Source organism: Nocardioides pakistanensis (assembly GCF_054781215.1).
Map to the genome: position 1 here is coordinate 1 of NZ_BAAGUV010000034.1, position 223,780 is coordinate 223,780.

Genomic DNA, 223,780 nt, shown 5'->3' on the forward strand with positions numbered 1-223,780 from the left:
TCGTCACCCTCGTCCAAGCCGCCTGGCGCCAAGGCCCCAGCGGCTAACTGCGAGATCGGGTCAGAGCCCCGGCGCGCCCCAGACGGCCATCCAGCGCTGCAGCTGCTGCTCGATCGGAAGCTCTCCGGCGAGCAGGTCGCGGACCTGGATCTCCAGCAGGTTGTCGCGCCGCTGACCCTCGGCCGGGGCGAAGGGGTAGAACGTGCCCTGCTTGTAGAGGTAGACCAGGCCGAGCCGGCGTCCGGCGGGGTCGGTGAACCCGACCAGCGAGCAGAGCAGGCCGGGACCGAAGCCCTGGGCCTCCAGGGTGGTGTTGACCGCGTGCAGGTCGGTGACCAGCGCCGCCATGTCGTCCGGCTCCTGCCGGGTGACCAGCCAGGTGAAGCCGTACTCGTCGACCGAGCGCTCCACGTCGGGCCCCTCGTCGGCGTCGAGCAGGGCGACGATGTCGGCCTGGGTCTGCGCGAACGCGGCCCCCTCGGCCTCGCGGTAGCACACCGACCCGATGCCCGTGGGCCGGAAGCCCATCGCGGTCTGCAACGTGATCGCCGCACTCGGCAGCGCGAACAGCGCGTCGAGCTTGGCCTGCACCGGCTTGCTGCGCCCGAGGAGGGAGTCCCAGAAGCTCACCGGTCGAAGCCCGGGGCCGGGAAGCCGCCGTCGGCGGGGCGGCCCAGCTCGGCCGAGACCTTGGCCAACTGCTCCAGCCGCTGCTCCAGCGACGGGTGCGTCGAGGTGAGCGTCTGCATCGTGGCCCCGCTGATCGCCGGGGCGATGAAAAACGCGTTCATGCTCTGCGCCGAGCGCAGGTCGCGGCTCGGGATCGCGGCGATGTCGCCGGTGATCTTGGTGAGCGCCGAGGCGAGCGCGGTCGGCTTCTGGGTCAGGTAGGCACCGGCGCGGTCGGCCGACAGCTCGCGGTAGCGCGAGAGCAGCCGGGTGAGGAAGAAGCTCACCGCGTAGACGACCAGGCTGACCACCAGCGCGATCAGGAACCCGGCGGCGCCGGCCGGGTTGTTGTTGTCGCGGCGGCCGCCGAAGATCGCGCCGTACTGCGCGCCCCGGGTCGCCATGCCGGCGATGATGCCTGCCGACGAGGCGAGCGTCATCACGAGGACGTCGCGGTGCGCGACGTGGGAGAGCTCGTGCGCGAGGACGCCCTCGAGCTCCTCGGCGGTGAGCTTGTCGAGGATGCCGGTGGTGACACAGACCGCGGCCCGGTGCGGGGACCGCCCGGTGGCGAAGGCGTTCGGCAGGTCGGTGTAGGAGATCGCCACCCGCGGCTTGGGCATGTCGGCCATCGCGCAGAGCCGGTCGATCATGCCGTGCAGCTCGGGGGCCTCCTCGGGGGTGACCACCCGAGCCCGCATCGCCTTCAGGGCCAGGGTGTCGGAGTTGTACCACTGGAACCAGGCGACACCGAGGCCGATGATCCCGATGATGAAGGCGTACTCGGGCAGGGCGTACATCAGCCCCACGACGAGCGCGACGAACAGGCCCCCGAGCAGGAACATCACGAGGGTCATCCGGGCGGTGAGCCCGGTGTCCTTGATGAAGCGGGAGTGTGCCATCAGCCCGGGATGAGCCCGTCGTCCTCGAGCATGTGACGCACCTCGTCGATGGTCGCGTCCGCGGGCGGCAGGATCAGGTCGGAGTCGTGCAGGGTGTCGTCGGGCAGCCGCGAGCCCGCCGCGCGCACCTTGTCGAGCAGCGCGGCCAGCGTGCCGGTGAAGGTCTCCTCGTCACCGGCCTCGACGGCCTTCTCCACCTCGTCGTCGAGCTTGTTCAGCTCGGTGAGGTGCTCCTCGGCCAGATCCCACTGGCCCTCGCCGAGAATCCGCACGATCATGCCTGGCCCTCCTCCTTGCGCTGCTCCTCCTGGACCGGGGTCGCCGTCGCGGTGTCCCCGGACTCGATCGCGTTCGGCGGCTGCGAGGAGCCGGACTTGAGCGCCGCGAGCTCGGCCTCGACGTCGGACTCCTTGCTCATCGCCTCCAGCTCGCGGGCGATGTCGTCGCCCTGGCCGAGCGCGCTGGCGTCGTCGAGCGCGCCGGAGGCGATCAGCTCGTCGATCGCGCCGGCCCGGGCCTGCATCTGCGCGGTCTTGTCCTCGGCGCGCTGCACCGCGAGCCCGACGTCACCCATCTCCTCGGAGATCCCGGAGAAGGCCTCGTTGATCCGGGTCTGTGCCTCCGCGGCGGTGTAGGTCGCCTTGATGGTCTCCTTCTTGGTGCGGAACGCCTCGACCTTGGCCTGCAGCCGCTGGGAGGCGAGCGTGAGCTTCTCCTCCTCGCCCTGCAGCTGCGCCTGCTGGGCCTTGAGGTCGCTGATCTGGCCGGTCAGGCCGGACTTGCGGGTGAGCGCCTCGCGGGCGAGGTCCTCCCGACCCATCGACAGCGCCTTCTGCGCCTGGTCGTGGAGCTTCTGGGACTGCTGCTCGAGCTGGTTGACCTGGAGCTCGACGCGCTTGCGGCTGGTCGCGACGTCGGCGACACCGCGCCGCACCTTGGCCAGCATCTCGATCTGCCGCTGGTAGCTGTAGTCGAGCGTCTCGCGCGGGTCCTCGGCACGGTCGAGAGCCTTGTTGGCCTTGGATCGGAAGATCAGGCTGATGCGCTTCATGAGGCTCATGGTCGGCGAGGCCCCCTTCTGTGTACGTCGAGATCGGTGTTTCCACCCTACGGTGCAACGACCGGCGGAGGTAGCAGGTTCCCGCGGGTACCCTGGGCCCCGACTCGGGACACGACAGTCCCTTCGAGCACGGAGAGAACACCGCCTTGTTCCGTCGTACCAAGCCTGAACCGACCGCCCCTCCCACCCCGGCCAAGCCCGGCGGCAAGGGCCGCCCCACGCCCAGCCGCAAGGAGGCCGAGGCGGCCGCCCGCGCCCGCGCCAAGGCCGGCACGGACAAGAAGGCGGCGCGCCAGCTGCTGCGCGAGCGGCGCCTGGAGCAGAACGCGAAGATGCGTGAGGGGATGAAGACCGGCGACGAGCGGTTCCTCCCGGCCCGCGACCAGGGCAAGGTGCGCCGCTTCATCCGCGACCGCGTCGACGCCCGGCTGTCGATGGCGGAGTTCCTGCTGCCGCTGCTGGTGGTGATCATGATCCTCAGCTACTCGGGCGACGCGACGGCCAACCGCTACGGCCAGTCCCTGTGGCTGGTGACGATCCTGCTCGTGTCCGCCGACACGCTGGTGCTGGTGTTCCGGCTCAAGAAGGACCTGCGCACGCGGTTCCCCGAGGAGTCCCACAAGGGCGCGGTGTTCTACGCGCTGCTGCGCGCCATGCAGCTGCGCTTCCTGCGTCTGCCCAAGCCCCAGGTCAAGCTCGGCCAGAAGCTGCCCGACCGCTACTGAGCTGTACGGCGGTCGCCGGCTCGGCTCAGCCGCGCAGGTGCTCCTCGACGCGCTCGACCTTCGCGGTGAGCTGGCCGGTGTAGCCGGGTCGGATGTCGGCCTTGAGCACCAGGCCGACCCGGGGCGACTTCGCGGCGACGACGTCGACGGCCTGCTTGACCACCGCCATCACCTCGTCCCACTCCCCCTCGACGTTGGTGAACATCGCGTTGGTCTCGCACGGCAGCCCGGACTCCCGGACCACCCGCACGGCCTCGGCCACCGCCTCGCTGACCCCGCCGGTGTCGTCGCCGCCGGTCGGACTGATGCTGAACGCCACGATCATGGCCACAACCTAGCCCCGGCCGCGGTCGGCGCCGTTGGGCGGCGTGGATAGGTTGGGGCCCATGGAAACTCGCAACCTTGGCTCCAGCGGTCTCAAGATCTCCGAGATCGCCTACGGCAACTGGCTCACCCACGGCTCGCAGGTCGAGGAGGACGCTGCCCTGTCGTGCGTCCACCAGGCGCTCGAGGAGGGCATCTCCACCTTCGACACCGCCGACGTCTACGCCAACACCGCGGCGGAGACCGTCCTCGGCAAGGCGCTGCAGGGCGAGCGTCGCGAGGGCCTGGAGATCTTCACCAAGGTCTACTGGCCCACCGGCCCCGGCAAGCACAACGACCACGGCCTGTCGCGCAAGCACATCATGGAGTCGATCAACGGCTCCCTGCGGCGGCTCGGCACCGACTACGTCGACCTGTACCAGGCGCACCGCTACGACCACGAGACCCCGCTCGAGGAGACGATGGAGGCCTTCGCCGACGTCGTCCGTTCGGGCAAGGCGCTCTACATCGGCGTCTCGGAGTGGACCGCCGACCAGATCCGCCGCGGACACGAGCTCGCGCGTGAGCTGCGCATCCCGTTCGTGTCGAACCAGCCGCAGTACAACATGATCTGGCGCGTCATCGAGGCCGAGGTGGTCCCCACCTCGGAGGAGCTCGGGATCGGCCAGATCGTCTGGTCCCCGATCGGGCAGGGCGTCCTCACCGGCAAGTACCTCCCCGGCCAGGCACCGCCGCCGGGCTCGCGGGCGACCGACGAGAAGGGCGGCTCGAACTTCGTCAAGCGCTACCTGCAGGACGACGTGCTCGAGCGCGTGCAGCAGCTCAAGCCGATCGCGGAGGAGGCCGGGCTCTCGCTGGCCCAGCTCGCGGTGGCCTGGACGCTGCAGAACCCGAACGTGTCGGCCGCGATCATCGGCGCGACCCGGCCCGAGCAGGTCACCGAGAACGTCAAGGCCAGCGGCGTGAAGCTCGAGGCCGAGGCGATGAAGCGGATCGACGAGATCCTCGACCCGATCATCGAGCGTGACCCCGCCAAGACGGTCTCCCCGCCGACGCGCGACTTCGGCTGACCACCAGCCACCACGCAGGGCCGGTTCCGCACAGGAGCCGGCCCTGCGTGCGTCCGGGCACGGCCCCGAGGTCACGATCGTTCAGCTGACCGGTTGTGACCTCCGATGTGGCCGACACCGACGTCACAACCGTTCAGCTGAACGATTGCGGCGCCCCGAGCGCTCCCCGTGCCCCGGGCGCTCCCACTGCCCCGAGCGCTCCCCGTGCCCCGGGCGCTCCCACTGCCCCGAGCGCCCCGGGGCCCTCAGGGAAGCCGGCCGGTCTCACCAGCGGCCGCGGTGCCGGACCCAGATCGCGAGCAGCGGGTCGACGTAGCGCCACGGGCCCAGGCCGGCCGGGCCTTCGTCCCGCGTGACGTGCTGACCCTCCCGGGCGAGCTCGCGCAATGCGCTCTGCAAGGTCGCGCGGGAGGTCTCCAGGCGCCGGGACGTCGTCGTCCCGGTCGGCGAGTCACCCTCCGCGAGCGCGACGAGCACCGCCTTCTTCCCGGTCGAGAGCTGGTCCCACACCGCCTGGTGCGCCTCGTGGGTGGTCGCCAGCGCCCGTCGTACGACGGCGTCGGCCAACGCCACCCCCTCGACCTCCCCGCCTTCAGGAAGCGTGGAGGCGCCCAGCTGCCGGGCAGCGAGCTCGCGGTGCAGCAGGTGCGCGAGCAGCATGGTGCGCTGCGGGTGGCCGGCCGCGGTGGTCATCAGCGGCACGAGGGCCCCGGCAGGATCCTCGTCGAGCTGCTCGAAGCGCTCGGCGAGCTCGACGATCACCTCGTCGAGCGGGAGCGGGCCGAGGTCGATCGGCTCGGCCTGCCCGTACAACGGCCGCTCGCGGTCGCTGAACAGCTTGCGCATCATCGAGGGCTGGGAACCGGCGTAGACGTAGACCGCCGCGTCGCCGTGGTACTGCACGTGCGAGCGCAGCAGCCCGTCGATCGACGGCCCGGCCGCGAGGATGTCCTGGAACTCGTCGAAGACCACCAGGGTCGGGATCTCGTCGCGCTCGAACAGCGTCAGCGGCAGGTCGAGCAGCTCGGCGGCCGCCGCCTGGGTGGCCTCGGGTGCGGGGACCCGCTGTCGCGGCCCGAGGGTGATCCCGGGACCGGCCGGCGTCAGCGAGAGCCCGAGCCTGGCGCCGAGGGAGTCGAGGTGGGCACGCAGCCGGCCGTCGCCGATCCGGGCGTACGACGAGGCGATCCGCACGCACAGCTCCCCCAGCGAGGTGACGCCGTACATGTCGACGTGCACGGTGCGCCAGCCCGAACCGGCCAGGCCGGCGGCGTGCGCGAGCAGCAACGACGTCTTGCCGAAGCGGCGCGGGCCGGCCAGCCGGACATGGACCCGCTCGGCGGCAGCCTGGCTCAGCCGGCTGAGCTCCTCACGCCGGTCGATCAGGGCGTCCGGGGCGATCGGGGTCTCGAACGGGAACGGCCTCAGCGACATACCGACAGGCTAGACCGCTGGTATGGCTTTGTGAATACGATTGTGTAGGCGTCGGCACATACGGTCAGGAGGCGTGCAGGCTCATCGGACCGTAGACCTCACGGTCGCCTTCGAACAGCGTCACCGCGTCGACGCCGGCCTCGAGCAGGTCGCGCCACACCTCGCCGACCCAGGACTCGGCGTCGCTCTGCGAGGGGAAGTCCGGGGACTCCGTGCCCTCGGGCGTGGCCTCGGCACCGGAGCTGTCCTCGAGCCGCCACCGCCAGGCCGGGGCGTTGGACAGCGACTCGCTCGGGAAGTGGCTCGAGGGCTCCAGGGAGTTCGTCATGTGGCGAGCCTAACGCCGGGAAAACCGCCGGCAGGCTTTGACGCTGTCGGGTCGGCGTGGGAGCGTTCGTCGTGAACAACTGCCTCGCGGCGGGAAAGCCGGTCCGAAGCCGGCGCTGACCCGCAACCGTAGGCCGTCCGACGACCGGTCATCCGACCGGCCCGGCGACGGCGAGCCGGAACACCGCCGAGGGGCAGCGGCTCCCATCTATCCGTCGAGGTCTACGGGGCGGAGCCGGATCAGGACACCGGTCTCGGCCGGGGCCCGTGCGGTCCGGTGACGTCATGTGAACCGCCGCAACAGAAAGGGCCCTTCGTTGGCCACCCTGCTCCCCCGCCGCGTCGCCGGCATCCTCACCTTCCTCGTCACCGCCGTCGCCGCCGTCGCGTTCGCCGCACCGGCCCACGCCGAGGACGGCTACAAGTACTGGATGTACTTCCACCTCTCCGACGACCAGACCTGGGCCTTCTCCGACGTGGGCCCGGCCGACCACCAGCCGGCCGACGGTGACGTCGAGGGCTTCCGGTTCGGCGTCTCCACCGCCAGCAAGGGCATCGAGCCCCGCGCCGACCTGGCCGAGGTGAACTTCGAGACGATCTGCGCCGACGCCGAGGCAGGCAGCGGCGAGAAGCGGGTCGCCCTGGTCCTGGACTACGGCACCGACATCGGCGAGGGCGCGCCGCCGGAGCCGCAGGCCGAGTGCGCCGTCGTGGACGAGGCCGCCAGCACCCAGCAGATCCTCGACGAGGTCACCGACCTCCGGGTCGAGAACGGCATGACCTGCGCGCTCGGCGGCTACCCGGCCGCCGGCTGCGGCGAGCCGGTGGCGAACGCCGAGGTCCCCACCGACGAGGAGCCGGTCGCCTTCGCGCTCCCGGCCGCCGACACCGACGACGCCGGTACGGCGGACGCCGCGGCCGTCTCGGAGGACGGCGAGCCGTGGCTGCTCGCCGGCCTGGTCGCCGTGATCGCCGTGATGGCCGCCGCTGCCCTCCTGATGGCGCGGCGCCGGAAGAGCGCCTGAGTCGAGGCCGGCCGATGCGCGCACACCACCTGGTCACCTTCCCCCGGATGCTGCATCCGGGGGCCTGGTGGCTGTGGGCGCTCGGCCTGGCCGCGGCGGCCAGCCGGACCCGCAACCCGGTGCCGCTGCTGCTGATCCTGGCGGTGACCGGCTTCGTGGTCGCCGCCCGCAGGAGCGACGCCCCCTGGGCTCGGTCCTACGGCGCCTTCCTGAAGCTGGCCCTCCTGGTGATCGCGATCCGGGTGGTCTTCCAGGCGCTGCTCTCGACGGGCTCACAAGGGCCCACGCTGCTGTTCACACTCCCGGAGATCCCCATGCCCGGCGCCTCCGGGCTCAAGCTCGGCGGTGAGGTGACGCTCGAGGCGGTGCTGCGCGCGTTCTACGAAGGGCTCCAGCTGGCCACGATCCTGGTCTGCGTCGGGGCTGCCAACGCCCTGGGCAGCGCCCGCCGGCTGCTCCGCTCGGTCCCCGGGGCGCTGTACGAGGTCGGTGTGGCCGTGGTGATCGCCCTGACCTTCGCCCCCCAGCTGGTCACCGACGCCTCCCGGATCCGCGCCGCCCACCGGCTGCGGGGACAGGGCGGGGGCCTGCGTGCGATGCGCCGGCTGGCGATGCCGGTCCTCGAGGGTGCGCTGGACCGGTCGGTCGAGCTGGCCGCCGCGATGGACTCCCGCGGCTACGGCCGCACCACCCGGGTCAACCCCCGCGAGCGCCACGTCACCGGCCTGCTCGTGCTGGGCGGGCTGCTCGGTCTGAGCGTGGGGGTGTTCGGCCTGCTCTCGGGCACTGACGCCGGCTGGCTGGGCATGCCGACGCTGGTCGGCGGCACCGTCCTCGCCGCGGCCGGGCTCTACCTCGGTGGGCGGCGCACCGGGCGCACGAGGTACCGCCCCGACCCGTGGGCGCTGCCGGAGTGGCTTGTCGCCGGCTCCGGCCTGCTCGCCGCGGCGGCGATGTTCGTCGAGGTCGCCACGGACCCCTCCACGTTGGTCCTGGCCAGCGTCACCGCCGTGCCGCCCGTGCCCGTGCTCGCCGTGCTCGGCATCCTCGCCGCCGTGCTCCCTGCGATCCTGGCCCCGCCCCTCCCCGCGCCCGCACGCGAGGAGACGACCCGAGACGACGAGATGGAGGTGGCAGCGTGATCGAGTTCGCCGACGTCAGCGTCACCTTCGCCGACCAGCAGGCCCCGGTGTTGCGCGAGGTGAACCTGACCGTCCCCGAGGGTGAGCTCTGCCTGGTGATCGGCCGCACCGGTTCGGGCAAGACCACCCTGCTGCGCGCCGTCAACGGCCTGGTCCCGCACTTCTCCGGCGGCACGCTGTCGGGCCGGGTGACCGTGGACGGCCGGGACACCCGCGACCACCGTCCCCGTGACCTCGCCGAGGTGGTCGGCTTCGTGGGTCAGGACCCGTTGTCGGGCTTCGTCACCGACACCGTGGAGGACGAGCTGGCCTACGGCATGGAGTCCCTCGGGCTGCCCGCCGAGGTGATGCGCAAGCGCGTCGAGGAGACGCTGGACCTCCTCGGCCTCGCGGACCTGCGACACCGGCCGCTCACCGACCTGTCCGGCGGCCAGCAGCAGCGCGTCGCGATCGGCTCCGTGCTCACCACCCACCCGCGGGTGCTGGTGCTCGACGAGCCGACCTCGGCGCTCGACCCGCTGGCCGCGGAGGAGGTGCTCGCGACGCTGCAGCGCCTGGTGCACGACCTCGGGCTGACCGTCGTACTCGCCGAGCACCGGCTCGAACGCGTCGTGCAGTACGCCGACCGGGTGGTCCTCGTGCCCGGGGACGCGCGACCGGTCGTGGACGGTCCGCCGGAGGAGGTGCTCGCCGGGTCGGCGGTCGCCCCGCCGGTGGTCGAGCTCGGCCGGGTCGCCGGCTGGCGTCCGCTCCCCCTCAACGTGCGTGACGCGCGCCGTCGCGTCGCCCCGCTGCGGACCGAGCTCGCCGGGATAGAGCCACCCGACCACGCCGTCGCCGAGCCCGGCGCGGTGGTCGGACGCGTCGTCGACCTCGTCGCCGGCTACACCCGCCTGCCGGTGCTCAAGGGCGTCAACCTGGACCTGCGTCGCGGCGAGATCGTCGCCCTGATGGGCCGCAACGGCGCCGGCAAGTCGACCCTGCTCAAGACCCTCGTCGGCATGCGGCCGGCGAGCAGCGGGACCGTCGAGGTCGACGGCCAGGACCCGGCGACCCTGAAGCCGGCGCAGCTGCTGCGCCGCGTCGGCCTGGTCCCCCAGGTCCCCGGGGACCTGCTCTACGAGGCGACGGTGGCACGCGAGTGCGCGCAGGCCGACAAGGATGCGCGGGTCCCCGCAGGCACCACCGCCGCGCTGTTCGCCCGGCTCTCCCCGGGGGTTCCTTCCGACCAGCATCCGCGCGACCTCTCCGAGGGACAGCGCCTCACCCTCGCCCTGGCGATCGTGCTCGCCGCACAGCCGCCGCTGATCCTCCTCGACGAGCCGACCCGCGGTCTGGACTACACAGCCAAGCACCGGCTGGTGGAGATCCTGCGCGACCTCGCCGCGGACGGCCACGCCGTCATGCTCGCCACCCACGACGTCGAGCTCGTGGCGGAGGTCGCCAACCGGGTGGCGGTCCTCGCCGACGGGGAGGTGGTCGCCGACGGCTCGGTGCCCGACGTGGTGGTCTCCTCCCCCGCGTTCGCTCCCCAGGTCGCGAAGATCCTCCAGCCCTCGCCGTGGCTCACCCCGACCGACGTCGCCGTCGCCCTCGCCGGCGTGACCAGCCTCTCGCGGCCATGACGCCGACGAACCTGGTCCCCCTCCGACTGCGTTCGGCGCTGGCGCTCGGGTTGGCGTCGGCGGTCGGTCTGGTCGGGTTCTTCTGGCCGTTCTTCGTCGAGCCGGGCGCGGCCCTGGACAGCTCGCACTCCGGCGACGCTCCGTTCCTGTTCGTCGCGCTGCTCCCGCTGCTCGCCGCGATCGTGCTCGCCGAGCTCACCTCCGGCGGCATGGACGCGAAGGCGGTCGCGATGCTCGGGATGCTGGCCGCGGTCGGCGGGGCGCTGCGAGCGCTCGGGCCCGGCACGGCGGGACTCGAACCGAGCTTCGCGGTGATCATCATCGGCGGACGGGTCTTCGGCCGCGGCTTCGGCTTCGTCCTCGGCGCCACGGCGATCTTCACCGGTGCACTGATCACCGGGGGCGTGGGCCCCTGGCTGCCGTTCCAGATGATGGCCGCCGGCTGGGTGGGCTTCCTCGCCGGCTGCCTCCCCCGGGCCTCGGGCCGGCTCGAGGTGGTCGTCGTCGCGGTGTACGCCGCCGTCGCCGGGCTCGCCTTCGGCCTGGTGATGAACATCTGGTTCTGGCCGTTCGCCTCCTACGGCCCGGAGGTCAGCTACGTCGCCGGCGACCCGCTGGTGGCCAACCTCGGGCGCTACGGGCTGTTCTACCTGACCACGTCGCTGTTGTGGGACCTCGGCCGCAGCGTGATGTCGCTACTGGTGATCCTGCTGGCCGGGTCCGCCCTGCTCCGGGCGCTGCGCCGGGCCGGGCGGAGGGCGGCCTTCGGCGCCCCTGTGGTGTTCGAGCGCTGATGGACGTCCTCACGCTCGGCACCGGCTCGGCGGACGGCTGGCCGAACCCGTTCTGCGGCTGCGCCTCCTGCACCTCGGAGCGAGCGGCCGGCCGGGTGCGCGGGCAGACCTCGATGCTCGTCGACGGACGCCTGCTGCTCGACTGCGGCCCCGAGACCCCGCGGGCCGCGGAGCGGCTCGGCGCCGACCTGGGCAGGCTGCGCCACGTGCTGATCACCCACCAGCACCCGGACCACTGTTCCCCGGCGTTCCTGCTGTTCCGGTCCTGGGTGGGTGAGGACCCGCTCGACGTGGTCGGTCCGCCCGACGTCGTCGAGGCCTGCCGGATGTGGGTCGCCCCCGACTCTGTGGTGCGGTTCACCGCGGTCTCCCCCGGCGACCGGCTCCGCCTCGGCGAGTACGACGTCCGGGTGCTCGGCGCGCGCCACGGCGAGGCCGGCGCGGCGGTGCTCTACGACGTCACCACGGCCGACGCCCGGCTGCTCTACGCCACCGACACCGGGCCGCTGCCCGAGGAGACCGTCGCGGCCATGGACGGCGCCGCGTTCGACCTCGTGCTGTTGGAGGAGACCTTCGGCGACCACGGCGAGCACCACACCGACCATCTGCACCTGGCGACGTTCGCCGACCAGCTGCGCCGGCTCCGAGCGGTCGGCGCCGTCACCGAGCACACCGACGTGGTCGCCGTACACCTCTCGCACCACAACCCGCCCACCGCCGAGCTGGCCCGGCGGCTCGCGGACTGGGGCGCCCGGGTCGTCGACGACGGCACCGTGCTGAGGCCGGCCCCGGTGGTCGAGCCCGCGCCGGTGGTCCAGCCCGTCGAGACCCGCACCCTGGTCATCGGCGGCGCCCGCTCGGGCAAGTCGCGCGAGGCCGAGCGGCTGCTCGCGGCCGAGCCGGCGGTGACCTACGTGGCCACCTCCTACCCGTCCGGCACCGACGACGAGTGGGACCAGCGGATCGCGCGACACCGCGAGGACCGGCCCGCGCACTGGGCGACCGAGGAGACCCTCGACCTCGCGGCGCTGCTGGGCGCATCCGGCGAGCCGTTGCTCGTCGACTGCCTGACGTTGTGGCTGACCCGGGTCATGGACCGGCACGACGCCTGGGACGACAACGCCTGGCGGTCGAGCGCGGAGAAGGCGGTGACGGCCGAGATCGACGAGCTCGTCGCGGCGTGGCGCGGCACCCGCCGCCGGGTGGTCGGGGTGACCAACGAGGTCGGCCAGGGCGTCGTCCCCGACACCACGTCGGGCCGCCGGTTCCGGGACCTGATGGGGCGGCTGAACGCCCGGCTGGCCGCCGAGACCGAGGACGTCCGCTGGTGCGTCGCGGGCCGGGTGACCCGGCTGTGAGCGCGGTCCGCGACCCGATCCGGCTGGCGGTCGGCACGCTGACCGTGCTGCCGACGCGACCCCCGACCGTGGTGGACCGGCGCGTCGGTGGCCGGGCGATGGTTCTCGCACCCGCCGTCGGGGCCCTGCTGGCCCTGCCCGCCGGGCTGCTGCTGTGGCTGCTCGGCTGGGGCCCCCGAGGGACCGAGCCGCTCCTGCTGGAGATCCTGGGCGCTCGCGGCTACGACGTCGTGCCGGGACCGCTGCTGTCGGCAACCCTCACGATCGGCCTGCTCACCGTGCTCACCCGGGCGATGCACCTCGACGGGCTGGCCGACACCGTCGACGGCCTGGGGTCGGGTCGTCCGGGCGACGAGGCGCTCGAGGTCATGCGGCGCGGCGACGCCGGCCCGTTCGGCGTGGTGGCGCTGGTCCTCGTGCTGCTCGTGCAGGTGCTGGCGCTGGGTGACCTCGTCGGCGGTGGGCACGGCGCGGTCGCGCTGGCGGCCGCACTCGTGGTGAGCCGGCTCGCGCTGCCGTTGGCGTGCCGCCGCGGGGTCCCGGCCGCCCGGGCGGACGGGCTGGGCCATGCCGTTGCCGGCACCGTCGGACCGGCGGGGCTGTTGGTGTCCGGCCTTCTCGCAGCACTGCTCGTCGTGCCGGCCGCCGTCGTCGCGGTCGGGCCGCACGTCGTGTCCGGCGAGGTGGTGGTCGCGGCGACGGTCGCCGGCGTCCTCGCCCTGCTCGCCGGCGGGCTGCTCGTCCGCCGGGCGGTGCGGCGGCTCGGCGGGGTGACCGGTGACGTGCTCGGTGCGGCCGTCGAGGTCACGTTCACCGTGGCGCTCGTCGTGCTCTCGCTGGTCGACTGAGCGCGACCGCTTCGAGTCAGTCCTCGCGCACGCCCGGAGTGACGAACGGCGGCTTGGTGACGGTGAAGATCTCGCGTCGCCCGCGGACGTCGACCGACACCTCGGCGCCCTCGGTGACCTGGGAGGCGATCAGCGCCAGGCCGACGCCCAACTTCCGCGTGGGCGAGAAGGTGCCGGAGGTGACCTGGCCGACCGGGACGTCGGCGACGAGCAGCACGCGCATCCCCGGTCGCGGGATCGCCCGGCCGTTCGCAACGAGGCCGCGCAGGACCCGCTTGGGTCCTGTCTCCCGCTCGGCGACCAGGGCCGAGCGGCCCCAGAACGCCTCCTTCTTCCAGCCAACCGCCCAGCCGAGCCGGGCCTCGTTGGGGGTGACCTGACGGGTGATGTCCTGGCCGTGCAGCGGGTAGCCCATCTCGGTGCGCAGCGTGTCGCGGGCACCGAGCCCGCACGGGGTGATCCCGTGCGACTCCCCGGCGGCCATCAGCGCGTCCCACAGCGAACCGACCACCTCGTTGGGGACGACCAGCTCGTAGCCGCGCTCGCCGGTGTAGCCGGTGCGGCAGACCACGACCGGCGCACCGTCGTGCTCGGCCTCGGCGAAGGACATGTAGTCGTGGCCGACCGGGAAGCCGATCGCCTCGAGCACCTCGTCGGACTTCGGCCCCTGGACGGCGAGGATCGAGAGGGTCTCGTGCAGGTCGTCGATCTCCACGCCGTCCGGGACCTCGGCGTCGAGCATCCGCACGACCTCGGCGGTGTTGGCGGCGTTGGGCACCAGCAGCACCCGCTCGTCGCTGTGCAGGTAGGCGATCAGGTCGTCGACGATCCCGCCGCTGTCCGGGTCGCAGCACAGGGTGTACTGCGCCTTGCCCGGCTCGATCCGGCGCAGGTCGTTGGTCAGGCAGGAGTTCACGAAGTCGGCCGCTCCGGGTCCGTGCACGACGACCTTGCCGAGGTGGCTGACGTCGAACACGCCGACGGCCTCGCGCACCGCGGTGTGCTCCTTGACCACCCCGACGTACTCCAGCGGCATCTCCCAGCCGCCGAACTCCGCGAGCTTCGCGCCCAGCGCGACGTGTCTGTCGTGGAGGGCGGAGTGCCGGAGCGGGCTGGTGCCGGGGGTGTCGGTCGGGTCCATGCGGGGAACCTACCCCAGCAGCATGCCCCGGGACCGGGGGCTAGCATGCGGCCAGACATCGAGACGACGAGGGAGTCGACCAGACGTGACGACGTACAGCCTGCGCAAGGGCGCAGCCGACAAGACCAAGACCGACGTGGTGGTGGCCGGAGTGGTCAAGACCAAGAAGGGCCTGGCGATGGCGGCCGGCGGCGAGGGCGTCGCGTCGGCGTACGGCCGCAAGCTGCAGCCGATGCTCTCGACGCTCGGGTTCGCCGGCAAGCCCGGCGAGGTCGTCAAGATCCCGACCGCCGGCGCGCTGAAGTCGCCGGTGCTGATCCTGGTCGGTCTCGGCGAGGCCGACAAGCTCACCACCGAGGCGGTACGACGGGCGGCCGGTGCCGCAGCCCGCGCGGTGTCCAACGCGGCCACCGTCGCGCTCGCCCTGCCCGCGTCCGACGCCGCACACGTGCGCGCGGTCGTCGACGGCTACCAGCTCGGCGCCTACTCGTTCACCGCGTTCAAGACCGCCCCCGCTCCCGACGTCGCCGGCGAGGTGGTCGTGCTCAGCGACGCCGCGAAGGACAAGGACGCCGTCGCGGCCCTGGAGACCTCGCAGGTGGTCGCCGCGGCGACCGCTCTGGTCCGCGACTGGGTGAACACCCCGCCCGGCGACCTCACCCCGGAGAAGTTCGCCGACGCGGTGAGCGCCACCAAGAAGGCCCGCAAGGCCACCAAGGTCACGCTCAAGGTGATGGACGAGCAGGCGTTGGAGGCCGACGGCTGCGGCGGCATCGTCGGCGTCGGCCGCGGCTCGGCCAACCCGCCGCGGCTGGTGCGGCTGACCTACAGGCCGCGCGGCGCCAAGGCTCACCTGGCGCTGGTCGGCAAGGGCATCACCTACGACTCGGGCGGGCTGAGCATCAAGCCGGCCGCCTCGATGATGACCATGAAGTGCGACATGGCCGGGGCAGCCTCGGTCGTGGCCGCCACGTTCGCGATCGCCGAGCTCGGTCTGCCGGTCGCGGTCACCACCTACGCCCCGATGGCCGAGAACATGGTGTCCGGCTCCGCGACCCGCCCCGGTGACGTGGTGACCATCTACGGCGGCAAGACCGTCGAGGTGCTCAACACCGACGCCGAGGGCCGCCTGGTCCTCGCCGACGCGCTCGTGAAAGCCACCGAGGACAAGCCCGACGTGATCGTCGACGTCGCCACGCTGACCGGCGCCTGCGTCGTCGCGCTCGGCGACCGGGTCGGCGGCCTGCTCGGCAACGACGAGGCGCTCATCGCCGACGTGAAGGCGGCCGGCGACCGGGCCGGCGAGGCGTTCTGGCCGCTGCCGATCCCCGAGGAGATGGGCGAGAAGGTGCGCAGCAACACCAAGATCGCCGACCTGGCCCAGCACAACTCCGAGCGCTGGGGCGGCACGCTGTACGCCGCTGCGTTCCTGCGCGAGTTCGTCGGCGAGCACCGGTGGGCGCACCTCGACATCGCCGGCCCGGCGTTCAACGAGAAGGGCCCCTACGGCTACGTCCCCTCCGGTGGCACCGGCATGTCCGTGGCCACGTTGGTCGAGCTGGCCGGGTCGCTCGCCGAGGGCTAAGCGCCTTCGGCCTCCTTGCGGCGGCGGTTGTACTCACGCATCCGTGCCGGGTAGCCGACCACCGCGGCGTCGTACGACGGGATGCCGTGGCGGTTGGCGAACCGGTGCGCCCACTCCACCGACGGCACCCTCCTGCGGGTCCACTCGCCGTCGTGCGCGACCAGGATGATCGTGACGTCGGAGACGGCCGTGCGCGGCTCCACGAAACCCTCGACGCCGCGACGGGTGCGTGCGAACTCCTCGAGGTGCTGCTCGTCCGCGGCGTCCGAGGCGCGCACGGTGGTCGCCGCTCCCCTGCCGCCCGGGCGACGCACCCGGCCTCTGCGACCCCGCCGCCTGAAGCGGTCCATCAAACCCATTCCCCCAGTGTGGCTTACCGGTCCTGAACCCCCTCTCGGATCCGGTGCCGGGACGGCGGCGAGCCGCCGGCAGGACCCCGGGCCCACGACCGGTCGGGCACGGCGACACCCGATGTCGCCCCGGACGCGCTTGGTGCAAAGATGGGCGCAACAGGCGACCCCTCACATCTGAACAAGACCGGAGGAGCAGTGGCGGACGCGAACCCCAGCGGAGCCGGCGACAACTTCGACATCGTGATCCTCGGCGCCGGCAGCGGCGGCTACGCCTGCGCCCTGCGCGCAGCACAGCTCGGCCTGTCGGTCGCCCTCGTCGAGAAGGACAAGATCGGCGGGACCTGCCTCCACGTCGGCTGCATCCCCACCAAGGCGCTGCTGCACGCCGCCGAGGTCGCCGACACCGCCCGTGAGTCCGAGCAGTTCGGCGTCAACGCCACGCTCGAGGGCATCGACATGGCGGGGGTCAACAAGTACAAGGACGGCGTCGTCTCGCGCCTCTTCAAGGGGCTCACCGGCCTGGTCAAGGGCCGCGGCATCACCGTCGTCGAGGGTGAGGGCAAGCTCGTCGCGCGCGACACCGTCGAGGTCGACGGCCGTCGGCTCGTGGGTCGCAACGTCGTCCTGGCCAGCGGCTCGTACTCCCGGACCCTGCCCGGCCTCGAGATCGACGGCGAGCGCGTGCTCACCTCCGAGCACGCGCTCTCCCTCGACCGGGTGCCCACCTCGGCGGTCGTCCTCGGCGGCGGCGTGATCGGCTGCGAGTTCGCCTCCGTCTGGCGCTCCTTCGGCGCCGAGGTCACCATCGTCGAAGCCCTCCCCCGCCTGGTCGCCGCCGAGGACGAGGCAGTGTCCAAGGCACTCGAGCGGGCCTTCCGCAAGCGCAAGATCGGGTTCAAGGTCGGTACGCCGTTCAGGTCGGTCGAGCGCACCGACGACGGGGTGCGCGTGAGCGTCGAGGGCGGCGAGACGATCGAGGCGGAGATCCTCCTGGTCGCGGTCGGTCGCGGCCCCCGCACCGAGGGGCTCGGGTACACCGAGCAGGGCATCGCCATGGAGCGCGGCTTCGTCCTCGCCGACGACCGGTGCCGCACCAACGTCGACGGTGTCTACGCCGTCGGCGACATCGTCCCCGGCCTGCAGCTGGCCCACCGCGGCTTCGCCCAGGGCGTCTTCGTGGCCGAGGAGATCGCCGGTCTGGAGCCGGCGCCCATCGACGAGGCGGGCATCCCGCGGGTCACCTACAGCGACCCCGAGGTCGCCTCGGTCGGGCTCACCGAGTCCGCCGCCGCCGAGAAGTTCGGCGTCGACGGCATCGAGTCGCTGACCTACGACCTCGGCGGCAACGGCAAGAGCCAGATCCTCAAGACCCAGGGGTTCGTGAAGCTGGTCCGCCAAAAGGACGGTCCCGTGGTCGGCGTACACATGGTGGGCGCACGGGTCGGCGAGCTGATCGGTGAGGCGCAGCTTATTTACAACTGGGAGGGGTACGCCGAGGACGTGGCCCCCCTCGTGCATGCCCACCCGACACAGAACGAGGCGCTCGGAGAGGCGCACCTGGCCCTGGCCGGGAAGCCGCTTCATGCGCATTCGTGACGCAGCCTCGTAGGCTCAGCACCAACACCTCTTGACCCGCGCAGCACAGCAGTCGAAGCCAGCAAAAGGAGCGAAGGAACGCATGGCGACCTCAGTCACTCTCCCCGCCCTCGGTGAGTCCGTCACCGAAGGCACCGTCACCCGCTGGCTCAAGCAGCCAGGCGACCGCGTCGAGGTCGACGAGCCGCTGCTCGAGGTCTCCACCGACAAGGTCGACACCGAGATCCCCTCCCCGGTGGCCGGCATCCTGCTGGAGATCAAGGCGCAGGAGGACGAGACCGTCGAGGTCGGCGCCGAGCTCGCCACCATCGGCGACGAGGGCGAGTCCGGCTCCACCAGCGAGCAGGCCGACGAGGAGGCCGGCGCCTCCGACGAGGCGGCAAGCGCGGGTGCGGGCGAGGGTCCCGGCGGCGAGACCGGCGAGGCTGCCGCGCCGTCGGAGGAGGAGGTCGGTCGGCAGACCGAGCCCCAGGGCGACGTACCTCAGGCGCAGACCGAGCCGACCGGCCCCGCCCAGGAGACCGCTCCGAGCTCGGCCGACACCAAGCCGGAGTCCGAGGCGTCCCAGGCCGGCATGCAGGGCAGCGGCACCCCGGTGACCCTGCCCGCACTCGGCGAGTCGGTCACCGAGGGCACGGTCACCCGCTGGCTCAAGCAGGTAGGCGACGAGGTGGCCGTCGACGAGGCGCTGCTCGAGGTCTCCACCGACAAGGTCGACACCGAGATCCCCTCCCCGGTCGCGGGGACCCTGCTGGAGATCAAGGTCCAGGAGGACGAGACCGTCGAGGTCGGCGCCGAGCTCGCGATCGTCGGCTCCGGCCAGGCCGCGCCGGCAGAGGCGCCGAGCGAGGCTCCGGCTGCGGAGGCGCCGTCCGAGCAGCCCCCGGCCGAGGAGAAGCCGGCCGAGGAGAAGCCCTCCGAGGAGTCGCACCTCGCCGAGGAGCGGGACCAGGCCGCGGCCGCCGAGCAGGCACAGCTGCGCCAGGAGCCCGAGGGCGAGGCCCCCGCACCGCAGAAGGAGCAGGCTCCTGCCGCGCAGCAGCAGCCCCCTGCCCACAAGGAGGAGGCTCCCCGGCCGCAGGCCGCGCCGCAGGCTGCCGCAGCCGGTGGGGCGAAGGAGGGCGAGGCCGCCTACGTCACCCCGCTCGTGCGCAAGATGGCCGCCGACCAGGGCGTCGACCTGTCCCAGGTCAAGGGCACCGGCGTCGGTGGCCGAATCCGCAAGCAGGACGTGCTCGAGGCCGCGAAGGCGCAGAAGGCCGCCACCCAGAAGCCGGAGCCGGCTGCCGCGTCCGCACCGTCGGCCGAGCGGGCGCCTGCCGCCGCTCCGAGCCCGCTGCGTGGCAAGACCGAGCCGATGAGCCGGCTCCGGAAGGTGATCGCCGCCCGGATGGTCGAGTCGCTGCAGGTCTCGGCACAGCTGACGACGGTGGTCGAGGTCGACATGACCGCCATCGCCCGGCTGCGTGACTCGGTGAAGGGCGAGTTCGCCGAGCGCGAGGGCGTCAAGCTCTCGTTCATGCCGTTCCTGGCCAAGGCGACCGTGGACGCCCTCAAGGCGCACCCGTCGCTGAACGCCTCGATCGACACCGAGAAGGGCGAGGTCACCTACTACGACCACGAGAACCTCGGGGTCGCGGTGGACACCGAGAAGGGCCTGCTCGTGCCCGTGCTCAAGGAGGCCGGCGACCTCTCGGTCGCGGGTCTTGCCCGCAAGATCGCGGACCTCGCCGAGCGCACCCGAAGCAACAAGATCGGGCCGGACGACCTCTCCGGCGGCACGTTCACGATCACCAACACCGGCAGCCGTGGCGCGCTGTTCGACACCCCGATCATCAACCAGCCGCAGGTGGCGATCCTCGGGACGGGTGCGATCGTCAAGCGCCCCGTGGTGATCGACGACCCGAACCTCGGCGAGACGATCGCGGTGCGGCACATGATGTACCTCGCGCTGACCTACGACCACCGCCTGGTCGACGGCGCGGACGCCGCGCGCTTCCTCGTCGACGTCAAGGAGCGGCTCGAGGCCGGCCAGTTCGAGGTCTGACCCCGCCGATCCCCGCACACCGGCGCCCGCTGCCCCACGGCAGCGGGCGCCGCTGCGTCTCCGCCGCGGTTCGACCCGGAGGTTGCGGGGGCGTGCCACAGTTTGTCCATGCGGATCGTTCTGGCCGGCGCGTCCGGCTTCCTGGGTCAGGCCTGGCGCGAGCACCTCGCCCGGCAGGGTCATGAGGTCGTCCGTCTCGTCCGGGGCGAGAACCAGTCGGCCAGCGAGTCCTCGTGGGACCCGTACGGCGGCCACGTCGACCAGTCGGTGATCGACGACGCCGACGTGGTCGCGAACCTCGCCGGCGCCCCGATCGCACACTGGCCGTGGACGGCGTCGTACAGGCAGACGCTGCGCGACAGCCGGGTGCTCACCACCCGGACCCTCGCAGAGGCGGTGGCTGCCTCGCCGCGCAAACCGGCCCTCCTCGCGCAGAACGGGATCGCGGCGTACGGCGACCGCGGCGACGAGGTGCTGACCGAGGAGTCGTCGACGCCGGCGGACACGACGCTGGGCCGGATCAGCCGCGAGTGGCAGGAGGCGACCGCACCGGCGGTGGAGGCCGGTGCCCGGGTCTGCGTGATGCGCACGTCAGTGGTGCTGCACAAGAGCGGCGGTGCGCTCAAGCCGCTGAACCTGCTGTTCCGGGCCGGGCTCGGCGGACCTCTCGGCGACGGCCGGCAGTACTTCGCCACGATCTCCCTCAACGACTGGCTGCGAGCAGCGACGTTCCTCGCGACCAACGACGCCTGCCGCGGCGTCTACAACCTCACCGGTCCCGGCACGACCACCAACGCAGAGTTCACCGCGCAGCTCGGCCGGATGCTGAACCGGCCCACGCTCGTGCGGGCGCCGGCGTGGCCGATGCGCAAGGTCCTCGGTGAGCTCTCCCACGAGCTGCTCGGCTCGGTGCGCGTGGAGCCGGCGCACCTGCTCGCCGACGGGTTCGAGTTCGAGCAGCCGACGCTCAACGACCGTCTCGCGGCGGCGCTGACTCCCTGACCCCGGCAACCCGCCACCGGCTCGCCTCATCCTCCCGGACCAGCTCGACCATGCGCGTGGAGACACCGTCCCGGGGCAGCCGGATCGCAGCGCCGTCACGGCCCACGGCTTCGGCCCCGACGAGCCGGTCGGTGACCCGGAGCCTGAGCCGGTGCGGTGACTCGAGCAGCACGTCGATGCCGAGCAGCTGCACCTGCATCCCGGTCACCACGAGCCCCCGCCGGAGGTAGCGCCGGAGCATCCGCACGTCGGCGCGACCGGCCGCCGAGCCGTCGGCGTACAACCGACGCAGAGCGGACGCGTCCCCGGCGGCGTAGGCCCGGGCTCGCGCCCGGTCCCAGGAACGGAGCACGTCCGCGGCCCGGAACGACGCGGGTGCGGCGGCGCGCTCCACCGGCGCAGCGGTCCTGGCCCCGGATGCCGGCGGAACCGCCTCCGGCCGGCCGACACAGCCGCCGAGCGCGGCGCAGAGCGCCAGCACGGTCAAGTGGCGGATCGCGACAGGTGTGAGCGAGGGCACTCCCCCACTGTGGCCTAGCGGCGGTGCCTGCCGTCGCCGTCGTCCACAGGCTCCGAGCCGGAGAGGTCGCCGTCGGCACCGAGGTGCAGCATCCGCGCGGTCTCGGCGTCGACGTGGTCCGGCGTGTGCCACAGCCGGCTCGGCCACCAGACCGCCGGGCCGAGGTCGTAGGACAGCGCCGGCACCAGCAGCGAGCGGACCACGATGGTGTCGAGGAGCACCCCGAACGCAACGATGAACGCGATCTGGGCCAGGAACAGCAGCGGCAGCACACCGAGGGCGGCGAACGTCGCGGCCAGCACGACGCCGGCAGAGGTGATCACCCCGCCGGTGACCGACAGCCCCTTGAGGATCCCCGGGTGGGTGCCCTGGCGGATCGACTCCTCACGCACCCGGGTCATCAGGAAGATCGAGTAGTCGATGCCCAGGGCGACCAGGAACACGAACCCGATCAGCAGCGTCGACGGGTCGGAGGCCGGGAAGTCGAAGACGTGGTTGAACAGCAGCGCGCTGATCCCCATCGTCGCACCGAAGGACAGCACGTTGGCCACGATCAGCAGCGCCGGCGCGAGCAGGGCCCGCAGCAGCAGCGCGAGCACGACGAAGATCACCAGCAGGATCGCCGGGATCACGATCCGCCGGTCGCGGTCCACCGTGTCGCGGGTGTCGAGCAAGGTGGCGGTCTGGCCGCCGACCACGATGTCCTCGCTCACGTCGTCCAGCTCTGTCCGCAGGTCGCGCACGGTGTCGGTGGGCGCCACCGAGTCGGCGTTGGCCGCCAGCGTGACCAGCAGGATGCCCTCGCCGTCGACGATCTTCAGCTGCGGCTGCTCGCCCGCGTCCGGCGGCCCGGCGGGCAGGGGTACGACGCCCTCCCGCGCGACACCTGGATGCGCGGCCGCGACCTCGGCCGCCTCGGCGAGGTCCTCCTCCGGCACCACCAGGATCGCCGGACTGCTCTGGTCGGACCGGAAGTGCTCGTCGAGGACCTCCTGGGCCCGCACCGAGTCGACGCGGGTGAGGAACTGCTCGGTCTGCGGCACCGGGTCCTCGTTCAGGGTGGGCACGAACGCCGCGAACCCGGCGAGCACCACGAAGGTCACCGTCCACACCAGCCGGGCGCGCCTGCCGACGAGACGGGCGACCGCCCCCCAGATGCCGAGGTTGTAGGTGTGCTCGGAGCCGTACGTCGGTCGCACCGGCCAGTAGGCGCGCCGCCCCAACAGCACCAGCGCCGCGGGCAACAGGGTCAGTGCCGCGAACATCGCCCCGGCGATCCCGATCGCGCCGACCGGCCCCAGGCCCTGGAGGCTGGCCAGGTCCGACAGCAGCAGGCACAGCAGGCCGAGGATCACGGTCGCCCCGGAGGCGAGCACCGGCTCCACCGACGCCCGCCACGCGGCACGCATCGCGTCGTACTTCGACTCGTGGTCACGAAGCTCCTCGCGGAACCGGGCGACGATCAGCAGCGAGTAGTCGGTCGCGGCACCCACCGCGAGGATGAAGAGGATGCCCTGGCTCTGCCCGTTGAGGGTCAGCACGTCGGACTTGGCGAGCGCGTAGATGACCGCCGAGGCGACACCGAGCGCGAGGACCGCGGAGACCAGCACCACCAGTGGGAGCACCGGCGACCGGTAGACCACCAGCAGGATCACCAGCACCACGCTGAGCGCGACGAGCAGCAGGATCCCGTCGATCGCGCCGAACGCCTCGATGAAGTCGCCGAGGATCCCGCCGGGGCCGCCGACCACGGCGAGCAGGCCGTCCGGCGCACCCTCGAGCACCTCGCGGATGTTCACGATCGCGGCCTCGAGCGCCTCACCGTCCGACGTCGCCAGAGGTACGACGACCTGGGCAGCCGTGCCGTCGGCCGACGGGATCGGGCCCTGCACCGCAGCCGCGTCGACGTCCTCGACGGCCTTGACCTCCTCGACGAGGCCGGCCATCGCCTGCTGGTCGGCCGGGGTGAGCCCGCCGTCGCGGGAGAACACCACGATCGCCGGCACGCTCTCGGTGCCGATGAACTTGGTGTACTCCTTCGACGCGATCGTCGACTCGGCGGTCTCGGGCAGGAACGCTGCGTTGTCGTTCTCCTGCACCGTCGACAGCTGGCCGGCGAAGGAGCCCAGCGGCCCGCCGACGAGCAGCCACAGCAGCAGCACGACGGCGGGGAGCACCCATCGCCGGCGACGTCCGGCCGCGTGGGTGGAGGGGCGTCGGGAGGGACTCGCCATGGCGGGTGCCTTTCGGAGGAGTTCGACGGGTGCGTGCGAGGTGCCGAGACTCGCCGCACCCATGATCGTGCACTGCCCTGCCCGGGCGCCAAGACATCCGCCGCACCGCGCAGGGTTAGGCTCGTCACCGTGAGCGAGCTCGAGTTCAGGTCGCTGGGCGAGGTGGAGTACACCGCCGCCTGGGACCTCCAGCGCCGGGTGCACGAGAGCGTCGTGGCGGGCGGCACCGACACCGTGGTCCTGCTGGAGCACCCGCCGGTGTTCACCGCGGGCAAGCGCACCGAGCCCCATGAGCGCCCCGTCGCCGGGACGGCACCGGTGATCGACGTCGACCGCGGCGGGAAGATCACCTTCCACGGACCCGGCCAGCTCGTCGGCTACCCGATCGTGCGGCTGCCCGAGCACGTCAAGGTGGTCGACTACGTCCGCCGGCTCGAGGAGGCCCTGATCCAGGCCTGCACGGAGCTGGGCGTGACCACCGCGCGGGTCCCGGGCCGCAGCGGCGTGTGGCTGCGCGCCGACGGAGACCGGCCCGAGCGCAAGATCGCCGCGATCGGGATCCGGGTCGCCGGAGGAGTGACCATGCACGGGTTCGCGCTGAACTGCGACGTCGACCTGCGCTGGTACGACCAGTTCGTGCCGTGCGGCATCGACGACGCCGGGGTCACCTCGCTGAGCGCGGAGCTCGGCCGCGACGTCACCGTGGCCGAGGCGACTCCGCTCGTCGAGCGGCACCTGCGTGAGCTGCTGGCGTGGGCGCCGTACACCCCCACCCCGGACTACGAGCCCCGCCCGGACCCGGCGAAGCGGCACGACACGTTGCGCGTGCCGGTGGTCAATCCGCTGCGCTGACGCTCCGGTCCGTCATGCTGGGCACTTCCGAGACGGGGGTTCCCGCAATGAGCGAGGCGGTCATCGAGACCTTCGGGCTGCGCAAGGAGTTCCGCACCCGGCGCGGCCGGCACATCGTTGCCGTGCACGACCTGGACCTCACCGTGCCCGCCGGCGGGGTGCACGGGTTCCTCGGTCCGAACGGGTCGGGCAAGACCACGACGATCCGGATGCTCCTCGGCCTGGCGCGAGCGAGCCGAGGCGAGATGCGGCTGTTCGGCCGGCCCGTGCCCGAGCACCTTCCGGAGGTGATGGACCGGGTCGGCGCCGTGGTGGAGCAGCCGAAGTTCATCCCCACGTTCACCGGACGCAAGAACCTCTCCCTGCTCGCCCGGTCGATCGGCGTGCCCGCGTCCCGCGTCGACGCCGCGCTGGAGCAGGTCGGGATGACCGGCCGCGACAAGGAGCGGTTCAAGGGCTACTCGCTGGGCATGAAGCAGCGCCTCGCGATCGCGGCCACGCTGCTCAAGAGCCCGGACCTGCTGATCCTCGACGAGCCGACCAACGGCCTGGACCCCGCCGGGATCCGCGACATCCGCGACATGATCCGCGACCTCGGGGAGAGCGGGGTGACCGTGCTGCTCAGCTCGCACATCCTGGCCGAGGTGCAGCAGGTGTGCCACTCGGTCTCGATCATCGGCAACGGCCGGCTGCTCGCGCACGGCGACGTCGCCGAGCTCGTCCAGGCCGGGGCGTCCGCGGTCCGGGTCGGCGTCGCCGAGACCGGTACGGCGGCCACGGCGCTGAGCGCAGCCGGGCTGAGCGTCACGCGCGACGGGGCCGGGCTGCTCGTCGAGGGCGCCGGCGACCCGGCCACGATCACGCGGCTGCTCGCCGAGCAGGGCATGTACGTCCACGAGCTCAACCCGGTGCGTGCCGACCTGGAGTCGGTGTTCCTGCAGCTGACCAAGGGCGAGGCGCTGGGGGGCTCGGGCCACGGCGCGACGGCTCCCGGCACCGGGACCGACACGACGGAGGGCGCGGCATGAGACTGCTGATGGTGGAGCTCAGCCGGTTCCGCTCCCGGCGGGCGATCGTGCTGATCGTCCTGGCCGCGGCCTTGCTGGTCGGCCTGGTCGCGGGCACCACGGTCTGGGACACCCGCCCGGTCAGCGCCACCGAGCTGGCTCGGGCCGAGGCGCAGGCCGAGAAGGAGGCCGCCCAGCCGTGGGTGCAGGACGAGCTCGAGGCCTGCCGCGAGGACCCGCAGATGTACCTCGGCGGCAACACCGAGGTCACCTGCGAGGAGGCCATGCTGCCCCAGCCCGCCTGGTTCCTCGACCGCCAGCAGCTGGACCTGGAAGCGCAGAAGGACAACAACGGACTGGCGGTGCTGGTGATCACCGCAGGCCTGATGATCATCGTCGGCACCACCTTCGCCGGCGCGGACTGGGGCTCGGGGTCGATGAGCAACCAGCTGCTGTTCCGGCCGCGTCGGGGGCAGGTGTGGCTGGCCAAGGCAGCGGCGGTGTTCCTCGCGACACTGGTGGTCAGCGCCGTGGTCGTGGCCGGGTTCTGGGCCGCGCTGCTGCTCGCCGCCGATGCTCGCGACATCACCACCGCGGCCTCGGTGCGGGAGCAGATCGGCTGGTCCGCCGGCCGCGGGGTCCTCCTCGCGGCGTTGGGCGCCACCGGTGGCTACGCGCTGACGATGCTGTTCCGGCACACCGTCGGTGTGCTCGCGCTGCTGTTCGGCTACACCGTGGGTGGCGAGATGCTGATCGCGGCGCTGCCGTTCGAGGGCAGCGGCCGGTGGAGCCTCGGCAACAACGTGTTCGCCTGGATCCAGCACGGCTACGAGTACTACGACTACTCGCTGCCGTGCACCGAGCAGCAGTGCGACCAGCTCGCCGTGGTCACCTTCTCCCAGGGCGTGACCTACCTCGGCGTCCTGCTGCTGGTCGTGGCTGTCGCCTCGGTGCTGTCCTTCCGGCGCCGCGACATCCCCTGACCCGCTGTCGTCGCACGTCACGGTGCCCGTCGTACGCCGCCCACCGTGGCGATTGGGGTGCCTCCGGAGCCCGGCGTAGAGTGGCGGGCGTGACTGAAGCGCCCACCTCGCCCGACGGCCGCAAGCTCCTGCGTCTGGAGGTCCGCAACTCCCAGACCCCCATCGAGAAGAAGCCCGAGTGGATCAAGACCCGGGCCAAGATGGGACCGCAGTACAACGAGCTCCAGGCCCTGGTGAAGTCCGAGGGGCTCCACACGGTCTGCCAGGAAGCCGGCTGCCCCAACATCTACGAGTGCTGGGAGGACCGCGAGGCGACGTTCCTCATCGGCGGCGACCAGTGCACGCGGCGCTGCGACTTCTGCCAGATCGACACCGGCCGGCCCCAGCCGCTGGACCGCGACGAGCCGCGCCGGGTCGCCGAGAGCGTCCGGTCGATGGGCCTGCGCTACGCCACGATCACCGGGGTCGCCCGCGACGACCTGCCCGACGGCGGCGCGTGGCTCTACGCGGAGACGGTCAAACAGATCCACGAGCTGAACCCCGACACCGGCGTGGAGAACCTGATCCCGGACTTCAACGGCAAGCCGGACCTGCTCCAGGAGGTCTTCGAGTCCCGGCCCGAGGTGCTCGCCCACAACGTCGAGACCGTGCCGCGGATCTTCAAGCGGATCCGGCCCGCGTTCCGTTACGACCGGTCCCTCGACGTGCTCACCCAGGCCCGCGCGTTCGGGCTGGTCACCAAGTCGAACCTGATCCTCGGCATGGGCGAGACCCGCGAGGAGGTCTCCCAGGCGCTGCGCGACCTGCACGAGGCCGGCTGCGACCTGCTCACGATCACCCAGTACCTCCGCCCCTCGCCACGGCACCACCCCGTCGAGCGCTGGGTCAAGCCCGAGGAGTTCGTCGAGCTGCACGACGAGGCGATGGAGGTCGGCTTCGCCGGCGTCATGTCGGGACCCCTGGTCCGCTCCTCCTACCGCGCCGGACGTCTCTACCAGCAGGCGCTGGCGGCTCGCGAGAACGCCCCGCAGACGGTCTGAGACACTAGGGCGTCCCGCCCCACGAGAACGAACGAGGCAGCACAACCATGGCCAGGAAAGACAAGTCCGCGAAGGCGCCCAAGAACGGCTGGGTGAAGCAGATCGCGGCCAGCTACCGGATGACCAAGCAGGTCGACCCGAAGCTCGGCCTGATCCTGCTCGGCTGGTTCGTGCTGTCCGCCGGGCTGGCCTTCGCGCTGCTCTCCTTCGTCCCCGGCCACTGGATCCTCGACCTCGTCGCGGCGGTCATGGTCGGCATCCTCGTCGTGCTGATCGTCTTCGGCCGCCGGGCCCAGCACGCCGGCTACAAGCAGATCGAGGGCCAGCCCGGCGCCGCCGCGGCCGCGCTCGGCATGCTCCGGCGCGGCTGGACCACCGAGCCGGCCGTCGGGTTCAACCGCCACCAGGACGTCGTCCACCGGGTGGTCGGCCCGCCCGGCATCGTGCTGGTCGGCGAGGGCAACCCCAACCGGCTCAAGCAGCTGATGGCCGAGCAGCGCCGCAAGCACGAGCGGGTCGCCTCCGAGGTGCCGATCCACGAGGTCGTGGTCGGCGACTCCGAGGGCGCCGTGCCGCTGCCGAAGCTGGTCAAGCACGTCACCAAGCTGGGCAAGAAGGTCAAGCCCGCGCAGATCACCGACGTGCTCGCCCGGCTGCGCGCGCTCGACGCGACCCGGTCGAACATCCCGCTGCCCAAGGGCCCGATCCCGACCAACCTCAAGGGCGCCCGGCAGAACATGCGGGGCCGCTGACCCCTCGGGACGGCTCGTGACCCGTCCCTGATCGTCTCGGCGGAAGTCTTTACCTTCCGGGGCCCATCCCCCGTGTGCCCGGCTCCGAACGCCGGGCATGAGGGAGACCCAGCACACCAGCCCAGGGCCGTCGTACGACGACCGGCCGACCGTCGCGGTGATCGGCGGCGACATCTCCGGCCTCACCGCCGCCTACCTGCTGCAGCGCAGCCACCACGTCACGCTGTTCGAGGCCGACCCGCGGATCGGCGGCCACGCCCACACCCATGACGTGCCGGTCGCCGGCGGGACGGTCCCGGTGGACTCCGGGTTCATCGTGCTCAACGACCGCACCTACCCGCTGCTGCGGCGGCTCTTCGACGAGCTCGGTGTGCGCACCCGGCCGACCGAGATGAGCATGAACATCTCCTGCTCCGGCTGCGGTCTCAGCTACACCGGCGGCCGCCGCGCCGACGGGATCTTCTCCCAGCGCCGGCGAGCGGTGGACCCGTCGTTCTGGCGACTGCTGCTCCAGGTGCGCTCGTTCCAGAGGCAGGCGTTGCGTCACCTCGAGGAGCAGGCCGGCTCGGAGCAGACCTACGGGGAGTTCCTCGCCGAGCACGGCTTCGACCAGCACTTCGTCACCCACTGCGCCTTGCCGGTGGTCTCCTGCGTGTGGTCGATGGGGCACACCGAGGCGCTGGCCTACCCCGCGGCGTACCTGTTCGCCTTCCTGCGCCACCACGGCTTCCTCACCCTCGGCGACGCCCCCACCTGGCACACCGTGGTCGGCGGCTCTCGGTCCTACGTGCACGCGGTGACCGAGCGTCTGGACGTCGTCCGCCCCGGCTCCCGGGTCACCGCGGTCAGCCGCAAGCCCGACGCGGTCGAGATCGACGTACGCCCAGCCGGCGGTGGGCCGAGCGAGCACCACAGCTTCGACAAGGTCGTCATCGCGACCCACGCCGACCAGGCACGGGCGCTGCTCACCGATGCCGGGGACGAGGAGCAGGAGGTGCTCGGTGCCTTCGAGTACTCCACCAACGTCGCCTGGCTGCACCGTGACGAGAGCGCGCTGCCGGCCACCCGCCGGGCCCGGGCCAGCTGGAACTACCGGCTCGAGGACTGCGACACGCCCACCGACCGCACGCGGGTGTCCTACTGGATGAACCGGCTGCAGGGGCACCCGGAGGCCGAGCCGCTGGTGGTCACGCTCAACCCGGACCGGGGCCTCGCTCCCGAGCACGTGATCGCGACGATGACCTACGAGCACCCCACCTACACCGCGGCCTCGGTCGCCGCCCAGCAGCGGCTCGCGGGGCTGAACAGCGACCGGCTGGCCTTCGCCGGCGCCTACCACGGCTGGGGCTTCCACGAGGACGGCTGCCGCGCCGGTGCCGCCGCGGCCGAGGCGCTGGGAGCGAGCTGGTGACCGTGCCGGCCGCGGTCGGGGCGCTGGTGCACCACCGGCGGCTGCACCCGTTCCGCTACGAGTTCAGCCACCGTACGACGATGTGGCTGGTCGACCTCGCCGACCAGAACGCCGCCTTCCCCCGCTGGCTGCGGCCGCTGGCGTCCATCCGCTCACAGGACCACTTCGACCCCGCCGACCGACGCCCCCTGGCGCACAAGGCACGCACGGCGATCGCCGAGCACGGGCTTCCGTGGACGGCGCACCGGGTGCTGCTGCTGGCCAACGCCCGCAGCCTCGGTTACGTCTTCGACCCGCTGAGCACCTACTTCGTCCTCGACGAGCGAGGCGAGCTCGAGGGGGTCCTCGCCGAGGTGCACAACACCTACGGCGAGCGGCACTGCTACCCGCTGGCCGTCGACCGCGGTACCCCGGCGCGGGCCACCGCGCCCAAGGAGTTCTACGTCTCGCCGTTCTTCGCCGTCGAGGGACGCTACGACTTCCGGACCAAGCTGACCGACGACGAGGTCGCGGTCGCGATCACCCTGACCGCACCCGACGGCCGGCTGCTCTTCACGGCCGCCGTCCACGGAGACCTGCGCCGGGCCTCACGCAGGCATACCCTCAGGAGAGTGGCAGGCAACCCACTGCCCTCCCACCGCGTCTCCGCCCTGATCCGCTGGCACGGAGTCCGGCTCTGGCTGCGCCGGCTCCCCGTGGTCCCCCGCCCCCAGCACCCGGCTCCGAAAGGCGTGTCATGACCTCCTCCCCCGTCACCTCCCGCCTCGGCGCGGCCTCGGAGCCGGGCACCGACGCCTCCCGGCAGCTCCCGCCGGCGCCGTCGCTCGCGGTCCGCGGTCGCCTGGCCCGGTTCGCCGTCCGGCGGATCCTGGGCAAGATGCCGGTGACCGTCCGGCTGGCCACCGGCGAGGTGTACGGCGGAGCCGGCCCGGTGCTCGAGGTCGCCGACCCGGACGCGTTCTTCGCCCGGCTCGGGCAGAGCCCGCTGATCGGGTTCGGGGAGTCCTACATGGCCGGCGAGTGGCGCACCGCGCCGGGCACCGACCTCGCCGACGCGCTCACCCCGTTCGCCCGCCGGCTCACCGAGCTGGTGCACCCGACGTTCTACCGGCTGCGCCACGCGGTGCTCCCCCGGGGGCTGAACCCGGAGAACACCAAGGCCGGCGCCCGCCGCAACATCGAGCACCACTACGACCTGTCCAACGAGATGTTCGCGGCGTTCCTGGACCCGTCGCTGTCGTACTCCTCCGCGCTGTTCGCCAGGCTCGACCCCGCTCCGACGCAGGCGGACCTGGAGGACGCCCAGCTGCGCAAGGTCGACGCGGTGCTCGACGCGGCCGGGGTCACCGAGGGCAGCCGGGTCCTGGAGATCGGCACAGGCTGGGGCACCCTCGCGATCCGGGCAGCACAACGCGGCGCCCACGTCACGACGATCACGATCTCCACCGAGCAGGCCGCCCTGGCCCGGCAGCGGGTCGACGCCGCGGGTGTCGGCGACCGGGTGGAGATCGCGCTGCGCGACTACCGCGACCAGACGGGTGAGTTCGACGCGGTGGTCAGCGTGGAGATGATCGAGGCGGTCGGCGAGCGGTACTGGCCGACGTACTTCGCCGCGATCGACTCACTGCTGGCGCCTGGGGGCCGGGCGGTCGTCCAGGCGATCCTGCTCGAGCACCACCGCTACCTCGCGACCCGCGACAGCTACACGTGGATCCACAAGTACATCTTCCCCGGCGGGCTGCTGCCTTCGCGTGAGGCGATCGAGGGCGTCGTCGCGGACCACACGAGGCTGGCGGTCTCCGGCTTCTCGCCGATGGGTCGGCACTACGCACACACCCTGCGACTGTGGCGGGAGCGGTTCCTCGACCAGTGGCCGAGCGTCACGGCGCTCGGCTTCGACGAGACCTTCCGCAGGATGTGGGAGTTCTACCTCGCCTACTGCGAGGCGGGCTTCCGGGCCGGCTACCTCGACGTCGCGCAGATCACCCTGCGGCGGCCCGGAGACGGTCGCTGAACCAGTCCCGGGCCAGGGCGGCGGCCTGGGCGAGGGTGCCCGGCTCCTCGAACAGGTGGGTCGCCCCCGGTACGACGGCCAGCCGGTTCTCGCACGTCAGGTGCCGCTGCGCCTCCCGGTTGAGGTCGAGCACCATCAGGTCGTGCCCGCCCACGATCAGCAGGGTCGGCGCCTCGACTCGGGCAGCCGCGGGATCGCCAGGTCCGGCCTGCCTCCGCGTGACACCACCGCGGCGATGTGCTGCTCGGGGTCGGCGGCCGCCCACAGCGCCGCCGCCGCGCCTGTGCTCGCTCCGAAGTAGCCGACCGCGAGCCCGTCCACGGCCGGCTGGGTCCTCAGCCAGGCGGTGGCGCCGGCCAGCCGGGTGGCGAGCAGGTCGACGTCGAACACCATCCGCCGGTCGTGCTCCTCGGCGGAGGTGAGCAGGTCGAACAGCAAGGTCCCGATGCCGGCGTCCTGCAGCACGGTGGCGACGTACCGGTTGCGCGGGCTGTGCCGGCTGCTGCCGCTGCCGTGCGCGAAGAGCACGACGCCGATCGCTCCCGCGGGGACGGTCAGCCGTCCGTGGAGCGTGAGCCCGTCCAAGGTGATCTCCACGTCCTCGTCCACCGACTGCGTCTCCGTGGCTGCGTCGGCCGCGACCGCGTCCGCGAGCTCGTCGGTGCGTCGCTGCAGCAGCGTGGTCACCTCGTCGTCCGTGGTCTGCGAGAAGTCCACGTAGAACTGGCCCACCGCGTAGAACTCGTAGGGCTGGTCGGGGCAGACCACCTCGTCGGCCTCGCTGCGGAACCTGGTCTCGACGTCCGCCGGGCCCACCGGGACGGCGAGCACCACCCTCGCCGCGCCCAGGGCCCGGGCGACCCGGCACGCGGCACGGGCCGTCGCTCCGGTGGCCACACCGTCGTCGACGATCACCGCGACCTAGCCGTCGAGCGAGCGGCGCGGGCGTCCCGAGCGGAAGCGGCTAGCCCGCTCCTGCACGACGACCCGTTCCCGACGCTCGACCGAGGCCATCTCCTCCTCGCTGATGTGGGCGATCCGGACCACGTCGGGGTTGAGGACGAGGACGCCCTCCTCCCCCACGGCACCCATCGCCAGCTCCGGCTGGAAGGGCACGCCCAGCTTGCGCACCACGATCACGTCCAGCGGGGCCTCGATGGCCCTGGCCACCTCGTAGGCCACCGGCACCCCACCGCGTGGGAGACCGAGGACCACCGTCTCCGGTCCCCTCAGGTGCTCGAGAGCTCGGGCCAGCTTCCGGCCGGCATCGACCCGGTTCGCGTACATGCGGCACCTCCCCGCCGTACCTGTGCCTGCGTCCACGCTAGGAGCGCGGAACGCGCGAGGGCAGGGGCGGAGGTCCCGCGGGTCAGCGCTGGAGGACCACGGTGCCGACGGCCAGGTCGTGCAGGCCGCGACGGTCGGAGTTGAACACCAGCGGCGGGACGACCAGCAGGATCAGCACCGAGCGGACGAGCGCCCGGAGTACGTCGACCGGCCGCCCGTCGAGCCGGACCACGGACACCCGCACCAGCAGCTGTCCGAAGGAGCCGCCCATGAAGGCGGTGAACAGCGCGCGCTCCACCACGAACACCAGCCATGGGCTGAACCCGACCCAGCCCTGTTGGCCGACGGTGTCCCCGAACCACTCGTAGCCGAACAGCGCGACGGCGGCCAGCGAGCTGGCCACCCAGTCCACCGCGAGAGCGGCGAACCGGCGGCCCCACCCCGCAACCGAGCCGGGTCCGTGCTCGGGGAGGCCAAGCCGCTGGCCGGGGTAGGCAGGGGTCGGGCCGGCGGCGGACGACGGGGGCTGGCTCACCCGGCCAACGCTACCCGGCTGCCCGGCCGGCACCTGCCTGGACCGCCTGTGATCCTCCACCCAGCTTGTTACATGCTCGAAACAAACCGGATACGGTCGCTTAATCGCCCCTTCATAGGTTCCGGGGCAGTGGTGCAGCGTCGCATCGCTTGGAGCTGAGAGACATCATCTGGACCGCACCACGCGGCCGAGGAGGACGAATGTTCGCGAACGCCGACGAGCTGTTGAAGTACATCAAGGACGAAGGCGTCGAGATGATCGACGTACGCTTCTGCGACCTGCCCGGCGTGATGCAGCACTTCACCGTCCCGGTCTCGTCGTTCGACAAGTCGGTGTTCGAGGACGGCCTGAGCTTCGACGGCTCGTCGATCCGTGGTTTCCAGGCGATCCACGAGTCGGACATGTCGCTGTTCCCCGACCCGACCACGGCGTACCTCGACCCGTTCCGCACCCACAAGACGCTGATCGTCAACTTCTTCATCCACGACCCGCTGACCGGTGAGGCCTACAGCCGCGACCCGCGCAACATCGCGCGCAAGGCGATGGCGTACCTCAAGAGCACCGGCATCGGCGACACCGCGTTCTTCGCGCCCGAGGCCGAGTTCTACGTCTTCGACTCGGTCCGCTTCGAGACCAAGGCGAACGCCGGTTACTACCACATCGACTCCGAGGCCGGCGCCTGGAACACCGGGTCGGAGGACAACAACCGCGGCTACAAGGTGAAGTACAAGGGCGGCTACTTCCCGGTGCCCCCGGTCGACCACTTCTCCGAGCTGCGCGACGAGATCACCGTCGAGCTCGAGCGCGCCGGCCTGCAGGTCGAGCGCGCCCACCACGAGGTCGGCACGGCCGGCCAGGCCGAGATCAACTGGCGCTTCGACGAGCTGCTCGCCTCCGCCGACGCGGTGATGAAGTTCAAGTACCTGGTCAAGAACGTCGCCTGGCGCAACGGCAAGACCGCGACCTTCATGCCCAAGCCGATCTTCGGCGACAACGGCTCGGGCATGCACGTCCACTCCTCGATCTGGAACAACGGCGAGCCGCTGTTCTACGACGAGTCCGGCTACGCCGGCCTGTCGGACATGGCGCGCTACTACATCGGCGGCCTGCTCAAGCACGCCGCGTCGCTGCTGGCGTTCACCAACCCGACGGTGAACTCCTACCACCGCCTGGTGCCCGGCTTCGAGGCTCCGGTGAACCTGGTCTACAGCCAGCGCAACCGCTCGGCCTGCATCCGGATCCCGATCACCGGCGCGAACCCGAAGGCCAAGCGCGTCGAGTTCCGCTGCCCCGACCCCTCGTCGAACCCCTACCTGGCGTTCTCGGCGATGCTGCTCGCCGGCATCGACGGCATCAAGAACAAGATCGAGCCCCCGCAGCCGATCGACAAGGACCTCTACGAGCTCCCGCCGGACGAGCACGCCGACATCGAGACCGTGCCGGCCAGCCTCGGCTCGGTGCTCGACGCGCTGGAGGCCGACCACGACTACCTGCTCGAGGGTGGCGTTTTCACCCCCGACCTGATCGAGACGTGGATCCAGTACAAGCGCGACAACGAGATCGCCCCGATCGCCCTGCGTCCGCACCCGCACGAGTTCGAGATGTACTACGACATCTGATTCGCAGGTTTTGCTGACCTGCGCATAGGTGCCTGAAACGGCGCCTGACCTGCGAAAACGTCTTCCAACGTCTTCCAGCGTCAGGCGCCGTTTCTCATCCTTGTGCGTACCCAGTGCACCCCACAACGTAGGGACACCCGAGCGACACTCCCGATTTGTCAGCAGCTGTCGGACGCAACCGTCATTCTTCTGTCATGCCCCTCTCCGAGCTGAACCGCCCCGGCGTGTCCGGAGACCTTCTAGTTTGAGACTCCAGCGATTGCTGGGGTCTGGTGGTGAGCGTAGTGAGCTTGCTCGGCCTCGACTGGCGTGAGGTCGTCGCAGTACTCGAAGGGTCGGCGGTGGTTGAACCAGTCGACCCACTCGGCGGTCGCGATCTCGAGGTCGTCGAAGCCCTTCCACGGCCGCCTCGGCTTGATCAGTTCGGTCTTGTAGAGCCCTATCACCGACTCGGCCAGGGCGTTGTCGTAGGACGAGCCCACGGCTCCTGTCGAGGGCTTGATCCCGGCAGCGTCCAGGTGTTCGGAGTAGGCCACGGACAGGTACTGGACCCCGTGGTCGTGGTGCGCGATCAGACCGGCCAGGTCTTTGCCTTCACGCTGCCGGGTCCAGATCGCTTGCTCGACCGCGTCGACGACGAGCTGGCTGGTCATCGTTGTCGCCACTGACCAGCCCAGGATCCTGCGGGCGTAGGCGTCGATGACGAACGCGGTGTAGCACCAGCCCGACCACGTCGAGACATACGTGAAGTCCGCGACCCACAGGCAATCTGGTGCCAGCGGCGCGAAGTTGCGGTCGACCAGATCGAGCGGCTTGGGCGCCTTCGGGTCGCTGATCGTGGTCCGCTTGACCTTCCCGCGCACCGCACCGGCCAGGTTCATCTCGCCCATCAGCCGCTCCACGGTGCAGCGCGCGATCGGCGGCTCCTCGGCAGCGCGTTCACGGTTCAATGTCAGCCACACCTTCCGGGCACCGTAGACGCCGTAGTTCGCGGCATGGACCGCGGCGATCTTCGGCTTCAGCTCCCCGTCCCGCGCCTCGCGGGCGGTGGGCTTGCGGGAGCGGTGCTCGTAGTAGGTCGCGGGGGCGATCTTGCAGCCCAGCTCGGTGAGCTGGTCGCAGATCGACTCGACACCCCATCGCAGACCGTCGCCGTCGCGGACACCGACGTGTTCGTCGATGTAGGCCACGATCAGCGCTGTGGCCGGTCGAGTTCGGCCGCGAAGAAAACCGATGCGCTCTTGAGGATCGCGTTGGCCCGCTTCAGCTCAGCGTTCTCCCGCTTCAACCGCTTCAGCTCCGCCGACTCCTCCGAGGTCATCCCGGGCCGCTGGCCGGCATCAACCTCGGCCTGGCGACACCACTTCCGGATGGTCTCCGGCGTCCCCACGCCCAGCAGCTCGGCGACCTTCGTCATCGCCGCCCACTCCGACTCATGATCGGCCCTGATTTCGGTGACCATCCGGACCGCCCGCTCACGCAGCTCGGCCGGGTACCTCTTCGACGTACTCCCTGACATGACTCCAACCTTCCCAACGAATGGAGTCTCCGGACTTGCCGGGGCGGTTCAGTCCTGGGTGCTACCAGGCCCTCCCGGGGCTGACGAGTTCTTCGCGTACGAGTCGTCCCTCAACGAGATGGACACCCAGATCCCGTCCGCGCTGATGTGCATGTACGACCTCGAGCTGTTCGGCACCTCGATGCTTGTCGACGTTCTCAAGACGCACCCCAAGGTGCTCGTCGGCTCTATGGTCCTCGACAACCCGGAGTACCTCACCCCGGACCAGTACCTCGCGACGCGCCGCCGGGCGATCGCCGCCCAGTCCTCGCTGGGGCCGGCGGGCGACTCCGCCCGCGCGCAGTACCCGCTGGCTGCAATCCGGCAGGCCGGCGAATGGGACAGCTGGAACGCCCTCACGGAGGCCGAGGGCAGGGTCGCACGCCTGGTGGCCAGCGGGCTCACCAACAAGGGGATCGCCGAGCAGCTGAGCCTGTCCCATCACACCGTCGACGCGCACCTGAAGCACACGTTCACCAAGCTCGGCATCCACTCACGAGTCGAGCTCACCGTCGTCGCGCTGAGACGGGCACGCGGCCGGCGGGCTAGATAACCCGTTCACGGGAGGTAGTGCCCGAGCCGTTCCACTAACCGAGCCGTTCCACTAACATGACGAGGGTCCCAGCCAGGACCCGCATGGGCGGCTCCTCCCAAGGCCTGTTGCGGATCTCTGTAAATCGATTCGACGGGAGATTCTCATGGCCAGAGCGGTTGGCATCGACCTAGGCACGACAAACTCAGTCATTGCGGTGATGGAAGGCGGCCTGCCCACCGTCGTCCCGAATGCCGAGGGCAACCGAACGACGCCGTCCGTGGTGGCGTTCCTCGAGTCGGGCGAGCGCCTCGTCGGCCAGATGGCGAGGCGCCAGGCGATCCTCAACCCCAAGGGGACCATCTACTCGGCCAAGCGGTTCATCGGACGGAAGTACGACGAGGTCAGCAACGAGCTCAACGCGGTGTCGTTCGACGTCGTCGCCGGGCCTGACGGCGCGGTGCGGTTCGAGGTCAACGGCAAGCAGTACGCACCGGAGGAGATCGCCGCCCAAGTGCTGCGCAAGCTGGTCGACGACGCGGGGAAGTTCCTCGGCGAGAAGGTGACCGAAGCCGTCATCACCGTCCCGGCGCACTTCAACGACGCGCAGCGTCAGGCGACCAAGGACGCCGGGAAGATCGCGGGGCTCCAGGTCCTCCGCATCATCAACGAGCCGACCGCAGCAGCACTGGCCTACGGGATGGACAAGTTCGACAACGAGACCGTCCTGGTGTTCGACCTCGGTGGCGGCACCTTCGACGTCAGCGTCCTCTCCGTCGGCGACGGGGTGGTCGAGGTCCTCTCGACCGCAGGTGACACGCACCTCGGCGGCGACGACTTCGACCGGCGAATCGTCGACCACCTTGCCGACGAGTTCAAGAAGTCCAACGGCATCGACCTGCGGAATGACCCGCAGGCCCTCCAGCGACTGTTCGAGGCTGCGGAGAAAGCGAAGGTCGAGCTGTCCGCGGTGACCCAGACGTCAGTGAACCTGCCCTTCGTGACCGCCGACGCCTCGGGGCCGAAGCACCTCAACGTCACGCTCATGAGGTCCACGTTCGAGCAGTTGACCGCTGACCTCGTCGAGCGGTGCATGGACCCCGTGAAGCAGGCCATGGGGGACGCGAAGCTCACCGCCGACGACATCGACGAGGTCATCCTGGTCGGGGGTTCGACCCGTATCCCCGCGGTCCAGGCGCTGGTACGCAGGCTCACCGGCGGCAAGGACCCCAACATGACCGTGAACCCGGACGAGGTCGTCGCCGTCGGCGCGGCCGTCCAGGCGGCGATCATCAAGGGTGAGGTGAAGGACGTCCTGCTCCTGGACGTGACACCGCTGTCGCTGGGGCTGGAAACGCTGGGTGGCGTGATGACCAAGGTGATCGACCGGAACACCACCATCCCGGCACGTCGCACCGAGGTGTTCAGCACCGCAGAGGACAACCAGTCCGCAGTCGACGTGGTCGTGCTCCAGGGTGAACGCGAGCGCGCGAGTGACAACCGGGTGCTGGCCAGGTTCCGGCTGGAGAACATCCGGCCCGCCCCGCGCGGAGTGCCTCAGATCGAGGTGACCTTCGACATCGACGCGAACGGAATCCTTCACGTCTCGGCGCGCGACAAGGACACCGGAGCAGAACAGAAGGTCACGATCAGCGAGACGTCCAACCTCGACCAGTCCGAGATCGAGCGGATGATCGCCGAGGCCGAGGCTCACCGCAGCGAGGACGCAGCACTTCGGGAGCTGGTCGACGCCAGGAACGAGCTCGACTCGGTGGCCTACCAGGTGCAGAAGAGCCTGGAGACCTCTGGCGACTCCATCGCCGAGCACGACCGGGCTCGAGCAGAGATCCTGCTCGGCGACGCTCGGACCGCCCTCGAGGAGCAGGCACCGATCGACCGGCTGCGGTCCCTCACGGGTGAGCTCCACCAGCTGAACCAGGCCCTGGCCGCGTCCGCCCGCTCAACCGCGCCTCCCCCGGCATCCGGCGCCTCTGATGCAGCTGCCGGCGCCGACGACGATGACGTGATCGACGCGGACTTCACGACTGGGTGACGGGCCATGACCGAGGAACGAATGGAGCCTCAAGACGAGTCGATGCCATCCGAGAGTGCCGAGGCCGAGCAGGAGGAGTCACGCGTGGCAGCGCTCGAGCAGCGCGTTGCCGAACTGGAGGACCTGTGGCGCCGCGCGCTTGCCGAGCTGGACAACTACCGGAAGCGCACGACGAGGGAGCTGGCCCGCGCACGAAGGGATGAGCGGGCCAAGGCCGCGGCCGAGTGGCTTCCGGTGATCGACAACCTGGACCTGGCGCTGGAGCACGCGCGCGCCGACCCCGAGAACATCGTCGAGGGGGTCCGGGCCGTGCGGCAGCAGGCCCTGGCAATCCTCGCTGCGCTGGGCTACCCCCGACGCGACGACGAGGGAATCGCCTTCGACCCGACGTACCACGAGGCGGTCAGCACCGTCGAGGACGAGGAACTCCCGCCGGGCACGGTGGCCCGAGTGGTGCGGCCAGGATACGGATCCGAGGACGAGGTCCTGCGACCGGCAGCGGTCGTGGTGGCCACCAGGGGTCGATGATGGCGCGGGACTACTACGAAGCCTTGGGCGTGTCCCGGTCGGCGGACCAGTCCGAGATCCAGAGGGCGTACCGCAAGCTGGCGAGGCAGCACCACCCGGACGTGAACAAGGATCCCGGGGCCGAGGAGAGGTTCAAGGAGATCTCCGAGGCGTACGACGTTCTCTCCGACCCGGCGCTGCGCAGGAAGTACGACGCCTTCGGCGAGGACTTCCGGCGCGTCCCCGACGATGAGGACCCAGCGGCCTGGCGCAGGTCCCGTTCGTACGCCGGTGCACGCAGCGGTGGCGGCGGCCGCGGCGCCGGACCCGGACCCAGTGGGTTCGAGTCAGGAGGAGTGCACTTCACGTCCTCGGACTTCGGTGACGACATCGACATCGAGGACCTGCTCGGGGGCATGTTCGGCCGCGGCCGGGGCCGTGGCCGCTGGGGGCCGATCCCCGGGGCGGACCAGGAGCTCGAGATCGAGGTCTCCCTCGAGGATGCGTACCACGGCACCAAGCGCAGCCTCGCCATCACCGGGCCGAACGGGCAGCGAACCATCGACGTCGACATCCCGGCCGGAGTCGTGGACGGTCAGCGGATCCGGTTGCGAGGTCAGGGCGGACGTGGCTCTGACGGTGCAGCGCCTGGAGACCTCTACCTCATCGTCCGCATCGCACCGCACAAGCGCTACCGCTTGACGGGGCGCGACATCGAGGTCGACCTTCCACTCTCGGCCTGGGAGGCAGCTCTCGGAGCCGAGGTGACCATCGAGACACCCGGAGGCCCGGCCAAGGTCAAGGTTCCCGCCGGTACGTCGAGCGGCCGACGGCTCCGTCTCAAGGGCAGAGGCATGCCCAACCGTCGGGGCGCTCCGGGAGACCTCTACGCCCGCGTCGCGATCAAGGTCCCGAAGAAGCTCACCGATGAGGAGCGCAGGCTCTTCGAGGAGCTGCGCAAGGTTTCCACCTTCGACCCGAGGAGTGGGCGATGACCAACGCACTGGCCCGGCCGTTGCGGCTCGACCTCAACCTCTACTCCCGGCTCACCGGAGTCCACCCGGAGCTGATCCGGCGGCTGGTGCGGCTCGGTCTCGTGGAGGTCACGCGGGACGCCCGGGGCGACCTGTGGTTCGACCCCTCACAAGTGGCGGCCATGGCACGGATCCAGCGGCTTCGCTCGGGTCTCGGCCTCAACTACGCATCACTCGGGCTGGTGCTGGACCTGCTGGACCGCATCACCGAGCTCCAGAACACCTCAACCCGTGACCACACACGATTCGGAGGGCCGTCATGGACCTGAACAGACTGACCCAGAAGTCGCAGGAGGCCTTGCACGACGCCCAGACCAAAGCGCTGCGCTTCGGACACACCGAGGTCGACGGCGAGCACCTACTGCTGGCCCTGCTCGACCAGCCCGAGGGCCTCGTCCGCCCGCTGCTGGCCAGGTCGGGGGGCGATCCGGACCAGCTCGTGAACAAGCTGGAGGCCGAGCTCGAGAGACGCCCCAAAGTGACTGGGCCGGGGGCCGCTCCTGGGCAGGTCTACGTCACCCAGCGGCTCTCCCGCCTCCTCGAAGCCGCGGATCGCGAGGCGAAGCGCCTCAAGGACGAGTACGTGTCGGTGGAGCACCTGGTGATCGCCCTCCTGGACGAGGGTCGGACCTCGGCTGCCAGCCGTCTCATGCATGAGCAGGGGGTCAGCAAGGACACGTTCATGAAGGCGTTGACGGAGGTCCGCGGCAACCAACGGGTCACCTCCGCGATGCCCGAAGTCGCCTACGAGGCGCTCGAGAAGTACGGCCGTGACCTCGTCGCCGACGCCGCCGCGGGGAAGCTGGAGCCGGTCATCGGCCGTGACGGCGAGATCCGCCGGACCATCCAGATCCTCTCCCGGAAGACGAAGAACAACCCGGTGCTCGTCGGAGAGCCCGGAGTCGGCAAGACCGCGATCGTCGAGGGTCTCGCTCAGCGCATCAACCATGGCGACGTACCCGAGGGTCTGCGCGACAAGACCGTCTTCGCACTGGACATGGGGGCACTGATCGCCGGAGCGAAGTACCGGGGCGAGTTCGAGGAGCGGCTCAAGGCGGTGCTCAACGAGGTGAGGAGCGCCGAGGGACGAATCCTGCTCTTCATCGACGAGCTGCACACGGTGGTCGGCGCCGGCGCCTCCGAGGGCTCGATGGACGCGGGGAACATGCTCAAGCCGATGCTCGCCCGCGGCGAGCTGCACCTGATCGGCGCCACCACCCTCGATGAGTACCGCACGCACATCGAGAAGGACGCCGCGCTCGAGCGTCGTTTCCAGCCCGTCATCGTCGACGAGCCCTCCGAGGAGGACGCGCTGTCGATCCTGCGGGGACTCCGCGAGCGTCTGGAGATCTTCCACGGCGTGAAGATCCACGACGGCGCTCTCGTCGCCGCAGTGACCCTGAGCCACCGCTACATCTCGGACCGGTTCCTGCCCGACAAGGCGATCGACCTGGTCGACGAGGCGTGCGCGATGCTGCGCACCGAGATCGACTCCATGCCTGCGGAGCTGGACGAGCTCACCCGGCGGGTGACCCGGCTCGAGATCGAGGAGGCCGCCCTCGCACAGGAGGAGGACCCGGCCAGCAGGGCACGCCTGGAGGAGCTCCGCCGTGAGCTGAGCGACCTCCGGGCCCAGGCTGACGCGATGCACGCTCAATGGGAGGCGGAGCGCTCGGCCCTGCGCGAGGTCCAGACGCTTCGTCAGGAGCTCGAGCAGGTCCGTCAGGAGAGCGAGCAGGCGGAGCGGGAGTACGACCTGAATCGCGCAGCGTCACTCCGTCACGGGAAGCTCCCGGAGATCCAGCGCCGGCTCCAGGCCGCGGAGGAGCGGCTGGCCAGCAAGCAGGGCGGGCACCGCCTGCTGCGCGAAGTCGTGACCGCCGACGAGATCGCCTCGATCGTCTCCCGATGGACCGGCATCCCGGTGACCAGGTTGCAGGAGGGTGAGCGCCAGAAGCTGCTCCGCCTGGACGAGGTCCTTCACGAGCGGGTGGTTGGGCAGGATGAAGCAGTCCAGCTGGTCGCCGACGCGGTCGTCCGCTCGCGGTCCGGGGTCAAGGACCCCCGTCGTCCGATCGGTTCCTTCATCTTCCTCGGGCCCACCGGTGTCGGGAAGACCGAGCTCGCCAAGACCCTGGCGGCCGCGCTCTTCGACAGTGAGTCGAACATGATCCGCATCGACATGAGCGAGTACCAGGAGCGCCACACCGTGAGCCGGCTGGTGGGAGCACCTCCCGGGTACGTCGGTTATGAGGAGGGCGGCCAGCTCACCGAGGCGGTCCGCCGCAAGCCCTACAGCGTGGTGCTGCTCGACGAGATCGAGAAGGCACACGTGGATGTCTTCAACATCCTGCTGCAGGTTCTCGACGACGGCCGGCTCACCGACTCACACGGCCGGACGGTCGACTTCCGCAACACCGTCGTCATCATGACCTCGAACATCGGCTCGCAGTACCTCCTCGACGGCGTGACCTCGGACGGACAGATCAAGTCGGATGCACGGAGCATCGTGATGGGCGAGCTGCGCAGTCACTTCCGGCCGGAGTTCCTCAACCGCGTCGATGAGATCGTCCTGTTCAAGCCACTGGACTTGGCCGAGATCGAGCAGATCGTCGACCTGCTGCTCGACGACCTGCGCGCGCGCCTTGCGGAGCAGCGGATCGGTCTGACGGTCACCGAGGCGGCCCGCCGCTTCATCGCCGACCAGGGCTACGATCCGGCGTACGGTGCCAGGCCGTTGCGGCGCTTCATCGCTCGTGAGGTGGAGACCAAGGTCGGGCGTGCCCTCCTGCGTGGCGACCTGCCCGACGGCGGGACGGTCTCCCTCGACGTCGACCACGGTGAGCTCGTCGTCACCACGTCGAAGGACCAGAACGAAGAGTCAGCAGCCACATGAGCACCACCCCAGGCAGCGACGTGCGCAGCTCGATCGTCACCTGCTCGAACTGCCAGACCAAGAACCGGGTGCCCGTGGCCAGCACCGGCCACCCCCGCTGCGGGAAGTGCAAGTCCCCGCTTCCGTGGGTGGTCGACGCCGGGGACTCGGACTTCGACGAGATCGCCGACCAGGCGACGTTGCCGGTTCTCGTCGACGTCTGGGCGCCCTGGTGCGGTCCGTGCCGCATGGTGACTCCTGTGCTCGAGCAGCTCGCCAGCGAGATGGCCGGCCAGATCAAGCTCGTCAAAGTCAATGCGGACGAGGCACCCCGACTGAGCCAGCGGTTCGAGGCGCAGGCGATCCCGACACTCCTGGTCATGAAGAACGGCCAGGTCGTCGAGAAGCAGGTGGGTGCGGCTCCCGCCCCTGTCCTGCGGGAATGGGTGCATCAAGCGCTGGACAAGAACAAGTGAGGGACCGGAGATGAGCGTCCAGCCCGTCTCTGACTATGCACACGAGACCGATGTCTGAGTCCGACGTCCCCGTGCGGCCGGAGACAACGGGTGTCACAACGGATGTCAACGGGGCCTACCCCCGACTCACGGACGAGCAGATCATGCTGCTGTCCAGGTACGGCGAGAAGCGGCTCGTCGACAAGGGCGAGGCCCTCTTCCGCGAGGGTGACCCGGACTGTGACTTCTTCGTGATCCTGTCGGGCTCGGTCGCCGTGGTGCAGGAGACCGAAGGGGAGCCTCGGCTGATCGCGGTCCATGGGCCCAGGCGCTTTCTCGGCGGCGTCGCCCTGCTGACTGGTCAGCGGCCCTACCTCACCGCCATCGCTCAGGAGCCCACCGAGGTCCTCGTGATTCCTGTCGACAACCTGAAGGAGGCAGTCACCGAGGACCCCGGGCTCGGCGACCTGATACTGCGGGCCTTCCTCCTCCGCCGTTCCCTTCACAGGGGCATCGGCGCGGGGTTCAGGATCATCGGCTCGCGGTTCTCTCCGGACTGCCGTCGGCTGCGGGACTTCGCGAGCCGCAACAGGCTGGCCTACAAGTGGATAGACCTGGAGCAGGATCGCGAGGCCGAGACGATCCTGCAGCGTCTGAACATCTCCCCGGAGCAGACGCCGGTCGTGATCTGGAAGGGCCGCAACGTTCTGCACAACCCGAGCAACGCCGAGCTGGCCAGCCTGATCGGACTGCGCTCCCCCGCGTCAGGCGCGTGTGACCTGCTTGTCGTCGGCGCTGGCCCAGCGGGGCTGGCGGCAGCGGTGTACGGCGCCTCCGAGGGGCTGTCGACAGTGGTGCTCGACGCTGTCGCCACCGGAGGGCAGGCGGCGACGTCGCCGCAGATCGAGAACTACCTCGGTTTCCCCGCGGGCATCTCCGGAGCAGAGCTGGCCGACCGCGCGGTCATCCAGGCCAGGAAGTTCGGCGCCTCGTTCACCATCCCGGCCGAGGCCGTCGCACTCTTGGAGGTCGGCGGGTCGCACGTCGTGCGGATCTCTGGCGACACGGACGTGATGGCCCATGCCGTGGTCCTCGCGACCGGGGCTCGTTACCGGCGGCTCGACGTACCAGGAGTGGAACGCCTGGAGGGAAGCAGCGTGTACTACGCGGCCACCGAGACGGAGGCGAAGCTGTGTCGCGCAGATCCGGTGGTGGTTGTCGGCGGGGGCAACTCCGCCGGCCAGGCCAGCGTGTTCCTCGCCAAGCACGCGTCGGCCGTGAACCTGGTCATCCGTCACGCGGACCTCGGCCGTGACATGTCTCGTTACCTGGCGGACGTGATCGAGCGGACACCGAGCATCCGCGTCTGGCGGAACTCCGCGATCGTCGAGCTGCTGGGCGAGACCACGCTCGCGGAAGTCGTGATCGAGGACCTGGGCACCGGTGACCGTCGGAGAATCCCCGCGGCTGCGTTGTTCGCGCTCATCGGCTCCTTGCCCCACACCCAGTGGCTCGCCGGCCAGCTCCCCCTTGACGAGAGCGGGTTCGTGGTGACCGGGCGGCAGATCACCGCCGGGGTAGGACCGGACAACCCGTGCGGACCGTCGATGTTCGAGACGGCTCGCCCAGGTGTCTTCGCAGTCGGTGATGTGCGCAGCGGCTCGGTGAAGAGAGTGGCGTCGGCCGTTGGGGAGGGCGCAGTCGTGGTGCGGCTGGTGCACGAGTTCATGGCAAGCTCAGGAGGCTTCTCGTGAGTGATCGGCAGGTGGCCAGCGAGCCCGCCAGGCAGGAGAGCTTGGGCAAGTCCGGGCGGTCGTCAGGTGAAGCGCAGCCGAAGCCGTGGCGAACCGAGGGGCTTCCTCGATCCGCCCAGGACGATCAGAAGCCTGAGCGACCCCACTGGGCACGAGTCGTGGCCTGGTTCGTGGCGGCGTACGCCGTCGTGTTCGTCGTCAGCACGATTCAAGACATCGCCGGCGGCCCGGAGACCGTGCCCTACACCGAGTTCACGTCTCAGGTCGAAAAGAAGAATGTCGCCGAGGTCTTCGCCCGGGGAAACACCATCGAAGGGACCCTGAAGTCACCTGCGGCGCTCCCCGGCAAGAAGAGCAGCACCTATCAGCAGTTCACCACGGAGCGGCCCGTCTTCGCGCAGGACGACCTCCTGGCCCAGCTGGAGCGATCCGGTGCCGCGGTCCGCGCGACACCAGTAGACGACCAACGAGGGCTTCTCGCGAACGCACTCATCTCTTTCGGGCCGATCTTGCTGCTGGTCGGGTTCTACTACTGGCTGTACAAGCGCCAGATAGGCGGTGGGCTGGGCGCCCTGATGGGCGTCGGCGGCAAGATGCACAAGCCGGTCGATCCCGAATCAGTCCGTGTCACGTTCGACGACGTTGCCGGCATCGACGAGGTCGAGGCCGAGATCACCGAGATCGTGGACTACCTCAAGGAACCAGAGCGATACCGCCGCCTGGGCGCCCGTGCCCCGAGGGGTGTCCTCTTGGCGGGGCCTCCTGGCACGGGCAAGACCCTGCTCGCGCGTGCGACCGCGGGTGAGGCCGGCGTGCCCTTCTTCTCGGCCAGTGGCTCGGAGTTCATCGAGATGATCGTGGGGGTCGGTGCCAGCCGTGTGCGCGAACTGTTCGCCGAAGCGCGCAAGGTGGCACCCGCAATCATCTTCATCGACGAGATCGACACGATCGGCCGCGCCCGCGGAGGTGCCCGCGCCGTCGGTGGTCACGACGAACGCGAACAGACCCTCAACCAGATCCTCACCGAGATGGACGGGTTCAGCGGCACCGAAGGAGTCGTGGTGCTGGCGGCCACCAACCGTCCCGACGTGCTCGATCCGGCTCTGCTCCGCCCGGGGCGATTCGACCGCACCATCACTGTCCACGCGCCGGACCAGAGCGGTCGTGCCGCCATCCTGGCCGTGCATACCCGCCACGTCCCCCTCGCGGACGACGTGGACCTGGACGAGCTGGCCCGCATCACCCCAGGCATGGTCGGCGCCGAGCTGGCGAATGTGGTGAACGAGGCCGCTCTAGCCGCTGCCCGACGACGCCAGTCCCGCGTCACCCACCGCGACTTCACCGAGGCGCTGGAGAAGGTCCAGCTCGGCACGGCACGCCATCTGGTGATGCCGGAGGCGGAGCGACGCCGTACGGCGTATCACGAGGGCGGCCACGCGCTCCTCGGGATGATCCAGCCGGGGGCGGACCCGGTCCGGAAGGTGTCCATCATTCCGCGAGGGCGCGCCCTTGGTGTCACGTTGTCGACGCCCGAGCAAGACCGCTACGGATATGACGCCAACTACCTACGCGGTCGCATCATCGGCGCCCTCGGCGGCAGAGCAGCCGAAGCCCTCGTCTTCGGGGTCACAAGCACGGGAGCCGAGAACGACCTCGAGAACGCCACCGAGATCGCTCGGCAGATGGTCGGCAGATGGGGTATGTCCGACCACATCGGGCCGGTGTCCGTGCTGCGCCCGGAGGGCGACCCGCGTCTGGCCGGGGTCTCGGACAGTCTGCTCGACGCCGTGGACCAGGAGGTGCGCCGGATCATCGACGAGTGCGCTCGGCGGGCCGAGGAACTTCTCGAGGAGAACCGAAGTCGTCTCGACAACCTCGCGGGACAGCTGCTCATCCACGAAACCCTCGACGAAGCCGCTGCCTACGCCGCGGCCGGAATCGAGCGGGTTCCGCGGTCATGAAGTCCCGGACGCTGGCCGGGGTGACGGCTGTGGGCGTCTTGGCGATCGTCGTCGCTGTCGCGATCCTCGTCCGCGAAAACGGCAGCGGTACGGCGGAGCCCACGCCCGTCGTCGAGCTGCGCGACACCCCCGGTGACCTCCCCGACGTGCTGGCCGCGGCGGAGGCCAGCATCCGTGACTACTGGTCGACAGGACTCGGCGAGGTCTACGGCAGGCCCTTCCACGACCTCGTCGGCGGATTCCAACCGAAATACCCGAACAGCCGCCCGTGGACGTGTCACGGCCAGAACCTCACCTACGACGACATCAAGGGCAACGCCTTCTACTGCGGCGGCCGGGGTGACGACTACATCGCCTACGACGCGGCGTACCTCCTGCCCCAGCTCAACCAGACCTTCGGCGCCCTGGCGCCTGCGGTCGTTCTCGCGCACGAGATGGGCCACGCGATACAGGCACGAGTGGGGGTCAAGGCTCCCTCGGTGGTGATCGAGCTCCAAGCCGACTGCTTCGCCGGGGCCTGGGTGGCGAACGCGCAGGCGTCGGCCCAGGACCCGGTCGCGATCGACGAGCCGGCCCTGGACTCCTCGGTCCGGGCGATCCTGGCGCTTCGCGACCGCCCCGGCACACCCGCGACAGCCCCGCAGGCGCACGGGTTGGCGTTCGACCGCGTGAACGCCTTCCAGACCGGTTATGAGCAGGGACCGCGAGAGTGCGCCACGTTCCCGAGCGGCAACGTGGTGACGACAGAGCTTCCGTTCCGGACCCTCACCGAGCTGCAGACCGGCGGCAACATCGGCTTCGGGGAGGCGGTCCCGTTCTTCACCGGTCATCTGGACGCCTTCTGGTCGGTGGCACTGGGCAAGCTCGCCGCGGGCGCGACGTATCACCGTCCCGCCACGGCCCACACCGCCGCTTCCCCGCTGCCCGCCTGCTCGAGCGACCCCGGTTACGACCGCGAGGCCGTATCCGGTTACTGCCTGCCGACCAACACCGTCGTCTGGGCGACGCTCGAGCTCGAACAGCTGCACCAGCGCATCGGCGACATGGCCACGGGGGCGGTCCTCTCCGACGACTGGGCACGAGCCGCACAGTCTCAAGCAGGGCTGCCGACCTCCGGAGTGGTCGCGGAGCTTCAGCAAGTCTGCTTCACCGGCAGCTGGGTCCTGTCGATCGCATCCGCAACCTCACCGGTCCGCCTGTCGCCAGGGGACATCGACGAGGTGCTCCTCGCGGTGCTGACGCCGACATCGCCGAACCAGACCCGCGAGGTCAAGGGGACCTCGTTCGAGCGCACCGCCGCGCTTCGCAGGGGGCTGCTCGGCGGCCTCAGCGCGTGCTCGACGTAGACACGCCGGTGCCGCGGCCCATGACGGCCGCGGCACGGTGGTGGTTCGGGATCAGGCAGCGATTCGCGTTGCCGGTCGCTCCTCGGACCGCCCGTCCTCGCGGGTCGGCGCCTTGGCGAGCTCTCGCCGTCGCAGCGTGACCATGGTCAGGCCGGCGAGCAGGCCGAGCGCGGCGGCGTACACCCCGAACGGCCAGGACCAGCTCAGGCCGAGCAGGCTGTCGAGCGAGACCCGACCGGGACCGGTGAAGCCGAGCCCGAGCGCGGTGACCGCGTAGAGCAGCGGCAGCTCGTAGCCGCCGTTGGCGTTCCACAGGCCGTGGCTGCTGTGGACGGCGGCGGCGGCGAACATCGTCCCGATGACGATCGCGGCGCCGAGCGGGGTGAGCAGACCGAGAGCGACCAGCGCGCCGCCGGTCACCTCGGCCAGGCCGGCCAGCACGGCCATCCGCCGGCCCGGTCGGTACCCGACGGAGTCGAAGAAGCCTGCGGTGCCGCGCAGCCCGGCCCCGCCGAACCAACCCAGGAGCTTCTGGGCGCCATGCCCGACGAGCAGCAGCCCGAGCACGACACGGATGATCAGCAGTCCAAGAGTCATCGCGGTCCCCTCCTTCCGAGCTCAGGATCAGTCGCCCCGCTGGGCGGGGCGACTGGTCTCAGCCAGTGGTGATCTCGATGCGGCGCGGCTTGGCGTGCTCCGTCTTGCGCACCACGACCCGCAGGACACCCTCCTGAAGGTTGGCCTCGACGTTGTCCGCGTCCACCTCACCGGGAAGGACCACGCGGTAGTCGAACTGGCCCGTACGGCGGGTCCGGCGGCGCAGGATGCCCGTCCGCTCGCGCTCCTTGACCTCACCGTGGATCCTCAGCTCGTTGTCCTGAAGCTCCACGGTGACGTCGTCGCGCTTGACGCCAGGCAGGTCGGCCTCGACCAGGAACGCCTCGTCGGTCTCCTCGATGTCGACCGCGGGCACCCAGCTGGTGACCAGACCATGACCGACGCCGGACTCCAGCAGCTTCGAAACGCGCTGCTGCATGTCATCGAACTCGCGGAAGGGGTTCCACCCCTGACGGTCTGTGTTCCTCAGTAGCTGCAACGTCATCTTCCACACCTCCTCTGACGATCTCGAAGGCGCCGAAAGTTTTCGCCCATGAAGACGCGTGCGGCTGAGTCCATATTCCCGACTCGGCTCGTCGCAGCCGTGATCGTGGTCACATCCAAGCCAGCGACCGGAACCAGACAGGGATCCGGGCCCTGCCAGCTGGCAGCAACGCCATCCACATGCGGCGACCGACGGAGGCTCCGGGCTCGCCAGCACAGCTGACAGAAGCAGCTCAGCCGGCCCGGGTCGACAGCGCAGTCAGAACATCCCGTTGTCGTTGGCGGAGCTCTGGGAAAACACCTGCAGGACCGTCCCAGCGCTCCACGCTCTTCCCGTCCGGGTCGAGCCGAAAGATGTCCATGCCGGCACAGTCGTCGGAGCTCGGCCAGGTCTGATGGCAATGCAGGACGACATGTTCGCCTTCTGCGAAGGCTCGGACGAAGCCGACGTGCTTGCCGGGGTACTCCGTGGCCATGCGCTCGAAGTACTCGATGAAGGCTTCCTTGCCGTCGGCGACGTGAGGGTTGTGCTGCCGGTACTGGTCGCCTGCGTAGCGCTCGATGGCCTCGCGTGGACGGCACTGGTTGAGCATGGGGTCGTAGAACGCCTTCACGTTCTTCTTGTTCCGCTCAAGGTCCGAGGCCACGTGTCACCACTCCTCTGCGCGTTGGTGCCGGCGCAACCGCTCGGCAAGACCGGACGTTCCTCGGAACCACTGGCCGTTCACGGGTTGCCGGCACCGCTCAGCGTAAGCTGCCGCCGGTGGTGCTCGTAGTGCTGGGTGGCGTAGTGCAGGACGTCCTGGACCGTCATGAAGTCGCGGAAGTAGGGGTCCCAGCCGACCGGGAAGTGCATCCCGCGAGCCAGCTGCTTCTCGGTCGAGCGTTCGAGCGTGTGGATGAGGCTCGCGGTGACGCGGTCCATGACGGCCTCCATGCCGCTGTGGCCGAGCACTCGGGCTCCGCCGAGGGAGCCGAGATAGTTGACGACGTGGAACGGTCTCGTCGCGGAGTTCAGGGCCTGGGCGAACCGGCGCGAGGCGCCGGGCGGCAGCACCGAGAATCCTCGGACCAGCCAGAGCAGGGTGCGCACGATCATGTAGCCGAAGAGCATGTGGAACAGCAGCTGGTCGTTGGTCCACTCGGTGCCGTTGCTGCGCTTGCGGAGCTCCGCGGTGGTGGCCCCGTCGACCAGGCGATGGAAGTCGTTGCGCGCGGCGCGGATCTCGTCGGCGGTCTCGGCTGGTGTCACGGTGGCTCCCGGGTCTTGCCTCAGTGCCAAAGGTAGTCATGCATGTCGGCCCCGCTAGGTGCAGACGGTCGCTGCGCCGCTCGACCAGCACCACGTCACGCCGGACACCGGCCTCGGGTCCGTACGGCGTGGCGCAGGGCGCACCGTGGTCACTCGGTCACCGCGTGGCCAGCGCCGAGCGAAGGGACTCCAGCGCCGTCGGCACGATCGAGTACCACATGTTGCGGCCACGCTTCTCGGCCGTCACCAGTCCCGCCTTGGACAGCACCTTGAGGTGGTGGCTCACCGTGCCCTGCGAGCGGCCGACGGGCTCGGTCAGGTCGCAGACGCACACGGCGCCTTTGTCGGCGTTGGCGAGCAGCGAGACCAGGCGCAACCGCACCGGGTCTCCGAGCGCGGCGAACCGCTCCGAGAGGACCTCGGCGTCGGTCTCGGGCAGCGGCTCGAGTGCCAGCGGGGTGCAGCACTCGACAGCGGCCGGCTGGTCCAGCAGCGGCAGTTTCTTCACGCCCACCAAGGCCTCCCTCACAGATGGTGTGGAGACATTCTGCCAAAGCATTGACAAACGTCAATACTTTGGTAACCATCGAAATTGGTTTCCACTGTCGTCAGGAGCTCCTCATGTCGCGCATCCAGCTCGCCCTCAACGTCAACGACATCGACGAGGCCGTCGACTTCTACTCCACGCTGTTCGACACCGCCCCGGCCAAGCGTCGCCCGGGCTACGCGAACTTCGCCGTCGAGAACCCGCCGCTCAAGCTCGTGCTGTTCGAGAACGCCGAGGCGACCGGCACGCTCAACCACGTCGGGATCGAGCGGACCTCGATGGACGAGGTGCAGGCCGAGGCCGACCGGCTCGAGGCCGCGGGTCTGACCTTGGACGTCGAGGGTGGCGTCGTGTGCTGCTACGCCCGCCAGGACAAGCACTGGGTCACCGGACCCGACGGCCAGCGCTGGGAGAACTACGTCGTCCTCGCGGACGCCCACCCCGAGCTCGAGGGGAAGACCAGCGCCCAGCTCACCGAGCTCGAGCGCGCGGACGACGCCGCGGCCAGCGGCTGCTGCACGGGCTTCCAGAACGCCGAGGCCGCCGCCGACACCAGGGCCACCCAAGCCCAGCCGGCTACCGCCGGATCTCCCTGCTGCTGAATCGCGGCCGGCCACGACCCACAGGACGGACAGAACCCATGCATCCTTTGAACACCTCAGGTCTCCTCGCCGCAGAGCTGACCCGCGATCGGCTCGAGGTCGCCCGGCGGTCACGACTGGCCCGGCTGGCCAGCTGCTGCCACCCCAGCACCTGGCGTCGCCTCGCCGGCCGAGTGCGCGAGTCGGCACAGTCACTGCGTCGAGCAGGGACCAGCCCGGCAGCCGCGTGCTGCGGCTGAGGCCGGATCCCGACTCGCTCGGGCAGGCCGGCCCACCAGCGTGGTGTCCTCATGCCAGGAGTTCAGCGAGAACGGCGGGGCCGAGGTGGCCAAGTACGAGGGCGACACACTGCGAGCTTGTCCTCGCCGACCTGCTCCTGGATCAAGACCTCCCGTCGAAGACCTGTGCAGGCCCACACCGTGCAGGAACACCCCGGGAAGCGCCCTGGTGCTACTCCGTCGGTCCGTACCGGGCGTAGTAGCGGCTCATGATCCGCGCGTGGTCTCGCTGCGCGTCGGACCAGCCGACGAGTCGTCCGGGCCGGCGGTGCAACCACCGTCGTAGAGCCCACCGCACACCGCGGCCAGCACGCACGTGCCTGTCAACAGCATGATCATGGCCCAGCCCATGGAGACCGCCTCCACCTCGAGGATATGCCTCGACCGGCCGGAATGGGCGAGCTCTGCGTCAGCCGCGAAGTGGAGCCAGGAGAAGCGGGAGGACGTCGTCGGCGTTCGCGACCAGCCGGTGCTCGAAGCCCTCGCAGGCTTCGGACGACAGGTTCACGGCGACGGACGTCGCCTGGACGTCTATCGCGTAGCGAAGCAGCTTCGGCACGGTCCACGTCGTCATCGAGCTGCCCACGACCAGTAGTGCGTCGCATTCGCGTACGGCGTTCCGGGTGTTCCAGTGCGCGTCGATCGCGAGCTCCTCACCGAAGAGCACGACATCGGGCCGGGACGGTCCGCCGCAGGAGACGCACGTAGCGCGTGCGGCGGACGGTCGGACGTCCGGGACCAGGTTCCAACCGCACCCGCTGTCGAGGCAGCGGTTCGCGAAAACCGAACCGTGCAAGTGGTGCACGGGCCCGGGCACACCGTCCGTCTTCGAGGCTGCGCGCTCGTGCAGGTCGTCGACGTTCGTGGTCGTCAGCGTCACGGTGCGACCCTCCGCCGCAGATGACGCAATCCACTCCGCAAGAGCGACGTGCGCGGCGGTGGGCCGGACGCTCTCGACCTGCTCGCGCAACCGCGCCGTGTAGTCCCGCAGATCGGCTACGGAAGCCGGCATCGCCTCGGCCATCAGGAAGTCGGGGACGGCGAGGTTGCCCTCGGTGTCGGTGTAGAGGCCGCCGACGCCACGGTACGGCGGCAGCCCCGCGGCAACGCTGATCCCGGCGCCTGTCACGACGAGGACTCGTCGCGCACGCGCGAGCGCCCGCGTTGCGAGGTCGAGACCGGCAAGCCCTCGCTCCGTCCGCGGGCCGCGCCATCGGATGGTGTTGCCTCGCACGGCGTCTCCTGTCTCGCGTCTCCTCGTCGATAGGCACGTACATTGCCGCAGGCAGCAAGCGTGCGTGGCGAAAACCGGCGACAACCTGACGCCGAGGGAGTCGTCAGCCGCGCGCGGTCTCGGGCAACCGCGTGCCGGCGGCAATCCCGTCGGCGTGCTCGTGGCGAACCGCGACGGCGACGTCGTACCCCTCCGGAACCGGGACGACCGAGGCGATCACGTACGCGGGGAAGTAGCGGACTCCGGCCACCCGCGGGATCGCGGTGGGGCGCTCCTCGACCCCGGCCGGCAGTACGTCGGCGCCGAAGGTCTCGAGGCCGGGCACCGTGTCCGGGAACGAGAGCGCGGTCAGCCACGCATCGCGGACCAGGGCGCCGATCCGCTCGTCGGCCGGTTCGCGCGGGTCGGTGAGCGTGTGCCACTGCCACACGACCGTCTCCGCCGTGGCCTGCGCGTGCCGGAACGCGGCATCGGCCAGCCAGCTGGAGCCCCAGGAACCTGCACCGGGATGTGGCCGGTCGCAGGCGGGGTCGGTGGCGACGGCGTGCCGCCACTCCACGGCGCGCACCTGCGTCGTGAACACGCTCAGCAGGTGGCTGAGGTCGTGCAGCAGCCCGACCGTGTAGCGATGCCCCGTCATGTCGCCCCCAAAGACTCGGCCCGGATCACTCCAGAGAGGAGCGACGAGCCGACTTCATGATGCGACGCAGCGCGCGGGGCCGTGGCGGATTTTGCCGAACCCTTGCCGCCGCTCTAGATAGGTCAGTACCGGTCGGTGACGCGGAGCTTTCCGCTCGAGGTGGCCCTCAGGCTCGCGACGTACATCCAGCGCTGGTTGCAACCCTCCGGGCTGGTGCGGCAGGACGGGTTCTTCTGGTAACCGACGTGACCGGTGCGCCACGCGGAGTACGCCAGCCGGAGCCGGCCCTGGTCGTCCACGACCGGGGTCTGCGCACCAGGGCCGGCGACGACGGAGTCGCTGGCCAGCAGTGGCTTGTCGACCGGGCGCTTGCACGGGCCGAGCGGGCCGCTGCAGACGGCGTAGCCGATGGCGTACTTCGCGGTCGTGTACTTGTGCGCCGAGTAGAACAGGTAGATCCGGCCGTCGTACTTCAGCGGGGACGGCGCCTCGATGACGTTGCCCTCCCACCTGGCCGCGGTCTGCAGCAGCACCTTGGTCTTCGCGCCGGGCGCGAACCGGCTGCCGTCGGCGGTCATCTGCCGCGCGACGACCTGCGTCGGCTTCGAGCCGGGCACGCCGGCGTTCTTCCAGACCAGGTAGACCTTGCCGCGGTGCTTGAGCCAGGCCGGGTCGATCGAGCCCATCGGGTCCTTCGAGCAGTACAGCGGCTTGGAGGAGGTGTCCACGAACGGGCCGGCCGGGTGCGGCGCGGTCGCCAGGGACAGGCAGTGGCGGTTGCTGTTCCGGCTCGTCTGTACGGCGTACGCGTTGACGAAGCGACCCGCGAACTCGGCCACGGCGGGCGACCACACCCCCGGCTTGCCGTTCGGGGGAAGCTTGGCCGCCCACGAGGCGGGCTGCGGCATCGCGTCGTTGTAACCGACCCAGTGGTGGTAGCCGGCCTCGAGCGGCCACGCCTCGCGGGCCGTCCACGTCTGCAGGTCCGGCGAGGTCATGACCGGCAGGTTGTTGCCGTCGAGGTTGGTCGCGTAGGCGTACCAGAGCCCGCCGCTCCTCAGGATCGACGGGGCGCCGAACTCACCGGTGTAGAGCTGACCGGCCCAGAACCGGTCGCTGCCGGGCGCCGCGGAGGCCGGCGGGGCGGCCGACGGCGCGACCAGGGCGGCGGCCAGCGCGGCCAGGGTCAGCAGCGCGAGCAGGCAAGTGCGGATCGGGTGCGGGGCGACAGTACGCATGCGGCGACCATCGGCACGCGCGCCGCCGGTGTGAGGCAGTGCTCGGGCGGGCCGGGGTGTGCTCGGTCACCACGGCCCGCCCGCCCCGCCGGTGCGTGGCGTCAGGACGGAGGTCGGGTCACGGCTCCTCGACGATGCCGAGCAGCAGGCGCACGATCCTCGCCACGACGACACCGGCGGCGACACCGACCGCGCTGCCGATCGCCGCGGAGGTGAGGATGCCGAGGAACGCGGCACGCACCCGCCCCGGCTCGGCGGCGAACCAGGCGACCAGACGGCCGATCCATATGCACACGCGAACGGCCGCGGCCCAGAGGCCGGTGCCGACCGCGGCGAGCACCGAGGCCAGGGTCCTGCCCCACTGGCGGAAGGTGTAATGGGGCGGCGCCGGGAGCTGGTTCGGTAGCCGGTTGGGAAGAGTGGTGGTCGACATCGATCAACAATCCCCTGCGTCTCAGGCGATCTGGGCCGTCCGCAGCTCGCGCAGGTCGCGGGTGCCCTCGACGAGCAGGCCGAAGATCCGCTCGTAGCCGGCCGCCATCACCGACAGGTCGAACCGCTCCTCGGCGTGCTTGCGGCACGTGGCCGGGTCGAGCTCCGTCGCGCGCTCGAGCGCGCCGGCGAACGACGCCGCGTCATCGACGATGACACCGGTCTCGCCGTGCTCGAGCACCTCCGGGACGCTGCCCCGCCGTATGGCCGCGACGGGCGTGCCGCAGGCCAGAGCCTCGACCATGACCATGCCGAACGGTTCCTCCCACTGGATCGGGAAGGCCATGACCGCGGCGTGCGAGAACAGCTCGCGCTTGAGCGCGGCGTCGGCTTCACCGACGTACTCCGCGTCGACGCCGGCCTGCCTACCCAGGCGCGGGCGGACCGCCTCCTCGAAGTAGGCGCGCTCGGCGGGCTCGTTGAGCTTGCCGGCGAGGATGATGCGGCGGCCGATCCTGCGGGCCGCGTCGATGGCCAGGTGCGCGCCCTTGTCGGGGCTGAACCGGCCGATCCACAGCACGTAGTCGTCCTTCTCCTCGACGTAGGGGAACGACGACACGTCGATGCCGTTGTGCACGACGCCGACCCAGTTCAGCCGCGGGTTCAGTCGCTGCTGCGCCGCCGAGATGGCGACCACGTCGACGGCGTCGCCGAGGGTCTCGTAGTAGCGACCGTTGGCGCCGAGCACCGGACCGTGCATGGTGACGACCGTCGGCACGTCGCGCGAGCCGGCGAGCAGCGGCCCGGCCAGGCTGTGGTCGTGCACCAGATCGACGTCGAGGTCGGCCAGCGCCCGGGCGGCGACCGCGGCCGCCTGCACCTCGGGCATCGGGTCCCCGAGCAGCTCCGACGGCGGCTCGTCGTACACCTGGACGAAGTGCTGGGCCTTGGTCCTGTGCTGCCCGGAGCCCACCAGCGTGACTTCGTGCCCGCGCTCGACGAGCTGGTCCACGAGGCCGGCGACGACCGCCTCGGTGCCGCCGTAGCCTCGCGGTGGGAGCTCGAACCACGGCGGGGCCACCAAGGCGATCCGCAAGGGGGACGGTGACGGCGAGACGGTCAGTGGCATCCGAGGCACTCCTTCCGGTCTGGCGTCATCGACGCAGGTTTACTCCTCTTTGAGTTAGGGTAAAGTTGCAAATCGATTTATAGGTTCTGAGTAGGGGGAGGTCAAGCGAAACCGATGTCCGTCCTCGACCGTGAGACCGAGATCACCGAGAACACCCAGATCGCCAAGAACACCGAGAACACCGCGAACACCGAGAACACCGCGCGGAGCCCGCGCTCGGCGGAGGTGGCGGCCTCCAGTGCCGTCGTGGCCCGCGACCCGCACGTGACCCTGGTGGAGGGGTCGTCGTTCTGCGTCTCCGACCACGCCGGGACGATCGAACCCGGCGGCGTGCACGGCCTGTTCGTCCGCGACACGCGTGTGCTCTCACGCTGGAAGCTCTACGTCGACGGCTACCCCGTCGAGCCGCTGACCGTCGTCTCCGAGGAGCCGTTCAGCTGCCGCTTCCTCGGCCGGTGCGCACCGCGGCCCGGGCTGCCGGACGCCACGCTGATCACCGCGGTTCGCCGGTACGTCGGCCAGGGCATGCGCGAGGACATCACGCTGCACAACCACGGCGCCGAGGCCGCCGGGGTCGAGATCCACCTCGAGGCCGACGCGGACTTCGCGGACCTGTTCGAGGTCAAGGACCGTCGTGGGGGCGGGCGTCGGGTCGTCGGCCGGCGCGTCGTCGGGTCGGACATCGTCTACTGGCTCGAGCACACGCCCAACCAGCGCGGCGTGCGGGTCTCCGCGCCCGGCGCGCAGATCAACCCCGACGGCATCACGTTCCGCGCCGTCGTACCCCCGCACGGCTCGTGGTCGACCACGGTCGAGGTGCTGCCCAGCGTCGGGGGCCAGGAGATCGCGGCCGTCTTCCCGACCGACCGGCCGGTGGAGACGGCAGCACCGGCCGAGCGGATGCGCGACTGGACCGCGGCCGCGCCCGAGATCGACGTCGGCCACCCGGGGCTCGCCTCCGCGCTGCGGATCAGCCGGCGCGACCTGGGCGCGCTGCGCATCACCGACGCCGACCACCCCGACGACGACGTCGTCGCGGCAGGTGCCCCGTGGTTCATGGCGCTCTTCGGGCGTGACTCACTGCTCACCAGCGCGATGCTGCTCCCCTACATGCCCGAGCTTGCGCTCGGCACGCTGCGCACGCTGGCGAGGCTGCAGGGCACGCGCGAGGACGCGATGACCGAGGAGCAGCCCGGCAAGATCCTGCACGAGGTGCGCCTGGGTGCCGACCTCTCGCTGGCCCTCGGCGGCGACAGCGTCTACTACGGGTCGATCGACTCGACTCCCCTGTTCGTCATGCTGGTCGGCCAGGCGCTGCGGTGGGGCGTGCCGATCGAGAAGCTGCGCGAGCTGGTCCCGGCCGTCGACCGCGCGATCAACTGGATCGAGGTGTACGGCGATCGCGACGGGGACGGTTTCGTGGAGTACCAGCGCTCCACCGACCGAGGCCTGCTCAACCAGGGCTGGAAGGACAGCTTCGACTCGATCGCGTTCGCCGACGGGCGGCCCGCGCGCACCCCGATCGCGCTGGCCGAGGTGCAGGGCTACGTGTACGCGGCGTACCTCGCCCGAGCCGACCTCGCCGAGGCCCTCGGCGAGGACGGGACGCCGTGGCGCGACAAGGCGGCGGACCTCAAGCGCCGGTTCCACGAGGCGTTCTGGCTGCCGTCGCTCGGCTTCTACGCACTCGCCCTCGACGGCGACAAGCGGCCCGTCGACGTGCGCACCTCCAACATCGGCCACTGCCTCTGGACCGGGATCGTCGACGACTCCGTGGCCGAGCAGGTCGTCCAGCACCTGCTGTCGCCGGCCATGTTCACCGGGTTCGGGCTGCGCACGCTGTCGAGCGACGCGACCTCGTACAACCCGGTGAGCTACCACAACGGCTCGGTGTGGCCGCACGACACCGTGATCGGTGCGTCCGGCATCGCCCGCTACGGGTTCCGGGCCGAGGCCGAGCGCGTGCTCGCCGGACTGCTCGACGCGGCCGAGGCGTTCGGCGGCCGGCTGCCGGAGCTCTTCTGCGGGTTCGACCGCGCCGACGTACCGGTGCCGGTGCCCTACCCGACCTCGTGCTCGCCGCAGGCCTGGGCCGCCGCCGTGCCCTTCGAGGTGCTGCGCCTCGTCGTCGGGCTCGACGCGCACGTGCCGCAGGGGCTGCTGACGGCCACGCGCGCGATGCCGCTGGCGGGCCATGTGGACATCGACGGGCTGAGGCTGGGCGACCGCACCGTGACGCTCCACGCCGACGCCTCCGACGTCCGCGTGGAGGGTTGGCCGCAGGGATAGGGTCCGGCGGGCCGAAGACCGGCTCGACCGGGCGACGACGATCGTGACGAAGCAGGTGTTCGATGGTTGACCCCGACAAGGACGCGGCGGCAGGCCGACCCTCGCCGCTCGACGACGACGACGCGCCCTTCTACACGATCGGCCAGGTCGCCCAGATCCTCGGCCTGCAGCCCGCCGCCCTGCGCCGGCTCGACGAGCAGGCGATCGTGAGCCCGAGCCGCTCCGAGGGCGGGCAGCGACGCTACAGCCGGCACGAGGTCGAGCGGCTGCGCGAGGTGATGCAGCTGACCGAGGACGGCGTCACACTGCCCGGCGTGCGCGAGGTGCTCGCGCTGCGCCAGCGCGTCAGCGACCTGGAGGACGAGATCGAGGCGTTGCGCGCGGAGGAGCACGGACAGGGGCGCGGTAAGCGAAAGTAGAGCCATGAAGCGCCTCCCGCCTCCGCTGATCATGCTCGCCGCAGGTGCCGTGCAACGGGCGCTGCCCGCTCGTGACCGCTCGGCGCTGCGCAGCGCGGTCGCCGGTGGCCTCGTGGCCGCCTCCGGGGCGCTGGCCGGGTCGACGCTCCGGTCGTTCCGCCGCAAGGGCACGACGGTCGAACCGTTCCACCCCGGCCAGGCGAGCACGCTGGTGACCACCGGCTCCAACTCGGTGAGCCGCAACCCGATGTACGTCGGCCTGGCCGGCCTGCTCGTGGCCCACGCGGTGCACCGGGGCTCGTGGTCCGCGCTCCTCCCGGTCGCCGCGTTCGTCGCGGTCGTCGACGGCTACCAGGTGCGCTTCGAGGAGCGGGCGCTGCGGGAGAAGTTCGGGGCCGAGTACGACGCCTACTGCGAGCGCGTCCCCCGCTGGCTCGACGGGCGTTCGCTGCGTGCCCTTCGCGACCTCGCGGCGCGGTAGGACTCGTCGGTCACCCTCGCGTGTCGGCGGGCGCATCGGCGCCGGCCGCGACAGCCGACCACGCCGCGACCACGCCGCGACCGGGTCGGACACCGCGGGCCGCCAGCCCGTGACGTACGCGAAGCGGCTGCTGTCCAAGCGCTGCGACCGGGCGAAGACCGAGGCGGAAGGGCCGGCCAGCGGCCTCCCGGGCGTAGAGCACGCCGAGGCGCAGAGAGACGCCCGCTTCCAGATCTCCTCGGGACACCGCGTCGGCGACGAGGCGTTCACCCATGTACGCACTCGCGAGCACGGCGCTGGGCGCCAGTGGCGTCGACTCGTCGATCAGCTCGTCACCCCTGTCGACGTACGCGAAGGAGATCGACTCCATGACGGGCCGGCGGCCGTCGGTGCGGTGAAGCGCGAGCGCGAGGTTGGCGGTGGCCGCACGACGGAGCCGGTCGTTCGTCGCCCAGCTGCGACGGAACCGCGCGTCGGCGCCGACCGGGATGCGTGTGGCCAGGTGGATGACGGCCTCGCAGCCGGTGAGCGCGGTGTTGATCCCTCCCCTGATCCCTCCCCGGCTACAGCGCGGTCGCCACGGCACCCGTCTCGGCGGCGGTCTCGCCGGCCGCACGGGCGCAGCGCTCGGCGTCACGGGGCTGGCCCGCCTGGGCGAACATCCGTCCGGCCTCCTCGAGCAAGCGGTGTGCCGTCTGCCGGTCACCCTCGGCGGCGACGACGTGGGCGCGGGCCTCCGTGGTCGCGGCCTGCCAGGCGGTGCCCGGCCACACCGCGGTCGAGTGCTCGGCGTCGGCCAGGTGCCGGCGAGCGGCCTCGACGTCGCCGACGTCGGCGCAGGCGATGGTCGCCGGCACCGCGAAGGTGACCGCGCAGAACTGGCACCGGTCCCGGTCCTCGTCGGTGGCGAGCTGGGCCGCGTCGACGACCGCACGCGCGGCCGCCGGGTCGGGTGCCGCCGCGATCATCGTGCCGTAGATCCGGTCGATCAGGTGCTGAGCGAGGGAGGTCCACCGCGCCAGCGGGACGGCCCGGTCGAGGAGCCGCCGGGCAGTGTCGCGGTCGCCGCGGGCCAGGTGCACCTCGGCGAGGCGCTGCAACGACAGCGCCTGCCCGGCCCGGGCGTCGGCGTCCGCGTGCAGGTCCACCGCCCGCTCCAGCTCCTCCTCGGCCGCGTCCAGGTCGCCGGACAGCAGGGCGGCCTCGCCGGCCAGCGCGTGGGCGAAGGCCACGCCGCGCAGCGACCCGGCGCGTTCGGCGCTGCGGCGGATCTGCTCGGCCAGCTTGCGCACCTCGGAGTACGGCGTCGGCCCGTAGAGCAGGTACTCCGCGACGCAGAGGTTGGCGTCGAACACGCCCGTGACGACGCGCGGCCCCTCGGAAGTGGAGCGCAGCTCGGCCTCCAGCCTCGAGTACCACTCCCCGCGCTGGTGGGCGATGAGCCCTTGGAGCGCCACCAGGTCGAGCAGCTCCCAGCTGTCGTGGGCGAGCGCGAGGAGCGCCCGCGCCTGGGCGGTCACCTGCGCCGCCGTGTCGACGTCCCCGCTCCAGAACGCCAGGTTGGCGCGTGCCAGCAGCAACGCTCCGTCGCCGGGACCGCCCTCCGGCTCCAACCCCTCCAGCGCCGCGGTCAAACTCCTGCCCTCAAACAAGCAGATCTTCGGCCTCCCGAAGGGCCGCAAGACCCGGGAGGTCCCGCTCCCCGACGCGGTCCTCGAAGCGATCAACCTCCACATGACGAAGTCGCCGCCGGTGGACGTGACCTTGCCCTGGGAAACAAGCACCGGCCGGCCCGTCACCGTCTCTCTGCTCATCCACTCGCGTGAGAAGAAGGCCCTCGGACGTAACTACTTCAACGCCTTTCTCTGGAAGCCGGCGCTGATCGCCGTCGACGTCGAGCCGATCCGGGCGAATGGGTGCCACGCGCTCCGTCACTTCTTCGCCAGCACCGCCCTGCACGAAGGCGAGTCGATCAAGGCCCTCAGCGAGTACCTGGGCCACGCTGACCCGGGCTTCACGCTCCGCACTTACACCCACCTCATCGAGGACGGCGCCGAGCGAACCAAGCGCGCCGTCGATGCGGTGTTCGGACACTCCACGCCGGCAAGTGAACAGGTCGATCCCGCCTCGAGCGACCCTGACGAGCCGGTCGTCCCGAGCGACGAGGATGGGGACGATGACGAGGACTGATGCGCGTGTGCCCCAGGTTTCCCGTATGCCAAACTCGCGCCGCGAGCGCCGGAGCGAACCCAAGGGAGAGTGATCGGCGCGTGGCCCCGTTGTGTCCTCAGCCACCGAAGTTTGGGAGTTTGCGCAGGTCAGCAGGCAAGTGAGATCACTACTTACGACATCTGACCTCCGCCGGCCGAGCCCGCCGGTCGGGCTCGTCGAGACCCAGGCCCCCGTCCCGCTCAGGGACGGGGGCCATGTCTGTGCGACGGAGCGACCGTCGAACATGCAGCCAGCTCCGGATCAGCGCCGCTCCAGGCGTGCGACGCACCCCGGAGCGCCCCAGCTGCATGTTCGAAGGGCGAGGATCGCGCGGCGTTGGCCTCGAGCTTCACGCCGCTGGCCTTGACGTTCTCGGTGACCTGCTCGGGCCGGGTCGCGCCGATGATCGCGGCCGACACGTTCGGGTTCTGCAGCGTCCAGGCCACCGCGAGCTGGGCCAGCGAGAGCCCGGCCTCCTCCGCGATCGGCTTGAGCTGCTGCACGCGCTCGAGCACGTCGTCCTGCAGCGTGGAGGCGCCCAGCTGCCGGGCAGCGAGCTCGCAGTGCAGCAGGTGCGCGAGCAGCATATTGCGCTGCGGGTGACCGGCCGCGGTGCAGCAGGTGCGCGAGCAGCATGGTGCGCTGCGGGTGGCCGGCCGCGGGGGTCATCAGCGGCACGAGGGCCCCGGCAGGGTCCCCGGGCTCACTCCGCCGGCGGCCGCCCGACGCTGAGCGCCACGCTCACGACCTGTTCCACCTCGATCCCCTCGGCCGCGCGCACGACGTCCTTCAGCGGGAGCAGGTAGCGCCCGTCCTTGGGGAACAGGGCCGTGGTGAACTCGGTGTCGTTGATGCGCACCATGACCGGAACCTGGCCCCAGTACTCCACGCCCTTGGCGGCGAACTTGATGTCGGCACTCTCGTCCTCGGGAATGGCGACGAAGTAGAACGGCGCGGGCCCTCGCCACTCGATGACGGGACCCTCGAACTCGAAGTCCATGAACACCATCTGGTCAGTATCTCCACCTGTGGCACAGTTCGGGCGACACCAGACGCCCAGAGCCGACCTGCCCCATCGAACGAGGAGCGCCGATGAGCACCGCCCCCTCTCCCACCCGCACTCCCTCCGTCGCCGTCATCGGCACCGGGTTCGGCGGCCTGGCAGCGGTCATCGAGCTCAAGCGGCGCGGTTACGAGGACATCGTGGTCCTCGAGAAGGCGAGCGACGTCGGCGGCGTCTGGCGCGACAACACCTACCCAGGTGCAGCCTGCGACGTGCCCTCACCGTTCTACTCCTACTCGTTCGAGCCCAACCCGCGCTGGCCGCACCGTTTCTCCCGGCAGCCGGCGATCCTCGACTACGTCCGGCAGGTCGCCGACAAGTACGACGTGCGCCGGCACTGCCGCTTCGACACCGAGGTGCTCGGCGCCCACTTCGACGACGCCACCGGCAGGTGGACCGTCGAGGTCGACAACGGCGACCCGGTCGTCGTCGACGTCCTGGTGTCCGCCGTGGGGCAGCTCTCCCGCCCGGCGTACCCGGAGATCCCCGGACGCGAGCGGTTCGAGGGGCCGGCCTTCCACTCGGCGCGCTGGGACCACGACGTGGACCTCGCCGGCAAGCGCGTCGCGGTGATCGGCACCGGTGCGAGCGCGGTGCAGTTCGTGCCGGAGATCCAGCCGCAGGTGGCGCAGCTGACGGTCTTCCAGCGCTCGGCGCCCTACCTCCTCCCCCGCCCCGATCGGGAGTTCTCGCCGCTGCACCACCGCGTGTTCGAGAAGGTCCCGGTGACCGAGCTGGCCGAGCGCGCCACGTGGTACGGCCTGGTCGAGGGCCTGAGCGTCGCCTGGGTCTACGCCAAGCCGCTGGCCGCCGCGATCCGCGCGTGGTCCAAGCGGCACATGCGCAAGCAGACCGAAGGCAAGCCCGGGCTCTTCGAGAAGGTGTGGCCCGACTACCCCGTGGGCTGCAAGCGGATCCTGTTCTCCCACGACTACCTGCCGGCCCTGGTCCAGGACAACGTCGACCTGGTGACCGAGCCGATCAGCGAGATCACACCGCGAGGCGTCCGCACCGCCGACGGCGTCGAGCACGAGGCAGACGTGATCGTCTGGGGCACCGGCTTCAAGGCCACCGAGTTCCTCGCCCCGATGACGATCACCGGCTCGGGTGGCTGCCGGCTCGCCGACGAGTGGTCCGGCGGCGCGCACGCCTACTACGGCATGACCGTGCCGGGGTTCCCGAACCTGCTGGTGATGTACGGCCCCAACACCAACACCGGCGGCGGGTCGATCATCTACTTCCTCGAGGCCCAGGCGAAGTACCTCGGCGACTTCGTGGACCACCTGGCCCGGACCGGCGCCGCCCTCGCGGTGCGCCCCGAGGTCGAGGCCGCCTACGACGAGCGGATCCAGGCCCGGCTCTCCGGCAGCGTCTGGAGTGCCTGCAGCTCCTGGTACCGGCAGGCCGACGGCCGGATCACCACGAACTGGCCCACGCTGGGGATCGAGTACAAGGCCCAGGCCAGGTTCGACCCGGCCGACTACACCGTGGCCGGGTAGTCAGCAGCTCTCGGTCTCCTTGGCGCGGCACACGTCGTCGCCCGGACCCCCCTCGGCCTCGTCGTGGCCGAGCCCACCGAGCAGCCGGTCGTCGCCGTGGTCGCCCTCGAGCTCGTCGTTGCCCCGGTTGCCGTAGATCCTGTCGTTGCCGGCATCGCCCTCGAGGTCGTCGGCACCGAGGTTGCCGCAGATGACGTCGTTGCCGCCGCGTCCCTCGATCTCGTCGTTCCCGGCACGTCCGACGATCACGTCTCGACCAGCGGTGCCCTCGATCTCGTCCGGACCCGCCGTGCCGACGATGGTGGCGACGGAGCCGCCGCACCTCGGCGGCGCCGCGGCGACGCCTGCCGTGGTGAATGCGCCGAGCACAGCAGGCACGGTCACCGCGGCGGCCGTGGCCGTCAGGGCCAGTGTCGTCCTCAACCGCATGGTGTTCCTCCTTCACCTACGTAGGGCAGTTCGAACCCGCGCGGGAGCCAGGCGCGGTGCGACGAGTACGCCGAGCACGGCGGTCAACCAGTACCGGAACATCGCGTAGACCAGCACCCCAGCACTGCCTGCAACGGGTCGACCCCGAACGCCGTCAGGACGGCCACGGTGAGCGCCTCGCCGACCACCGGCATCCCGGCGACACCGAGCAGGGCCAGCACGACCCGGGTGCCCGACAGGGCGGTCGCGACCACCGCGAACCCCCAGGTGGGCCCGAAGGCGTGGGCGGCGGAGGCCAGCGCCACCACCGCGGCCATCTCGGCAGCGGTCGTCGCCGCGAGCACGGCCGTGGACCGTCCCGGGACCGCGCGTGCGGTGCGTGCCCCGTGCAGCAGCACCTCGCGCACCGAGCTCCTCATCCACATGCCACGAGCCCGGAGGTCGGGCCGTTCCGGGTCCTCGAAGGCCCAGCGGCGGAGCACGACGCCTCGCGCGAACAGCCCGCCCACCACCGCCGCGAGCGCGGTCCCCACGAGCGCCGGCACCGGAGCACCGAGCTCGAGGGTCAGCGCACCCCGCCACCAGTCGAAGCCGAGCCCCACTCCGGCGACCAGCACCCCGGCTGCCAGCTCGGCGACCAGCAGCAGGTCGACAGCCCGTCGCGGGTCGGCCCCACGCACCCCGCAGCTGCGGACATAGCGGTCCAGGTGGTCGTGCCGGGCCGTCGGTCCGCCGACGAGCTGCACCGCACTGGCCACCGCGGTCGCGAGCGCCGAGCGGCCCACGGCGATCCGTCGGCGGACCGCCTGCCGCAGTGCGAGCCCGAGCAGGAGGGGTACGGCGGCGTAGAAGGCGGCCGCGATCCCCACCCACCGCCACCGGGCGTCCGCCAGCGCAGTGCCGACCTCACCGAAGCCGACCAGCCCCAGCAGGAACGCGTAGCCCGCCAGCCCCACCGTGGCCGGGAGCCACAGCCGGCGCGGCCGGAGCAGGCCACTGGCCGCCTCCGGACCACCGCCGGCCACCGCCCGGACCGCGCCGAGCAGACCGGGGCGACGGCGTACCTCGCGCCGGGTGCGCGCCGACAGGGCGAACAGCTCCAGGCCGGGCAGCGCGCGTGCCATCGCGTCCTCGCCGAGGACGCGCAGCGCCGGGCCGACCGCCCGCTGAGGACCCACGAGCACCGACAGCGAGGCGACCAGCTCGGAGACGTCGCCGTCGACGTCCTCGGCCGACGCGCCCACGACGGCGTCGCCGAAGTCCAGCAGCCACGGGTCACCGGCCCGGTCCACCAGGACGTTGGCGCGGACCAGGTCCCGGTGCGCGATACCGGCGGCGTGCAGCCGGCAGACCTCTCGCCACACCGACTCGAGCAGGGCCTCGGAGACGTCGTCCGGATCGGCGGCGGCCAGGTCGTGGCCGTCGACCTCGCTGAGCACCACGACCGCGCCGGTGCGGTCTCCCCGGGCGAGCACCACCTCGGGCACCCGCACCCCCGCGTTGCGTGCCGCCATCGTCACGGCGGCCTCGTGGTCGGCGGCCTCCGGGAGCGGCACCATCGCCGAGATCTGCCGGCGTTCGGCCGAGGCGAGCAGGCGCATCGCCCGCAGCAGCAGGTCGTTGCGCCTCGGGTCGGGGTCCAGGACCTTGACGAACAGCCGCCCACCGGAGGTGGTGCGGACCCGGAAACGGGTGCGAGACCTCGGCGAACCCCTCGAGCGACTCGGCGTGCACGACGGGCACCCCCAACCGAGTCAGGATCGCGGCGACCTCCTCCGGCGTCCGACGCGCGCGGCTGGTCCCCACCAGCAGGTGTACGGCGGTGCCCACGAACCATCCGACCCGCGGCGCCACCGACCACGTCCAGGGGAAGGTGGACACCGCTGTAGATCCGGGCGAAGCCGACCAGCGCGGCCAGCGTCCACACCAGCCGGCGCCAGGGTCGTGACAGGTACGGTGCGGCGGCGGCTGCCATCGCCGTGGCCACTGCGGTGTGCCCGGAGACGAAGCCCGGCCCGCCGCTGGACCACTCCCGCGGCAGGTCGCCGAGGAACTCTGCCGGCCGCGGCCGCTCGATCAGCAGCTTCAGCAGCTGAGCGGTCAGCCAGGCGGCGATGCCGGCAGCCGCGATGCTGAGGCCGAGCCGGATCCGTCCCAGGACCAGGACCACCAGGACGCCGACGGCCAGCGGGGTCCACCGTCCGCCCAGCTGCTCGACGAGGTGCACCGGGGACAGCAGCCACGGGGGCAGGTCGTTGACCAGCCGGAAGACGTCGCGCTCGAACAGCGAGAGCCGGTCACGCTGGATCGCGAGCACGGTGAGGGTGAAGAGCACGGTGGCGATCGCGAGCCGGAGAAGGTCTCCGGCCCGCTCCGCCGCCTCCACCTCGCTCCAGCGCGTCGTCGCCGTCGACCGCGTCGTCCGCACCCTCCCAGCCAACGCCCTGTGCGTCGCGTGTGCCAGGGGCTTTGGCCCCACCTGGGGGCGAAACCCTGGGGTGCCCCGGCGCGCATCCTGGGGGACAAACCGCCCTAACGGCGCCCCATCGCGCAGCCGCGCTTCTTATGATCGGGCTCGGCCGGCCCGTCGAGGGGACGGCGGGGCTGGCCTCTCCGGGCAATCCCCGCCGCGGGCCGGCCCACACTCCTCAGCCCCAGAAGACGCGGTCCACCACGGCCCGCGCGCGACGGGTGACACGCAGGTAGTCGTTGACGAGCTCGTCCGACTCCCCGGGGCCGTAGCCGCACAGGTGCGCCACCGCGGCCTTCTCCCGGGTGTCGCGTGGCAGCGAGTCCGAGGCCCGGCCGCGCACGAGCATGATCGTGTTCCGCAGCCGGCTGGCCATCGACCAGGCCTGCTCGAGCGCGTCGGCGTCCTCGCGAGCGATCAGATCGGCCTCGACCGCGGCGTGCAACGCATCCACGGTGCGCGTCGTACGCAGCCCGAGGACTCGACCGGAGTGCTGCATCTGCAGCAGCTGCACGGTCCACTCCACGTCCGCCAGGCCCCCGCGGCCGAGCTTGAGGTGGGTCGCCGGGTCGGCCCCGCGGGGCAGCCGCTCCTCGTCGACGCGGGCCTTGATCCGGCGTACCTCCCGGATCTCCGCCGCGCCGATCCCGTCGGCCGGGAACCGCAGCGGGTCGATCAGCTCGGTGAACCGGGCGCACAGCTCCCGGTCGCCCACCGTCGCCTCGGCGCGCAGCAGCGCCTGTGCCTCCCAGACCGCCGACCACTTCGCGTAGTAGGCGGCGTAGGAATCGAGAGAACGCACCAACGCGCCCTGCCGACCCTCGGGACGCAGCGCGGTGTCGATGTCGAGCGCGGGGTCGTTGCCGGGCAGGGCGAGCAGCCGGGTCAGCTCGTTGACGACGTCACGCGCGGCGGTGGCTGCCTCTTCCGGCGCGGCACCGGGAAGCGGGTCGTGCACGAACATCACGTCGGCGTCGCTGCCGAAGCCGAGCTCGTGGCCACCGAAGCGACCCATGGCCACGATCGCCAGCCGGGTCGGGAGCCGGCCACCGCGCTCGGCTTCGACGGCCCGGGTGGCGACGGCGAGCGCGGCCTCGAGGGTCGCCGCGGTGAGGTCGGTCAGGGCAATGCCGATCTCGGCGACCTCGAGCGAGCCGACCAGCTGCGCCACGGCGATCCGGAACAGCTCGCGCCGGCGGACCGCGCGGACCACGGTGATCGCCTCCACCGGGTCCGGCTGCCGCTCGGCCCCGGCGAACATCTCCTTCTCCAGGGCCTCCCGGCCCAGCGGAACCAGCCCCCGGTCCTTGCTGAGCAGCGCCACCCCTTCCGGCTCGCGCTGCAGCAGGTCGGTGGCGTAGCGGCTCGAGGCGAGGATCAGCGCGAGCCGCATCGCGACCTCGCCCTCGTCGCGGAGCAGCCGGAGGTACCACGGTGTCGACCCGAGGGTCTCGGAGATCTTCCGGAAGCCGAGCAGGCCCGCGTCCGGGTCGGGGGCGTCGGCGAACCACTCGAGCATCGCCGGCAACAGGGTGCGCTGGATCGCCGCGGAGCGGGAGACCCCGCTGGTGAGCGCCTCCAGGTGCCGCAGCGCCTGCTCCGGGTCGAGGTAGCCCAGCGCGGCCAGCCGCTGCTTCGCCGCCTTCGGCGACAGCCGGGCCTCCTCGCCCGGCAGCTTGGCGACCGCCGCCAGCAGCGGCCGGTAGAAGAGCTTCTCGTGGAGCCGGCGCACCTCCTTGCCGTGCTGGCGCCACTGCCGGTCGAGCTCCTCGACCGGCTTCTTGCGGAACCCCATCGCCCGCGCGAGTGACCGCAAGGTCTCCTCGTCCTCGGGCAGGACGTGGGTCCGGCGCAGGTGGGACAGCTGCATCCGGTGCTCGAGGGTGCGCAGGAACCGGTAGGCGTCGTCGAGCGCGGCGCCGTCCTCGCGTCCGACGTAACCGCCTCGGGTCAGCTCGGCGAGGGCGCTGAGGGTGGTGGGCGGGCGTACGGCGGGGTCGGTGCGGCCGTGCACCATCTGCAGCAGCTGGACTGCGAACTCGACGTCGCGCAGACCGCCGGAGCCGAGCTTGATCTGCCGTTCGGCGTGGTGGGCCGGAATGTGCTCGACCACGCGCCGGCGCATCGCCTGCACGTCGGTGACGAACCCCTCGCGCTCGGCGGCGGTCCACACCATCGGCGTGATGCGCTCGTGGTACTCCCGACCGAGGGCGAGGTCACCGGCGACCGGACGGGCCTTGAGCAGCGCCTGGAACTCCCAGGTCTTCGCCCACCGCTCGTAGTAGCCCTGGTGGCTGCTCAGCGTGCGGACCAGCGGACCGGCCTTGCCCTCCGGACGAAGCGCGGCGTCGACCGGCCAGATCGTGCCCTCGGCGGTGTGCTCGGAGCAGATCTTGATCAGGTTCGAGGCCAGCTGGGTGGCCGCGCGGAGCGCCTGGGTCTCGTCGGCGCCGTCGGTGGGCTCAGCCACGAAGACCACGTCGACGTCGCTGACGTAGTTCAGCTCGTGTCCGCCGCACTTGCCCATCGCGACCACGGCGAGCCGACACGTCTCGGCCGCCTCCCCCACCCGGGTCCGGGCGATCGCCAGCGCAGCCTCGAGGGTGCCGGCGGCGAGGTCGGACAGCTCCGCGGCCACGTCGTCGACACCGACGCCGTGGGCGAGGTCGCGCGAGGCCAGCCGGAGCAGCAGCCGGCGATACTCCACCCGCAGGGCGTCGACGGCGGCCGCGTCCTCCAGCCCGCTCACCGGTGTCGCTGCCTGGGGGTCGGCGCCCACCGCCTGCAGGAGCGCCTCGCGGATCACGAACGCCGGGGCCCGCGTCGCGCCGAGGAGGGGGTCGGCCAGCTCCTGCCAGTGCTCGGGGTGGCGCAGCAGGTGGTCGCCGAGCGCGGAGCTCGCACCGAGCACCTGCAGCAGCCGCATGGCCAGGCCCTCGTCGTCGCACAGTGCCTCGACGAGCCGGCCGCCCTCGCCGGTCGCGTCCGCCAGGTCGGCGAGGTAGGCCACTGCCTGGTCGGGGTCGGCGGCGGCGCCGATCAGGTAGACCAGCTCGTCGGCGCCGTGGCCGATCTGCAGCAGCCGCTCGACCGTCGCGTCGGGATCGCGGAAGCCCAGCCTGGCGAGCGTTCCGGTCGTCGTCGTGATCCGGCGGCCCTTCACCACGAGGCGGCCACCACCCTGGTCATCGCGGCGAAGGTGTGAGCCAGCGGCCGCCAGGACTCGCGCAGCCCGTCGTGGGCGGCCGCGACCTGCGCCAGACGCTCGTCGACGTCGATCCCCTTCTCGGCCGCCGACGCCCGGTCGCTGTCCGCCCACGGGGCGACGATCTCCTCCCCCGCCTCGGGATGCCACTGCACGCCCCACACGGTCGGCGCGAACCGTGCCGCCTGCACCTCGGCCTCCGGCGTCGCGGCCAGCACGACCGCGCCCGGCGGCACGTCGCCGACCACGTCGTTGTTCCACTGCACCGCCGCGCGCGCACCCCTCACCGGGCCGAGCAGCGGGTCCTCCTTCGCCGCGGACCACCAGCCCACGTCGAGCACGCCGATCTGCGGGCCACGCGGGTTCTGGTGCACCGACCCGCCGAGCGCGAGCGCGGCGAGCTGGTGGCCGAGACAGATCCCGAGTGCCGGCACCCCGTCCCGCGCCGCGAGGGTCAGCAGCCGTCGAGTGGCCGGCAACCACGGGTGCTCCTCGTCCGCGTCGGCGTCCATCGGGCCGCCGAGCACCAGCAGGCTCCGGTGCCGGTCGAGCCCGTCGGGCAGCTCGTCGCCGGCGTACGGCCGTCGTACGTCGAGCACGCAACCGGCCTCCTCGAGCCACTCCCCCACCCAGCCGGGCGGGCACTGAGCCGCGTGCTCGACGACCAGGACCGGTTGCTGTGTCACGATCGCGAGGCTACCGCTGCCCGGTCAGATGACGGGCAGCATCAGGTCGCGCTCGAAAGCCGAGACCTGACCTCGGTAGGCCTCCCACTCCGCGCGCTTGTTGCGCAGGAAGAAGTCGTAGACGTGCTCGCCGAGCGTCTCGGCGAGCAGCTCGCTGTTCTCCATGACGTTGATCGCCTCGTAGAGGGTCTTCGGCAGCGGGTCGATGCCCAGCGACTTGCGCTCGCGGTCGTTGAGCGACCAGACGTCGTCCTCGGCCTCGGGCGGGAGCTCGTAGCCCTCCTCGATGCCCTTCAGGCCGGCGCCGAGGATCACCGCGAACGCCAGGTAGGGGTTGCACGCCGCGTCGAGGGTGCGCAGCTCGATGCGCGTCGACTGACCCTTGTGCGGCTTGTACATCGGCACCCGCACCATCGCGGAGCGGTTGTTGTGGCCCCAGCAGATGTAGGCCGGCGCCTCGCCGCCGCCGATCAGCCGCTTGTAGGAGTTGACCCACTGGTTGGTGATCGCGGTGATCTCCGCGGCGTGCGTGAGGATGCCGGCGATGAACCGGCGGCCGGTCTGCGACAGCTGGTACTCCGACCCGGCGGAGAAGAAGGCGTTCTTGTCGCCCTCGAACAGCGACACGTGCGTGTGCATCCCCGAGCCCGGGTGCGTGGTGAACGGCTTGGGCATGAACGTCGCCCAGATCCCCTGGGACAGCGCTACCTCCCGGACCACGGTCCGGAAGGTCATGATGTTGTCGGCCGTGGAGAGAGCGTCGGCGTATCGCAGGTCGATCTCCTGCTGCCCCGGGCCGCCCTCGTGGTGGCTGAACTCCACGGAGATGCCCATCGCCTCGAGCATCGTGATCGCCTCGCGGCGGAAGTCGGCGCCCGAGCTCTGCGCTGTGTGGTCGAAGTAGCCGCTGCGGTCCACCGGCACCGGCTCCACGCCGGGCTCGGGCTGGTCCTTGAAGAGGTAGAACTCGATCTCGGGGTGGGTGTAGAAGGTGAACCCGCTCTCGGCGGCCTTCGCCAGGGTGCGCTTGAGCACGAACCGCGGGTCGGCGTACGACGGCGAGCCGTCGGGCATCACGATGTCGCAGAACATCCGGGCCGTCGCGGGGCCCTCACCCCGCCAGGGCAGGATCTGGAAGGTGGTCGGGTCCGGCTTGGCGAGCATGTCGGCCTCGTAGACCCGGGCGAACCCCTCGATCGCGGAGCCGTCGAAGCCGATCCCCTCCGCGAACGCGCCCTCGAGCTCGGCCGGTGCGATCGCCACGGACTTCAGCGAGCCGAGCACGTCGGTGAACCACAGGCGCACGAAGCGCACGTCGCGCTCCTCGAGCGCCCGGAGAACGAAGTCTTCCTGCTTGCCCACGGGGCCTCCTGACTCATCGCGGCACGACGGGCCGCCCATTGCGCGCTCAGTGTGGCGAGGTCATGTTTCGGTGCTGTTAACGAGCGCTGTGGGGGACTGTCCGGACCCGTTACAACCTAACGGATCGGGTTACTGTGCACGTGTGCCCCAGCTGAGACTTGCCCTTGCCCAGGTGAACCCGACCGTCGGCGACCTGCCCGGCAACGCCGCGATCGTGCGCGAGTGGTCGCGCAAGGCCGACGAGGCAGGCGCCCACCTCGTCGCCTTCCCGGAGCTCGTGCTCAACGGCTACCCGGTCGAGGACCTCACCTTCCGCACCTCGTTCCTCGCCCGCACGAAGGAGACGCTGCAGGCACTCGCGGCCGACCTCGCCGCCGACGGTCTCGGCCACCTGGTCTGCGTGGTCGGGTTCATCGACACCGCCGAGAAGGCTGCCGACCGCCTCGGTGTGCCGAAGGGGTCCCCGCTCAACTCCGCCGCGGTGATCCACGACGGCCGGGTCGTCGCGACCTACAACAAGCACCACCTGCCCAACTACGGCGTGTTCGACGAGGCCCGCTACTTCGTGCCCGGGGACACCACGCAGGTGATCCGGGTGCACGGCGTCGACGTCGCGCTGAGCATCTGCGAGGACATCTGGCAGGACGGCCCGTCGGTCAACGCGCGCAAGGCGGGCGCAGGGTTGCTGCTGGTGCTCAACGGCTCGCCGTTCGAGGCGAAGAAGGACGATGCCCGTCTGGAGCTGGTGGCCTGTCGGGCCCGCGAGGCGGGCGCCCCGCTGGCGTACGTGAACATGGTCGGCGGCCAGGACGAGCTCGTGTACGACGGCGACTCGATCGTCGTGGACGCCGCCGGCGAGACCCTGGCCCGTGCGGCGCAGTTCGTCGAGGAGCTGCTCGTGGTCGACCTCGACCTTCCGCGGGCCACCGACGACCTGCCCGGCGAGGAGGAGAAGGAGGGTGGGCTGCGGGTCCGGCGTACCGTCATCAGCGAGGACCCGGTCCCCGCCTACGACCCGCAGCCGGGCACCCTCGCGGAGCGGATCCACGACCACGCCGAGGTCTACGAGGCGATCGTCGTCGGCCTGCGCGACTACGTTCGCAAGAACGGGTTCTCCAGCATCCTGCTGGGCATGTCCGGCGGCATCGACTCCACCCTGTGCGCTGCGATCGCCTGCGACGCGATCGGCGCCGAGAACGTCTACGGCGTCTCGAACCCCAGCGAGTACTCCAGCGAGCACTCCAGGACCGACGCCGCCGACCAGGCCGAGCGCACCGGGCTGAACTTCCGCACGGTCCCGATCGCCGGAATGGTCAACGCGTTCCAGGACGAGCTGAAGCTGACCGGGCTGGCGCTCGAGAACCTCCAGGCCCGGGTCCGTGCGGTCATCTGGATGGGCCTGTCCAACCAGGAGGGCCACCTGGTGCTCGCCTGCGGCAACAAGAGCGAGCTCGCCGTGGGGTACTCCACGATCTACGGCGACGCCGTCGGCGGCTTCGCCCCGATCAAGGACATCTGGAAGACCCAGGTGTGGGAGCTGGCCCGGTGGCGCAACGAGGAGGCCGAGCGGCGCGGCGAGACCCCGCCGATCCCGCCGAACACGATCAGCAAGGAGCCGAGCGCCGAGCTCGCCCCCGGTCAGCGCGACAGTGACTCGCTGCCGCCGTACGACCTCCTCGACGACATCCTCGACGACTACATCGAGAAGGACAGCGGCTCCGCCGAGCTGGTCGCGCACGGCTTCGATGCCGAGACCGTGGAGAAGGTGCTGCGGCTCGTGGACCGCGCGGAGTACAAGCGTCGTCAGTTCCCGCCCGGCCCGAAGATCTCGGTGCGCAACTTCGGCCGGGACCGGCGGCTGCCGATCACGAGCCGCTGGCGGGAAGTGGCGCAGCCCGGTTCGTGACCGCGTGACCGGCGCCACAGTGTCTCCCCCGGCGGCCGAGGACTAGCCTCGGAGGTGGTCCGGGGACTCCATCGGGGAGCCTCGAGAACACCACCGGAGGACGATCATGAGCGAGACCACCGCGCCGTACGGTTCGGGTCCGGCGCAGGGCACCGCACCGGTCAAGCGGGTACGCACCCACCACCTGCGCGAGATGAAGCAGCGCGGCGAGCGCTGGGCGATGCTCACCGCCTACGACCAGTACACCGCGCAGATCTTCGACGAGGCCGGCATCCCGGTGATGCTGGTCGGCGACTCCGCGTCCAACAACGTCTTCGGCAACGAGACCTCCCTGCCGGTGACCGTCGACGAGCTGATCCCGCTGGTGCGCGCGGTGACGCGCTCGGCCAGGCGTGCGCTGATCGTCGCGGACCTGCCGTTCGGCTCCTACCAGGCGTCGGCGGAGCAGGCCTTCCACACCGCGGTCCGGTTCATGAAGGAGGCGAACGCGCACGCGGTGAAGCTCGAGGGCGGCGAGGAGATGGTGCCGCAGGTCGAGCTGCTCACCCGGTCCGGGATCCCGGTCATGGCGCACATCGGCTTCACCCCGCAGTCGGAGCACAACCTCGGTGGGTACCGCGTGCAGGGCCGCGGCGACGCAGCCCAGCGGCTGGTCGCCGAGGCGAAGGCGCTCGAGGCCGCCGGAGCGTTCGCGATCGTCATGGAGATGGTCCCCGGTGACGTGGCCGCCGAGGTCACCGCGACGCTGTCGATCCCGACGGTCGGCATCGGCGCGGGCGTGCGTTGCGACGCGCAGGTGCTGGTCTGGCAGGACATGGCCGGGCTGCGCACCGGTCGGCTGCCGCGGTTCGTGAAGAAGTACGCCGACCTGCACGGCGTACTCCTCAAGGCCGCCCAGGACTACGCCGCCGACGTCGCAGCCGGCACCTTCCCCGCCGACGAGCACACGTTCTGAGGCGCGACGGTCAGCGGTTGAGCATCCCCGCGAACCACACCGCGGTGGCGACGAACGGCAGGGCCACCACCCGGTAGGGGCGGGTGGTGAACCAGGCGACCATGAGCGCGAACAGGACCAGCCACACCAGCGGCAGGACCACCAGCGTGACCACGTCGGGCAGCACGATCGCCGACCACGCGTAGAGGAACAGCGTGGTGGCCATGCCGGCCGCCCCGATGAACGGTCCGGACTGGGCCAGGTTCAGCTTCACGCGGGGACGGGACCGCGCGGCGCGGTCACTCCTCCTCCTCGTCGTCGTCCTTCCAGCGAGGGTCGTTGTCCCACTCCTCGTTGCGCTCCTCGACGTGCTCGAGCGCGCGTGCCGCCTCCGCCTCGGTCGGGTAGGGCCCGAGCCGGTCCGCGTTCTTGCAGCCCTCCCGGCCCTCGACGCGATGGTGCTTGAGGCAGTACCAGTACTCGGCTTCCATGCCAGGGCTCCTGTTCTGGGTCGACGGACGCGCACATGGTGTCCCGCGACTCAGAAACTACACTCGTCCTCGTGACTCCCATCGCCCCCGCGACGATCTCGCCCCGCCGACCGGTCCCGCCGCACATCCCGCGGCCGGAGTACGTCGACCGCGACGCCCCCGCGCCGTTCACCGGCTCGGAGGTCAAGGACGCCGAGACCATCGAGCGGATGCGCGTGGCTGGCCGGCTCGCGGCGCAGGCGCTGCAGCTCGTCGGCAAGCACGTCGCACCCGGCGTCACCACCGACGAGCTCGACCGGATCGGTCACGAGTTCCTGGTCGACAACGGTGCCTACCCGTCGACGCTGGGCTACCGCGGCTTCCCGAAGTCGCTGTGCACCAGCGTCAACGAGGTGATCTGCCACGGCATCCCCGACAGCCGGGTGATCGAGGACGGCGACATCGTCAACATCGACATCACCGCCTACATCGACGGGGTGCACGGCGACACCAACGCGACCTTCCTCGCCGGCGACGTCGACGAGGAGAGCCGGCTGCTCGTCGAGCGCACCGAGGAGTCGCTGCGCCGGGCGATCAAGGCAGTCAAGCCGGGCCGCCAGGTCAACGTGATCGGCCGCGTGATCGAGTCCTACGCCAAGCGGTTCGGCTACGGCGTGGTCCGCGACTTCACCGGGCACGGCATCGGCACGCACTTCCACTCCGGGCTGATCATCCCCCACTACGACGAGCCGGCCTACAACACCGTGATCGAGAAGGGGATGACCTTCACGATCGAGCCGATGCTGTGCCTGGGCACCTACCAGTGGGACATGTGGGACGACAACTGGACGGTCGTCACCAAGGACAAGCGTCCCAGCGCGCAGTTCGAGCACACCCTGCTCGTCACCGACGACGGCGCGGAGATCCTCACCCTCCCCTGAGGGGTCGGCTGCTACCGCAGGTCGTCGTACGACGAGCCGCCGGACTCGGCCATCCGACGCTCCACGCGCAGCACCCCGGCCTCGTGCTCGGGGTCGCCGGACATCGCGGCGGCGAGCCGCATGTGCGGGAGCGCGTCGGAGTAGCGCGACTGCCGCTCCAGCACGCGGCCGAGCGCGAACCGCGCCCACACGTCGGTCGGCGCCTGCTCCACCAACACGGCGAGCTCGCTCTCTGCCTTGCCGAGCTGGGCGGTCTGGAAGTACGCCCACGCGCGCAGCGTCCGCAGGCTCGTCGAGGAGGGCTCGGTCTCGATCGCCGGGTCGAGGATCTCGATGGCCTGCTTGGGAGAGCGGTCCTCGAGCAGCTCCCACGCACGGTGGTAGACGTCGGCGGGGTGGTTGACCCGGCCCGGCATCTCGAACGTCATCGTGGTGCTCCCTTCGCTCCCGCGCTCTGGACACAACGACCGGTCACGGCCGGACATTCCCGGCGCTTGAACGGATGAGCCGGCCTGTAGGCCGGGTTCTGTTCCCGGGCATCTCACGATGCCCGATCGGCGACCATCCATCTAGGGCTGCCGTTGCCGACAGCCTCGTGCGGTCTACCCGCGGACTCGGGCGGGCCGCCCTCGATCGTCCGCGCAGGTGGTGGCCTTCCGGCCGCCACCCTCTCTTGACCTTGCTCCAGGTGGGGTTTACCGAGCCGCACCGGTCACCCGGCACGCTGGTGGTCTCTTACACCACCCTTTCACCCTTACCGCCCGTGTCCGAGGACACGAGCGGCGGTCTGCTCTCTGTGGCACTGTCCCGCGGGTCACCCCGGGTGGGTGTTACCCACCACCTCGCCCTGTGGAGCCCGGACCTTCCTCGGGGGGCTTGCGCCCCACGCGGCCGCCCGGCCGGCTCATCCGGGTCAAGGATAGCCCTCAGGCGAGCTCGAAACGCACGCTCCGGCTCGCCGGGTCGGCCTGCGCCAGCCGGACGGTCACCTCGGTGCCGAGCGGCAGCTCCCGCGTCCCCGTGACCGGCGCCTCGATCGCCGGGTCCTGGACGACCACCTCGCCCTTGCGCGGGTCGTCGCCGTCCACCGAGACGACGACCCCGGCGAAGGTCCGGCCGACCGAGTGCCGCAGCACCTCGGCCTCGACGAGGTTCAGGATCGCGTTCTCGTACTGGTTGGCTCGCTGGCCCGAGGTCTGCATCGTGGCCGGCAGCTCGGCGAGCTTTGCCAGGACCCAGTCGGGCACGTCGGTGCCCGCGCACAGCGCGACACAGATCTCGGCGGCGTAGCGGTCCACGAGTCGTCGGAGCGGTGCGGTGACGTGGGCGTACTCCGAGGCGAGCGCCGAGTGCTCGGCCTGCTCCGGGACGGCGCCGTTGAACCCGACGTACCCCGAGCCGCGCAGCAGGCGAGTGCTGGCCACCACCATCGCGGCGTGCGCGGGCCGGGTCGGGTCCAGCGACCGGATGAAGTCGGGGTAGAGCTGCTCGGCCGGCCACTCGATGCCCAGGGCGCGCGCGGTGCGGTGCAGCCGCTGCACGTCGCGGGAGTCGGCCGGTGGCAGGGTGCGCAGCAGCCCGACCCGGGCGTAGATCATCAGGTCCGCAGCGGCCATGCCGGTGAGCAGCGAGATCTGGGCGTTCCACTCCTCCACCGGGTGCATGCTGCGGAAGGACAGCGACCACCGGTCGCCGTCGATGTCGATCTCTTGGGCCGGCAAGGGCAGCGAGACGCCGCCCCGCTCGGCCTCGCGGTGCCGGCGCAGCTCCCCCACCTCACGCAGCAGGCCGAACATCTCGTCGGCCCGCCCGGCGTCGACCTCCCGCTGCACCGACTCGTAGTCGAGCTTGGCTCGGCTGCGCACCATCGCCCGCTGCACCACGACGTCGGTGCCCTCGCCGGACTCGTCGACCTTGATCGTCCACAGCAGCGCGGGCCGCGCCTGGCCCGGGAGCAGCGAGGCGGCGTCCTCGGACAGCACGGTGGGGTGCAGCGGGATCTTCGAGTCGGCGCCGTACAACGTCTCACCGCGCCGGTTCGCCTCGACGTCGACCGGGTCCCCTGGCCGCACGAAGGCGGCGACGTCGGCGATCGCGTAGTGCACGACGTACCCGCTGCCCTCCCGCGCGATGTGCATCGCCTGGTCGAGGTCCTGCGCCGAGGCCGGGTCGATCGTGACCAGCGGCAGCTCGGTGCGGTCGAGGTCGGGCAGCCGCGGACTGCGCGCCGCCTCCTCGGCAGCGGCCAGCACCTCCGGCGGGAACTCCGGAGTCACGCCCAGCTCCGCGCGGATCGTCTCGACCCCCTTGCGCAGCTCGCTTCCGTCGGCGTGATGGACGCGGACGACGTGTCTCGTCACGGCGGGACTCCTCGCGGTCGGGGGCGACCCTGCTCAGCATAGGCTGGCGCGCGTGCTGATCCTGCTGCCGCCGTCCGAGGGCAAGACCGCTCCCCGCCGCGGGAGACCGCTCGACCTTGCCGCACTGAGCTTCCCCGCGCTCACCGAGGCCCGGTCGGAGGTGCTCGACGCGCTCGTCTCCCTGTGTACGACGGGCGGGGCCGACGCCGCGGGCGACGCAGGCAAGGCCGCCGAGGTGCTGGGCCTCGGCAAGACCCAGGCCGACGAGGTGGCCCGCAACGCCGAGCTGCGCACCGCGCCGACCGCGCGCGCCGACCAGGTCTACTCCGGGGTCCTCTACGAGGCCCTCGACCTCAGCCGGCTCGACGCGGCAGCCAAGAGGCGGGCGAGCGGGCGGCTGGCCGTCACGTCGGCGCTGTTCGGGCTGGTGCGTCCCGGCGACCGGATCCCGGCGTACCGGCTCTCGGGCACGGTGTCGCTGCCCGGGATCGGGCCCGTCGCGACGTACTGGAACAGCCGGCTCGGCGAGGCCGTCCAGGAAGCCGCCGGCCGCGGCCTCCTGGTCGACCTGCGCTCGTCGACGTACGCCTCGTTCTGGCGGCCCGACCCGGACATCGCCCGCCGCGTGGTCACCGCGCGGTTCCTGCACGAGGTCGACGGCACCCGCAAGGTGGTCTCGCACTTCAACAAGGCGACCAAGGGCCGGCTGGTCCGCAGCCTGCTCGAGGACGGCGGCAGCCCCGCCACCCCGGCCCGGTTCGCCGAGCAGCTGCGCGACCTCGGCTGGCACGTCGAGCTCGGCCCGGCCGGCCGGCAGGGCACCCAGCTCGACGTGCTGGTCAGCGAGCTCTGACCGGCACCGATGGGTCCTCCCCCACCTCGTCGGGGGGTCCGAGGACCGACGGAGGACCCTGACCCCGGCCGCGAGTGCTTCCTAGGGTGGGACCGGAGGGGTTCCCATGGGGGAGGTGCGGACCGCGTCCCTGCCCGCGACGACACGCGAGGCCCGGTTCACGGCGATGCTCGGCTACACCGCGGCCCTGGTGGGCTGGACGGTCCTGGTCGGCCTGCCCAGGCAGACGTTCACCGCGTTCGCGTGGATCTGGCTCGCGACCGTCGCATGGAACGCCGGGGCGCCGTGGCGCGTGCACCTGGCCTTTCCCCGGGACTGGGGTCTGCCGCTGCTGGTGCTGACGGTGTACCTCTACAGCCGGGGCCTGGCCGACGACCTCGGCCTCGCCGCGGTGCACCTGACCGAGCCCGTGGCGGCGGACCGGGCGCTGTTCGGCGGGGTGCTGCCGACCGAGTACCTCCAGGCCGCGCTGTGCGGGGTCCCGTGCGAGCGCAGCTCGCCGCCGGCCTGGTACGACGTCGTGCTGACCACCGTCTACTACTCGCACTTCTTCGTCGCGCTGACGACGGCAGCGGTGCTGTGGCTGCGCAACCGTGCCGCCTGGGTGCCCTACATGCGCCGCTACCTGACGCTTAACATCGTGGCGCTGGTGGTCTACCTCGCCTACCCGATGGCGCCACCGTGGCTGGCGGTCCGCGACGGCGCGGTCTCCCCCGGCGTCGCCCGGATCACCGGCCGCGGCTGGTACGACCTGCGTGACGTGGGCTGGCACGACCGGTTCTCCGCGGTGGGCAACCCGGTCGCGGCGATGCCGTCGCTGCACGCGGCGATCGCGCTGTTCGTCGCGCTCTACGCCATCTCCCGGTGGCGCAGCCGGTGGCGCTGGCTGCTCCTGCTCTACCCGACGGCCATGTCGTTCATGCTCGTGTACTACGCCGAGCACTACGTGGTCGACGTCCTCGCCGGTTTCGGCTGCGTCGGTCTCGTGCTCGCGGTGTGTGCGGCATGGGAGCGTCGGCGCCCGCGGGGATCACCGTGACCGCCGTACGCCGGGCACCGGGAGGTGCTAGGCGAACGACCAGCGCATCGTCATGACCGGGTCGTAGGTGCCCGGCGAGGGGTAGAGCCGCGAGGCCCGCTCACAGCCGGCGACGACGCTGCACCGGACCGCGGCGACGTACTTCCTCCCGACCGGCTGGAGCAGCAGCCGACGGTCGGACTCCCACTCGACGAAGCCGAGGAACATCGGTGCCCGGTAGGTGCGCAGGAGCGTGCCCTCGGCACGACGGACCTGCACCATCCGCGGCCCGATCCCGTCGGTGAGGATCGGCACGGTGACCATCCGGCTGCCGTCGGGCGAGAACAGCCAGGGCACGTCCCGGCACGAGCGCCACAGCACGACGTTCGGGCGGCTGAGCCGGACGGTCTTCTGGCACTCCTCCCACGCGACCGTGGGGTGAGGAACCCTGACCACCAGCCGGTCTGCGGCGATGTCGGCCGAGGCGGGGCGGGCGACGATCAGCCGCACCCGGTCCCGCGCCGGGTTCCACCAGTAGGTGCGGCTGTTCACACCGGTCACGACCATCCGGGTCACGCCGTAGTCGCTGACCTCGGCACCGTAGTCGGCGAACGTCCGGGTGCCCACCAGCTCGCCGGTGCGCGTGCGCACGACCCGGACCCGTGTCGCCGGCCGCACCGGGGTGGTCAGCGCCAGCCGGCTGCCGTCCGCGGACAGGGTCGGTGTGGTGTTCTGACCCAGCCGCTGCAGGATCTTCCTGCTGCCGTCGGCCCGGACCAGGTGCACGGTGTAGCTGTCGAAGTCCGCGTTGGCGGTCTCGACGACGTAGTCGTCGCCGACGGTGCCCAGCAGCCACGTGGCGGAGGCACCGGGCACCGAGACCGGGACCCGGACGTCGCCGTCGACGAGCACCTCCTCCTGCAGGTGCGGCAGCGGGGTGTCGGCTCCCCGCTCGAGCTGGGCCGGGTAGAGGGTGACCCCGTCGGGGTACCCGTCGTCCACGGCCGACGCGGCGACCGTGGCCGACGACAGCACCGCTGCGGGCGCGAGGACGAGAGCGGCGCTGAGGCCGGCGACAACAGACCTGAACATGGCTCCTCCCGGAGGTTCACCTCCAGTCTCGACCCGTCCCCGCCACGGGTGAACCGCCCAGTTGCATCGTCCGGCTCGGGACGTTGGGCACTGGGGTCGCCGACCTGGCCGGGCGTCACCGGCCGATGAAGGCGGTCTCCATCGGCCGGGCGTTGAACATCCGCAGGGACGCCGTACCGTCCTCGAACCACGAGATCACGGTGACCGACGCGGGAGCGAGCTCCATCTTGTAGACCGCGTCGAGCGGCGCACCGAGCGCCATCCGCACCAGCAGCTTGATCGGGGTCACGTGGGTCACCGCGAGCACCGCCTTGCCCGGATAGCTGCTCAGCAGCCGGTCGCGGGTGCGGCGCACCTTGGTGTCCATGTCCTTGAACGAGTCACCGGTGCCGCCGGGGGCGACGTCGAGCGAGCCGAGCCACGCGTCGAGGTCGTCGGGGTAGGCCTGCTGGACCTCGTGGAAGGTCAGTCCCTCCCAGGTGCCGAACGCGGCCTCGGCGAGCCCGTCCTCCACCTCGACCTCGTGGTTGAGACGCTCGGCGATGATCTGCGCGGTCTCCCGGGTACGCCGCAGCGGGGAGCTGAGCACGACGTCGATCTCGTCGCCGAGCGGGGCGAGCCAGTCCGCGACGGCACGCACCTGGGCCAGGCCGTCGGCGTTGAGCGAGGGGTCGTGGCCGCCGCGGCCGCTGAACCGCTTGTCGGTGGTGTGGTCGGTGGCGCCGTGCCGGACCAGCACCAGGGTCGTCGGGGAGCCGAGGTCCTTGCTCCAGCCGACCATCCGGGCGTCGGCGACGGGCTGCTCCTCCACGGGCACCTCCGCGGCGCGGGTGCGCCGGGTGGGTCGGCCGGTGGCCTCGTCGAGGGCACGGTTGAGCAGCGCGTCGGCGTCCTTGTTGCGCTCGCGCGGGATCCAGGTCCACACGGTGCCGAACGGCGCGAGCCGGTTGGCGGCCATCGCCAGCGGCTTCATGTCCGGGTGCTTGATCTTCCAGTTGCCCGACATCTGCTCGATGACGAGCTTGGAGTCCATCCGGACCTCGAGCTCGGCACCGGGCGCGTGCTCGTTGTAGAGCTCGAGCCCGGCGATCAGCCCGCGGTACTCCGCGACGTTGTTCGTGGCGACGCCGATGTGCTCGGCACGCTCGGCGATCACCGCGCCGGTCCGGGCGTCCTTCAGCACCGACCCGTAGGCCGCCTCACCGGGGTTGCCTCGCGAGCCGCCGTCGGCCTCGATGACGACGGAGGTCGGCCGCTCGACCATCAGATGCCGGACTCCGAGGTGCGCACCAGGATCCGGTTGCACTCCTCACAGCGGAGCACCTCGTCCGAGGGCGTCTTCGCGATGTCGGCGAGCTCGGAGGCGTTCAGCTGCAGGCTGCAGCCCCCGCAGCTGCGGGCCCGGAGCGCTGCTGCGCCCACCCCGCCCTTCTGCTCGCGCAGCCGGGTGTAGAGGTTCATCAGGTCCTCGGGCATGTCACCGGCGGTGACCTTGCGCTCGCCCGCGGTCGCGGCGAGCTGCTCCTCGATCTCGGCCCGGGCCTGGTCGAGTGCTGCCGTGGCGGTGGCGATCTGCTCGTCGAGCTCGGCGATCCGGGCGGTGAGCGAGTCGTGCCCGGACTGGGCCTTCTCGAGCTTCTCCATCACCTCCAGCTCGGCGTCCTCGAGCTCGGAGATCCGTCGCTCGAGCGAGACCAGCTCGCCCTGCATCCGCTCCAGGTCCTTCGGGTTGGTGATCAGCCCCTGGTCCATCCGGTCCTGGTCCCGCTTGCGCCTGGCCTTGACCTGCTCCACGTCGGCGTCGGCGCGCTTCTGCTCGCGGGTCAGGTCGTCGACGACGATCCGGGCGTCCCGGGCGGCGTTGTCGAGGTCGGTGCGCCGGGCGGTGAGCTCCTTGAGCTCGGCGATCTGCGGCAGCGTGGCGAGCCGGTGCCGGAGCTGGTCCTGCCGGGAGTCCAGCTCCTGGACGTCCAACAGCTTCAGCTGGGCGAAGGGGTCGGCTTTCACTCTGCTCCTCGGAGGGGTCGGTCGGCGGTGGGCCCCGTCGTCAGGGGCGGAAGGTCCACGGGTCGGTGCACGTGGTGCTCACCCGGACGTCAACGTTATCCCCTCGGCGGCCTGCCTCCTCCACCAGCGTGCGCTCGAGAACCGGCAGCCAGGTCCACTCGGCCGCCCAGTGCGCGACGTCGACCAGGGCCGGGCCGCCGTGCTCGAGGAACTCCGCGGCCCGGTGGTGCCGCAGGTCGGAGGTGACGTAGACGTCCGCCCCCGTGCCCAGCACCGTGTCGAGGAGGAAGTCCCCGGCGCCGCTGGTGACGGCGACGGTCTCCACACGACGGTCGGGGTCACCGCCGACCCGGACCCCGTGGCTGGTCCGGGGCAGTACGTCGGCCACGTGCGCGGCGAACTCGCGGAGCGTCGTCGGCGCCGCGAGCCTGCCGATCCGGCCACTGCCCCGCGCCGCCTTGCCGGAGCCGGGCACGTCGGCGAGCTCGATCACGTCGTAGGCCGGCTCCTCGTAGGGGTGCACCGCCGTCAACGCCTCCAGCACCTGGCGGCGGCGCCCTCGTGGCAGGACCGCCTCGACCCGCGCCTCGGCGACGACCTCCACCTCACCCACGCGGCCGATCGCAGGCGTGGCACCGTCGAGCGGCCGGAACCTGCCCTCCCCCTCGGCGGTGAACGTGCAGCTGTCGTAGTCACCGATGTGTCCGGCGCCGGCCTGGGTCAGCGCGGCCCGGACCTCCTCGGCGTTCTCGTGCGGCACGAAGGTGACGATCTTGTCCAGCGGGTCGCCGGGGTCGGGGACGATGACCTCCGGGGCCGCGATCCCGAGCGCGAGCGCCAGCGACTCGTTGACCCCTCCGGCCGGGGCGTCGGCGTTGGTGTGCGCCGCGAACAGCGCGCACCCACCCCGGATCAGCCGGTGCAGGACCCGTCCCTTCGGGGTGGTCGCGGCCACCGAGTGGACGCCCTTGAGCAGCAGCGGGTGGTGCACCACGAGCAGGTCCGCGCCCCACTCGAGCGCCTCCTCGACCACGGCCGGTGCCGGGTCGACCGCGAGCATGATGCGCTGCACGGGCTGCTCAGGGTCACCGCACACCAGGCCGACCGCGTCCCAGTCCGAGGCGAGCGCCGGCGGGAACCACCGGTCCATCAGGGCGGTCACGTCACGCAGCTGCAGGCTCATGGCGCGAGCCTAGACAGGCCGGTGCCGCTGGTGCACCTGCACCCGGGCGAGTCGCGGAGCGTCGTACCCGAGGGATCAGCCGGCCCGGAGGCCGACGCTGCGCAGCGGCTGGGCCGCCCGCGGTTCGGCGGGCCGCGCCACGGCCGGGACGACCGTGGGGTCGGAGTGCTGCACGGGTCGGGTGACCTCGACGATCCGGCGACGTGCGCGCAGGTTGAGCCGGAGCCGCTGGCAGCGGTTGCACGGGTTGAGCGCGTCGCAGCACCGGGCACCGCGCAGCTCTGCGGCGAGCTGCTCCGCCTCGACCTCGAGGTCGCGGAGATCGCGCATGAGATGCCTCCCGGATACGTGGAACGACGACCAGTGGTGCCCTTTTCCCGAGAGTGAGAGTCACGCTATCGAGACGAAAACGGACATAACAGGTCCCCACGCCCAAAGTGGCCGATCGATGGACCAGACCACCCGAACGGGCCGGTCCCGGACACCGCGACGTAGTCCATCAGGATGAGAACCTTCTCATCGCGGTCTCACGTCGATCCCACGCACGAGCGGCACACTGGTCGCGTGAGCATCTTCCTGAAGGTCGCGGTCGGACTGCTGCTGACCCTGCCCCTGGGCGCCTACGTCGCCGGCACCCTGGTCGCGTCGCAGGCGAGCATGCCCGAGGAGCGCGCACCCATCGTGGTGGAGTCGTCGCCCTCGAGCAGTACGACGGCCACGCGCCCCTCCCCCAGCGTCCCCACCCCGGACGACCGCCGTCCGGACGACCGGAACTCCAGCCATGGAGGGTCAGGCGACGACGACTCCGACGGCAGCGGGCACGACGACCCCGACGACGTGGAGGTCGTGCGCCCCAGCCCGCATGAGATAGAGGACGAACGCGAGGACCGTGCGGACGAGGCCGCGGACGCCCGCGAGGACGCCGCCGACGAAGCCGAGGACGCGGCGGAGGATGCGGCCGACGACGCCGAGGACGCGGAGAAGGACGCCGAAGAGGACGCCGAGAAGGACGCGCGGGACTCCGACGACCGGAGCGGTGACGACTGACCGGGCGCCGACGGCGTCCGCGGGCCTGACCGTCCGCACCCGGATCGCCCTGTCGGTCGCCGTGCTCGTGGGACTCGCCCTCGCCGGGGCGGGTCTCGTCGTGTACGCGCTGGAGTCCGCCCGCATCGAGCGCGCCGTCAGCGAGCAGGTGGAGCAGGAGCTGGCGGAGTTCACCAAGCTGCGCGACGACGGCCTCGACCCGGCTGCCCGGCCGGCCCGGGGGTTCACCGACATCCGCCGGCTCGTCGAGGTCTTCCTCGAGCGCAACGTGCCCGACGACGACGAGCTGCTGGTCGGCTACTGGGACGGTGCGCCGAAGCTGCGCTCGGAGGGCACCCACCCCGAGCTGCTGACCGCCCCGGAGTTCCTCGGCGTGGTGGAGGCCCGGCTCGTGCGCGGCGGCACCGACCGGATCGACACCCGGTGGGGCGAGGTGGTGGTCACCGTGCAGCCGGTCAGCGACCAGCAACGCACCGGGGCCTTCGTGATCGCCCACTTCCTCGCCGGAGAGCACGCCGAGCTCGACCGGGTCATGCGGACCTACGCCATCGTCGCCGCGCTCTCACTCGGCCTGGTCACCGCGGTGGCCGCCTGGCAGGCCGGCCGGCTGCTCCAGCCCCTGCGCACGCTGCGCGACACCGCCGAGGAGATCACCGAGACCGACCTGTCCCGTCGGATCCCGGAGTCCGGGCACGACGACATCTCCGCGCTCACCCACACGTTCAACGAGATGCTCGGCCGGCTCGAGGCGGCCTTCCGCGGACAGCGCCAGTTCCTCGACGACGCCGGGCACGAGCTCAAGACGCCGCTCACCGTGATCCGCGGCCACATGGAGCTGGTCGACAGCCAGAGCCCGGCGGAGGTGGAGGCCACCCGCGCACTGCTGCTGGAGGAGATCGACCGGATGTCGCGCCTGGTGGGCGATTTGATCATGCTGGCCAAGACCGACCGCCCGGACTTCCTGAAGTACGACGCGGTCAACGTCGCACCGCTCACCGCCACCGTCCTGGAGAAGTGCCGCGGGCTCGGCGAGCGTCGCTGGGTCCTGGACGAGACGGCCGACGCCCCCGCCTGGGTGGACGAGCAGCGGGTCACCCAGGCGATGCTGGAGCTGGCGCAGAACGCGGTGAAGCACACCGGCCCCGGTGACGAGATCGGGCTCGGGTCCGCTGCCGACGCGCACACGGTCCGGCTGTGGGTGCGAGACACCGGCCCGGGCGTGCCCGACGCCGACAAGGACCTCGTCTTCGACCGGTTCGGACGCTCGGCGGTGCCCGCGGGCGACGAGGGGTTCGGGCTGGGACTGTCGATCGTCCGGGCGATCGCGCACGCCCACGGCGGCACCGCTCACGTTGAGGACGCCCGGCCGCGGGGAGCACGATTCGTACTGACCCTGCCGACCCGACGGAAGGACGAGGTGTGGCTCGGATCCTGATCGCCGAGGACGAGGCGCGGATCGCCTCGTTCATCACCAAGGGCCTGGGCGCCGAGGGCTACACCACGTCCAGCGTGGCGGACGGCCCCAGCGCGCTGGACCTCGCGCTCGGCGGGGACTTCGACCTGATGATCCTCGACATCGGCCTGCCCGGCATGGACGGCTACGAGGTGCTCGACCAGCTGCGGGCCTCCGGCAGCAGGATGCCGGTGATCGTGCTCACCGCACGGGACTCGGTCACCGACACCGTCTCCGCGCTGGAGGGCGGCGCCGACGACTACATGGCCAAGCCGTTCCGGTTCGCCGAGCTGCTCGCCCGGGTCCGCCTCCGGTTGCGCCACGGCGGGGAGCGGTCCGCGGGCCGCGAGGTCGACCTGGAGGTGAACGGCGTACGCCTCGACCTGCGCACGCGCCGAGCCACGGTCGCCGGCCGCGACGTCGAGCTGTCGGCCCGGGAGTTCAAGCTGGCCGAGATCTTCATGCTCAACCCCGGGCAGGTGCTCTCCCGGGAGCAGATCCTCTCCCACGTGTGGGGCTACGACTTCGACCCGGGCTCGAACGTCGTCGACGTCTACGTCGGCTACCTGCGCAAGAAGCTCGGCAACGACGCGATCCGGACCGTCCGCGGCATGGGCTACCGGTTCGAGGCCTGAGCGTGCACCGTGGCGACGCGTGGCTCAGCGCGTCTTGAAGCCGGCCAGCCGGCCGCGCGGCGCTCGCTCGAGTGCGGGCTGCAGACCCTCGGCCACCTCGTGGGGCAGCGGCCGGTTGGCCGGGTCCGGCTCCAGGCAGGCGTAGACCACCTTCGTGACGTCGGTGGCCACCCGGTCCGGGAGCACGTACGGCGCGTCGACGACCTGCGGGAAACGTTCCTCGAGGGTGCTGGCTGCCTCGGCGGCCCGGTCGAACGGCTTGTAGCCGGCGATCGCCTCGAACAGCGCCACCCCGAGCCCCCACACGTCGCTGGCCGGACCGGGGCGTCCGGTCGACGGGGGCTCGCACTGCTCCGGCGCCATGTAGGGGTCGGTGCCGATCGGGTGGTCGAGTGCCGCAGCGGCCTCCACGGTGCGGGCGACGCTGAGGTCGATCAGCCGGGCCGGGGCGCCCATGATGATGTTGCTCGGCTTGATGTCGAGGTGCACGTAGCCGATCCGCCGGAGGTAGTGCAGCGCCGAGGCGACGTCGATCGCCAGCGGGAGGTACTGCTGTTCCTGCAGCGGACCGTACCTGCGGATCAGGGTGGACAGCCGGGGACCGTCGAGGTGCTCGAGCACCACGTGCGGCCGGTCCCCGGCCACCTCCGAGCGCAGACCGCGTACGACGACCGGGTGGTTGACGCGGGACAGGGCCTCGACCTCACGGCGCAGGCCGCGCAGGCTCTTGGGGTCGTCGACCTGGCCGGGACGGACCACCTTGACCACGACCGGTCCGAAGGTGATCTCGTCGAACGCCAGGTAGGCCTCGTAGGCCTCGCCGCCGCCGAGCAGCTTCATCGCCGTCAGGTCGCGGGTGATCGCGTCGCCCGGGGCGAAGCCCCACGAGTCGTGCCTGGTGCCCATGTCAGCCTCCCGATCGTCGTACCGGACTCAGCTACGACCGCGCGTGTCGTTGCGCGAGCGGTCGTTGGTGTGGTTCGCCGTCCAGTCCCGGGTGCGCGTGTCGCCGGGCCCGTCGAAGGTGAAGTCCTTGGTCAGGTCGCTGCGACTGAGGTCGCGGTCGCGGCTGACCCGGGTGAAGTTGCTGCGGGTGTTGTCGCTCGTCGACCGGCTGGCACCTGTGTTGGTGTCGATGCCGTCGGTGTTGGTGTCGTCCATGGTGTCGTCGTCATCGTCGTCGGAGACCAGGACCAGCTCGGTGACGTTGTCCTCGCGCTTGACCGCGACCTCGTCGTCGGGACCGGCCGCCACGCTGGCACCGGGCATCGCCATGAGCCCGACGCCGACGAGACCGGCCAGGCCGAGGGAACCGATGGGCAGGAGCTTCTTCATCGCCTTACCGCCTTTCGCGGCCCCCAACGGGGCCGAAGTGGTTGATCTGACAACCACGACGATGCTGCGGCGGGGTGAGACCGGCATGAGGCGCTGATGAGACTGCTCTCATCCGCCGTGCGCCGACCCGGGAAGGTGGACTGGTCAGCCGGGATTCTCACGGTTTGCCGGCCGTGCAGGACGGGAACCACTTCGGCGTCTCGGGTCACCACCAGAAGGGCCGGTTCCTTGTCCAGCTACGCACCCTGTCCCGACTGCGGCGAGTACTTCACCTACGCAGCGTCGGAGTCGCACGCGTGCGAGCCACAGCGGCGCGCCGACTACCAGATGCTCACCCTGCGCGCCGAGGTCTCGGCGTTCGAGAGCCTCTTCCGCAGCTACCTGACCAGGAAGGAGGGTCAATTCGAGGCCTGGTTGGCCGCCCAGCAGGTGCGTCGTACGGCCTGAGCCCCGGGTTTCCCTCAAGCCCAGGGGTGGGCACGCCGATCGTCTAGGTATCGGAACTCCGACGACTCGGCCAGGAAGACCAGCCCCATGCCCCACACCTCCCGCTCCAGGACCACCCAGATCGTCATCGTCCTCGCAACGATGATCGCCGTCACGCTCGCCGCCCTCGGGCCCGCCACGACCGCGCAGGCGCAGTCCACGACTGCCCGACGTGAGGCCGGCAACCCGCTGGTGGGTGGGCCGTGGGGCATCGACACGAGGCACGAGATCTACAAGGCCTATGACGCGGCGCGGGGCAAGAACAGGGAGCTGCTCGGCAAGATGGCGCTCCGCCCCCGGGTCTTCTGGTTCCACGACCAGGCACCGATCAACGACATCACCCGCCGGGTGCGCGCACACATCGAGGACTCGCAGGACGGCAACCCGAACGCGCTCGTGCACATGGCGGTCTTCCGGCTGTGGCCCGAGGGCGAGGCGATGCTGAACAAGCCGCTGACGCTGGCGGACCGCAGCAGGTACCGCCGCTGGATCGACAACGTGGCCAAGGGGATCGGCTCGGCCCGGGTGGTCCTGGTCCTCGAGCCCGACCTCGCGGTCGCGTTGCAGGGCTGGCGCCCGTCGGTGCGCATCAGCCTGACCAGGTACGCCGCACGGGCCTTCTCGAAGCTGCCGCGCACCACGATGTACATCGACGCCGGCTCGGCTGACTGGCTGTCCATCCCCCGCGCGGTGAGCATGCTGCGCGGTGCCGGGATCGGCTACGCCCGAGGCTTCTCGCTCGGCGCCACGCACTACGCGGCCACCGGGGACGAGATCGAGTACGGCACCCGGCTGGTCGCGGCTCTGGCGAAGGCCGGCTTCCCTCGTCGCCGGTTCGTGGTCGACACCTCCGACAACGGCCGCCCGTTCACCTGGCTGCAGTACTGGGCCGCGCACCCGCTGGGCGATTACGACAACGCCGAGGAGTGCCGGACCCTGAGCCAGCGGCGCTGCGTCACCCTCGGGATCCCGCCGACCACGGACGTCGACGCGCCCGGCACCGGACTGACCCTGCGGCAGCGGCGGCTGGCCCGCGCCAACGTCGACGCGTACCTGTGGTTCAGCCGGCCCTGGATGGTCTACGCCCGACCGGCGTACATGGACCTCGACCGCGCCCTCGCGGTGGCCCGGACCACGCCGTTCTGACCCACCGCGGCGACAGCCTCGGTCGGCGTCGCTCAGGCGCCGACCGCGGCGTGCATCTCCCACACCAGGATCTCGGCGTGCTCGGACGCCGTCACCGTGTGACCTCCGGTGGCGGTGAACCGTACGGCGTCGCCGGCGCCGAGCTCACCCGCGCCCTCGAGGGACACCGCTCCCCGCGGGACGAACAGGTGCAGGTACGGCGCCTCGGGCAGCTGCACGCTCTGGCCGGGCCGGAGGCGCGCGGCGTGGAGAGCGGCGTACCTGTTCCTGATCCGGATGGCGGACTCGCCGTCGTGCTTGGCCATCCCGGAGGCCACCGGCACCAGACCACCGGCGAGCACCCGGTCGTCGATCTCGAGCTGTTCGTAGCCCGGAGTGAGGTCCGGCTCGTCCGGCACGACCCACATCTGCACGAAGTGGACGGGATCGCGGTGCACGTCGCCGGCGAGACGCCACGAGTCGTTCTTCTCCGAGTGCAGGATTCCCCGCCCGGCGCTCATCCGCTGCGCGAGCCCCGGATAGATCACCCCGTTGTGGCCGGTGGAGTCCTGGTGGACCAGGGATCCCTCGAGCACCCAGGTGACGATCTCCATGTCGCGGTGCGGGTGGGTGTCGAAGCCGGTGCCGGCGTCGACGACGTCGTCGTTGTTGACCAGCAGCAGCCCGTGGTGGGTGTTGGCCGGGTCGTAGTGGTGGCCGAAGGAGAAGGAGTGCCTGGAGTCCAGCCACCCGGCCTCGGTCGCGAAGCGGTCCAGCGCGCGGCGGACGTCGACCGTCGGGACGAGACGCGGACTCATGCGGTGCTCCTGTCGGGTGGTGGAGGTGGTCAAGACGACGGGGCCGCCGGCGGTTCGCCCGCCGACGGCCCCGACCTCGATGCTGCTGTCAGGCGCTCTTGATCGCGGAGACCTCGAACTCCAGCACGATCTTGTCACCGACCAGGACGCCGCCGGTCTCGAGCGCGGCGTTCCAGGTGATGCCGTAGTCCTTGCGGTTGATCGTGACCTGGCCCTCGAAGCCGGCGCGCAGGTTGCCGAACGGGTCGGTGGCGGCACCCTCGAACTCGAACGGGATCGTCACGGAGTTGGTGACACCCTTGATCGTCAGGTCGCCGACCAGCTCGAAGCCGTTGTCGCCGGTGGGACGCACGGCGGTCGAGACGAAGTCGATCGTCGGGTACTCGTCCATCGCGAGGAAGTCGTTGCTGCGCAGGTGACCGTCACGGTCCTGGTTGCGCGTGTCGATGCTGGCGGCCTGGATGGTCACGTTGACCTTCGAGGACGTCAGGTCGTTGCCGTCGACGACAGCGGTGCCCTCGAACTCGTTGAACGAGCCGCGGACCTTGGTGACCATCGCGTGCCGGGCGACGAACCCGATGCGGGTGTGCGACGGGTCCAGGGTCCAGGTGCCGGTCAGGTCGTAGACGGTGGCGGGGACGTTGGGGGTGGTGGTCATGGAGGACTCCTTGAGAGTTGGCTTGTTAGTTGATCTGTCAACTACTTTCCCTCAACCTCGTTGCGATGTCAACTATTCCCGTCCCTGCACCAGCTCAATCGCAGCCCGCGACGCCGCGTTGGTGTCAGGTGGACGGGCAGATCGACGTACGCCGGCCCGGCGGCACGCTCGGCGGCAGCACGCCCGCAGGAACCTGCCTGTTGAGGTGACGCAGAAGACCCGGCGCGGCGGACGCGGCCCCGGTCTCTGGCGCCACGCGGGCTCGCGGGAAGGCGATCCGCAGGCCGTGGTGGGTGGTGAGTGGTGGGCGCAGCAGGGATCGAACCTGCGACCACCTCCTTGTAAGGGAGGTGCTCTACCGCTGAGCTATACGCCCCGAAGCGGGCCACAGCCTACGCGAGGTCCCGGGGCGCCGCGTAGGACGTCCCGGCGGGCGGGCCAGGGAGCCGGAAATGCGTACGACCGCTGGCGTCTCGGGTCACCAGCGGTCGTAGCAATGACTATTCAACAGTCCGCCGCCAGAGGTGTCACAGAATTCGCGCAAAATGTGGATGGCCGGCGCAGATTCTTTACTTTAGGCGCCCGACGACGACAGTGCGGCGATCTGCGCGACCGCCTCGTCGACCGGTCGGGCCTCCCCCATCGGGTTGTGCCGGATCCAGCGCAGCGCACCGCCTGGGTCGACCAGGAACGACGAGCGGGTCGGACAGCCCCGGTCGGGGTCGAGGACACCGTACGACGCCGCGACCTCGCCGTGCGGCCAGAAGTCCGAGAGCAACGGGAACTCCAGCCCGTCCCGGTCGGACTGCGCACGCAGCGCGAACATCGGGTCGCACGAGACCGCCAGCAGGTCGGCGCCGGCGTCGGCGATCCGCGCGGCGTTGTCGCGCAGCTCGGTGAGCTCCCCGGTGCACACCCCGCTGAACGCGAACGGGAAGAACACCAGCAGCACGGCCCGCTCCCCCAGGCTTGCGCTCAGGGTCACCCTGCGGCCGTGCTGGTCCCGCAGCGTGAAGTCCGGCGCCCGGTCGCCGAGGTCCAGAGCCATCAGCTGTTCGCGAGCTCGCGCTTGAGGATCTTGCCGGTGGCGTTGCGGGGCAGCTGGTCGATGAAGACGATGTCGCGCGGCACCTTGTAGCGGGCGAGGTTCGCCTTCACGTGGGCCTTCAGCTCCTCCTCGTCGGCGGCGCCGGGCTCGGAGAGTACGACGAACGCCCGCAGCCGCTTGCCGAACTCGTCGTCGTCCACCCCGATCGCCGCGACCTCGACGACCGCGTCGTGGCGGGCCAGGCAGTTCTCGACCTCCTGCGGGAAGACGTTCTCGCCGCCGGAGACGATCATCTCGTCGTCGCGGCCCTCGACGAACAGGTGGCCGTTGTCGTCGAACCGGCCGACGTCACCGGTGGCCATCAGCCCGTGGATCATGTCCTTCGACCCGCCGCCGGTGTAGCCCTCGAACAGCATCGAGTTGCCCACGAAGATCCGGCCCTCCTCGCCGGGCGGGCACTCGTTGCCGTGCGCGTCGTACACCTTGACCACGGTGGCGTGCGGCGGCTTCCCGGCGGTGCCGGGGGCGTCGCGCAGGTCCTGCGGGCCGGCGATCGTGGCCCAGGCGACCTCGGTCGAGCCGTAGATGTTGTAGAGGTGGTCGCCGAAGTGGTCCATCCAGTCGGTGCCCAGGTCACCGGGCAGCGCCGACCCGGACGCGGCGACCACCTTGACGTGCGAGAGGTCGTAGGAGCGCAGGGTCTCCTCGGGCAGCTGCAGGATCCGCTGCAGCATCACCGGGATCACCACCAGCGAGTCGCACTCGTGCTCGGTCACCGCCTGCAGACAGCCCTCCGGGTCGAACTTGCGGCGCAGCACCATCGTGCTGCCCATCAGCATCGCCAGCGCCAGGTGCGCCCACCCCCACGTGTGGAACAGCGGCGCCGCGATGTGCGTGCGCCAGCCCCGCTTCAGCGGCAGCCGGGACAGCAGAGCGACGCCCGCGTCGAAGGACGCCTCGCTGCGGGGTGCGCCCTTCGGCGTGCCGGTGGTCCCCGAGGTCAGGATGACCGAGCGGCCGCGGCGGCGTGGCGGGGTGAGGTCGGCGGTCGACTCGGCGGTGATCATCGCCTCGAGCGTGGGCAGGTCGGTCTGGGTGTCCTGCCACGCGTGCACCCGGGGTACGTCGATCGCGGCCCGGTCCACCAGGCCGTCGAACTCCTCGTCGTACACGATCGCCGCCGGCCGCTCCCGCTCGCAGACCTCGCCGAGCTGGGGCGCGGCGAACGCGGTGTTGAGGTAGAGCACGTCGGCGCCGAGCTTGTTGATCGCGATCGTGGTCTCCACGAAGCCGCGGTGGTTGCGGCACAGCACCGCGACGCTGTCACCCTCGGCGACACCGATCCTGCGCAGGCCGCGGGCGAGGGCGTTGCTGCGCTCGTGCAGCTCGCGCCAGGTCAGCTCGCCGAGCTCGTCGACGACTCCGACCTGGTCGGGCGCACGCAGCGCCAGCGTGGCGAACCCCCCGGCCGGTCCGCGGCCCCACTGACGCAGCGTCGTGACGATCCCGACGAGCACCCGTGGCGGGTAGGGGTGGATCACTCCCGCCGAGGTGAGCACGCGGAGCGTGGTGAGCTCCTTGGAGAGCAGTGTCGCTGCCTTGGCCAGCATCCAGGGTCCTCCTCGGTCGAGTCGGACTACTGTAACCGCCGTTTACACAAAGCGGCACCGGCGTCTCAGCGAGCCGTCCGCGGTCCGCCGCCGGTCAGTGCGAGGTCTTCGGACCGACCAGGCGGGTCGCCGCCCATTCCTTGCTGACCCCGGCCGTGGAGGTGGTCGCGAGCCCGGCGACCTGCGCCGCCTCGGCGATGTCGGCGGGGTCCACCGTGCCCGGACGGCCCACCTTGGGAGTGAGCAGCCAGATCACGCCCCCACCGACGAGGTCGGTGAGCGAGTCCACCAGTGCGTCCACCAGGTCACCGTCGTCGTCGCGCCACCAGAGGAGGACCGAGTCGACGACGTTGCCGTACTCCCCGTCCACCAGGTCCGCGTCGATGGTGTCCTCGATCTGGACCCTGAGGTCGTCGTCGACGTCCTCGTCCCAGCCGAGCTCCTGGATGACCATGCCGGGCTTGAACCCGAGTCGGTCACCTACGGTCTGGGTGGCGGTGCCCTCCTGGCCACCCGCGGTCGCGCTCACCTAGCTCCTCCAAACGACGTGTGACAGAGCACCCGTGTGCTCCGCTGATGTCGGGTAGTCCACCGGAAGTCACACGCCCGCGCAACCCCAACGGCCCCGTGTGCCACGGCGATGCCACCCTTGTCGTATGCAACAGGCGGACCCGACGGCGCTCTCGGCCCCCTCCGACGAACCGGTCACCCTCGCGCCGGCACACGTCACCTCGGTCAACGTCAGCGCGGTGCACGACTTCTCCAAGGCACCCGCACTCGAGGTTCGGCTGCTCCCGGGCCTGGGGGTCGAAGGAGACGCCCACTGCGGCGAGACGGTGCGCCACCGCCACGACCGGCGCAAGGATCCCAACCGGCCCAACCTGCGCCAGGTGCACCTGATCGCGCTCGAGCTGGTCGAGGAGATGGCCCGGCACGGCCACGCCCTGCGCCCCGGCGACCTCGGCGAGAACATCACCACCTCGGGTGTGGACCTGCTGTCCCTCCCGACCGGCACCCTCCTGAGGCTCGGCGACGGCGCCGCGCTCAGGCTGACCGGGCTGCGTACGCCGTGCCGGCTGATCGACGCCTTCCAGGCCGGCTTGATGAAGCGGATGTGGGGCCCCGCGGAGGGCGGTCGACGAGCCCCTCGGGCAGGCGTCATGTCCGTGGTCACCGCCGGGGGCGTCGTGCGCCCGGGCGACCCCGTGACCGTCGTACTCCCGCAGGCGCCGCACACCCCGCTCGGGCCGGTCTGACCGGCGGGCCGGCCGGGTACCCGCTGGGGTACCGGTCAGTAAATTTGGTACGGGCCGCGGACGTGACACGATGCATGGTGAGGGTCCGCGACCCGGTCCCTCTCCCGCACAACGACGTGTACCTGAGAGCAGAGGAATCGTGGCGAACACCAACGACGGCCCCGGGACACCTTCCGTGATCCACGAGGGTCTCCCCACGCAGCTTCCCGACATCGACCCCGACGAGACGCAGGAGTGGATCGACTCCCTCGACGCGCTCCTCGACGAGCGGGGCCGGACCCGCGCGCGGTACGTCATGCTCAAGCTCCTCGAACGCGCGCGCGAGCGCCAGGTGGGCGTCCCTGCCCTGCGCAGCACCGACTACATCAACACGATCCCGCCGGAGCGCGAGCCCTGGTTCCCCGGCGACGAGCACATCGAGCGCCGGATCCGCGCGTTCATCCGCTGGAACGCCGCGGTCATGGTCTCCGGCGCCAACCGGAAGGGCCTCGAGGTCGGCGGCCACATCGCCACCTACCAGTCGGCCGCCTCGCTCTACGAGGTCGGCTTCAACCACTTCTTCCGCGGCAAGGACCACCCCGGCGGCGGCGACCAGATCTTCTTCCAGGGCCACGGCTCCCCCGGCATCTACGCCCGGGCGTTCCTTGAGGGCCGGCTGACCGAGGACCAGATGTCGAAGTTCCGGCAGGAGGTCCAGCACGGCGTCGGACGGGGGCTCTCGTCGTACCCCCACCCCCGGCTGATGCCGCAGTTCTGGGAGTTCCCGACGGTGTCGATGGGTCTCACCGGCATCAACGCGATCTACCAGGCGCGGTTCAACCGCTACCTGCACAACCGCGGGATCAAGGACACCAGCCAGCAGCGGGTGTGGGCGTTCCTCGGTGACGGCGAGATGGGTGAGCCGGAGTCGCTCGGTGCGATCGGCGTGGCCGCCCGCGAGGAGCTCGACAACCTCACGTTCGTCATCAACGCCAACCTGCAGCAGCTCGACGGCCCGGTGCGCGGCAACGGCAAGATCATCCAGGAGCTGGAGTCCTACTTCCGCGGCGCCGGCTGGAACGTGATCAAGGTGATCTGGGGCCGCGAGTGGGACGACCTGCTCGCCAAGGACGTCGACGGCGTGCTGGTCAACCGGATGAACACCACCCCCGACGGGCAGTTCCAGACCTACTCCGTCGAGACCGGCGAGTACATCCGCGAGCACTTCTTCGGCGGCGACCCGCGGCTGCGCCGGATGGTCGAGCACATGTCCGACGACGAGCTGCGCAAGCTGCCCCGCGGCGGCCACGACTACCGCAAGGTGTACTCCGCCTTCAAGGCCGCCACCGAGCACGTCGGCCAGCCGACGGTGATCCTCGCCCACACCATCAAGGGCTGGACCATCGACGCCCTGGAGGGCCGCAACGCGACCCACCAGATGAAGAAGCTGACCAAGGACGACCTGAAGAAGTTCCGCGACCGGCTCTACCTGCCGATCACCGACAAGCAGATCGACGAGGCCGAGGTCGCGCCGTTCTTCCACCCCGGCAACGACGCGCCGGAGATCGAGTACATGATGGAGCGCCGTCGCCAGCTCGGCGGCTCGCTGCCCAAGCGGGTGGTGCGCGCCAAGGCGCTCAAGCTGCCGGGAGACGCGGTCTACAGCGAGCTCAAGCAGGGCTCGGGCAAGCAGGCGATCGCCACCACGATGGCGCTCGTGCGGCTGCTCAAGGACCTGATGAAGGACAAGGAGATCGGGCAGCGGATCGTGCCGATCGCGCCCGACGAGTTCCGCACCTTCGGCATGGACTCGATGTTCCCCACGGCGAAGATCTACCAGCCCGCAGGCCAGACCTACGACGCCGTCGACCGCAAGCTGCTGCTCACCTACAAGGAGTCCGCGCAGGGCCAGATGCTCCACGAGGGCATCTCCGAGGCGGGTGCGCTGGCCTCGGCGACCGCCGCGGGCTCGGCGTACTCCACGCACGGCGAGCAGATGATCCCGTTCTACATCTTCTACTCGATGTTCGGGTTCCAGCGCACCGGCGACTCGATCTGGGCGATGGCCGACCAGCTCGCCCGTGGCTTCCTGATCGGCGCCACCGCCGGCCGTACGACGCTCACCGGCGAGGGCCTGCAGCACGCCGACGGTCACTCCCCGCTGCTCGCGGCGAGCAACCCCGCCGTCGTGCACTACGACCCGGCGATGGCCTACGAGATCAGCCACATCGTCCAGGACGGCCTGCGCCGCATGTACGGCTCCAACGAGGAGCACCCCGAGGGCGAGAACGTCATCTACTACCTGACGGTCTACAACGAGCCGACCGTGCAGCCCAAGGAGCCCGAGGACCTCGACGTCGAGGGCCTGCTCAAGGGCATCTACCACGTCGCGGTGCCGCCGGCGGTCGAGCAGGACAGCCCGCCGCGGGTGCAGCTGATGGCCTCCGGCGTCGGCTTCCCGTGGATCACCGACGCGCAGCGGATGCTCGCCGAGGAGTGGGGCGTCGCCGCCGACACCTGGTCGGTGACCTCGTGGAACGAGCTGGCCCGGGACGCGGTGGCCGCGGAGGAGCACAACCTGCTCCACCCGTCCGAAGCCCCCCGCACGCCGTACGTCACGCACAAGCTGAAGGAGGCCGAGGGTCCCTTCGTCGCCGTCAGCGACTACATGGCCGCGGTGCCGCTGCAGATCGCCAAGTGGGTGCCCGGCGACTACCGCGTCCTCGGGACCGACGGGTTCGGGTTCGCCGACACCCGCCCCGCCGCCCGCCGCTTCTTCCACGTCGACGCCCAGTCGGTCGTGGTCGCGGCGCTGCAGGCGCTGGCCGACCGGGGTGAGATCAAGCCGGAGGTCGTGCAGGAGGCCTTCGACAAGTACCGCATCGACGACCCGACCGCCGTGCGCGGCGTGAAGCAGGAGGGCGGCGACGCCTGACGTCCGCTCACCGGAACACAGATGAGCTGGGGCTCCCCGCACGCGCGGGGGGCCCCAGCTCTTCGACGGGGCCTCGCGGGCCGCGCGAGCAACATCCCACGACGTGTGGACGCATCCCTCGCGTCATGCCGCGTGTGGACCGTCCATAACCCCGCGTTACAACCGGGCGGTGGAGGGGGTCAGGCGATCTCGACGACCTCGGCCACGGCCTCGCGAGAGGTCGTCGCGGCGTCGGGGCCGTTCTTGAGCAGGTTGCGCCAGCGGCCGCGGTGGTACGTCGCCGGCTCGGTCGCCCTGATGAAGTCGTTGAGGATCTTCACGAACCGCTGCGGATGGTCCTTGTGCGGGAAGTGGCCGGCGTTGGGAACCACCTCGACCGTCGCGTCGGGGGCGATCTCTCGCGCGAGGTCGGCGTGGCTGGCCGGGATCACCATGTCGTCGGTGCCCCAGACCACGCACATCGGCATCGCGTTGGTCAGGTAGGCACGATCGGCCATCGTGACCACCTGGCCGCGCCAGTCCACGACCGCGCGCACGACGTGGGTGATCGCGGCGCGGGCCTGGCGGTCCGAGAGGTGCTGGACGATGTCGGCCACCTCGTCGAGGTCCCGCACGTGCGGGATGCCGGTGGCGGCCAGGGCCCGCAAGCCGAGCTTGGCGGCCTGGAGCAGGCCCGGCTTGGTGGCCAGGCCCATCGCCAGCTGGAAGCCCGGCAGCGAGATCGCGCGGATCGCGGCGGTCACCTCGCGGCCGATGCCGCCCGGCGCGACGAGCACGAGACGCTCGGTCCGCTCGGGGAACTGGTAGGCGAACTGCATGGCCACGCCGCCCCCGAAGCTGTGGCCGACCACCGTCACCTTGTCGATGCCGAGCACCGTGAGCAGGTCGCGCATGCCGTTGGCGTAGCCGCCCACGCTGTAGTCCGCGCGCGGCTTGTCGGAGCTGCCGTGACCCAGCAGGTCCGGGGCGATCACGGTGTAGCGCCGGGAGAGCGCCTCGATCACCGGTGCCCATGTGGTGTGGTCGCAGCCCAGGCCGTGCAGCAACAGCAGCGCGGGTCCACTGCCGACCTTCACGAAGGCGCGGCGGTGGCCGTGGATGGTGAGGTACTGGACCTCGGGGACCCTGGGCATGGTGATGCTCCTCACAGCGGGTGCGTTCCCCGGATGCTACCCAGAACCCGTTGCAGTAACCCCGCATTCCCCTGCCGATATTGGCGATTCGCGATCAGAGGTCGGTTTCACGGGTCGAACGGCGAAGTGCTCCAGACCGGCTCCCACGGCCCCCTCCACACTAGGCTCGGCGTCATGACCACCCCGCGGCGACGCAGCCGCGCCCAGATCGCCCGGCGGCTGCAGAGCTCCGCCGGCGACCTGACCACGGCGGCGCTGGCCCGCATGGAGCAGGAGATGCCCTGGTTCCGGCAGCTGTCCGCGGAGAACCGGTCCTGGATCGGCCTGATCGTGCAGGCCGGCATCAACGCCTTCGTCACCTGGTACCAGGACCCCGAGGCCGACACCCCACTGACCGCCGAGGTGTTCGGGGCCGCTCCCCGTACCCTCACCGGCATTGTGAGTCTCCACCAAACGGTCGAAATGGTGCGGATGAGCATCGAGGTCGTCGAGGACAACCTCGACACCGCCGTCGGACCGGAGGACGCGCCCTCGGTGCAGGAGGCGGTCGTGCGCTACGCCCGCGAGGTCGCGTTCGCCACCGCGGAGGTGTACGCCAAGGCGGCCGAGATGCGCGGCGCCTGGGACGCCCGGCTCGAGGCCCTGGTCGTCGACTCCGTGCTGCGCGCCGAGGCCGACGAGACGGTCCGGTCGCGCGCGAGTGCGCTGGGCTGGCAGGCGCGCGGCGGCGTCATGGTCGTGCTCGGTCGTGCGCCCGCGGCGGTGGGCGACGAGGAGGGCCACGACCGCGAGTCGATCATCGACGAGGTACGGCGGTCGGCACGCCACTTCGGCCTCGACGCGCTGTGTGCCGTGCAGGGCGATCGGCTGGTCGTCGTACTCGGCGGCGTCGAGAACCCAGACAAAGCAGGGGCATCGATCGCGCAGCACTTCGGGGAGGGACCTGTCGTCGTCGGCCCGGTGGTCGCCGACCTGGTCCAGGCGCACGTCTCGGCACGCGCCGCGGTCGCCGGGCTCCGCGCCGCCTCCGGGTGGCCGGCGGCCCCACGTCCGGTGGCCGCCGACGACCTGCTGCCCGAGCGCGCCCTCGCCGGCGACGGCCACGCCCGTCGGCAGCTGGTCTCCGACGTCTACCGGCCGCTCCTCGACGCGGGCGCGGCCACGCTCGACACCGTGGCGACGTTCCTGGACCGGGGCGGGTCGATCGAGGGCACGGCGCGCGCGATGTTCGTGCATGCCAACACCGTGCGGTACCGGCTGCGCCGGGCCGCGGACGTCACCGGGCTGACGCCCACCGACCCTCGCGACGCCTACACCTACCGGGTCGCGCTGACCCTCGGCCGGCTGCACGGACCGGAGGCCGGAGCCCCGACCGGCTTGTAGGAGTCCTACAAGAATCCGCCCCCGATCTTCGTGCGTGCTGGTGCTGATCGATCGGGGTGCGGCCGGGCAGAGTGGACCCCGTGCTTGTCATCGTCGCTCCGGGCCAAGGCGCCCAGACTCCCGGCTTCCTCGCCCCGTGGCTCGAGCTGCCGACCTTCGCCGACCGGCTGGCGTGGCTCTCCGCGGTGGCCGACATGGACCTCGCCCACTACGGCACCGAGGCCGACGCGGAGACGATCCGTGACACCGCGGTGGCTCAGCCGCTGCTCGTCGCCGCGGGCCTGCTCGCCGCGCTCGAGCTCTTCCCACACCCCGCCGACGCCTTCGGCCGGATCGGGGCGGTGGCCGGGCACAGCGTCGGCGAGCTGACCGCTGCGGCCGGCGCCCGCGCGATCACCGCCGAGCAGGCGATGGTGCTGGTCCGCGAGCGCGGCAAGGCGATGGCCGCCGCGGCCCGGACCACTCCGACCAGCATGACCGCGATCCTCGGGGGCGACCGCGACGAGGTGCTCGCCAAGCTGGCCGGGCTCGGCCTGACCGCAGCCAACGACAACGGCCCCGGCCAGGTGGTGGCAGCCGGGACCACCCAGCAGCTTGCGCAGCTCTCCGAGGATCCTCCGGCCAGGTCCCGGCTGATGCCGCTCTCGGTGGCCGGCGCCTTCCACACCGAGCACATGGCCCCCGCCGTCGACGTGCTCGCGCGGCTCGCCAAGGCCGTCTCCACCCACGACCCGCGCACCCCGCTGATCTCCAACCGCGACGGGCAGGTGGTCCACGACGGCCGCGAGGTCGTCCGCCGGATCGTCAGCCAGGTCGCCAGCCCGGTGCGCTGGGACCTGTGCCTGGAGACGATGGCCGACCTCGGCGTCACGGGCATCCTCGAGATGCCGCCCGCCGGCACGCTCACCGGGATCGCCAAGCGTGCACTCAAGGGCGTGGAGACGTTCGCGCTGAAGACGCCCGACCAGCTCGACGACGCGCGCGCCTTCTGCGACAAGCACGGCACCGCCTCGCAGATCGACACCACCCCCACCTGGCGGATGCTGGTGTCCCCGGCCAAGGGCACCTTCCGGCTCAACGACGGGCTCCCCGAGGGCGGCACGATCGCCCCGGACACCGCCGTCGGCGCGGTCGCCAGCCTGCGCGACGAGACCCCGGTCAACGCCCCTCACGGCGGCACGATCGTGGAGTGGCTGGTCCACGACGGCGACCTGGTCTCCCCCGGCCAGCCGTTGGTCCGGCTGCACCCCGAGGGCGTGGCCTGATGAGCCCCCTCAGACCGGCCGTAGGCGAGCGTGGCAGCGAGCACGCCCGGGTCCTCGGCCTCGGCGCCTACCGGCCCAGCCGGGTGGTCCCCAACTCCGAGATCGTCGACGCGATCGACTCCAGCGACGAGTGGATCCAGCAGCGCTCCGGCATCAAGCAGCGGCGTTGGGCCACGCCCGAGGAGACCGTGCAGATGATGTCGGTCTCCGCCTCACGCGACGCGCTCGCGCAGGCCGGGATCGAGCCGGCTCAGGTCGACTGCGTCATCGTCGCCACCGTCTCGCACCTGCTGCAGACGCCGGCCGTCGCGACCGCGATCGCCCACGAGCTCGGCACCGAGCGGGCGGCGGCGTTCGACATCTCCGCCGCGTGCGCCGGCTTCTGCCACGGCATCGCCCTGGCATCGGACATGGTGCGAGGCGGTACGGCGAAGCACGTGCTCGTGATCGGCGTCGAACGGCTCTCCGACATCACCGACCCCACCGACCGCGGAACGGCGTTCATCTTCGCCGACGGGGCCGGCGCGGCGGTCGTCGGACCCAGCGAGGAGCCCGGGATCGGGCCGGTCGTCTGGGGTTCCGACGGCGAGCAGTTCGACCTGATCCGGCAGCGAGAGGACTGGCGTGACGTGCTCGTCGCGGAACGGCCGGCCATGCCCCACCTGGTGATGCAGGGCAACCCGGTGTTCCGCTGGGCGTCGTACGAGATGGCCAAGATCGCCCAGCAGACGCTGGACCGCACCGGGATTACCGTCGAGGATCTCGACGTGTTCGTCCCCCACCAGGCCAACATGCGCATCATCGACGCGATGGCCCGCACGATGAAGCTGCCCGAGCGCGTGCAGGTCGCCCGCGACATCGCCGAGCAGGGCAACACCTCGGCCGCCTCGATCCCATTGGCGCTGGCCAGGATGGTCGAGGAGGGCACGGCCAAGAGCGGTGACACCGCACTCCTGATCGCCTTCGGGGCCGGCCTGGCGTACGCCGCCCAGGTCATCACCGTCCCGTAGCGGCCGCGGTCCGTGACGGGGCGGACCGCGGCGCACCACCTGACGAAACATCGAGAACACCAACCACCCAAGGAAAGTGAGCCCCAGATGGCAACCACCGACGAGATCCGCGCCGACCTCGCCGACATCGTCAACGAGGTCGCCGGCATCCCCGCCGACGACGTCCAGCTCGACAAGTCGTTCACCGACGACCTCGACGTCGACTCGCTGTCGATGGTGGAGGTCGTCGTCGCGGCCGAGGAGAAGTTCGACGTGAAGATCCCCGACGACGAGGTCAAGAACCTCAAGACCGTGGGCGACGCGGTGGCCTTCATCGAGCGCGCCCAGAACGGCTGAACGGAGCACTCATGAGCACTCGAGTCCTGGTCACCGGCCTCGGCGCGACCTCACCGGTCGGCGGCGACGTAGCCAGCACCTGGGACGCCCTCCTGGAGGGTCGTTCCGGGGTCGGTCCCCTTCAGCACGCGTGGGCCGAGCAGCTGGGCACGACGATCGCCGCCGAGGTCGCGGTCGACCCGACCGAGGTGCTCGAGCGGGTGAAGGCCCGGCGCCTCGACCGGTCCGGGCAGCTCGCCCTGGTCGCCGGCCTCGAGGCCTGGGCCGACTCCGGCCTCGGCGCCGAGGACGCCGGGGTCGACGCGGAGCGGGTCGGCGTCGCGATGGCCTCGGGCATCGGCGGCGTGCAGACCCTGCTCGGCAACTACGACGCCCTCAACGAGAAGGGCCCCCGCCGGGTCTCGCCATTGGCGATCCCGATGCTGATGCCGAACTCCCCCGCCGCCAACATCGGACTCGCGATCGGTGCCCGCGCCGGGGTGCACACACCGGTCTCGGCGTGCGCGTCCGGCAACGAGGCGATCGCGCTGGGCATCGACATGATCCGGCTCGGCCGCGCCGACGTCGTCGTCGTCGGCGGCACCGAGGCTGCCGTCCACGCGCTGCCGATGGCCGCGTTCGGTCAGATGATGGCGCTGTCGAAGCGCAACGACGACCCCGCGGCCGCCTCCCGACCCTGGGACAAGGGGCGCGACGGGTTCGTCCTCGGCGAGGGCGCAGCCGCGCTCGTGCTCGAGTCCGAGGAGCACGCCCGGGCCCGCGGCGCCAAGGTGTACGCCGAGGCGGCAGGCGCCGGCGTCACCGCGGACTCCCATGACATCGCCCAGCCCGACCCGGCCGGCCGCGGCGCGACCCGGGCGATGGTGATGGCGCTGCGCGAGGCCGGCCTCGAGCCGGACGAGATCGTCCACATCAACGCCCACGCGACCTCGACTCCGCAGGGTGACCTCGCCGAGGCCACCGCGATCAAGAACGCGCTGGGCTCCGCCGCCGGCAAGGTCGTGCTCACCTCGACCAAGTCGATGACCGGCCACCTGCTCGGAGCCGCCGGGGCGCTGGAGTCGGTGGCGACCATCCTCGCCCTGCACCACCGGATCGTGCCGGGGACGATCAACCTCGACGACCCCGAGGACACCGGCCTCGACATCGCGACCGAGCCGCGCAAGCTCGGCGACGGCCCGCTGGCCGCGCTGAACAACTCCTTCGGCTTCGGCGGCCACAACGTCGCCGTCGCCTTCCGCAGCGTCTGACCCGACGCCGCCCTCCCCCAGCGCTCGACCGGCCCCACCCGGGTGTCGGCCGGCGCGTGAGCACCCAGGAGTCCTCATGACCGTCACCGCCCAACCGACGGCTGCCAAGCCCGCCAAGCTGCCCCGCGAGCAGGACCCGCGCAACCCCAACCACCGGCTCGCGGCGCTGTTCGACGAGGGCACGCTGGAGCTGATCAGCGAGGACGACGGCAGCGGGATGCTCGCCGGGATCGGGCGGATCAACGGCGCGCCGGCCGTCTCGTTCTGCTCCGACCCGACGGTGATGGGCGGCGCGATGGGCGTCGACGGCTGCAAGGTCGTGGTGCGCGCCTACGAGCGGGCGCTGGCCGACCAGGTGCCCGTGATCGGCCTGTGGCACTCCGGTGGGGCTCGGCTCGCCGAGGGCGTCCTGTCCCTGCACGCGGTCGGCGAGATCTTCAACATCCAGACCCAGGCGTCCGGCGTGATCCCGCAGATCTCGGTGGTGCTCGGTTTCGCGGCCGGCGGCGCCGCCTACGGACCGGCCCTCACCGACGTGGTGATCCTCGGGCCCGAGGGCCGGATCTTCGTCACCGGGCCCGACGTGGTCCGGTCGGTGACCGGCGAGGACGTCGACATGCTGCGGCTCGGTGGCCCCGAGCCCCACGGCAGGCGGTCGGGCGTCGTACACATCCTCACCGAGACCGAGCGCGAGGCACTCGACCGCGCCCGCGCGGTCGCGCACCTGCTCGGCTCCCAGGGCTCGCTCGACGTCGACGCGGTCCACGACACCGACCTCGCGGACATGCTGCCGGAGTCCAAGAAGCGGGCGTACGACGTGCACCCGCTCGTCGAGGCCGTCCTCGACGAGGGGACCGCCCAGGAGCTGCATGCCCGGTGGGCGCCGAACATCGTCACCGCGCTCGGCCGCTTCGGGGGGCGCACGGTCGGTGTGGTGGCCAACAACCCGCTCCGGCTCGGCGGCTGTCTCGACTCGCTGTCGGCGGAGAAGGCGGCGCGGTTCGTGCGGATGTGCGACGCGTTCGGGGTGCCGCTGATCGTGCTGGTCGACGTACCCGGGTATCTTCCGGGCGTCGGCCAGGAGTGGGACGGCGTCGTGCGCCGCGGCGCCAAGCTGCTGCACGCCTTCGCCGAGGCCGTCGTGCCGCGGGTGACCCTGGTGACCCGCAAGACCTACGGCGGCGCCTACATCGCGATGAACGCCCGGTCGGTGGGCGCCACTCGGGTGTTCGCCTGGCCCGGCGCCGAGATCGCCGTGATGGGATCGGTTGCCGCGGTCCGGATCCTGCACCGCCGCAAGCTGCTCGAGGTCGCCCCCGAGATCCGGCCGCAGGTCGAGGCCGAGCTCGCCGCCGAGCACGAGCGGATCGCCGGCGGGGTCGAGAAGGCGATCGAGATCGGGGTGGTCGACGAGCTCGTCGAGCCCGCCGCCACCCGCAGCGCGATCGCGCGGGCGATCGCCGACGCCGGCCCCGTCCGCCGCGGCGCCCACGGCAACATCCCGCTGTGACCGCCCTGCGGCCGTCGAGGACCGCAGGGAGGTCGGCGGGCTGCCGGCGGCCGGTCCGCTCAACAGGCAGGTTGGTCGCGCCGGCCGACCGGTGAGCGTGGCGTCTGCCCGGCGGCCTCGGATCTGCCTGTCGAGCTGACCGGGGTCTGTGGTCGATCCACGCCGCCCGCGGCGGGCTCACTCCACGGTGACCGACTTGGCGAGGTTGCGCGGCTTGTCGATGTCGTGGCCGAGGGTGCGGGCCGCGTGGTAGGCCAGCAGCTGCAGCGGGATCGTGAGCAGGATCGGGTCGAGCTCGGGCTCGTTCTTCGGCACCTCGATGCGCACCGCGTCCACGTCCCCGAGGTCCACGCCGGGGTGCGTCACGGCGTAGACGGCACCGCCACGCGCGCTGATCTCGTGCAGCGCCCCCACGTTGCGCTCGGTCAGGTCGTCGTCGGGGACGATCGCGACGGTCGGCACCGCGGGGCTGATCAGCGCGAGCGGTCCGTGCTTGAGCTCGCTGGCCTCGTAGGCCTCGGCGTGCCGGTAGGAGATCTCCTTGAACTTCTGCGCGCCCTCGCGTGCGAGCGGGTAGCCGCGGACGCGGCCGATGAAGAACAGGCTCTCGGCACCGGCGAGGCGACGCGCCGCCTCCGCGATCTCCTCCTCGCGCTCCAGGACCTCCGCGATCTGCTCCGGGAGCCTCCGCAGGCCGGCGATCAGCCGCTTGCCGTCGCTGACCGACAGGTCGCGAACCCGGCCGAGGCTCAATGCGAGCAGGGCGAAGCCGATCGCCATCGTGGTGAGCGCCTTGGTGGAGGCAACCGCGACCTCCGGCCCGGCGTGCAGGTAGATGCCGCCGTCGCACTCGCGGGCGATCGATGAGCCGACCACGTTGACCAGGCCCACGACCCGGCCGCCCTTGCGACGGATCTCCTGCACGGCCAGGAGCGTGTCGAGGGTCTCCCCCGACTGGCTGACCGCCACGTAGAGCGTGTCCGGCTCGATGACCGGGTTGCGGTAGCGGAACTCGGAGGCGGCCTCGGCGTCGGCCGGGATGCGGGCCAGCTCCTCGACCATCATCGCGCCCATCTGCCCGACGTAGTACGACGAGCCGCAGCCGAGCACCTTCACCCGGCGTACCGCCCGCGCCTCCCGCGGGTCGAGGTTGAGGCCGCCCAGGTGGGCGGTCGCGAAGCGGTCGTCGAGCCGCCCGCGCAGGACCCGCTCGGCGCTGGCGGGCTGCTCGAGGATCTCCTTGTACATGTAGTGCTCGTGCCCGCCGAGGTCGAAGTCCTGGGCGTCCACGTCGATCGGCGAGGGCGTGCGGTCGGTGCGCTGCCGGTCGTGGGTGAAGGTCGTGAACCCGGCCGCGGTCACGGTGGCCAGCTCGCCGTCGTGCAGGTGCAGGACCTGGCTGGTGTGCCGGACGAGCGCGGCGAGGTCGCTGGCGACGAACATCTCCTTGTCGCCGACTCCGATCACCAGCGGCGACCCGTTGCGAGCCACGACGATCCGGTCGGGGCGGTCGGCGTCGAGCACCGCGAGCCCGTAGGTGCCCTCGACCAGGGCGAGTGCCTCCAGCACGGCACCCTCGAGCGTGTCCGCGGCCGAGCGCGCGATCAGGTGGGTCAGCACCTCGGTGTCGGTCTCGGAGACCAGCTCGACACCGTCGTCGGCGAGCCGCCGGCGCAGCGCCGCGGCGTTGTCGATGATGCCGTTGTGCACCACCGAGATCCGGGCTCGGGCGTCCAGGTGCGGGTGGGCGTTCACGTTGGTCGGGGCGCCGTGCGTGGCCCAGCGGGTGTGGCCGATCCCGATCCGGCCCGAGAACCGTCTGGGCAGGTCGGCCTGCAGGTCGCGCACCCGCCCGGCGCGCTTGTGGACCCGGGTCCCGCTGGGGCCGAGTACGGCGATCCCCGCGGAGTCGTAGCCGCGGTACTCGAGCTGGGTGAGTCCTTCGAGGAGCAGCGGGGCGGCCTGCTGGCCCCCGACGTACCCGACGATTCCGCACATGTTCGTGGCTCCTTCAGCCGTAGACGATCCGGCGCAGCTGTCGCAGCGACAGGTCCGGGGCCGCGACGACGCGGCCGGAGAGCTCCTTGCTGATCTGGTCGAAGATCGCGGCGTTCTTGAGGCCGTAGGTCTGCAGCTCGTCGTGCCGCCGGCGGACGAAGTCCTCGGTGGACTCCGCGTAGTAGGCCACCACGTCGTCGATCACCCGGGCGGCCTCGCTCGGCCGCAGCCCCGTCGACGAGGCGATGCGCAGCACCAGATCAGGGTCAGGCATGACCCAGATCCTGCCGCCTGTGGGCAGGCTTGTGCCACTTCCTGCCCGAAATCGGGCAGAAACGGTCCTGAATCCGGGCATGACCGCTGTTCAGAGCTGCGAGACGGCTAGCCGAGGTGCCGGTCGAGGAACCGGACTGTCCGCCGCATCGACGTCGGCCAGGCGGGGCCGAAGGCGTGCTGCTCCCCCGGGTAGACGAACATCCGCGCCCGGACGCCGGCCCGCTCCAGGGCGGCCAGCGAGCGGTGGCTCCACCGGATCGGGCAGCTCTCGTCGGCCGTGCCGTGGTGGATGAGCACCGGCTCGGTGATCCGGGCGAAGTAGGTCCGCGGGCTGACCTCGCGCCAGAACCTCCGGTTGCGCTCCGGCGCCCCGTAGCGCCGGATCACCGACCGCGCCAGGTCGGCGCGACCGGGGTCCCGCCGGATCCACCGGTCGAAGTTGTCCTCGGCCCGTGAGCTCACCGGTGCGAACACCACCGCGGCGTCGACGAGCCCCGGTGCGACCGTGAGCACGTTGTAGACCACGCCGCCGCCGAGCGAGCGGCCGACCAGCCCGACCCGCCGTCCGTCGAGCCGCCGGAGGCCGGAGGACCGGACCGCGCGGACGGCGTTGACCACGTCGACGGCGTAGTCGATGCGCAGCCGGAGATCGGCCCGCGGGTCCCGTGAGGATCCCGCATGGTTGCGGTAGTCGACGTGCAGCACGGCGTATCCGGCCCGCGCGAGCCAGTCCTGCTCCCGGCGCAGGCCCTGGCCGGTGACGTAGATGTCGGGGTCGATGTAGCCGTGCGCGAGCACGAGCACCGGGTGCGGCCCGGCTCCGTGCGGCAGGTTCAAGATCCCGGAGATCCGCAACCCGTCCCCGCGGTAGGTCACCGCGTGCTGGGTGTAGGCGTCGGTGCGCAGCAGCACCTCACCGAGCCGGAGCCCGTGCCCGTCGTACCTCTTGGCGAAAAGGGCCGGCAGCGACACCGGGTGTACGTCGCTCTCCCCCGCCGGCGACGGAGCCGTGGGCGACGGGGCCGGCGACGGGCCTGCCGCGGACGACCCGGCGGGCGGCGAGGTCGCCGACCCGGACGGAGGGGCCGAGGTCGCGGGGCCCGAGGCACCGTCGGATCCGGTGCAGCCGGAGGCGAGGAGCACCGTGAGCAGGGTGGCGACGACCGCTCGGCGCATCACCCTCCTCGCGCGGGTTCAGACGTTGGCGTCGAGGAAGGCGCTGAGCCGCTGCATCATCAGCGGCCAGCCCTGGTCGAAGCGGTGGTCCTCTCCCGGGTACTCGTAGTACTCCACAGTCTGCCCCGCCTCACGCAGCGCGGCGACCGTCGACCGGCTCCACTCGACCGGGCAGACCGGGTCGGCGGTGCCGTGGTGCACCTGGATCGGCACGTCGGCCCGGTCGAAGTAGGTCCGCGCGCTGGCCTCGCGCCAGAACTCCGGGCTCTCCTCGGGCGTGCCGTAGGTGACCTCGACCCGGGTGGCCAGGTCGTCGCGGGCGGCCGCCCAGCGCTGGAAGTTGTCGACGGCCGAGGAGGAAACCGGCGCGTAGAGCGCGACCGCGTCGACGAGGCCCGGCCGGGCGACGAGCGCGTTCATGGCGACACCGCCGCCCATGGAGCGCCCGACCACCCCCACCCGGGAGGCGTCCACGTAGGGCAGGTCGGCGCGGCGGACCGCCAGGACCGCGTTGACCAGGTCCTCGGGATAACCGAGCGGGTCCGCGACCGGGTCGCTGCCGTCCCGGTCGGAGTCGCCGTGGTTGCGGTAGTCGGGCAGCAGCACGACGTAGCCCCGGGACGCGAGGTAGGACTGCTCCCGCGAGAGTGCGTGGCCGCTGACGTAGGTGGCCGGGTCCTCGTAGCCGTGGGCCAGGACGACCAGCGGGAACCGTCCCTCACGACGGGGCACGCTCAGCTGCCCGGAGATCTGCAGGGTCCCGCTGCGATAGGTCACGCGGTAGCGCCGGGAGGCCAGCTCGTCGGCCACCAGCTCCCCGACACGCAGGCCCCGCCCGTCGTACTCGTGCTCGATCAGGCCCGGCACGGAGACCAGGTTGAACGGGGTCGAGGTGTCGTTGTGGGCGCCGGCCACCACGACCGCCGCACGCATCCGGGTTGCGGGCTCGGGCTGCGGCGTGGCGCAGGCCGCGACCGCGAGGACGGTCGCGACGAGCAGAGACCACTGGGACCGACGACGCACGTCATCATCGTCGGCCGAATCCGCGATCCCCGCAGATGAACTCGGATTCGTTACGGGTCTGTGAGCTCTCGTCCGTCACCCACCGGGTGGTGACGGGCTGGGGCTCACACCACCTGGTGCAGCCAGCGCACGGGAGCGCCGTCGCCGGCGTGGCGGAACGTCTCGAGCTCGTCGTCCCACGGCTTGCCGAGCAGCTTGTCGATCTCGTTGAGCAGCGTGGTCTCCCCCAGCGCCGCCTTGACCACCGCGGCCTTGAGCCGGTCCTCGGGGATCATGATGTCGCCGTGCATGCCGGTCACGGCGTGGAAGACGCCGAGGTCGGGGGTGTAGGAGAACCGGGCCCCCTCGCTGGAGGCGGTGGGCTCCTCGGTCACCTCGAAGCGCAGGTGGTTCCACCCGCGCAGGGCTGAGGCAAGCGAAGCAGCCGTGCCGACCTCTCCCGTCCAGGAGAACTCGGCACGGTACGTGCCTGCCTGGGCGGCCTGCGGTGTCCACTCGAAGCTGACGGCAGAGCCGATCACACCGCCGACGGCCCACTCGATGTGCGGGCACAGCGCCGACGGCGAAGAGTGGACGTACAGAACGCCCCGTGTCGCATGACGTGTGGTCACCGTGACCTCCTGTTGTTCCCGGCGTCGAGATACGCCTTCCCCAGCGGTCTCGTCGGGTCCTTCGAGGTTGTCTCGGTGACACGCGTGTGAAGTTGTGGCCCCATTGTGACCGATGAGACGCCTCAGAAGCCACACCGACACCAGAAATCCCAGAAATCGGGTGCCGGACGACTCAGGCCAGGGAGGTCCCGGCCACCGGTCGGTCGAGCGCCATCAGCGTGGTCAGGATCTCCTCGGCCAGCCCGAGGCCGGACAGATGGCTCTCGCCCTCGATCGTGCGCAGCACCGCGTCGGGCAGGATCGCGACCATGTGCTCGCCGTGCCGGTGCGGGACGATGTGGTCGTCGTCGCCGTGCCACCAGCGCACGGGGACCTTCACGTCGGCGGCCTCGAACCCCCAGTGCCGGGAGAACAAGATCAGGTCCGACAGCGGCGCGGTCACCTGCTTGCGGCTGCCGTTGAGCAGGTCGTCGAGGAACATCGCCCGGAACTCCGGCCGGCCCAGCAGCTCGCGGTCGCCGGGCGGCTGCATCCGGGCGTACAGGTCGAGCACCCGGCCCGCGAACGGCTTGGCCAGCCGCACCCCGACCGTCAGCGCGAGCCCGATCGGGACCCGGCCCGCCGAGACCAGCGGTGCGAACGGAGCGGCCAGTGCCAGCAGTCCGCCGGGAGGTGCGTCGACGCCCTGCGTGGGGGCGACCCCGCCGAGCACGGCCACGCCCCGCACGCGCTCGGGCATCGCCGCGCCGGCGGCCAGGACGTAGGCGCCGCCACCGGAGAGCCCGATCAGGTGCATGGAGTCGATGCCGAGCACGTCGGCCACCAGCTCCAGGTCACCGGTCCAGTCGAGGATGTCCGCGTAGACGTGCGGCGTGGACGAGCCGATGCCCGGTCGGTCGATGCCGATGATCCGCAGCCGCTCCCGTTCGGCGAAGGCCCGAGCCTCGACGGGGATCTGGCGTCGCGCACCCGGCGTGCCGTGCATCCAGATGATCGCCGGGCCGTGCGGCGAGCCGAACTCCGCGAAGCCGAGCCGACGGCCGTCGCGGACCGCGATGCTGCCTTCCAGGCGCGGCCTGGTGACCTCGTTCATGTCCCGATGCTGGCACAACCAGGGCCCTCGTGGCGCCACCGTCCAGCGCGGCGGTCATCAGGCGAAAATTCGGGTCCGACTCGTGCGGATTCGGCTCCTCGCTGCCGATTCAGTACGCGATGCTTTGGCAAGCACCGACTGCCTCCACGGGGCGGCAGCGGGCAGCCACGAAGGAACCTCGATGTCGCACCTCCCCACGCCTCGCCGGTCCCGCCTGCGGGCAGGTTCGCGGACGGCCGCTGCCGCCGTGACCACGGCAGCGCTCTGCGTGCTCGGCCTGACCGGCACGCCGGCCGCCTCCTCGGCGCCGTCGGTCCAGGCGGCACAGTCGGCCCCCTCGGCGCAGTGCCCGCTCCCCTACCCGGTCGCCGAGGTGACCAAGGGGCAGCGGGTCACCGGTCTCACCGTCACCTCGGGCACCGAGCCGACCGGCTTCACCGGTGAGGTCCTCGGCGTCGTGCGGGACGGGATCGCACCGGGTCTCGACATGGTGCTCGCGCGGTTCACCTCCCCCGAGATCGACCGCGTCGGCGGGATCTGGCAGGGCATGTCCGGGTCGCCGGTGTACGCCGCCGACGGCCGGCTGCTCGGCGCGGTGTCGTACGGCCTCGGCACCGGCGCCTCCCCCGTCGCCGGGATCACCCCGGCGGCGGAGATGTACCGGATGCTCTCCGAGCCGCCCACGCCGACCGCGGCCGCGAGGGCCAGCAGGCAGGCCGTCTCGCTCCCCCGCGGGCTGGCGCGCCGCCTGACCGGGCGCGGGGTGCTGACCCGCCGCGAGGCGACGGCCGGGATGACCCGGCTGCCCACCCCGCTGGGCGTCTCCGGCATGGTGACCGCCCGTCGGCTCGGCCAGCTGGAGAACGCGCTCGGCCTCTCCGGGGTCCAGGTGCACCGCAGCGGCGCGGTGACCGCCGCCTCCGACGAGCTCCCCATCGTGGTCGGCGGAAACCTGGCCGCCTCCCTGTCCTACGGCGACGTGTCCACGGTCAACGTCGGCACGGTGACCGCGATCTGCGGGGATGAGGTGCTCGCCTTCGGCCACGCGATGAACTTCACCGGCCCGGCCCGGATGACCATGCACGGCGCCGACGCGGTGTACATCCAGGAGGACCCGCTGGGCCTGCCGTTCAAGCAGGCCAATGCCGGCGCTCCGGTCGGCTCCGTTACGCAGGACCGGCTGGCCGGCCTGTTCGGCATCAAGTCTCCCTCGGCCGCACCCGCCACGACCGCGATCACGTCGTACGTCGAGGTGCCCGGTGAGTGGTCGCGCACCGGCACGACCTACGTCAGCGCGCCCGACTCGGTCCCGGAGGTGGCGTCCTTCCACCTCCTCGCCGACCAGGACCGGGTCTTCGACGGGACCGGCAAGGGTACGGCGGAGCTCGGCTGGACCATCCGCGGCCGACGTGCCGACGGGCGGTCGTTCACCCTCACCCACGGTGACCGCTACGCCAGCGAGACCGACGTGTCCTACGAGACCGGCTTCGACCTGTTCGACCAGCTCGCCCAAATCCACTTCAACGACGTGGAGGAGGTGACGATCCAGGACGTGTCGACCACCTCGACGATGACCCGCGACTACGCCGCGTCCACGATCGCGCAGGTGCAGATCAAGGCCGGCCGCCGGTGGCAACCGCTGCGCACCGACCGGGTGCTGTACCTCCGGGCCAACCGCACGGTCCGGCTCCGGGTCCTGCTCACCTCCGCCCGGCTCCCCGACACCTGGGTCCGGGTGGACGTGCCGGTGCCGGCCAGGATCGGCCGGAAGAGCGGCTACCTGGAGGTGCTGGGCGGCAACTCGTACTTCCCCGGCGGCGAGGGCGGCCAGCCGCCCGGCGACGGCACCGAGTTCGCCGAGGCCGGCTACGTCGCCGCGACCGCGCCGGCCTCGTTCGAGGCGCTCCTGCGCGGCCTGCGCCAGAGCCCCCGCAACGACCAGGTCCTGGCCAACCTCTCGCTGTACCGCCCCAACGGCTCGATGCTCGGTCGTTCCGGACGCGCCGGCACGGGGTCGGTGGTCGACGGCATGGTGACCGTGGAGGTCCAGGGTCTCGGCTGAGGCCCGACAACGCAGACGACGGGTGGGCGACCTTCGCGGTCACCCACCCGTCGTCGTGTTCGAGGTCAGCCCTGGGTGCGGCCTGCGCCGCCGCTGCCCGCCCCGCGCCGCCGGTTGCGGCTGCGGCTGCCTGCGGGGCGGCTGGTCGCCGGGCCGCCGTCGGCGGCCCGGCTGCTCTGGCTGGACCGGCCGCTCTGGCCGGCGTGGCTGCCCTGTCCGGCGCGTCCGTTCTGGCCGCCGCGGCCACCACGGCCACGACCGCCCCCGCCGCCCTGACCGCGTGCCGGCCGGTGCGGAGCCTCGGTGACGGTCGGGGTCGGCTCCACCTTCGGCGCCTCCGGACCGACCAGCCGGCGCAGCTCCTCGGAGCCGGCGCGCACGGCCAGGCTCGTCGGGCTCACCTTCGCCAGCCGCACCAGCGCCGCGACGTCCTTCTTCTGCTCGGGGGTCACCAGCGTGACCACGGCGCCGGCGGCGCCGGCGCGCGCGGTACGACCCGACCGGTGCAGGTACGCCTTGTGCTCGGCCGGCGGGTCGACGTGGATCACCAGCTCGACGTCGTCGACGTGGATGCCCCGCGCCGCGATGTCGGTGGCCGCGAGGACACGCACCTCCCCGCTGCTGAACGCCGCCAGGTTCCGCTCACGGGCGTTCTGCGAGAGGTTGCCGTGCAGGTCGACGGTGGGGATGCCGGACGCGGTCAGCTGCCGCGCGAGCTTCTTGGCGGCGTGCTTGGTGCGGGTGAACAGCACCGCGCGGCCGTGCCCGGAGGCGAGCTCGCGGATCACCGCCGCCTTGTCGGTGGCGTTGACGTGCAGCAGGTGGTGCGACATCGCCGGCGGCGGGGCGGCCGCGGAGTCGACCGAGTGGGTCATCGGGTCGGTCAGGTAGCGCTTGACCAGCACGTCGACGTCGTTGTCCATGGTCGCCGAGAACAGCATCCGCTGACCCCGCTTCGGGGTCTTGTCGAGGATCCGCTTCACGGCGGGCAGGAACCCCATGTCGGACATGTGGTCGGCCTCGTCGAGCACCGTGACCTCGACCGCGCCGAGGTCGCACAGCTTCTGGTTCATCAGGTCCTCGAGGCGACCGGGAGTGGCGACGAGCACGTCGACGCCCTTGCGCAGGGCGGTCACCTGCGGGCCCTGGCGGACCCCGCCGAACACGACGGACGCGCGCAGCCCCATGGCCGCGGCCAGGGGCTCGATGCTGGCCAGCACCTGGTTCGCCAGCTCACGGGTCGGCACGAGCACGAGCCCACGGGGGCGCATCGACTCGCGGCGCGAGGCCGAGGCGGCGACCCGCACGACCGTCGGGATGCCGAAGGCGAGCGTCTTGCCGGAGCCGGTGCGTCCTCGCCCGAGGACGTCGCGCCCGGCGAGGGTGGTCGGCAGCGTCGCTGCCTGGATCGGGAAGGCGGTGGTCAGACCGCGCCTGTCGAGCTCGCGTGCGACGGCCTCGGGCACGTCGAGCGAACGGAAGGTGGGGGCATGCGGGGTCGACCCGGCATGGGTGTGGTGGGGCACAGCAGTCCTTGGGTAGGAGTTGTGGCCGCAGTGCTCGTTCGGCTGGGAAGGGGGCTCGAGCGCAGTCCTGCGAAGCAGGACCGGCGGGCCACCGTCAAAGAGAAACCGCGCCGTCCAGGGCGCGAAAGCAGACGACCTCGATGCACCCGGTCGGCGCATCGGGATCCATTGTGCCTCACCGGACACCCTGAAGCCGAATCGCGCCTCAGTCCTCGGCGTGTACGGCGTCGTCCTCGGCGTGCGCGGCATCGCGGATCTCGCCGACCAGCTCCTCGAGGACGTCCTCGAGGGTGACCAGGCCGAGCACGGTCCCGTCGTCCTCGACCACCCGGCCCATGTGCGCGCCGCGGCGCTGGAGGGTCTCGAGCGCGTCGTGCAGCACGTCCCCCGGGCGCACGGTCGCGAACGGCCGGATCCACTTGTCGTCGACCGGTCGCTCCCGACGCTCGGGGTCGGTCTCCAGGACGTCCTTGATATGGAGGTACCCCAGCAGGTCGCCCCCGTCGCTGGTGACCGGGAACCGCGAGAAGCCGGTGACGGCACAGACCCGTTCCACCTCCGCGACCCTGGCCCCGCGGGTGATGGTGGTCAGGTCCGCGGGTGCCATCAACACGCTCATCACGGTCTGCTCGGTGAAGCCGAGGGCGCCCGAGAGCCGGTCGTACTCGTTCTCCGGGAGCAGCCCCTCGCCGCGCGACTCGTCGACCAGCGCGGCGACCTCCTCGCGGGTGAACGCGGAGGTGACCTCGTCCTTAGGCTGCACGCGCATCAGGCGGAGCACGCCGTTGGCGATCGCGTTGAGGACCACCACGACCGGCTTGAGCACGGTGACCACGACCATCATCGGCGGGCCGAGCACTAGCGCGGCGCGCTCGGGCCCGACGAGCGCGATGTTCTTGGGCACCATCTCGCCGAGCACCACGTGGAGGTACACCACGATCGACATCGCGACGACGAAGGCGACCGGGTGCAGCATGCTGTCGGGGATGCCGAGGGTGTGGAACAGCGGCTCGAGCAGGTGGGCGACGGCCGGCTCGCTCACCGCACCGAGGCCGAGCGAGGCCACGGTGATGCCGAGCTGGGCCCCGGCCATCACGAGCGACACCTGCTCCATGGCCCGCAACGTGGTCCGCGCGACCCGGGAGCCGGCCGCGGCGCGCGGCTCGATCTGGGTGCGGCGCGCGGAGATCAGCGCGAACTCCGCGCCCACGAAGAACGCGTTGGCGGCCAGCAGTGCCACGGTGAGGAGGATCCCGCCGAGGTCACTCATCGTGACCCTCCTGCGGGACCGTCCGCGAGGTCAGCGCCAGCCGGTCGATGCGCAGGCCGTCCAGGCGTTCGACGGTGATCACGGCCTCCTCGTGCGGGAGGGGGTCACCGTCCTCACCGAGCCTGACGGGGAGAGGTACGACGACCTGCTCCCCCGGCTCGGGCATCCGCCCCAGTGTCTGGAGGAACAGCCCCGCGACCGTGTCGTAGTCCTCGTGCTCGGGCAGCGCGATGCCGGTCACCGAGGCGACCTCGTCGGGGCGCAGCAGCCCGGAGACCGACCAGCTGCCGTCGCGGCGGCGTCGGACCCGCGAGCCGAGCGGGTCGTGCTCGTCGGCGATGTCACCGACGATCTCCTCGACGACGTCCTCCAGGGTCACCACGCCGGCGGTGCCGCCGTACTCGTCGACCACGACGGCCATCTGGAAGCCCTCGCTGCGCAGCAGCGCGAGCAGCGGGTCCAGCCGAAGGGTCTCCGGCACGACGGTCGCCTCGACCATGACGTCGCGGACCTTGGTGCCGCGCCGGGCGGAGACGTCGACGGCGACGGCGTTCTTGACGTGCACGGCGCCCACGACGTTGTCGTTCTCGCGGGCCACCACCGGGAACCGCGAGTGCCCGGTGGCCCGGGCCAGCTCGATCACCGCGGTGACCGGGTCACCGGCGTCGACGGTGTCCATGTGCACGCGGTGGGTCATGATCTCCCCCGCCGTACGCCGGGCGAACACCACCGAGCGCTCCATCAGCTCGGCGGTCTCCACGTCGAGGGTGCCCTGCAGCGCGGAGCGGCGGACCAGGGAAGCCAGCTCCGCCGACGTGCGCGCCGAGCGCAGCTCCTCCTGCGGCTCGATGCCGAGCCGGCGCACGATCGCGTTGGCCGAGCCGTTCAGCAGCCGGATCGGCAGGGACATGGCGGTGGTGAACCCACGCTGGAGCGCCTGCGTGGCGCGGGCGGTGGCCATCGGCTTGGCGATCGCCAGGTTCTTCGGCACCAGCTCGCCGAAGACCATCGTGAAGATCGTCGCCAGCGCGAGGCCGATGCCCACCGAGACGGGACGGACCGCCGACGCCGCGACCCCGGCGTACTCGATCGGGCCACGGACCAGCTGGGCGATCGCGGGCTCGGCGAGGAACCCGATGGCCAGGTTGGTGACGGTGATCCCGACCTGGGCACCCGAGAGCTGGGTCGACAGCGAGCGCAGCGCGCTCTGCACGCCCTGGGCGGACCTGCTGCCGGTGGCTGCCTCCCGCTCCACTGCGGCTCGGTCCACGGTGACGAAGGCGAACTCAGCGGCGACGAAGACGCCGCACGCGACGACGAGGAGCAGTGAGACGAGAAGGAGGAGTGTTGCCGTCATGTCGCGTCACCGCCGGGTTCGCGGTGACGCACACGTTGTTGGGAGTCGTCCATCTGGATGGTCGGCCCTGTCCTTGCTGGTCGTGACTGGGTCGGCTACAAGGTACCGGACCTGCGGCCCTGGACGAACCCGGGACCGACGCAGCCGGAGCTGCCGCGCGAGGTCAGCCGGCGTCGGCCAGCGGGGGCTCGAGCGCCTCCCGGGCCTGCAGCGCGCGCAGGCTCTTGCCGAACAGCGCCATCGCCTCGGCGGCGAGGCGGTCGGCGTCCGCACTGAGCTCGGGGAAGTGCCAGCGGCACTCCTCGGCGAGCGAGATCGCGCGCTCGAGGTCCTGGCTGAGGCGGTCGATGATCTCCTCGGGACGCGCGAGCACCGTTCCGGTAGCCCTCTGCGGTGGCACGTGGCTCATGGTGCGCCCCATCTCCCTCGGTGGACCGGCGGCCCATCGCCGATCGCTCACGGAACATTCAACGGCCTTTCGTCCAGGTTCGTAAGGCGAATGATCATGCACGCCACTGCGTGTTAGTGCAGTTGCGTAGTCGTGCAGCACTGCGCAACGGTGGTGCCATGGCGACCGAGGAGGACGTGCGACGGTTGTGCCTGGCGCTGCCCGGGGTCACCGAGCGGCTGAGCTGGCAGCGCCCGGCGTGGTTCGTCCGGACGCTGATGGCGCGCATGTGGGACGACGACGTGCTGACCGTGAAGACCCGTGAGCGCGACGTCCTGGCCGCCTCGGACCCCGACACCTTCTTCTGGACCCCGCACCACGAGCGCTCGCCGCTGCTCCTGCTCGTGCGCCTGGAACGGGTCGCCGACGACGAGCTCGAGGAGCTGCTCACCGACTCCCGCCTGTTGGCCGGTGGCCGCTGACATGGAGCTGCGCGCGGACTGCGCGAGGTGTGTCGGGCTGTGTTGCGTCGCGCTGCCGTTCGCCGCCTCCCGGGACTTCGGGTTCGACAAGGCGGCCGGCGAGCCGTGCCGGCACCTGGACGCGGAGCACCGGTGCGGCATCCACGACCGGCTGCGGGACACGGGCTTCCGCGGCTGCGCCTCCTTCGACTGCTTCGGCGCCGGACAGCGGGTCACCCAGGTCGTGTACGACGGACGGGGCTGGCGTGAGAACCCCGACCGGGCCCGGGAGATGTTCGCCGTCTTCGAGGTCGTCCGAGGTCTGCACGAGCTCCTCTGGTACCTCGACGAGGCGGTCTGCCTGCCCGTCGTACCCCCGCTCCGGGCGGAGCTGGAAGCCGTCCGACAGCGCATCGATGCCCTCACCCGATCGGCGCCCGCGCCGATCTTCGATGCCGACGTGGCCGATGCCCGCGCCGAGGTCGGCACCCTCCTTCGCCGTGCCAGCGCGCAGACCCGGGTTGCGCGCCACCCCGGTGGCGCCGAGCTCGGTGGTGCCGACCTGGCCGGCCGCCGGCCGCCCGGCGACCTGCGGGGCGCGGACCTTCGCGGGGCACTGCTGATCGCCGCCGATCTCAGCAGCAGCGACCTCCGGTCCGCGGACCTCCTCGGCGCGGACCTGCGGGACGCCGACCTCAGCGGCGCCGACCTCGGCGGCTGCCTCTTCCTCACCCAGCCGCAGCTCGACGCAGCCGAGGGCGACTCCGCGACCATCCTCCCCGACCGACTGCGGCGGCCGGGGCACTGGGCGGTGTGACCGGACGCTCCCGCGCCCTTCACCGAACCCCGCCCACACGGTCACCGCGCGTTCACCGCGGGCCGTCACGGTGAGGGCATGCGCGTCGCGATCGTCACCGAGTCCTTCTTCCCTCAGGTCAACGGCGTCACCAACACCGTGCGCCACACCGTCGACCGACTCCTCGCCACCGGCCACGAGGCGATCGTGATCGCCCCGGGTCCCGGCCTGACCGGGTACCGCACGGTCCGGGTGGTCCGGGTCCGGTCGGTGTCCCTGCCCGGCTACCGGTCGTTCTCCCTGGGGCTGCCGGACGTGGCGGTGGAGCGCGCGCTCGCGGAGTTCCGTCCCGATGTGGTGCACCTGGCCTCCCCGATCGCGCTCGGCGCCGTGGGGCTTCGCGCCGCACGCAGGCTGGGCATCCCCACCGTCGCGGTCTACCAGACCGACATCGGCGGCTTCGCCCGGCAGTACGGCATCCGCGCCGACGCGGTCGTGGCCCGCTGGGTCGGCCGGATCCACCGCCGGGTGGACCGGACGCTGGTCCCGTCGACCGCGTCGCACGCCCAGCTCGAGGCGGTCGGCGTCACCGATCTGCACCTGTGGCGGCGCGGTGTCTCTCTGGACCTGTTCGGGCCCGAACGCCGCAGCGAGGAGCTGCACGCGCACTGGACACGTCGGAAGCCCGACCAGGTCGTGGTCGGCTACGTCGGCAGGCTGGCGGCGGAGAAGCAGGTGCGCCGGCTCGTGGAGCTCGCCCCGATCCCCGGAGCTCGGCTGGTGGTTATCGGCGACGGGCCGGCGCGCGGCCGGCTCGAGAAGCGGCTTCCGCACGCGAAGTTCACCGGCATGCTTCGCGGCGAGGACCTGGCCAGGGCGTTCGCCTCCCTTGACGTGTTCGTGCACCCCGGCGAGGCGGAGACCTTCTGCCAGACCGTGCAGGAGGCGCAGGCCAGCGGTGTGCCCGTCGTCGCCCCGGCCGCGGGAGGACCGGTCGACCTGGTCGACCACGGCCGCACCGGTCTGCTCTACGACCCGGAGGACAAGGCGTCGCTGCGACGTAGTGTCGCGACCCTGGTCGCCGATCCGGGTCTCCGCGAACGCCTCGCCCGGGACGCGCTCGCCGGCCTGGCGCACCGCAGCTGGGCACAGGTGGTGGACGAGCTCGTGGCGGTGCACTACCCCGCCGTGCTCGCGCCTGCGGCGCCTGGCCTGGCGGCCTGAGCGGGTGCGCATCGCCCAGCTGGCGAACTTCGTCGGCCCCGCCTCCGGCGGGATGAAGACCGCTGTCAACGCGCTGGGAGCGGGCTACGTCGCCGCCGGCGCACAGCGCCTGCTCGTGGTCCCCGGCGCCCGGGACGCACGGACCACGACCGAAGCCGGCGACATCGTGCAGCTGCGCGCACCGCGCGTGGGCGGCGGGTACCGGCTGATCCTGGAGCCGTGGCGGGTGATCGACGCCCTGGAGGAGTTCGGTCCCACCTCGGTGGAGGTCTCCGACAAGTCCACCCTGGTCCCCGTGAGCCGGTGGGCACGTCGGAACGGCGTCGGTTCGCTGCTGTTCTCCCACGAGCGGCTCGACGCGATGCTCACGCTGCGCACCGGCTGGGTCGCCGGAGTGGGGCCCTCGGTCTCCGCGCTCAACAGGTTCCTGGTGCGTCGCTTCGACGGCGTGGTGGTGACCTCCGCCTTCGCCGAGCGCGAGTTCGGCGAGGAGGCCGCCGCGGCCGGGACGCCGGTGCACCGGGTGCCTCTCGGCGTCGACCTGGAGACCTTCCGGCCCCCGTCGTCCCGGGCCCCCGGGGAGGGCCTCCTACGGCTGGTCCACGTCGGCAGGCTCTCGCGCGAGAAGAGCCCCCACCTCGCGGTGGCCACCGCGGTCGAGCTGCACCGTCGCGGCGTGCCGCTGCGGATGGACGTCTACGGCCAGGGGCCGCACCGGGACGAGCTCGAGGGCCTGGCGGAGGACGCGCCCGTGGTGTTCCACGGGCACGTCGCGGACCGTCGTCGGCTGAGCCGGCTGATCGGCAGGGCCGACGTCGCGCTCTCGGTGTGCCCGGGCGAGACCTTCGGGCTCGCCGTCCTCGAGGCGCTGGCCTCCGGCACCCCGGTGGTCACCGCGGACGCCGGCGGGGCCCGGGAGCTGGTCGATGAGCAGTCCGGGGCCTGGGCCGAGCCGACCCCCGCGGCGCTCGCCGACGCGGTGCTCGAGGTGGCGCACCGTCCACCGGCGTCACGCCGCGCAGCTGCGCGCCGGCGGGCCGAGCAGTTCCCGTGGCAGCGCACCGTCGACGCGATGCTCGAGCTCCACCGGCGCTCCACCTACGACGCGGCGGAGCTCGCCGGATAGTCCGCCCGACCCTCGGGTCGGACGCCGGCGCCGGGCACGGCTCCGTTGGCGCGGTGCACCAGGAGCTGCACGAGGGCGACCACGGCGACGAGACCCACGCCGAGGGCGATCACCGTGCCGGCCCCGCGCAGACTCGAGTCCAGCGGCGCGACGAGCCCGAACAGCCACGACGCATGCAGCAGGGCGGCGCCGGCCCGCGACCCGAGGTGGCAGGTGGCCAGCAGCGGCAGGCACCACAGCAGGTACCAGTGGTGCACTACCGGGCCGAGTACGACGAGCACCAGCATCACCAGGCCGAGCGCGCGCACCGCCGCAGCGGGGACACCGGTGGGTGCGCGGAGCGCGACCCACCCGGCGAACACCAGCGCGGCAAGTGAACCCAGCGTCCTCGCCGCGGAGACCACGGAGTCCGTGGTGAGGCCGGTCTCCAGCGGCGCGAGCAGCAGCCCGACCAGCCGGCCGGTCTGCGTCGGCAGCGACAGCGGAGTCAGCACCTCGCCCGGCACCCCGAGGGCATGGACCCAACCGACCCCGAGGCCGGAGACGAGACCCACGGCGACCAGGGTGCCGATCGAGACCGCGGCGACCGAGGTGAGCCGCCGGACCCGGCGGCCGCGGCCGGCCGTCACCCGCAGCGTGGCCAGGGCGACCCCGACCCCGGCCAGGCCGCCGGGCAGCTTCACGGCCGCTGCGAGACCGACCAGCACGGCTCCCAGGGCACAGCCGTGCTCAACCGCGACGACCACGGCGAGCGCCATCAGCCCGACCATGAGCAGGTCGTTGTGCAGCCCCGCGACACCGTGCGCCAGCATCACCGGGCTCGGCAGCACCAGCGCCGAGGCGAGGACCGGGTCGCGTCCGGCCCAGGTCGCCATCCGCGGCACCGCGTAGCCGAGCACGAGCAGGCCGGCCACGGCGAGCAGGCGGTGGCCGACGACCATCAGCCACGGCGAGCCGGTCACCTCCGCGACCAGCCCGCCCCACACCAGCGGGACGGGCCCGTACGGAGTGAGCGTGTCCATCCACCGTGGGTCCACGGCCTCCACGACCGGGCCCTCGAGCACCGAGGGTGACCACACGTAGGGCGAGAGGCCCAGCCTGGTGAGCTCACCCTGCGCTGCGTAGCTCCACCCGTCGCGGCTGAACATCGCCGGCGCCACGAGCAGCGGCGCCGTCCACCAGAGGGTGGCGCGATGCACGAGGCCTCGGGCGACTGCGTCGGTGCGCCGATCACGGCGAGCGACGTACCTCACCAGCTCGAGCCAGGCGGCGACGCCCAGCCCGAGGCCGAGCACGACGACGCTCAGGCCGAGCATCCGCCCCGGCATCGACGCCCGGAGGTCCTCGAGCAGCGGCAGCCCGGCCACCGGGCTGGACGGTGGCAGCACCGAGATGACCAGCCCACCGACGAGCACCAGGAAGTAGCCGAGCCCGCCACGCAAGATCACCGGGCAACGCTACGGTTCCCGATCCGAGCAGCCGGTGAACTGCCGGGGACGGTTGGCCCAACCTTGGGCGGCGCGGTCAACGCGGTGTACACCAGCCGGTCGCCCGACATCCTCCTCGACGGCGCGATCAGGTCAGCCTGCGCTGCTGGTGTGGCCCCATGGACATGCGCATCAGTGTCATCGGCACTGGTTACCTCGGCGCGACTCACGCCGCCTGCCTCGCCGAGCTCGGCTTCGAGGTGCTCGGCGTCGACAGCGACCGCGACAAGGTGGCCATGCTCGCGGACGGGCGGGTGCCGTTCAGCGAGCCGGGCCTCGCGGAGCTCCTCGCCCAGCACGTGCGGACCGGCCGGCTGCGGTTCACCACCGACCTGCGCGCGGCTGCCGCGTTCGCCGACGTGCACTTCGTCTGCGTGGGGACCCCGCAGTCGACCACCGGGCCGGCCGCGGACCTGTCGGCGGTCGAGGCGGTCACCCGCGGTCTCGCCCGGCACCTCACCCGCGACAGCCTGATCGTCGGCAAGTCGACCGTGCCGGTGGGGACTGCCGACAGGCTCGCCGAGCTGGTCGCCGGGCTGGTCCCGCCCGGGGTGAGCGCCTCGGTCGCCTGGAACCCGGAGTTCCTCAGGGAGGGGCACGGCGTGGAGGACACGCTGCGCCCGGACCGTCTCGTCTTCGGCGTCTCCGGACCCGACGCGGAGTGCACGCTGCGCCGCATCTACGAGCAGCCGATCGCCGCGGGCAGCCCGGTGCACGTGACCGACCTCGCCACCGCCGAGCTGGCCAAGGTGGCAGCCAACGCGTTCCTCGCCACGAAGATCTCCTTCATCAACGCGATGGCCGAGGTCAGCGAGCGGTCGGGCGCGGACGTGGTAGCGCTGGCCGACGTCCTCGGCGACGACCCCCGCATCGGCCGCAGGTTCCTCGACGCCGGGGTCGGCTTCGGGGGCGGGTGCCTGCCCAAGGACATCCGGGCGTTCAGCGCGCGTGCCACCGAGCTGGGGGCGCACTCGGTGCCTGCGCTCATGCAGGCGGTGGACGCAACCAACGCCGGTGCTCGGCAGCGCGTGGTCGAGCTGGCCAGGACGCTGTGCGACTCGACCCTGCCCGGTCGCCGGATCGCCGTGCTCGGGGCGGCGTTCAAGCCGCACTCCGACGACGTCCGCGACTCCCCCGCGCTGGACGTGGCGGGCCGGCTGCACCTCGCCGGCGCCGAGGTACGGGTGTACGACCCGGAGGCGAACAACAACGCCCGCGCGGTGCAGCCTGCCCTGACCTACGTGGCGAGCGTGGAGGCCGCGCTCAACGGCGCCGACCTCGTGCTGCACCTGACCGACTGGCCGGAGTTCACCAGGATCGACCCGCACCGGGCCGCCGGGCTGGTTCGCAGCGCTCGGATCATCGACGGGCGCAACCGGCTGGACCGCGACCGTTGGGAGCTGGCCGGGTGGACGCTGCACGCCATGGGCAGGGGTCGGCTCGCCACGCCCGAGCCGGCACTGTCGGACCTGCCGGGTCAGCGCACGCCGCGGCGGATCGCGCTCGAGCTCACCTGACGGTGAGGGTGCCCACGGCCAGGCGCGGCAGGAACCGGCTGGCGACGTCGGCGGCCGTCCTGACCGCGGGCGCGCTGGTCTCCTCGGCGCTCGCACGCGGGATGATCCGCAGGCAGGCCCGGCTCGCGCGCCAGGTGATCGGCAAGCCTCTGGGCGAGGAGGCACTTCGCGCGGACAAGGTCTACAAGAAGGCGTACGGCGACCCGATCGACCTCCTGCTGCTCGGTGACTCGATCGCCGCCGGCCTGGGCGCGGAGACCCCCAAGCACACCCTGGGTGCCCAGCTGGCGCGGCGACTGGCGAAACGGACCACCCGCGCGGTCAGGTTGCACACGGCGGCGCACGTCGGGTCGGAGACGTCGATGCTGCGGGCCCAGCTCGCAGGCCTCCCGGCCGGCTACGCCGCCGACGTGGCCGTGATCGTCGTCGGCGGCAACGACGTCACCCACCGGGTGCGGACCGGTGTCTCCCGCCGTCACCTGGCCGAGGCCGTCGAGGCGCTGCAGGAGCAGGCCACCGCGGTGGTCGTGGGCACGTGTCCGGACCTCGGTGCACTGACCGCGGTGCCGCAACCGCTGCGCTCCCTGGCGCGGATCGCCTCCCGTCAGCTCGCCACTGCTCAGCGCGAGGTGGCGCTCGAGTACGGCGCTCGGGCGGTGTCGCTCGCCGACGTGGTGGGTCCGTTCTTCGTGGCCCAGCCGGACCAGATGTTCGCCATGGACCGGTTCCACCCCTCCGGGGCGGGATACCGGCGCACCGCCAAGGCGCTGCTGCCGAGCGTGCTGGCGGCTCTGGGCTACGAGGACGAGGTCCCGTTCGGGCACCACGGCCCGGCGCCCCGGCTGAGGCCGGTCGGACCCGGGCCCTGAAACGCCCGGCTCAGGAGCGCGGCGCGGTCGCCGTCTTCGGCGAGGGGCTGCTCCGGCCATCCGCCTCCGCGAGCCAGTGCCGGAAGTGTTCGGCCGGCATCGGCCTGGCATGCAGGTAACCCTGCGTGTGGTCGCAGCCCAGCGCCGCAAGCTTCACGAGGGTCTCCTCGTCCTCGACGCCCTCGGCGACGATCCTCAGGCCGAGATGGTGGGCCAGGTCGATCGTGCCGGCGACGATAGCGGCCGTGCGGGGCTCCTGGGCGACGCGCGCGGTGAACGCGCGGTCGAGCTTCAGCTCCTCGGCGGGTAGGTCGTTGAGGTAGGTCAGCGAGGAGTAGCCGGTGCCGTAGTCGTCGATGCTGATCGCGATCCCCCGCTCGGCGATCGTGCTCACCACCTCGAGGGCCAGCGACGGGTCGCTCATCAAGGTGGTCTCGGTGATCTCGAGCACCAGCAGGCCGGGGTCGATCAGCGCGTCGCGGGTGATCTCGTCGAGGAACGGCAGCAGGTCCGGGTGGTTCAGGCACGAGGTGGACAGGTTGACCGCCGCCCGCACCGGGAAGCCTGACTGCTGCCAGTGCGCCACCTCCTGGGCGGTACGGCGCAGGACGATGCCGGTCAGCTCGGGCATCAGGTCGTGCCGCTCGACCAGGTCGAGGAACGCGTCGGGGTAGAGCAGCCCGTGCTCGGGGTGGTCCCATCTGACCAGGGCCTCGGCCCCCACGACGGTCCCGGACGTGACGTCGACCTGGGGTTGGAAGGGCACCACGATCTGCTCGCGGTGCTGCTCGGTGGAGTCCGCGCCGATCACCGCGTGCAGGTCCTCGAGCAGGTCGTGCTCGCGGCGCGCTCGGACGTCGGCGTGCTCGTCGTACGTGTTCACCCCGCCGCCTGCTCGCTTGGCGACGTACATCGCCGCGTCCGCGCGCCGCATCAGCTCCTCGCTGGAGCCGCCGACCAGGTCCGTGCCGGCGACACCGATGCTGGCTCCGAGCCGGGCCCGGCGACCGTCCACCTCGACCGGGTCGGTGCAGGCGGCGAACAGCCCCCACGCCGTCTCGGTGGCACGCTTGGCAGCGGACCCGCGCAGCAGCACGGCAAACTCGTCACCGCCGATCCTGGCCAGCACGGTGCTGCCGGTGAGGTCGGCCTGCAGCCGGAGCGCGACGATGCGCAGGACCTCGTCACCAATGCCGTGGCCGTAGCGGTCGTTGACCTGCTTGAAGCGGTCGAGGTCGATGATCAGCAGGGCCGCCGGCTGCCGGCGCTGTTCGGCCTCCTCGAGAGCCGCGGTCAGCGCGCGCCGGTTGGCCATGCCGGTCAGGTCGTCGGTGAGCGCCTCGTGCCGGCTCAGGGCCAGCTCGGCCAGCTCACCGACGAGGCGGACCATCCGCAGGGCGCTGCCGACCGCGGCGATTCCGGCGAACACCGTGGTCGACTCGCGTCCGACCGTGTCGGCCAGGCCGTTGGCGATCAGGACCCCGACGCTCACGGCCAGGACCACGAGTGCGCCGATCGCGGGCGCTTGCGAGGTCGCCCGCTGCGGTGCCGGCCGCACCGGCACCGCCAGTGAGCCGAGGCTCAGCGTGGTGACCAGCAGGATCCAGCCGCCCTGCACGGACAGCTGGGTGAGCCGGGCGTCGCCGCTCGAGGCGGTGAGGACGGTGCCGAGAGTGACCGTCGCGGTCACTCCGGCCAGCATCCAGACCCGGCGGTCGCTGCGCAGGCCGCCGAGGTTCGCGATGGTGACCGTCGTCCCGAGCACCACGATCAGAGCGCCGACCTGACTCAGCCACAGGGAGAGCTGCAGGTCCGGCCACCGGCTCATCGGCGCCTCGACGCTGCGGATCAGCAGTCCGCCACCGGCGACGGCCACGGCGACCGCGCTCAGACCGTTGAGCCAGTCACCAGGGTCGGAGGCGTAGGTCTTGAACCGGTTCCAGTGCAGCACCCCTTGATAGAGCAGCACCGCGGCCGCGCCCGTCCCTGCGGCGATCCCCAGACCGACCATCCGGTGCCCGGCATCCTGGCCGAGCCCCAGAACCGCCTCGAGGACGAGGCCGAGGCCCGTCGCGGCCGCCGTCCAGGCCGCCCAGCGCCACACGTGGCGCTCCCGTCGGTCCCTCCTCGCTCGCCGCCTCAGCCAGACGGCTTGCACCAGGCATGCCGCGGCCGCGACAAGGGCGACCAGATTCCGTGAGGACGCCGGACCGGTCACCAGAAGAACAGCACCGAGCGTGGCGACGACTGCCACCACGCTCTGCTGCACGACGCCTCGGTGCACCGGCCCCTCCCCCATGTTCCGCCTGCCTCATCGGCCTCGACCGGGCCGACCTGAGCCGAAGCAGCGGCGGAGGATGGAGGTTGGCGGGTCATGGACCGACGCAGCGCAGACTAGGGGCGGTCGGTGAAGGCCTCGCAACCGTAGAAACGGTCCCGCGGATCCAGCGTCTCGCCGCGGTAGATCAGGTCCTCGCCGGGTCCGCAGAACACCACGTCCCGTCGTCCGTCGACCCCCACGAAGACCGCGTCGTCACCGGACCCGAGGTAGACCCGGTCCCGGCCCGGCCCCAGGTAGACGGCGTCGCCGCCGCGCCCGCCGACCAGCACGTCGTCGCCGATGCGGTCCTCCAGGGTGTCGGTGCCGGCACCGCCGATGATCGTGTCATCGCCGCCGTTGCCGGCGATCACGTCGAAGCCCGGACCACCGAAGATCAGGTCGTCCCCGCGGCCGCCGAGCGCCTCGTCCCCGGACGGGCCGAGCAACACAGGGTTCTTGCCCAGGTAGATCACGTCGTGGCCGTCACCGCCCAGCACCCGGTCCGCCCCGCGCCCGGAGCTGATCAGGTCGTCCCCGTCGAGGCCGGCGATCCGGTCCCGGCCGTCCGTCCCCGTCAGCTCGTCATCACCGGGCGTGCCGGTGATCTCCGCGGCGAGTGCCGGGACCGCGATCCTGATGCAGAAGGCGGCACACGCGGTCGCGCCGACGAAACGAAGTCGTGACATGGACCTCTCCCCTCGTCTCCGGGTCCACGACCGGCGACGGCGGCCGACCACGGGCCTCCCTCGTCCCATCGTCACGCGGGCACCGCCTGCCCTCCCAGGGTCGAACGACCCCGGGCGGGGTGCGGGGTAGGTTCGATTCATGGTTGCGACGTACACGCTCAACGACGGACGCGAGATCCCGAGGGTCGGCTTCGGCACCTACCCGCTGCGCGGCGACGACGGGGTCGAGGCGGTGCTCAGCGCGATCGAGGTGGGCTACCGGCTGCTCGACACGGCGGTGAACTACGACAACGAGCGGGAGGTCGGCGAAGCGATCCGACGCTCCGGAGTGCCCCGCGAGCAGCTGTTCGTCACCAGCAAGCTCCCGGGCAGGCACCACGGGTACGACGACGCCGTGGCTAGCACCCGCGAGTCGTTGGACCGGCTCGGTCTGGACTACCTCGACCTGCACCTGATCCACTGGCCGAACCCGAGCGTGGGCAAGTACACCGAGGCGTGGCGCGCCCTGGTCGACCTCCGCAAGGAGGGGCTGGTCCGCTCGATCGGGGTGTCCAACTTCACCGACGAGCACCTGGCTCGCATCATCGACGACACGGGGGTGACCCCGGCGGTGAACCAGATCGAGCTCCACCCCTACTTCCCGCAGGAGCGGATGCGACAGGTCGATGCCGACCTCGGGATCCGCACCGAGTCATGGAGCCCGCTCGGCAAACGGCAGGCGCCGTTCGCCGAGCCGCCCGTGGCCGCCGCGGCCCAGGCGCACGGCGTCACGCCGGCCCAGGTCATCCTGCGCTGGCAGCTGCAGCTGGGCTGCCTGCCGATCCCCAAGTCGGCGACGCGTGCACGGCAGGTGGAGAACCTCGACGTCTTCGGCTTCGAGCTCTCCGACGATGAGGTCGCAGCGATCACCTCGCTGGCCCGTACGGACGGCCGGCTCTTCGGCGGCGACCCCGACACGCACGAGGAGATGTAGCCCCGCGGCAACTCAGAACAGCACGGCGTCCTGCTGGCTGCGCGGGTTCGCGTGCGCGGCGAGCACCGCCGCCTCGACCTTGGCCGTGGGCCCGGCGATGAAGACGTACTCGGTGTTGCGCAGGTGGGAGACCTTACCGACCTTCTCCCCCGACGGGTTGAAGATCCCGATCTGCGCACCCACGTAGCGCTTGGAGTCGAAGGCGACCAGGCGGACGTCCTCGTGGCCGGCCTCGCGCAGGGAGTGCATCATCTCCTCCGCGGTGATCCACGACTCGTCGTTGTAGGAGACGACCACGACCTCCGCCTTGGCGCGGTTGATGACCTCCGCCAGGGCGGGCGCCATCTGGCGCCGCATGTTGAACCGGCTCTTCGTCGAGTCGTCGCGGCTGTCAACGCGCTTGCAGGCGACGCCGTAGTGCTCTGGCTCGTCCCACCGCACCAATGTCTCCCAGATGTGGTAGTTGGTGAAGTACCGGTGCTGGTTGTACGGCGGGTCGAGGTACATCAGGTCCACCGGCTCGAGGCTCTCGACCGTTGCCAGCGCATCACCGCGGATCGTCGCTCCGGGGCCGGGCAGCAGCTCGGGACGGCGCAGCTCGAGGTCGTTGAACGACCGTGGGGCCCACTGCTTGAGGTAGGCCATCTGCACCCCGGTCGTGGAGTCGACCCGGTCGGCGGCCAGCATCAGGCTGGTCAGCAGCACCGGGAACAGCGGTGAGCCGCGGTGCTCGGCCTCGAGCGCACGGCGGATCGCGTCCACGCGGGCGCCGTTCTTGGGCTGGAAGAACCTGGACGCCTCGCAGAACGTCTCGGTGAAGTACCCCGGCTCACCCGGCAGCGAGTTGAGACGCTTCAGCTCGTTGTCGAGCTCCTGCAGGTCGACGGAGTCGGCGTCGGTGGCGATGTAGCAGTCGCTGAGGATCTCGCTGTAGGTGGCGACGTCGGTCGCGGTGACGAAGATCCCACGCCGCTTGAACTCCTGGGCGACGCGGGTGGTGCCGGTGAACAGATCGACGGCGGTGCGTGCCTCCACGCTCTGCGCGATGTCTCCCAGGACAGGCACCAGCGTGCGCTTGGAGCCCAGGTACTTGATCATGACCGAACCCTACGTCCGGGCGCCGACAGATCCGGCCGTGCCTCGCCGTTCCAGGCCGCTACTGGGGCAGCTCCTGCGGCGCTTCCGGCTCGGTGTCCATCAGCCACCTGGTCGCCAGGTCGGCGAGGAAGTCGGCCAGCGCGTCGAGGTCGTAGTTCACCCAGCAGAAGTAGTGCCCGTCCTCGAAGTACGCCGGGTGCTTGAGGGTGTACCGGTCGTCGAACGCCAGGTTCTCGCACATGACGGTGACGAAGGGGTGGTAGTCGTAGCCGGTGTGCTCGTGCAGCAGCTTGTAGAACTGCACGGTGTGGTGCTTGCAGGCCCGCTCGTCGGCGTTGCCCGCAGGGCCCTGTTTCTTGACCTCGAAGTACATCTTGCGCCCGGTCGGCAGGAACGTGATCGCCGCCTCCGGCACGACGCCGTACCTGCCCGAGATGATCTTGGCCAGGTCGCGCGGGTGGTCCTCGACCTTCCACTCGTCCGGGTCGAGGATCTTGTTCAAGGCGGCCACAAAGTTCTGCTCGGACTCGCGGAACGTCCGGTCGTGACCGGGCTGTCTCGCGCGTGCCGACAGCCTGGCACTGTCCATACCCATGTCGTGCCTCCTTGACCCGAGGAGGGAGTCTCCCCAGTCAGCGGCGAGACGTCAATCCGGTGAGACGTGAGACGTTGGCACACAGGCACGGACGACGTGGGCTGCGGCTGTTGAGCCCAGGGGCTTGAACCCTCGAGGCTGTGCCCACTTCGCGAGCGCTGAGGCGATGCGTCCTGACCTGGGAGAAAGCCTGGTAGGGCGGGTGGGACTCGAACCCACGACCCAAGGATTATGAGTGAAGGATCGGCGTTCTCAGCCGGTCTCAATCAGGCTCAGTTGAGCGTGAATCGGGGCCTGAACGGGGTGTCCGATGCCCCCCAGTTCTCACTGGTTCTCAGTCGTCTGGGGGGCGAACTGGGGGACGGAAGGGGGGTGGCGTGATGGAGGCCAACGTTCACGGCCACTCGGTGCGCCTCCTGGCCACCCACCAGGCTCCCGGCGTACTCCTGGACACCTGGGAGGACTTGGGGGAACCGGCGGGCTCCCTGTGGCGGGTCGGCGTCGTGGTGACGGTCCAGGAAGGCCACGACCTGGTGAACGGGTCCAGCGGCGTGTGGGACCCGTTCATCCCTGGCCAGGTCTGGGCGATGGCGTACGACGACCACCCCGACGACGACCCAGTGGGACGGTTCCAGGAGGCGATCCGGCAGGAGCAGGAGCGAGCGGCGGAACGGCTCGGCGGCCCACTCCACTTCGACCAGGAATGGCCCTGAACCTGCACCCCTGAACGAGACAAGGCCCCCGGCGGGAACGACAACCGCCGGGGGCCTTCGTGCGCCAGGAGAACGACACGACCCGATCCGCTGGTGACGCTACCCGGCACCGCCGACAGGTTGAGCACGGTGCGTGTCGTCGTGCCAGCCGCGTTGGGCGCTGGTGGTGCCACCCCAGATGCCGAACCGCACGTCCAGCGCCAGGGCGGCCCCCAGGCACTCGACCCGGACGGGGCAGCGACGGCAGAACCCCAGGGCGTACTCCGCCACCTCCCGGCCCCGAGCGGTGACCCGTTCGGTGAACCAGGCGTCCGGGTGCGGGGACTTCCGGCACTCCGCCCGCTCCCGCCAGTCGCCCACGGTTCAGCCCCGGTCCTTGTTCCGCACGGCCTCCTTCAGGAGCCGGTTCATGGCCTGGTGTGAGGTGCCGCCCGCGTCGGGCTGGTTCTCCGGGCGGTTCCCCTCCCCGGCGTTGGCGTCCACTCGTCGCCTGGTCGGGGTCTGGCCCTCCTGGTGGCCCTGGGTGCCGGTGCCGGACCCCTGGCCTCCCTGCTGTCCCTGCTGGGCGGCCTGGGCGGTCTCCTGGCGGCCCTGCGCGTCGTCGGCTGGGTCTCGGCCTGCCAGGAGGCCCACGAACGCCTCCAGGGCGTGCTTGGGGGTCATGGCCTGCCGAATCCAGCCGTTCATGTCGCCGTTGGTGCTCACACGCCACCCCCGGAGGTGAGAGCGGCCCCCACCTGTCCCCAGTTCTGCTGGTCCGGTGGGACGTGCCTGCCGGGGCGGCGGGGCTCCACGGGTGCCGGGGGCTGGAGGGCGCGGTTCAGGGCGGCGAACACGTCAGCCACGGTGTGGTCGTAGCCGTTGGGTCCCTTCAGGCCCTGCACGTAGCCGGTGGTGCCTGCGTTGCCGCCCTTGTAGGAGGTGGGGCGTCCGTCGCGGAGCGCCTTCCGCACCCACGCCACCTGGGCGTTGGTCTCCTGAATGGAACCCAGGAGGTCGGCCAGTTCACCCAGCAGGACCAGCGCCTTCTTCCGGCCCTCCGCCACGTCCGCCTCCAGGGCGGCCACCCGGTCGGTGCCCTGGTCCTCCAGGAGGTCCTGGATGGCGTCCTCGGTGCGCTGCACCGCCACCCGGAGGGCGTCGCCCTCACGTCGCTTGTCGGCGGCGGCCTTGTCGTGCGCCTGGGTGTGCTTCTGACCGGGGTCGCCCTTGCCGTCCAGGAGCGCCTGGGCGTACGCCTCCCGGTCCTTCTCCAGGGCGGTGTCCCTGGTGCGGTCCAGCCGGTCCGCCTCGGTCATGGCGTCCCGGTAGCGGGCCTGGAGGTCGGCGTGCTGGGCGGTCAGGTGGGTGAACTCGGGCCAGTCGGTCACGTCGGGGTAGATCAGGGCGGCCAGTCGGTCTCGTGCCATCGGTGTTCTCCTGTTCGGTGGGTAGTTGTGGGTACTTCTCGGGTGGCCGGTCAGGCGAGGTGGAGGGGGTCGCCCATCTGGTCCACCAGGGCGGCCACCTCGGCGCGGCGGCGTTCCCCTCCGACCTTCACGGCGGCGGCCTCCAGAGCGTCGGGGGTGACGGGTTGCCCCAGGTCGGCCTCGGCGTCCCGGACGAACGCCAGGAGCCCCGCCAGGGCCTCCGAGCGGGCCACGGCACGTTCCAGGACGGCCCGGGTGACGGCCAGTTCCCCCTCCAGCCAGTCGGCCAGGACAGTCGTCGCGGTCGTCGTGCTCATGTCGTTTCGTTCTCCTGAATCAGTTGGTGATGTGGACGTAGTGGCGGGTCGAGTGGAAGCCACCCCAGACGGGCCTCGGGTGGGCGGGGATCGTCAGCCCGCTCGGGGTGGCCACCCAGTCCTCCGGCGGCGGCCTCCGGGTCGGGTCCGACGTGCGGCCCGTGTCCATGTCGGGGGTGAGCGCCAGCGCCGCGAACGACAGCGACAACGCCAGGTCGTCGTGGCCTGTCCCGGCGGCGGCGATCCGCACCCCACCGTTCTGGGTGGCCTGCGCCTCCAGGCCCGCCAGTTCCCGCAGTAGTTGCGGCTCGTCGGGCAGCACCAGGGCGTTGCTGGAGAGCAGGTCCAAGAGCCTGCCGAACGCCAGTTCCTTCGACGCCTGGGTGGTGTTCACGCGGGTGACGCGCCACTCGCCCAGGGCGTCCTCCAGGGCCTCGGTGGCGGGTCCGCCCACGCCGTTGGTCTCCGACAGCACCTGCGCCACCTGGTAGCCCTTCGTGGTCCCTGGGTGGATGAACGGCACCCCGGTGTTCCCGGCGGTGAACCCACCCCGCCAGCCACGCCTGGGTGCGGCCTTGGCGACCCGGGCCACCCGGTCCACTTGCACCCGGTAACGGGCCTGGGAGGTCTCCAGCCACGGCAGGAAGAACACCGGGTGACCGTTCAGGCCGTAGTCGTCCACTACGCCCAGGAGGGTGACGGCGTGGGAGTCGATCCGGTTACCCCAGTCCGCGCCCAGGACCACCGTCCCGCCCTCCGCCTCATCGGGCGGCGTCAGGCAGTAGGGGGCTACGGCGGCCATCAGGTCGTCGCGGGAGAAGAACCCAGCCCCACCCTGCACGAACTCGCACTCGTACTCCGTCCTCCACCGGAGCGGGTCCATCGTGGACCGCATCAGGTCGATGTAGCCGGGGGTGATCCACCCGCCGTTGTCGGTGGACGCGTCGGCCAGCCGCCACCGGAACGTCTCCACGTCGTCGTGGCCGCCCTCCCCCTGCATGGCGAACCTGTAGAACAAGCCGCTGGCCTCCCACGCGGTGCAGGCCATCACCACCCGCGCCCCCTCCGCCTCCCTGGCGGTGATCGTCGGCAGCGCCGCACCCTCCAGCACGTCGTCCGACACGAACGCCGCCTCGTCCACCAGCAGCAGGTCCACCGTGAACCCACGGATGGCCCGCTCCGACGCGGGGACGGACACGATCTGGGAGCCGTTCCCCAGCAGCACCCGCTCCCCGGACTCCTCCACCACCTCCCCGGCCAGCAGCGGATGATCCAGGACCCGGCGCACCTGCCCCAGGAGCCGCCTGGAGGACCGCTCCCCAGCGGACACGATCAGCACCGTCTGGCCCGGACGCCGGAACGCCCACCACACCGCCAGCACCGACAGCGCCCGCGACTTCCCCACCTGCCTCGGCCCCACGACCACGGTGAACAGACGCCGAAGCGCCAGCGCCGCCACCTGCCACGGCGTCAGCGGATGCCCCACCAGGGCGGCGAACGTGCCAAGGTCGTCACGCGCCCGCGCCAGCCTGGAACCAGACACCTGAACGGAAGTCATGGGAGGCTCACCGCCATGAACGACGGAGACGGACACCTCGACGCATACGCCCGCGACCACCAGGGCCACGAACACGACACGTTCGTCATCAGCGCCCAAGACATGCAGGACGCCGACCGTCTCCAGCACCTCCTGAACAGAGCCTCCCAGCGCACCCAGTCGTCGTCCGAACGAGTAGACCGAGCCGCCGCCCGACTCGGAGAAGCCATGGCCACCCACGACCAGGTAGCCATCAAGGCCAGGCAACTGGAGTACGACGTAGCGGCGTCAGTGTTCGACGGCTGGCTGAGCCACCAGGACCGCCTACTCCGCCAACTCGGGCACCTCGACATGCTGGCGAGCACGGCGGCAGCGAACGCCCACTCCGCCGCCATGGTCCGCTGGACCAAGGTCCTGGCAGCCGCCACCATCGTCCTGGCGGTCGCCACCCTCGCCCTCATCTGGGCGACGCTCACCACCTGACCCATCACGCCTCCCCGTCCTCCGCGTCCATCTGCGCCCACACCTGAGCCAGAGACACCCGCGACGCGGCCACGTCCTTCCCCAGGCGGGCAGCCGCCAGCGGAGACAGGCCCAGCCGGTCCCGGTGCCGCTCGATGGCCCGCTCCACCCGCTCCAGCAGTACGGCAGCGCCCCGCACCTCCCCGTTCTCCGCCAACTCCAGCGGCGTCCCCTCGGTGGCGTGCTCGGTGAGCCAGGTGACCAGGCGTTCACGCTGGGCCAGCGCCCTGGCCAGGTCCATCACCGCGCCCCGGTAGCGGGGCTGGGCCAGGTAGTCGGGCAGTTCCCCGGCGTCGGCCATCCCCTGGGCTATCTCCCGCGCCCTGGGCTCCACCAGGCGCTCCGAGTAGGCCCCGTGCTTCAGGGACAGGGTGTGCCCAGGCTGGAACGGCTCCCAGGAGTAGCCACGGGCGGGCAGGCCGGACGCGGGCTGGTTGTTGGGGGCTGGGGTGTCCCTGCCGTCGTGCCCGGCGGTCACTCCGCCACCTCCCCGCTGGGGGACGACTGGGGGACGTACCCCTCCTGACCTGCGGAAACAGGGGCCGGAAGGGATGCCCAGTCCTCTGCCCGGTCGGCGGTCAGGTCCCAGGTCAGCAGGCCAGCGGCAGCGGTCACGGCCCACACCCACGGCACGGTGCGCAGGTAGACGCGCATCATCCCCCCGTGCAGACAGGCCGCCCACGGCCTGACGGACGGCCCTACTTCGGCGTGGTGCCTGGCGGCTTCGGTGGTGGTCATGGGTCACCACACGTCGCTGGGCTTGGTCGGGGTGCCCCATGGGTCTTGGGGTTGGGGTGACTGGGTGCGCTGAGCGGGTCGTCCTGGCGTCTGGAGTCCACGGGCGAGGGTGTCGGCGGTGATGCCGTGGTAGGTCTTGCCGTTGTGCTCCCGCTGAGTGAGGCGTCCGGTGACGGCCACCAGGTCGCCTTTGGTCAGGTGCTCGGCGGCGGCCTCGGCCAGGTTGCGCCAGGCGGTCACGTCCAGCCAGGTGGTGTCTCCGTCCTCCCAGTCTCCGGAGGGTGTGCGGCGTCGGTCGGTGCAGGCGATCCGGAGGGAGGCGACGGCGTGGCCTGCCTGGGTGTACCGGAGTTCGGGGTCTGCTGCGAGTCGCCCGGTGGCGGTGACGGCGGGGAGGCTCATGGTCAGTTGCTCCTGGTGTGGGTGACTCGGTGGATGGGGCACCGTTCGCCTACGCGGACCTTGGCCTGGCAGGGCTTCCCGGTGGACTTGGTGGCGGCTCCGCAGATGGTGCGGAATGGGTTGTGGTGCTCGTGGCCTGCGCAGTTGCGGCAGGCGCATCCCTGGGGGGCGTCGTCGCCTTCGGGGGACAGGAGCCAGTAGGCGGTGGTGCCGTCGGGCTGGACGCCTTCGGCCAGGCGGTAGCCGTTGTCCAGGGGGACGACGGTGAGCGGCAGCGTGGTGGTCTCCCGCTTCTGTTGGCGCTTCTGGTCGTTGCTCATCTGGTGCTCCCGCTGGTGGTCGTGGTCGCGTCGTCGCTGCTGAATCCACCGCCGTTGGCCCAGTGGTCGGCGTTGGCGTCCCGGACGATGGATGGGCGTCGGCGGCGGCGTGCCCCCCTCTGGGGGGTTGGGGGGCTGGAGGTGGTTGGCTCGGTGGGCTCGGTATGTGGGGGTCCAGGGACCGTGAGTTCCACCGTGAGTTCCGCCGTGAGTTTCGGCATCTCACGGTCGTGACGCCGTGAGTTCAGGGTGGACATGTCGGACTCGTGGCCCTCGGCCTCGGCGGCTTCTAGCGCCCAGTCGGGCAGGGTGAGGTCCCGGAGTGACCCACGGGCGCTGGCCCCGGTGCCTCCACCGCGCTTCACCGTGGCGACCAGGCCAGCCCGCTCCAACCTCCGGAGGGAGTCCGTCACGGTGTCCTTGTGGATGCCCAGTTGCCTGGCCAGCGTGTAGGTCATCGGTCGCGCCCCGTGAGGGGTGCCGTGGTCTGCGTGCTCGGCCAGGGCGAGTGCCACCGTGTGGTCGGTGGTTGTGACCTTGCCCAGGCGGACGCCGCGCCGGACGGTGCGCTGCCACAGGAACACGTCCCACCGCTCACCGATGGCCCGCTGGGCACGCTCCAGGCGACTCACGGGGTATTCCCGAACAGGTCGGGCTGGGCGTCCGCCTCGGCTTCCAGGGCGGCCACCAGCGGCTCCAGGTCGGCGGGCTTCACGCGGAGGCGGCCCAGGTCGTCGGGGTGGGTGGGGAGGTCCCCGGCGTGCGCCATCTCGTACGCCTTGGAGCGGGACACCCTGAGCACGTCGGCGGCCTCGCCCAGGGTCAGGTACGGGGCCTGACGCCAGTTCCTGGTCACGACGGGCTCCCGGCGTGCTCGGGCTCGCCCTGGGGCTCGTACGGCAGGCCCACCAGGGCCAGGAGGCGCGGCGTTGGCACGCGGCGGGTCTTGCCCACGGTGATGACCGGCAGGGTGCCCTCAGCGGCGGCCCGGTAGGCGGTCGCGGTGCTCATGCCCAGGAAGGCCCCGGCTTGGGCGATGGTGACGGTCGTGCAGGCGCGGAGGTCCGCCACGGTGGGCGCGGTCACGACGGCCTCCCCATGAGTCCGTCCAGGACGGCCAGGTAGCGGATGGCGGCGTGGCCCCTGGGCTTCCGGATGCCGTTCTCCCAGTTGCTGATGGCGGCGTGGGTGACGCCGATGGCCTGGGCTATCTCCACCTGGGACACCCCGGCGGACACCCGCACATGCTTGGCGGTGCCGGTGGTGACCAGGTGCCTGACCCGCGCCAGGGCCACGGGGTCGGGTGCGGTCGTGGTCTCGTTCACGCCAGCGACGTTACATAGCGCGGACAGGCTCGTGTAGTCACTGGGAACACTTAGCCGTGTAGTCCGATGCCACGCCTACATGGCTCGTTCCTACATGCTCGTTACAGAACCGTGTAATCTAGGGGCATGGACACGACCAACACTGACTGGCCCCAGCGGAAGGCCACCCGCCTGGGTCCCTGGGAGGTCACCCTGTGGTGGCAGCCCGTGAACGGCTCACCCCAGGTGGTGGGCGTCGATATCCGGTCCTTCCACTCCAGCGACGACGGCGGACCTGGGGCAGCGCCGAACCTGCGCCAGGTGGGGGCATCCGACGACGGGACGACCACCTACTACGTGGGTGGGGAGCCCCGGGAGTTCACCGGCCTGGAGCCCATCGACGGGAACGCCTTGGCGGTGGTGACCAAGGCCCTACTTCGGGACCTGCCGTGGGAGTCGTTGCGGGAGAACACGCGGCGGAACCTCCGCTGGGAGGCCGTGGGGGCGGAAGCCCTGGCGGTGGACCCGGCGGCCAAGGCGAGGGCCAGGGAACGCGCCAAGGCCCTCCGGGAGCCCATGCGGGCCTCCTACCCGCCGGAGCACTGGGAGGACGTGGCGAGGGTCTACAACGACGCGGTGGCGCGGGGTGACCGGCACCCCACGGCAGCGGTCAGGGATCAACTGATCCCGGCTCGGGTGGAGCGTGACAGGGCGAGAGCGCGGACCACGGCAGCGAACTGGGTCAGGAAGGCCAGGCAACTGGACCTGATCCCTAACGACAGGAGGAAGCGATGACGAACCACGGGAGAGGCCCCAGTGGGGTCGTGAAGGAACGCCACGGGAAGCACTACCCGGTGGTCCGCTACTACGACCAGGAGGGCAAGCGACGGGAGCGGTGGCTCCCCGCCCACAAGACCAAGACGGCGGCTAGGAAGGCCCTCCGGGACGCCCTGCACGCCCAAGACCACGGCACCTGGCAGCCCTCGGCAGAACCCATGACGTACGGGCAGTTCCTGACCGGGCGGTGGCTCCCCAGCCTCCAGAACCAAGTCAGGGAGACGACCCTCACGGGGTACGCCAGGCACGTCCGGGTCTACCTGGTGCCGCAACTGGGTGGCGTCCGCCTGGACCGGCTCACCGGGGCCGACCTGGCCGCGTTCTACGGGCGACTCCGCCAGGAGGGCGTGAAGGGGAAGCCGCTGGCGGAGAACACGGTGGCCCGGATTCACGCCACCGTGTCGCGGTCGCTGGCGGACGCGGTGGAGGCGCGTCTGCGGACGACGAACCCAGCGCGTGACCTGCCCAGGAACGCCAGGCCCAAGCAGGGCCGATCCGGTGGGGTGACGCTCCGCTACTGGACCGCCGACCAACTGGGTGCGTTCCTGGGGCACGTCCAGGCCCAGGAGGCCCGGTTCTACCCGCTGGCGAGGCTGGCGGCGTACACGGGCATGAGGCGCGGTGAGGTCGTGGGGCTCCGCTGGCAGGACGTGGACCTGGACGCGGGCCACCTGTCGGTGCGGCACACGATCACGGCGGTGGACGACCCGAACGGCGGCGGCATGAAGGTGATCCACGGGGAACCAAAGTCGGGGAAGGGACGACGGGTGGACCTGGACCAGGAGACGGTGGCGGTCCTGAAGTCGTGGAAGGCCCAGCAGGCCCAGGACCGGCTGGCGCTCGGCGGCGCGTGGCCCGCTCACGGCCTGGTGTTCACCCGGGAGGACGGGGGTCTGTTCCACCCGGACACGGCCTCCACCGTGCATGACCGACTGGTGAAGGCGACGGGTCTGCCCCGGCTCACGTTCCACGGGCTCCGCCACACCCACGCCACGATCCTCCTGGCCAACGGGGTGCCGGTGAAGGTGGTGTCCGAGCGGCTGGGGCACGCCACGGTGCAGATCACCCTGGACACGTACGGGCACGTCATCCCCGGCCTTCAGGGCCAGGCGGTGGACGTGTTCACCAAGGCGCTGGGGGGTGCGTGATGGGGGACGCCGGAACCAACTGGGGGACGAACTGGGGGGCGAACACCCCATTCCCCGGAACGGAACAGGCCCTGGCCCACGTTTCCGCAGGTCAGAAGGGTAGGGCGGGTGGGACTCGAACCCACGACCCAAGGATTATGAGTCCTCTGCTCTAACCGACTGAGCTACCGCCCCGTGACAGCCGGCGGCGTCCCTGCCGGCGCGGACGGCAGCCTACCGTCCGTGACACCCCTCCCCCACGCGCGGTACGGCGGGGCGCAGCCGACGCGACCAGCCTGTCGGAACCGACGGCACGCTGCCATGCTCGGACCATGACCGAGACGCAGCGACCGGACCTCGAGCACGTGGCCGAGGACTGGCAGACCGCCCTGTGCGTGGTGGCGCACCCCGACGACATGGAGTTCGGCGGCGCGGCCGCGGTCGCCCGATGGACCGGGCAGGGCAAACGCGTCGTGTACTGCATGCTCACCAGCGGAGAGGCCGGGATCGACGGCATGCACCCCGACGAGGCGCGGCAGGTGCGCGAGGCCGAGCAGGTCGAGTCCGCGCGCATCGTCGGCGTCGACGAGGTGGAGTTCCTCGGCCTGGTCGACGGGGTCCTGGAGTACGGCGTGCCGCTGCGTCGCGCGATCGCCGGCGTCGTACGACGGCACCGCCCCGACATCGTCGTGACCAACAACTTCCGCGACACCTGGGGCGGCCGGGCGTTGAACCAGGCCGACCACATCGCGACCGGGCGGGCCACGCTGGACGCGGTCCGCGACGCGGGCAACCGGTGGGTGTTCCACGAGCACATCGAGAACGGGCTCGAGCCGTGGGGCGGGGTCCGCGAGGTCTGGGCGGCGGGTTCTCCCGAGTCGCGACACGCCGCCGACATCACCGACACCTTCGACCGGGGCGTTGCGTCGCTGGAGGCGCACCGGGCCTACATCGACGGCCTCGGCTGGGCGGACTTCGACCCCGAGGAGTTCCTGGCCGGGATGTCGCGCGCGACCGGAACCCGCCTCGGCGTGCGGCACGCTGCCCCGTTCGAGGTGTTCTCGATGGGGTGGGGCGACTAGCTCAGCCGCGGACCACCAGCGACAGCGGCAGGCCGGGGCACTCCATCCGCTGCCGGACCGAGTCGAGGTCGCAGATGGTCCCCGGGGCCAGCCGGTGGTCGGCCGAGACCATCGTCCGGCCGTGGTCGCCGACCAGCGTGGCGCCGGCCGTGCTGAGCGTGCCCAGGAGCAGGTTCTCGAGAGTCTCGACGAGGATGTCGGCGCCCACCACACCGACCGTGCGGCCGCCGACGACGACCGGGGCGGTGCACGTGACGACGTACTCGTCAGTGCAGACGTAGTCGACGTAGGGGCCGGTCACGTGTCGCCGGCCGGTCTCCTGTGGCACCCGGAACCACTCGCGCCGGGTGTAGTCGAACGGGTCTCCGCTGGCGGGGGCGTCGGACTCGCCGAGCAGCTGCTGGTCGTCACCCTGCCACCACGCGAGGTACAGCTCGCGGTCCACCAGGGCGTCACGCCCGGCGACGTAGCCGGCTCCGAGCACCACCCCACGGTCCAGCAGCGCCCGCGCGGGGGGCTCGACCACGGTCAGCACCGCGGCGGCGTCGACCTCGCCGCCGGCGAAGAGGTCCTCCAGGCGGGCGCGCATCCGGTCGATGTCGGCGAACAGCCCCTCGAAGAGGGCGCTGACCTGCTCCAGTGCGGGACCCAGGGTCGCAGTCGTCGTCGGCATGTCGATCACTTCCTCGGCCGGTGGCGGGGGTGAGGCCCGTCGGTCATCGTCGCACCTCGAGATGCCTCTCGACCACACGCGCCATGGCATCGTCCACGTGCCGGTGCACCACCGAGCGGGCGGCGGCACCGTCGCGGGCCTCGATGGCCTGGACCAGTGCGGCGTGGCGGTCGGCGGTCTCATCGCGGAAGTCGCGGTCGGCGAACGGCAGCCGGAGCACCGCACCGAAGTCGGCCTCGAGGCGGACCACCTCGCGGGTCATCCGGGCGGACTGGGTGAGCGCGGCCACCGACAGGAACAGCTCGGAGTCGGCGTGGCGCCATCGGGCGACGTCCGGCTCGTCGGCGGGCACCAGGAGGTCGCGCAGGTCCCGCACGTCGGACTCGTCCGCGCGCTCGGCGGCGAGCTCGGCGCAGCCGGCCAGGATGATCCGGTAGACCGTGCCTCGGTCGCGTAGCTCGACTCGCGACATGGCCGCCAGCCGGCTGCTGAGCAGGTTCTCGTCAGGGTGCTTGGGTCGGGTGACGAAGCTGCCGCCGCCGCGGCCCCGCACCGTCGTGACCAGCCCCTGCGCGCGGAGCGCGACGAGCGCCTCCCTGGCGGTCACGGTCGCCACTCCGAGCATCGATGCCAGCTCGGTCTCGCTGGGCAGCCGCTCCCCGTCGGCGAGTAGACCGGCCCGGATCGCCTCCGCCAGTCGCTGCTCCACCCGGGCGGCCCGGCCGGGGTCGCCGAGCGGGGCGAACACCGCCGAACGGGCGCGCGAGGCGTGGCGGGTGGCCCTCCCCATCGACATTCCTCCCCGATCGTCCGTTTTCGAGACGCGTTGCAGGACTGTAGCCCGGAAGGCCTAGACCTTTAACCTCTGCTTCTATATGTTATCCGCACTGTGACCCACGTCGCACCCCGCGCCGACGGCCGCCGACGAGACAAGGACGCCGATGACTGCCCTGCCCGAGCCGCAACCGACCGCGATCTCGCTGCGCTCGGTGACCAAGCGCTACGGCGACGTCACCGCGGTCGACCGCCTCGACCTGGACATCCTCGACGGGGAGTTCTTCTCGATGCTCGGCCCGTCCGGCTCGGGCAAGACCACCGTGCTGCGGTTGATCGCCGGGTTCGAGACTGCCAGCGAGGGGCGGATCGAGCTCGACGGCGAGGACGTCACCGACACCGCGCCGTTCGACCGCAACGTCAACACCGTGTTCCAGGACTACGCGTTGTTCCCGCACATGAACGTCCTCGACAACGTTGCCTACGGCCTCCGGGTCCGCAAGGTCGGCAAGAGCAAGCGGCACGCCCTCGCTCGGGAAGCGCTCGAGACGGTCCGGCTCGGACATCTCGCGGCGCGGCGACCCAACCAGCTCTCCGGCGGGCAGCGGCAGCGTGTGGCGCTGGCCCGGTCGATCGTCGTACGACCGAAGGTGCTGCTCCTCGACGAGCCCCTCGGTGCCCTCGACCTCAAGTTGCGCGAGCAGATGCAGGTCGAGCTGAAGCAGCTCCAGCGCGAGCTAGGCATCACGTTCGTCTTCGTCACCCACGACCAGGAGGAGGCGCTGACGCTGAGCGACCGGATCGCGGTGTTCAGCGAGGGCCGGATCGTGCAGCTCGGGACGCCGGCCGAGGTCTACGAGCGACCGGAGACGCCGTACGTCGCCTCGTTCGTGGGCACCTCCAACATCTTCGACGACGCCACCTCGCGCCGTCTGCTCGGCCGCGGCGGCAGCCACGCCCTGCGTCCCGAGAAGATCACCCTCTCCCCCGCCTCCGCGGGGCAGGTACCGGCCTCCGGCGACAGCGTGATCCGCGTCGCCGGCGAGATCACCGAGGCGATCTACCTCGGCACCGGGCATCGCATCCACGTGCGGCTCGCCGACGGCACGCCGTTGGTCGTGCTCGAGCAGAGCACGGGCAGCCACGCCGAGTCCGAGCAGCGCGGCGACAGCGTCGTCGCCGCCTGGTCCACCGACGACCTCGTCCCGCTCACCGAGGAGTCGACGGAGCCGGAGACGCCCCTGTCCACTCCCCCCTTCGAGATGGAGAACCGATGAAGCACACGATGAACGGGCGCGGTCGCCGCGCCGTGGCGGCGGCGTTCGCCGCAGGCTCCCTCCTTGCGCTCTCCGCCTGTGGCGGCGGCGACGACGGCGGCGGGGGTGACGGCGGCGGCGAGGCGCTCCAGGAGCTCGGCGAGTACGAAGGCCAGGTGTCGATCCTGGCCTGGCCCGGCTACGTCGAGGACGGCAGCAACGACCCGGCCGTCGACTGGGTCAGCTCCTTCGAGGAGGAGACCGGCTGCCAGGTGACCAGCAAGGTCTACGGCACCTCCGACGAGGCGCTGAACCTGGCCAAGACCGGTGAGTACGACGTGATCGCCGCCTCCGGCGACCTCTCCCTGCGGCTGATCGCCAGCGGCGACGCCGCGCCGGTGAACACCGACCTGGTCGAGAACTACGAGGGGATCTTCGACTTCCTCAAGGACACCGAGTGGAACACCGTGGACGGGGTGAACTACGGCATCCCGCACGGGTACGGCGCGAACCTGCTGATGTACAACGCCGATGTGGTCGACGAGCCGAGCTCGTGGGGTGCGGTCTTCGAGCCGTCGGAGATGGACGAGTACCAGGGCAAGGTCACCGCCTACGACTCGCCGATCTACATCGCGGACGCGGCGCTGTACCTGATGAAGACCCAGCCCGACCTCGGCATCGAGAACCCCTACGCGCTGGACCAGGAGCAGCTCGACGCTGCGGTGGAGCTGCTGAAGACCCAGCGTGAGTACGTCGGTGAGTACTGGTCGGACTACCTCAAGGAGATCCAGGCCTTCCAGACCGGCGACAGCGTGATCGGTACGACGTGGCAGGTGATCGTGAACGCGATCGACAAGCCGAACATCAAGGCCGTGCTGCCCGAGGAGGGAGCGACCGCGTGGAACGACACGTGGATGCTGTCCTCGCAGTCGGAGAACGTGAACTGCGCCTACGCCTGGATGAACCACATCGTCAGCCCCGAGGCCAACGCCCAGGCCACCGAGTACTTCGGCGAGGCGCCGAACAGCGAGGCCGCCTGCGCCGAGACCGAGAACCCCGACCACTGCGAGATCTTCCACGCCGGGGACGAGTCCTACTCCGACCAGCTCTGGTACTGGCGGACCCCGGTCAAGGAGTGCCTGGACGGCCGCGAGGACGTCGAGTGCACCGACTACTCCCAGTGGACGCAGGCCTGGACAGAGATCAAGGGCTGACCCTGCATGTCCTCCGACACCGCCCGCGCGGCCGTCCCCGTCCCCCGGGCGACGGCCGCGCGGCGGATCTCCTCCCAGCTCAGCAGGTTGCGGTGGCTCCGGCTCGGCCTGCTGCTGTCCGCACCACTGGCCTGGCTGGTGCTGGTGTACGTCGTCGCGCTGGCCTCCCTGCTGATCACCGCGCTGTGGACCGTCGACAGCTTCACCGGCGACCTCGACCGGTCGGTGTGGACCTTCGACAACATCCGCACGGTGCTCACCGGGTCGCTGTACCGCACGGTCACCGTGCGCACGATCGGGATCGCCCTGCTGGTCACGGTGATCGACGTACTGGTGGCGCTGCCGATCGCGTTCTACATGGCGAAGGTGGCCTCGCCCCGGCTCCAGCGGTTCCTGGTCATCGCCGTGCTCACCCCGCTGTGGGCCAGCTACCTGGTGAAGGCCTACGCCTGGCGGTCGACGCTCTCCGACGGCGGGCTCATCGAGTGGCTCGGGGCGCCGCTGGGTGTGCAGTCGCCCGGCTACGGGCTGCCCGCGATCGTGATCACCCAGGCCTACATCTGGCTGCCCTACGTGATCCTGCCGATCTACGCCGGCCTCGAGCGGGTGCCGGACTCGCTGCTCGACGCCTCGAGCGACCTGGGCGCGCGGACCGGGCAGACCGTCCGGTCGGTGATGTTCCCGCTGCTGCTGCCCGCGATCATCGCCGGCTCCATCTTCTCGTTCTCGCTGACGCTGGGTGACTACATCACCGTCAACATCGTGGGCGGTGCCAACCAGATGCTCGGCAACCTCGTGTACACCAACGCCGGTGCGGCCAACAACCTGCCGCTCGCGGCCGCGGTGGCGCTGATCCCGATCACGATCATGATCGTCTTCCTCGCCGCGGTCCGCCGGACCGGCGCCCTGGAGAACCTGTGAAGGACCCGGCATGACCCTGAGCAAGACCGCCCGCCGACTGCTGGCTCTCGCGACCGTCCTCGTGCTCGCCGTGCTCTACGTGCCGCTGCTCGTCGTACTGGTCAACTCGTTCAACCCCAACCAGGCGATGACCTGGCCGCTCGACGGGTTCACCCTGGAGTGGTGGGGTCGTGCGTGGCGCAGCCAGGGCGCCCGCGACGCGGTGGTCACCAGCGTGGAGGTGGCTCTCGCCGCGACGGGGATCGCGTTGGTGCTCGGCACGCTGCTCTCCCTGGCGTTGCAGCGGTTCGACTTCTTCGGCAAGAGCTCGGTGAACCTGCTCGTGATCCTGCCGATCGCGCTGCCCGGCATCGTCACCGGCATCGCGCTGAACAACGCCTTCCGTGGCATCCTCGCCATCCAGCTGTCCCTGATGACGCTGATCGTGGCGCACGCGACGTTCACGATCGTCACCGTGTTCAACAACGTCCAGGCCCGGCTGCGCCGGCTCGGCGGGAGCCTGGAGGAGGCGTCGGCCGACCTCGGCGCCGGCTTGTGGACGACGTTCCGGCTGGTGACCTTCCCGCAGCTGCGCTCCGCCCTGCTCGCCGGCGGCCTGCTGGCGTTCGCGCTCAGCTTCGACGAGATCATCGTGACCACGTTCACCGCCGGGTCGACCGTGACCACGCTGCCGATCTGGATCCTGGAGAACCTCTTCCGCCCCAACCAGGCGCCGGTCGTCAACGTGGTGGCCGTCGTGCTGATCCTGCTGTCGATCGTGCCGATCTGGCTGGCCCAGAAGCTCTCCGGCGACACCGAGGGCCTGCACTGACAGCTCCGGCCCCGCCCGGGCGACGCGACCCCCCCCTGAAACGACGAAAGGCCCCGAAGGGCCTTCGTCTTCCGTGAGCTCCCCCGGTTGGACTCGAACCAACAACCCTCCGGTTAACAGCCGAATGCTCTGCCAATTGAGCTACAGGGGATCGCGCAGCGCCGATAGGTTAGCAAGTGATCCGCCCTCACGCTAAATCGAGGAGCCCCAGCCGCGTCACATGCCGAGATCGGCCTCGGCCGCGCGCAGTCCCGCCTCTGCCGCGGCGAGCACGGCGGGGTCCTCGGGATCGACACCGGCGTCGAACTGGTAGGCCCATGAGACGGCGCCGTCTCCGCCGGGCGCCCTCCTGCCGATCACCAGCAGGCCACGCTTGCCGTGCACGGCGACGCGCCGCTGGAGGACCACCGAGGCGGTCACCCGCTCGCGAACCAGCTCCAGGAGCAGGCCCGGCTCGGCCACGGGGAACTCGTGCCGCGGCTGGACCCGGCCGAACTCGCCGACCTCGACCACCACGAGCCGCTGCGCGTCGCCGTCCCAGTCCGCGCGCTCGATCTGCTCCCAGGGGATCCGGGTCTCGACGGGCTCGACCACCGGCCCGGGCTCGACCACCGGCCCGGGCTCGGCCCCCGGCGTCCCGACGACCTGCAGGGCGTCGCGGGTGCCGAGCAGCCAACGGCCGTCGGTGGTGCGGGTGCCGGCGAGGACCTTCTCCCCCGGCCGGAGCGCGGCCGCTGCCACCACCTCGTCGGGCACGCTCACGCCGCGCTTGAACGGGTTGCGGATCACAGCGTCTCGCCGCCGATCGCCCGCTCGCGCAGGTTGCGCCGGTGCTGCTCGAGCGCGACGAGCTCGCCGAACATCCGGTTGTAGTCGGTCGCGTGGTCGACCGGGTTCGTGCGCTGCAGCTTGGACTTCAGGTCGGTGATCCGGCGGAGCGTGGTCAGCTCCTGCAGTCGGTAGACGTGGGCGGCGACGTAGGCCGCATCGGGCTCCTTCGCCGACAGCAACGGCTCCACGGCGAGCGCGTTCAGCGTGTGCGCCGCAGCCTCGTCGGTGGTCTTCTCGCGCAGCCGCGACACCCAGCCGTCGTTGCCTGCCGACGGACCACCCAGGGCGGCGATCGCGTCCCACACCGCGCGGTAGGTCGGGTGGGTGAAGTCATGGCCGTCGACCTCGGCAGCCATCTGACCGACGGCCGCAGGGTGCTGCACGACGAGCTTCAGTGTCTCCCGCTCCAGCGCGAAGCGTGGGTCACGCAGGTCCGGCAGCGGTGGGGCCGCCGGCCGTGCCTCGGTGTACGACGGTCCGCCTGCCGGCGCGGATGCCGGAGCGGAGCCGGGCCGACGCCGCTCGTCGGCCTTGGGGCCACGCGCCGCTGCTCGACGTACCTCTGCCCGGGCCTGCTCGACGTCGACACCGACCATGCCGGACAGCTCGCGGGCGAACGCCTCGACCTTCGAACGGTCACGGATGCTCGACACCAGCTTGGCCGCCTCGCGCAGCGCGTCGATCCGGCCGTCGGCGCGGTCGAGGTCGTAGCGGGAGACGACGTTGCTGAGCACGAACCGGTAGAGCGGGATCCGCCGGGCGACCAGCTCGCGCACCGCCGCGTCGCCCTTCTGCAGCCGCAGGTCGCAGGGGTCGAGACCGTCCGGCTCCACAGCGACATAGGTCTGGCTGACGAACTGCTGGTCACCACCGAAGGCGCGCAGCGCCGCCCGCTGGCCGGCCTCGTCGCCGTCGAAGGTGAAGATCACCTCGCCGCGGAACTCCTCGTGGTCGTGCAGCAGGCGGCGCAGCACCCGGCCGTGGTCCTCGCCGAAGGCGGTGCCGCAGGTGGCGACGGCGGTGTTGACGCCGGCCAGGTGGCAGGCCATCACGTCGGTGTAGCCCTCGACCACCACGGCCTGCGAGGTCCGCGCGATGTCCCGGCGGGCCAGGTCGATGCCGTAGAGCACGTGGCTCTTCTTGTAGATCGGCGTCTCAGGGGTGTTGAGGTACTTCGCCTCGACCCGGTCGTCGTCGAACAGCCGCCGCGCCCCGAAGCCGATCACGTCGCCGTTGGTCTCCCGGATCGGCCACAGCAGCCGCCCTCGGAACCGGTCGTAGTGGCCGCTGCGGCCCTGCGCGACGAGACCGCCGGTGACGAGCTCCTCGTCGCGGAAGCCCTTCTGCCGCAGGTGCTTGTAGAGCGCGTCGCCGTCGCGCGGGGCGAAGCCGACCCCGAACGTCTCGGCGGCGTCCTTGTCGAACCCGCGCTCGGCGAGGAACTGGCGGCCGGCCAGCGCCCCCGGCGAGCCGAGCTGCTCGACGTAGAACGCGGCAGCCGCCTTGTGCGCCTCGATCAGCCGCGGCCGCAGGTTGGCGTCACGGCGCTGGGGCCGCTCGGCACCCTCGGTGTAGCGCAGCTGCACGCCGTACTTGTCGGCCAGCCGCTCGACGGACTCGGCGAACCCGAGACCGTCGATCTTCATCAGGAAGTCGATGACGTCGCCGCCCTCCCCGCAGCCGAAGCAGTGGAAGAACCCGCGGGCGGGGGTGACGTGGAAGGACGGCGACTTCTCGTCGTGGAAGGGACACAGCCCCTTCTGCGAGCCGCCGCCGGCGTTGCGCAGCGTGACGTAGTCGGAGACCACCTCGTCGATCCGGGCGCGCTCGCGCACCAGCGCGATGTCTTCCTCACGGATCAGGCCTGCCACGAGGCGGAGTCTACGTCGTACGACGGACGCACCGGCCGGCGATGCACAAGCATCGCCGCGCCATCGCCACAACAGCTCAGCTGAACGCTTCTGACACCGAAATCGGGCCCCGAGCCGTCACCACAGGTCAGCTGACCTGTGGTGACGGCGAAGCCGAGCCTGCCGGCGGACATCCTGCGACTCTGCCCCTCCGACAGCGATGGAGCGCACCGGCCGGCGATGCGCAAGGGACCGTCGACCCTGCCGATTTAGGTCACAACAATGTTGCCTAAATCTCATCACGAGGAGGAAGGGAAGCCATGACCGTCACCGCCGAAACCACCACCGTCACCGCCTTCGGTGCCGCCGAGTCGCTCGAGCGCGAACCGGCCGGGATCGTCCTCTACGGAGACCTGACCTGCCCCTGGAGCTATCTGGCCTCCCGCCGGGCCGCGCTGCTGGAGCGGGCGGGCGTGCAGGTGGACTGGCGGATGGTCGAGCACGACCGCCCGGCACCCGGCCGTGGGCCCTCCCCCGCCGCCCGGCTCGCTCTCACCCGGCGCGACCTGGACCACGTCACCCGCCGGCTGCTCCCGGGTGAGCGGCTGCCGCACGCGCTCGCCGGGTTCGTGCCGTACACCAAGCCGGCGGTGTCCGGTTATGCCGAGGCGGCGCTGGCCGGCGTGGGAGGCCCGGCACGGCAGCTGCTGTTCGACGCGTTCTGGATGCACGCGGTGGACCTGGGCGACGCCCGCCTGGTGCGCACCCTGCTCGTCGACGTCGTCCGCAGCGGCCACTCCTCGAGCGACCTGCTCCGCGACTGGGGCTACGCGGTCGACGTCACCGGCGCCCCGGTGACCGCGGCAGCGTGGCGGCTCGTGCGCGACTGGCGGAGGTCCTGGTCGGCCGGCGGCGAGATCGTGCCGGTTCTCGTCGACGACCATGGCCGGCGCCGCCACGGGGTGGACGCGGTCGAGTGGCTCGGCGCGGAGCTGGTGCGCCGCGGGGTCGACCTCGAGGAGCCACCATCCGAGCCGGCACCCGCGTCGGCGCAGCACGACCTGGTCGACCTCGGCTGGGCCAGCGAGCACGGCAACCGCTGGATGCAGACCCGTCGGGAGGCGCTCGCTCCCGACCTGTTCAGCCGGCTGCGTCCCTGGATCTGACCGGTCAGGCGCGGTCCCACACGACGAGCCCGTCCTCGCGCAGCCGCGCGCCGTCGGACGGCTCGTGGGTGGTGAGCCGGCCGTCGTGCATGGGGTGGCGCACCAGGACTCCGTGTGCGACGACCGCGACGTCGGCGATCACCCGTCGGTGGCAGCGCCACCACACGCTCTCGCTGCACATCACGGCCACCCGGCGCTCCGCGAGCTCGTCGAGCAGCTCGGTCATCGCGTCGCGGAACTCCGGCGTCCTGGTGTGCGCGGCGTAGGCGGCGAACGCCTCGACCCGCCACCACGGGTCACCCTGGTCGCCCTTGTCACGCCTGCGGCGACCGCCGAGCCGTTCCTCCCAGCGGTAGTCGATGCCCAGGCCGGGCAGCCAACCGGGGAGCGCGTCCCGGCTGACCGCTGGGTTCGCGCGGCTCCCCGGGAACCGGCGTACGTCGACCAGCAGCTCCACCGACGCATCCTGCAGGAGAGCTCCGAGGCCCTCCTCGTCGAGGCGGCCATGGCCGACCGTGAGCAGGGCAGGTCCGGCGGGCTCCGAGCGGGACGGGTGCGGGTCAGCCACGGCGGCGTCGGACCAGCCGCTCGTGCCACTGCACCGCAGAGGCGTCGGTGAGGGAGGCGACCTGGTCGACCACCACCCGCAGCCGCGCGGCGTCGGAGCCGGCCCGGGCGTGGTCGTCGCGGAAGGCCGGCTCGAGCGCCTCCGGCCCCCGGTCGACCAGCGCCACCACCAGCTCGGCCAGGATCTCCCGTTGGGTGGCCATCAGGCTGACCCGGTCCGCGGCCTGCATCACGAAGTGAGCGGCGATCCCCTTCAGGACCGCGATCGCCAGCCCCGTCTCCCGCGGCACCACGAGGTCGGCGGCGTAGCGGCTGAGCGGCCCGGTGCCGTACTTGTCGTGGGTCGCGTGCTGGACGCTGGTGCAGAACGCACCGATCAGGTCGCTGGTGAGGTTCTTCAACGCTGCCTGGGCAGGCCGGCTGCCGTCGAACGGAGCGTCCGGCCACGACGGCATCGCCTGCAGCCGGGCGAGGGCGTCGTCGAGCTCGGCGTCGAGGACGTCGGGGAGGTACCAGTCGCGCACGGTGTGCCACACCGCGCGGCGCCTACCGGCGTCGAGCAGCCCGGAGAGCTCGATGCGGCCGGCGACGATGCCGTCCTCCAGGTCGTGGACGGAGTACGCGACGTCGTCGGAGAGGTCCATCACCTGCGCCTCGAGGCAGCGCTGCCCCGGCTCGGCCCCCTCGCGCATCCAGGTGAACACGGCCAGGTCGTCGTCGTACACGCCGAACTTGCGGACCGGCGAGAGCTCCCCGTCGGAGTCGACCCGCTTGCCACGCGGGGCGTCGTCGCGGGTCCAGGGGTACTTCGTGCTGGCGTCAAGGGTGGCGCGGGTGAGGTTCAGACCCACCGAGCGACCCTCCGCATCGGTGGACTTGGCCTCCAGCCGGGTCAAGATCCGCAGGGTCTGGGCGTTGCCCTCGAAGCCGCCGCACGCCTGCGCCACCTCGTCGAGCAGGCGCTCGCCGTTGTGCCCGAACGGCGGGTGCCCGATGTCGTGGGCGAGCGCCGCGGTCTCCACGATGTCGGGGTCGCAGCCGAGCGTCTTGGCGAGGTCGCGGGCGACCTGGGCGACCTCGAGGGTGTGGGTCAGCCGGTTGCGGACGAAGTCGTCGGTCGTCGGGTCGACGACCTGGGTCTTGGCGGCCAGCCGGCGCAGCGCCGCGGAGTGCACGAGTCGGGCACGGTCACGCTCGAACGGGGTCCGCTCGGCACGCTTGGGCGGCTCGTCCACCCAGCGGGCGCACGAGGCGTCGTCGTACAGCCTCTCCATCGACCCCATCGCCTCGCACCCTACTGCCCGCCGCCGACAGCACCGGCCCGGTCACGTCAGCGGAGGACGTCCGCGAGCTCCTCGATCGACGAGACCGTCCACGTCGGCGCGGTGGCGTACGACGGGTAGGGCCGGCCGTCGCGGTCCACCCAGGCCGTGCGCAGGCCCGTCCGCGCGGCGCCGTCGAGGTCCCAGGGGTGCACCGCGACCATCACCAGGTCGCCGACGTCGACCCCGCAACGCTCGGCGACGAACCGGTAGGCGCCCGCGGCGGGCTTCCAGACCCCCGCCTCCTCCACGGACAGCAGGTGCTCGAGCTCGTCGCGCACACCGGTGCCGGCGAAGAGCGACTCCGCCACCGCGCTCGAGCCGTTGCTCATCGTCACCAGCCGCAGGCCGGCGGCCCGAAGCGCCCGGATGCCCGGCACCACGTCCGGGTGCAGGCTCAGCTCCATGAACGCGGCCAGAACGTGATCGGTCGCCCGGTCGGCGTCAGCGCTGGACGGCAGCAGTGACCGGAGCACCTCCGCGCCGAGGTCCGCGAACCGTGCCGTGGCCCCGGCCGCGGTCAGCGCGAATCCGTCACGCAGCACCGAGGCGAACCACAGCGGCGCCAGCGAGGCGTCGAGACCGACCTCTCGGAACCGGTCCCCCAGGGGTGAGAGGTCGGACAGGGTCTCGTTGACGTCGAAGACGACCACCGACGGCGCGGGCATGGTGGGTCAGTAGACCGTGACGTGCACGTGGTCGTAGTGGTTGGCCGTGGTCGACCCGCGGTCCTCCATGGAGCGCCAGCCCTCGCTGCTGCGCTCGACGGTCCAGATCTTCTGCGAGTACAGCACCTCGCTGACCCCGAGGTCGCCGGCGTTGGCGCGGACGTACTCCGCGATCTCCCAGCCGAGGTCACCGGAGACCATGATGTCGAGCGCCTGACCGGTGCCGTGCTCGCCGCTGTCCTCGCGCACCCCGCCGTAGGAGGTGATCGACGGGAAGGCCGCGCAGACCGCTCGGTGCACCGCGATCGCGTTGGCGACCAGCCCGGCCTCGACGTCGGATCCGCTCGCACACGCGGCGGCGGAGACGACCGACGACACGGCCCCGGCCACCGACTGCTCCTCCTCCGGCTCCGGGCGCGGCTTCTTCTCCGCGAGGTAGGCGCTGTTGACCCACAGCGAGGTCTTGTCGATGACCACCTCGGTCCACTCACCCCGGGTCTTCCCCGAGACCGGGACCTTCTCGCCCCACTCGAGGGAGCCCGCCCGCGGGGCCTGCTCCGACGGCTGGGTGCGGATGTTCACCGCCGCGGTGGCGAACATGTGCCCGACGGCCTTCGGGGGCTTCGCCTCGAGCCGGACCCGCTCCGCGGAGCGGGAGATCGGCGCCACGCGCATGGGGACGGGTGAGGCGACCGTCTCCGGCACGTTGAACGAGATCGCCGCCGTCGACTGCTCCGGGGCGTCCGGCCACGCGAGGGCGGTCGTGGTGCCACCCAGGGCCAGGACGGCCGCGGCCGGCAGCGCCATGCGGCGCAGGCGTCGTCCGCGCGGGGGCTCGGCGCGGAGCACGTGCTTGTGGCGAGCTGACGCCACGACGAATCACCAACCAGTGTCTTGACGTGAAGAAGTCCGGGTCCGAGTGAAGCACAAGTGCCCCCGCCGGGGACAAACTGCCCCCGCTCGGCGTGGCTGAAACCACGCCTCGGCGGTGGCCCAGACCGGGCGGTCAGCCGCCCGACATCTCCGAGGCGTCCTCCCGGACCCCCCACCCGGAGCCGTCTGTGTCGTCGAGCCACCCCTCGGGGAGTACGACGCGCCGCGGGCTGCCCTGCCGCCCCCGCGGCGTGCCGAGCTCCGCGACGGGGAACGGCTCGGCCGGGTCGAGCCGCTCGAGCAACCGGTCCAGGTCGGCCAACGTGCTGACCAGGCCGAGCGAGTGCCGGAGCTCACCCCCGGCGGAGAAGCCCTTGAGGTACCAGGAGATGTGCTTGCGGAACTCCTTGCAGCCGCGCTCCTCGCCCATGTGCTGGGCCAGCAGCTCGGCGTGCCGGCGCATCATCGTGGTGACCTCGCCGAGGGTCGGCAAGGTGGCCACCTGCTCGCCGGCGAACGCGGCGGCCAGGTCGCGGAACAGCCACGGCCGGCCGAGACAGCCCCGGCCGACGACCACACCGGCCGCCCCGGTCTGCTCGACCATCGCGATCGCGTCGCCGGCCTCCCAGATGTCGCCGTTGCCGAGCACCGGGATGTCGACGTGCTGCACGAGGTCACCGATCGCGTCCCAGTCGGCCTGGCCGGAGTAGGCCTGGCTCACCGTGCGGCCGTGCAGCGCGATCGCGGCGACCCCGGTCTCCTGCGCGATCCGGCCGGCGTCGAGGTAGGTCAGGTGGTCCTCGTCGATGCCCTTGCGGGTCTTCATGGTCACCGGCACGTCGTACGGCTCGGCCGCCGCGACCGCCGCGGTGAGGATCTCCCCCAGCAACGTGCGCTTCCACGGCAGCGCACCGCCGCCGCCCTTGCGGGTGACCTTGGGCACCGGGCAGCCGAAGTTGAGGTCGATGTGGTTGACGCCGTACTCCGCGCAGAGGATCTCGGTGGCCTTGCCGATGTAGACCGGGTCGGTGCCGTAGAGCTGGACCGAGCGGACGTCCTCGAGCTCGTCGAAGGTGAGCATCGACATCGTCGTCGCGTCGCGCTCGACGACGCCGCGGGAGGTGATCATCTCGCAGACGTAGAGCCCCGCGCCCTGCTCGCGGCACAGCCGCCGGTAGGCGGCGTTGGTGATCCCCGCCATCGGCGCCAGCACGACGGGCGTGTCGACACGGAGGCTGCCCAGGACGAGCTCCCGGGGCACGGTGGGGGTGGTGGTCATGGCCGCCATTGTCCCCGGACGTCCCGGACCGGCCCAAATCGCCGAGGGCGGCTAGCCCCGCTTCGCCTTCTTCTTCGGCTTCGGCTTCTGCGCCGGGCCGGCGATGTCACCGGTCCACTCGATCGGGTCGAACTCCTGGTTGGGCCGGAAGCTCACCGCCTCCATCGTGCCCTTGTCCGGGGCGAGGAAGACCAGGCAGGTGGAGAAGGACGCCTCGGGTCCGAACTTCTTCGGCAGCCGCTCGGAGGGGCACTTGCGGAAGCTGGTGGTGAAGCTGGCCGCGGGCAGCAGCGTGTTCTGCGCGTCGACGCCCCACAGCGGGACCGGGCTGCCGCCGACGTCGCCCTCTCCGACGTTCTTCACCGCGACGTCCACGTAGTACGGCGTGGCGTTGCGCGTGTAGTCGTCCAGGATGAACCCGGAGAAGTCCTTGGTGCGGCCACGCTCGGCCTTCTTCACCGTCAGCGCCAGCACGCTGCCCCGCTTCTGGTTCGGCTCGAAGATCACCGCCGCGGTGTCACCGAAGGTCAGGTCCGCCCCCACGTCGGTGAGCTCGACGCCCGCAGGCACGGCCACCGTCGAGGAGGGGGACGGGGACACGGTCGGGCTCGGTGTCTCCTCCGCTTCGTCGCCGTCTCCCCCGCCGCACGAGGCGAGCACGAGGGCGGCGACGGCGGTGGCAGCAGCGGTTCGGGACGTACGCGTTCTCCAGCCGTTCACCCGCACATCGTGACATGCAGGTGGTGAGTCCAGGCGCACGCCCGGCCGGCGCACGCGGGGTCGTTACAGGCCGGTCACGACAGCGGTGACGCCGGCCGCGGTCAGCAGGCCGAGCACGAGGGCGCGGAACGCCGCGGGCGCCAGCAGGCTGCGCGTCCGGTAGCCGGCCACCCCGCCGGCCAGCAGCGCCGGCCCGCACCACAACGCGGTCCTCAGCACCTCACCGGTGAGCGCTCCGGTCACCGCGAACACCGCGAGCGCCGCGACGTTCAGCACCAGGAAGACCAGCGTGACGGTCGACCGGAACTCGTGCGGTGGCAGCCGTCGCCCCTGGAGCAGCGTGACGATCGGTGGCCCGTTGGTGCCGGTCGAGGTCGTCAGCACGCCGGTGAGCAGCCCCGTCGCCACGTCCGCGGTCCGCGAGACGGCCGGGAACTGCCACCCGGTCGCGAGCACGAGCACCGCGACCAGCACCAGCGCACCGACCAGGACGGTGAGCGGACCCTCGTCGATGGACCGGAACACGACGTACCCCACCGGCAGGCCGAACGCGGAGCCGGCGAGCAGGCGGCGGACCACCGCCGCATCACGGTGGCCGCGCCCCTCGGCGGCCTGCCAGGCGTTGAACAGCATGCCGCTGACGAGCGCGAGCAGGATCGCGGTGTGCGGGCCGGTGACCAGCGCGAGCAGCGGCACGGCCACCAGCGCGAACCCGAATCCACTGGTCATCTGGACGGCCGCGGCGAAGGCGAGCACCGCGGCCGTCAGGAGCAGGGTCAGGTCCACCGGAGCCGGCACCCGGTCACGGCGGCACCGGACATCAGCACCCGAGCAGGCGCTCGGCGAAGTAGCCCTTCACGTGGTCGAGGCCGATCCGCTCCTGCTTCATCGAGTCCCGCTCGCGGATGGTCACCGCGTTGTCCTCGAGGGTGTCGAAGTCCACGGTGACGCAGTACGGCGTCCCGATCTCGTCCTGGCGGCGGTAGCGTCGGCCGATCGCGCCGGAGTCGTCGAACTCGACGTTCCAGTGCTGGCGCAGCTCGGCCGCGAGGTCCTTGGCCTTCGGGGACAGGTCGGCGTTGCGCGACAGCGGCAGGACCGCGATCTTCACCGGCGCCAGGCGATGGTCGAGCCGGAGCACGGTGCGCTTGTCGACACCGCCCTTGGTGTTGGGTGCCTCGTCCTCGGTGTAGGCGTCGATCAGGAAGGCCATGAACGAGCGGGTCAGACCGGCTGCCGGCTCGATCACGTACGGCGTGTAGCGCTCGCCGGTCGCCTGGTCGTAGAACGACAGGTCCTGGCCGGAGAACTCGCTGTGCTGCGAGAGGTCGAAGTCGGTGCGGTTCGCGACGCCCTCGAGCTCCTCGAAGTCACGGCCGCTGAAGCCGAAGCGGTACTCGATGTCGACGGTGCGCTTGGAGTAGTGCGACAGCTTCTCCTGCGGGTGCTCGTAGAGCCGCAGGTTGTCAGGGTCGATGCCGAGGTCGACGTACCACTTCAGCCGGGTGTTGATCCACTCCTGGTGCCACTCCTCGTCCTCGCCGGGCTTGACGAAGAACTCCATCTCCATCTGCTCGAACTCGCGGGTGCGGAAGATGAAGTTGCCCGGCGTGATCTCGTTGCGGAAGCTCTTGCCGGTCTGCGCGATGCCGAACGGCGGCTTCTTGCGCGAGGCGTTCATGACGTTGACGAAGTTCAGGAAGATGCCCTGCGCGGTCTCGGGCCGCAGGTAGTGCAGGCCGGACTCGTCCTCGATCACACCGAGGTAGGTCTTGAGCATCATGTTGAAGTTGCGCGGCTCGGTCCAGGCCCCGCGGGTGCCGCAGTTGGGGCACGCCAGGTCGTCGAGCTTCACGGTGTCGGGGTCGTCGATGCCCTTCTTGGCGGCGTACGCCTCCTGCATGTGGTCGACCCGGAACCGCTTGTGGCAGCTCTGGCACTCCGTGAGCGGGTCGCTGAACGTCGCCAGGTGGCCCGAGGCCTCCCAGGTGCGCGTGGGCAGGATCACCGAGGAGTCCAGGCCGACGACGTCCTCACGCGAGGTCACCATCGACTTCCACCACTGGCGCTTGATGTTCTCCTTCAGCTCCACACCGAGCGGCCCGTAGTCCCAGGCGGACCTGGTGCCGCCGTAGATCTCACCGCTGGGGAACACGTAGCCGCGGCGCTTGCACAGCGACACGACCTGGTCGAGGGCGGAGGACTTGTTGGCGGCCTTGCTCATGGGGGACTGCTCCGATGCGTCAGGGGAACGCCGGCTGGCTGACGGCGAACCCTCAGACTATCGAGCAGGACAACGGGAAATGTCCCCAGGTCAGCCCAGCTCGCGGGGGCGGGCCTCGTTGAGGTCTCCCGCGGCCGCGTCCACCAGCTCGTAGGCCGACGGCTCGTCGACCGCCTGCGACAGCAGGGGTACGACGCCCACCTTCACGTCGTAGGCCGACAACGCCCGGCGGTAGCTCCCCACGTTGACCCAGCGGGTCTGGAGCACCCACAGCGACGGGTCGTCGATGTTGCGCCCGACCACCCCGTCGACGTACCCGGGCTTGCTCGCGAGCACCTCGTGCGCCGCCGCGAGCTGCTCGGCGAACGCGTCCGCCGGCTCCTCGACCCGGAACCTGTTGACCACCAGCACACCCCGGACGCTACCCGGTGATCGAGAGCCACGCCCCCGCCGGTGGTCGAGGAGCGCGCCCGGCCGGTGGTCGAGGAGCGAGCCCCGGCCAGTGGTCGAGGAGCGAGCCGCGGCCGGTGGTCGAGGAGCGAGCGGAGCGAGCGTCTCGAGACCCACGGCCACCAAGAGTTGAAAACGGTTGTCATTTGTGTTGACAATGATTGTCATGAAGATCCTGTCGAGCCCCACCCTGCGCCGCACCGCCCCGGCCGCGGTCGCCGCCTCCGTCCTCCTCGCCGGTTGCGGGGGTCCGTTGGGCGGCGAGTCTGCGGAGGGGCCGCGGGTGGTGACCTCCTTCTACCCGTTGGAGTACGTCGCACAGCGGGTGGTCGGCGACCACGCGGAGGTCGTGAACCTCACCTCCCCCGGCCAGGAGCCGCACGATCTGGAGATGTCGCTGCGCCAGACCGCCGAGATCACCGAGGCGGACCTGATGGTCTACGAGGCTGGCCTGCAGCCGGCCGTGGACGAGGCGGTCGCCGAGCACGGCCCCGAGCACACGATCGAGGCCACCGAGGTCGTCGAGCTCGCCCCTCTCGACGAGGCGGCGCACAAGGGTGAGTCCGCGGCGGACCACGAGGCACACGCCGATGCCGAGGGCGACCTGCACTTCTGGCTCGACCCGGTGCGCATGGTCGAGGTCGCGACCGCGGTGCAGGAGCAGATGGCCGAGGTCGACCCCGACAACGCCGGCGACTACGCGGCGAACCTGAAGGCGTTGCGCGAGGACCTGGAGACGCTGGACGCCGACTACCGGACCGGTCTTGCCGAGTGCAGCCTCGACACCGTCGTGGTCAGCCACGACGCGTTCGGCTACCTGGAGAAGTACGGCCTGCACTTCGAGCCGATCGCGGGGCTCTCCCCGGACGCCGAGCCCTCGCCGGCACACCTCGGCGAGCTCGCCGAGATCATCGAGGAGGAGGGGATCACCACGGTCTTCTCCGAGAGCCTTGCCAGCCCCGCCATGGCCGAGACCCTCGCCCGCGAGCTCGACGTCGAGACCGCGGTGCTCGACCCGCTCGAAGGACTCAGCGACGACACCGCCGACGAGGACTACCTTTCCCTCATGCGCGCGAACCTCGACGCCCTGCGGACCGCGAACGGATGCCGATGAGCGCGGCCACCGACGCCCCCCTCGTCGTCCAGGTCAGCGACGGCAACGTCAGCCTGGGCGGGCGACCGATCCTGCGCGGGATCGACCTCACCGTCCGCCAGGGCGAGTTCGTGACGTTGCTGGGCGGCAACGGGTCCGGCAAGTCCACCCTGGTCCGCACCCTGATGGGCCTGGTACCGACCACCCGGGGCGAGGTCAGCCTGTTCGGCAGGCCGCTGACGCAGTTCCGTGACTGGCACCGGATCGGCTTCGTGCCCCAGCGCGCCAGCGCCACCAGCGGCGTGCCGGCCTCGGTCCGGGAGGTCGTCGCGGCCGGCCGGCTGTCCCGTCGGCGCCTCCTCAGGCCGCTCCGCAAGGCCGACCGCACCGCCATCCGCGAGGCGATCGCCGCGGTCGGTCTCACCGACCGGATGCACGAGGGGTGCTCGACGCTGTCGGGTGGCCAGCAGCAGCGCGCCCTGATCGCCCGAGCACTCGCCGGCGAGCCCGACCTGTTCGTCCTCGACGAGCCGATGGCCGGTGTCGACCTGGTCAGCCAGCAGACCTTCGCCGACACGCTCGCGTCGCTGGTCGACAAGGGCGCGACGATCATCCTGGTCGCCCACGAGCTCGGCCCGCTCGCCCCGCTGGTCGACCGCACCGTGGTGATGCGCGACGGCCGGATCGCCTACGACGGTCCCCCGCTGGCGTCGTTCACCGACGCCGACGAGCACGGCTGGGCCGACCACGGCCACCACCACCCCGACCTCGGCGAGCACCGCACCGACCACGCCCCGTCGGTCGTCTCGCCGCTGGACCTCCCGACCCGTGAGGAGCACCGATGATGAGCATCCTCGCCTACGACTTCGTGGTCCTCGGGCTCGTCGCCGCCCTGTTCACCGGCCTGGCCGCACCGGCCGTCGGCACCTACCTCGTGCAGCGCCGGCTCGCGCTGATGGGCGACGGCATCGGCCACATCGCGGTGACCGGCGTCGCCCTCGGGCTGCTCACCAGCACCTCCCCGCTGATCACCGCGGTGGTGGTGGCGATCCTGGGCGCCGTCGTGATCGAGGTGATCCGGGAGAAGGGCAACACCAGCGGCGACGTCGCGCTCGCGATGCTGTTCTACGGCGGCATCGCCGGCGGCGTGCTGCTCACCGGTCTGGCCGGGCAGAGCGCCGGCAAGCTGAACTCCTACCTGTTCGGGTCGATCACGACCCTGTCCACGACCGACGTCTGGTTCACCGTCGGGCTGGCCGCGCTGGTGGTCCTCGTCGGGGTCGGGCTGGCACCCCAGCTGTTCGCGGTCGCCCAGGACCAGGAGTTCGCGCAGGTGGCCGGGCTGCACGTGCGCTTCTACAACCTGCTGGTCGCGGTGATGGCCGCGGTCACGGTCACCGTCGCGATGCGCACCGTCGGCCTGCTCCTGGTCAGCGCGCTGATGGTGGTGCCGGTCGCGACTGCGCAGCAGCTCACCCAGGGGTTCCGGACCACGATGTTCGCGGCGATGGGGCTGGGCACGGCGGCCGCGGTGAGCGGCTTCCTGGCGTCGGCCTACGTCGACGTGGCGCCCGGCGCGACGATCGTGCTGATCGCCCTCGCCGGGTTCATGGCCGCCTGGCCGCTCGGGGTGTTCCTGCGCCGGCGCACCCGGATGCAGGCGCCGTTCGCCGCGACGGTCGGATCCGCGACCCACGACGACGAGCACACCGTCGTACCCGAAGCACACACCCACCGGCACGGCGACGACTGCGGGCACCTCGCCGTGCCCCACGGAGACCACGTCGACTACGTCCACGACGGGCACCGCCACGCACCGCACGGGAGCCACTATGACGAGCACTAGCAACGACATCCCCCTCGCCGGCAGCCGCCCCACCCGCCAGCGACGCGCGGTCGCCACCGCCCTGCAGTCGTGCGACGACTTCCGCAGCGCCCAGGAGATCCACGAGCTGCTGCGGCGCAACGGCGAGAACGTCGGGCTGTCGACGGTCTACCGGACGCTGCAGGCGCTCGCCGACAACGGCGACCTCGACGTGCTGCGCACCGAGGACGGCGAAGCGGTGTACCGCCGCTGCAGCACGACCCACCACCACCACCTGGTCTGCCGCTCGTGCGGCCGCACGGTCGAGGTCGAGGGACCGACGGTGGAGCGCTGGTCGAGGTCGGTGGCGGAGCAGCACGGGTTCACCGAGGTCAGCCACACGCTGGAGATCTTCGGCACCTGCCCCGCCTGCGCCGGCTGAGTCGCACTTACCCAGAGCTGTGGACGCTTCACAGGCAGCCTGCCGCGTGTGAAGCGTCGGTAACCCCGCATTACATGGGAGTCAGGCGGGGTCGGCGCCGCCGTAGCGACGGTCGCGGCGGGCGTAGGTGTCGATCGCCTGCCACAGGTGCCGCCGGTCCACGTCGGGCCACAGGACGTCGGTGAACACCAGCTCGGAGTAGGCCGCCTGCCAGAGCATGAAGTTCGACAGCCGCTGCTCCCCCGACGTACGCCAGACCAGGTCCGCGTCGGCGAGCTCGGGCACGTAGAGGTGCCGCGCGAAGACCAACTCGTCGACCCTCTCCGGGTCCAGCCGGCCGGCGGCGACCTCGCGGGCGATCGACCGGGCGGCGTCTGCGAGCTCGGCTCGGCCGCCGTAGTTCACGCACATCGTCAGCGTGAGCACGTCGTTGTCGCGGGTGAGCTCCTCGGCGGCCTGCAGCTCCTTGATCACCGAGCGCCACAGCCGCGGGGTGCGCCCCGCCCAGCGGACCCGGACACCCAGCTCGTGCATCTCGTCGCGCCGGCGGCGGATCACGTCGCGGTTGAACCCCATCAGGAACCGCACCTCGTCGGGCGAGCGTTTCCAGTTCTCGGTGGAGAAGGCGTACGCCGACACCGCCTTGACCCCGATCTCGATGGCACCCTCGACCACGTCGAACAGCGAGTGCTCCCCCTGCTCGTGGCCGGCGGTGCGCGGCAGCCCGCGCTCCTGGGCCCAGCGCCCGTTGCCGTCCATCACCACCGCGACGTGTCGCGGCACCAGCTCGGCGGGTACGGCGGGCGGACGGGCGCCACTGGGATGCGGGGTCGGTCGTCGTACCTCGCGCCGTCCGGCTGTCCTGCTGGTCCGCGCCAACGTCCGTCCTCTCCGCCTGATGATCCGTATGATCGCCACCAACCTAAGCCTCACGGCGATGCCCGAGGTGGAGACCCCCGGGAGGGCCCAGTTGGACGGCGTGACCGAGCGCATCGAGCAGCAGATGACGATCCTGCTGCGGCGGGTCCAGAGCATCCACATCTCGACCTCCTCCGGCGAGATGGACCTCGACCGCTCGGCCTACGGCATCATGTGCCGCCTCGCCGACGAGGGCGCCCAGCGGCTCGGCCTGCTCGCCTCCGCCTTCGGCCTGGACCCGTCCACGATCACCCGGCAGGTGCAGGCCCTGGAGAAGGCGGGGCTGGTCAGCCGCCGGTCCGACGCCGCCGACCGACGGGCTTGGATCGTCGACCTCACCGAGGAGGGGCGGACCGTGCTCGCGCACACCCGCGCCTACCGCCGCGGTCGCCTCGAGCAGGTGCTGGCCGACTGGCCCGACAGCGACCGCGAGGAGCTGGCCCGGTTGCTGGCCAAGGCCAACGACTCCATCTCGGCGCTCGTGGAGAAGAGCCGCGACCGGGAGACCGGCTGAGCCGCCGGTCTCAGCGCTGCACGTGGCTGAGGGACTTCAGGCCGCGTTCGAGGTGCCAGGCCAGGTAGGCGGCGATCATCCCGCTGGCCTCCTTGCGGTGCCGCGGCTCGCTGACCTCGACGACCGGCCAGTCACCGGCCAGCAGCGCCCCGAGCAGGAGCACTGTCTCCGGTGCGGGGCTGGCCGACCCCGGCACGCGGCAGGCCCCGCAGAGCATGCCGCCGGCCGCGGGGCTGAACGAGCGGTGCGGCCCCTCGACGCCGCAGCGTGCACAGGCGTCGAACGACGGCGCGTAACCGGCGACCGACAGCGACCGGAGCAGGAACGAGTCCAGCACCGCCGCCGGAGCCCGCTCCCCCGACGACATCGTGCGCAGCGCACCGATCAGGAGCAGGAACTGCTGGAGCGCGGGCTCCTTGTCCTCCACGACCAGCCGCTCCGCGGTCTCGAGCATCACCGTGCCGGCGGTGTAGCGCTCGTAGTCGCTACCGATCCGTGAGCCGTACGGCGCCAGCGTCTCCGCCTGCGTGATCACGTCGAGGGAGCGACCCTCGGCGAGCTGGAGGTCGACGTAGGTGAACGGCTCCAGCCGGGACCCGAACCGGGAGGTGGTGCGGCGTACCCCCTTGGCGACCGCGCGGACCCGGCCGGTGTTGCGGGTCAGCAGGGTGATGATGCGGTCGGCCTCACCCAGCTTCTGGGTGCGCAGCACGACTGCTTCGTCACGGTAGAGGCCCACGCCTCCTATTGTCGCTCAGTCGGGCACGAACGGCAGTCTGACCCGCGCGGTGGTGCCCACGCCCTCGGCGCTCTGCAGCTCGATCGCGCCGCCGTGCGCCTCGACGATGGCCCGGGTGATGACCAGGCCGAGCCCGACACCGGGGATCGCGCGCTCCTCGGCGGTCCGGGCCCGGAAGAACCTGGTGTAGAGCTTGGCCAGGTCCTCCTCCGGAATCCCGATCCCGGTGTCGCGGACGTCCAGCACCACCTCGTCGCCCTCGACGGCGAACCACACCGCGACCTCACCGCCGGAGAGGGTGTACTTGACCGCGTTGGAGACCAGGTTGTCGACCACCTGGCCCATCCGCGCGGGGTCGACCACGACGTCGGGGATCTGCTGGATCGAGGCGTGCAGCTTCACCGCACCCGCGTCGGCCTTGCGGCGCACCGCCTCGACCGCGTGGCGGACCACGTCGGAGAGATCGGTCGGCTCGGGGTTCATCCGCAGCGTCCCGCTCTCGAGCTGGGCGGTGCTGAGCAGGTCAGAGACCAGGAGCAGCAGACGCTCGGCGTTGCGGTGCACCACCCCGAGGTAGTGGTTGACCTCGCTCGGGAGCTCCTCGTGCTGCTCGGCCATCAGGTCGGCGTAACCGAGGATCGAGGTCAGCGGGGTTCGCAGCTCGTGGGAGACCGACGCCACGAACTCGTCCTTGACCTGCAGCGCGCGCATCAGGTCGGTGATGTCCTTGTAGGTCAGCACCGAACCGTCGAAGCGGCCGGTCTCGTCGTAGAAGGGTCGGGCCGAGACCGACAGTGCGCGGCGCTGCGCGGGCTCCTTGCCGATCCACATGACCAGGTCGCTGAACGCCTCCCCGCTCGCGGCGCGCACCGAGGGCATCTGGTCCTCGGAGAGCGGGGTGACCCGGTCCTCGCCGAAGGCGTAGCCCAGCTCGCCGGCCATCCCCCCGTGCCCGTCGGGGTAGGCCAGCCGGATGAACTCCTGGTGCCGGGGGTTCATCGAGTTGTATGCGCCGTCGGCGCCCAGCGCGAGCAGGCCGACGTCGACCGCCTCGACGATCGCGTCGGTAAGCCGCCGGTGCTGGGTCACCTCACGCAGCAGCTCCTGGAGCTCGGCCCCTTGGCGCTCCAGCCCCTGCCGCTGGGTGTCCCAGACCTCCGCGGTGATGCTGGTGCTCAGCGCCACGACCCCGGTGATGATCGGCAGCAGCACCGCCCGGGACCAGCCGTCGAGGCCCGGGCCGTAGTAGAGCAGGCCCGGAGCGGTGAGCACGGCGATACAGCCCACCGTCGCGATCACCACCCCGCGCCGGCGGAAGACCAGCCCGAGCCACATCGCGGGGAACACGACCAGCGCGGCGACCGCGCCGATGTTGGGCACCAGCCGCATGCTGCCGATGGCCGCGAGGTCGAGCAGCGGGACGGTGACGACGGCCAGCGGCTCGAGCCGTGTCCACGGCACCGTGAAGGCGGCCACGGTGGCCAGCGCCACCATCGCCGCGCCCGCGGCGAAGGCCGGCGCGGCGAGCGTCGCGGGCTGCACCAGGGCGACCAGCACCAGCAGCGCTGCGATCGGCGCCAGGAAGACCAGCTGCGGTAGGCGCGGGTCGGCCGTCTCGGCCGTGACCAGCTGTCCTACCCGCCTGATGACCGGCGACCCGTTGTGCACCTTGCCCCCCGTGTGACGCGCCGGTGGCTCCCGGCACGTGATCAGGGTCTCAGACGCGGCTCGTTCCTGGGGGTGGAATCGTGCGAAACCACCCCAAGCGCGACCTCAGGTACGACGGGCCGACCGTCCCGCGCGCGCACGACGCGGACTGACCGGCCGGTGGCACTCGTCGAGGAACGCGATCGCCTCCCCGGTCAGCCGCTCGGGACGCAGCCGCCACTCGAGGATGCCGTGGGCCTCGACGAACCGGGCGTTCGGCATCTCCTCGGCGAGCATCGCGGCGTCCGCCCAGGGGTGGATCGGGTCACGGCGGTGGCCCACCACGAGAGCGGGCACCCGAAGCCGCCGTCGTGCCTTGCTCGAGGGCGCGACCCGGCCGAAGAAGATGCCGTGGATCGCCGCGGCCATCGGCGCCGGCCGCTGGTTGAGGGTGTCGAGCACGATCCCGGCCCAGAACGGCACCAGGCCACGGGGCACCAGCCGGGTCACCGCGCGGGTGGCGGTCACCGAGACCGGCACGAACCGGGCGAGGAACATCAGCGGCGCGAAGGCCATGATCCCGGCCTCGACGGCGTTGTCGAGCACGGGCATCTCGAGCAGCAGCCCACGGATGCGCTCCGGGGCCAGGTCGGCGACCTCGAGGCCGACGTTGGCGCCCAACGACGTCCCGCCGACGACGGCCAGGTCGGCCCCGAGATGGTCGAGCAGCGCGATCACCTGCTCGCCGAACGCGGTCATCGAGTAGGCCATCGGGTCGGTCGGCCGGTCGGATCGGCCGTGTCCGAGCAGGTCCACGGTGACGACGTGGTAACCGGCGTCGGCGAGGGCGCGCGCGAGCGGCTGGTGCATCCGGCGCGGCATGAGCTGCCCGTGCACGAGGACGACCCACCGGTCGCCGCCGCCGTACTCGGTGTACTCCAGGCGTTCCTGGTCGATGAAGAACTGCCCGATGCGCTCCGAGACCAGCGTTGCCATGAGGCCCACCCTTTCGACCGGCCGGTGTGGAACCTCCGAGCCTAGTCGAGTCTGGGGGCTCGACTCGGGGGACTCTGGTTGTCGGATCCGCGACTCCGCCGTCGAAAACGACGCGAACGCGGGCGAGATGGCCCAAGATGGAGACCATGGATCTCGGAGGCCCCCTGCTGCCGACGGGCGCGCCTCGATGAGCCATCGCGCACCCGCGCCGGGTGAGGCGGTCGCGGCGCGCCCCGAGAGCAGCGAGCACCAGGCCGCGATGCCCTCGCAGCGCAGCGCCTCCGGCCGGCCGGTCGAGGAGGGCACGGGCCGCTCGGCGTACACGACCCTCGCCCGCGTGCCCTGGCTGGTGGCGCTGTTCGGGCTGACCGGGGTGTACCTGCTCGGTCTCGGCTCGGTGCTGTTCGCCCCCGAAGGGTCCACCGTCGCCGTCTGGTGGCCCGCGGCCGGCCTGAGCGTCGCACTGCTGGTGGCGCTGCCCCGCAGCTGGATGCTCGCTCTTGCGGTCGGGGTCGTGGTCTTCAGCGGGCTGGCCAACTACAGCGCGGGCCGCAGCCCGGAGGCGGCGGCCGCCTTCGGCATCGCCAACGCCGCCGAGGCCTACGTCGTGGCGTGGTTGCTGACCCGGGGCCGCTCCGGCCGGTCCCCGCTGCGCGCCATGGACGACCTGTGGCGGCTGCTGTCGGCGATGCTGCTGGGCAACCTGGTGGTGGGCGTCGGCATCGGCCTGACCGTGCAGCTCCTGCTCGACGGTGACGGCTTCCCGGCGGCGCTGGCGGTGATGGCCTCCCACGCGGCCGCGATCCTGGTCTTCGCGCCGCTGGCCCTCCGGGTGGGCCCCTCGACGCTGGCCGGGCGGGGTCCCGAGCTCGTCGTACAGACCCTCCTGCTGCTCGCCTCCACGCTCTTCGTGTTCAGCCCCGGGCAGGAGCTCAGCCTGACGTTCCTGCCGATCCCGCTGCTGCTGTGGGCGGCGCTGCGCTTCGGGCTGCGCACGGTCTCCTACCAGCTGATCATGCTCGGCATCCTGACCACGGTGCTCACCGCCGCAGGTGGCGGGCCCTTCGCCCATGGCTTCCGCACCGGCGTCTCCAGCGACGCGGCCACCGCGACCCTGGTCCAGAGCTTCCTGATCGTCACCGCCCTCGTCGTGCTGCCCCTGGCGCTCGTGGTCGACCAGCGCGAGATGGCGATGCGCCGCGTGTCGCACAGCGAGGAGCTGTTCCGCAAGAGCTTCAGCGAGTCCTTCGTCGGGATGATGCTGCTCTCGGTCACCGCCCGCGGCGAGCTGCTGGTCCAGGAGGTCAACCAGACCGCCGCGTCGATCCTCGGCGGTGAGCCCGACCGGTTCGAGGAGCGGACGCTCCAGTCCCTGTTCACGACCAAGACCTCGTTCGCCGACGTCGCCTCGGCGATGCAGGCCGGCAACCTGGCCGGCTGGCGCGAGGAGACCTGGCTGGCGGACCTGCCCCAACGTCGGGTCGGCTTTGCGATCTCGCCGTTGTCGACGTCGGCGGGGCAGATGATGTTCAGCGCCCAGATCATCGACATCAGCGAGGCCTACGACGCGGCCGCCCGGCTGCGCAGCGAGAAGGACTTCACCGCCGCCGTCCTCGGCACGACCGCGGCGCTGATCGTCGTCGCCGACGTCGAGGGGCGGCTGGCCGGATTCAACCCGGCGGCCGAGAAGGCCAGCGGTTACGCCGAGGAGCAGGTGCTCGGCCGGACCCTGTGGGAGACGATCGTGCCGCCGGCGGACGCGGCCCGGGTGCGCGACCTGCTCGACCGCACCCGGCCCGGTGAGGACACCCCGACGCTCGAGGGCGACCTGCTCACCCGGCAGGGCCACCGGCGCCGGGTGATCTGGTCCAGCGCACCGCTCACCGACGAGGCCGGACGGCCCAGCCACGTCGTGCTCACCGGCATCGACGTCACCGCCGAGCGCAACGTCCGGAGCATGACCAAGCACCTGCTCGACTCGGCCAGCGCAACCGCGTTCATCGGGATGAACCTGCGCGGCACGATCACGATCTTCAACTCCGGCGCGCGCGACCTGCTCGGCTACACCGACGAGGAGGTCATCGGCCGGCTGCGGCTGCAGAGCTTCCACGACCCGGAGGAGCTCGCCGAGCTCGCCGCGACGACCGGGACCGGGGCCGGGTTCGAGACGATCGTGGCCGGGGTCGACAGCGAGCCGCTGACCCGGGACTGGACCTGGGTCCGCAAGGACGGCAGCCGGGTGGTGTGTGCGGTGTCGCTGAGCGCGGTCCGCGACGCGTTCGGCAGCCACATCGGCTACCTCGCCGTCGCCCGCGACGTGACCGAGGCCCGGCGCAGCCAGAGGCTGCTGCTCGAGACGCTCGAGAAGGAGCGCGAGGCCGTCGAGCGCCTGCAGGAGCTCGACCAGGCCAAGAACGACTTCGTCTCCATGGTCAGCCACGAGCTGCGGACCCCGATCACGAGCATCGTCGGCTACACCGAGATGCTCCAGGACGGTGCCGCCGGCGCGATCTCCGGCGACCAGGACCGGCTGCTCAACGCGGTACGCCGCAACGGTGAGCGGCTGATCGCCCTGATCGAGGACCTGCTCACCCTGTCGCGGATCGAGGCCGGGACGTTCAGCCTCGAGAAGACCGCCACCGACCTCACCTCGGTCGTCACCCGGGCGTTCGAGGCGCTGAGCCCGACCCTGATGGAACGTCGGCTCATGGTCGCCTTCGAGGCGCCCGACGGGCCGGTGACCGTCCTCGGCGACGCCAGCCAGCTCGAGCGCGTCGTGCTCAACCTGGTCGGCAACGCCATCAAGTTCACCGAGGACGGTGGCCGCGTGGAGTGCTCACTCACCTCCGCCGGCGACGCGGCGGTGATCGAGGTCCGCGACACCGGGATCGGCATCCCCGAGGAGGAGCAGGCCAACCTGTTCCACCGGTTCTTCCGCTCCAGCATCGCCCAGGAGCGTGCCATCAAGGGCACCGGCCTCGGCCTCTCCATCGTGCAGTCGATCGTGCACAGCCACGGCGGCGAGATCACCATCCGCTCCGAGCACACGGTCGGCACCGAGGCCCGGGTCACGATCCCGCTGCTGGCTCCCACCGGGGACCACGGCGAGCAGCGCTGAGGCAGAGCGCGGGCACGGCGTTGGGTCCGGTGCCCGACGGTGGGATGCTCTGCGGGTGACTCTCAGCCCGGTCCTGGAGACCTACTACGACGCCGCGCCCCGGCCCCTGGCCACCGCCGAGGAGGTCGGCCCGTTCACGCTCTTCATCCGCACCGACGAGGAGGGCTGGCCGTTCTACGCGCGCCCCTCCCTGGGTCACGCCGGGCCGTTCACCGCCGCGCACGTCGAGGAGGTGCGCAGAAGGCAGCGTGAGCTCGGCGTGCCGGAGAGTCTCGAGTGGGTCCACGAGACGACACCCACCCTTCTCGCCGCTGCGCGTGAGGCGGGGATGCACGTCGCGGAGTGCCCGCTGCTGGTGCTGCCCGGCGACACACCAGCGGTCGACGTCAGCCTGCCGCCCGGCTCCGGCGTCCGGATTCTCGACCCCCACTCCCCCGACCTCGCGACGGTCTCGGCAGCGGTCGGTGCCGGATTCGCCGGGCACAACCGGCTCCCGGAACCATCGACCGAGCCCCGAGCGGGACGCCTGGCCCGGCTGACCGGCTCGGGCCTGCTGGTGATGGCCGGGGCGTACGACGCTCACGGTCCCGTCGGAGGCGGCTCCCACTCGCCGCGCGGGAGCACCACCGAGCTGACCGGGATCGCCGTGCTGCCGCGTGCGCGGCGCCAGGGCTTCGGAGCGGCGATCACCGCAGCACTCGTCGCGGACGCCCGCCGGCGCGGCGTGGAGACGGTGTTCCTCTCCGCCCAGGACGACGCCGTGGCGCGGGTCTACGAACGGATCGGCTTCCGCCGGGTGGGCACCGCCTGCATCGCCGAGCCGATCGAGGGCTGAGCCCGCCGCCTGACCTCAGACGCGGTTGACCGCGGAGATCACGGCCTTCAGCGACGCGGTCACGATGTTCGGGTCCAGCCCGACACCCCACAGCACCTGGCCGCCCACCGCGCACTCGACGTAGGCCGCGGCGATCGCGTCACCGCCCGAGGAGAGCGCGTGCTCGGCGTAGTCGAGCACCCGGACGTCGGTCCGGTCGGCGTAGACCGGGTTCCCCGCCGCCTGCTCCTCGGCGACCATCTCGTTGAGCGCGTTGACGAAGGCCGCGATCGGGCCGTTGCCGGTGCCCTCCAGCGTGCGCAGGCGGCCGTCGACGTACACGTTTACCGACAGTGCGTCCTTCTCCCCCGCCGCCGACGAGGTGTGCACGGAGTTCAGCTTCAGTGGCGTCTCGCGGGCGAGGTACTCCCGCTCGAAGTCCGCCCAGATCGCCTCGGGTGACATCTCGCCACCCTCCCCGTCGGTGTGCTCCTGGATCACCCGGCTGAACTCGATCTGCAGCCTGCGCGGCAGGTCCAGCTTGTGCTCGGACTTCATGATGTAGGCCACGCCGCCCTTGCCGGACTGGCTGTTGACCCGGATCACGGCCTCGTAGGAGCGGCCCACGTCCTTGGGGTCGATCGGCAGGTAGGGCACACCCCAGGGGTGCTCGTCGACGGGCACGCCGGCCGCGGCTGCGTCGCGCTCCAGGGCCTCGAAGCCCTTCTTGATCGCGTCCTGGTGCGAGCCGGAGAACGCCGTGTAGACCAGGTCGCCGCCGTAGGGGTGACGCTCGTGCACCGGCAGCTGGTTGCAGTACTCCACGGTGCGGCGGATCTCGTCGATGTCGGAGAAGTCGATCTCGGGGTCGACGCCCTGGGTGAACATGTTCAGCCCCAGCGTCACCAGGCAGACGTTGCCGGTGCGCTCGCCGTTGCCGAACAGGCAGCCCTCGATCCGGTCGGCGCCGGCCTGGTAGCCCAGCTCGGCCGCCGCGACTGCCGTGCCCCGGTCGTTGTGCGGGTGCAGGGACAGCACCACGTGCTCGCGGTGGTTCAGGTGGCGGTTCATCCACTCGATCGAGTCGGCGTAGACGTTGGGCGTGGCCATCTCCACGGTCGCCGGCAGGTTGATGATCACCGGCTTCTCAGCGGTCGGCTCGAAGACCTCGAGCACCTCGTTGCAGACCCGCGCGGCGAACTCCAGCTCGGTGCCGGTGTAGGACTCCGGGGAGTACTCGTAGTAGACGGTGGTCTCGGGGATGGTCTCCTCGAACTTCCGGCACAGCCGCGCGCCGGTCACGGCGATGTCGACGATGCCGTCCATGTCCAGGCCGAAGACCACCCGGCGCTGCAGGGTCGAGGTGGAGTTGTACAGGTGCACGATCGCCTGCTTGGCGCCCCGCAGCGACTCGTAGGTGCGCTCGATCAGGTGCTCGCGGGCCTGGGTCAGCACCTGGATCACGACGTCGTCGGGGATCAGGTCTTCCTCGATCAGCATCCGCACGAAGTCGTAGTCGGTCTGCGACGCCGCCGGGAAGCCGACCTCGATCTCCTTGTAGCCCATGTCGACGAGCAGCTGGAACATCTTCTTCTTGCGAGCCGGCGTCATCGGGTCGATCAGTGCCTGGTTGCCGTCGCGCAGGTCGACCGCGCACCAGCGCGGCGCCTTGGTGATCTGCCTGTCGGGCCAGGTGCGCTCGGGGACCTCGACAGCCGGGAACGCGGTGTAGCGGTGGAAGGGCATGCCGCTGGGCTGCTGAGGATTGCTCTGGAACTTCGTCATGAGGTGTCTCGCTTCGGGTCTGGTGTCGTGGTCCGGATGCAACGACGAACTCCGCAGCGAGGGGGTCCGGTCTGTTAGCGAACCTCGCTGCGGCAGCCAAGAAGGAGAAGCTGACGCGTCATGATGCCGACCAGACTACCTGCTCCACGCCGAGCCCGTCTGCCCGGCCCGGAAACCGGGACAACCCCGGTGTTGAATGACCGGGTGGACATCGCACGCATCGACCCGCTCGACCTGGACCTCGACATCGCCGACGCGATCGCCGAGACCGACCGGGCCTCGGTCGCCGCCACCGGTCTCGCGCTCGCACCGCCGGTCGGTCCGACGCGGATGAAGACCTTGCAGCTGGGGTCGAACGGGCGGCCGGTCGCAGGGCTGTGGCTGGCCCGCGACGCCGACCGGCTGGTCGGCTACGGCTTCGCCCACCTGCCGGTGGAGGACAACACCGACGCGGCGTATCTCGGCGGCGCCGTGCACCCCGACGCCCGCCGCCGCGGCCTCGGCCGGGCCCTGGTGGACGCCGCCGTCGGCCTCGCCGGCGCCGAGGGACGGACCCGGATCTACTCCAGCGCCTGGCGGGGCAGCGACGGCGTCCCGGCACTCCGGGCGTTGGGCTTCTCCGCCGACGGGCTCGGGGTCAACGCGGTGCGCCGCGTGGACGTGCACGGCGCGCCGCACGGCCAGTGGGACCGGCTGTACGACGAGGCGTCGGCGCGGGCGTCGGACTACGAGCTGGTGCACCTCGTCGGGCCGACGCCGGCCGAGCTGCTGCCCGACCTGGTGACCCTGCACGCCGCGATCAACGACGCACCGCTGGAGGATCCCGCCTCCGAGCCGGACCACTGGGACACCGAGCGGGTCCGTGCCTACGACCGGGCGATGGCCGAGCGGCGGCAGACCGTCTACCGGGTGCTGGCCCGGCACCGCACCACCGGTGACTGGGCGGGCCTGTCGATGCTGTGCGTGGACGAGTTCGACCCGACGATCGCCCACCAGGAGGACACCTCCGTCGTGCGCGCCCACCGCGGGCACCGTCTCGGCCTGCTGATGAAGGCCGGCATGCTCCGCTGGGTCGCCCACGAACGTCCCGAGGTCGCCGCGACCGACACCTGGAACGACGTCACGAACCACCACATGATCGCCGTCAACGAGCGGCTCGGGGCGAGCCTGATCGGCTACAACGAGAGCTTCCGGCTCCGGGAGGCCGGCCTGTGACGAAGACCCTGCTCGTCGTACACCACTCCCCCACGCGCTCGGTGCAGGCGCTGCTCGACGCCGCCCTCGCCGGAGCCCAGGACGACCAGATCCAGGGAGTCGAGGTCGTCGTACGACCGGCTCTCGAGGCGACCGCGGAGGACGTGCTCGTCGCCGACGGCTACCTGCTCGGCACCCCGGCGAACTTCGGCTACATGAGCGGCGCGCTCAAGCACTTCTTCGACTCGACCTTCCTCCAGGTCGGTGGCTCGCTGTCGTCGTCCGGGGCGCCGGACGAGTCGAGCGGCAGCACTGCCGGGCGACCGTTCGGGCTGTTCGTGCACGGCCGCTACGACACCGCCGGCGCCGTGCGCTCGGTGCTCTCGATCGTCGGTGCGCTGGGCTGGCGCCAGTCGGCGGAGGTGCTCGAGGTGCTCGGTGACGTGAGCGAGGAGCACCACGCTTCGGCCTACGAGCTCGGGGGTACCATCGCAGCACTCCTCGCCCCCTGATCTCCACGACAAGGACGCCGCTTGCTCCCCCGCCTGGCAGCCTCTGCCGCAGCTCTCGTGATGCTCCTCGCCGGCTGTGGGCAGGCCGGCTCCGACGACTCCGGGAGCGACGGCCGGACCGAGCCACCGGGGCTCGGTGACTGCCGGGTGCTCACCCCGGAGGACATCGGTGAGTCGAGCAACGACGACGACGTTGTCGAGTGCAGCGAGGAGCACACCGCCGAGACGTTCGCGGTCGGCACCTTCCCCGCCGAGCTCGCGAAGGGAGCCGAGGTCGACGACCCAGAGCTGGGCGCGCACATCTACACGACGTGCTCGAAGAAGTTCCAGGCCTTCCTCGGCGGCGACGAGAGCACCGTGATGCGCTCGCTGCTGAGCTGGGCGTGGTTCCGGCCCTCCGAGGCGGCGTGGGAGGCAGGCGCCCGGTGGTACCGCTGCGACGCGGTGGCGGGCACCGAGGAGTCCGAGCAGCTGCGGCTGCTGCCGAAGACCGCCAAGGGTCTGCTGCTGGGCCGTCCCGACGACAGCTGGATGACCTGCGCGGTCGGTGACACCGTCGCCGGGTCGGAGAAGGTGCCGTGCTCGGAGCCGCACGACTGGCGCGCGGTCACCACCATCAAGGTGGGCCGCGAGGAGGACGACTACCCCGGCGACGCGCTCGTGGCGGCGCGCACCCGCGACTTCTGCTCCGACTCCGTCGGCGCCTGGCTGAACTACCCGGTCGACTACGAGTTCGGCTACACCTTCTTCCGGAAGGCCGAGTGGGAGGCCGGCAACCGCCGGTCGGTCTGCTGGGCCCGCACGGACAAGTGAGCGCCACGAGACGGGGCACGGGTACGACGGTCGCGGTGGTCGCCGCGCTGCTGCTGGCCTCGTGCACCGGCGGTGACCCGGCGAGCCGGGAGAAGACGACACCGTCCGAGCCGGCGACCGTCGTCGCGACCTCGACGCCGCCCACCACCTCGGAGCCGGCCCGCGCCACCGAGCCACCCGCCCCGAAGGCCGGCGCCTGCTACGACCTCGACTTCGACGCCGCCACCCAGCCGACCAGCGAGGAGGGCCCGGTCTCGTGCCGCGACCGGCACACCGCGCAGACCTTCCACGTCGGGCGACTCGAGACCGTCGTCGACGGCCACCTGCTCGCGGTGGACTCCGCGCTGGCCCAGCGCCAGGTCCAGCGCTCCTGCTCCCGGGAGTTCGTCGACCACGTCGGCGGTTCTCGCGAGGAGCGCGCGCTCAGCCGGCTCCGGCCGGTCTGGTTCAGCCCCACCCTGGCGGAGTCCGACGAGGGCGCGAGCTGGTTCCGCTGCGACGTGGTGGCCCTAGGCCGCGGGTCGACGCTCGCCCCGCTACCGGCGCCCAAGCGGCTCGTCGGCGCCCTCGACCGCCGCGACGCCCGGGACGAGTTCGGCCTGTGTGGCACCGCGGCCCCGGGCTCGGCCGGCTTCGACCGGGTGATCTGCTCGCGACCGCACACGTGGAAGGCGCTGGCGACGATCAGGATCGCCGGCGACCGCTACCCGGGTGTCGGAGCGGTACGCCGCGCCGGCGACGAGGCGTGCCGAGACCGGGTGCGGCGGGCCAGCGGGGGCGCGGAACGGTTCAGGTACGGCTGGGAATGGCCCACGCGCGAGCAGTGGGAGTCCGGCCAGCGCTACGGCTACTGCTGGATGCCGTCTCGCCGCTGATGCGGCGAGGTGAGGGCCGGGCGGGACGCCGGACCGCCTAGAACCCGAGGCGGCGCAGCTGCTTGGGGTCGCGCTGCCAGTCCTTGGCGATCTTGACGTGCAGGTCGAGGTAGACCGGGGTGCCGAGCATCGCCTCGATCTGCTGGCGGGCTGCTGTGCCGACCTCGCGCAGCCGGGACCCCTTGTGGCCGATCACGATCCCCTTCTGCGAGGACCGCTCGACGAACACGTTCGCGTGGATGTCGAGCAGCGGCTTGTCCTCCGGCCGGCCCTCGCGCAGGCCCATCTCCTCGACCACCACCGCGATCGAGTGCGGCAGCTCGTCCCGCACCCCCTCGAGCGCTGCCTCACGGATCAGCTCGGCGACGATCGCCTCCTCGGGCGAGTCGGTGAGCTCCCCGTCGGGGTAGAGCGCCGGCCCTTCGGGCAGCTGCGCGACCAGGAGGTCCTCCAGCAGCTTCACCTGGCTGCCGCTGACCGCGGAGACCGGGACGATCTCGGCCCACTCGGTGCCGGTCTCCTCACCCAGCCGGGCGATCGCGAGGAGGTGCTCGCCGAGCTGCTCCGGTGTGGCCAGGTCCGTCTTCGTCGCCACGGCGACCTTCGTGGTCCGGCGTACCTTGGCCAGCTCGTTGACGATGAACCGGTCCCCGGGCCCGATCTTCTCGTTGGCGGGGAAGCAGACCGCGACGACGTCGACCTCGGCCCACGTCGTCTTCACCAGGTCGTTGAGGCGCTCACCGAGCAGGGTCCGCGGGCGGTGCAGGCCCGGGGTGTCCACGAGCACGAGCTGGGCGTCCGGGCGGTGCACGATGCCACGGACCACGGTCCGCGTGGTCTGCGGCCGGGAGGAGGTGATCGCCACCTTGGTCCCCACCAGCGCGTTGGTCAGGGTGGACTTGCCGGCGTTGGGCCGCCCCACGAAGGAGGCGAAGCCGCTGCGGAAGGCGGGAGGTGGCGACGAGTTCTCAGGCACGCGGTGATTGTGTCACCGTCAGCGGCCGGTGGCGGAGGCGCCGGTGCCGCCGGAGGACACCGGCGTCATCGACGTGCCGGACGTCGTCGGCTCGTCGGCCACCTTCCGGGTGCTGACCGTGGCGTCGGGATCTCCGCTCGGCGAGCTCGTCGGGCTGGGCTCCGGGTCCGGCTCTGTCGGGCTGGGCCCGGCGCTGGGATCCTCGGGCTCCTCGGTCGGCGTCGGCTCGGGGGTCTGCCCGGACGGCTCGCTCGGGGCGGCCTGAGGGTCCTCGGATCCGTCACCCTCGCCGCTGCTCGGCTCCGCGCTCGGCGTGGGCAGCAGCTCGGAGGGCCAGGGGCTCTCCGGCTCGCTGCTCGGCTCCTCGGGCGTGCTCGGGGACGGCACCGGGCTGGAGGGCGCCGGCACGACCGACGGGCTCGGCTTGCTGCGCGGGGACCTCGCCGGCCGGGACGGCCGGTCGGAGGGCGCGGGCTCGTCGTCGCCCTCGGTGCTCACGACCGGCGGCGGCTCGGGAGCCTCGTCGTCGGCCTCCGGGGCCACCTCGGGACGTGGCAGGTGGAAGGGCAGGTAACGCTCGGAGAACTCCGCGACGAACTGCTGGGCCCCGCTGGGCAGCTCGTTGGTCGCGGCGGCCGCGACACCGCCCACCCCGACCGCGCCGAGGGCGACCGCACCGGCGACGAGCAGTCGGGCCCGTCTGGTCCCGAACGGTGCCCGGACGACCTTGGCGGCTCCGGCGAGGAGCGCAGCGAGCTCGGGGCTGGGCTCGGGCACGGTGTCGTCGACGTACCGGTCGTGCAGGGCGGTGAGGGACTCCAGGAGGGGCTGGTGGTCGTCCTCCTCGATCCCCGACTCGAGGAGCATGCTGCGCAAGCGCTCGTGTGACTCCATCACGACCCCCTCCTCTCCGACTCACTCATGAGCTCACGAAGCCGCAGAAGCCCGCGACGCTGGAGCTGCTTCACCGATCCCACCGACTTGCCGAGCACTCCTGCGGTCTCCTCCAAGGAGAGATCACCGAGCACCCGCAACATCACCACGGCACGCTGGTCCTCCCCGAGCGAGTCGAGGAGCTGTCCGAGCTCTGCCGTGGTCACCGTGGCCATCGCCTCGGCCTCCGCCGAGTCCACCTGCCGGGTGTCGAGCTCCGGCTCGTAGAGGCTCAGGACGGGTGCCCTCGATCGCCGCCGATGGTCGTCGACCGCGCGTGCGTGGGCGATCGAGAAGACCAGCGTCCGCAGACCAGCAGCACCACCGCGGACGTCAGGCATGCGCGGCAGGACGGCGACGAAGACCTCGTTCGTGAGGCCCTCGGGGTCGTCGACCCCTCGGGCCTTCAGATAGCCCAGCACGCGGGGGGCCAGCGTCCTGTAGACGGTCTCGACCGCCCCGGTGTCGCCTCGGCCGGCGGCTTCGACGACGGTGTCGTGCAGACCCGTCATCGGTGCTCCTCCCGGCTGGACCTCGTCTCGCGGCTCGCGTGAATGCTTGGTGCGAGCGTGGTGTCGGGTCCCAGTGTCGCTGGTCAGCGACGGTTTCGCAGAGTCTCGGGCCTCCTTCGTGCCAGAAATGTCATCAAAAGAATGTCGTTGGGGGACCCTCCGCCGGGCTCGTCCGGACAAGCACGTCGTCGGGTCCCCCAAAGCGAGGTCGTGGGCACCTCACCTTGACACTCACGTAATCGCCGGCGGGGTCCCGGAGGTTACGCGGGTCCGGAAGTTTTTTCCGGCGACGCCGTGCTGCGCACGATCAGCAGCAGACCGAGCAGGATCATGGCCGCTCCGACGAGGCCGGTTGCACCCAACCGCTCGCCGAGGAGCAGGTAGGCCAGGCTGGCCGCGACCACCGGCTCGACGAGGGCCAGCGTGGACGCGGTGCTCGACCGGACCCCACGCAGGCCCCGGTTGAACAGGCTGTAGGCGAGCACCGTCGGCACCGCCACGAGGTAGCCCAGCACGAGCCCTCCGCCACCGGTGACCCAGCCGAGGTCGCCGACCAGCAGCCAGGGCAGCGTGAGCAGCGCGGAGACGGTGAAGGCCGCGGCGAGGAAGGGCTGGGTCGGCGTCCCTCTCACCTCGGCCGCGTTGCCGGCGACGATGTACGTCGCATAGCTCGCCGCCGCACCCAGCGCGAGAGCGACCCCGGCGCCAGAAGCGGTCGCGCCGCCTTGCTGCCCGGTGACCAGCAGCCCCAGGCCGGCCACGGCCACGGCGGTCGCTCCGAGCCACAGCCGGCTCACGTGGCGGGCGATCAGACCGGTCAGCACCGGGGTCGCGCCGATCGCGACGAGCGTGCCGATCGCGACGCCGGTCTCCTTCATCGCGGCGAGGAAGAACAGGTTGAACGCACCCTGACCCAGCCCGGCCAGCCACGCGGGCGCGGTGCGCAGGGCGGGCCGGATCCCTGCGCCCTGCCCGGTCGCGACGGCGACCAGCACGAACACCACGGCGGTGAGCAGCAGCCGCGTCGCCGCCAGCGAGCCGGCCGGCACGTCCGGCCCCAGGGCCTGGGCGGTGCCGACCGTCCCGAACAGCGAGGCGCCGGACAGCACCAGCAGGGCGGAGGTGAACGGGCGACCTGCGCGTGCTGCCTGCTGTCCCGTCGGCGGGTCGGTCGGCGGGTCGGCCTGGCTGCTCAGCTGAGCCACGTGGGCCGCAGCGGGAAGCCGGACCTGCCGGAGCCGTCGGTGCGGGAGGCGAGCACCTGGTGCAGCTGGATCTCGTTGCGCTCGAAGCCCAGCCGCGACCCGGCCATGTAGAGCCCCCAGACCTTGGCGGTGCCGAGGCCGGCCTCCGCCACGCACTCGTCCCAGTTCTCCATGAGGTTGCGGCACCAGCCCTTCAGGGTCAGCGCGTAGTGCTCGCGGAGGTTCTCCTCGTGGCGGACCTCGAGCCCGGCGTCCTGCATCTCGGTGATGATCCGGCCCGAGCTGGCCAGCTCCCCGTCGGGGAAGACGTAGCGGTCGATGAACGCCCCGGTCTCGGCCCGGGCGTTGCTGTCCGGCCGGGTGATGCAGTGGTTCAGCAGCCGGCCACCGGGTCGCAGCCGCGACCGCAGGAAGGAGAAGTACGCGCCGTAGTTGCGCACCCCGATGTGCTCGGTCAGGCCGATCGAGCTGACCGCGTCGAAGCCGCCCTCGGCGATGTCGCGATAGTCGCCGAACCGCACCTCGGCCCGGTCGGCCAGGCCCTCCCGGGCGATCGCCTCGCGCGCCCAGTCGGCCTGGTTGCGCGAGAGGGTCACCCCGACGGCCGTGACCCCGTACTCGCGGGCGGCGTGGCGGACCATCCCGCCCCAGCCCGAGCCGACGTCGAGCAGCCGCATCCCCGGCTCCAGGCCCAGCTTGCGACAGACCAGGTCGTACTTCTCGGCCTGCGCCTGCTCGAGACTCGCGTCCTCGTGCGGGAACACCGCGCAGGTGTAGGTCATCGACGGCCCGAGCACCATCTCGTAGAACCGGTTGGAGACGTCGTAGTGGTGGCTGATCGCGACCGCGTCGCGCTCGCGCGAGTGCCGCATGCCCTCGAGCAGTCGCCGCCAGCGCGGCAGGTGCTCCTCGGGTGGGGGCGGCGGCGGCTTGAGGTGGTTCAGGCCGATGCTGCGCACGATGCGGACCAGCTCCGCCGGTGGCGGCATCTTGAAGCTCAGCCTGCTCATCAGCACGCGCATCGCGTCGTAGGGGTCACCGGGATGGGCGCCCTCGATCTCGAGGTCCCCGGAGACGTAGGCCCGGGCCATGCCGAGGTCGCCCGGTGCGGTGAGGATGTAGGACAGCCCGCGCTCGTTGCGCAGGTGCAGGGCGACCGGTGCGTCCGGCGGGCCCGCGGTGCTGCCGTCGTAGGCCGTGAACCGGAACGGCACCCCGTCCGGCATCAGCCGGGTGATCGCCTCACCGATGGTCACGGTCAGGTCGCTGGCTGTCGTCGTCATCGCCGGCCCACCGCCTTCTCGTACAGTCCCGTCAGTCGATTACGAGGATCGTAGTCCGCTTTGACCCTCGCCAGGTTGGCGCCGCCGTAGAGCCGGTCGAAGGTGGCCCGGTCGTAGTAGGCGTCGGAGTACAGCGACTTGTGCCCACCCAGCTCGGTGACCTGCTGCTCGATCGACCGGTTGAGGTCACCGTCGGCGGCGCCCGGCGCCATCGGCACGGTCCCCCAGAAGCCCACGTTGACGTAGGTCGTCCCCGAGTCGAGGGGGTACGACGGCCAGGCTCGCTCGCTGCCGGCGCCGGCGGGCTGCCTGAGCCGCAGCGGGCACAGCCACACCGGCCGCATCCCGATGTGTGCGTCGAACCAGCGCAGGAACTCCGGCGTCCGGGCGACCGGGACCTCGACGTCCTGGATCACGCGCTCCCGAGCGGGCAACCCACGCCGGCCCTCGATGCGGCTCATCACCCGGTAGCGGTTCTCGAGCCCGACCAGGCGGTGGTACACGTCGCTGCGGCGCAGCCGGCGCGGCCACACCCGGCGCACGAGCGGATGCTGCGCGCCGAAGGCCCGCGAGCACCAGAACCAGTCGGTGTCCCAGCGCCACAGGTAGTCGTGCATGGTCAGCACGTCGTGCCCGCGCTCCTGGATCGAGCGGTAGTAGATCCTCTGGCCGGTGTAGTCGGACGGCTGACCGGCCGGTGCCTCGACGCGCCAGGTGGCCAGGGTCAGGTAGGCCTCCCCGGGCTCGAAGACCACGCCGTCGAGCCCCTCGACCCGGGTCCCCTCCCAGGCCCGGTCCGCGACGATCCGTTCGACGGCGGCCGCGAGCTCGTCGAGGTCGTCGAACGCGACGTGCCGCAGGTCGACGTACCCCGGCACCGGCTCGAGCTCGATCCGGATCCTGGTGGCGTAGCCGAGGCTGCCGTAGGAGTTGGGAAACGCGGCGAACAGGTCCGCGGCCGGCCCGTCGGGGGTGGCGGTGACGATCCGCCCGTCGCCGGTGAGCACGTCCATCTCGAGCACCGACTCGTGGGGCAGGCCGTTGCGGAACGACGTCGCCTCGATGCCGAGCCCGGTGACCGCTCCGCCGAGGGTGATCGTGCGCAGCTGAGGCACCACCAGCGGGATGAGTCCGTGGGCGAGGGTCACGTCCACCAGGTCCTCGTAGGTGCACATGCCCTGCACGTCGGCGGTGCGCGCGGCCGGGTCGATCGCGACCACGCCGTCGAGCCCGGACACGTCGAGCCCCTGCGCCACTACCGACGAGCGGTGCCGGAAGAGGTTGGAGGTGCGCTTGGCTAGGCGGACGGGCGCGTCGTCGGGGATCGCGTCGTACGACGCGCGGAGGCGTCGCACCGCAGCAGCGTGTGCGTCCGGGCCGACCACCCGGACCGGTCCTGTCGCGCCGGCCACCTGGCTCATCCGGCCAACCTAGCGAGCATCGGCGCTCGGCGCGACGAGGTCGCCCACGACCTACCGCGAGATCCGCCGCAGCGCGACGAAGACCTCGGGGCCGTCGGTGGTGTCGCGAGGGACCAGCTCCGTCGCGTCGGACACGAAGGCCAGTGCCGAGCCGTCGCGGTCGGCGTCGACGCCGAAGGTGCTCCCGTCCACCCGCTCCTCGGCGTACCCCTCGGTGACCAGGGAGAGTGCATCGGTGCGCAGGTCGCGGACATAGAGGTCCCAGCCGGGGTTGCGGTCGCGTGGCGTGAGCCGGCCAGCCGCCACGAACGCGACGTAGCGCCCGTTGCCCGACATCGCGGTGGGCCTCGCCGGGTCGGGCGCCGCTCCGGCCGCGAGCACCCTGCCGTCGGACGTGCTCGAGACGACTCGGGCGACACCACTGGGGCGGTCCCACACCCAGATGTTCGTCGTCGAGCCCTCCCGGGAGGTGCCCTCGAAGACCTGTACCGCGACCCGGCGGCCGTCGCCGGACATGGAGGGCATCACCACGGCCGTGCGCGAGCTGCGTCCCTCGCCGACGTCGACCCGGCGGACGACGCCGGTGGCGCGGTCCACGACGAAGACGTCGGAGGACTCGTCCGTGTCGTCAGGTGTCAGCGCAGCGGTGGAGGTCACCGCCACGAACCGGCCACGGGCCGACAGCTGCGGTCCGGACGTGTAGCCCGTGACAGTGCCGGCGACCCGTTCGGTCGTGCCCGTCCTGCGGTCCCGGAGGAAGACCACACTCACCGAGCCCACGTCGCGGCGGACCCGGTGGGCGGAGAACGCGACGTACCTGCCGTGCACGGACACCGCCGGGGCCAGCTGGTCGCCGCGGGACCACGGCGCGGGGACCTCGACGGACACCAGTCGCGTCACGCCCGTGCGGCGGTCACGGAGGTAGACGTCGGGGCGACGGTCCCGGTCGGCCCGGACGAGGTTCGTGGCCCGCGAGGCGAAGACGACGAAGCGGCCGTCCCCGGAGATCGCGGGCGCGAAGCTGCTGCCGTCGGCCTGCCGGCCGGACGGCCCGACGGAGATCCGGCGGGTCCGGTTCGTCCGCCGGTCATGGACGAAGACGTCGGCCACCCCGTTGTCGTCGCCGGCCACGAGGTGCTCGGCGGAGGAGGAGAACGCCACGAACCGGCCGTCGTCGGAGATCGAGGGGACGCGGTAGGCGGCCTGGTCGTCGTCCGGGGCGGACGCAGGAGTGCCGTCGGTGGCGACGGAGACCCGATGCACCCGCCAGGACACCTCCGTGGCGTCACCCCGACCGGTGGCCGCGCCGGCAGCCGCACCGGCAGCCGCACCGGCGGGCGGGCCCGGGACGGTGGCCAGGGCTGCGACCAGGGCGGCGGCCAGGGCGAGGCTCGAAGCAGCGGTGCGACGAGATGCAGTGTGCATGCGAGCTCCCCCCGTTGACGGCTGGGGTCAGCATGATCCCGGGGCGCCACCCCCGCAAGGGGTTTCCCTGGAGGGCTGGACCTCAGGTGGTCAAGGTCTCCTGCACCGTGCCGTCCGGGGTGCCGACCAGCACGGTGACGCCGGCCCCGGCGAGGTCGCGTACGGCGGCGAGGTCGGTGTCCGCGACGGCCGGGGGGTCGGCCAGCACGGCGACGGCCTCGAGGCCCGGGGCCCCGCTGGAGACCGCCATCGCGACCGCAACCTGCACCGCGGTGAGCCGGAGCGAGGCCAGCTCGACGCTGGCGGCGGCGTAGGTCCGCCCGTCGGTGTCCCGGAGGCATGCCCCTTGCGCAGCTCCGGTGCGGGCTCGGGTGGAGCGGGCCAGGGTGAGGATCTTCTTGTCCTCCGGATCGCTGATCTCGATCATGCCTCGTCCTTCAGCCGGCCTGGGTGTCGGTGAGCTCGGCCTCGGACCGCTCGCCCGGTGTCTCCACGCGCGTGATCAGCACGGTGCCGATCCGGTTGCGGCGCCCCGTCGGGGCCTCGGCCTCGAAGCGCAGACCCTCCACCTCGACGACCGAGCCCGGGATCGGCACCCGGCCGAGGTACTTGGCCATGAGTCCACCCACGGTGTCCACGTCGTCGTCGTCGATCGGGACCCCGCAGAGGTCGTCGAGGTCGTCGACGGGGTAGCGCGAGCTGACCCGGGTGGCGCCGTTGGCCAGACGCTCGACGTCGACCCGCGCCTCGTCGTACTCGTCGGTGATCTCACCGACGATCTCCTCCAGGACGTCCTCGATCGTGACCAGCCCGGCCGTGCCGCCGTACTCGTCGACGACGACCGCCACGTGCTTGCGCTGGGCCTGCATCTCGCGCAGGAGCTCGTCGACCGGCTTGGAGTCGGGGACGTAGAGCACCGGACGCATCACCGAGTCGACCTTCTCGGTCTGCTCGGCCTCGTGGCGGTCGAAGACCCGCTTGGTGATGTCCTTGAGGTAGGCGAAGCCGACGATGTCGTCGAGGTTCTCCCCGATCACCGGGATCCGGGAGTAGCCGCTGCGCAGGGCCAGCGACATCGCCTGCCGCAGGGTCTTGGTGCGCTCGATGAACACGACATCGGTCCGCGGGACCATCACCTCGCGCACGATCGTGTCGCCGAGCTCGAAGACCGAGTGGATCATCTCCCGCTCACCTGACTCGATCACGCTGCTGGCCTCGGCCAGGTCCACGAGCTCGCGGAGCTCGGCCTCGGAGGCGAACGGGCCCTCGCTGAACCCACGGCCGGGGGTGATCGCGTTGCCGACCAGGATCAGCAGCTGCGCGACGGGACCGAACACCTTCGTGAAGCCGATCAGCGGGCCGGCCGAGAGCAGCGCGACTCGCTCGGAGTGCTGGCGCCCGACCGTGCGCGGGGCGACGCCGACGACGACGAAGGACACGGCGACCATCACGAGCACCGTGACGGTCACCGCCCACCACCGGCCGACGACCTGTTCGGAGACGGGGTCGCGGGAGACCATCAGGTCGGTCATCACGACGGAGGCGAGGACGATGGCGCCGATCTCGCTGAGCAGCCGGAGGAACAGCGCGGTGTTCATGTAGCGCGCCGGGTCCTCGACGACGGTCAGCAGCCGCTTCGCGCCGGGCTTGCCCTCGTGGGCGATCTCCTCGGCCCGCACCTTCGAGAACGACGAGAGCGCCGCCTCCGCGCTGCTGAACAGGCCGGCGATCACGACCAGGACGGCCACCAGCACCAACAGCCAGATGTGGACCGCGGTCACGGCTCGACGTCCTCCTGGGCCAGGCCGGCCGGCTCGTCACCGGGCAGCACCTCACCGGTCCGGGCCCCCTGCCACTCGGCGAGCAGCCGCGCCTGGAGCCCGAACATCTCGCGATGCTCCTCGGGCTCGGCGTGGTCGTAGCCGAGCAGGTGCAAGATCCCGTGGACGGTGAGCAGGTCGACCTCGTCGGCGGTGCCGTAGCCGGACTGGCCCTTGGCCCGGGCCTCGGCCGCCTGACGCTCGGCCACCGCGGGACACACCACCAGGTCACCGAGGACGCCCTCCTCGGGCTCCTCGTCGAGCAGGCCGGGCCGCAGCTCGTCCATCGGGAAGGCGAGCACGTCGGTCGGCCCCTGCTTCTCCATCCACTGCTCGTTGAGCTCGGCGATGGTCGCCTCGTCGACGAGCTTGATGCACAGCTCGGCCTGCGGGTGCACCCGCATCCGGTCCATCACGAACCGCGAGAGCCGGGAGAGCTCCTCGACGTCGATCGCGTCACCGGACTCGTTGAGGATCTCGATGCTCATGACACCCCTCGGGGATGGTGACTGTCGGAGGTGCTCACGCAGGACCCCTGCGCGGCCCGGGGCGCCGTCCCTCGGCGGGCTCGGCGTTCTCACGGCGGGCCTCGAACTCGTCGTACGCCGCCACGATGTGGCCGACGAGGCGGTGCCGGACCACGTCGTGGGAGGTGAGCCGGTTGAAGTGGACGTCCTCGATGCCGGTGAGGATCTCCTCGACCACGCGCAGGCCGCTCTTCATGCCACCGGGAAGGTCGACCTGCGTGACGTCGCCGGTGACCACCATCTTCGAGCCGAACCCGAGCCGGGTGAGGAACATCTTCATCTGCTCCGGCGAGGTGTTCTGCGCCTCGTCGAGGATGATGAACGCGTCGTTGAGCGTGCGGCCGCGCATGTAGGCCAGCGGCGCGACCTCGATCGTGCCGGCGGCGAGGAGCTTGGGGATCGTCTCCGGGTCGAGCATGTCGTGCAGGGCGTCGTACAACGGACGCAGGTAGGGGTCGATCTTCTCGCTGAGCGTGCCGGGCAGGAACCCGAGCCGCTCCCCCGCCTCGACGGCCGGCCGGGTGAGGATGATCCGGTTGACGTTCTTGGACTGCAGCGCCTGCACGGCCTTCGCCATCGCGAGGTAGGTCTTGCCCGTGCCGGCCGGGCCGATCCCGAACACGATCGTGTGCTTGTCGATCGCCTCGACGTACTTCTTCTGGTTCAGCGTCTTGGGCCGGATCGTGCGGCCGCGGTTGCTGAGGATGTTGAGGCTGAGGACGTCGGCGGGACGTTCCTTGGTCTCCGCGCGCAGCATCGAGATCGCCCGCTCGACGGTCTCGGTGGTCAGGCCCTGGCCGGTGCGGATGATCGTGACCAGCTCGTCCATGAGCCGCTCGGCGAGGGCCACCTCGGCGGACTCCCCGCGCAGCGTGATCTGGTTGCCACGGACGTGGACGTCGGCCTTGAACGCCTTCTCGATCAGCGCCAGGTGCTCGTCGCCGGGGCCGAGGAGGGCCACCATGGGGATGCTCGCCGGCACGGTGATGGTGTGCTGAGGACTGTCGGTGTCTGTCATCGAACGGCCTGGCGGCCGACCTCCACGGGTGAGTCAGTAGGACAAGGTGCTGCCCTCCCATGCTACGGGAGGCGCGGGGATGCTGCCCGTCCTCGGCGGCGGGCTCCTACAGTGGGCCCATGCGGGAGTACGACGCCACCCCCGACCCGCTCGACGACGGACCGGTCGAGCCGATCGCACCCGAGGACTTCCTCGGGCCGAGCGGGATCCCCCTCGACGCACGCCTGATGGGGTTCGACCGCAACACCGAGGAGGGCGCGCTGATCGCGCTGGCCGGTTCGCTGGACCCGGCGAAGATCTCTCACAAGCTGGTGGCGTGGGTGCTCCTGCTGGCCTCCACCCTCCCGCTGCTCCTCGGTGTGGCCCGCTCGCTGCCCTGACCGCACCCGCCGGCCCTGGCGCCCGTCTCAGCGGAACGCGGGCTGGCCGGTGAGCGCCTGGCCGATCACCAGCTGGTGCACCTCGGAGGTGCCTTCGTAGGTGAGCACCGACTCGAGGTTGTTGGCGTGCCTCATGATCGGGTACTCGAGCGTGATCCCGGCCGCCCCGAGCAGCGTCCGCGACTCCCGCGCGATCGCGATCGCCTCCCGCACGTTGTTGAGCTTGCCCAGGCTCACCTGCTCCGGGCGGAGCGTGCCGGCGTCCTTGAGCGCGCCGAGGTGCAGCGCAAGCAGCATCCCCTTGCCGAGCTCCAGCGTCATGTCGGCGAGCTTGGCCTGGGTGAGCTGGTAGCCGGCCAGGGACTTGTCGAAGATCTCCCGCTCGCGGCTGTAGGCGATCGCGGTCTCCAGGCAGTCGCGCGCCGCCCCGAGGGCACCGAAGACGATCCCGTACCTGGCCTCGTTGAGGCACGACAGCGGGCCGGAGAGCCCGGCGGCCCCCGGGAGCATCGCCGAGGCCGGAAGCCGCACGTCGTCGAGGACCAGCTCGGAGGTCACCGACGCCCGCAGCGACATCTTCTTCTTGATCTCGGGCGCCGAGAACCCCGGGGTGTCGGTGGGTACGACGAACCCGCGGATCCGGCCCTCCTCGTCGTCGACCCTGGCCCAGACGACGGCGACGTCGGCGACCGAGCCGTTGGTGATCCACATCTTGTTGCCCGACAGCACCCAGTCGTCTCCGTCACGGCGGGCACGCGTGCGCATCCCGGCCGGATTGGAGCCGAAGTCGGGCTCGGTCAGCCCGAAGCAACCGATCGCCTCGCCGGCGGCCATCCTCGGCAGCCACTCCTGCTTCTGCTCCTCCGAGCCGTGCTTCCAGATCGCGAACATCGCCAGCGAGCCCTGCACCGACACCAGGCTGCGCAGCCCCGAGTCGCCGGCCTCGAGCTCCATGCACGCCAGGCCGTACGCCGTTGCCGTCGTACCGGCGCAGCCGTAGCCCTCGAGGTGCATGCCGAGCACCCCGAGCGTGCCCAGCTCCTTGGCGAGCTCTCGGACCGGCATCGATCCGGCTTCGTACCAGTCGGCGATCTCGGGACGCACCCGGTCGTCCACGAAGCGCCGCACGGCGTCGCGGATGGCGAGGCTCTCCTCGTCGACGAGGGCGTCGGTGCCGAACAGGTCCAGCGGGCGCTGCGGGTTCTTGGTGGCCATCGGACTGCCTTCCGGGGTCTTCGTCGGGTCGGGTTGCTCAGAGGAACGCGCTGACACCGGTCTCCGCGCGACCGATCAGGAGCTTCTGGATCTGGCTGGTGCCTTCGTACAAGGTCATCACACGCGCGTCGCGCATGTACTTCTGCACCGGGTACTCGTCGATGTAGCCGTAGCCGCCGAACGCCTGGATCGCGAGGTTGGCGGCGCGGACCGCCGCCTCGGAGGCGAACAGCTTGGCCTTCGACGCCTCGACCCCGAACCGCTCGCCACGTTCGATCAGGTCCGCGGCCCGCCAGGTGAGCAGCCGTGCGGCGTCCGCGTCCACGGAGATGTCGGCGATCATGTCCTGGATCAGCTGGAAGGACGCGAGCTGGCGGCCGAACTGCCGCCGCTGCTTGGCGTAGTCCACGACCGTCTCCAGGCAGCCCTGGACGATGCCCGTGCACCCGGCGGCGACCGAGACCCGGCCCTTGTCGAGGGAGTACATCGCGATCTTGAAGCCTTCCCCCTCCTCGCCGAGCATCGCCGAGGCAGGGACCCGGACCCCGTCGAAGGACAGCTCGGCGGTGGCCTGGCCGCGCAGCCCCAGCTTTCCCTTGATCTCGCGACGCTCGAAGCCCGGGGTGTCGGTCGGCACCAGGAACGCGGAGACGCCCTTGGGTCCGGGCCCACCGGTGCGCGCGAAGACCAGGCACACGTCCGCCCAGGTGCCGTTGGTGATGAAGATCTTCGAACCGTCGATGACCCAGTCGGCCCCCTCGCGCACGGCTCGGGTCTTCAGGTTCCCCGCGTCGGAGCCGGTGTCGGGCTCGGTCAGGCCGAAGCAGCCGAGCTTGGTGCCGGTGGCGATGCCGGGCAGCCACTCCTGCTTCTGCTCCTCGGTGCCGTGGGACAGGATCACCTTGCCGACCAGGCCCATCGACACCGACACGATGCCCCGCACCGAGGAGTCGGCACGGCCGAGCTCCTCCATCCCGATGCAGTAGGTGATGTAGTCGCCGCCCAGCCCGCCGTACTCCTCGGGGATGGTGAGCCCGAAGAACCCGATCTCGCCCAGCCGCGGGATGATCGCGGTGTCCACGGACTCCGCCCTGTCCCACTCGGCTCGGTGCGGCACGACCTCGTGGTCGAGGAAGTCACGGGCGAGCTCCTTGAAGCTCCGCTGCTCCTCGGTCAGGGCCAGGTCCATCAGTCGCCTCCGGAGTTGATCTGGTCGCGCAGCTCGGACGTGCGCATCCTGCCACCGACACGAGCGTCGCGCCCCGCGGCACCGCGACGGGACGCGGTCGCTGGTCAGCGTGTCCGGCGCTCGGGAGGGCCGGACCCGGTCCTCACGCCCGCCCTGGACGCCTCTTGGCCGCTCCACGGCGGACGCGCGACCATGGGCCGATGGGACCAGAGACCAGGCGGCGTCGCTCCGCGCTCTCCGGATACGTGGAGTCGCTGCGTCACTACGACATCGAGGGCTACCCGGCCGGCGCCCACGTCGGTCTGCCCTCCGCCACGGTGATGCTGGTGCTCCCCGTGGGCGACGCGCTCGAGCTGTCGATGCCGCAGCCGGTCCGTCAGCGGCTGACCCTGTGCCTCGCGGGTCTCCACGCAGGGCCGGCGACCATCCACCACGACGGCACCCAACGCGGGATCCAGCTCGCGTTGTCCCCGCTCCGTCTCGCGAAGCTGCTCGGCGTGCCCGCGGGCGAGCTCGCCGGTCGGGCTGTCGAGCTCGGTGACGTGGTCGGCGATCGTGCCGCGGCCTGGCTGTCCGAGCGCCTCCACGCCGAGCAGCGGTGGCCGGACAGATGCCGCGTGGTGGAGGAGACGCTGCTCGGTGGGCTCGGTCGTCACGAGCGCCGTCGCGACGTACGCCCGGAGGTGGAGCGGGCGTGGACCCGCCTGGCCGTCTCCGGCGGCACCACCAGGATTCGGGACGTCGCCGCCGAGGTGGGCTGGTCGACGCGGCACCTCGAGCAGGAGTTCACCGCGGCGGTGGGGCTCGCGCCCAAGACCGTCGCCCGGATCATCCGCTTCGAGCGCTCGGCCGCCCTTGTCGCGACCGGGGAGCGGCCGGGTGTCGTGGCGGCACGGTGCGGCTACGCCGACCAGGCCCACCTGACCCGGGAGTGGCAGCGGCTCGCCGGCACCACCCCAGGTCGGTGGCTGCGCGAGGACGTCCTCGCAAACGTTCAAGACAGCAGCCGGACCGGCCCGGAGGATCGGCAGCATGACGACCACACGAACTGACCACAGCATCTGGCCCGGCCTCACCTACGACGACGCGATCGCTGCTCGCGCGTGGCTGTCGGCGCTCGGGTTCACCGAAGGAGTGCTCGTCCGTTCCGCGGACGGAACCATGGTCGAGCACAGCGAGATGATCTGGCCGGAAGGAGGCCGCGTGATGGTCTCCAGCCGGGACCGGAGCGACCCGACCTTCGCCGTCCCCCGCGGCGCAGGATCGGTCTACGTCGTCGTGGACGATCCCGACGCGGTCTACGCACGGGCGAAGGACCTGGGTGCCGAGGTGGTCCGCGAGCTCGAGGACACCGACTACGGTTCTCGCGGGTTCAGCGTCGCCGACCCGGAGGGGAACCGGTGGAGCTTCGGCACCTACGCCGGTGCCGACTAGCTGTACCCGGCCGGCCCGCACTCAGCCGGGTGGCCAGCCCATCGAGCGACCGCCGAGGACGTGCCCGTGCACGTGGGGCACCGACTGGCTGGCATCGGGGCCGGTGTTGAAGACCAGCCGGTAACCGCCGACGAGGCCCTCCTGCTCGGCAACGGCCCCCATCGCCCTGAGCAGGTCGACTGCCGTCTCGGGCTCCGCGGAGGCGAGGCTGACGGCGTTCTCGTGGTGGTTGCGCGAGACCACCAGCACGTGCGTGGGCGCCTGCGGCTCGATGTCGCGGAAGGCGACCGTGGTCTCCGTCTCGTGCACGATGTCGCCGGGGATCTCCCCCGCCACGATCTTGCAGAACAGGCAGTCCGCGTCTCGTTGTGCGCTCATGAGCACCACCCTAGCGACGTGCCTCAGGCCAGCGTCTGGGTCAGCTCGTTGCGGTCACCGGCCAGCACGACCCGCCCGAGCGCGCCGTTCACCAGCGGCAGGTACGGCGGCACGTGGCCGCACTCGACGTCGGCGATGATCGGCACGCCGAGCCCACCGAGGGCGTCGAGCACCGCCTCGTCCTGGGTCAGCGTGGCCGCGTCCGGGGCGCTGGTGCGCCCGACGAGGATCGCGTTGGCGGCGTCGAAGAAGCCGGCCAGCCGCATCCCGTGCAGGTTGCGGCAGATCTCCAGGGCGTTGTCGTCCGACGCCTCCACGTAGACCAACAGGCCCTCGGGCGCGTGGTCGTGCGCCCAGTGGGTCACGTCGCCGTACGGCGTGCCCGCGAGGTTCGACACGGTCTCGATGCAGCCGCCGATCAGCCGGCCCTCGACGGTGACGTCGCCGGGACCGTCCAGCCGCCGCCACCGGCCGGTGCCGTCGAGGGTGAGGTCGACCACCTCGGGATGGGCCCGGTAGTCGACCCAGCCGGTGCTGCGGTGCCGTCCCGGCGGCGCCTGGGTGAACGACGCCCCGGCCTGCTGCCTGACGATGTCGAGCCAGCCGAGCAGCCCGGCGGGCGTCCGGTAGGGCGTGTCCATCAGGTTGTTGCCGTGCAGCGTCGCCACCCCGGTCAGCACCGTGAGCGGGGTCAGGATCGTGGAGATGTCGGAGAACCCGACCAGCCAGGTCGGCTCGGCGCCCCGGAGCGCATCCCAGTCCAGCAGCGGGAGGACGTCGATCGCGGTCTCCCCACCCCACGGCGGCACCACCGCGCGGATCGCGGGGTCGAGCAGCATGTTCATCAGCTCGGCCGCGCGGTCGGCCGCCGGCGCGCTGACGTGGCTCGAGCCGTCCATGCAGTCGCCGACCCGGACGAAGTAGCCGGCATCCTCGACCGTGCGCACGGCCAGGTCGAGACGTGCCCGGAGGCTGTCGTCGACACCGCTGGAGGTCGCGGTCACCCCGACGGTGTCGCCGGGCCGGAGTGGGGCGGGATAGCGCACGGACATGGCGAGGATCGTGGCACACCGGCGTGTGAACCACCGGAGGGAGCACCGCGTGGAACTACCGTGACCCTGACCGCGACCCTGTCCGTCAGGAGGACCATGAGCGCCGCGCCCCGGTGGGACGCCGACGCGGCGGTGGACGAGCTGTACGCCGCTCACTACCGCCGGCTGGTGCGACTCTCGGTCCTCCTGGTCCGCGACGTCGAGACCGCCGAGGAGGTCGTGCAGGACGCTTTCGTCGCGATGCACGGCCGGTGGCACACGCTCCGCGAGCCCGACAAGGCGCTGGCCTACCTGCGCCAGGCGGTGGTGAACCGCTCCCGGTCGGTGCTGCGTCGTCGGGGTGTCGCAGCACGCCACACCCCGCCCGTCGTACCGGACCACCCCGGCGCCGACCACGACGCGCTCGCCGCGGAACGGCGTCGCGAGGTCCTCGAGGCGCTTCGCGCGCTGCCGACCCGTCAGCGCGAGGTGCTCGCCCTGCGCTACTACCTCGACCTGTCCGAGGCGCAGATCGCCGACACGCTCGGGATCAGCCGCGGCGCGGTCAAGAGCCACGCGTCCCGTGGGGCTGCGGCACTCAGGCAGCTGCTCGAGGAGGTCCGGTGAACGACCAGCCCACCCCCCTGAACGGCCCCGACCCCGACGCCGAGCAGCTTCGCCGGCTGCTCTCGGACGCGGTCGACGACATCGAGCCCCGCGAGGCGCTCGGCACCATCCACGCCCGAACGAGAGTGAGTCCCATGAACAGCAAGCGGTCCTGGATCCTCGGCGCGGCCGCGGCCGTGGTCGCCACCGCAGCCACGGTCACCGCGGTGGTCGTGCTCAGCGACGGTACGACGGGCGACGGCGACGCCGTGGGCCCGGCCGCCTCGGCCACGCCCACACCCGAGCCCACGCCGACCCCCACCGAGGCGACCCCCACCCCGACGCCGGCAACCGAGGCGGTGCCGGTCTACTACGTCGGCGAGACCAGCCACGGCACCCGGCTGTTCCGGGAGTTCCACCGCGTGGAGACCGGGGGCAACCCCCTGGCCGCAGCGCTCTCCGAGGCGGTAGGCACCCCACCCGACGACCCCGACTACCGCACGGGCTGGCCCGAGGGCACGGTGGTGAACGGGGCCGGCTTCGACGGGGTCGGCGCCGACGGTGAGGTCTGGATCCGGGTCCACAACGACAGCACCGACCTGCACGACCGTCCGGCGGGAATGAGCGCGGAGCAGGCACAGATGGCGGTCGAGCAGCTGATCTACACGGCGCAGGCCGTGGTTCAGGACCGCGTTCCGGTCCAGATCCTGCTCGGTCCGGAGTCCGAGGATCTCCCGGAGAGCCGCACCGACACGCTGCTCGGTGTCCCGGTCTCCGAGCCGCTGGCCGAGGGCGACGAGATGGACGTCCTGGCGCAGGTGTGGATCATCGACCCGGCGGAGAACGCCGAGGTCACCGCCCCGTTCAAGGTCTCCGGACTCGCGGCGGCGTTCGAGGCCAACGTGCTCTGGGAGCTGCGCCAGGGCGACACCGTCGTGGCCGAGGGCTTCACTACGACCGAGGAGTGCTGCAAGATGGCGCCGTACTCGTTCCGGGTGAAGGACGTGCCCCCGGGTGAGTACACCCTCGTCGTGAGCGACACCGACCCGTCCGCCGGCGAGGGACCCGCACCGTGGGAGGACACGAAGCAGATCACGGTCCTTCCCTGACCGACCCCGGGTCGGTCGCGGCGCCCGGTGGCCGCGACCGGCCCGGTTCTCTGCTCCCGCCCCGGCGCGAGATCCCCGAGGCCGGTCAGTTGAACAGGCAGGTCGGGGCTGTCAGCCGACGATCACGCTCAACGCCTGGGCGGCGACGACCGATCTGCCTGTCCGTCTGACAGCGTGGTCGCCTCGGACGAACCCAGTCAGCGCCAGCGCGGGGTGCGCGACAGCAGCGCCGCGGCCGCCGCGACCCCGGCCGTGGAGGTGCGCAGCACCGACGATCCCAGCCGCAGCGGCCGCGCGCCGGCCTCGGCGAACGCGGCCAGCTCCTCGTCGCTGATCCCGCCCTCGGGCCCGACCACCACGACCACGTCCCCGTGGTCGGGCACGTCGAGCGCCGCGAGCGGCTCACTGCCCCCCTCATGGAGTACGGCGGCCAGCGCGGCGTCGCGCAGCAGGGCGACCACCTCCGGCGTCGTCGCCATCGCGGCGACCTCGGGGAACCAGGCACGACGCGACTGCTTCGCGGCCTCGCGGGCGGTGCTGCGCCACTTGGCCAGCGACTTCGCCGCCCGCTCGCCCCGCCACACCGCGACCGACCGCGACGCGGCCCACGGCACGACCACGTCGACGCCGACCTCGGTGAGCATCTCGACGGCGAGCTCGCCCCGGTCGCCCTTGGGGATCGCCTGGACCACCACGAGCCGCGGTGTCTCGGCGGGGTGCCGGTGGACCTCGGTGACGGTGCCGCTCAGCGTGGTCTTGCCGGTGGCCGCGACGTCGACCACGACCGTCGTACCAGCGCCGTCGCTGAGCGCGACCTGCTCCCCCACGCGGATCCGGCGCACCACCACCGCGTGCCGCGCCTCGTCGCCGCCCAGCTCCACGGGGTCCCCGACCGCGAGGCCGGCCAGCTCGGGGCGGTGGAAGACCGGCAGGCTCATCGGGGGTTGAACGCGCTCCGCAGCTTGTCGAACACCGACCGGTGCGTGGCCTGCACCTGGCCGTCGGGCGACTCCTCGCCACGGATCGCCGCGAGCTCACGCAGCAGCTCTTCCTGGCGCTCGTCGAGCCGGGTCGGGGTCTCCACGACCACACGCGCGACCAGGTCGCCGCGCCCGACGCCGCGCAGGTTCGGCACGCCGCGCCCGTTGAGCACGATCTCCGAGCCGGACTGCGTGCCGGGGCGGATGTCGATCTCCAGGCTGGTCTCGAGCTCGCTGTCGCTGCCGGAGTCGGCGAGGTCGGCGAGGTCGGCCTCGAGCGTCGGCAGCTCCAGCGTGGTGCCGAGCGCGGCGGCGGTCATCGGGACGGTGACCGTGCAGAGCAGGTCGTTGCCGTGGCGGGTGAAGACCTTGTGCTCGGCGACCTGGATCTCGACGTACAGGTCGCCGGCCGGCCCGCCACCGGGACCCACCTCGCCCTGCCCGGACAGCTGGACCCGGGTGCCGGTGTCGACGCCGGCGGGGATCTTCACGTTGAGGGTGCGCCGCGAGCGGACCCGGCCGTCGCCGGAGCACTCCCGGCAGGGCTCGGGGATGATCGTGCCGTAGCCGCGGCAAGCCGCGCACGGGCGCATGGTGCGGATCTCGCCGAGGAAGGACCGCTGCACCTGGTGCACCTCGCCCCGGCCGTGGCAGGTCTGGCAGGTGACCGGCTCCGAGCCGGGGGCGGCGCCCGAGCCGGAGCAGACCGTGCACAGCACGGCCGTGTCGACCTTGAGCTCGTGGGTGCTGCCGAACGCGGCCTCGGCGAGGTCGACCTCCAGCCGGATCAGGGCGTCCTGCCCGCGGCGGACCCTGGGACGCGGACCGCGGCCGGCCCCGGCGGCGCCACCACCGGCACCACCGAAGAAGGCGTCCATGATGTCGGTGAACGAGAAGCCCGCACCCTGGCCGAAGCCGCCGGCACCGGCGCCACCGAACGGGTCACCACCGAGGTCGTACATCCGCCGCTTCTCGGGGTCGGAGAGCACCTCGTAGGCCCGGGTGACGTCCTTGAACCGCTCCTGGGTCTCCGGGTCGGGGTTCACGTCAGGGTGCAGCTGACGCGCCAGCCGGCGGTAGGCCTTCTTGATCGCGTCTGCATCGGCGTCGCGGGAGACACCGAGGGTCTCGTAGAGGTCCTGGCTCACAGTGGTTACTCAGCTCATCCTTCGTCGAGAATCTTCGACACGTAGCGGGCCACGGCTCGCACGGTGGCCATCGTGCCGGGGTAGTCCATGCGGGTCGGGCCCACGATGCCCAGCGTCGCGAGAGCCTCCTCGCCGGGTCCGTAGCCGGTGGCCACGACCGAGGCCGACGTCAGCTCCTGGTAGGGCACCTCGTGGCCGATCCGCACCGTCAGCGTCGACGGCGAGGTGGCCTCCCCGAGCAGCTTGAGCAGCACGACGTGCTCCTCGAGCGCCTCGAGCATCGGCTTGATCGAGGCGTCGAAACCGTCCCCGAACCGGGCGAGGTTGGCCGTGCCGCCCACCACGACCCGCTCGTCGGAGCGGTGGTCGGACATCGCCTCGACGAGCGCGGCGGCGACGACCGACACCGGCGGGCGGTCGCCGGCCTCGAACTCCCCGGGCACCGCGCCCACGCGCTCCGCGGCATCGGCCAGCTTCTCCCCCGAGGCGGCACGGTTCAGCGCCGTGCGCACCCGGCCCACGGTCTCCTCGTCGAGCGGTTCGGGCAGCTCGACCACGCGCTGCTCGACACGGCCGGTGCTCAGGATCAGCACCAGCAGCAGGCGGGTGCCGGTCAGCGTGACCAGCTCGACGTGGCGGACCGTGGAGCGCGACAGCGTGGGGTACTGCACGATCGCGACCTGGCGGGTCAGCTGGGCGAGCAGCCGGACGCTGCGTTGGACGACGTCGTCGAGGTCGACCGCGCCCTCGAGCAGCGTGGTGATCGCACGCTTCTCGGCCGCCGACAGGGGCTTGACCTGGCTGAGCCGGTCCACGAAGAGGCGGTAGCCCTTGTCCGTCGGGATCCGGCCGGCGCTCGTGTGCGGCTGCATGATGAAGCCCTCGTCCTCGAGCGCGGCCATGTCGTTGCGCACCGTCGCCGGGGAGACCCCCAGCTGGTGCCGCTCGACCAGTGCCTTGGAGCCGACCGGCTCCTGGGTGGACACGTAGTCCTCGACGATCGCGCGGAGGACGGCGAGCCTGCGGTCCTCGACCATCTCTCGCCTCCTTGCCCGACAGACCGGCGCCGACGCCTCGCCCGAGGCGGTCTGGCACTCACATGCTCCGAGTGCCAATGCTACTAGCCCGCGGTGCGAGCGGCAGAATCGGCGGACGTAGGGTTTCGTCCATGACCGCACCCGAGTCGCACCCCGGCTTCGAGATCGCCCAGGACGCCGGCTTCGTCGAGGTCGCCGACCGGTGCTGGGTGGCGCGGCACCGCCTCGCCGACGTCAACGTCGGGCTCGTCGGCGGCCGCAACGGCCTGGTCGTGATCGACAGCCACTCCTCCGCCGGCACCGCGCGCGGTGTCCTCGACCAGGTCCGCGCTCTAGGCGCCGGCGACGTGGTCGCCGTGGTCAACACCCACGCGCACTGGGACCACGTGCTCGGCAACGCCACTCTCGTGGAGGCGTACGACGGTCCGCCCGTCGTCGCGCACGAGGAGACCGCCGCCGTCCTCCGCGACCACGCACAGGAGCTCCTCGAGGCGGCCGGCCGGCACACCGACGTCACGGGCACCGAGGTGCTCGTGCCGGACCGGACGTTCTCCTCGGCGAAGGTGATCGACCTCGGCGACCGGATCGTCGAGGTCTTCCACCCCGGTCGTGGCCACACCGCCGGCGACGTGGTGGTGCACGTCGGCGACGCGGACGTCGTCTACGCCGGCGACCTGGTCGAGGAGTCCGCCGAGCGCGCCGGCTTCGGCGACGACTGCTTCCCGCTCGACTGGCCGGTCACCCTCGACCTGCTGATCGGGATGCTCGGCTCGGGCACCGTGGTGGTCCCCGGGCACGGGCTGCCGGTCGGCAAGGAGTTCGTGATGCACCAGCGCGCCAGCATCGGCGTGGTGGCCGAGATGATCCGGGACCTGTCGGGTCGCGGCATGAAGCCGGCCGAGATGGGCTCCTCCGCGGAGTGGCCCTATCCGGTCGAGGAGCTTCAGCACGCCTTCGTCCGGGGGGTGGCACACCTCCCCCGCGCCGAGAGACGGTCGCTGCCGCTGCTGTGACGGCCGGCCGGCGCGTCGTACCCCACAGGGGCTCTTCGCGGACGGCGCGTCGCCCTCCGCAACGCCCGCAGCCCACCTAGCGTTGGGGACCATGTCCTTCGATCGATACGGCTCCGACGTGCTCAACACCGACTGGCGCGCACCCAAACGCGGGCGTTCGGTCGAGATCGCAGCCGACAAGGGGCTCGTGGTCGAGGAGGTGACCACCGACTGGTGCGGCGAGATCGTCGCCGTGGACCGTGACCTGATGACGGTCACCCTCGAGGACCGGCGCGGCAAGCGGCGCACCTTCCCGCTCGGGCCGGGCTTCCTCCTCGAGGGCGTCCCGGTGATCCTCACCCCGTCTCTCCGCAAGGGCCCCGGCCAGAAGACGCACACCGCCTCCGGCTCGATCGCCGTGCCCGGCACCAAGGCGCGCGTCGCACGCGCGAGCAGGATCTTCGTCGAGGGCCGCCACGACGCGGAGCTCGTCGAGAAGGTGTGGGGAGACGACCTGCGGATCGAGGGCGTCGTGGTGGAGTACATCGAGGGGGTCGACGACCTCGCCGAGCAGCTCCGCGACTTCCGGCCCGGCCCCGAGCGCAAGGTCGGTGTGCTCGTCGACCACCTCGTCACCGGGTCCAAGGAGAGCCGGATCGCCCAGTCGATCGCCCGGTCCCCGGTCGGCAAGCACGTGCTGATCGTCGGTCACCCGTTCGTCGACATCTGGCAGGCGGTCAAGCCCGACCGGCTCGGGATGAAGCAGTGGCCGGTGATCCCGCGCAACGTCGAGTGGAAGCGCGGCGTGTGCCAGAGCCTCGGCTGGCCGCACCGGGACCAGGCCGACATCGCGCGAGCCTGGAAGCACATCTTGTCGAGAGTTCAGTCGTACGCCGACCTCGAACCCGCCCTCCTCGGTAGGGTCGAAGAGCTGATCGACTTCGTCACCGTCGACTGAGGAGCCACCATGTCCATGCCGCCTCCCCCGCCCGGTCCCGGCGGGAGCTACCAGCCGGGTCCCGGCATGCCCCCGCCCGGGCCTACGTCCGAGGAGCGCACGTGGGCCCTCGCCGCCCACATCGGCAGCCTGGTCGCGGCCTGGTTCGCGATGGGCTTCATCGCGCCGCTGGTGGTGCTTCTGGTCAAGGGCAAGGACTCGCCGTTCGTGCGCCGGCACGCCGTGGAGTCGCTGAACTTCCAGATCTCGCTGCTGATCTACCTGGTGATCAGCGTGATCCTGGCGTTCGTGCTGATCGGGATCTTCCTGCTCATCGCGCTCGGCATCTTCGCCCTCGTCGTGATCATCCTCGCCACGATGGCCGCCTCGAACGGACAGGACTACCGCTACCCGCTCAACATCCGCCTGATCTCCTGACCCACGGACCGGCGCCGCGCGCCGGTCAGGGCAGGAGGGCCCGGACGACCGCGTCGGCCAGCAGCCGTCCCCGCAGCGTGAGCACGACCCGGCCCTGCGCCAGTGCGCCGGGCTCGACCAGGCCGTCCTCGACCTGGGCCGGCAGGGCGCGCCGACCCGCCTCGTCGAGCACGTCGATCGCCAGACCGTCTCGGAGCCGAATCTCCAGCAGCACGCGCTCCACGCGGCGGGTCTCCTCGTCGAGGGTCTCCCGGCCGTGCGCCGGGCTGGCACCTGACCCGATCCGGTCGGCGTAGGCGGCCGGGTGCTTGACGTTCCACCAGCGCACCCCGCCGACGTGGGAGTGGGCGCCGGGACCCACGCCCCACCAGTCCGCGCCGGTCCAGTACAGCTCGTTGTGCCGGCACCGGGTCGCCGGCGAGGTCGACCAGTTGGACACCTCGTACCAGCCGAGCCCGGCCGCCGTGAGCCGCTCCTCCGCAGCGAGGTACTTGTCGGCCAGGTCGTCGTCGTCGGGCATCGGCACTTCGCCCCGACGGATCCGCCTGGCCAGCGCCGTGCCCTCCTCGACGATCAGGGCATAGGCCGAGAGGTGGTCCGGGGCGCACCCGAGCGCACTGTCGAGGGAGGCCTCCCAGTCGGCGAGGCTCTCCCCCGGTGTGCCGTAGATCAGGTCCAGGCTGACCTCGTCGAAGCCGGCCTCGCGCGCCCACGACACCACCTGTGGCACACGGGCCGGGTCGTGGGTCCGGTCGAGCACCTCGAGCACGTGCGGCACCGCGGACTGCATGCCGTACGAGATCCGGTTGATGCCGCCCTCCCGGAGCACGGCAAGGTCCGCGGGCGCGACGCTGTCGGGGTTGGACTCCGTGGTCACCTCAGCGCCCGGCACGAGGCCGAACTCCTCGTCGACCACCGCGACGATCCGTGCCAGGTCCCGCGACGGGAGGAGGGTCGGCGTACCTCCGCCGAAGAAGACGGTGTGCACCGGCAGCTCCGCCGCGCCGAGGACCTTGCGGGCGAGGCGGATCTCCTCGATCGCAGAGTCGGCGTAGGACGAGCGCGACACCCCGCCGCCGAGCTCGGAGGCCGTGTAGGTGTTGAAGTCGCAGTAGCCGCAGCGCACCGAGCAGAACGGGACATGCACGTAGAAGCCGAACGGCCGCGTCCCCGCCGAGGCGAGCGCGGACTCCGGAAGGGCCCCGTCGAGGGGCGCGGGATCGCCGTCGGGCAGGGCGGAGGGCACCGGACAATCCTAGGGAGGACCGCCAACCGGTCCGGCGGGAGACGACGAAGGCGCCGCCCCGGCCGGGACGGCGCCTTCGCGGGCGTTCGCGAGACCGCGGTCACTCGCGGTAGAGCGCGTCGATCTGCTCCTTGTAGTTCTGCTCGACGACCTTGCGCTTGACCTTCATCGACGGGGTCAGCTCCCCGGACTCGACGGTGAGGTCGTGGTCGAGCAGGATCCACTTCTTGATGGTCTCCCAGCGGTTGAGCCGCTTGTTCAGCGTCTCGACGTAGTCCGCAACCATGTCCTTGACCTTCTGCGAGGAGACGATCTCGGCGTACGACGCACCCGCCATCCCGTTGTGCGTGGCCCACTCGGCCATCGCGTCGGGGTCGAGGGTGATCAGCGCGACGCAGTAGTTGCGGTCGTTGCCGTGCACCAGGAACTGGCTGGCGTAGGGGCAGATCGCCTTGAACTGCGACTCGATCGAGGACGGCGCGATGTACTTGCCGCCCGAGGTCTTGAACAGGTCCTTCTTGCGGTCGGTGATCTTGAGGAAGCCGTCGGCGTCGATCTGCCCGATGTCACCGGTGTGGAGCCAGCCGTCCTTGAGGGTCTCGGCGGTCTGCTCGGGCAGGTTGTGGTAGCCGTCCATGACGCCGGGGCCCTTGATCAGGACCTCGCCGTCCTCGGCGATCTTGACCTCGCTGCCGTGGAAGACCAGGCCGACGGTGCCGAACTTGTAGTTCTCCGGACGGTTCACGAACGACCCGGCCGAGGTCTCGGTGAGGCCGTAGCCCTCGAGGATGAGGATGCCGGCGACGTGGAACCACTCAGCGACCTCCTGGTTCAGCGCGGCCGCACCGGAGATGAAGAAGCGGACCCGGCCCCCGAAGCGCTCGCGGATCTTGGCGAACACCAGCTTGTCGAACAGCGCGTGCTGCTTGGCCAGGAGGAACGGCACGGGCTTGCCCTCGAGCTTGAGGGCACGGACCTTCTTGCCGACCTCGAAGGCCTTGTTGAACAGCTTCTCCTTGATGCCGCCCTCAGTCTGCTGCATCGTGATGATCCGGCCGTGGGCCTTCTCGAAGATGCGGGGGGCCGCGCCCATGAAGGTCGGGCGTACGACGGCGAGGTTCTCGATGATCTTGTCGACCCGGCCGTCGACGGCGGTGGCGAAGCCGCAGGCGAGCTGGGTGGAGAGCAGGACCTTGCCGAAGGAGTGAGCCATCGGCAGCCACAGGAACTGCAGGTCGTTCTCGTCGAGGATGCCCTGCGCCTGGATCGCCGCGCCCTCGTAGGTCCACGACGAGTGACGCAGCCGCACGCCCTTGGGCCGGCCGGTGGTGCCGGAGGTGTAGATCAGCGTGGCGAGCGCGTCGGGCTTGGTCTCCGCGACCCGCTTCTCGATGATGGCGGGCTCCTTGGCGAGGTACTCCTCGCCGAGCCGCTCGAGGTCGTCGAGGGTGATCACCCAGTCACCGTCGGGGGCGCCGTCGAAGGTGACGACCTTGGCCAGGTGCGGGAGCTCGGAGCGGTGCATGGTGAGCTTGGCGATCTGCTCGTCGTCCTCGGCGAACACCACGCGGCACTCGGAGTCGGCCAGGATGTAGGCGACGTCCTCGTCGATCGTGGAGGGGTAGACCGTGGTCGTCGCCGCGCCGGCGCACATGATCGACAGGTCGGCCAGGATCCACTCGTAGCGAGTGGCGGCTGCGATGCCGACGCGCTGCTCGGGCTCGATGCCGAGGGAGACCAGGCCCGCCGCCAACCGGGTGACCTTGTCACCGGTCTCCTTCCAGGTCACCGACTCCCACTTGTCGCCCTTCGGGAACCGGTAGGCCTCACGGTTGGGGCTGCTCTCGACCCGGTCGAAGAACTGGCGCCCCACGTTCGCGGGACGGTCCTCGATCCCGCTCAGGTCGTGGCTGACGGTGCTCTGAGACATCGCTCTCCCTGTTCATACCTGCAGCACGCGCATGCGTCGCGCCGGGCAGGGTGTTGACATGTTGCGACACAACGTAGAACACATGGCTACCTAGCGGTAGGTTTCGGCCCGGTTATGGGACCGTTTCGCAACGATTGCCAGCAGGGCTTTACGTTCGGCCGCTCGACGGACCCGGAAACCACCTGGCAGATACAGGCATCCGGGGATCAGTCCTGGACCGCCTTCGCGACGGTCACCATCCTGGTGATCCAGTCCCGCTCCGCCGCGACGAGAGCCCGGTCGCTGCGCACCGCGTCGTCCACGGACCAGTACGCGTTGTGCAGCGCCCGCACCACGACCCAGTCCCGGCTCCGGTGCTCGTCGAGCCCGGCTGCGTCGACCACCGTGTGGAAGCGTCGTCGTACGGCGTCCCGGACCCGACCGGATGCCACCCCCTCCTCCCACCGGTTCCACAGCAGCGGCGCGACCTCGTAGTGCGGGTCGCCCGACATCGGTTTCGGGTCGATGGCCAGCCACGGCTCGCGGTCCGCGGCGAGCACGTTCTCGTAGTGCAGGTCGCCGTGGATCATCGTCCCGACGCTCGCCTCGTCGGTGAGGAACGACGCGGCCAGCGAGACCGCCTGCTCGACGAGCCGACGCGGCATCGGCGCGTCCTTCGGCAGCGCGGCCAGCCCGGAGCTCCAGCGGTCGACGTACGACGACAGAGGCCTCAGCTGCGGAAGAGCGGGCACGTGCAGCCGCCGGTAGAGGCCGGCCACGATCTCGCAGGACTCGAGGTCCCACAGCTCGGTGAGGTCCTCGGGGTGCAGGCGCTCCAGCAGCATCGCACGGCGCCGCGGGTCGGCCCGGAGCAGCAGCGCCGCACCGTTGCCCTGCCACCGCTGGAGCGCCAGGTGCTCGTGCTCGCTCTCGTCGTCGGCGACCGCCACCTTCAGGACGGCCGGTCGGTCGGCGGTCGTGCGCACCGGGACCACCAGGCTGCAGTACCCGTGCCGGGGCCGCCCGTCGTAGCTGAGCTCCCACTCCGCGACGGTCTCGGCGACGAGTCGGGGCAACGTGTCCAGCCAGTCCGCCCAGGCCGGTCCTCGGACGGCCTGCGCCAGGAGACCCGGCGGGATGTCGAACGGCAGCACGCAGCGAGGCTACGCGTCGCCGGGCCCGGACCGTGACCAATCCCCGACCCGCCAGTTGAGCACTCGGAGACCGTGAGCCGACCCGAGGAGCCCGCCTGTGTCCAGAACGTCCCGCCTGCTCCGCACCGTCGTTGTGCCCCTGGCGGTGGTGGCGACGATGACCACGCCGGCCGGCCCGGCCGTGGCGGCGCCGGGTGACCTTCCGGACTCGGCCCCGCCGGCTGCCCGCGCGGCCGAACCCGCCCTGCCGGCGGCCGACGGCTGGCCGTTCTCCGAACGGCACTTCCCGCGCACGTCGGGCACCGGGCGGCTGCACGGCGGAGCGGCGTTCTGGACCGACTTCGTGTACGACGACCACGGGGCCGCCGTGCCGACCGGGATGAGTGCGCCCTACTCCACGAACCTCGCCCCGACCCAGGGCGCCTACACGTACCCGACGGGCCCCGTCGCCGGCAACGGCGCGGACATCTTCCGGACCGCGGTCGGCCTCGACGGGGAGGCCTCGTACTGGCGCGTGGACTGGACCACGCTGAAGGACACCGACGTCCCGCTCGCGGTGTGGACCTTCGACCGTGACGCCGAGGCGGCCACCGGCGTCGCGGAGTGGCCGGCCGCTGCGGGTCTCCGTTCCGCCGGCATCGACAGCGCCCTGGTGGTCTCCAGCCGCAGCGCCCGGCTGGTCGACCTCACCACCGGTGTCGGCCGCGAGGTCGCCACACTGGGCGGCGCCCTGCACGTCGACCGCGCGGCCGGCTCGTTCGTCGTACGCCTGCCCCGCACCGTGGTCGATCCCACCGGCCGATGGAGGGTCCGGGTCGCCGCAGGCCTGGCCGACGAGACCGGTGAGTCGCTCGCCGTGCCGTCGCTGGCCGGGGCCGTCCCCGCAGAGGGCCTGCCCCGGGTCTACAACGTGGGCTACCGCTCGCTTCGACAGGAGCCCGCGGTCTACCGCGGCGGCAGCACCGACGCTCTGGTGGCCGCCTTCCAGGAGCAGGCGGCGGGGACGCCGCTGCTCGGCCAGGTCGGCGCCGACGGTCTCGCGCGTTTCGTGACCGGCAACTTCTGGATGGAGGACCACCAGGCCGACGCGCTCGCCGACGGTGACGTCTCCGAGTTCGCCACGGTCATCGACTGGTCGCGTCTGGCGTCGCGCACCTCCACCCGCGAGCCGCGTCCCCGGGGCTACAGCAACCGCTGGTACGTCTCCGGTCTCGAGCTCGGTGACGGGGTGCTCACCGGGACCGAGCACGGCAACGACCTTGCGCCCAACTTCCTCGGCCGGATCCAGCCGTACTCCGTCTACGTCCCCCGGCACGTCCGGCGCGGCGAGCGGCTGCCGCTGACCTGGACCCTGCACTCGCTGGGTGTGAACCACAACCAGTACGGCGCGCTCAACCCGCGCCTGCTGGAGCAGCTGTGCGAGCAGCGACGGTCGGTCTGCGCGGGCACGCTCGGCCACGGCCCCGACGGGTGGTACCTCGACGAGGCCGAGGTCGACTACTGGTCGGTGTGGCGCGAGCTCGCCGAGGCGTTCGACCTCGACGAGGAGCGCACCCAGCTCACCGGCTACTCGATGGGCGGCTACGCCGCCTACAAGCTCGGCCTGCAGCACCCGGACCTGTACGCCGGCGCGGTGTCCCTCGCCGGGCCCCCGGCCTGCGGCAGCGGCGTCGACCCCGAGCAGGGCCTTCCGCTGTTCCGCCACGAGCGCTGCGAGCGCGACGGCGCCACCGGCACGCTGGTCGGCAACGCCCGTCATCTGCCGTACCGGATCGGGCAGGGCACGCTCGACCAGCTGGTGCCGTTCGTGTCGGTCGAGGACCAGGTCTCCCGGTTCGCTGCGCGCGGCCTGCGCCACCGGTTCGTGCGCTACCCCGCCGAGGACCACATGGCCTTCGCCACCCAGGACCGCTTCGACACCGTCCTCGAGGGGCTGGCCCGGCCCCGCCGGACCACCGACCCGGAGCTGGTGGACTTCACCTGGTTCCCGCACCTGGACCGACCGAGTCTCGGGCTGCGCGCCACCGGGGCCTACTGGGTGACCGGGGTGCGGGCCGGTGACCGCTCCCCCGGCGCCACCGCCCAGGTCCTGGCGCGTTCCTTCGCCCAGCGCGACCGTCGGCACTCGGCGACACCGTTCGGCCCGACGCCCGTCGCGGAACCCCTGCCGGCGGTCGTCGAAGGCATTCGGTGGAAGCTCGGCTCCCGCCCGCCGCGACGGCAGCTGGTCGCGCTGCGGCTGAGCAACGTGGCCGCGGTGGGCGTCGACCTCGGGCGAGCCGGTCTGGACTGTGGCCGGGTCCGGGTCACCACCGACCGTCCTACGACGCTCAGGCTGGTGCGCGCCGACGGCCAGGTCCGACGGGTCACCGTGCCCGCCGGCAGGCGCATCGTCCGGCCGGGCTGCTGAGCCCGGCCGGAGCAGCCGGGGCGGCTACTTCTTGCCCTTCTCCCCGGAGTCGGAGGTGGACAGCGCGGCGATGAAGGCCTCCTGGGGCACCTCGACGCGGCCGACCATCTTCATCCGCTTCTTGCCTTCCTTCTGCTTCTCCAGCAGCTTGCGCTTGCGGGTGATGTCCCCGCCGTAGCACTTGGCGAGCACGTCCTTGCGGATCGCGCGGATGGTCTCGCGCGCGATCACCCGGGCGCCGATGGCGGCCTGGATCGGCACCTCGAACTGCTGCCGCGGGATCAGCTCCTTGAGCTTGCCGGCCAGCGCCACGCCGTAGGAGTAGGCGTGGTCGCGGTGCACGATCGCGCTGAACGCGTCGACCGGCTCCCCCTGGAGCAGGATGTCGACCTTCACCAGGTCCGCGGGCTGATCGCCGGTGGGCTCGTAGTCGAGCGAGGCGTAACCCTTCGTGCGCGACTTCAGCTGGTCGAAGAAGTCGAAGACGATCTCGGCCAGCGGGAGCACGTAGCGCATCTCCACCCGGTCCTCGGAGAGGTAGTCCATCCCCTGGAGCTGGCCGCGCTTGCTCTGGCAGAGCTCCATGATCGCGCCGATGTAGTCGCTGGGGCTGAGGATCGTTGCCTTGACCACGGGCTCGCGGACCTCGGCGATCTTGCCGCCGGGGTACTCGCTGGGGTTGGTCACCTCGATCTCGCGACCGTCCTCCATCACGACCTCGTAGACCACGTTGGGCGCGGTCGAGATCAGGTCGAGGTTGAACTCCCGCTCCAGCCGCTCACGCACGATCTCCATGTGCAGCAGGCCGAGGAAGCCGCAGCGGAAGCCGAACCCGAGCGCGCCGGACGTCTCCGGTTCGTAGACCAGCGCGGCGTCGTTGAGCTGGAGCCGCTCCAGCGCGTCGCGCAGGGTCGGGTAGTCGTCGCCGTCGATCGGGTAGAGCCCCGCGAAGACCATCGGGTTGGGGTGCTTGTAGCCGCCGAGCGGCTCAGTAGCACCGTTGTGCTGGCTGGTCACGGTGTCGCCGACCCGGGACTGGCGCACGTCCTTCACCCCGGTGATCAGGTAGCCGACCTCCCCGACGCCGAGGTCGCCTGCCTTCACCGGCTCCGGGGAGATCACCCCGACCTCGAGCATCTCGTGCACCGCACCGGTCGACATCATCTTGATCCGGTCGCGATGGCTGAGCTTGCCGTCGACGACACGGACGTAGGTGACCACACCGCGGTAGGTGTCGTAGACGGAGTCGAAGATCAGTGCGCGCGGAGGCGCGTCGGCGTCACCGACCGGCGGCGGGGTCTGCCGGACGATCTCGTTGAGCAGCGCCTCGACACCCATCCCGGTCTTGGCCGAGACCTGGAGCACGTCGGAGGGGTCGCACCCGATGATCCCGGCGAGCTCGGCGGCGTACTTCTCCGGCTGGGCCGAGGGCAGGTCGATCTTGTTCAGCACCGGGATGATCTGCAGGTCCGCGCCGAGCGCGAGGTACAGGTTCGCCAGCGTCTGCGCCTCGATGCCCTGCGCCGCGTCGACGAGCAGCACGGCGGCCTCGCAGGCCTCGAGCGACCGGGACACCTCGTAGGTGAAGTCGACGTGCCCGGGGGTGTCGATCATGTTCAGGATGTAGGTGCCCGGCGCCGCGGCCTCGTAGCCCTCGCTGAGGGTCCAGGGCATCCGGACGGCCTGGCTCTTGATCGTGATGCCGCGCTCGCGCTCGATGTCCATCCGGTCGAGGTACTGCGCCCGGGCACTGCGCTCGTCGACCACACCGGTCAGCTGCAGCATCCGGTCGGCCAGCGTCGACTTGCCGTGGTCGATGTGCGCGATGATGCAGAAGTTGCGGATGATCGAGGGGTCGGTCTTGCCCGGCTGCGGGACCGAGGGGGTGCTCTTGGACACGAACTACTTCCGTTGGTTCGGCGTACGGCGGAACCGCCATTGTTCCACGCAGCGGGCACCCGGCCCGTCACACGCACCTGGCCCCGGCCCCCGGGCGCACAGATCACAGCCGGACACGCCGGGAAACCGGTCGTCCCCCGGCCGTGGGCGCATACAGAATGGGGCCGCATGAGCCCCGTCATCAGCAGCACGCCGGCCGCCGGGTCCGCGATCCCTCACGGCAGGACCGCTCGCCGGCTCGACTGGGGCCTGCTGCCCCCCGTCCTCCGCACGATGATCGAGCGTCGTCTCGGCTCCGCCGTCGTCAAGACCGTGTCCGCCGGCGCCGGCTTCACGCCCGGGTTCGCCTCGGTCCTCACCTGCGCCGACGGCTCCCGGCACTTCGTCAAGGCGGCGAGCAAGAAGGCCCAGCGCACGTTCGCCGACTCCTACCGCGAGGAGGCCCGCAAGCTCGCGGCGCTGCCCGCGGGGCTCCCTGCGCCGCGCCTGTTGTGGAGCCACGAGGACGACCTGTGGGTGGTCCTCGAGCTCGCCTACGTCGACGGCGCCAACCCCTCACGGCCCTGGCGACCGGCCGACCTGGACGCCTGCCTGGACACCCTCGAGGTGCTCGCCGACCGGCTGACGCCCCCTCCGCTGCAGCTGGCCACCTTCGCCGACGACTTCGCCGACTGCCTGACCGGGTGGGACCACCTCCGCCGCGTGGATCCGGGGCGGGAGCACCTCGACGACGCGGCCGCGCTGGCGGGCAGGTTCCGCGAGGCCACCGCCGGGAGCTCGCTGGTGCACACCGACGCCCGCGACGACAACTTCCTCCTCCTCGGCGGCGGGCGCGCGGTGCTGTGCGACTGGAACTGGCCGGTGGTCGGCGCGCCCTGGATCGACACGGTGCTGCTGCTCATCTCCGTGCACGGCGACGGTCTCGACGCCGACGAGCTCCTCGCCGCGAGGCCGCTGACCCGTGAGGTGCCCGCCGACGACGTGGACTCCCTGCTGGCGCTGATCGCCGGGTACTTCTTCGAGCGGCGCGACGAGCCGGTCCCGAACTCCTCGCCGTACCTTCGCCTCCACCAGTCCTGGTACGCCGAGGCCACCTGGTCGTGGCTCTCGCAGCGCCGCGGGTGGCACTGACCGGCGTACCCTGGGCGCTGCGGTCCGCGCCTCGAGCCGGCGGCGCCTCGATTTGAGGGTGCCGCGGGGCCGCTGGTATCGTTGTGCCTCGCGTGTCTGGCCTTCGACGGCCGAGCGCACACCAGACCAAACCCCGCATCAGACCAGACGAGGCGCACCGTAGTGGCGAACATCAAGTCCCAGATCAAGCGCAACCGACAGAACGAGGCTGCGCACGAGCGCAACAAGTCCGTGAAGTCGGCGCTGAAGTCGGCGATCCGCAAGTTCCGCGAGGCCGCCGAGGCTGGTGACGCCGACAAGGCGCAGGAGCTGGCGAGGATCGCCAACAAGAAGCTCGACAAGGCTGCGTCCAAGGGCGTCATCCACAAGAACCAGGCTGCGAACAAGAAGTCGGCGATCTCCAAGAAGGCCGCCGCTCTCTGAGCCATCTGACGTGACCATCCCGCGTGGTCACGTCACCGCAAGGCGCCGTCCGTGCCCGGACGGCGCCTTTTGCGTGCCTTCGTGGCCGCCGGGGGCGTAGGCGCTTTCCGCCCCCTGTGTCGGGGCACCGCTGGCAGCGTGCACGATGGAACCACCGACAGGAGGGAGATCCCGTGAGACAACCCAGTCGACCACGTGCCCTGCGCAGTGCGGCCCTGAGGGGCGCCGGGGCGGGCCTCGTCGGGGTGGTCGCGATGACCGCCGGCGAGAAGCTCGAGCAGGCGATCACCCACCGCGCCGACTCCTACGTGCCCGGTCGGGCACTGCTGACCTTGCTGGGCCGTCATCCCAGCGACTCCGACCAGCCGTTCCTCGCCAACCACACGCTGCACTGGGTGACCGGAGCGGCGTTGGGCGCGCTCCGGGGCGTCTGGGCGGCCACCGGGATCCGCGGACCGCGCGCGAACGCAGCCCACACCATGGTGCGCCTGGCCTTCGACCAGACCGTCGAGAACGCCACCGGTGTCGGGGCCCCTCCACATACCTGGCCGCGGCAGGAGCAAGCGGTCGATGTCGGCCACAAGGCGGTGTTCTCGTTCGTGACCGGAGTGGTCGCTGACCGCTGGATCAGCCCGGACCTGGAGTCCCGGCGCGGAACGACCAGCCACTGAACCTCAGCGTGACGAGCGGGCGGTGGCGACGGAGATCACCATCCGCTCCAGGGCGTACGACGCGTCGCTGGCCGCACCCTTGACGTCGGCATCGGCCTGCGCCACCGCCTGGATCGCGCGGACCAGACCCGGCTCCTCCCAGCCGCGCGACTGGTCCCGCAGAGTGCGCAGCTTCCACGGAGGCACCCCGACCTCACGGGCCAGGTCGCCCTCGCGCAGCCCTCGCGGAGCGCTCTTGTAGCGGGCCAGCCCGCGCAGACCGCTGGCGAACGCACTGGTCACGAGCACCGGCGCGGTGCCGTTGTCGAGCGCCCAGCGCAGCTCCTCAAGTGCCTGCGCGGTGCGGCCGTAGATGGCCGCGTCGGCCACGGCGAAGCCCTTTACCTCGGCCCTGCCCCCGAAGTAGCGCTTGACCACGTCGGCCGTCAGCGGTTCCCCGGCGAAGTCGTTGGCGAGCTGGTGGCAGGCGCCGGCGAGCGCACGCAGGTCGTGGCCGACCGACTGCACGAGCAGCTCGGCGGCGTCCTCCGCCATCCGAGCCCCGTGCGAGCGGGCCTCGGCCGCGACCCAGCGGGAGTACTCACTCGGCTTGAGCGCCGCGGACTTCACCTCGACGACTGCCTTCTGCTTGCGCAGCTTGGCCAGCAGACCGGAACCCTTCTGTCCGCCGTTGTGCACCAGGACCAGGCCGACGTCGTCGGCCGGTGACGCCGCGTAGTCCACGAGACCGTCATAGGTCTCGTCGGGCAGGTCCTCGAGGTTGCGCACCACCACGCAACGGATCGTGGAGAACAGCGACGGGGCGGCCAGATCGGCCAGCGCGCCCATGGTCAGCTGGTCGGCGGTGGTCTGACTGACCTCGGACTCCTCGTCCGCGTGCCGCACCGCCTGCAGCGCGGCGGTGATCGCCCGCTCGTTGAGCAGCTCTTCGGGGCCGGTCACCAGCGTGACGTGGCCGAGCACGTCGGATGCCTTGGGAGTCGCCATGGTGGAGCCAGCCTGCCACACCCGACCGACACCCCGGACGCGTACCTGACGCGCCTGTGGGTAGGAGACCAACGACTGTCCCGCCGTCCCGAAGGAGCACGATGACGCCCGACCTGATCGTGGGTCGCTACCGGGTCCTGCGTGCCGTCGGCAAGGGCGGCATGGGAACGGTCTGGCTGTGTGAGGACGAGCTGCTCGGACGCGAGGTGGCCGTCAAGCAGATCGGCATGCTGCCGGGCGAGTCCGCACCGGACACCGCGCGGGCGCTGCGGGAGGCGCGCTCCGCAGCCGGGCTCAACCATCGCAACGTGGTCTCGGTCTTCGACGTCGTCGACGACGAGCACGGCCACGCCTGGCTGGTGATGGAGTACGTCCCCTCCCGCACCCTCGGCCGGTTGCTCCACGAGGAAGGCCGGCTGTCGCCGGAGCGAGCCGCCCGGATCGCTGCGCAGGCCGCCGACGGGCTGACCGCCGCCCACGCGGCCGGCACCATCCATCGGGACGTGAAGCCGGGGAACATCCTCGTCGGGGAGGGCGACCTGGCCAAGATCAGCGACTTCGGCATCGCCCGGGGCGCCACCGACGGGCAGCTCACCAGCACCGGGTTGGTCACCGGTACCCCGTCGTACTTCTCCCCCGAGCTCGCCCGCGGAGCCGACCCCGGCAAGGAGTCGGACGTCTACGCACTCGGCGCGACGCTGTACACCGTCGTCGAGGGGCGACCGCCGTACCCCGAGCAGCGCAACCCGATCGCGATGCTCCAGCAGATCGCCGCCGCGCCCCCTCCGCCACCGCAGCACGCCGGTCCGCTGGCCGCGCCGCTGGCGCAGATGATGGCGCGGGACCCCGCCGACCGGTGCAGCATGGCCGAGGCTGCCCGGCTGCTCCACGTGGTGGGCCACGGCCACGATCCCGCACCGGAGACGCTCGTGCTGCCGGCTTCGTTCGCCGCCGATGCCGGTACGACGGCCGGCCCGGCCTTCGACCCCGCCCCCGCTGCCGGGCCCGCCACCACCGCGACACCGGCCCCTGTCGCTCAGGACGCGGGCGCTCCCTCCGCGACACCGGTGCCTGGCGCCCAGGACACGGACGGGCCCTCCTCGACGGGGGCCGGCCCAGCCCGCGGAGCCGCCCCGACACGGGGACCCGTCACCGACAAGCGGGACTCGCGTTCCCGACGTGGGCTGGCGTGGCTCGCCGCGGCTGTGCTCCTGCTCGCCGTGGCGGGGATCGGCTACCTCACGCTCGGCGACCCCGGTGAGAACGACCCGCAGGCCGCCGCCGAACCCACACCCAGCGCGACCCGCGGAGAACCGAGCGGCGAGCCGGCACCGTCGCGGACACCCGAAGAGACCCCGAGCGGCACGGCCGGCCAGGAAGCCACGGCCGAACCGGAGCCGGAGCCGGAGGAGCGTTCCCCGGACAGCCCGGAGCCGGTGGAGGTGGTCCAGGAGTACTTCGCCGCCATGCCTGGCAACACCGACGCGGGCTGGGCACGGCTCGCGCCGAGCATGCAGGCCCAGGGCCGGGACGCCTACGAGGACTGGTGGTCCTCCATCGACGCGGTCGAGCTGCACAGCGCAGAACCGGTCGGCGACCGGCAGGTCGAGATCGCGCTGACCTACTACTTCGCCGACGGGCGAGCGACCCGGGAGTCCCAGCTGCTCACGCTGGAGCGGGCCGACGACGGCTACCTCATCGCCGACGACGAGGTGCTGAGCTCCCGGACGGTCAGCTGACCCTGGTCCACGACCACCGCCACGTCGCCTGACTCGTCGGTGCGCTTGACGAGCACCCCGTGCTCCTCCAGCAGGGTCAGCGTGCCGGCCGCCGGATGGCCGTACTCGTTGTCGGCCCCGACCGACACCAGCGCCAGCCTCGCCCGGAGCCCCGTGAGGAAACCGTGGTCCTGGTGGCGGCTGCCGTGGTGCGGCACCTTGAGCACATCCACCTCCAGCGTCGGCATCGACCGGGCGAGCGCGGCCTGCGCCTCGGGCTCGATGTCGCCGGTGAGCAGGATCCGGACCCCGCGGGTGGCCACCAGCAGGGCGACGCTGGCGTTGTTGGCCGGAGAGCCCTCCGTCGGAGCGGTGCCGTTGGCGAACCGTGCCTCCGGCCCCACCACCTGCCAGGACAGCGCCCCCGAGCGCCCGAGATCCCCGGCTGTGGCCACCCGGACCGGTACCGCGGCCGCCGCCGCCTCGGCCAGGACCGCCTCTGCCCCGGCGACGGGGTCGGCCAGCGCCGTGACCAGGACCCGAGCGGGGCGCCGTTCCTCCAACAGGCCGGGCAGCCCCCCGACGTGGTCGGCGTGGAAGTGGGTCAGCACCACCTCGCTCACCCGCTCCACCTCCAGGCGGTCGAGACACCGGTCGATCGCCGTAGGGTCCGGGCCCACGTCGACGACGACGGCTGTGCCTCCGCCGGCGTTGAGCACCAGCCCGTCCCCCTGACCCACGTCGCAGGCCACCAGGATCCAGCCGTCGGGTGGCCAGCCCGGGGTCGGAAGCGGTCGGGTGACGGCGACGATCATCAGCAGCGCCGCCAGCACGGATCGGATCCGGCCGCCGAGGAGCCGCGGCATCGCGAGCGCCGCGGCCAGGCACGACAAGCTGAGCAGCGAGACCGCGACCCAGTCGGCCCGCCACCCGACGGAGGCGGTGGGCAGGGCAGCGCTGTGTTCGGCGACCTCGATGATCCACCGGGCGCACCAACCGGCTGCCCGGCCGAGGAGCAGGCCGGCGGGGTCGACCAGCAGCACGGCGACCCCGCCCGCAAGGCCCAGCACCGTGGCCGGCCCCACGGCTGCCGCGACGAGCATGTTCGCCAGCACCGCGACCAGGCTCACCTGTCCCGAGATCGCCGCGACCACCGGCGTGCACGCGAGCTGCGCGGCGAGCGGCACGGCAACCGCCTCGGCGACCCAGCGGGGCAGCCACCGGTTGAGCGCGTCTCGCCACGGCGGCGCCAGGAAGAGGATGCCGGCGGTGGCGAGCGCGGACAGCACGAACCCGAGCGACATCACCAGCCACGGGTCGAGCAGCAGCAGAACCAGCACCGCGACGCCCAGCGCACGCACCCCTCGCTCCCGGCCGCCGGCGCCCATGCCGAGCAGCGCGACGGAGCCCATCGCGGCGGCCCGGACGACGCTCGGCTCGGTGCGCGCGAGGAGCACGAAGCCGGCGACACCGAGGACGCCGACGAGCACCAGACCGTGGGCTCGCACGCCGATCCATCGGGCGAGCACGAGCAGGAAGCCCACGACCAGGGTCAGGTTCGTGCCGGACACCGCCAGCAGATGGGTCAGGCCGGCGGTCTGGAACGCCTCGACGAGCTCGGCAGGCATCCCCTGGTCGTCACCGACGACGAGAGCCGGGACGAGCGTCCGCTCCCCCTCGCCGGCGCCCGACACGGCCCGACGGATCCCGGCCCGCACCGCGGCGGCAGCGTCGAGGATCTCGCCCGGCTCGCGCACGACGGTGGGTGCCCGATCGGTCGACACCACCGCGGCCAGGTCCGGCCCGTCGGCGGGCGCCGCACGACCCTCGACGACGACCGAGGCGCCCAGCTCGACCTCGCTCCACCGCACGTCGCCGACCACCAGCACGGGCAGCCGGCCGTGGTGGGTCCGTCCCCGTCCGGTGACCTCGACCGTGTGCGCCCGGAGCACGGTGTAGGGCTCGAACTCCCCAGCCCGCACGACCGGGTCGGACGTGACCTCGAGGAGCGCCTCGACGTAGGCGTGCTCCCCGGCGAGCTCGGCCACCGGGCTGGTCGTGACGGCCTGGGTCCGAAGCATCGCCGAGCCGGCCACGGCGCTCGCGGCCGCCAGCCAGGCAACGCCGAGGACGACCCTCCTCCCCCGCTGCCGGCGCACCGCCAAGGTGGCCCCGGCAGCGGCAAGGAGACAGAGCACGAGCCAGTGCGGGAGCAGGAACCCCGCCAGGCCACCGGCCCAAGCCATCGCCGCCAGCATCACCGCCCGCAGGTCGGGCGGCGCGGCGGGCGCGGCTGAAGGCTGTGCCGCGGCCGGCGCCAACCGGTCCCGCCGGTCGGCCACGGTCACAAGGTGACGTGCGGGGCCAGCTCGGCAAGCGTCGCCTCGCCGATGCCGGAGACCTCCAGGAGCTCGTCCACCGCGGTGAACGGGCCGTGCTCACTGCGCCACTGGAGGATCGCCTCCGCGGTCACCGGGCCCACCCCGGGCAGCTCCTCCAGCTCGGCCTGGCCTGCGGAGTTGAGGTTGACGAGCGCACCCGTGGCCGTCGGGGCGGACGCCGATGCCGCGGGGGCGGCTACTCCGCCGGGCGGCGGCACGCCGACGACGATCTGCTCCCCGTCGGTGAGCAACCGGGCAAGGTTCAACGGGGTCAGGTCCACCCCGGGCCTGGCGCCTCCGGCAGCCTCGATCGCGTCCACCACCCTCGCCCCGGCGGCCAGGGTGACGATCCCAGGACGTCGCACCCGTCCGGCGACGTCGACGACCACCGTCCCAGTCGCCACGGCGGCGGGCGAGGCAGCCGCCTCGGCCACGGGTGTGACGAGCTGCGGTGCCGACTCGACCGGCTCCACCGGCTCGGTCTGTCCGGGTTGGGACCAGCCCGATGCGACGAGCTCACCCTGCTCGTCGGACCGCACCACCCACCACGCGGTCACCGCGAACGCCGCGGCGACCAGCAGCGCGACGACGCTGAGGTGGGCCGCGCTCAACCGGACCCGGCCCTGCAACGTCGGGGGGAGCCGGTCGTGGGTCCACCCGCCCAGCCTGCTCAGCAGCCCGACCGGACGTCTGGCGTGCCGCCCGGGCACCGCCGGGCCCGCCGCATCCAGGACGGATCCTCCGGTGGTCGCCGGAGCCGGGGTGCTCGGCGCACGAGAGTCGCGCCCAGGACCGGGCCGCGAACCGCCCTCGTGGCCGACGTGCGGGCCGACACCGCGGGCTTCGCTGTCGGCCGGGAGATGGAGGACGTCGCCGCGGTCCGCCGAGCCGTCGCCGCCGGTGCCGCCCTCCGCCCCGTCGACCTCGCCCTCTCCCGGGTCGGGCAACGAGCTGCGCAGGGCTGCCAGCTCGGCGCTCAACAGCTCCAGCCGGCGACGGGTGATCGCGGCTTTCTCGGCCTGGGCAGCGGTTCGTCGGGACGCCATGTCACGACCGTAGGAGTGTGCGGACCGTCCGCGGACGGCCGTGACCCGATCTGTGGACAGGCAGCCCGGCATCGCTCCGTGTGGACGCTCGACGGCCGGCCGCCCACGGCGCCGAGCCCGCGACCTCCCGCTACGGCGCCGAATCCGCCTCGATCCCGGCGAGCTGCTCCGGGAGCGGGGAGACCACCACGGCCACCATGCCCGGGCCCACATGAGCCCCGATCACGGCCCCGACCTCACCCACGACGATCTCCCGGCCTTCCAGGTTCGCTGCCAGCCGGTCGCGCAGCTTCTCGGCGAGCAGGTCGGCTCGTTCGGGGTTCGCGAGATGAGCCACGGCGACGTCGACCTGGAGCTCGCCGGCCGCGGCCACGGCGTGCTCCTCCAGCCGCGCCAGCGCCCGCCCCGCCGTCCTGACCTTCTCCAGCATGCCGATCCGGCCGTCGTCGAGGCTGAGCAGCGGCTTGACCGAGAGCGCCGATCCGAGCAGCGCGGCGGCTGCCCCGATCCGGCCGCCGCGGCGCAGGTAGTCGAGGGTGTCGACGTAGAACAGCGACGTCGTGGCCGCCGTACGGCTCCGGCAGACCTCGGCGGCCTCCGCCGCCGACCCACCTGCGGCCAGCACGCCCGCTGCGGAGAGCACCGCGAAGCCGGTGGCCATGCCGAGCTGGCGGGAGTCGACGGTGGTGACCGGCACCGGGGCCTCCCGGGCGGCGAGCTGCGCCGACTCGTAGGTGCCGCTGAGCTCGCTCGAGAGGTGCACCGACACGATCTCGGTCGCCCCCTCGGCGGCGGCCTTCTCGTAGACCTCGAGCATCGCCGCCGGCGACGGTCGGGAGGTGCTCACCGGCGTCCACTGCCGCAGCGCCTCGGCCACGGTCTCGGCGGTCGCCCCTCCCTCGACGCCCTCGTCGTAGGACCTAGCCCCGATCACGACCTGCAGCGGTACGACGACGATCCCGTGCTCCTCGGCGACACCGGGCGGCAGGGACGCCGTGGAGTCGGTGACGAGGGCGATGTGCGACATGGCCGGAAGGTTACCCGGCTGCCCACCCGATGAGCGGAGCCGTCCGCTGCGAGGACGTGTGGTACGACGATCAGGGGTACTGCCCCGCAACAGCGCCCGAAGCAGACCAGGAGGACACCCATGCGCGTCGTCATCGCCGGAGGACACGGCCAGATCGCCCTGCTGCTCGAGGAGCGGCTGAGCCGGCGAGGGGACCAGCCCGTCGGCCTCGTCCGCAACCCCGACCACGTGGCCGACCTCGAGAACCGTGGCGCCGAAGCCGTGGTGCTCGACCTCGAGAAGGCAGGCGTCGACGAGGTTGCCGCGGTCCTCGACGGCGCCGACGCGGTGGTGTTCGCCGCCGGAGGCGGACCCGGCTCGGGCGCTGCCCGCAAGGAGACCGTCGACAAGGGCGCCGCGATCCTGCTCGCCGACGCCGCGGAGCGCGCCGGCGTGCGCCGCTACCTGATGGTCTCCTCGATGGGTACCGACCGGGTCGACCCGACCAGCGACGACGTGTTCCAGGTCTACCTGCGGGCCAAGGCTGCCGCCGACGAGGACCTGCGCGGACGCGACCTCGACTGGACGATCGTCCAGCCGGGGCGGCTGACCGACGACCCCGGCTCCGGGAAGGTCAGCCTGGACCCGGACGCGCAGCCCCGCGAGATCCCCCGCGCCGACGTGGCCCATGCCCTGGCCGCAGCACTGGACTCCCCCGCCACGATCCGCAAGCAGTTCACGCTGCTCAGCGGCCCGGTCCCCGTCGAGGAGGCGTTCGTCGACCTGTGACAGGTCAGGAGGCGACGATGTTGACCAGCTTCGGCGCCTTCACGATCACCTTGCGGACGGTCTTGCCCTCCAGGGCTCGCTGGATCACCGGCTCGGCCAGCGCCATCGCCTCCAGGTCGGCCTCGGTGATGTCCGGGCTGACCTCCAGCTTGCCGCGCAGCTTGCCCTGCACCTGGACCACGGCGGTGACCGTGTCCTGCACCAGCAGCGACTCGTCGACGGTCGGCCAGCCGGCCCGCGCGACGGTCGGCTCGTGCCCCAGCCGGGACCACATCTCCTCCGCCGTGTAGGGCGCGACCAGCGACAGCATGATCGCCACGGCCTCGGTGGCCTCACGCACGGCCGGGTCGGCCGGGCCGCAGCCGGAGTCGATCGCCTTGCGGGTCACGTTCACCAGCTCCATCACCCTGGCCACGACGACGTTGAAGCGGTGCGAGTCGATCAGCTGCTCGACCTCGCGCAGCGTCCGGTGGGTTGCCTTGCGCAGCTCGACGTCCCCGCCGGTGACGTCCACGCCCGCAGCGGAGGTCACGTCGCCGCTCAGCCGCCAGGCGCGCTGCAGGAACTTCAGCGACCCGCCGGGCGACACGTCGGCCCAGTCGATGTCGTCCTCCGGCGGGCCGGCGAACACCAGGGTCAGGCGTACGGCGTCCACGCCGTACTGGTCGATCATGTCGCCCAGGTTCACGCCGTTGCCCAGGGACTTGCTCATCGCCTTGCCCTGGTTGATGACCTGCCCCTGGTTCAGCAGCGCCTGGAACGGCTCGACGAAGTCGACCATGCCCATGTCGTGCAGCACCTTGGTGAAGAACCGGCTGTACAGCAGGTGCAGGATCGCGTGCTCGACGCCACCGACATATTGATGCGCCGGCATCCACCTCCGCACCGCCTCGGGGTCGAAGGGGCCCTCGGTGTAGTCCGGCGAGCAGTAGCGCAGGAAGTACCACGACGAGT

The 223,780-nt window shown here is 71.5% G+C and carries 224 protein-coding genes, 3 tRNA genes and 1 other RNA gene (1 of these 228 cut by a window edge); 98 read left to right on the forward strand and 130 right to left on the reverse strand.

The genetic code is table 11. From position 1 onward, the window contains the following. Positions 1–60 precede the first annotated feature (60 nt). Genes pspAB through ACYVIH_RS13445 form a run of 4 tightly spaced genes read right to left on the reverse strand, consistent with a single transcriptional unit; the run spans position 61 to position 2,631 of the window. Positions 61–630, reverse strand: coding sequence for a PspA-associated protein PspAB (pspAB, locus tag ACYVIH_RS13430; protein WP_460869964.1), 570 nt, complete (start codon positions 628–630; stop codon positions 61–63). After that, positions 627–1,571, reverse strand: coding sequence for a zinc metalloprotease HtpX (htpX, locus tag ACYVIH_RS13435; protein ID WP_460869965.1), 945 nt, complete (start codon positions 1,569–1,571; stop codon positions 627–629). The genes pspAB and htpX overlap by 4 nt, the downstream gene beginning before the upstream one ends. Beyond that, positions 1,571–1,849 (reverse strand): PspA-associated protein PspAA, encoded by a 279-nt coding sequence (pspAA, locus tag ACYVIH_RS13440; RefSeq protein ID WP_460869966.1) that lies wholly within the window; start codon positions 1,847–1,849, stop codon positions 1,571–1,573. The genes htpX and pspAA overlap by 1 nt, the downstream gene beginning before the upstream one ends. Then, positions 1,846–2,631 carry a PspA/IM30 family protein gene (locus ACYVIH_RS13445; RefSeq protein ID WP_460869967.1) on the reverse strand — a complete coding sequence of 262 codons (786 nt, stop codon included), beginning with the start codon at positions 2,629–2,631 and terminating at the stop codon, positions 1,846–1,848. The genes pspAA and ACYVIH_RS13445 overlap by 4 nt, the downstream gene beginning before the upstream one ends. Before the next feature lie 146 nt (positions 2,632–2,777). On the opposite strand from ACYVIH_RS13445, the gene ACYVIH_RS13450 reads away from it, so the two are divergent. Continuing rightward, positions 2,778–3,356: a DUF3043 domain-containing protein gene (locus tag ACYVIH_RS13450; RefSeq protein WP_460869968.1), complete on the forward strand. Its 579-nt coding sequence runs from the start codon at positions 2,778–2,780 to the stop codon at positions 3,354–3,356. Positions 3,357–3,381: 25 nt separating this feature from the next. Here ACYVIH_RS13450 and ACYVIH_RS13455 read toward each other — a convergent pair whose 3' ends face one another. Further along, positions 3,382–3,681 carry an MTH1187 family thiamine-binding protein gene (locus tag ACYVIH_RS13455; protein WP_460869969.1) on the reverse strand — a complete coding sequence of 100 codons (300 nt, stop codon included), beginning with the start codon at positions 3,679–3,681 and terminating at the stop codon, positions 3,382–3,384. A gap of 61 nt (positions 3,682–3,742) precedes the next feature. On the opposite strand from ACYVIH_RS13455, the gene ACYVIH_RS13460 reads away from it, so the two are divergent. Next, positions 3,743–4,750, forward strand: a complete 1,008-nt coding sequence (locus tag ACYVIH_RS13460) for an aldo/keto reductase family protein (RefSeq protein ID WP_460869970.1) — start codon at positions 3,743–3,745, stop codon at positions 4,748–4,750. Positions 4,751–5,014: 264 nt separating this feature from the next. On the opposite strand, the gene ACYVIH_RS13465 is transcribed toward ACYVIH_RS13460, so the two are convergent. After that, on the reverse strand, positions 5,015–6,184 hold the full coding sequence (locus ACYVIH_RS13465; RefSeq protein WP_460869971.1) for an ATP-binding protein: 1,170 nt from the start codon (positions 6,182–6,184) through the stop codon (positions 5,015–5,017). 64 nt (positions 6,185–6,248) lie between these two features. Then, positions 6,249–6,512 (reverse strand): hypothetical protein, encoded by a 264-nt coding sequence (locus ACYVIH_RS13470; RefSeq protein ID WP_460869972.1) that lies wholly within the window; start codon positions 6,510–6,512, stop codon positions 6,249–6,251. A gap of 316 nt (positions 6,513–6,828) precedes the next feature. On the opposite strand from ACYVIH_RS13470, the gene ACYVIH_RS13475 reads away from it, so the two are divergent. Genes ACYVIH_RS13475 through ACYVIH_RS13500 form a run of 6 tightly spaced genes read left to right on the forward strand, consistent with a single transcriptional unit; the run spans position 6,829 to position 13,303 of the window. Next, on the forward strand, positions 6,829–7,536 hold the full coding sequence (locus ACYVIH_RS13475) for an SCO2322 family protein (protein ID WP_460869973.1): 708 nt from the start codon (positions 6,829–6,831) through the stop codon (positions 7,534–7,536). 14 nt (positions 7,537–7,550) lie between these two features. Further along, on the forward strand, positions 7,551–8,678 hold the full coding sequence (locus ACYVIH_RS13480; RefSeq protein WP_460869974.1) for an energy-coupling factor transporter transmembrane component T: 1,128 nt from the start codon (positions 7,551–7,553) through the stop codon (positions 8,676–8,678). Continuing rightward, a complete protein-coding gene (locus tag ACYVIH_RS13485; RefSeq protein WP_460869975.1) occupies positions 8,675–10,303 on the forward strand; it encodes an ABC transporter ATP-binding protein in 1,629 nt (542 codons plus the stop codon). The genes ACYVIH_RS13480 and ACYVIH_RS13485 overlap by 4 nt, the downstream gene beginning before the upstream one ends. Next, positions 10,300–11,097, forward strand: a complete 798-nt coding sequence (locus ACYVIH_RS13490; protein ID WP_460869976.1) for an ECF transporter S component — start codon at positions 10,300–10,302, stop codon at positions 11,095–11,097. The genes ACYVIH_RS13485 and ACYVIH_RS13490 overlap by 4 nt, the downstream gene beginning before the upstream one ends. After that, positions 11,097–12,455, forward strand: a complete 1,359-nt coding sequence (locus tag ACYVIH_RS13495) for a bifunctional adenosylcobinamide kinase/adenosylcobinamide-phosphate guanylyltransferase (RefSeq protein WP_460869977.1) — start codon at positions 11,097–11,099, stop codon at positions 12,453–12,455. Before ACYVIH_RS13490 ends, ACYVIH_RS13495 begins: the two co-directional genes overlap by 1 nt. Further along, on the forward strand, positions 12,452–13,303 hold the full coding sequence (locus tag ACYVIH_RS13500; protein ID WP_460869978.1) for an adenosylcobinamide-GDP ribazoletransferase: 852 nt from the start codon (positions 12,452–12,454) through the stop codon (positions 13,301–13,303). The genes ACYVIH_RS13495 and ACYVIH_RS13500 overlap by 4 nt, the downstream gene beginning before the upstream one ends. A gap of 16 nt (positions 13,304–13,319) precedes the next feature. Here ACYVIH_RS13500 and gcvT read toward each other — a convergent pair whose 3' ends face one another. After that, complete coding sequence (gene gcvT, locus ACYVIH_RS13505; protein WP_460869979.1) at positions 13,320–14,444, reverse strand: glycine cleavage system aminomethyltransferase GcvT; 1,125 nt, start codon at positions 14,442–14,444, stop codon at positions 13,320–13,322. A gap of 85 nt (positions 14,445–14,529) precedes the next feature. On the opposite strand from gcvT, the gene ACYVIH_RS13510 reads away from it, so the two are divergent. Beyond that, complete coding sequence (locus ACYVIH_RS13510; RefSeq protein ID WP_460869980.1) at positions 14,530–16,029, forward strand: leucyl aminopeptidase; 1,500 nt, start codon at positions 14,530–14,532, stop codon at positions 16,027–16,029. Here ACYVIH_RS13510 and ACYVIH_RS13515 read toward each other — a convergent pair. Further along, positions 16,026–16,307, reverse strand: coding sequence for a hypothetical protein (locus tag ACYVIH_RS13515; protein WP_460869981.1), 282 nt, complete (start codon positions 16,305–16,307; stop codon positions 16,026–16,028). The two genes, ACYVIH_RS13510 and ACYVIH_RS13515, sit on opposite strands and share 4 nt — an antisense overlap. Positions 16,308–16,529: 222 nt before the next feature. Between ACYVIH_RS13515 and lpdA the strand changes: the two genes are divergently transcribed. The 3 genes from lpdA to ACYVIH_RS13530 all read left to right on the forward strand — a co-directional run bounded on the left by lpdA (position 16,530) and on the right by ACYVIH_RS13530 (position 21,027). Beyond that, positions 16,530–17,978 (forward strand): dihydrolipoyl dehydrogenase, encoded by a 1,449-nt coding sequence (lpdA, locus tag ACYVIH_RS13520; protein WP_460869982.1) that lies wholly within the window; start codon positions 16,530–16,532, stop codon positions 17,976–17,978. 82 nt (positions 17,979–18,060) lie between these two features. Further along, entirely contained in the window at positions 18,061–20,025 is a 1,965-nt protein-coding gene (gene sucB, locus ACYVIH_RS13525; RefSeq protein WP_460869983.1) for a 2-oxoglutarate dehydrogenase, E2 component, dihydrolipoamide succinyltransferase, read from the forward strand. Positions 20,026–20,133: 108 nt separating this feature from the next. Further along, positions 20,134–21,027: a TIGR01777 family oxidoreductase gene (locus ACYVIH_RS13530; RefSeq protein WP_460869984.1), complete on the forward strand. Its 894-nt coding sequence runs from the start codon at positions 20,134–20,136 to the stop codon at positions 21,025–21,027. Here the strand turns inward: ACYVIH_RS13530 and ACYVIH_RS13535 are convergent. Continuing rightward, positions 20,993–21,547: a hypothetical protein gene (locus ACYVIH_RS13535; protein ID WP_460869985.1), complete on the reverse strand. Its 555-nt coding sequence runs from the start codon at positions 21,545–21,547 to the stop codon at positions 20,993–20,995. The genes ACYVIH_RS13530 and ACYVIH_RS13535 overlap by 35 nt on opposite strands. Before the next feature lie 14 nt (positions 21,548–21,561). Further along, complete coding sequence (locus tag ACYVIH_RS13540) at positions 21,562–23,781, reverse strand: MMPL family transporter (RefSeq protein ID WP_460869986.1); 2,220 nt, start codon at positions 23,779–23,781, stop codon at positions 21,562–21,564. A gap of 129 nt (positions 23,782–23,910) precedes the next feature. On the opposite strand from ACYVIH_RS13540, the gene lipB reads away from it, so the two are divergent. From lipB to ACYVIH_RS13580, 8 genes are all read left to right on the forward strand, one after another. Then, positions 23,911–24,633, forward strand: coding sequence for a lipoyl(octanoyl) transferase LipB (gene lipB / locus ACYVIH_RS13545; RefSeq protein ID WP_460869987.1), 723 nt, complete (start codon positions 23,911–23,913; stop codon positions 24,631–24,633). A 47-nt stretch (positions 24,634–24,680) separates the two neighbouring features. Further along, complete coding sequence (locus ACYVIH_RS13550; protein WP_460869988.1) at positions 24,681–25,661, forward strand: ABC transporter ATP-binding protein; 981 nt, start codon at positions 24,681–24,683, stop codon at positions 25,659–25,661. Beyond that, complete coding sequence (locus ACYVIH_RS13555; protein ID WP_460869989.1) at positions 25,658–26,623, forward strand: hypothetical protein; 966 nt, start codon at positions 25,658–25,660, stop codon at positions 26,621–26,623. Before ACYVIH_RS13550 ends, ACYVIH_RS13555 begins: the two co-directional genes overlap by 4 nt. 89 nt (positions 26,624–26,712) lie before the next feature. Next, on the forward strand, positions 26,713–27,663 hold the full coding sequence (gene lipA, locus ACYVIH_RS13560) for a lipoyl synthase (protein ID WP_460869990.1): 951 nt from the start codon (positions 26,713–26,715) through the stop codon (positions 27,661–27,663). A 47-nt stretch (positions 27,664–27,710) separates the two neighbouring features. Next, entirely contained in the window at positions 27,711–28,415 is a 705-nt protein-coding gene (locus ACYVIH_RS13565) for a DUF4191 domain-containing protein (protein WP_460869991.1), read from the forward strand. 97 nt (positions 28,416–28,512) lie between these two features. Next, positions 28,513–29,826, forward strand: a complete 1,314-nt coding sequence (locus ACYVIH_RS13570) for an NAD(P)/FAD-dependent oxidoreductase (protein WP_460869992.1) — start codon at positions 28,513–28,515, stop codon at positions 29,824–29,826. Beyond that, the gene (locus ACYVIH_RS13575) at positions 29,823–30,566 is read left to right on the forward strand and encodes a DUF1365 domain-containing protein (RefSeq protein WP_460869993.1); all 744 of its coding nucleotides are present in this window, start codon (positions 29,823–29,825) and stop codon (positions 30,564–30,566) included. Before ACYVIH_RS13570 ends, ACYVIH_RS13575 begins: the two co-directional genes overlap by 4 nt. Beyond that, complete coding sequence (locus tag ACYVIH_RS13580; RefSeq protein ID WP_460869994.1) at positions 30,563–31,840, forward strand: class I SAM-dependent methyltransferase; 1,278 nt, start codon at positions 30,563–30,565, stop codon at positions 31,838–31,840. Before ACYVIH_RS13575 ends, ACYVIH_RS13580 begins: the two co-directional genes overlap by 4 nt. On the opposite strand, the gene ACYVIH_RS13585 is transcribed toward ACYVIH_RS13580, so the two are convergent. From ACYVIH_RS13585 to ACYVIH_RS13600, 4 genes are all read right to left on the reverse strand, one after another. Further along, positions 31,809–31,994 (reverse strand): hypothetical protein, encoded by a 186-nt coding sequence (locus ACYVIH_RS13585; RefSeq protein WP_460869995.1) that lies wholly within the window; start codon positions 31,992–31,994, stop codon positions 31,809–31,811. The genes ACYVIH_RS13580 and ACYVIH_RS13585 overlap by 32 nt on opposite strands. Positions 31,995–31,996: 2 nt before the next feature. Next, complete coding sequence (locus ACYVIH_RS13590; protein WP_460869996.1) at positions 31,997–32,755, reverse strand: hypothetical protein; 759 nt, start codon at positions 32,753–32,755, stop codon at positions 31,997–31,999. 6 nt (positions 32,756–32,761) lie between these two features. Beyond that, positions 32,762–33,127, reverse strand: coding sequence for a phosphoribosyltransferase (locus tag ACYVIH_RS13595; protein ID WP_460869997.1), 366 nt, complete (start codon positions 33,125–33,127; stop codon positions 32,762–32,764). An 82-nt stretch (positions 33,128–33,209) separates the two neighbouring features. Then, positions 33,210–33,662: an RDD family protein gene (locus ACYVIH_RS13600; RefSeq protein ID WP_460869998.1), complete on the reverse strand. Its 453-nt coding sequence runs from the start codon at positions 33,660–33,662 to the stop codon at positions 33,210–33,212. A gap of 200 nt (positions 33,663–33,862) precedes the next feature. Here ACYVIH_RS13600 and glnA (ACYVIH_RS13605) point away from each other — a divergent pair, with 200 nt between their 5' ends. Next, positions 33,863–35,281 (forward strand): type I glutamate--ammonia ligase, encoded by a 1,419-nt coding sequence (glnA, locus tag ACYVIH_RS13605; protein WP_460869999.1) that lies wholly within the window; start codon positions 33,863–33,865, stop codon positions 35,279–35,281. Positions 35,282–35,520: 239 nt separating this feature from the next. Here glnA (ACYVIH_RS13605) and ACYVIH_RS13610 read toward each other — a convergent pair. Beyond that, positions 35,521–36,800 (reverse strand): IS3 family transposase gene (locus tag ACYVIH_RS13610; RefSeq protein WP_460870000.1). Its coding sequence is split into 2 segments (ribosomal slippage): positions 35,521–36,512 and positions 36,512–36,800, totalling 1,281 coding nucleotides; the frame shifts between segments, so codons are not numbered across the junction. Between ACYVIH_RS13610 and ACYVIH_RS13615 the strand changes: the two genes are divergently transcribed. The 10 genes from ACYVIH_RS13615 to ACYVIH_RS13660 all read left to right on the forward strand — a co-directional run bounded on the left by ACYVIH_RS13615 (position 36,799) and on the right by ACYVIH_RS13660 (position 49,356). Further along, complete coding sequence (locus ACYVIH_RS13615; protein WP_460870001.1) at positions 36,799–37,392, forward strand: LuxR C-terminal-related transcriptional regulator; 594 nt, start codon at positions 36,799–36,801, stop codon at positions 37,390–37,392. The two genes, ACYVIH_RS13610 and ACYVIH_RS13615, sit on opposite strands and share 2 nt — an antisense overlap. Positions 37,393–37,537: 145 nt before the next feature. Further along, entirely contained in the window at positions 37,538–39,424 is a 1,887-nt protein-coding gene (gene dnaK, locus ACYVIH_RS13620; protein WP_460870002.1) for a molecular chaperone DnaK, read from the forward strand. Positions 39,425–39,430: 6 nt separating this feature from the next. Further along, positions 39,431–39,952 carry a nucleotide exchange factor GrpE gene (locus ACYVIH_RS13625; RefSeq protein ID WP_460870003.1) on the forward strand — a complete coding sequence of 174 codons (522 nt, stop codon included), beginning with the start codon at positions 39,431–39,433 and terminating at the stop codon, positions 39,950–39,952. Continuing rightward, positions 39,949–40,926: a J domain-containing protein gene (locus tag ACYVIH_RS13630; protein ID WP_297415844.1), complete on the forward strand. Its 978-nt coding sequence runs from the start codon at positions 39,949–39,951 to the stop codon at positions 40,924–40,926. Before ACYVIH_RS13625 ends, ACYVIH_RS13630 begins: the two co-directional genes overlap by 4 nt. After that, positions 40,923–41,234: a chaperone modulator CbpM gene (locus tag ACYVIH_RS13635; RefSeq protein ID WP_460870004.1), complete on the forward strand. Its 312-nt coding sequence runs from the start codon at positions 40,923–40,925 to the stop codon at positions 41,232–41,234. Before ACYVIH_RS13630 ends, ACYVIH_RS13635 begins: the two co-directional genes overlap by 4 nt. Then, positions 41,225–43,861 carry an ATP-dependent chaperone ClpB gene (clpB, locus tag ACYVIH_RS13640; RefSeq protein ID WP_460870005.1) on the forward strand — a complete coding sequence of 879 codons (2,637 nt, stop codon included), beginning with the start codon at positions 41,225–41,227 and terminating at the stop codon, positions 43,859–43,861. The genes ACYVIH_RS13635 and clpB overlap by 10 nt, the downstream gene beginning before the upstream one ends. Beyond that, on the forward strand, positions 43,858–44,316 hold the full coding sequence (gene trxA, locus ACYVIH_RS13645) for a thioredoxin (protein WP_297415847.1): 459 nt from the start codon (positions 43,858–43,860) through the stop codon (positions 44,314–44,316). The genes clpB and trxA overlap by 4 nt, the downstream gene beginning before the upstream one ends. Positions 44,317–44,459: 143 nt before the next feature. Next, positions 44,460–46,049, forward strand: coding sequence for an FAD-dependent oxidoreductase (locus tag ACYVIH_RS13650; protein WP_460870006.1), 1,590 nt, complete (start codon positions 44,460–44,462; stop codon positions 46,047–46,049). Between the two features lie 11 nt (positions 46,050–46,060). Further along, complete coding sequence (gene ftsH / locus ACYVIH_RS13655; protein WP_460870007.1) at positions 46,061–48,010, forward strand: ATP-dependent zinc metalloprotease FtsH; 1,950 nt, start codon at positions 46,061–46,063, stop codon at positions 48,008–48,010. Continuing rightward, complete coding sequence (locus ACYVIH_RS13660) at positions 48,007–49,356, forward strand: neutral zinc metallopeptidase (RefSeq protein ID WP_460870008.1); 1,350 nt, start codon at positions 48,007–48,009, stop codon at positions 49,354–49,356. Before ftsH ends, ACYVIH_RS13660 begins: the two co-directional genes overlap by 4 nt. Before the next feature lie 51 nt (positions 49,357–49,407). Here the strand turns inward: ACYVIH_RS13660 and ACYVIH_RS13665 are convergent, their stop codons facing one another. The 5 genes from ACYVIH_RS13665 to ACYVIH_RS13685 form a co-directional block, all read right to left on the reverse strand. Next, complete coding sequence (locus ACYVIH_RS13665; RefSeq protein ID WP_297415851.1) at positions 49,408–49,953, reverse strand: DoxX family protein; 546 nt, start codon at positions 49,951–49,953, stop codon at positions 49,408–49,410. Between the two features lie 58 nt (positions 49,954–50,011). Next, positions 50,012–50,458, reverse strand: coding sequence for an Hsp20/alpha crystallin family protein (locus ACYVIH_RS13670; protein WP_460870009.1), 447 nt, complete (start codon positions 50,456–50,458; stop codon positions 50,012–50,014). A gap of 232 nt (positions 50,459–50,690) precedes the next feature. Continuing rightward, the gene (locus ACYVIH_RS13675; protein ID WP_460870010.1) at positions 50,691–51,104 is read right to left on the reverse strand and encodes a nuclear transport factor 2 family protein; all 414 of its coding nucleotides are present in this window, start codon (positions 51,102–51,104) and stop codon (positions 50,691–50,693) included. Positions 51,105–51,181: 77 nt separating this feature from the next. Continuing rightward, entirely contained in the window at positions 51,182–51,709 is a 528-nt protein-coding gene (locus ACYVIH_RS13680) for a DinB family protein (RefSeq protein ID WP_297415854.1), read from the reverse strand. A 157-nt stretch (positions 51,710–51,866) separates the two neighbouring features. Next, positions 51,867–52,223: an ArsR/SmtB family transcription factor gene (locus ACYVIH_RS13685; RefSeq protein ID WP_460870011.1), complete on the reverse strand. Its 357-nt coding sequence runs from the start codon at positions 52,221–52,223 to the stop codon at positions 51,867–51,869. A 107-nt stretch (positions 52,224–52,330) separates the two neighbouring features. On the opposite strand from ACYVIH_RS13685, the gene ACYVIH_RS13690 reads away from it, so the two are divergent. Next, the gene (locus ACYVIH_RS13690; protein ID WP_297415856.1) at positions 52,331–52,858 is read left to right on the forward strand and encodes an ArsI/CadI family heavy metal resistance metalloenzyme; all 528 of its coding nucleotides are present in this window, start codon (positions 52,331–52,333) and stop codon (positions 52,856–52,858) included. 687 nt (positions 52,859–53,545) lie between these two features. Here ACYVIH_RS13690 and ACYVIH_RS13695 read toward each other — a convergent pair. The 5 genes from ACYVIH_RS13695 to ACYVIH_RS13715 all read right to left on the reverse strand — a co-directional run bounded on the left by ACYVIH_RS13695 (position 53,546) and on the right by ACYVIH_RS13715 (position 57,809). Beyond that, positions 53,546–54,265 (reverse strand): SIR2 family NAD-dependent protein deacylase, encoded by a 720-nt coding sequence (locus ACYVIH_RS13695; RefSeq protein ID WP_460870012.1) that lies wholly within the window; start codon positions 54,263–54,265, stop codon positions 53,546–53,548. Positions 54,266–54,473: 208 nt separating this feature from the next. Then, the gene (locus tag ACYVIH_RS13700) at positions 54,474–55,010 is read right to left on the reverse strand and encodes a hypothetical protein (protein ID WP_460870013.1); all 537 of its coding nucleotides are present in this window, start codon (positions 55,008–55,010) and stop codon (positions 54,474–54,476) included. Between the two features lie 122 nt (positions 55,011–55,132). Next, complete coding sequence (locus tag ACYVIH_RS13705) at positions 55,133–56,248, reverse strand: glycoside hydrolase family 43 protein (RefSeq protein ID WP_460870014.1); 1,116 nt, start codon at positions 56,246–56,248, stop codon at positions 55,133–55,135. 118 nt (positions 56,249–56,366) lie between these two features. Further along, the gene (locus tag ACYVIH_RS13710; protein ID WP_460870015.1) at positions 56,367–56,681 is read right to left on the reverse strand and encodes a hypothetical protein; all 315 of its coding nucleotides are present in this window, start codon (positions 56,679–56,681) and stop codon (positions 56,367–56,369) included. Positions 56,682–56,702: 21 nt separating this feature from the next. Further along, a complete protein-coding gene (locus ACYVIH_RS13715) occupies positions 56,703–57,809 on the reverse strand; it encodes a glycosyltransferase family 4 protein (protein WP_460870016.1) in 1,107 nt (368 codons plus the stop codon). Positions 57,810–57,923: 114 nt separating this feature from the next. Between ACYVIH_RS13715 and ACYVIH_RS13720 the strand changes: the two genes are divergently transcribed. The 3 genes from ACYVIH_RS13720 (at position 57,924) to ACYVIH_RS13730 (ending at position 60,998) form a co-directional block, all read left to right on the forward strand. Then, positions 57,924–60,098 carry an amylo-alpha-1,6-glucosidase gene (locus ACYVIH_RS13720; protein ID WP_460870017.1) on the forward strand — a complete coding sequence of 725 codons (2,175 nt, stop codon included), beginning with the start codon at positions 57,924–57,926 and terminating at the stop codon, positions 60,096–60,098. Positions 60,099–60,160: 62 nt separating this feature from the next. Continuing rightward, entirely contained in the window at positions 60,161–60,517 is a 357-nt protein-coding gene (locus ACYVIH_RS13725; RefSeq protein ID WP_460870018.1) for a MerR family transcriptional regulator, read from the forward strand. A gap of 4 nt (positions 60,518–60,521) precedes the next feature. After that, positions 60,522–60,998, forward strand: coding sequence for a methyltransferase family protein (locus tag ACYVIH_RS13730; protein ID WP_460870019.1), 477 nt, complete (start codon positions 60,522–60,524; stop codon positions 60,996–60,998). Between the two features lie 10 nt (positions 60,999–61,008). On the opposite strand, the gene ACYVIH_RS13735 is transcribed toward ACYVIH_RS13730, so the two are convergent. Both ACYVIH_RS13735 and ACYVIH_RS13740 read right to left on the reverse strand, forming a co-directional pair. Further along, entirely contained in the window at positions 61,009–61,584 is a 576-nt protein-coding gene (locus ACYVIH_RS13735; protein ID WP_460870020.1) for an NAD-dependent epimerase/dehydratase family protein, read from the reverse strand. Further along, positions 61,562–62,632: a hypothetical protein gene (locus ACYVIH_RS13740; RefSeq protein WP_460870291.1), complete on the reverse strand. Its 1,071-nt coding sequence runs from the start codon at positions 62,630–62,632 to the stop codon at positions 61,562–61,564. The genes ACYVIH_RS13735 and ACYVIH_RS13740 overlap by 23 nt, the downstream gene beginning before the upstream one ends. Here ACYVIH_RS13740 and ACYVIH_RS13745 point away from each other — a divergent pair. Next, positions 62,529–63,188 (forward strand): tyrosine-type recombinase/integrase, encoded by a 660-nt coding sequence (locus ACYVIH_RS13745; RefSeq protein WP_460870021.1) that lies wholly within the window; start codon positions 62,529–62,531, stop codon positions 63,186–63,188. The two genes, ACYVIH_RS13740 and ACYVIH_RS13745, sit on opposite strands and share 104 nt — an antisense overlap. 221 nt (positions 63,189–63,409) lie before the next feature. On the opposite strand, the gene ACYVIH_RS13750 is transcribed toward ACYVIH_RS13745, so the two are convergent. Beyond that, positions 63,410–63,796, reverse strand: a complete 387-nt coding sequence (locus ACYVIH_RS13750; protein ID WP_460870022.1) for an aldo/keto reductase — start codon at positions 63,794–63,796, stop codon at positions 63,410–63,412. Positions 63,797–63,912: 116 nt separating this feature from the next. Beyond that, positions 63,913–64,218 (reverse strand): DUF1905 domain-containing protein, encoded by a 306-nt coding sequence (locus tag ACYVIH_RS13755; RefSeq protein ID WP_460870023.1) that lies wholly within the window; start codon positions 64,216–64,218, stop codon positions 63,913–63,915. 83 nt (positions 64,219–64,301) lie between these two features. On the opposite strand from ACYVIH_RS13755, the gene ACYVIH_RS13760 reads away from it, so the two are divergent. Continuing rightward, positions 64,302–65,771, forward strand: coding sequence for a flavin-containing monooxygenase (locus tag ACYVIH_RS13760; RefSeq protein WP_460870024.1), 1,470 nt, complete (start codon positions 64,302–64,304; stop codon positions 65,769–65,771). On the opposite strand, the gene ACYVIH_RS13765 is transcribed toward ACYVIH_RS13760, so the two are convergent. The 6 genes from ACYVIH_RS13765 to glnA (ACYVIH_RS13790) form a co-directional block, all read right to left on the reverse strand. Then, positions 65,772–66,200: a calcium-binding protein gene (locus tag ACYVIH_RS13765; RefSeq protein ID WP_460870025.1), complete on the reverse strand. Its 429-nt coding sequence runs from the start codon at positions 66,198–66,200 to the stop codon at positions 65,772–65,774. Between the two features lie 83 nt (positions 66,201–66,283). Continuing rightward, positions 66,284–67,801 carry an RIO1 family regulatory kinase/ATPase domain-containing protein gene (locus ACYVIH_RS13770; protein ID WP_460870026.1) on the reverse strand — a complete coding sequence of 506 codons (1,518 nt, stop codon included), beginning with the start codon at positions 67,799–67,801 and terminating at the stop codon, positions 66,284–66,286. After that, complete coding sequence (locus ACYVIH_RS13775) at positions 67,717–68,628, reverse strand: phosphatase PAP2 family protein (protein WP_460870027.1); 912 nt, start codon at positions 68,626–68,628, stop codon at positions 67,717–67,719. Before ACYVIH_RS13775 ends, ACYVIH_RS13770 begins: the two co-directional genes overlap by 85 nt. A gap of 220 nt (positions 68,629–68,848) precedes the next feature. Continuing rightward, positions 68,849–71,836, reverse strand: coding sequence for a bifunctional [glutamine synthetase] adenylyltransferase/[glutamine synthetase]-adenylyl-L-tyrosine phosphorylase (locus tag ACYVIH_RS13780; RefSeq protein ID WP_460870028.1), 2,988 nt, complete (start codon positions 71,834–71,836; stop codon positions 68,849–68,851). After that, positions 71,830–72,561: a type 1 glutamine amidotransferase gene (locus ACYVIH_RS13785; protein WP_460870029.1), complete on the reverse strand. Its 732-nt coding sequence runs from the start codon at positions 72,559–72,561 to the stop codon at positions 71,830–71,832. The genes ACYVIH_RS13780 and ACYVIH_RS13785 overlap by 7 nt, the downstream gene beginning before the upstream one ends. Positions 72,562–72,585: 24 nt before the next feature. Next, positions 72,586–73,923 (reverse strand): type I glutamate--ammonia ligase, encoded by a 1,338-nt coding sequence (gene glnA, locus ACYVIH_RS13790; protein ID WP_460870030.1) that lies wholly within the window; start codon positions 73,921–73,923, stop codon positions 72,586–72,588. A 142-nt stretch (positions 73,924–74,065) separates the two neighbouring features. On the opposite strand from glnA (ACYVIH_RS13790), the gene ACYVIH_RS13795 reads away from it, so the two are divergent. Together ACYVIH_RS13795 and panB are read left to right on the forward strand one after the other, a co-directional pair. Beyond that, positions 74,066–75,829, forward strand: coding sequence for an NAD+ synthase (locus ACYVIH_RS13795; RefSeq protein ID WP_460870031.1), 1,764 nt, complete (start codon positions 74,066–74,068; stop codon positions 75,827–75,829). A gap of 106 nt (positions 75,830–75,935) precedes the next feature. Then, positions 75,936–76,784, forward strand: coding sequence for a 3-methyl-2-oxobutanoate hydroxymethyltransferase (gene panB / locus ACYVIH_RS13800; protein WP_460870032.1), 849 nt, complete (start codon positions 75,936–75,938; stop codon positions 76,782–76,784). Between the two features lie 10 nt (positions 76,785–76,794). Here panB and ACYVIH_RS13805 read toward each other — a convergent pair whose 3' ends face one another. Both ACYVIH_RS13805 and ACYVIH_RS13810 read right to left on the reverse strand, forming a co-directional pair. Then, positions 76,795–77,037 carry a hypothetical protein gene (locus ACYVIH_RS13805; protein WP_460870033.1) on the reverse strand — a complete coding sequence of 81 codons (243 nt, stop codon included), beginning with the start codon at positions 77,035–77,037 and terminating at the stop codon, positions 76,795–76,797. Between the two features lie 25 nt (positions 77,038–77,062). Beyond that, entirely contained in the window at positions 77,063–77,254 is a 192-nt protein-coding gene (locus ACYVIH_RS13810) for a hypothetical protein (protein ID WP_460870034.1), read from the reverse strand. Between the two features lie 71 nt (positions 77,255–77,325). Between ACYVIH_RS13810 and map the strand changes: the two genes are divergently transcribed. Next, positions 77,326–78,174: a type I methionyl aminopeptidase gene (map, locus tag ACYVIH_RS13815; protein WP_460870035.1), complete on the forward strand. Its 849-nt coding sequence runs from the start codon at positions 77,326–77,328 to the stop codon at positions 78,172–78,174. An 11-nt stretch (positions 78,175–78,185) separates the two neighbouring features. Here map and ACYVIH_RS13820 read toward each other — a convergent pair whose 3' ends face one another. The 3 genes from ACYVIH_RS13820 to ACYVIH_RS13830 all read right to left on the reverse strand — a co-directional run bounded on the left by ACYVIH_RS13820 (position 78,186) and on the right by ACYVIH_RS13830 (position 80,534). Then, positions 78,186–78,602, reverse strand: a complete 417-nt coding sequence (locus ACYVIH_RS13820; RefSeq protein WP_460870036.1) for a tetratricopeptide repeat protein — start codon at positions 78,600–78,602, stop codon at positions 78,186–78,188. 71 nt (positions 78,603–78,673) lie between these two features. Then, positions 78,674–79,081, reverse strand: an RNA gene (gene rnpB, locus ACYVIH_RS13825) — RNase P RNA component class A. A gap of 19 nt (positions 79,082–79,100) precedes the next feature. After that, positions 79,101–80,534: an RNB domain-containing ribonuclease gene (locus ACYVIH_RS13830; RefSeq protein WP_460870037.1), complete on the reverse strand. Its 1,434-nt coding sequence runs from the start codon at positions 80,532–80,534 to the stop codon at positions 79,101–79,103. 52 nt (positions 80,535–80,586) lie between these two features. On the opposite strand from ACYVIH_RS13830, the gene yaaA reads away from it, so the two are divergent. Then, entirely contained in the window at positions 80,587–81,387 is an 801-nt protein-coding gene (gene yaaA, locus ACYVIH_RS13835; RefSeq protein ID WP_460870038.1) for a peroxide stress protein YaaA, read from the forward strand. Between the two features lie 106 nt (positions 81,388–81,493). After that, a complete protein-coding gene (locus ACYVIH_RS13840) occupies positions 81,494–82,426 on the forward strand; it encodes a phosphatase PAP2 family protein (RefSeq protein ID WP_460870039.1) in 933 nt (310 codons plus the stop codon). Positions 82,427–82,453: 27 nt separating this feature from the next. Here the strand turns inward: ACYVIH_RS13840 and ACYVIH_RS13845 are convergent, their stop codons facing one another. The 5 genes from ACYVIH_RS13845 to ACYVIH_RS13865 all read right to left on the reverse strand — a co-directional run bounded on the left by ACYVIH_RS13845 (position 82,454) and on the right by ACYVIH_RS13865 (position 87,017). Further along, positions 82,454–83,497 carry a hypothetical protein gene (locus ACYVIH_RS13845; protein WP_460870040.1) on the reverse strand — a complete coding sequence of 348 codons (1,044 nt, stop codon included), beginning with the start codon at positions 83,495–83,497 and terminating at the stop codon, positions 82,454–82,456. 115 nt (positions 83,498–83,612) lie between these two features. Further along, positions 83,613–84,761, reverse strand: coding sequence for a bifunctional RNase H/acid phosphatase (locus ACYVIH_RS13850; RefSeq protein ID WP_460870041.1), 1,149 nt, complete (start codon positions 84,759–84,761; stop codon positions 83,613–83,615). Continuing rightward, entirely contained in the window at positions 84,761–85,504 is a 744-nt protein-coding gene (locus ACYVIH_RS13855; RefSeq protein ID WP_460870042.1) for a zinc ribbon domain-containing protein, read from the reverse strand. The genes ACYVIH_RS13850 and ACYVIH_RS13855 overlap by 1 nt, the downstream gene beginning before the upstream one ends. Positions 85,505–85,544: 40 nt before the next feature. Then, positions 85,545–86,687: a Nif3-like dinuclear metal center hexameric protein gene (locus ACYVIH_RS13860; protein WP_460870043.1), complete on the reverse strand. Its 1,143-nt coding sequence runs from the start codon at positions 86,685–86,687 to the stop codon at positions 85,545–85,547. A 75-nt stretch (positions 86,688–86,762) separates the two neighbouring features. Next, positions 86,763–87,017 carry a hypothetical protein gene (locus tag ACYVIH_RS13865; RefSeq protein ID WP_460870044.1) on the reverse strand — a complete coding sequence of 85 codons (255 nt, stop codon included), beginning with the start codon at positions 87,015–87,017 and terminating at the stop codon, positions 86,763–86,765. A 234-nt stretch (positions 87,018–87,251) separates the two neighbouring features. Here ACYVIH_RS13865 and ACYVIH_RS13870 point away from each other — a divergent pair, with 234 nt between their 5' ends. From ACYVIH_RS13870 to ACYVIH_RS13880, 3 genes are read left to right on the forward strand one after another with little or no spacing between them, the layout of a single operon-like run. Next, on the forward strand, positions 87,252–87,734 hold the full coding sequence (locus tag ACYVIH_RS13870; protein ID WP_460870045.1) for a hypothetical protein: 483 nt from the start codon (positions 87,252–87,254) through the stop codon (positions 87,732–87,734). Further along, entirely contained in the window at positions 87,724–89,169 is a 1,446-nt protein-coding gene (locus tag ACYVIH_RS13875; RefSeq protein WP_460870046.1) for a sensor histidine kinase, read from the forward strand. The genes ACYVIH_RS13870 and ACYVIH_RS13875 overlap by 11 nt, the downstream gene beginning before the upstream one ends. Then, positions 89,154–89,822: a response regulator transcription factor gene (locus tag ACYVIH_RS13880; RefSeq protein ID WP_460870047.1), complete on the forward strand. Its 669-nt coding sequence runs from the start codon at positions 89,154–89,156 to the stop codon at positions 89,820–89,822. Before ACYVIH_RS13875 ends, ACYVIH_RS13880 begins: the two co-directional genes overlap by 16 nt. Before the next feature lie 24 nt (positions 89,823–89,846). Here ACYVIH_RS13880 and ACYVIH_RS13885 read toward each other — a convergent pair whose 3' ends face one another. After that, the gene (locus tag ACYVIH_RS13885; protein WP_460870048.1) at positions 89,847–90,728 is read right to left on the reverse strand and encodes a serine/threonine-protein kinase; all 882 of its coding nucleotides are present in this window, start codon (positions 90,726–90,728) and stop codon (positions 89,847–89,849) included. A 27-nt stretch (positions 90,729–90,755) separates the two neighbouring features. Further along, positions 90,756–91,157 (reverse strand): hypothetical protein, encoded by a 402-nt coding sequence (locus tag ACYVIH_RS13890; RefSeq protein WP_460870049.1) that lies wholly within the window; start codon positions 91,155–91,157, stop codon positions 90,756–90,758. 228 nt (positions 91,158–91,385) lie between these two features. On the opposite strand from ACYVIH_RS13890, the gene ACYVIH_RS13895 reads away from it, so the two are divergent. After that, the gene (locus tag ACYVIH_RS13895) at positions 91,386–91,604 is read left to right on the forward strand and encodes a hypothetical protein (RefSeq protein WP_460870050.1); all 219 of its coding nucleotides are present in this window, start codon (positions 91,386–91,388) and stop codon (positions 91,602–91,604) included. Positions 91,605–91,691: 87 nt separating this feature from the next. Beyond that, positions 91,692–92,789 (forward strand): glycoside hydrolase family 6 protein, encoded by a 1,098-nt coding sequence (locus ACYVIH_RS13900; RefSeq protein WP_460870051.1) that lies wholly within the window; start codon positions 91,692–91,694, stop codon positions 92,787–92,789. Between the two features lie 32 nt (positions 92,790–92,821). Here the strand turns inward: ACYVIH_RS13900 and ACYVIH_RS13905 are convergent, their stop codons facing one another. The 6 genes from ACYVIH_RS13905 to ACYVIH_RS13930 all read right to left on the reverse strand — a co-directional run bounded on the left by ACYVIH_RS13905 (position 92,822) and on the right by ACYVIH_RS13930 (position 97,431). Further along, positions 92,822–93,586, reverse strand: coding sequence for a pirin family protein (locus ACYVIH_RS13905; protein ID WP_460870052.1), 765 nt, complete (start codon positions 93,584–93,586; stop codon positions 92,822–92,824). Between the two features lie 88 nt (positions 93,587–93,674). Then, positions 93,675–94,244, reverse strand: a complete 570-nt coding sequence (locus ACYVIH_RS13910; RefSeq protein WP_460870053.1) for a YceI family protein — start codon at positions 94,242–94,244, stop codon at positions 93,675–93,677. Positions 94,245–94,545: 301 nt separating this feature from the next. Beyond that, positions 94,546–94,620: transfer RNA gene (locus ACYVIH_RS13915), tRNA-Val, on the reverse strand. Positions 94,621–94,818: 198 nt separating this feature from the next. Next, positions 94,819–95,292 carry a peroxiredoxin gene (locus ACYVIH_RS13920; RefSeq protein ID WP_460870054.1) on the reverse strand — a complete coding sequence of 158 codons (474 nt, stop codon included), beginning with the start codon at positions 95,290–95,292 and terminating at the stop codon, positions 94,819–94,821. Continuing rightward, complete coding sequence (locus ACYVIH_RS13925; protein WP_460870055.1) at positions 95,292–96,902, reverse strand: AMP-binding protein; 1,611 nt, start codon at positions 96,900–96,902, stop codon at positions 95,292–95,294. The genes ACYVIH_RS13920 and ACYVIH_RS13925 overlap by 1 nt, the downstream gene beginning before the upstream one ends. A 94-nt stretch (positions 96,903–96,996) precedes the next feature. Continuing rightward, a complete protein-coding gene (locus tag ACYVIH_RS13930) occupies positions 96,997–97,431 on the reverse strand; it encodes a DUF3052 domain-containing protein (RefSeq protein WP_460870056.1) in 435 nt (144 codons plus the stop codon). A gap of 127 nt (positions 97,432–97,558) precedes the next feature. Between ACYVIH_RS13930 and ACYVIH_RS13935 the strand changes: the two genes are divergently transcribed. Both ACYVIH_RS13935 and aceE read left to right on the forward strand, forming a co-directional pair. Continuing rightward, entirely contained in the window at positions 97,559–98,158 is a 600-nt protein-coding gene (locus ACYVIH_RS13935; RefSeq protein ID WP_460870057.1) for an MOSC domain-containing protein, read from the forward strand. 139 nt (positions 98,159–98,297) lie between these two features. Further along, positions 98,298–101,072, forward strand: a complete 2,775-nt coding sequence (gene aceE, locus ACYVIH_RS13940; protein ID WP_460870058.1) for a pyruvate dehydrogenase (acetyl-transferring), homodimeric type — start codon at positions 98,298–98,300, stop codon at positions 101,070–101,072. 179 nt (positions 101,073–101,251) lie between these two features. On the opposite strand, the gene ACYVIH_RS13945 is transcribed toward aceE, so the two are convergent. Beyond that, positions 101,252–102,205, reverse strand: coding sequence for an alpha/beta fold hydrolase (locus ACYVIH_RS13945; RefSeq protein ID WP_460870059.1), 954 nt, complete (start codon positions 102,203–102,205; stop codon positions 101,252–101,254). 174 nt (positions 102,206–102,379) lie between these two features. Here ACYVIH_RS13945 and ACYVIH_RS13950 point away from each other — a divergent pair, with 174 nt between their 5' ends. The 6 genes from ACYVIH_RS13950 (at position 102,380) to ACYVIH_RS13975 (ending at position 108,959) form a co-directional block, all read left to right on the forward strand. Continuing rightward, the gene (locus ACYVIH_RS13950) at positions 102,380–103,588 is read left to right on the forward strand and encodes a PucR family transcriptional regulator (RefSeq protein ID WP_460870060.1); all 1,209 of its coding nucleotides are present in this window, start codon (positions 102,380–102,382) and stop codon (positions 103,586–103,588) included. A gap of 80 nt (positions 103,589–103,668) precedes the next feature. Next, positions 103,669–104,853, forward strand: coding sequence for an acyltransferase domain-containing protein (locus tag ACYVIH_RS13955; protein WP_460870061.1), 1,185 nt, complete (start codon positions 103,669–103,671; stop codon positions 104,851–104,853). Then, positions 104,853–105,863 (forward strand): beta-ketoacyl-ACP synthase III, encoded by a 1,011-nt coding sequence (locus ACYVIH_RS13960; protein ID WP_460870062.1) that lies wholly within the window; start codon positions 104,853–104,855, stop codon positions 105,861–105,863. Before ACYVIH_RS13955 ends, ACYVIH_RS13960 begins: the two co-directional genes overlap by 1 nt. 87 nt (positions 105,864–105,950) lie before the next feature. After that, positions 105,951–106,199 carry an acyl carrier protein gene (locus tag ACYVIH_RS13965; protein WP_460870063.1) on the forward strand — a complete coding sequence of 83 codons (249 nt, stop codon included), beginning with the start codon at positions 105,951–105,953 and terminating at the stop codon, positions 106,197–106,199. Between the two features lie 11 nt (positions 106,200–106,210). Continuing rightward, positions 106,211–107,449 (forward strand): beta-ketoacyl-[acyl-carrier-protein] synthase family protein, encoded by a 1,239-nt coding sequence (locus tag ACYVIH_RS13970; protein ID WP_460870064.1) that lies wholly within the window; start codon positions 106,211–106,213, stop codon positions 107,447–107,449. 76 nt (positions 107,450–107,525) lie between these two features. Beyond that, on the forward strand, positions 107,526–108,959 hold the full coding sequence (locus ACYVIH_RS13975; protein ID WP_460870065.1) for an acyl-CoA carboxylase subunit beta: 1,434 nt from the start codon (positions 107,526–107,528) through the stop codon (positions 108,957–108,959). A gap of 177 nt (positions 108,960–109,136) precedes the next feature. Here the strand turns inward: ACYVIH_RS13975 and glmS are convergent, their stop codons facing one another. The 6 genes from glmS to ACYVIH_RS14005 form a co-directional block, all read right to left on the reverse strand. Further along, entirely contained in the window at positions 109,137–110,957 is a 1,821-nt protein-coding gene (gene glmS, locus ACYVIH_RS13980; protein WP_460870066.1) for a glutamine--fructose-6-phosphate transaminase (isomerizing), read from the reverse strand. A 13-nt stretch (positions 110,958–110,970) separates the two neighbouring features. Beyond that, the gene (locus tag ACYVIH_RS13985; RefSeq protein WP_460870067.1) at positions 110,971–111,231 is read right to left on the reverse strand and encodes a hypothetical protein; all 261 of its coding nucleotides are present in this window, start codon (positions 111,229–111,231) and stop codon (positions 110,971–110,973) included. A 107-nt stretch (positions 111,232–111,338) separates the two neighbouring features. Further along, complete coding sequence (locus tag ACYVIH_RS13990) at positions 111,339–112,409, reverse strand: alpha/beta hydrolase family protein (RefSeq protein ID WP_460870068.1); 1,071 nt, start codon at positions 112,407–112,409, stop codon at positions 111,339–111,341. A gap of 18 nt (positions 112,410–112,427) precedes the next feature. Next, positions 112,428–113,432 carry an alpha/beta hydrolase family protein gene (locus ACYVIH_RS13995; RefSeq protein ID WP_460870069.1) on the reverse strand — a complete coding sequence of 335 codons (1,005 nt, stop codon included), beginning with the start codon at positions 113,430–113,432 and terminating at the stop codon, positions 112,428–112,430. 104 nt (positions 113,433–113,536) lie between these two features. Further along, positions 113,537–114,043: a DUF3145 domain-containing protein gene (locus tag ACYVIH_RS14000; RefSeq protein ID WP_460870070.1), complete on the reverse strand. Its 507-nt coding sequence runs from the start codon at positions 114,041–114,043 to the stop codon at positions 113,537–113,539. Between the two features lie 172 nt (positions 114,044–114,215). Further along, positions 114,216–115,136: an alpha/beta fold hydrolase gene (locus tag ACYVIH_RS14005; RefSeq protein ID WP_460870071.1), complete on the reverse strand. Its 921-nt coding sequence runs from the start codon at positions 115,134–115,136 to the stop codon at positions 114,216–114,218. 181 nt (positions 115,137–115,317) lie between these two features. On the opposite strand from ACYVIH_RS14005, the gene ACYVIH_RS14010 reads away from it, so the two are divergent. Further along, complete coding sequence (locus tag ACYVIH_RS14010) at positions 115,318–117,198, forward strand: hypothetical protein (protein WP_460870072.1); 1,881 nt, start codon at positions 115,318–115,320, stop codon at positions 117,196–117,198. Positions 117,199–117,263: 65 nt separating this feature from the next. Here ACYVIH_RS14010 and ACYVIH_RS14015 read toward each other — a convergent pair whose 3' ends face one another. The 4 genes from ACYVIH_RS14015 to ACYVIH_RS14030 form a co-directional block, all read right to left on the reverse strand. Continuing rightward, entirely contained in the window at positions 117,264–118,724 is a 1,461-nt protein-coding gene (locus ACYVIH_RS14015; RefSeq protein WP_460870073.1) for a DEAD/DEAH box helicase, read from the reverse strand. Positions 118,725–118,929: 205 nt separating this feature from the next. Next, positions 118,930–119,994: a hemolysin family protein gene (locus ACYVIH_RS14020; protein ID WP_460870074.1), complete on the reverse strand. Its 1,065-nt coding sequence runs from the start codon at positions 119,992–119,994 to the stop codon at positions 118,930–118,932. Beyond that, the gene (locus tag ACYVIH_RS14025; RefSeq protein ID WP_460870075.1) at positions 119,987–121,351 is read right to left on the reverse strand and encodes a hemolysin family protein; all 1,365 of its coding nucleotides are present in this window, start codon (positions 121,349–121,351) and stop codon (positions 119,987–119,989) included. The genes ACYVIH_RS14020 and ACYVIH_RS14025 overlap by 8 nt, the downstream gene beginning before the upstream one ends. 163 nt (positions 121,352–121,514) lie before the next feature. After that, entirely contained in the window at positions 121,515–121,760 is a 246-nt protein-coding gene (locus tag ACYVIH_RS14030; protein ID WP_460870076.1) for a hypothetical protein, read from the reverse strand. Positions 121,761–121,918: 158 nt separating this feature from the next. Between ACYVIH_RS14030 and ACYVIH_RS14035 the strand changes: the two genes are divergently transcribed. The 4 genes from ACYVIH_RS14035 to ACYVIH_RS14050 all read left to right on the forward strand — a co-directional run bounded on the left by ACYVIH_RS14035 (position 121,919) and on the right by ACYVIH_RS14050 (position 125,346). Continuing rightward, positions 121,919–122,221, forward strand: a complete 303-nt coding sequence (locus tag ACYVIH_RS14035; protein ID WP_460870077.1) for an MmcQ/YjbR family DNA-binding protein — start codon at positions 121,919–121,921, stop codon at positions 122,219–122,221. Then, a complete protein-coding gene (locus ACYVIH_RS14040; RefSeq protein ID WP_460870078.1) occupies positions 122,211–123,017 on the forward strand; it encodes a pentapeptide repeat-containing protein in 807 nt (268 codons plus the stop codon). Before ACYVIH_RS14035 ends, ACYVIH_RS14040 begins: the two co-directional genes overlap by 11 nt. Positions 123,018–123,095: 78 nt before the next feature. After that, positions 123,096–124,220 (forward strand): glycosyltransferase family 4 protein, encoded by a 1,125-nt coding sequence (locus tag ACYVIH_RS14045; RefSeq protein WP_460870079.1) that lies wholly within the window; start codon positions 123,096–123,098, stop codon positions 124,218–124,220. A 4-nt stretch (positions 124,221–124,224) separates the two neighbouring features. Beyond that, positions 124,225–125,346, forward strand: coding sequence for a glycosyltransferase (locus ACYVIH_RS14050; RefSeq protein WP_460870080.1), 1,122 nt, complete (start codon positions 124,225–124,227; stop codon positions 125,344–125,346). Here the strand turns inward: ACYVIH_RS14050 and mptB are convergent. Further along, positions 125,319–126,794, reverse strand: coding sequence for a polyprenol phosphomannose-dependent alpha 1,6 mannosyltransferase MptB (gene mptB / locus ACYVIH_RS14055; RefSeq protein WP_460870081.1), 1,476 nt, complete (start codon positions 126,792–126,794; stop codon positions 125,319–125,321). The two genes, ACYVIH_RS14050 and mptB, sit on opposite strands and share 28 nt — an antisense overlap. Positions 126,795–126,952: 158 nt before the next feature. Between mptB and ACYVIH_RS14060 the strand changes: the two genes are divergently transcribed. Both ACYVIH_RS14060 and ACYVIH_RS14065 read left to right on the forward strand, forming a co-directional pair. Beyond that, complete coding sequence (locus ACYVIH_RS14060) at positions 126,953–128,350, forward strand: UDP-glucose dehydrogenase family protein (protein WP_460870082.1); 1,398 nt, start codon at positions 126,953–126,955, stop codon at positions 128,348–128,350. A 2-nt stretch (positions 128,351–128,352) separates the two neighbouring features. Then, positions 128,353–129,219: an SGNH/GDSL hydrolase family protein gene (locus tag ACYVIH_RS14065; protein WP_460870083.1), complete on the forward strand. Its 867-nt coding sequence runs from the start codon at positions 128,353–128,355 to the stop codon at positions 129,217–129,219. Positions 129,220–129,229: 10 nt separating this feature from the next. Here the strand turns inward: ACYVIH_RS14065 and ACYVIH_RS14070 are convergent, their stop codons facing one another. Next, on the reverse strand, positions 129,230–131,323 hold the full coding sequence (locus ACYVIH_RS14070; RefSeq protein WP_460870084.1) for a putative bifunctional diguanylate cyclase/phosphodiesterase: 2,094 nt from the start codon (positions 131,321–131,323) through the stop codon (positions 129,230–129,232). Between the two features lie 290 nt (positions 131,324–131,613). Continuing rightward, positions 131,614–132,225 (reverse strand): calcium-binding protein, encoded by a 612-nt coding sequence (locus tag ACYVIH_RS14075; protein WP_460870085.1) that lies wholly within the window; start codon positions 132,223–132,225, stop codon positions 131,614–131,616. Positions 132,226–132,364: 139 nt separating this feature from the next. On the opposite strand from ACYVIH_RS14075, the gene ACYVIH_RS14080 reads away from it, so the two are divergent. Continuing rightward, positions 132,365–133,198, forward strand: coding sequence for an aldo/keto reductase (locus ACYVIH_RS14080; protein WP_460870086.1), 834 nt, complete (start codon positions 132,365–132,367; stop codon positions 133,196–133,198). 12 nt (positions 133,199–133,210) lie between these two features. On the opposite strand, the gene ACYVIH_RS14085 is transcribed toward ACYVIH_RS14080, so the two are convergent. Next, a complete protein-coding gene (locus tag ACYVIH_RS14085) occupies positions 133,211–134,296 on the reverse strand; it encodes a DNA adenine methylase (protein ID WP_460870087.1) in 1,086 nt (361 codons plus the stop codon). 58 nt (positions 134,297–134,354) lie between these two features. Next, complete coding sequence (locus ACYVIH_RS14090) at positions 134,355–134,891, reverse strand: PDDEXK family nuclease (RefSeq protein WP_460870088.1); 537 nt, start codon at positions 134,889–134,891, stop codon at positions 134,355–134,357. 380 nt (positions 134,892–135,271) lie between these two features. On the opposite strand from ACYVIH_RS14090, the gene ACYVIH_RS14095 reads away from it, so the two are divergent. Further along, a complete protein-coding gene (locus ACYVIH_RS14095; protein WP_460870089.1) occupies positions 135,272–135,604 on the forward strand; it encodes a hypothetical protein in 333 nt (110 codons plus the stop codon). 99 nt (positions 135,605–135,703) lie between these two features. On the opposite strand, the gene ACYVIH_RS14100 is transcribed toward ACYVIH_RS14095, so the two are convergent. The 5 genes from ACYVIH_RS14100 to ACYVIH_RS14120 are packed head-to-tail and all read right to left on the reverse strand — an operon-like array spanning position 135,704 to position 138,888. Next, the gene (locus tag ACYVIH_RS14100; protein ID WP_460870090.1) at positions 135,704–135,964 is read right to left on the reverse strand and encodes a WhiB family transcriptional regulator; all 261 of its coding nucleotides are present in this window, start codon (positions 135,962–135,964) and stop codon (positions 135,704–135,706) included. Between the two features lie 3 nt (positions 135,965–135,967). Next, the gene (locus ACYVIH_RS14105) at positions 135,968–136,291 is read right to left on the reverse strand and encodes a hypothetical protein (RefSeq protein WP_460870091.1); all 324 of its coding nucleotides are present in this window, start codon (positions 136,289–136,291) and stop codon (positions 135,968–135,970) included. A 14-nt stretch (positions 136,292–136,305) separates the two neighbouring features. Further along, positions 136,306–137,013: a hypothetical protein gene (locus ACYVIH_RS14110; RefSeq protein WP_460870093.1), complete on the reverse strand. Its 708-nt coding sequence runs from the start codon at positions 137,011–137,013 to the stop codon at positions 136,306–136,308. A 50-nt stretch (positions 137,014–137,063) separates the two neighbouring features. Beyond that, positions 137,064–137,330: a hypothetical protein gene (locus ACYVIH_RS14115; RefSeq protein ID WP_460870094.1), complete on the reverse strand. Its 267-nt coding sequence runs from the start codon at positions 137,328–137,330 to the stop codon at positions 137,064–137,066. Between the two features lie 19 nt (positions 137,331–137,349). Then, entirely contained in the window at positions 137,350–138,888 is a 1,539-nt protein-coding gene (locus tag ACYVIH_RS14120) for a terminase large subunit domain-containing protein (RefSeq protein ID WP_460870095.1), read from the reverse strand. Positions 138,889–138,903: 15 nt separating this feature from the next. Between ACYVIH_RS14120 and ACYVIH_RS14125 the strand changes: the two genes are divergently transcribed. Further along, on the forward strand, positions 138,904–139,350 hold the full coding sequence (locus ACYVIH_RS14125; RefSeq protein WP_460870096.1) for a hypothetical protein: 447 nt from the start codon (positions 138,904–138,906) through the stop codon (positions 139,348–139,350). Positions 139,351–139,354: 4 nt separating this feature from the next. Here ACYVIH_RS14125 and ACYVIH_RS14130 read toward each other — a convergent pair whose 3' ends face one another. Genes ACYVIH_RS14130 through ACYVIH_RS14165 form a run of 8 tightly spaced genes read right to left on the reverse strand, consistent with a single transcriptional unit; the run spans position 139,355 to position 142,174 of the window. After that, on the reverse strand, positions 139,355–139,867 hold the full coding sequence (locus ACYVIH_RS14130) for a hypothetical protein (protein WP_460870097.1): 513 nt from the start codon (positions 139,865–139,867) through the stop codon (positions 139,355–139,357). After that, positions 139,864–140,127, reverse strand: a complete 264-nt coding sequence (locus tag ACYVIH_RS14135) for a hypothetical protein (protein ID WP_460870098.1) — start codon at positions 140,125–140,127, stop codon at positions 139,864–139,866. The genes ACYVIH_RS14130 and ACYVIH_RS14135 overlap by 4 nt, the downstream gene beginning before the upstream one ends. A 3-nt stretch (positions 140,128–140,130) precedes the next feature. Then, positions 140,131–140,529, reverse strand: a complete 399-nt coding sequence (locus ACYVIH_RS14140; RefSeq protein WP_460870099.1) for a single-stranded DNA-binding protein — start codon at positions 140,527–140,529, stop codon at positions 140,131–140,133. Between the two features lie 2 nt (positions 140,530–140,531). Continuing rightward, complete coding sequence (locus ACYVIH_RS14145; protein ID WP_460870100.1) at positions 140,532–140,849, reverse strand: hypothetical protein; 318 nt, start codon at positions 140,847–140,849, stop codon at positions 140,532–140,534. Further along, positions 140,846–141,481: a hypothetical protein gene (locus tag ACYVIH_RS14150; protein ID WP_460870101.1), complete on the reverse strand. Its 636-nt coding sequence runs from the start codon at positions 141,479–141,481 to the stop codon at positions 140,846–140,848. Before ACYVIH_RS14150 ends, ACYVIH_RS14145 begins: the two co-directional genes overlap by 4 nt. Continuing rightward, positions 141,478–141,705 (reverse strand): helix-turn-helix domain-containing protein, encoded by a 228-nt coding sequence (locus ACYVIH_RS14155; protein WP_460870102.1) that lies wholly within the window; start codon positions 141,703–141,705, stop codon positions 141,478–141,480. Before ACYVIH_RS14155 ends, ACYVIH_RS14150 begins: the two co-directional genes overlap by 4 nt. Continuing rightward, on the reverse strand, positions 141,702–141,935 hold the full coding sequence (locus ACYVIH_RS14160) for a helix-turn-helix domain-containing protein (RefSeq protein ID WP_460870103.1): 234 nt from the start codon (positions 141,933–141,935) through the stop codon (positions 141,702–141,704). Before ACYVIH_RS14160 ends, ACYVIH_RS14155 begins: the two co-directional genes overlap by 4 nt. Continuing rightward, on the reverse strand, positions 141,932–142,174 hold the full coding sequence (locus ACYVIH_RS14165) for a helix-turn-helix domain-containing protein (protein ID WP_460870104.1): 243 nt from the start codon (positions 142,172–142,174) through the stop codon (positions 141,932–141,934). The genes ACYVIH_RS14160 and ACYVIH_RS14165 overlap by 4 nt, the downstream gene beginning before the upstream one ends. Positions 142,175–142,300: 126 nt before the next feature. Here ACYVIH_RS14165 and ACYVIH_RS14170 point away from each other — a divergent pair, with 126 nt between their 5' ends. Beyond that, the gene (locus ACYVIH_RS14170) at positions 142,301–142,948 is read left to right on the forward strand and encodes a hypothetical protein (protein WP_460870105.1); all 648 of its coding nucleotides are present in this window, start codon (positions 142,301–142,303) and stop codon (positions 142,946–142,948) included. Then, on the forward strand, positions 142,945–144,138 hold the full coding sequence (locus tag ACYVIH_RS14175; protein WP_460870106.1) for a tyrosine-type recombinase/integrase: 1,194 nt from the start codon (positions 142,945–142,947) through the stop codon (positions 144,136–144,138). The genes ACYVIH_RS14170 and ACYVIH_RS14175 overlap by 4 nt, the downstream gene beginning before the upstream one ends. Before the next feature lie 100 nt (positions 144,139–144,238). On the opposite strand, the gene ACYVIH_RS14180 is transcribed toward ACYVIH_RS14175, so the two are convergent. Further along, a tRNA-Ile gene (locus tag ACYVIH_RS14180) sits at positions 144,239–144,312 on the reverse strand. Positions 144,313–144,449: 137 nt separating this feature from the next. Here ACYVIH_RS14180 and ACYVIH_RS14185 point away from each other — a divergent pair. Beyond that, positions 144,450–145,199, forward strand: a complete 750-nt coding sequence (locus tag ACYVIH_RS14185; RefSeq protein ID WP_460870107.1) for a PIG-L deacetylase family protein — start codon at positions 144,450–144,452, stop codon at positions 145,197–145,199. A gap of 1 nt (position 145,200) precedes the next feature. Here ACYVIH_RS14185 and ACYVIH_RS14190 read toward each other — a convergent pair whose 3' ends face one another. Together ACYVIH_RS14190 and ACYVIH_RS14195 are read right to left on the reverse strand one after the other, a co-directional pair. Beyond that, a complete protein-coding gene (locus ACYVIH_RS14190) occupies positions 145,201–145,872 on the reverse strand; it encodes a cache domain-containing protein (protein ID WP_460870108.1) in 672 nt (223 codons plus the stop codon). 43 nt (positions 145,873–145,915) lie between these two features. Continuing rightward, positions 145,916–146,662: a FadR/GntR family transcriptional regulator gene (locus ACYVIH_RS14195; protein WP_460870109.1), complete on the reverse strand. Its 747-nt coding sequence runs from the start codon at positions 146,660–146,662 to the stop codon at positions 145,916–145,918. Between the two features lie 151 nt (positions 146,663–146,813). Between ACYVIH_RS14195 and ACYVIH_RS14200 the strand changes: the two genes are divergently transcribed. The 4 genes from ACYVIH_RS14200 to ACYVIH_RS14215 are packed head-to-tail and all read left to right on the forward strand — an operon-like array spanning position 146,814 to position 150,848. After that, on the forward strand, positions 146,814–147,923 hold the full coding sequence (locus tag ACYVIH_RS14200) for an ABC transporter ATP-binding protein (RefSeq protein WP_460870110.1): 1,110 nt from the start codon (positions 146,814–146,816) through the stop codon (positions 147,921–147,923). Beyond that, positions 147,920–149,116, forward strand: a complete 1,197-nt coding sequence (locus tag ACYVIH_RS14205; protein ID WP_460870111.1) for an extracellular solute-binding protein — start codon at positions 147,920–147,922, stop codon at positions 149,114–149,116. The genes ACYVIH_RS14200 and ACYVIH_RS14205 overlap by 4 nt, the downstream gene beginning before the upstream one ends. 6 nt (positions 149,117–149,122) lie before the next feature. Further along, on the forward strand, positions 149,123–150,037 hold the full coding sequence (locus ACYVIH_RS14210; protein ID WP_460870112.1) for an ABC transporter permease: 915 nt from the start codon (positions 149,123–149,125) through the stop codon (positions 150,035–150,037). 10 nt (positions 150,038–150,047) lie between these two features. Continuing rightward, positions 150,048–150,848: an ABC transporter permease gene (locus tag ACYVIH_RS14215; protein ID WP_460870113.1), complete on the forward strand. Its 801-nt coding sequence runs from the start codon at positions 150,048–150,050 to the stop codon at positions 150,846–150,848. A 78-nt stretch (positions 150,849–150,926) separates the two neighbouring features. Here the strand turns inward: ACYVIH_RS14215 and ACYVIH_RS14220 are convergent. The 3 genes from ACYVIH_RS14220 to dnaG all read right to left on the reverse strand — a co-directional run bounded on the left by ACYVIH_RS14220 (position 150,927) and on the right by dnaG (position 153,550). Further along, a tRNA-Asn gene (locus ACYVIH_RS14220) sits at positions 150,927–150,999 on the reverse strand. A gap of 65 nt (positions 151,000–151,064) precedes the next feature. Continuing rightward, a complete protein-coding gene (locus tag ACYVIH_RS14225; RefSeq protein ID WP_460870114.1) occupies positions 151,065–151,637 on the reverse strand; it encodes a hypothetical protein in 573 nt (190 codons plus the stop codon). Continuing rightward, positions 151,634–153,550 carry a DNA primase gene (gene dnaG, locus ACYVIH_RS14230; RefSeq protein WP_460870115.1) on the reverse strand — a complete coding sequence of 639 codons (1,917 nt, stop codon included), beginning with the start codon at positions 153,548–153,550 and terminating at the stop codon, positions 151,634–151,636. Before dnaG ends, ACYVIH_RS14225 begins: the two co-directional genes overlap by 4 nt. A 299-nt stretch (positions 153,551–153,849) precedes the next feature. Here dnaG and ACYVIH_RS14235 point away from each other — a divergent pair, with 299 nt between their 5' ends. Beyond that, positions 153,850–154,695 (forward strand): hypothetical protein, encoded by an 846-nt coding sequence (locus ACYVIH_RS14235; protein ID WP_460870116.1) that lies wholly within the window; start codon positions 153,850–153,852, stop codon positions 154,693–154,695. Between the two features lie 4 nt (positions 154,696–154,699). Here ACYVIH_RS14235 and ACYVIH_RS14240 read toward each other — a convergent pair whose 3' ends face one another. The 9 genes from ACYVIH_RS14240 to ACYVIH_RS14280 all read right to left on the reverse strand — a co-directional run bounded on the left by ACYVIH_RS14240 (position 154,700) and on the right by ACYVIH_RS14280 (position 162,759). Further along, on the reverse strand, positions 154,700–155,263 hold the full coding sequence (locus ACYVIH_RS14240; RefSeq protein ID WP_460870117.1) for a DUF488 domain-containing protein: 564 nt from the start codon (positions 155,261–155,263) through the stop codon (positions 154,700–154,702). Beyond that, positions 155,256–156,545 (reverse strand): deoxyguanosinetriphosphate triphosphohydrolase, encoded by a 1,290-nt coding sequence (locus ACYVIH_RS14245; RefSeq protein ID WP_460870118.1) that lies wholly within the window; start codon positions 156,543–156,545, stop codon positions 155,256–155,258. The genes ACYVIH_RS14240 and ACYVIH_RS14245 overlap by 8 nt, the downstream gene beginning before the upstream one ends. 47 nt (positions 156,546–156,592) lie before the next feature. Then, positions 156,593–157,252, reverse strand: a complete 660-nt coding sequence (locus tag ACYVIH_RS14250) for a haloacid dehalogenase type II (RefSeq protein ID WP_460870119.1) — start codon at positions 157,250–157,252, stop codon at positions 156,593–156,595. A 6-nt stretch (positions 157,253–157,258) separates the two neighbouring features. Continuing rightward, positions 157,259–158,125 (reverse strand): SH3 domain-containing protein, encoded by an 867-nt coding sequence (locus tag ACYVIH_RS14255; RefSeq protein WP_460870120.1) that lies wholly within the window; start codon positions 158,123–158,125, stop codon positions 157,259–157,261. A 133-nt stretch (positions 158,126–158,258) separates the two neighbouring features. Next, positions 158,259–159,404, reverse strand: coding sequence for a tRNA dihydrouridine synthase DusB (gene dusB / locus ACYVIH_RS14260; RefSeq protein WP_460870121.1), 1,146 nt, complete (start codon positions 159,402–159,404; stop codon positions 158,259–158,261). A gap of 51 nt (positions 159,405–159,455) precedes the next feature. Further along, positions 159,456–160,124, reverse strand: a complete 669-nt coding sequence (locus tag ACYVIH_RS14265; RefSeq protein ID WP_460870122.1) for a hypothetical protein — start codon at positions 160,122–160,124, stop codon at positions 159,456–159,458. A 63-nt stretch (positions 160,125–160,187) separates the two neighbouring features. Then, positions 160,188–160,910, reverse strand: coding sequence for a sulfite exporter TauE/SafE family protein (locus ACYVIH_RS14270; RefSeq protein ID WP_460870123.1), 723 nt, complete (start codon positions 160,908–160,910; stop codon positions 160,188–160,190). Positions 160,911–160,944: 34 nt separating this feature from the next. Further along, a complete protein-coding gene (locus ACYVIH_RS14275; protein WP_460870124.1) occupies positions 160,945–162,348 on the reverse strand; it encodes a glycine--tRNA ligase in 1,404 nt (467 codons plus the stop codon). A gap of 90 nt (positions 162,349–162,438) precedes the next feature. After that, a complete protein-coding gene (locus ACYVIH_RS14280) occupies positions 162,439–162,759 on the reverse strand; it encodes an antibiotic biosynthesis monooxygenase family protein (protein ID WP_460870125.1) in 321 nt (106 codons plus the stop codon). A 205-nt stretch (positions 162,760–162,964) separates the two neighbouring features. On the opposite strand from ACYVIH_RS14280, the gene ACYVIH_RS14285 reads away from it, so the two are divergent. Genes ACYVIH_RS14285 through ACYVIH_RS14300 form a run of 4 tightly spaced genes read left to right on the forward strand, consistent with a single transcriptional unit; the run spans position 162,965 to position 166,137 of the window. Continuing rightward, the gene (locus ACYVIH_RS14285) at positions 162,965–163,912 is read left to right on the forward strand and encodes a metal ABC transporter substrate-binding protein (protein WP_460870126.1); all 948 of its coding nucleotides are present in this window, start codon (positions 162,965–162,967) and stop codon (positions 163,910–163,912) included. Further along, positions 163,909–164,736: a metal ABC transporter ATP-binding protein gene (locus ACYVIH_RS14290; RefSeq protein WP_460870127.1), complete on the forward strand. Its 828-nt coding sequence runs from the start codon at positions 163,909–163,911 to the stop codon at positions 164,734–164,736. The genes ACYVIH_RS14285 and ACYVIH_RS14290 overlap by 4 nt, the downstream gene beginning before the upstream one ends. Next, a complete protein-coding gene (locus ACYVIH_RS14295) occupies positions 164,733–165,737 on the forward strand; it encodes a metal ABC transporter permease (protein ID WP_460870128.1) in 1,005 nt (334 codons plus the stop codon). The genes ACYVIH_RS14290 and ACYVIH_RS14295 overlap by 4 nt, the downstream gene beginning before the upstream one ends. Further along, positions 165,724–166,137: a Fur family transcriptional regulator gene (locus ACYVIH_RS14300; protein WP_460870129.1), complete on the forward strand. Its 414-nt coding sequence runs from the start codon at positions 165,724–165,726 to the stop codon at positions 166,135–166,137. Before ACYVIH_RS14295 ends, ACYVIH_RS14300 begins: the two co-directional genes overlap by 14 nt. Positions 166,138–166,218: 81 nt before the next feature. On the opposite strand, the gene ACYVIH_RS14305 is transcribed toward ACYVIH_RS14300, so the two are convergent. Beyond that, entirely contained in the window at positions 166,219–167,016 is a 798-nt protein-coding gene (locus tag ACYVIH_RS14305) for an isoprenyl transferase (RefSeq protein ID WP_460870130.1), read from the reverse strand. A gap of 19 nt (positions 167,017–167,035) precedes the next feature. On the opposite strand from ACYVIH_RS14305, the gene ACYVIH_RS14310 reads away from it, so the two are divergent. Further along, complete coding sequence (locus ACYVIH_RS14310; protein WP_460870131.1) at positions 167,036–167,569, forward strand: MarR family winged helix-turn-helix transcriptional regulator; 534 nt, start codon at positions 167,036–167,038, stop codon at positions 167,567–167,569. Between the two features lie 10 nt (positions 167,570–167,579). On the opposite strand, the gene recO is transcribed toward ACYVIH_RS14310, so the two are convergent. The 3 genes from recO to ACYVIH_RS14325 all read right to left on the reverse strand — a co-directional run bounded on the left by recO (position 167,580) and on the right by ACYVIH_RS14325 (position 170,951). Further along, on the reverse strand, positions 167,580–168,308 hold the full coding sequence (gene recO, locus ACYVIH_RS14315) for a DNA repair protein RecO (protein ID WP_460870132.1): 729 nt from the start codon (positions 168,306–168,308) through the stop codon (positions 167,580–167,582). A 15-nt stretch (positions 168,309–168,323) separates the two neighbouring features. Beyond that, positions 168,324–169,976 carry a sensor histidine kinase gene (locus tag ACYVIH_RS14320; RefSeq protein WP_460870133.1) on the reverse strand — a complete coding sequence of 551 codons (1,653 nt, stop codon included), beginning with the start codon at positions 169,974–169,976 and terminating at the stop codon, positions 168,324–168,326. Between the two features lie 105 nt (positions 169,977–170,081). Then, complete coding sequence (locus ACYVIH_RS14325; protein WP_460870134.1) at positions 170,082–170,951, reverse strand: alpha/beta fold hydrolase; 870 nt, start codon at positions 170,949–170,951, stop codon at positions 170,082–170,084. 187 nt (positions 170,952–171,138) lie between these two features. Between ACYVIH_RS14325 and ACYVIH_RS14330 the strand changes: the two genes are divergently transcribed. Then, on the forward strand, positions 171,139–174,069 hold the full coding sequence (locus tag ACYVIH_RS14330) for a PAS domain S-box protein (protein ID WP_460870135.1): 2,931 nt from the start codon (positions 171,139–171,141) through the stop codon (positions 174,067–174,069). A 55-nt stretch (positions 174,070–174,124) separates the two neighbouring features. Further along, positions 174,125–174,904 carry a GNAT family N-acetyltransferase gene (locus tag ACYVIH_RS14335; protein WP_460870136.1) on the forward strand — a complete coding sequence of 260 codons (780 nt, stop codon included), beginning with the start codon at positions 174,125–174,127 and terminating at the stop codon, positions 174,902–174,904. Between the two features lie 15 nt (positions 174,905–174,919). On the opposite strand, the gene leuA is transcribed toward ACYVIH_RS14335, so the two are convergent. Continuing rightward, positions 174,920–176,668, reverse strand: a complete 1,749-nt coding sequence (gene leuA / locus ACYVIH_RS14340) for a 2-isopropylmalate synthase (RefSeq protein ID WP_460870137.1) — start codon at positions 176,666–176,668, stop codon at positions 174,920–174,922. A 204-nt stretch (positions 176,669–176,872) separates the two neighbouring features. Between leuA and ACYVIH_RS14345 the strand changes: the two genes are divergently transcribed. From ACYVIH_RS14345 to ACYVIH_RS14360, 4 genes are read left to right on the forward strand one after another with little or no spacing between them, the layout of a single operon-like run. Next, positions 176,873–177,883 (forward strand): GNAT family N-acetyltransferase, encoded by a 1,011-nt coding sequence (locus tag ACYVIH_RS14345; RefSeq protein ID WP_460870138.1) that lies wholly within the window; start codon positions 176,873–176,875, stop codon positions 177,881–177,883. Then, on the forward strand, positions 177,880–178,374 hold the full coding sequence (locus ACYVIH_RS14350; RefSeq protein WP_460870139.1) for a flavodoxin family protein: 495 nt from the start codon (positions 177,880–177,882) through the stop codon (positions 178,372–178,374). Before ACYVIH_RS14345 ends, ACYVIH_RS14350 begins: the two co-directional genes overlap by 4 nt. Positions 178,375–178,395: 21 nt before the next feature. Next, the gene (locus tag ACYVIH_RS14355) at positions 178,396–179,187 is read left to right on the forward strand and encodes a septum formation family protein (protein WP_460870140.1); all 792 of its coding nucleotides are present in this window, start codon (positions 178,396–178,398) and stop codon (positions 179,185–179,187) included. Continuing rightward, positions 179,184–180,062: a septum formation family protein gene (locus tag ACYVIH_RS14360; protein ID WP_460870141.1), complete on the forward strand. Its 879-nt coding sequence runs from the start codon at positions 179,184–179,186 to the stop codon at positions 180,060–180,062. Before ACYVIH_RS14355 ends, ACYVIH_RS14360 begins: the two co-directional genes overlap by 4 nt. A 37-nt stretch (positions 180,063–180,099) precedes the next feature. Here the strand turns inward: ACYVIH_RS14360 and era are convergent, their stop codons facing one another. The 11 genes from era to ACYVIH_RS14415 form a co-directional block, all read right to left on the reverse strand. Beyond that, a complete protein-coding gene (gene era / locus ACYVIH_RS14365) occupies positions 180,100–181,038 on the reverse strand; it encodes a GTPase Era (RefSeq protein WP_460870142.1) in 939 nt (312 codons plus the stop codon). An 18-nt stretch (positions 181,039–181,056) separates the two neighbouring features. Next, a complete protein-coding gene (locus ACYVIH_RS14370; protein ID WP_460870143.1) occupies positions 181,057–181,935 on the reverse strand; it encodes a hypothetical protein in 879 nt (292 codons plus the stop codon). Next, positions 181,932–182,483 (reverse strand): RNA polymerase sigma factor, encoded by a 552-nt coding sequence (locus ACYVIH_RS14375; RefSeq protein ID WP_460870144.1) that lies wholly within the window; start codon positions 182,481–182,483, stop codon positions 181,932–181,934. The genes ACYVIH_RS14370 and ACYVIH_RS14375 overlap by 4 nt, the downstream gene beginning before the upstream one ends. A 260-nt stretch (positions 182,484–182,743) precedes the next feature. Next, a complete protein-coding gene (locus ACYVIH_RS14380) occupies positions 182,744–183,688 on the reverse strand; it encodes a DMT family transporter (RefSeq protein WP_460870145.1) in 945 nt (314 codons plus the stop codon). Further along, positions 183,676–184,971 carry a class I SAM-dependent methyltransferase gene (locus ACYVIH_RS14385; RefSeq protein WP_460870146.1) on the reverse strand — a complete coding sequence of 432 codons (1,296 nt, stop codon included), beginning with the start codon at positions 184,969–184,971 and terminating at the stop codon, positions 183,676–183,678. The genes ACYVIH_RS14380 and ACYVIH_RS14385 overlap by 13 nt, the downstream gene beginning before the upstream one ends. Continuing rightward, positions 184,968–186,392: an FAD-binding oxidoreductase gene (locus ACYVIH_RS14390; protein ID WP_460870147.1), complete on the reverse strand. Its 1,425-nt coding sequence runs from the start codon at positions 186,390–186,392 to the stop codon at positions 184,968–184,970. Before ACYVIH_RS14390 ends, ACYVIH_RS14385 begins: the two co-directional genes overlap by 4 nt. 51 nt (positions 186,393–186,443) lie before the next feature. Beyond that, complete coding sequence (locus tag ACYVIH_RS14395; protein ID WP_460870148.1) at positions 186,444–187,817, reverse strand: TolB family protein; 1,374 nt, start codon at positions 187,815–187,817, stop codon at positions 186,444–186,446. Positions 187,818–187,899: 82 nt separating this feature from the next. Further along, positions 187,900–188,244 carry a cytidine deaminase gene (locus ACYVIH_RS14400; RefSeq protein ID WP_460870149.1) on the reverse strand — a complete coding sequence of 115 codons (345 nt, stop codon included), beginning with the start codon at positions 188,242–188,244 and terminating at the stop codon, positions 187,900–187,902. A gap of 10 nt (positions 188,245–188,254) precedes the next feature. Next, positions 188,255–189,598 (reverse strand): hemolysin family protein, encoded by a 1,344-nt coding sequence (locus ACYVIH_RS14405; RefSeq protein WP_460870150.1) that lies wholly within the window; start codon positions 189,596–189,598, stop codon positions 188,255–188,257. Continuing rightward, the gene (gene ybeY, locus ACYVIH_RS14410; protein ID WP_460870151.1) at positions 189,595–190,125 is read right to left on the reverse strand and encodes an rRNA maturation RNase YbeY; all 531 of its coding nucleotides are present in this window, start codon (positions 190,123–190,125) and stop codon (positions 189,595–189,597) included. Before ybeY ends, ACYVIH_RS14405 begins: the two co-directional genes overlap by 4 nt. Positions 190,126–190,159: 34 nt before the next feature. Next, positions 190,160–191,182, reverse strand: a complete 1,023-nt coding sequence (locus tag ACYVIH_RS14415; RefSeq protein WP_460870152.1) for a PhoH family protein — start codon at positions 191,180–191,182, stop codon at positions 190,160–190,162. 119 nt (positions 191,183–191,301) lie between these two features. Here ACYVIH_RS14415 and ACYVIH_RS14420 point away from each other — a divergent pair, with 119 nt between their 5' ends. After that, on the forward strand, positions 191,302–191,562 hold the full coding sequence (locus tag ACYVIH_RS14420) for a hypothetical protein (RefSeq protein WP_460870153.1): 261 nt from the start codon (positions 191,302–191,304) through the stop codon (positions 191,560–191,562). Positions 191,563–191,589: 27 nt separating this feature from the next. Here ACYVIH_RS14420 and ACYVIH_RS14425 read toward each other — a convergent pair whose 3' ends face one another. Both ACYVIH_RS14425 and ACYVIH_RS14430 read right to left on the reverse strand, forming a co-directional pair. Continuing rightward, complete coding sequence (locus ACYVIH_RS14425) at positions 191,590–192,777, reverse strand: acyl-CoA dehydrogenase family protein (protein WP_460870154.1); 1,188 nt, start codon at positions 192,775–192,777, stop codon at positions 191,590–191,592. 37 nt (positions 192,778–192,814) lie between these two features. Continuing rightward, positions 192,815–193,966 carry an acyl-CoA dehydrogenase family protein gene (locus ACYVIH_RS14430; RefSeq protein WP_460870155.1) on the reverse strand — a complete coding sequence of 384 codons (1,152 nt, stop codon included), beginning with the start codon at positions 193,964–193,966 and terminating at the stop codon, positions 192,815–192,817. A 200-nt stretch (positions 193,967–194,166) separates the two neighbouring features. Here ACYVIH_RS14430 and ACYVIH_RS14435 point away from each other — a divergent pair, with 200 nt between their 5' ends. Continuing rightward, positions 194,167–195,018: a helix-turn-helix transcriptional regulator gene (locus tag ACYVIH_RS14435; RefSeq protein WP_460870156.1), complete on the forward strand. Its 852-nt coding sequence runs from the start codon at positions 194,167–194,169 to the stop codon at positions 195,016–195,018. Further along, positions 194,999–195,400, forward strand: coding sequence for a VOC family protein (locus ACYVIH_RS14440; RefSeq protein WP_460870157.1), 402 nt, complete (start codon positions 194,999–195,001; stop codon positions 195,398–195,400). The genes ACYVIH_RS14435 and ACYVIH_RS14440 overlap by 20 nt, the downstream gene beginning before the upstream one ends. 21 nt (positions 195,401–195,421) lie before the next feature. Here the strand turns inward: ACYVIH_RS14440 and ACYVIH_RS14445 are convergent, their stop codons facing one another. Next, entirely contained in the window at positions 195,422–195,778 is a 357-nt protein-coding gene (locus ACYVIH_RS14445; protein WP_460870158.1) for a histidine triad nucleotide-binding protein, read from the reverse strand. 23 nt (positions 195,779–195,801) lie between these two features. Beyond that, a complete protein-coding gene (locus ACYVIH_RS14450) occupies positions 195,802–196,830 on the reverse strand; it encodes a S66 family peptidase (RefSeq protein ID WP_460870159.1) in 1,029 nt (342 codons plus the stop codon). 96 nt (positions 196,831–196,926) lie between these two features. On the opposite strand from ACYVIH_RS14450, the gene ACYVIH_RS14455 reads away from it, so the two are divergent. Together ACYVIH_RS14455 and ACYVIH_RS14460 are read left to right on the forward strand one after the other, a co-directional pair. Continuing rightward, positions 196,927–197,436, forward strand: coding sequence for a SigE family RNA polymerase sigma factor (locus tag ACYVIH_RS14455; RefSeq protein WP_460870160.1), 510 nt, complete (start codon positions 196,927–196,929; stop codon positions 197,434–197,436). Then, a complete protein-coding gene (locus tag ACYVIH_RS14460) occupies positions 197,433–198,524 on the forward strand; it encodes a Gmad2 immunoglobulin-like domain-containing protein (protein ID WP_460870161.1) in 1,092 nt (363 codons plus the stop codon). Before ACYVIH_RS14455 ends, ACYVIH_RS14460 begins: the two co-directional genes overlap by 4 nt. A gap of 197 nt (positions 198,525–198,721) precedes the next feature. Here the strand turns inward: ACYVIH_RS14460 and ACYVIH_RS14465 are convergent, their stop codons facing one another. From ACYVIH_RS14465 to hrcA, 3 genes are read right to left on the reverse strand one after another with little or no spacing between them, the layout of a single operon-like run. After that, positions 198,722–199,462: a 16S rRNA (uracil(1498)-N(3))-methyltransferase gene (locus ACYVIH_RS14465; RefSeq protein ID WP_460870163.1), complete on the reverse strand. Its 741-nt coding sequence runs from the start codon at positions 199,460–199,462 to the stop codon at positions 198,722–198,724. Continuing rightward, on the reverse strand, positions 199,459–200,652 hold the full coding sequence (gene dnaJ / locus ACYVIH_RS14470) for a molecular chaperone DnaJ (protein ID WP_460870165.1): 1,194 nt from the start codon (positions 200,650–200,652) through the stop codon (positions 199,459–199,461). Before dnaJ ends, ACYVIH_RS14465 begins: the two co-directional genes overlap by 4 nt. Positions 200,653–200,666: 14 nt before the next feature. Beyond that, on the reverse strand, positions 200,667–201,689 hold the full coding sequence (hrcA, locus tag ACYVIH_RS14475; protein WP_460870166.1) for a heat-inducible transcriptional repressor HrcA: 1,023 nt from the start codon (positions 201,687–201,689) through the stop codon (positions 200,667–200,669). Positions 201,690–201,820: 131 nt separating this feature from the next. Here hrcA and ACYVIH_RS14480 point away from each other — a divergent pair, with 131 nt between their 5' ends. The 3 genes from ACYVIH_RS14480 (at position 201,821) to ACYVIH_RS14490 (ending at position 204,056) form a co-directional block, all read left to right on the forward strand. Next, positions 201,821–202,702 (forward strand): MBL fold metallo-hydrolase, encoded by an 882-nt coding sequence (locus ACYVIH_RS14480; protein ID WP_460870167.1) that lies wholly within the window; start codon positions 201,821–201,823, stop codon positions 202,700–202,702. Positions 202,703–202,793: 91 nt separating this feature from the next. After that, positions 202,794–203,639, forward strand: a complete 846-nt coding sequence (locus ACYVIH_RS14485) for a DUF3097 domain-containing protein (protein ID WP_460870168.1) — start codon at positions 202,794–202,796, stop codon at positions 203,637–203,639. A gap of 9 nt (positions 203,640–203,648) precedes the next feature. Continuing rightward, positions 203,649–204,056 (forward strand): DUF4870 domain-containing protein, encoded by a 408-nt coding sequence (locus tag ACYVIH_RS14490; RefSeq protein WP_460870169.1) that lies wholly within the window; start codon positions 203,649–203,651, stop codon positions 204,054–204,056. 25 nt (positions 204,057–204,081) lie between these two features. Here ACYVIH_RS14490 and hemW read toward each other — a convergent pair whose 3' ends face one another. The 3 genes from hemW to ACYVIH_RS14505 form a co-directional block, all read right to left on the reverse strand. Then, positions 204,082–205,302, reverse strand: coding sequence for a radical SAM family heme chaperone HemW (gene hemW / locus ACYVIH_RS14495; protein ID WP_460870170.1), 1,221 nt, complete (start codon positions 205,300–205,302; stop codon positions 204,082–204,084). 100 nt (positions 205,303–205,402) lie between these two features. After that, positions 205,403–207,232, reverse strand: coding sequence for an AMP-dependent synthetase/ligase (locus ACYVIH_RS14500; RefSeq protein ID WP_460870171.1), 1,830 nt, complete (start codon positions 207,230–207,232; stop codon positions 205,403–205,405). Positions 207,233–207,438: 206 nt separating this feature from the next. Then, positions 207,439–208,365, reverse strand: coding sequence for an aminoglycoside phosphotransferase family protein (locus tag ACYVIH_RS14505; protein WP_460870172.1), 927 nt, complete (start codon positions 208,363–208,365; stop codon positions 207,439–207,441). 97 nt (positions 208,366–208,462) lie between these two features. On the opposite strand from ACYVIH_RS14505, the gene ACYVIH_RS14510 reads away from it, so the two are divergent. Next, positions 208,463–210,775 carry a prolyl oligopeptidase family serine peptidase gene (locus ACYVIH_RS14510; protein WP_460870173.1) on the forward strand — a complete coding sequence of 771 codons (2,313 nt, stop codon included), beginning with the start codon at positions 208,463–208,465 and terminating at the stop codon, positions 210,773–210,775. Positions 210,776–210,799: 24 nt separating this feature from the next. Here ACYVIH_RS14510 and lepA read toward each other — a convergent pair whose 3' ends face one another. After that, entirely contained in the window at positions 210,800–212,674 is a 1,875-nt protein-coding gene (gene lepA, locus ACYVIH_RS14515; protein WP_460870174.1) for a translation elongation factor 4, read from the reverse strand. A 168-nt stretch (positions 212,675–212,842) separates the two neighbouring features. Here lepA and ACYVIH_RS14520 point away from each other — a divergent pair, with 168 nt between their 5' ends. The 3 genes from ACYVIH_RS14520 (at position 212,843) to ACYVIH_RS14530 (ending at position 214,899) form a co-directional block, all read left to right on the forward strand. After that, positions 212,843–213,805, forward strand: coding sequence for a phosphotransferase family protein (locus tag ACYVIH_RS14520; protein WP_460870175.1), 963 nt, complete (start codon positions 212,843–212,845; stop codon positions 213,803–213,805). Between the two features lie 162 nt (positions 213,806–213,967). Continuing rightward, the gene (rpsT, locus tag ACYVIH_RS14525; protein ID WP_460870176.1) at positions 213,968–214,228 is read left to right on the forward strand and encodes a 30S ribosomal protein S20; all 261 of its coding nucleotides are present in this window, start codon (positions 213,968–213,970) and stop codon (positions 214,226–214,228) included. A 173-nt stretch (positions 214,229–214,401) separates the two neighbouring features. Then, on the forward strand, positions 214,402–214,899 hold the full coding sequence (locus tag ACYVIH_RS14530) for a hypothetical protein (protein WP_460870177.1): 498 nt from the start codon (positions 214,402–214,404) through the stop codon (positions 214,897–214,899). 3 nt (positions 214,900–214,902) lie between these two features. On the opposite strand, the gene holA is transcribed toward ACYVIH_RS14530, so the two are convergent. Continuing rightward, on the reverse strand, positions 214,903–215,886 hold the full coding sequence (holA, locus tag ACYVIH_RS14535; protein ID WP_460870178.1) for a DNA polymerase III subunit delta: 984 nt from the start codon (positions 215,884–215,886) through the stop codon (positions 214,903–214,905). Between the two features lie 101 nt (positions 215,887–215,987). Here holA and ACYVIH_RS14540 point away from each other — a divergent pair, with 101 nt between their 5' ends. Further along, positions 215,988–217,625, forward strand: a complete 1,638-nt coding sequence (locus ACYVIH_RS14540) for a serine/threonine-protein kinase (protein ID WP_460870179.1) — start codon at positions 215,988–215,990, stop codon at positions 217,623–217,625. Here ACYVIH_RS14540 and ACYVIH_RS14545 read toward each other — a convergent pair. From ACYVIH_RS14545 to ACYVIH_RS14555, 3 genes are all read right to left on the reverse strand, one after another. Then, positions 217,577–219,946: a ComEC/Rec2 family competence protein gene (locus tag ACYVIH_RS14545; RefSeq protein WP_460870180.1), complete on the reverse strand. Its 2,370-nt coding sequence runs from the start codon at positions 219,944–219,946 to the stop codon at positions 217,577–217,579. The genes ACYVIH_RS14540 and ACYVIH_RS14545 overlap by 49 nt on opposite strands. Before the next feature lie 2 nt (positions 219,947–219,948). Further along, positions 219,949–221,031 (reverse strand): helix-hairpin-helix domain-containing protein, encoded by a 1,083-nt coding sequence (locus ACYVIH_RS14550; protein ID WP_460870181.1) that lies wholly within the window; start codon positions 221,029–221,031, stop codon positions 219,949–219,951. Between the two features lie 130 nt (positions 221,032–221,161). Continuing rightward, positions 221,162–222,058 (reverse strand): DegV family protein, encoded by an 897-nt coding sequence (locus ACYVIH_RS14555; protein WP_460870182.1) that lies wholly within the window; start codon positions 222,056–222,058, stop codon positions 221,162–221,164. Between the two features lie 120 nt (positions 222,059–222,178). Between ACYVIH_RS14555 and ACYVIH_RS14560 the strand changes: the two genes are divergently transcribed. Next, positions 222,179–222,826 carry an SDR family oxidoreductase gene (locus ACYVIH_RS14560; RefSeq protein ID WP_460870183.1) on the forward strand — a complete coding sequence of 216 codons (648 nt, stop codon included), beginning with the start codon at positions 222,179–222,181 and terminating at the stop codon, positions 222,824–222,826. Between the two features lie 4 nt (positions 222,827–222,830). On the opposite strand, the gene leuS is transcribed toward ACYVIH_RS14560, so the two are convergent. Then, positions 222,831–223,780 carry the 3' end of a leucine--tRNA ligase gene (leuS, locus tag ACYVIH_RS14565; protein ID WP_460870184.1) on the reverse strand. It continues 1,552 nt past the right edge of the window, so only the last 950 of its 2,502 coding nucleotides appear in the window; its start codon lies off the right edge, out of view; the stop codon is at positions 222,831–222,833.

Bases quoted from the DNA above. Each gene is read 5' to 3' on its own strand.
- ACYVIH_RS13715 (WP_460870016.1), bottom strand. From the start codon at position 57,809: ATGCCACTGACCGTCTCGCCGTCACCGTCCCCCTTGCGGATCGCCTTG.
- ACYVIH_RS14060 (WP_460870082.1), top strand. From the start codon at position 126,953: ATGGACATGCGCATCAGTGTCATCGGCACTGGTTACCTCGGCGCGACT.
- ACYVIH_RS14540 (WP_460870179.1), top strand. From the start codon at position 215,988: ATGACGCCCGACCTGATCGTGGGTCGCTACCGGGTCCTGCGTGCCGTC.
- ACYVIH_RS14090 (WP_460870088.1), bottom strand. From the start codon at position 134,891: ATGGGTATGGACAGTGCCAGGCTGTCGGCACGCGCGAGACAGCCCGGT.
- ACYVIH_RS13670 (WP_460870009.1), bottom strand. From the start codon at position 50,458: ATGACGTTGCAGCTACTGAGGAACACAGACCGTCAGGGGTGGAACCCC.
- ACYVIH_RS13580 (WP_460869994.1), top strand. From the start codon at position 30,563: ATGACCTCCTCCCCCGTCACCTCCCGCCTCGGCGCGGCCTCGGAGCCG.
- ACYVIH_RS13710 (WP_460870015.1), bottom strand. From the start codon at position 56,681: ATGTCGACCACCACTCTTCCCAACCGGCTACCGAACCAGCTCCCGGCG.
- ACYVIH_RS14330 (WP_460870135.1), top strand. From the start codon at position 171,139: ATGAGCCATCGCGCACCCGCGCCGGGTGAGGCGGTCGCGGCGCGCCCC.
- ACYVIH_RS13885 (WP_460870048.1), bottom strand. From the start codon at position 90,728: ATGGGCACCAGGCACGACTCGTGGGGCTTCGCCCCGGGCGACGCGATC.
- ACYVIH_RS14235 (WP_460870116.1), top strand. From the start codon at position 153,850: ATGACCGTCACCGCCGAAACCACCACCGTCACCGCCTTCGGTGCCGCC.
- ACYVIH_RS13905 (WP_460870052.1), bottom strand. From the start codon at position 93,586: ATGAGTCCGCGTCTCGTCCCGACGGTCGACGTCCGCCGCGCGCTGGAC.
- ACYVIH_RS13970 (WP_460870064.1), top strand. From the start codon at position 106,211: ATGAGCACTCGAGTCCTGGTCACCGGCCTCGGCGCGACCTCACCGGTC.
- ACYVIH_RS14080 (WP_460870086.1), top strand. From the start codon at position 132,365: ATGGTTGCGACGTACACGCTCAACGACGGACGCGAGATCCCGAGGGTC.
- ACYVIH_RS14395 (WP_460870148.1), bottom strand. From the start codon at position 187,817: ATGCACACTGCATCTCGTCGCACCGCTGCTTCGAGCCTCGCCCTGGCC.
- ACYVIH_RS14420 (WP_460870153.1), top strand. From the start codon at position 191,302: ATGCGGGAGTACGACGCCACCCCCGACCCGCTCGACGACGGACCGGTC.
- ACYVIH_RS14375 (WP_460870144.1), bottom strand. From the start codon at position 182,483: ATGACGGGTCTGCACGACACCGTCGTCGAAGCCGCCGGCCGAGGCGAC.
- ACYVIH_RS13810 (WP_460870034.1), bottom strand. From the start codon at position 77,254: ATGGAAGCCGAGTACTGGTACTGCCTCAAGCACCATCGCGTCGAGGGC.
- ACYVIH_RS13470 (WP_460869972.1), bottom strand. From the start codon at position 6,512: ATGACGAACTCCCTGGAGCCCTCGAGCCACTTCCCGAGCGAGTCGCTG.
- ACYVIH_RS13725 (WP_460870018.1), top strand. From the start codon at position 60,161: ATGGTTGACCCCGACAAGGACGCGGCGGCAGGCCGACCCTCGCCGCTC.
- ACYVIH_RS14310 (WP_460870131.1), top strand. From the start codon at position 167,036: ATGATCCGTATGATCGCCACCAACCTAAGCCTCACGGCGATGCCCGAG.
- ACYVIH_RS13460 (WP_460869970.1), top strand. From the start codon at position 3,743: ATGGAAACTCGCAACCTTGGCTCCAGCGGTCTCAAGATCTCCGAGATC.
- ACYVIH_RS14275 (WP_460870124.1), bottom strand. From the start codon at position 162,348: ATGAGCAAGGCCGCCAACAAGTCCTCCGCCCTCGACCAGGTCGTGTCG.
- ybeY (WP_460870151.1), bottom strand. From the start codon at position 190,125: ATGAGCATCGAGATCCTCAACGAGTCCGGTGACGCGATCGACGTCGAG.
- ACYVIH_RS14435 (WP_460870156.1), top strand. From the start codon at position 194,167: ATGGGACCAGAGACCAGGCGGCGTCGCTCCGCGCTCTCCGGATACGTG.
- ACYVIH_RS13935 (WP_460870057.1), top strand. From the start codon at position 97,559: ATGCAACAGGCGGACCCGACGGCGCTCTCGGCCCCCTCCGACGAACCG.
- ACYVIH_RS14110 (WP_460870093.1), bottom strand. From the start codon at position 137,013: ATGGCACGAGACCGACTGGCCGCCCTGATCTACCCCGACGTGACCGAC.
- ACYVIH_RS14465 (WP_460870163.1), bottom strand. From the start codon at position 199,462: ATGAGCCTGCCGGTCTTCCACCGCCCCGAGCTGGCCGGCCTCGCGGTC.
- ACYVIH_RS13760 (WP_460870024.1), top strand. From the start codon at position 64,302: ATGAGCACCGCCCCCTCTCCCACCCGCACTCCCTCCGTCGCCGTCATC.
- gcvT (WP_460869979.1), bottom strand. From the start codon at position 14,444: ATGGACCCGACCGACACCCCCGGCACCAGCCCGCTCCGGCACTCCGCC.
- ACYVIH_RS13700 (WP_460870013.1), bottom strand. From the start codon at position 55,010: ATGACGGGGCATCGCTACACGGTCGGGCTGCTGCACGACCTCAGCCAC.
- ACYVIH_RS14010 (WP_460870072.1), top strand. From the start codon at position 115,318: ATGTCGCACCTCCCCACGCCTCGCCGGTCCCGCCTGCGGGCAGGTTCG.
- ACYVIH_RS14215 (WP_460870113.1), top strand. From the start codon at position 150,048: ATGACCCTGAGCAAGACCGCCCGCCGACTGCTGGCTCTCGCGACCGTC.
- ACYVIH_RS13840 (WP_460870039.1), top strand. From the start codon at position 81,494: ATGGGGGAGGTGCGGACCGCGTCCCTGCCCGCGACGACACGCGAGGCC.
- ACYVIH_RS13615 (WP_460870001.1), top strand. From the start codon at position 36,799: ATGACTCCAACCTTCCCAACGAATGGAGTCTCCGGACTTGCCGGGGCG.
- ACYVIH_RS14020 (WP_460870074.1), bottom strand. From the start codon at position 119,994: ATGAGTGACCTCGGCGGGATCCTCCTCACCGTGGCACTGCTGGCCGCC.
- dnaK (WP_460870002.1), top strand. From the start codon at position 37,538: ATGGCCAGAGCGGTTGGCATCGACCTAGGCACGACAAACTCAGTCATT.
- ACYVIH_RS14205 (WP_460870111.1), top strand. From the start codon at position 147,920: ATGAAGCACACGATGAACGGGCGCGGTCGCCGCGCCGTGGCGGCGGCG.
- ACYVIH_RS14415 (WP_460870152.1), bottom strand. From the start codon at position 191,182: ATGACAGACACCGACAGTCCTCAGCACACCATCACCGTGCCGGCGAGC.
- ACYVIH_RS13750 (WP_460870022.1), bottom strand. From the start codon at position 63,796: ATGCTGCTCGCGCACCTGCTGCACTGCGAGCTCGCTGCCCGGCAGCTG.
- ACYVIH_RS14485 (WP_460870168.1), top strand. From the start codon at position 202,794: ATGTCCTTCGATCGATACGGCTCCGACGTGCTCAACACCGACTGGCGC.
- ACYVIH_RS14185 (WP_460870107.1), top strand. From the start codon at position 144,450: ATGACCGAGACGCAGCGACCGGACCTCGAGCACGTGGCCGAGGACTGG.
- ACYVIH_RS14300 (WP_460870129.1), top strand. From the start codon at position 165,724: ATGACGAGCACTAGCAACGACATCCCCCTCGCCGGCAGCCGCCCCACC.
- ACYVIH_RS14125 (WP_460870096.1), top strand. From the start codon at position 138,904: ATGAACGACGGAGACGGACACCTCGACGCATACGCCCGCGACCACCAG.
- ACYVIH_RS13465 (WP_460869971.1), bottom strand. From the start codon at position 6,184: ATGTCGCTGAGGCCGTTCCCGTTCGAGACCCCGATCGCCCCGGACGCC.
- clpB (WP_460870005.1), top strand. From the start codon at position 41,225: ATGGACCTGAACAGACTGACCCAGAAGTCGCAGGAGGCCTTGCACGAC.
- glnA (WP_460869999.1), top strand. From the start codon at position 33,863: ATGTTCGCGAACGCCGACGAGCTGTTGAAGTACATCAAGGACGAAGGC.
- htpX (WP_460869965.1), bottom strand. From the start codon at position 1,571: ATGGCACACTCCCGCTTCATCAAGGACACCGGGCTCACCGCCCGGATG.
- ACYVIH_RS14295 (WP_460870128.1), top strand. From the start codon at position 164,733: ATGATGAGCATCCTCGCCTACGACTTCGTGGTCCTCGGGCTCGTCGCC.
- ACYVIH_RS14455 (WP_460870160.1), top strand. From the start codon at position 196,927: ATGAGCGCCGCGCCCCGGTGGGACGCCGACGCGGCGGTGGACGAGCTG.
- pspAA (WP_460869966.1), bottom strand. From the start codon at position 1,849: ATGATCGTGCGGATTCTCGGCGAGGGCCAGTGGGATCTGGCCGAGGAG.
- ACYVIH_RS13625 (WP_460870003.1), top strand. From the start codon at position 39,431: ATGACCGAGGAACGAATGGAGCCTCAAGACGAGTCGATGCCATCCGAG.
- ACYVIH_RS13690 (WP_297415856.1), top strand. From the start codon at position 52,331: ATGTCGCGCATCCAGCTCGCCCTCAACGTCAACGACATCGACGAGGCC.
- ACYVIH_RS14170 (WP_460870105.1), top strand. From the start codon at position 142,301: ATGGACACGACCAACACTGACTGGCCCCAGCGGAAGGCCACCCGCCTG.
- ACYVIH_RS13650 (WP_460870006.1), top strand. From the start codon at position 44,460: ATGCTGCTGTCCAGGTACGGCGAGAAGCGGCTCGTCGACAAGGGCGAG.
- ACYVIH_RS14550 (WP_460870181.1), bottom strand. From the start codon at position 221,031: ATGGCGTCCCGACGAACCGCTGCCCAGGCCGAGAAAGCCGCGATCACC.
- ACYVIH_RS14120 (WP_460870095.1), bottom strand. From the start codon at position 138,888: ATGACTTCCGTTCAGGTGTCTGGTTCCAGGCTGGCGCGGGCGCGTGAC.
- ACYVIH_RS13445 (WP_460869967.1), bottom strand. From the start codon at position 2,631: ATGAGCCTCATGAAGCGCATCAGCCTGATCTTCCGATCCAAGGCCAAC.
- ACYVIH_RS13985 (WP_460870067.1), bottom strand. From the start codon at position 111,231: ATGCCTGACCCTGATCTGGTGCTGCGCATCGCCTCGTCGACGGGGCTG.
- ACYVIH_RS13555 (WP_460869989.1), top strand. From the start codon at position 25,658: ATGAGACTGCTGATGGTGGAGCTCAGCCGGTTCCGCTCCCGGCGGGCG.
- ACYVIH_RS14450 (WP_460870159.1), bottom strand. From the start codon at position 196,830: ATGTCCGTGCGCTATCCCGCCCCACTCCGGCCCGGCGACACCGTCGGG.
- ACYVIH_RS13820 (WP_460870036.1), bottom strand. From the start codon at position 78,602: ATGACGTTCGAGATGCCGGGCCGGGTCAACCACCCCGCCGACGTCTAC.
- ACYVIH_RS13975 (WP_460870065.1), top strand. From the start codon at position 107,526: ATGACCGTCACCGCCCAACCGACGGCTGCCAAGCCCGCCAAGCTGCCC.
- ACYVIH_RS13950 (WP_460870060.1), top strand. From the start codon at position 102,380: ATGACCACCCCGCGGCGACGCAGCCGCGCCCAGATCGCCCGGCGGCTG.
- ACYVIH_RS13945 (WP_460870059.1), bottom strand. From the start codon at position 102,205: ATGCCCAGGGTCCCCGAGGTCCAGTACCTCACCATCCACGGCCACCGC.
- ACYVIH_RS13965 (WP_460870063.1), top strand. From the start codon at position 105,951: ATGGCAACCACCGACGAGATCCGCGCCGACCTCGCCGACATCGTCAAC.
- ACYVIH_RS13730 (WP_460870019.1), top strand. From the start codon at position 60,522: ATGAAGCGCCTCCCGCCTCCGCTGATCATGCTCGCCGCAGGTGCCGTG.
- ACYVIH_RS14555 (WP_460870182.1), bottom strand. From the start codon at position 222,058: ATGTCGCACATCGCCCTCGTCACCGACTCCACGGCGTCCCTGCCGCCC.
- ACYVIH_RS13770 (WP_460870026.1), bottom strand. From the start codon at position 67,801: ATGCGCCTGCTCGCCTCGGCCGAACGCCGGCAGATCTCGGCGATGGTG.
- ACYVIH_RS13765 (WP_460870025.1), bottom strand. From the start codon at position 66,200: ATGCGGTTGAGGACGACACTGGCCCTGACGGCCACGGCCGCCGCGGTG.
- ACYVIH_RS13480 (WP_460869974.1), top strand. From the start codon at position 7,551: ATGCGCGCACACCACCTGGTCACCTTCCCCCGGATGCTGCATCCGGGG.
- ACYVIH_RS14085 (WP_460870087.1), bottom strand. From the start codon at position 134,296: ATGATCAAGTACCTGGGCTCCAAGCGCACGCTGGTGCCTGTCCTGGGA.
- ACYVIH_RS13660 (WP_460870008.1), top strand. From the start codon at position 48,007: ATGAAGTCCCGGACGCTGGCCGGGGTGACGGCTGTGGGCGTCTTGGCG.
- ACYVIH_RS14400 (WP_460870149.1), bottom strand. From the start codon at position 188,244: ATGATCGAGATCAGCGATCCGGAGGACAAGAAGATCCTCACCCTGGCC.
- ACYVIH_RS13720 (WP_460870017.1), top strand. From the start codon at position 57,924: ATGTCCGTCCTCGACCGTGAGACCGAGATCACCGAGAACACCCAGATC.
- ACYVIH_RS13565 (WP_460869991.1), top strand. From the start codon at position 27,711: ATGGCCAGGAAAGACAAGTCCGCGAAGGCGCCCAAGAACGGCTGGGTG.
- ACYVIH_RS13665 (WP_297415851.1), bottom strand. From the start codon at position 49,953: ATGACTCTTGGACTGCTGATCATCCGTGTCGTGCTCGGGCTGCTGCTC.
- ACYVIH_RS14135 (WP_460870098.1), bottom strand. From the start codon at position 140,127: ATGACCACCACCGAAGCCGCCAGGCACCACGCCGAAGTAGGGCCGTCC.
- ACYVIH_RS14490 (WP_460870169.1), top strand. From the start codon at position 203,649: ATGTCCATGCCGCCTCCCCCGCCCGGTCCCGGCGGGAGCTACCAGCCG.
- ACYVIH_RS13920 (WP_460870054.1), bottom strand. From the start codon at position 95,292: ATGGCTCTGGACCTCGGCGACCGGGCGCCGGACTTCACGCTGCGGGAC.
- ACYVIH_RS14430 (WP_460870155.1), bottom strand. From the start codon at position 193,966: ATGGACCTGGCCCTGACCGAGGAGCAGCGGAGCTTCAAGGAGCTCGCC.
- ACYVIH_RS14190 (WP_460870108.1), bottom strand. From the start codon at position 145,872: ATGCCGACGACGACTGCGACCCTGGGTCCCGCACTGGAGCAGGTCAGC.
- ACYVIH_RS13990 (WP_460870068.1), bottom strand. From the start codon at position 112,409: ATGCGCCGAGCGGTCGTCGCCACCCTGCTCACGGTGCTCCTCGCCTCC.
- lpdA (WP_460869982.1), top strand. From the start codon at position 16,530: ATGGGCGCAACAGGCGACCCCTCACATCTGAACAAGACCGGAGGAGCA.
- ACYVIH_RS13845 (WP_460870040.1), bottom strand. From the start codon at position 83,497: ATGTTCAGGTCTGTTGTCGCCGGCCTCAGCGCCGCTCTCGTCCTCGCG.
- ACYVIH_RS13630 (WP_297415844.1), top strand. From the start codon at position 39,949: ATGATGGCGCGGGACTACTACGAAGCCTTGGGCGTGTCCCGGTCGGCG.
- ACYVIH_RS14210 (WP_460870112.1), top strand. From the start codon at position 149,123: ATGTCCTCCGACACCGCCCGCGCGGCCGTCCCCGTCCCCCGGGCGACG.
- ACYVIH_RS14145 (WP_460870100.1), bottom strand. From the start codon at position 140,849: ATGAGCAACGACCAGAAGCGCCAACAGAAGCGGGAGACCACCACGCTG.
- ACYVIH_RS13850 (WP_460870041.1), bottom strand. From the start codon at position 84,761: ATGGTCGAGCGGCCGACCTCCGTCGTCATCGAGGCCGACGGCGGCTCG.
- ACYVIH_RS14325 (WP_460870134.1), bottom strand. From the start codon at position 170,951: ATGGCAACGCTGGTCTCGGAGCGCATCGGGCAGTTCTTCATCGACCAG.
- leuA (WP_460870137.1), bottom strand. From the start codon at position 176,668: ATGACGAAGTTCCAGAGCAATCCTCAGCAGCCCAGCGGCATGCCCTTC.
- ACYVIH_RS13865 (WP_460870044.1), bottom strand. From the start codon at position 87,017: ATGCGCGATCTCCGCGACCTCGAGGTCGAGGCGGAGCAGCTCGCCGCA.
- ACYVIH_RS14425 (WP_460870154.1), bottom strand. From the start codon at position 192,777: ATGGCCACCAAGAACCCGCAGCGCCCGCTGGACCTGTTCGGCACCGAC.
- ACYVIH_RS13910 (WP_460870053.1), bottom strand. From the start codon at position 94,244: ATGACCACCACCCCCAACGTCCCCGCCACCGTCTACGACCTGACCGGC.
- ACYVIH_RS13755 (WP_460870023.1), bottom strand. From the start codon at position 64,218: ATGGTGTTCATGGACTTCGAGTTCGAGGGTCCCGTCATCGAGTGGCGA.
- ACYVIH_RS14290 (WP_460870127.1), top strand. From the start codon at position 163,909: ATGAGCGCGGCCACCGACGCCCCCCTCGTCGTCCAGGTCAGCGACGGC.
- ACYVIH_RS13960 (WP_460870062.1), top strand. From the start codon at position 104,853: ATGAGCCCCCTCAGACCGGCCGTAGGCGAGCGTGGCAGCGAGCACGCC.
- ACYVIH_RS14045 (WP_460870079.1), top strand. From the start codon at position 123,096: ATGCGCGTCGCGATCGTCACCGAGTCCTTCTTCCCTCAGGTCAACGGC.
- hrcA (WP_460870166.1), bottom strand. From the start codon at position 201,689: ATGGTCGAGGACCGCAGGCTCGCCGTCCTCCGCGCGATCGTCGAGGAC.
- ACYVIH_RS13540 (WP_460869986.1), bottom strand. From the start codon at position 23,781: ATGGCGAGTCCCTCCCGACGCCCCTCCACCCACGCGGCCGGACGTCGC.
- panB (WP_460870032.1), top strand. From the start codon at position 75,936: ATGAGCGAGACCACCGCGCCGTACGGTTCGGGTCCGGCGCAGGGCACC.
- ACYVIH_RS14200 (WP_460870110.1), top strand. From the start codon at position 146,814: ATGACTGCCCTGCCCGAGCCGCAACCGACCGCGATCTCGCTGCGCTCG.
- sucB (WP_460869983.1), top strand. From the start codon at position 18,061: ATGGCGACCTCAGTCACTCTCCCCGCCCTCGGTGAGTCCGTCACCGAA.
- glmS (WP_460870066.1), bottom strand. From the start codon at position 110,957: ATGTGCGGAATCGTCGGGTACGTCGGGGGCCAGCAGGCCGCCCCGCTG.
- ACYVIH_RS13925 (WP_460870055.1), bottom strand. From the start codon at position 96,902: ATGCTGGCCAAGGCAGCGACACTGCTCTCCAAGGAGCTCACCACGCTC.
- trxA (WP_297415847.1), top strand. From the start codon at position 43,858: ATGAGCACCACCCCAGGCAGCGACGTGCGCAGCTCGATCGTCACCTGC.
- ACYVIH_RS14560 (WP_460870183.1), top strand. From the start codon at position 222,179: ATGCGCGTCGTCATCGCCGGAGGACACGGCCAGATCGCCCTGCTGCTC.
- ACYVIH_RS13530 (WP_460869984.1), top strand. From the start codon at position 20,134: ATGCGGATCGTTCTGGCCGGCGCGTCCGGCTTCCTGGGTCAGGCCTGG.
- holA (WP_460870178.1), bottom strand. From the start codon at position 215,886: ATGGCGACTCCCAAGGCATCCGACGTGCTCGGCCACGTCACGCTGGTG.
- ACYVIH_RS13550 (WP_460869988.1), top strand. From the start codon at position 24,681: ATGAGCGAGGCGGTCATCGAGACCTTCGGGCTGCGCAAGGAGTTCCGC.
- ACYVIH_RS13570 (WP_460869992.1), top strand. From the start codon at position 28,513: ATGAGGGAGACCCAGCACACCAGCCCAGGGCCGTCGTACGACGACCGG.
- ACYVIH_RS13595 (WP_460869997.1), bottom strand. From the start codon at position 33,127: ATGTACGCGAACCGGGTCGATGCCGGCCGGAAGCTGGCCCGAGCTCTC.
- ACYVIH_RS14115 (WP_460870094.1), bottom strand. From the start codon at position 137,330: ATGAGCACGACGACCGCGACGACTGTCCTGGCCGACTGGCTGGAGGGG.
- ACYVIH_RS14500 (WP_460870171.1), bottom strand. From the start codon at position 207,232: ATGTCTCAGAGCACCGTCAGCCACGACCTGAGCGGGATCGAGGACCGT.
- ACYVIH_RS14250 (WP_460870119.1), bottom strand. From the start codon at position 157,252: ATGCCCGCGCCGTCGGTGGTCGTCTTCGACGTCAACGAGACCCTGTCC.
- ACYVIH_RS14520 (WP_460870175.1), top strand. From the start codon at position 212,843: ATGAGCCCCGTCATCAGCAGCACGCCGGCCGCCGGGTCCGCGATCCCT.
- ACYVIH_RS14195 (WP_460870109.1), bottom strand. From the start codon at position 146,662: ATGGGGAGGGCCACCCGCCACGCCTCGCGCGCCCGTTCGGCGGTGTTC.
- ACYVIH_RS14140 (WP_460870099.1), bottom strand. From the start codon at position 140,529: ATGAGCCTCCCCGCCGTCACCGCCACCGGGCGACTCGCAGCAGACCCC.
- ACYVIH_RS13860 (WP_460870043.1), bottom strand. From the start codon at position 86,687: ATGAGCCTGCAGCTGCGTGACGTGACCGCCCTGATGGACCGGTGGTTC.
- ACYVIH_RS14445 (WP_460870158.1), bottom strand. From the start codon at position 195,778: ATGAGCGCACAACGAGACGCGGACTGCCTGTTCTGCAAGATCGTGGCG.
- ACYVIH_RS14285 (WP_460870126.1), top strand. From the start codon at position 162,965: ATGAAGATCCTGTCGAGCCCCACCCTGCGCCGCACCGCCCCGGCCGCG.
- ACYVIH_RS14095 (WP_460870089.1), top strand. From the start codon at position 135,272: ATGGAGGCCAACGTTCACGGCCACTCGGTGCGCCTCCTGGCCACCCAC.
- ACYVIH_RS13890 (WP_460870049.1), bottom strand. From the start codon at position 91,157: ATGAAGAAGCTCCTGCCCATCGGTTCCCTCGGCCTGGCCGGTCTCGTC.
- ACYVIH_RS14390 (WP_460870147.1), bottom strand. From the start codon at position 186,392: ATGAGCCAGGTGGCCGGCGCGACAGGACCGGTCCGGGTGGTCGGCCCG.
- ACYVIH_RS13705 (WP_460870014.1), bottom strand. From the start codon at position 56,248: ATGCGTACTGTCGCCCCGCACCCGATCCGCACTTGCCTGCTCGCGCTG.
- ACYVIH_RS14105 (WP_460870091.1), bottom strand. From the start codon at position 136,291: ATGAACGGCTGGATTCGGCAGGCCATGACCCCCAAGCACGCCCTGGAG.
- ACYVIH_RS13490 (WP_460869976.1), top strand. From the start codon at position 10,300: ATGACGCCGACGAACCTGGTCCCCCTCCGACTGCGTTCGGCGCTGGCG.
- ACYVIH_RS14175 (WP_460870106.1), top strand. From the start codon at position 142,945: ATGACGAACCACGGGAGAGGCCCCAGTGGGGTCGTGAAGGAACGCCAC.
- ACYVIH_RS14440 (WP_460870157.1), top strand. From the start codon at position 194,999: ATGACGACCACACGAACTGACCACAGCATCTGGCCCGGCCTCACCTAC.
- ACYVIH_RS13455 (WP_460869969.1), bottom strand. From the start codon at position 3,681: ATGATCGTGGCGTTCAGCATCAGTCCGACCGGCGGCGACGACACCGGC.
- ACYVIH_RS13900 (WP_460870051.1), top strand. From the start codon at position 91,692: ATGCCCCACACCTCCCGCTCCAGGACCACCCAGATCGTCATCGTCCTC.
- ACYVIH_RS14075 (WP_460870085.1), bottom strand. From the start codon at position 132,225: ATGTCACGACTTCGTTTCGTCGGCGCGACCGCGTGTGCCGCCTTCTGC.
- ACYVIH_RS14245 (WP_460870118.1), bottom strand. From the start codon at position 156,545: ATGGGGTCGATGGAGAGGCTGTACGACGACGCCTCGTGCGCCCGCTGG.
- ACYVIH_RS13635 (WP_460870004.1), top strand. From the start codon at position 40,923: ATGACCAACGCACTGGCCCGGCCGTTGCGGCTCGACCTCAACCTCTAC.
- ACYVIH_RS14385 (WP_460870146.1), bottom strand. From the start codon at position 184,971: ATGACGACGACAGCCAGCGACCTGACCGTGACCATCGGTGAGGCGATC.
- ACYVIH_RS14025 (WP_460870075.1), bottom strand. From the start codon at position 121,351: ATGACGGCAACACTCCTCCTTCTCGTCTCACTGCTCCTCGTCGTCGCG.
- ACYVIH_RS14035 (WP_460870077.1), top strand. From the start codon at position 121,919: ATGGCGACCGAGGAGGACGTGCGACGGTTGTGCCTGGCGCTGCCCGGG.
- ACYVIH_RS13495 (WP_460869977.1), top strand. From the start codon at position 11,097: ATGGACGTCCTCACGCTCGGCACCGGCTCGGCGGACGGCTGGCCGAAC.
- ACYVIH_RS14005 (WP_460870071.1), bottom strand. From the start codon at position 115,136: ATGAACGAGGTCACCAGGCCGCGCCTGGAAGGCAGCATCGCGGTCCGC.
- ACYVIH_RS14030 (WP_460870076.1), bottom strand. From the start codon at position 121,760: ATGAGCCACGTGCCACCGCAGAGGGCTACCGGAACGGTGCTCGCGCGT.
- dusB (WP_460870121.1), bottom strand. From the start codon at position 159,404: ATGACCACCACCCCCACCGTGCCCCGGGAGCTCGTCCTGGGCAGCCTC.
- ACYVIH_RS14480 (WP_460870167.1), top strand. From the start codon at position 201,821: ATGACCGCACCCGAGTCGCACCCCGGCTTCGAGATCGCCCAGGACGCC.